206 protein-coding genes, 2 tRNA genes and 5 pseudogenes (2 of these 213 cut by a window edge) are annotated in these 226,083 nt (G+C 61.1%); 123 read left to right on the top strand and 90 right to left on the bottom strand.

Annotation, left to right across the window (positions count from 1 at the left end):
- Positions 1–161 carry the final stretch of an RT0821/Lpp0805 family surface protein gene (locus ACOQOT_RS05030; protein ID WP_420561282.1) on the top strand. The gene continues 304 nt to the left of window position 1, outside the view, so the window shows 161 of its 465 coding nt (coding positions 305–465); its start codon lies off the left edge, out of view; its stop codon occupies positions 159–161.
- Positions 162–215: 54 nt separating this feature from the next.
- Here the strand turns inward: ACOQOT_RS05030 and ACOQOT_RS05035 are convergent, their stop codons facing one another.
- Positions 216–1,580, bottom strand: coding sequence for a YhjD/YihY/BrkB family envelope integrity protein (locus ACOQOT_RS05035; protein WP_420561283.1), 1,365 nt, complete (start codon positions 1,578–1,580; stop codon positions 216–218).
- 137 nt (positions 1,581–1,717) lie between these two features.
- Between ACOQOT_RS05035 and ACOQOT_RS05040 the strand changes: the two genes are divergently transcribed.
- Entirely contained in the window at positions 1,718–3,157 is a 1,440-nt protein-coding gene (locus tag ACOQOT_RS05040; protein WP_420561284.1) for a hypothetical protein, read from the top strand.
- Positions 3,158–3,178: 21 nt separating this feature from the next.
- On the opposite strand, the gene ACOQOT_RS05045 is transcribed toward ACOQOT_RS05040, so the two are convergent.
- Together ACOQOT_RS05045 and ACOQOT_RS05050 are read right to left on the bottom strand one after the other, a co-directional pair.
- Positions 3,179–4,198: a D-cysteine desulfhydrase family protein gene (locus ACOQOT_RS05045; RefSeq protein ID WP_420561285.1), complete on the bottom strand. Its 1,020-nt coding sequence runs from the start codon at positions 4,196–4,198 to the stop codon at positions 3,179–3,181.
- A gap of 14 nt (positions 4,199–4,212) precedes the next feature.
- Complete coding sequence (locus tag ACOQOT_RS05050) at positions 4,213–5,415, bottom strand: CaiB/BaiF CoA transferase family protein (RefSeq protein WP_420561286.1); 1,203 nt, start codon at positions 5,413–5,415, stop codon at positions 4,213–4,215.
- 215 nt (positions 5,416–5,630) lie between these two features.
- Here ACOQOT_RS05050 and ACOQOT_RS05055 point away from each other — a divergent pair, with 215 nt between their 5' ends.
- Entirely contained in the window at positions 5,631–7,427 is a 1,797-nt protein-coding gene (locus tag ACOQOT_RS05055) for a sensor histidine kinase (RefSeq protein WP_420561287.1), read from the top strand.
- Here ACOQOT_RS05055 and ACOQOT_RS05060 read toward each other — a convergent pair.
- Complete coding sequence (locus ACOQOT_RS05060; protein WP_420561288.1) at positions 7,424–9,619, bottom strand: acylase; 2,196 nt, start codon at positions 9,617–9,619, stop codon at positions 7,424–7,426. The two genes, ACOQOT_RS05055 and ACOQOT_RS05060, sit on opposite strands and share 4 nt — an antisense overlap.
- A 158-nt stretch (positions 9,620–9,777) precedes the next feature.
- Here ACOQOT_RS05060 and ccmI point away from each other — a divergent pair, with 158 nt between their 5' ends.
- From ccmI to ACOQOT_RS05160, 20 genes are all read left to right on the top strand, one after another.
- A complete protein-coding gene (ccmI, locus tag ACOQOT_RS05065; RefSeq protein WP_420561289.1) occupies positions 9,778–10,683 on the top strand; it encodes a c-type cytochrome biogenesis protein CcmI in 906 nt (301 codons plus the stop codon).
- Between the two features lie 76 nt (positions 10,684–10,759).
- Positions 10,760–11,689 carry a chitosanase gene (locus ACOQOT_RS05070; protein WP_420561290.1) on the top strand — a complete coding sequence of 310 codons (930 nt, stop codon included), beginning with the start codon at positions 10,760–10,762 and terminating at the stop codon, positions 11,687–11,689.
- A gap of 115 nt (positions 11,690–11,804) precedes the next feature.
- A complete protein-coding gene (gene ccmE, locus ACOQOT_RS05075) occupies positions 11,805–12,287 on the top strand; it encodes a cytochrome c maturation protein CcmE (protein ID WP_420561291.1) in 483 nt (160 codons plus the stop codon).
- Positions 12,284–14,272, top strand: a complete 1,989-nt coding sequence (locus ACOQOT_RS05080) for a heme lyase CcmF/NrfE family subunit (protein ID WP_420561292.1) — start codon at positions 12,284–12,286, stop codon at positions 14,270–14,272. Before ccmE ends, ACOQOT_RS05080 begins: the two co-directional genes overlap by 4 nt.
- Positions 14,272–14,772, top strand: a complete 501-nt coding sequence (locus ACOQOT_RS05085) for a cytochrome c-type biogenesis protein (RefSeq protein ID WP_420561293.1) — start codon at positions 14,272–14,274, stop codon at positions 14,770–14,772. Before ACOQOT_RS05080 ends, ACOQOT_RS05085 begins: the two co-directional genes overlap by 1 nt.
- Before the next feature lie 78 nt (positions 14,773–14,850).
- Positions 14,851–16,086 carry an alpha/beta fold hydrolase gene (locus ACOQOT_RS05090; protein ID WP_420561294.1) on the top strand — a complete coding sequence of 412 codons (1,236 nt, stop codon included), beginning with the start codon at positions 14,851–14,853 and terminating at the stop codon, positions 16,084–16,086.
- 114 nt (positions 16,087–16,200) lie between these two features.
- Positions 16,201–17,712, top strand: coding sequence for a DegQ family serine endoprotease (locus ACOQOT_RS05095; protein ID WP_420561295.1), 1,512 nt, complete (start codon positions 16,201–16,203; stop codon positions 17,710–17,712).
- Positions 17,713–17,865: 153 nt separating this feature from the next.
- Positions 17,866–18,627 (top strand): response regulator transcription factor, encoded by a 762-nt coding sequence (locus tag ACOQOT_RS05100; protein ID WP_420561296.1) that lies wholly within the window; start codon positions 17,866–17,868, stop codon positions 18,625–18,627.
- The gene (locus ACOQOT_RS05105) at positions 18,614–19,987 is read left to right on the top strand and encodes an ATP-binding protein (protein ID WP_420561297.1); all 1,374 of its coding nucleotides are present in this window, start codon (positions 18,614–18,616) and stop codon (positions 19,985–19,987) included. Before ACOQOT_RS05100 ends, ACOQOT_RS05105 begins: the two co-directional genes overlap by 14 nt.
- Positions 19,988–20,268: 281 nt before the next feature.
- The gene (locus ACOQOT_RS05110; RefSeq protein WP_420561298.1) at positions 20,269–20,553 is read left to right on the top strand and encodes an HU family DNA-binding protein; all 285 of its coding nucleotides are present in this window, start codon (positions 20,269–20,271) and stop codon (positions 20,551–20,553) included.
- Positions 20,554–20,662: 109 nt separating this feature from the next.
- A complete protein-coding gene (locus tag ACOQOT_RS05115) occupies positions 20,663–23,626 on the top strand; it encodes a bifunctional [glutamine synthetase] adenylyltransferase/[glutamine synthetase]-adenylyl-L-tyrosine phosphorylase (RefSeq protein WP_420561299.1) in 2,964 nt (987 codons plus the stop codon).
- 195 nt (positions 23,627–23,821) lie between these two features.
- Positions 23,822–25,444, top strand: coding sequence for a phytoene desaturase family protein (locus ACOQOT_RS05120; RefSeq protein WP_420561300.1), 1,623 nt, complete (start codon positions 23,822–23,824; stop codon positions 25,442–25,444).
- Complete coding sequence (locus tag ACOQOT_RS05125; RefSeq protein ID WP_420561301.1) at positions 25,441–27,033, top strand: phytoene desaturase family protein; 1,593 nt, start codon at positions 25,441–25,443, stop codon at positions 27,031–27,033. Before ACOQOT_RS05120 ends, ACOQOT_RS05125 begins: the two co-directional genes overlap by 4 nt.
- Positions 27,026–28,267, top strand: a complete 1,242-nt coding sequence (locus tag ACOQOT_RS05130) for an aminomethyltransferase family protein (RefSeq protein ID WP_420561302.1) — start codon at positions 27,026–27,028, stop codon at positions 28,265–28,267. Before ACOQOT_RS05125 ends, ACOQOT_RS05130 begins: the two co-directional genes overlap by 8 nt.
- 246 nt (positions 28,268–28,513) lie before the next feature.
- Entirely contained in the window at positions 28,514–28,975 is a 462-nt protein-coding gene (locus ACOQOT_RS05135; protein WP_420561303.1) for an EF-hand domain-containing protein, read from the top strand.
- A gap of 95 nt (positions 28,976–29,070) precedes the next feature.
- A complete protein-coding gene (locus ACOQOT_RS05140; RefSeq protein WP_420561304.1) occupies positions 29,071–29,649 on the top strand; it encodes an RNA polymerase sigma factor in 579 nt (192 codons plus the stop codon).
- A complete protein-coding gene (locus tag ACOQOT_RS05145; protein ID WP_420561305.1) occupies positions 29,646–30,113 on the top strand; it encodes a hypothetical protein in 468 nt (155 codons plus the stop codon). Before ACOQOT_RS05140 ends, ACOQOT_RS05145 begins: the two co-directional genes overlap by 4 nt.
- Positions 30,106–30,678 (top strand): periplasmic heavy metal sensor, encoded by a 573-nt coding sequence (locus tag ACOQOT_RS05150; RefSeq protein ID WP_420561306.1) that lies wholly within the window; start codon positions 30,106–30,108, stop codon positions 30,676–30,678. Before ACOQOT_RS05145 ends, ACOQOT_RS05150 begins: the two co-directional genes overlap by 8 nt.
- A gap of 37 nt (positions 30,679–30,715) precedes the next feature.
- Positions 30,716–32,065 carry an NAD(P)/FAD-dependent oxidoreductase gene (locus tag ACOQOT_RS05155; protein ID WP_420561307.1) on the top strand — a complete coding sequence of 450 codons (1,350 nt, stop codon included), beginning with the start codon at positions 30,716–30,718 and terminating at the stop codon, positions 32,063–32,065.
- 107 nt (positions 32,066–32,172) lie between these two features.
- Entirely contained in the window at positions 32,173–33,558 is a 1,386-nt protein-coding gene (locus ACOQOT_RS05160) for a glutamine synthetase family protein (RefSeq protein ID WP_420561308.1), read from the top strand.
- A gap of 6 nt (positions 33,559–33,564) precedes the next feature.
- On the opposite strand, the gene ACOQOT_RS05165 is transcribed toward ACOQOT_RS05160, so the two are convergent.
- Complete coding sequence (locus ACOQOT_RS05165) at positions 33,565–34,419, bottom strand: LysR family transcriptional regulator (protein WP_420561309.1); 855 nt, start codon at positions 34,417–34,419, stop codon at positions 33,565–33,567.
- A 387-nt stretch (positions 34,420–34,806) separates the two neighbouring features.
- Here ACOQOT_RS05165 and ACOQOT_RS05170 point away from each other — a divergent pair, with 387 nt between their 5' ends.
- Positions 34,807–35,970 (top strand): PAS domain-containing sensor histidine kinase, encoded by a 1,164-nt coding sequence (locus ACOQOT_RS05170; protein ID WP_420561310.1) that lies wholly within the window; start codon positions 34,807–34,809, stop codon positions 35,968–35,970.
- Between the two features lie 63 nt (positions 35,971–36,033).
- On the opposite strand, the gene ACOQOT_RS05175 is transcribed toward ACOQOT_RS05170, so the two are convergent.
- The 4 genes and pseudogenes from ACOQOT_RS05175 to ACOQOT_RS05190 all read right to left on the bottom strand — a co-directional run bounded on the left by ACOQOT_RS05175 (position 36,034) and on the right by ACOQOT_RS05190 (position 45,354).
- Positions 36,034–37,914, bottom strand: a complete 1,881-nt coding sequence (locus ACOQOT_RS05175) for a PAS domain-containing sensor histidine kinase (RefSeq protein ID WP_420561311.1) — start codon at positions 37,912–37,914, stop codon at positions 36,034–36,036.
- A 235-nt stretch (positions 37,915–38,149) separates the two neighbouring features.
- Positions 38,150–40,794, bottom strand: a pseudogene (gene pepN / locus ACOQOT_RS05180) (aminopeptidase N).
- A gap of 202 nt (positions 40,795–40,996) precedes the next feature.
- Complete coding sequence (locus tag ACOQOT_RS05185) at positions 40,997–44,140, bottom strand: efflux RND transporter permease subunit (protein ID WP_420561312.1); 3,144 nt, start codon at positions 44,138–44,140, stop codon at positions 40,997–40,999.
- Positions 44,141–44,157: 17 nt separating this feature from the next.
- Entirely contained in the window at positions 44,158–45,354 is a 1,197-nt protein-coding gene (locus ACOQOT_RS05190; RefSeq protein ID WP_420561313.1) for an efflux RND transporter periplasmic adaptor subunit, read from the bottom strand.
- Positions 45,355–45,501: 147 nt separating this feature from the next.
- On the opposite strand from ACOQOT_RS05190, the gene ACOQOT_RS05195 reads away from it, so the two are divergent.
- The 6 genes from ACOQOT_RS05195 to ACOQOT_RS05220 all read left to right on the top strand — a co-directional run bounded on the left by ACOQOT_RS05195 (position 45,502) and on the right by ACOQOT_RS05220 (position 52,144).
- Positions 45,502–46,008, top strand: coding sequence for a MarR family winged helix-turn-helix transcriptional regulator (locus ACOQOT_RS05195; RefSeq protein ID WP_420561314.1), 507 nt, complete (start codon positions 45,502–45,504; stop codon positions 46,006–46,008).
- A 265-nt stretch (positions 46,009–46,273) separates the two neighbouring features.
- Positions 46,274–47,398, top strand: a complete 1,125-nt coding sequence (locus tag ACOQOT_RS05200) for an acyl-CoA dehydrogenase family protein (RefSeq protein WP_420561315.1) — start codon at positions 46,274–46,276, stop codon at positions 47,396–47,398.
- Positions 47,399–47,447: 49 nt separating this feature from the next.
- The gene (locus ACOQOT_RS05205; RefSeq protein ID WP_420561316.1) at positions 47,448–48,674 is read left to right on the top strand and encodes an acyl-CoA dehydrogenase family protein; all 1,227 of its coding nucleotides are present in this window, start codon (positions 47,448–47,450) and stop codon (positions 48,672–48,674) included.
- A gap of 121 nt (positions 48,675–48,795) precedes the next feature.
- Complete coding sequence (gene mltF, locus ACOQOT_RS05210; RefSeq protein WP_420561317.1) at positions 48,796–50,214, top strand: membrane-bound lytic murein transglycosylase MltF; 1,419 nt, start codon at positions 48,796–48,798, stop codon at positions 50,212–50,214.
- Positions 50,215–50,303: 89 nt separating this feature from the next.
- A complete protein-coding gene (gene dusA / locus ACOQOT_RS05215; RefSeq protein WP_420561318.1) occupies positions 50,304–51,302 on the top strand; it encodes a tRNA dihydrouridine(20/20a) synthase DusA in 999 nt (332 codons plus the stop codon).
- A 2-nt stretch (positions 51,303–51,304) separates the two neighbouring features.
- Positions 51,305–52,144, top strand: coding sequence for a sulfite exporter TauE/SafE family protein (locus ACOQOT_RS05220; RefSeq protein ID WP_420561319.1), 840 nt, complete (start codon positions 51,305–51,307; stop codon positions 52,142–52,144).
- Positions 52,145–52,150: 6 nt separating this feature from the next.
- Here the strand turns inward: ACOQOT_RS05220 and ACOQOT_RS05225 are convergent, their stop codons facing one another.
- The 3 genes from ACOQOT_RS05225 to ACOQOT_RS05235 form a co-directional block, all read right to left on the bottom strand.
- Positions 52,151–52,579, bottom strand: coding sequence for a PaaI family thioesterase (locus ACOQOT_RS05225; protein ID WP_420561320.1), 429 nt, complete (start codon positions 52,577–52,579; stop codon positions 52,151–52,153).
- A gap of 30 nt (positions 52,580–52,609) precedes the next feature.
- Positions 52,610–54,109, bottom strand: a complete 1,500-nt coding sequence (locus ACOQOT_RS05230; protein ID WP_420561321.1) for a phosphomannomutase/phosphoglucomutase — start codon at positions 54,107–54,109, stop codon at positions 52,610–52,612.
- A 123-nt stretch (positions 54,110–54,232) separates the two neighbouring features.
- A complete protein-coding gene (locus ACOQOT_RS05235; RefSeq protein WP_420561322.1) occupies positions 54,233–54,928 on the bottom strand; it encodes a retropepsin-like aspartic protease family protein in 696 nt (231 codons plus the stop codon).
- Between the two features lie 224 nt (positions 54,929–55,152).
- On the opposite strand from ACOQOT_RS05235, the gene cobA reads away from it, so the two are divergent.
- Positions 55,153–56,082 (top strand): uroporphyrinogen-III C-methyltransferase, encoded by a 930-nt coding sequence (gene cobA / locus ACOQOT_RS05240; protein ID WP_420561323.1) that lies wholly within the window; start codon positions 55,153–55,155, stop codon positions 56,080–56,082.
- 1 nt (position 56,083) lies between these two features.
- Here the strand turns inward: cobA and ACOQOT_RS05245 are convergent, their stop codons facing one another.
- Positions 56,084–56,281, bottom strand: a complete 198-nt coding sequence (locus ACOQOT_RS05245) for a DUF1289 domain-containing protein (protein WP_420561324.1) — start codon at positions 56,279–56,281, stop codon at positions 56,084–56,086.
- 11 nt (positions 56,282–56,292) lie between these two features.
- A complete protein-coding gene (locus ACOQOT_RS05250) occupies positions 56,293–57,102 on the bottom strand; it encodes a hypothetical protein (protein ID WP_420561325.1) in 810 nt (269 codons plus the stop codon).
- A 163-nt stretch (positions 57,103–57,265) separates the two neighbouring features.
- Between ACOQOT_RS05250 and ACOQOT_RS05255 the strand changes: the two genes are divergently transcribed.
- From ACOQOT_RS05255 to ACOQOT_RS05280, 6 genes are all read left to right on the top strand, one after another.
- The gene (locus ACOQOT_RS05255) at positions 57,266–58,258 is read left to right on the top strand and encodes a nicotinate-nucleotide--dimethylbenzimidazole phosphoribosyltransferase (protein ID WP_420561326.1); all 993 of its coding nucleotides are present in this window, start codon (positions 57,266–57,268) and stop codon (positions 58,256–58,258) included.
- A gap of 36 nt (positions 58,259–58,294) precedes the next feature.
- Positions 58,295–59,191 (top strand): LysR substrate-binding domain-containing protein, encoded by an 897-nt coding sequence (locus ACOQOT_RS05260; RefSeq protein WP_420561327.1) that lies wholly within the window; start codon positions 58,295–58,297, stop codon positions 59,189–59,191.
- A 115-nt stretch (positions 59,192–59,306) separates the two neighbouring features.
- Positions 59,307–60,173 carry an enoyl-CoA hydratase/isomerase family protein gene (locus ACOQOT_RS05265; protein WP_420561328.1) on the top strand — a complete coding sequence of 289 codons (867 nt, stop codon included), beginning with the start codon at positions 59,307–59,309 and terminating at the stop codon, positions 60,171–60,173.
- 216 nt (positions 60,174–60,389) lie between these two features.
- Positions 60,390–61,583, top strand: coding sequence for an acyl-CoA dehydrogenase family protein (locus ACOQOT_RS05270; protein WP_420561329.1), 1,194 nt, complete (start codon positions 60,390–60,392; stop codon positions 61,581–61,583).
- A 169-nt stretch (positions 61,584–61,752) separates the two neighbouring features.
- Entirely contained in the window at positions 61,753–62,883 is a 1,131-nt protein-coding gene (locus ACOQOT_RS05275) for an acyl-CoA dehydrogenase family protein (RefSeq protein ID WP_420561330.1), read from the top strand.
- Positions 62,884–63,018: 135 nt separating this feature from the next.
- Positions 63,019–63,213, top strand: coding sequence for a YqaE/Pmp3 family membrane protein (locus ACOQOT_RS05280; protein ID WP_420561331.1), 195 nt, complete (start codon positions 63,019–63,021; stop codon positions 63,211–63,213).
- Positions 63,214–63,217: 4 nt separating this feature from the next.
- On the opposite strand, the gene ACOQOT_RS05285 is transcribed toward ACOQOT_RS05280, so the two are convergent.
- Positions 63,218–64,780: a sensor histidine kinase gene (locus ACOQOT_RS05285; RefSeq protein ID WP_420561332.1), complete on the bottom strand. Its 1,563-nt coding sequence runs from the start codon at positions 64,778–64,780 to the stop codon at positions 63,218–63,220.
- A 239-nt stretch (positions 64,781–65,019) separates the two neighbouring features.
- Here ACOQOT_RS05285 and ACOQOT_RS05290 point away from each other — a divergent pair, with 239 nt between their 5' ends.
- The 3 genes from ACOQOT_RS05290 to ACOQOT_RS05300 all read left to right on the top strand — a co-directional run bounded on the left by ACOQOT_RS05290 (position 65,020) and on the right by ACOQOT_RS05300 (position 67,580).
- On the top strand, positions 65,020–65,832 hold the full coding sequence (locus tag ACOQOT_RS05290; RefSeq protein ID WP_420561333.1) for a crotonase/enoyl-CoA hydratase family protein: 813 nt from the start codon (positions 65,020–65,022) through the stop codon (positions 65,830–65,832).
- 183 nt (positions 65,833–66,015) lie between these two features.
- Positions 66,016–66,312 carry a putative quinol monooxygenase gene (locus ACOQOT_RS05295; RefSeq protein WP_420561334.1) on the top strand — a complete coding sequence of 99 codons (297 nt, stop codon included), beginning with the start codon at positions 66,016–66,018 and terminating at the stop codon, positions 66,310–66,312.
- A 59-nt stretch (positions 66,313–66,371) separates the two neighbouring features.
- Complete coding sequence (locus ACOQOT_RS05300) at positions 66,372–67,580, top strand: acyl-CoA dehydrogenase family protein (RefSeq protein ID WP_420561335.1); 1,209 nt, start codon at positions 66,372–66,374, stop codon at positions 67,578–67,580.
- Between the two features lie 63 nt (positions 67,581–67,643).
- On the opposite strand, the gene ACOQOT_RS05305 is transcribed toward ACOQOT_RS05300, so the two are convergent.
- From ACOQOT_RS05305 to ACOQOT_RS05315, 3 genes and pseudogenes are all read right to left on the bottom strand, one after another.
- On the bottom strand, positions 67,644–68,519 hold the full coding sequence (locus tag ACOQOT_RS05305; protein ID WP_420561908.1) for an ABC transporter permease: 876 nt from the start codon (positions 68,517–68,519) through the stop codon (positions 67,644–67,646).
- Between the two features lie 111 nt (positions 68,520–68,630).
- Positions 68,631–69,440: pseudogene (locus ACOQOT_RS05310) on the bottom strand (ABC transporter substrate-binding protein); the annotation flags it as partial.
- 185 nt (positions 69,441–69,625) lie between these two features.
- Positions 69,626–70,531 (bottom strand): SDR family oxidoreductase, encoded by a 906-nt coding sequence (locus ACOQOT_RS05315; protein WP_420561336.1) that lies wholly within the window; start codon positions 70,529–70,531, stop codon positions 69,626–69,628.
- A gap of 343 nt (positions 70,532–70,874) precedes the next feature.
- Here ACOQOT_RS05315 and ACOQOT_RS05320 point away from each other — a divergent pair, with 343 nt between their 5' ends.
- The 3 genes from ACOQOT_RS05320 to ACOQOT_RS05330 all read left to right on the top strand — a co-directional run bounded on the left by ACOQOT_RS05320 (position 70,875) and on the right by ACOQOT_RS05330 (position 74,454).
- Positions 70,875–72,125 carry a NupC/NupG family nucleoside CNT transporter gene (locus ACOQOT_RS05320; protein ID WP_420561337.1) on the top strand — a complete coding sequence of 417 codons (1,251 nt, stop codon included), beginning with the start codon at positions 70,875–70,877 and terminating at the stop codon, positions 72,123–72,125.
- A gap of 58 nt (positions 72,126–72,183) precedes the next feature.
- Positions 72,184–72,792 (top strand): glutathione S-transferase family protein, encoded by a 609-nt coding sequence (locus ACOQOT_RS05325; RefSeq protein ID WP_420561338.1) that lies wholly within the window; start codon positions 72,184–72,186, stop codon positions 72,790–72,792.
- Positions 72,793–73,017: 225 nt separating this feature from the next.
- Entirely contained in the window at positions 73,018–74,454 is a 1,437-nt protein-coding gene (locus ACOQOT_RS05330) for an MFS transporter (protein ID WP_420561339.1), read from the top strand.
- Here the strand turns inward: ACOQOT_RS05330 and ACOQOT_RS05335 are convergent.
- On the bottom strand, positions 74,436–75,485 hold the full coding sequence (locus ACOQOT_RS05335; protein WP_420561340.1) for an LLM class flavin-dependent oxidoreductase: 1,050 nt from the start codon (positions 75,483–75,485) through the stop codon (positions 74,436–74,438). The genes ACOQOT_RS05330 and ACOQOT_RS05335 overlap by 19 nt on opposite strands.
- Positions 75,486–75,510: 25 nt before the next feature.
- The gene (locus ACOQOT_RS05340; protein WP_420561341.1) at positions 75,511–75,942 is read right to left on the bottom strand and encodes a PaaI family thioesterase; all 432 of its coding nucleotides are present in this window, start codon (positions 75,940–75,942) and stop codon (positions 75,511–75,513) included.
- Between the two features lie 197 nt (positions 75,943–76,139).
- Between ACOQOT_RS05340 and ACOQOT_RS05345 the strand changes: the two genes are divergently transcribed.
- The 3 genes from ACOQOT_RS05345 to ACOQOT_RS05355 all read left to right on the top strand — a co-directional run bounded on the left by ACOQOT_RS05345 (position 76,140) and on the right by ACOQOT_RS05355 (position 78,977).
- Positions 76,140–77,294, top strand: a complete 1,155-nt coding sequence (locus tag ACOQOT_RS05345) for an acyl-CoA dehydrogenase family protein (protein ID WP_420561342.1) — start codon at positions 76,140–76,142, stop codon at positions 77,292–77,294.
- 62 nt (positions 77,295–77,356) lie between these two features.
- Positions 77,357–77,986 carry a uracil-DNA glycosylase family protein gene (locus ACOQOT_RS05350; protein WP_420561343.1) on the top strand — a complete coding sequence of 210 codons (630 nt, stop codon included), beginning with the start codon at positions 77,357–77,359 and terminating at the stop codon, positions 77,984–77,986.
- A gap of 58 nt (positions 77,987–78,044) precedes the next feature.
- Positions 78,045–78,977, top strand: a complete 933-nt coding sequence (locus ACOQOT_RS05355; protein WP_420561344.1) for a lysophospholipase — start codon at positions 78,045–78,047, stop codon at positions 78,975–78,977.
- Positions 78,978–78,989: 12 nt separating this feature from the next.
- Here the strand turns inward: ACOQOT_RS05355 and ACOQOT_RS05360 are convergent, their stop codons facing one another.
- The 3 genes from ACOQOT_RS05360 to ACOQOT_RS05370 form a co-directional block, all read right to left on the bottom strand.
- Positions 78,990–81,437 carry a patatin-like protein gene (locus ACOQOT_RS05360; protein WP_420561345.1) on the bottom strand — a complete coding sequence of 816 codons (2,448 nt, stop codon included), beginning with the start codon at positions 81,435–81,437 and terminating at the stop codon, positions 78,990–78,992.
- Between the two features lie 90 nt (positions 81,438–81,527).
- A complete protein-coding gene (locus tag ACOQOT_RS05365; RefSeq protein ID WP_420561346.1) occupies positions 81,528–82,223 on the bottom strand; it encodes a hypothetical protein in 696 nt (231 codons plus the stop codon).
- Positions 82,224–82,378: 155 nt separating this feature from the next.
- A tRNA-Val gene (locus tag ACOQOT_RS05370) sits at positions 82,379–82,454 on the bottom strand.
- A 131-nt stretch (positions 82,455–82,585) separates the two neighbouring features.
- Here ACOQOT_RS05370 and ACOQOT_RS05375 point away from each other — a divergent pair.
- Complete coding sequence (locus ACOQOT_RS05375) at positions 82,586–83,764, top strand: DUF3047 domain-containing protein (RefSeq protein WP_420561347.1); 1,179 nt, start codon at positions 82,586–82,588, stop codon at positions 83,762–83,764.
- 73 nt (positions 83,765–83,837) lie between these two features.
- Here the strand turns inward: ACOQOT_RS05375 and gph are convergent, their stop codons facing one another.
- The 5 genes from gph to ACOQOT_RS05400 all read right to left on the bottom strand — a co-directional run bounded on the left by gph (position 83,838) and on the right by ACOQOT_RS05400 (position 91,053).
- A complete protein-coding gene (gph, locus tag ACOQOT_RS05380; RefSeq protein ID WP_420561348.1) occupies positions 83,838–84,527 on the bottom strand; it encodes a phosphoglycolate phosphatase in 690 nt (229 codons plus the stop codon).
- Positions 84,528–84,708: 181 nt separating this feature from the next.
- Entirely contained in the window at positions 84,709–85,455 is a 747-nt protein-coding gene (locus ACOQOT_RS05385) for a GNAT family N-acetyltransferase (protein ID WP_420561349.1), read from the bottom strand.
- Between the two features lie 568 nt (positions 85,456–86,023).
- Positions 86,024–87,607 (bottom strand): hypothetical protein, encoded by a 1,584-nt coding sequence (locus ACOQOT_RS05390; RefSeq protein WP_420561350.1) that lies wholly within the window; start codon positions 87,605–87,607, stop codon positions 86,024–86,026.
- 138 nt (positions 87,608–87,745) lie between these two features.
- On the bottom strand, positions 87,746–90,031 hold the full coding sequence (gene uvrB / locus ACOQOT_RS05395; protein ID WP_420561351.1) for an excinuclease ABC subunit UvrB: 2,286 nt from the start codon (positions 90,029–90,031) through the stop codon (positions 87,746–87,748).
- An 89-nt stretch (positions 90,032–90,120) separates the two neighbouring features.
- A complete protein-coding gene (locus tag ACOQOT_RS05400) occupies positions 90,121–91,053 on the bottom strand; it encodes a DMT family transporter (protein ID WP_420561352.1) in 933 nt (310 codons plus the stop codon).
- A gap of 163 nt (positions 91,054–91,216) precedes the next feature.
- Between ACOQOT_RS05400 and ACOQOT_RS05405 the strand changes: the two genes are divergently transcribed.
- Positions 91,217–91,501 carry a DUF1330 domain-containing protein gene (locus ACOQOT_RS05405; protein ID WP_420561353.1) on the top strand — a complete coding sequence of 95 codons (285 nt, stop codon included), beginning with the start codon at positions 91,217–91,219 and terminating at the stop codon, positions 91,499–91,501.
- Positions 91,502–91,518: 17 nt separating this feature from the next.
- On the opposite strand, the gene ACOQOT_RS05410 is transcribed toward ACOQOT_RS05405, so the two are convergent.
- Together ACOQOT_RS05410 and ACOQOT_RS05415 are read right to left on the bottom strand one after the other, a co-directional pair.
- Positions 91,519–91,677: a hypothetical protein gene (locus ACOQOT_RS05410; protein ID WP_420561354.1), complete on the bottom strand. Its 159-nt coding sequence runs from the start codon at positions 91,675–91,677 to the stop codon at positions 91,519–91,521.
- 120 nt (positions 91,678–91,797) lie between these two features.
- Positions 91,798–91,965 (bottom strand): hypothetical protein, encoded by a 168-nt coding sequence (locus ACOQOT_RS05415; protein WP_420561355.1) that lies wholly within the window; start codon positions 91,963–91,965, stop codon positions 91,798–91,800.
- 182 nt (positions 91,966–92,147) lie between these two features.
- On the opposite strand from ACOQOT_RS05415, the gene ACOQOT_RS05420 reads away from it, so the two are divergent.
- Together ACOQOT_RS05420 and ACOQOT_RS05425 are read left to right on the top strand one after the other, a co-directional pair.
- Entirely contained in the window at positions 92,148–92,561 is a 414-nt protein-coding gene (locus ACOQOT_RS05420; protein WP_420561356.1) for a PH domain-containing protein, read from the top strand.
- A gap of 20 nt (positions 92,562–92,581) precedes the next feature.
- A complete protein-coding gene (locus ACOQOT_RS05425; RefSeq protein WP_420561357.1) occupies positions 92,582–93,379 on the top strand; it encodes a methyltransferase domain-containing protein in 798 nt (265 codons plus the stop codon).
- Between the two features lie 82 nt (positions 93,380–93,461).
- Here the strand turns inward: ACOQOT_RS05425 and ACOQOT_RS05430 are convergent, their stop codons facing one another.
- The 5 genes from ACOQOT_RS05430 to ACOQOT_RS05450 all read right to left on the bottom strand — a co-directional run bounded on the left by ACOQOT_RS05430 (position 93,462) and on the right by ACOQOT_RS05450 (position 99,468).
- Positions 93,462–94,118, bottom strand: coding sequence for a TetR/AcrR family transcriptional regulator (locus ACOQOT_RS05430; protein ID WP_420561358.1), 657 nt, complete (start codon positions 94,116–94,118; stop codon positions 93,462–93,464).
- 219 nt (positions 94,119–94,337) lie between these two features.
- Positions 94,338–94,937, bottom strand: a complete 600-nt coding sequence (locus ACOQOT_RS05435; protein ID WP_420561359.1) for a class GN sortase — start codon at positions 94,935–94,937, stop codon at positions 94,338–94,340.
- Between the two features lies 1 nt (position 94,938).
- Entirely contained in the window at positions 94,939–97,239 is a 2,301-nt protein-coding gene (locus ACOQOT_RS05440; RefSeq protein ID WP_420561360.1) for a marine proteobacterial sortase target protein, read from the bottom strand.
- A gap of 127 nt (positions 97,240–97,366) precedes the next feature.
- The gene (locus ACOQOT_RS05445; RefSeq protein ID WP_420561361.1) at positions 97,367–97,972 is read right to left on the bottom strand and encodes a glutathione S-transferase family protein; all 606 of its coding nucleotides are present in this window, start codon (positions 97,970–97,972) and stop codon (positions 97,367–97,369) included.
- Positions 97,973–97,977: 5 nt separating this feature from the next.
- Positions 97,978–99,468 carry a PLP-dependent aminotransferase family protein gene (locus ACOQOT_RS05450; protein WP_420561362.1) on the bottom strand — a complete coding sequence of 497 codons (1,491 nt, stop codon included), beginning with the start codon at positions 99,466–99,468 and terminating at the stop codon, positions 97,978–97,980.
- Between the two features lie 205 nt (positions 99,469–99,673).
- On the opposite strand from ACOQOT_RS05450, the gene ACOQOT_RS05455 reads away from it, so the two are divergent.
- The 5 genes from ACOQOT_RS05455 to ACOQOT_RS05475 all read left to right on the top strand — a co-directional run bounded on the left by ACOQOT_RS05455 (position 99,674) and on the right by ACOQOT_RS05475 (position 102,825).
- On the top strand, positions 99,674–99,838 hold the full coding sequence (locus ACOQOT_RS05455) for a DUF1272 domain-containing protein (RefSeq protein ID WP_420561909.1): 165 nt from the start codon (positions 99,674–99,676) through the stop codon (positions 99,836–99,838).
- A gap of 6 nt (positions 99,839–99,844) precedes the next feature.
- Positions 99,845–100,516 (top strand): pyridoxamine 5'-phosphate oxidase family protein, encoded by a 672-nt coding sequence (locus ACOQOT_RS05460; protein WP_420561363.1) that lies wholly within the window; start codon positions 99,845–99,847, stop codon positions 100,514–100,516.
- 4 nt (positions 100,517–100,520) lie between these two features.
- Positions 100,521–101,141: an FMN-binding negative transcriptional regulator gene (locus ACOQOT_RS05465; RefSeq protein ID WP_420561364.1), complete on the top strand. Its 621-nt coding sequence runs from the start codon at positions 100,521–100,523 to the stop codon at positions 101,139–101,141.
- Positions 101,142–101,522 carry a hypothetical protein gene (locus tag ACOQOT_RS05470; protein ID WP_420561365.1) on the top strand — a complete coding sequence of 127 codons (381 nt, stop codon included), beginning with the start codon at positions 101,142–101,144 and terminating at the stop codon, positions 101,520–101,522. It abuts the gene before it with no gap.
- A gap of 100 nt (positions 101,523–101,622) precedes the next feature.
- The gene (locus ACOQOT_RS05475; protein ID WP_420561366.1) at positions 101,623–102,825 is read left to right on the top strand and encodes a pyridoxal phosphate-dependent aminotransferase; all 1,203 of its coding nucleotides are present in this window, start codon (positions 101,623–101,625) and stop codon (positions 102,823–102,825) included.
- A 379-nt stretch (positions 102,826–103,204) separates the two neighbouring features.
- Here ACOQOT_RS05475 and ACOQOT_RS05480 read toward each other — a convergent pair whose 3' ends face one another.
- Positions 103,205–104,062, bottom strand: a complete 858-nt coding sequence (locus ACOQOT_RS05480; protein WP_420561367.1) for a M48 family metallopeptidase — start codon at positions 104,060–104,062, stop codon at positions 103,205–103,207.
- A gap of 167 nt (positions 104,063–104,229) precedes the next feature.
- Here ACOQOT_RS05480 and ACOQOT_RS05485 point away from each other — a divergent pair, with 167 nt between their 5' ends.
- From ACOQOT_RS05485 to ACOQOT_RS05495, 3 genes are all read left to right on the top strand, one after another.
- Complete coding sequence (locus ACOQOT_RS05485; RefSeq protein ID WP_045447631.1) at positions 104,230–104,697, top strand: Dps family protein; 468 nt, start codon at positions 104,230–104,232, stop codon at positions 104,695–104,697.
- A gap of 182 nt (positions 104,698–104,879) precedes the next feature.
- Positions 104,880–105,881, top strand: a complete 1,002-nt coding sequence (gene msrP / locus ACOQOT_RS05490) for a protein-methionine-sulfoxide reductase catalytic subunit MsrP (protein WP_420561368.1) — start codon at positions 104,880–104,882, stop codon at positions 105,879–105,881.
- 187 nt (positions 105,882–106,068) lie between these two features.
- The gene (locus ACOQOT_RS05495; RefSeq protein WP_420561369.1) at positions 106,069–106,746 is read left to right on the top strand and encodes an HAD family hydrolase; all 678 of its coding nucleotides are present in this window, start codon (positions 106,069–106,071) and stop codon (positions 106,744–106,746) included.
- Positions 106,747–106,762: 16 nt separating this feature from the next.
- Here the strand turns inward: ACOQOT_RS05495 and trxB are convergent, their stop codons facing one another.
- The 3 genes from trxB to ACOQOT_RS05510 form a co-directional block, all read right to left on the bottom strand.
- The gene (gene trxB, locus ACOQOT_RS05500; RefSeq protein WP_420561370.1) at positions 106,763–107,734 is read right to left on the bottom strand and encodes a thioredoxin-disulfide reductase; all 972 of its coding nucleotides are present in this window, start codon (positions 107,732–107,734) and stop codon (positions 106,763–106,765) included.
- Positions 107,735–107,896: 162 nt separating this feature from the next.
- Entirely contained in the window at positions 107,897–108,502 is a 606-nt protein-coding gene (locus ACOQOT_RS05505; protein WP_420561371.1) for a peroxiredoxin, read from the bottom strand.
- Positions 108,503–108,688: 186 nt separating this feature from the next.
- Positions 108,689–109,834, bottom strand: a complete 1,146-nt coding sequence (locus ACOQOT_RS05510) for a DUF2817 domain-containing protein (protein WP_420561372.1) — start codon at positions 109,832–109,834, stop codon at positions 108,689–108,691.
- A gap of 156 nt (positions 109,835–109,990) precedes the next feature.
- Here ACOQOT_RS05510 and ACOQOT_RS05515 point away from each other — a divergent pair, with 156 nt between their 5' ends.
- The 4 genes from ACOQOT_RS05515 to ACOQOT_RS05530 all read left to right on the top strand — a co-directional run bounded on the left by ACOQOT_RS05515 (position 109,991) and on the right by ACOQOT_RS05530 (position 115,259).
- Positions 109,991–111,445 (top strand): NAD-dependent succinate-semialdehyde dehydrogenase, encoded by a 1,455-nt coding sequence (locus ACOQOT_RS05515; RefSeq protein WP_420561373.1) that lies wholly within the window; start codon positions 109,991–109,993, stop codon positions 111,443–111,445.
- A gap of 56 nt (positions 111,446–111,501) precedes the next feature.
- Positions 111,502–112,200, top strand: a complete 699-nt coding sequence (rpiA, locus tag ACOQOT_RS05520) for a ribose-5-phosphate isomerase RpiA (protein WP_420561374.1) — start codon at positions 111,502–111,504, stop codon at positions 112,198–112,200.
- A 76-nt stretch (positions 112,201–112,276) separates the two neighbouring features.
- On the top strand, positions 112,277–113,668 hold the full coding sequence (gene gor / locus ACOQOT_RS05525) for a glutathione-disulfide reductase (RefSeq protein WP_420561375.1): 1,392 nt from the start codon (positions 112,277–112,279) through the stop codon (positions 113,666–113,668).
- Positions 113,669–113,873: 205 nt separating this feature from the next.
- Positions 113,874–115,259 carry a class II 3-deoxy-7-phosphoheptulonate synthase gene (locus ACOQOT_RS05530; RefSeq protein WP_420561376.1) on the top strand — a complete coding sequence of 462 codons (1,386 nt, stop codon included), beginning with the start codon at positions 113,874–113,876 and terminating at the stop codon, positions 115,257–115,259.
- An 84-nt stretch (positions 115,260–115,343) separates the two neighbouring features.
- On the opposite strand, the gene ACOQOT_RS05535 is transcribed toward ACOQOT_RS05530, so the two are convergent.
- Complete coding sequence (locus tag ACOQOT_RS05535; protein WP_420561377.1) at positions 115,344–116,393, bottom strand: methyltransferase domain-containing protein; 1,050 nt, start codon at positions 116,391–116,393, stop codon at positions 115,344–115,346.
- Between the two features lie 132 nt (positions 116,394–116,525).
- Between ACOQOT_RS05535 and ACOQOT_RS05540 the strand changes: the two genes are divergently transcribed.
- Genes ACOQOT_RS05540 through ACOQOT_RS05555 form a run of 4 tightly spaced genes read left to right on the top strand, consistent with a single transcriptional unit; the run spans position 116,526 to position 119,137 of the window.
- A complete protein-coding gene (locus ACOQOT_RS05540; protein ID WP_420561378.1) occupies positions 116,526–116,936 on the top strand; it encodes an ArsR/SmtB family transcription factor in 411 nt (136 codons plus the stop codon).
- Complete coding sequence (locus ACOQOT_RS05545; protein ID WP_420561379.1) at positions 116,933–117,451, top strand: SRPBCC domain-containing protein; 519 nt, start codon at positions 116,933–116,935, stop codon at positions 117,449–117,451. Before ACOQOT_RS05540 ends, ACOQOT_RS05545 begins: the two co-directional genes overlap by 4 nt.
- Before the next feature lie 13 nt (positions 117,452–117,464).
- Positions 117,465–117,914 (top strand): VOC family protein, encoded by a 450-nt coding sequence (locus tag ACOQOT_RS05550; protein ID WP_420561380.1) that lies wholly within the window; start codon positions 117,465–117,467, stop codon positions 117,912–117,914.
- The gene (locus ACOQOT_RS05555) at positions 117,914–119,137 is read left to right on the top strand and encodes a TCR/Tet family MFS transporter (RefSeq protein ID WP_420561381.1); all 1,224 of its coding nucleotides are present in this window, start codon (positions 117,914–117,916) and stop codon (positions 119,135–119,137) included. The genes ACOQOT_RS05550 and ACOQOT_RS05555 overlap by 1 nt, the downstream gene beginning before the upstream one ends.
- Before the next feature lie 125 nt (positions 119,138–119,262).
- Here ACOQOT_RS05555 and ACOQOT_RS05560 read toward each other — a convergent pair whose 3' ends face one another.
- The 3 genes from ACOQOT_RS05560 to ACOQOT_RS05570 form a co-directional block, all read right to left on the bottom strand.
- Complete coding sequence (locus ACOQOT_RS05560) at positions 119,263–120,276, bottom strand: NADP-dependent oxidoreductase (RefSeq protein ID WP_420561382.1); 1,014 nt, start codon at positions 120,274–120,276, stop codon at positions 119,263–119,265.
- Positions 120,277–120,482: 206 nt separating this feature from the next.
- Positions 120,483–121,505 carry an NADP-dependent oxidoreductase gene (locus ACOQOT_RS05565; RefSeq protein WP_420561383.1) on the bottom strand — a complete coding sequence of 341 codons (1,023 nt, stop codon included), beginning with the start codon at positions 121,503–121,505 and terminating at the stop codon, positions 120,483–120,485.
- Between the two features lie 63 nt (positions 121,506–121,568).
- Positions 121,569–122,573 (bottom strand): NADP-dependent oxidoreductase, encoded by a 1,005-nt coding sequence (locus ACOQOT_RS05570; RefSeq protein ID WP_420561384.1) that lies wholly within the window; start codon positions 122,571–122,573, stop codon positions 121,569–121,571.
- Positions 122,574–122,824: 251 nt separating this feature from the next.
- Here ACOQOT_RS05570 and ACOQOT_RS05575 point away from each other — a divergent pair, with 251 nt between their 5' ends.
- From ACOQOT_RS05575 to rarD, 4 genes are all read left to right on the top strand, one after another.
- A complete protein-coding gene (locus tag ACOQOT_RS05575) occupies positions 122,825–124,495 on the top strand; it encodes an NAD+ synthase (protein ID WP_420561385.1) in 1,671 nt (556 codons plus the stop codon).
- Positions 124,496–124,706: 211 nt separating this feature from the next.
- Positions 124,707–126,047: a glutamate--tRNA ligase gene (gltX, locus tag ACOQOT_RS05580; RefSeq protein WP_420561386.1), complete on the top strand. Its 1,341-nt coding sequence runs from the start codon at positions 124,707–124,709 to the stop codon at positions 126,045–126,047.
- 218 nt (positions 126,048–126,265) lie between these two features.
- Positions 126,266–127,909 carry a citramalate synthase gene (gene cimA / locus ACOQOT_RS05585; RefSeq protein ID WP_420561387.1) on the top strand — a complete coding sequence of 548 codons (1,644 nt, stop codon included), beginning with the start codon at positions 126,266–126,268 and terminating at the stop codon, positions 127,907–127,909.
- A gap of 196 nt (positions 127,910–128,105) precedes the next feature.
- On the top strand, positions 128,106–129,077 hold the full coding sequence (gene rarD, locus ACOQOT_RS05590) for an EamA family transporter RarD (protein ID WP_420561388.1): 972 nt from the start codon (positions 128,106–128,108) through the stop codon (positions 129,075–129,077).
- Positions 129,078–129,080: 3 nt separating this feature from the next.
- Here rarD and ACOQOT_RS05595 read toward each other — a convergent pair whose 3' ends face one another.
- A complete protein-coding gene (locus ACOQOT_RS05595) occupies positions 129,081–129,341 on the bottom strand; it encodes a DUF7218 family protein (RefSeq protein ID WP_420561389.1) in 261 nt (86 codons plus the stop codon).
- A gap of 57 nt (positions 129,342–129,398) precedes the next feature.
- The gene (locus ACOQOT_RS05600) at positions 129,399–129,947 is read right to left on the bottom strand and encodes a TIGR00730 family Rossman fold protein (RefSeq protein WP_420561390.1); all 549 of its coding nucleotides are present in this window, start codon (positions 129,945–129,947) and stop codon (positions 129,399–129,401) included.
- A 247-nt stretch (positions 129,948–130,194) separates the two neighbouring features.
- Here ACOQOT_RS05600 and ACOQOT_RS05605 point away from each other — a divergent pair, with 247 nt between their 5' ends.
- The 4 genes from ACOQOT_RS05605 to ACOQOT_RS05620 all read left to right on the top strand — a co-directional run bounded on the left by ACOQOT_RS05605 (position 130,195) and on the right by ACOQOT_RS05620 (position 134,884).
- Positions 130,195–131,187 carry an Ig-like domain-containing protein gene (locus tag ACOQOT_RS05605; protein WP_420561391.1) on the top strand — a complete coding sequence of 331 codons (993 nt, stop codon included), beginning with the start codon at positions 130,195–130,197 and terminating at the stop codon, positions 131,185–131,187.
- Positions 131,188–131,400: 213 nt separating this feature from the next.
- A complete protein-coding gene (locus ACOQOT_RS05610) occupies positions 131,401–133,245 on the top strand; it encodes an ABCB family ABC transporter ATP-binding protein/permease (RefSeq protein ID WP_420561910.1) in 1,845 nt (614 codons plus the stop codon).
- A gap of 68 nt (positions 133,246–133,313) precedes the next feature.
- Entirely contained in the window at positions 133,314–134,006 is a 693-nt protein-coding gene (locus ACOQOT_RS05615; protein ID WP_420561392.1) for a phosphatidylserine decarboxylase, read from the top strand.
- 11 nt (positions 134,007–134,017) lie between these two features.
- The gene (locus ACOQOT_RS05620; RefSeq protein ID WP_420561393.1) at positions 134,018–134,884 is read left to right on the top strand and encodes a CDP-alcohol phosphatidyltransferase family protein; all 867 of its coding nucleotides are present in this window, start codon (positions 134,018–134,020) and stop codon (positions 134,882–134,884) included.
- A gap of 16 nt (positions 134,885–134,900) precedes the next feature.
- On the opposite strand, the gene ACOQOT_RS05625 is transcribed toward ACOQOT_RS05620, so the two are convergent.
- Positions 134,901–135,299 (bottom strand): hypothetical protein, encoded by a 399-nt coding sequence (locus ACOQOT_RS05625; RefSeq protein WP_420561394.1) that lies wholly within the window; start codon positions 135,297–135,299, stop codon positions 134,901–134,903.
- A gap of 204 nt (positions 135,300–135,503) precedes the next feature.
- Between ACOQOT_RS05625 and ACOQOT_RS05630 the strand changes: the two genes are divergently transcribed.
- Positions 135,504–136,046: a PAS domain-containing protein gene (locus ACOQOT_RS05630; protein ID WP_420561395.1), complete on the top strand. Its 543-nt coding sequence runs from the start codon at positions 135,504–135,506 to the stop codon at positions 136,044–136,046.
- Between the two features lie 21 nt (positions 136,047–136,067).
- On the opposite strand, the gene ACOQOT_RS05635 is transcribed toward ACOQOT_RS05630, so the two are convergent.
- The 4 genes from ACOQOT_RS05635 to ACOQOT_RS05650 form a co-directional block, all read right to left on the bottom strand.
- Positions 136,068–139,271: an efflux RND transporter permease subunit gene (locus tag ACOQOT_RS05635; RefSeq protein WP_420561396.1), complete on the bottom strand. Its 3,204-nt coding sequence runs from the start codon at positions 139,269–139,271 to the stop codon at positions 136,068–136,070.
- The gene (locus tag ACOQOT_RS05640; RefSeq protein WP_420561397.1) at positions 139,268–140,368 is read right to left on the bottom strand and encodes an efflux RND transporter periplasmic adaptor subunit; all 1,101 of its coding nucleotides are present in this window, start codon (positions 140,366–140,368) and stop codon (positions 139,268–139,270) included. Before ACOQOT_RS05640 ends, ACOQOT_RS05635 begins: the two co-directional genes overlap by 4 nt.
- 86 nt (positions 140,369–140,454) lie before the next feature.
- On the bottom strand, positions 140,455–141,078 hold the full coding sequence (locus tag ACOQOT_RS05645) for a PadR family transcriptional regulator (RefSeq protein WP_420561398.1): 624 nt from the start codon (positions 141,076–141,078) through the stop codon (positions 140,455–140,457).
- A 177-nt stretch (positions 141,079–141,255) separates the two neighbouring features.
- Positions 141,256–142,563: a methyltransferase domain-containing protein gene (locus ACOQOT_RS05650; protein WP_420561399.1), complete on the bottom strand. Its 1,308-nt coding sequence runs from the start codon at positions 142,561–142,563 to the stop codon at positions 141,256–141,258.
- Positions 142,564–142,808: 245 nt separating this feature from the next.
- Here ACOQOT_RS05650 and ACOQOT_RS05655 point away from each other — a divergent pair, with 245 nt between their 5' ends.
- Together ACOQOT_RS05655 and ACOQOT_RS05660 are read left to right on the top strand one after the other, a co-directional pair.
- Entirely contained in the window at positions 142,809–145,109 is a 2,301-nt protein-coding gene (locus ACOQOT_RS05655; protein ID WP_420561400.1) for an efflux RND transporter permease subunit, read from the top strand.
- Between the two features lie 159 nt (positions 145,110–145,268).
- On the top strand, positions 145,269–146,678 hold the full coding sequence (locus tag ACOQOT_RS05660; protein WP_420561401.1) for a PilZ domain-containing protein: 1,410 nt from the start codon (positions 145,269–145,271) through the stop codon (positions 146,676–146,678).
- Positions 146,679–146,696: 18 nt separating this feature from the next.
- On the opposite strand, the gene ACOQOT_RS05665 is transcribed toward ACOQOT_RS05660, so the two are convergent.
- Entirely contained in the window at positions 146,697–148,193 is a 1,497-nt protein-coding gene (locus ACOQOT_RS05665; protein WP_420561402.1) for a sensor histidine kinase, read from the bottom strand.
- Positions 148,194–148,424: 231 nt separating this feature from the next.
- On the bottom strand, positions 148,425–149,012 hold the full coding sequence (locus ACOQOT_RS05670; protein WP_420561403.1) for a TetR/AcrR family transcriptional regulator: 588 nt from the start codon (positions 149,010–149,012) through the stop codon (positions 148,425–148,427).
- 103 nt (positions 149,013–149,115) lie between these two features.
- On the opposite strand from ACOQOT_RS05670, the gene ACOQOT_RS05675 reads away from it, so the two are divergent.
- The 5 genes from ACOQOT_RS05675 to ACOQOT_RS05695 all read left to right on the top strand — a co-directional run bounded on the left by ACOQOT_RS05675 (position 149,116) and on the right by ACOQOT_RS05695 (position 152,201).
- Complete coding sequence (locus tag ACOQOT_RS05675) at positions 149,116–149,757, top strand: glutathione S-transferase family protein (RefSeq protein WP_420561404.1); 642 nt, start codon at positions 149,116–149,118, stop codon at positions 149,755–149,757.
- A 27-nt stretch (positions 149,758–149,784) separates the two neighbouring features.
- Positions 149,785–150,543 (top strand): cupin domain-containing protein, encoded by a 759-nt coding sequence (locus ACOQOT_RS05680; RefSeq protein WP_420561405.1) that lies wholly within the window; start codon positions 149,785–149,787, stop codon positions 150,541–150,543.
- A gap of 14 nt (positions 150,544–150,557) precedes the next feature.
- Positions 150,558–151,127, top strand: coding sequence for a carboxymuconolactone decarboxylase family protein (locus ACOQOT_RS05685; protein ID WP_420561406.1), 570 nt, complete (start codon positions 150,558–150,560; stop codon positions 151,125–151,127).
- A gap of 55 nt (positions 151,128–151,182) precedes the next feature.
- Complete coding sequence (locus ACOQOT_RS05690; protein WP_420561407.1) at positions 151,183–151,830, top strand: cytochrome P460 family protein; 648 nt, start codon at positions 151,183–151,185, stop codon at positions 151,828–151,830.
- A 71-nt stretch (positions 151,831–151,901) separates the two neighbouring features.
- Positions 151,902–152,201, top strand: coding sequence for a hypothetical protein (locus ACOQOT_RS05695; protein WP_420561408.1), 300 nt, complete (start codon positions 151,902–151,904; stop codon positions 152,199–152,201).
- Positions 152,202–152,242: 41 nt separating this feature from the next.
- Here ACOQOT_RS05695 and ACOQOT_RS05700 read toward each other — a convergent pair whose 3' ends face one another.
- The 3 genes from ACOQOT_RS05700 to ACOQOT_RS05710 all read right to left on the bottom strand — a co-directional run bounded on the left by ACOQOT_RS05700 (position 152,243) and on the right by ACOQOT_RS05710 (position 153,999).
- Positions 152,243–152,539: a GIY-YIG nuclease family protein gene (locus ACOQOT_RS05700; protein ID WP_420561409.1), complete on the bottom strand. Its 297-nt coding sequence runs from the start codon at positions 152,537–152,539 to the stop codon at positions 152,243–152,245.
- Between the two features lie 254 nt (positions 152,540–152,793).
- Positions 152,794–153,504 (bottom strand): adenylate/guanylate cyclase domain-containing protein, encoded by a 711-nt coding sequence (locus tag ACOQOT_RS05705; protein ID WP_420561410.1) that lies wholly within the window; start codon positions 153,502–153,504, stop codon positions 152,794–152,796.
- Between the two features lie 9 nt (positions 153,505–153,513).
- A complete protein-coding gene (locus tag ACOQOT_RS05710; RefSeq protein ID WP_420561411.1) occupies positions 153,514–153,999 on the bottom strand; it encodes a Pycsar system effector family protein in 486 nt (161 codons plus the stop codon).
- Between the two features lie 248 nt (positions 154,000–154,247).
- Between ACOQOT_RS05710 and ACOQOT_RS05715 the strand changes: the two genes are divergently transcribed.
- From ACOQOT_RS05715 to ACOQOT_RS05725, 3 genes are all read left to right on the top strand, one after another.
- Positions 154,248–155,309, top strand: a complete 1,062-nt coding sequence (locus tag ACOQOT_RS05715) for an AAA family ATPase (RefSeq protein ID WP_420561412.1) — start codon at positions 154,248–154,250, stop codon at positions 155,307–155,309.
- 219 nt (positions 155,310–155,528) lie between these two features.
- Complete coding sequence (locus tag ACOQOT_RS05720) at positions 155,529–156,641, top strand: plasmid recombination protein (RefSeq protein ID WP_420561413.1); 1,113 nt, start codon at positions 155,529–155,531, stop codon at positions 156,639–156,641.
- Positions 156,642–156,699: 58 nt separating this feature from the next.
- Positions 156,700–157,386, top strand: coding sequence for a hypothetical protein (locus ACOQOT_RS05725; protein ID WP_420561414.1), 687 nt, complete (start codon positions 156,700–156,702; stop codon positions 157,384–157,386).
- Here the strand turns inward: ACOQOT_RS05725 and ACOQOT_RS05730 are convergent.
- From ACOQOT_RS05730 to ACOQOT_RS05750, 5 genes and pseudogenes are all read right to left on the bottom strand, one after another.
- Entirely contained in the window at positions 157,383–159,101 is a 1,719-nt protein-coding gene (locus tag ACOQOT_RS05730; protein ID WP_420561911.1) for a site-specific integrase, read from the bottom strand. The genes ACOQOT_RS05725 and ACOQOT_RS05730 overlap by 4 nt on opposite strands.
- Positions 159,102–159,179: 78 nt before the next feature.
- A pseudogene (locus ACOQOT_RS05735) lies at positions 159,180–159,293 on the bottom strand (DUF6538 domain-containing protein); the annotation flags it as partial.
- A 98-nt stretch (positions 159,294–159,391) separates the two neighbouring features.
- A tRNA-Gln gene (locus ACOQOT_RS05740) sits at positions 159,392–159,465 on the bottom strand.
- A 186-nt stretch (positions 159,466–159,651) separates the two neighbouring features.
- Complete coding sequence (locus tag ACOQOT_RS05745) at positions 159,652–160,422, bottom strand: slipin family protein (RefSeq protein ID WP_420561415.1); 771 nt, start codon at positions 160,420–160,422, stop codon at positions 159,652–159,654.
- Between the two features lie 22 nt (positions 160,423–160,444).
- On the bottom strand, positions 160,445–161,911 hold the full coding sequence (locus ACOQOT_RS05750; protein WP_420561912.1) for an NfeD family protein: 1,467 nt from the start codon (positions 161,909–161,911) through the stop codon (positions 160,445–160,447).
- 487 nt (positions 161,912–162,398) lie between these two features.
- On the opposite strand from ACOQOT_RS05750, the gene ACOQOT_RS05755 reads away from it, so the two are divergent.
- The 7 genes from ACOQOT_RS05755 (at position 162,399) to ACOQOT_RS05785 (ending at position 170,905) form a co-directional block, all read left to right on the top strand.
- Entirely contained in the window at positions 162,399–163,502 is a 1,104-nt protein-coding gene (locus tag ACOQOT_RS05755; protein ID WP_420561416.1) for a Ppx/GppA phosphatase family protein, read from the top strand.
- A 71-nt stretch (positions 163,503–163,573) separates the two neighbouring features.
- The gene (locus tag ACOQOT_RS05760; RefSeq protein WP_420561913.1) at positions 163,574–164,269 is read left to right on the top strand and encodes an RlmE family RNA methyltransferase; all 696 of its coding nucleotides are present in this window, start codon (positions 163,574–163,576) and stop codon (positions 164,267–164,269) included.
- A gap of 142 nt (positions 164,270–164,411) precedes the next feature.
- Positions 164,412–165,875, top strand: a complete 1,464-nt coding sequence (gene guaB / locus ACOQOT_RS05765) for an IMP dehydrogenase (RefSeq protein ID WP_420561417.1) — start codon at positions 164,412–164,414, stop codon at positions 165,873–165,875.
- 23 nt (positions 165,876–165,898) lie between these two features.
- Positions 165,899–167,173, top strand: a complete 1,275-nt coding sequence (locus tag ACOQOT_RS05770; RefSeq protein WP_420561418.1) for an RsmB/NOP family class I SAM-dependent RNA methyltransferase — start codon at positions 165,899–165,901, stop codon at positions 167,171–167,173.
- A gap of 64 nt (positions 167,174–167,237) precedes the next feature.
- Positions 167,238–167,762 (top strand): tetratricopeptide repeat protein, encoded by a 525-nt coding sequence (locus tag ACOQOT_RS05775; RefSeq protein ID WP_420561419.1) that lies wholly within the window; start codon positions 167,238–167,240, stop codon positions 167,760–167,762.
- Between the two features lie 20 nt (positions 167,763–167,782).
- Positions 167,783–169,330 carry a glutamine-hydrolyzing GMP synthase gene (gene guaA, locus ACOQOT_RS05780; protein ID WP_420561420.1) on the top strand — a complete coding sequence of 516 codons (1,548 nt, stop codon included), beginning with the start codon at positions 167,783–167,785 and terminating at the stop codon, positions 169,328–169,330.
- Positions 169,331–169,648: 318 nt separating this feature from the next.
- Entirely contained in the window at positions 169,649–170,905 is a 1,257-nt protein-coding gene (locus ACOQOT_RS05785) for a tyrosine-type recombinase/integrase (RefSeq protein WP_099503732.1), read from the top strand.
- Here ACOQOT_RS05785 and ACOQOT_RS05790 read toward each other — a convergent pair.
- The 6 genes and pseudogenes from ACOQOT_RS05790 to ACOQOT_RS05815 all read right to left on the bottom strand — a co-directional run bounded on the left by ACOQOT_RS05790 (position 170,895) and on the right by ACOQOT_RS05815 (position 175,619).
- Positions 170,895–171,164 (bottom strand): helix-turn-helix transcriptional regulator, encoded by a 270-nt coding sequence (locus ACOQOT_RS05790; RefSeq protein ID WP_099503730.1) that lies wholly within the window; start codon positions 171,162–171,164, stop codon positions 170,895–170,897. The genes ACOQOT_RS05785 and ACOQOT_RS05790 overlap by 11 nt on opposite strands.
- Positions 171,165–171,441: 277 nt before the next feature.
- Positions 171,442–172,233, bottom strand: coding sequence for an IS21-like element helper ATPase IstB (gene istB, locus ACOQOT_RS05795; protein ID WP_121881981.1), 792 nt, complete (start codon positions 172,231–172,233; stop codon positions 171,442–171,444).
- Complete coding sequence (gene istA, locus ACOQOT_RS05800) at positions 172,223–173,749, bottom strand: IS21 family transposase (RefSeq protein ID WP_121881979.1); 1,527 nt, start codon at positions 173,747–173,749, stop codon at positions 172,223–172,225. Before istA ends, istB begins: the two co-directional genes overlap by 11 nt.
- A gap of 109 nt (positions 173,750–173,858) precedes the next feature.
- Positions 173,859–174,632 (bottom strand): annotated as a pseudogene (locus ACOQOT_RS05805) (alkylmercury lyase family protein); the annotation flags it as partial.
- A 246-nt stretch (positions 174,633–174,878) separates the two neighbouring features.
- Positions 174,879–175,172, bottom strand: coding sequence for a cation transporter (locus tag ACOQOT_RS05810; RefSeq protein WP_137931632.1), 294 nt, complete (start codon positions 175,170–175,172; stop codon positions 174,879–174,881).
- Positions 175,173–175,193: 21 nt separating this feature from the next.
- On the bottom strand, positions 175,194–175,619 hold the full coding sequence (locus tag ACOQOT_RS05815; protein WP_137931631.1) for a mercuric transporter MerT family protein: 426 nt from the start codon (positions 175,617–175,619) through the stop codon (positions 175,194–175,196).
- Between the two features lie 85 nt (positions 175,620–175,704).
- On the opposite strand from ACOQOT_RS05815, the gene ACOQOT_RS05820 reads away from it, so the two are divergent.
- Positions 175,705–176,133 (top strand): MerR family transcriptional regulator, encoded by a 429-nt coding sequence (locus ACOQOT_RS05820; RefSeq protein WP_137931630.1) that lies wholly within the window; start codon positions 175,705–175,707, stop codon positions 176,131–176,133.
- Positions 176,134–176,176: 43 nt separating this feature from the next.
- On the opposite strand, the gene ACOQOT_RS05825 is transcribed toward ACOQOT_RS05820, so the two are convergent.
- From ACOQOT_RS05825 to ACOQOT_RS05850, 6 genes and pseudogenes are all read right to left on the bottom strand, one after another.
- Positions 176,177–177,109, bottom strand: coding sequence for an ArdC family protein (locus ACOQOT_RS05825; RefSeq protein WP_137931629.1), 933 nt, complete (start codon positions 177,107–177,109; stop codon positions 176,177–176,179).
- Between the two features lie 223 nt (positions 177,110–177,332).
- Positions 177,333–177,728, bottom strand: coding sequence for a hypothetical protein (locus tag ACOQOT_RS05830; protein ID WP_232375663.1), 396 nt, complete (start codon positions 177,726–177,728; stop codon positions 177,333–177,335).
- Positions 177,729–177,772: 44 nt separating this feature from the next.
- Positions 177,773–179,941, bottom strand: coding sequence for a hypothetical protein (locus tag ACOQOT_RS05835; protein WP_235907475.1), 2,169 nt, complete (start codon positions 179,939–179,941; stop codon positions 177,773–177,775).
- Complete coding sequence (locus ACOQOT_RS05840; RefSeq protein ID WP_137931627.1) at positions 179,938–181,779, bottom strand: hypothetical protein; 1,842 nt, start codon at positions 181,777–181,779, stop codon at positions 179,938–179,940. Before ACOQOT_RS05840 ends, ACOQOT_RS05835 begins: the two co-directional genes overlap by 4 nt.
- A complete protein-coding gene (locus tag ACOQOT_RS05845; RefSeq protein ID WP_235907478.1) occupies positions 181,776–183,200 on the bottom strand; it encodes a tyrosine-type recombinase/integrase in 1,425 nt (474 codons plus the stop codon). Before ACOQOT_RS05845 ends, ACOQOT_RS05840 begins: the two co-directional genes overlap by 4 nt.
- A 260-nt stretch (positions 183,201–183,460) precedes the next feature.
- Positions 183,461–183,862, bottom strand: a pseudogene (locus tag ACOQOT_RS05850) (DUF932 domain-containing protein); the annotation flags it as partial.
- Positions 183,863–184,384: 522 nt separating this feature from the next.
- Here ACOQOT_RS05850 and ACOQOT_RS05855 point away from each other — a divergent pair.
- Together ACOQOT_RS05855 and ACOQOT_RS05860 are read left to right on the top strand one after the other, a co-directional pair.
- Entirely contained in the window at positions 184,385–185,395 is a 1,011-nt protein-coding gene (locus ACOQOT_RS05855; RefSeq protein WP_099503649.1) for an AAA family ATPase, read from the top strand.
- Positions 185,396–185,447: 52 nt separating this feature from the next.
- Positions 185,448–188,000 carry a S8 family peptidase gene (locus tag ACOQOT_RS05860; RefSeq protein ID WP_099503647.1) on the top strand — a complete coding sequence of 851 codons (2,553 nt, stop codon included), beginning with the start codon at positions 185,448–185,450 and terminating at the stop codon, positions 187,998–188,000.
- Between the two features lie 107 nt (positions 188,001–188,107).
- Here the strand turns inward: ACOQOT_RS05860 and ACOQOT_RS05865 are convergent, their stop codons facing one another.
- Both ACOQOT_RS05865 and ACOQOT_RS05870 read right to left on the bottom strand, forming a co-directional pair.
- Complete coding sequence (locus ACOQOT_RS05865; protein ID WP_246842051.1) at positions 188,108–188,593, bottom strand: GNAT family N-acetyltransferase; 486 nt, start codon at positions 188,591–188,593, stop codon at positions 188,108–188,110.
- A 6-nt stretch (positions 188,594–188,599) separates the two neighbouring features.
- Complete coding sequence (locus ACOQOT_RS05870) at positions 188,600–188,917, bottom strand: DUF1778 domain-containing protein (protein ID WP_099503642.1); 318 nt, start codon at positions 188,915–188,917, stop codon at positions 188,600–188,602.
- 124 nt (positions 188,918–189,041) lie between these two features.
- Here ACOQOT_RS05870 and ACOQOT_RS05875 point away from each other — a divergent pair, with 124 nt between their 5' ends.
- From ACOQOT_RS05875 to ACOQOT_RS05900, 6 genes are all read left to right on the top strand, one after another.
- Positions 189,042–190,262 carry a restriction endonuclease subunit S gene (locus tag ACOQOT_RS05875; protein WP_099503640.1) on the top strand — a complete coding sequence of 407 codons (1,221 nt, stop codon included), beginning with the start codon at positions 189,042–189,044 and terminating at the stop codon, positions 190,260–190,262.
- 42 nt (positions 190,263–190,304) lie between these two features.
- A protein-coding gene (locus tag ACOQOT_RS05880; protein ID WP_099503638.1) for an IS5 family transposase occupies positions 190,305–191,068 on the top strand; the annotation gives its coding sequence in 2 pieces (ribosomal slippage) (positions 190,305–190,638 and positions 190,638–191,068; 765 coding nt in all).
- A gap of 68 nt (positions 191,069–191,136) precedes the next feature.
- The gene (locus ACOQOT_RS05885) at positions 191,137–191,613 is read left to right on the top strand and encodes a hypothetical protein (RefSeq protein ID WP_420561421.1); all 477 of its coding nucleotides are present in this window, start codon (positions 191,137–191,139) and stop codon (positions 191,611–191,613) included.
- Positions 191,603–193,213: an AAA family ATPase gene (locus ACOQOT_RS05890; RefSeq protein WP_099503634.1), complete on the top strand. Its 1,611-nt coding sequence runs from the start codon at positions 191,603–191,605 to the stop codon at positions 193,211–193,213. The genes ACOQOT_RS05885 and ACOQOT_RS05890 overlap by 11 nt, the downstream gene beginning before the upstream one ends.
- A gap of 4 nt (positions 193,214–193,217) precedes the next feature.
- Positions 193,218–194,060: a hypothetical protein gene (locus tag ACOQOT_RS05895; RefSeq protein WP_099503632.1), complete on the top strand. Its 843-nt coding sequence runs from the start codon at positions 193,218–193,220 to the stop codon at positions 194,058–194,060.
- 2 nt (positions 194,061–194,062) lie between these two features.
- Complete coding sequence (locus ACOQOT_RS05900) at positions 194,063–195,511, top strand: N-6 DNA methylase (protein WP_099503630.1); 1,449 nt, start codon at positions 194,063–194,065, stop codon at positions 195,509–195,511.
- A gap of 661 nt (positions 195,512–196,172) precedes the next feature.
- Here the strand turns inward: ACOQOT_RS05900 and ACOQOT_RS05905 are convergent.
- The gene (locus ACOQOT_RS05905; protein WP_420561422.1) at positions 196,173–196,811 is read right to left on the bottom strand and encodes a glutathione S-transferase family protein; all 639 of its coding nucleotides are present in this window, start codon (positions 196,809–196,811) and stop codon (positions 196,173–196,175) included.
- A 242-nt stretch (positions 196,812–197,053) separates the two neighbouring features.
- Here ACOQOT_RS05905 and napE point away from each other — a divergent pair, with 242 nt between their 5' ends.
- From napE to ACOQOT_RS05940, 7 genes are all read left to right on the top strand, one after another.
- Positions 197,054–197,248, top strand: a complete 195-nt coding sequence (napE, locus tag ACOQOT_RS05910) for a periplasmic nitrate reductase, NapE protein (protein ID WP_420561423.1) — start codon at positions 197,054–197,056, stop codon at positions 197,246–197,248.
- Positions 197,249–197,250: 2 nt separating this feature from the next.
- Positions 197,251–197,763: a ferredoxin-type protein NapF gene (locus ACOQOT_RS05915; RefSeq protein WP_420561424.1), complete on the top strand. Its 513-nt coding sequence runs from the start codon at positions 197,251–197,253 to the stop codon at positions 197,761–197,763.
- Entirely contained in the window at positions 197,756–198,028 is a 273-nt protein-coding gene (locus ACOQOT_RS05920) for a chaperone NapD (RefSeq protein ID WP_420561425.1), read from the top strand. The genes ACOQOT_RS05915 and ACOQOT_RS05920 overlap by 8 nt, the downstream gene beginning before the upstream one ends.
- Complete coding sequence (napA, locus tag ACOQOT_RS05925; RefSeq protein ID WP_420561426.1) at positions 198,025–200,535, top strand: periplasmic nitrate reductase subunit alpha; 2,511 nt, start codon at positions 198,025–198,027, stop codon at positions 200,533–200,535. The genes ACOQOT_RS05920 and napA overlap by 4 nt, the downstream gene beginning before the upstream one ends.
- Positions 200,532–200,987: a nitrate reductase cytochrome c-type subunit gene (locus tag ACOQOT_RS05930; RefSeq protein WP_420561427.1), complete on the top strand. Its 456-nt coding sequence runs from the start codon at positions 200,532–200,534 to the stop codon at positions 200,985–200,987. The genes napA and ACOQOT_RS05930 overlap by 4 nt, the downstream gene beginning before the upstream one ends.
- A gap of 1 nt (position 200,988) precedes the next feature.
- Positions 200,989–201,672, top strand: a complete 684-nt coding sequence (locus ACOQOT_RS05935) for a NapC/NirT family cytochrome c (protein WP_420561428.1) — start codon at positions 200,989–200,991, stop codon at positions 201,670–201,672.
- A gap of 340 nt (positions 201,673–202,012) precedes the next feature.
- The gene (locus ACOQOT_RS05940) at positions 202,013–203,056 is read left to right on the top strand and encodes a radical SAM/SPASM domain-containing protein (RefSeq protein ID WP_420561429.1); all 1,044 of its coding nucleotides are present in this window, start codon (positions 202,013–202,015) and stop codon (positions 203,054–203,056) included.
- A gap of 67 nt (positions 203,057–203,123) precedes the next feature.
- Here ACOQOT_RS05940 and ACOQOT_RS05945 read toward each other — a convergent pair whose 3' ends face one another.
- Both ACOQOT_RS05945 and ACOQOT_RS05950 read right to left on the bottom strand, forming a co-directional pair.
- A complete protein-coding gene (locus ACOQOT_RS05945) occupies positions 203,124–203,600 on the bottom strand; it encodes a GNAT family N-acetyltransferase (RefSeq protein ID WP_420561430.1) in 477 nt (158 codons plus the stop codon).
- 40 nt (positions 203,601–203,640) lie between these two features.
- Positions 203,641–204,135 carry a winged helix-turn-helix transcriptional regulator gene (locus ACOQOT_RS05950; protein ID WP_420561431.1) on the bottom strand — a complete coding sequence of 165 codons (495 nt, stop codon included), beginning with the start codon at positions 204,133–204,135 and terminating at the stop codon, positions 203,641–203,643.
- A 116-nt stretch (positions 204,136–204,251) separates the two neighbouring features.
- Between ACOQOT_RS05950 and ACOQOT_RS05955 the strand changes: the two genes are divergently transcribed.
- From ACOQOT_RS05955 to der, 15 genes are all read left to right on the top strand, one after another.
- Positions 204,252–204,908: a glutathione S-transferase family protein gene (locus ACOQOT_RS05955; protein ID WP_420561432.1), complete on the top strand. Its 657-nt coding sequence runs from the start codon at positions 204,252–204,254 to the stop codon at positions 204,906–204,908.
- A 29-nt stretch (positions 204,909–204,937) separates the two neighbouring features.
- On the top strand, positions 204,938–205,315 hold the full coding sequence (locus ACOQOT_RS05960) for a nuclear transport factor 2 family protein (protein ID WP_420561433.1): 378 nt from the start codon (positions 204,938–204,940) through the stop codon (positions 205,313–205,315).
- Positions 205,316–205,391: 76 nt separating this feature from the next.
- Positions 205,392–205,724, top strand: coding sequence for an ArsR/SmtB family transcription factor (locus ACOQOT_RS05965; RefSeq protein WP_420561434.1), 333 nt, complete (start codon positions 205,392–205,394; stop codon positions 205,722–205,724).
- A complete protein-coding gene (locus ACOQOT_RS05970) occupies positions 205,724–206,275 on the top strand; it encodes an SRPBCC family protein (protein ID WP_420561435.1) in 552 nt (183 codons plus the stop codon). The genes ACOQOT_RS05965 and ACOQOT_RS05970 overlap by 1 nt, the downstream gene beginning before the upstream one ends.
- A gap of 37 nt (positions 206,276–206,312) precedes the next feature.
- On the top strand, positions 206,313–206,732 hold the full coding sequence (locus tag ACOQOT_RS05975) for a VOC family protein (RefSeq protein WP_420561436.1): 420 nt from the start codon (positions 206,313–206,315) through the stop codon (positions 206,730–206,732).
- A 36-nt stretch (positions 206,733–206,768) separates the two neighbouring features.
- Positions 206,769–207,263: a VOC family protein gene (locus ACOQOT_RS05980; protein WP_420561437.1), complete on the top strand. Its 495-nt coding sequence runs from the start codon at positions 206,769–206,771 to the stop codon at positions 207,261–207,263.
- A 14-nt stretch (positions 207,264–207,277) separates the two neighbouring features.
- Positions 207,278–207,952: a YceI family protein gene (locus tag ACOQOT_RS05985; RefSeq protein WP_420561438.1), complete on the top strand. Its 675-nt coding sequence runs from the start codon at positions 207,278–207,280 to the stop codon at positions 207,950–207,952.
- Between the two features lie 51 nt (positions 207,953–208,003).
- A complete protein-coding gene (locus tag ACOQOT_RS05990; protein ID WP_420561439.1) occupies positions 208,004–208,456 on the top strand; it encodes a hypothetical protein in 453 nt (150 codons plus the stop codon).
- Positions 208,457–208,606: 150 nt separating this feature from the next.
- Complete coding sequence (locus ACOQOT_RS05995; RefSeq protein WP_420561440.1) at positions 208,607–209,893, top strand: hypothetical protein; 1,287 nt, start codon at positions 208,607–208,609, stop codon at positions 209,891–209,893.
- Between the two features lie 143 nt (positions 209,894–210,036).
- Positions 210,037–210,603 (top strand): tetratricopeptide repeat protein, encoded by a 567-nt coding sequence (locus tag ACOQOT_RS06000; RefSeq protein ID WP_420561441.1) that lies wholly within the window; start codon positions 210,037–210,039, stop codon positions 210,601–210,603.
- 52 nt (positions 210,604–210,655) lie between these two features.
- The gene (locus tag ACOQOT_RS06005; RefSeq protein ID WP_420561442.1) at positions 210,656–211,495 is read left to right on the top strand and encodes a hypothetical protein; all 840 of its coding nucleotides are present in this window, start codon (positions 210,656–210,658) and stop codon (positions 211,493–211,495) included.
- A gap of 303 nt (positions 211,496–211,798) precedes the next feature.
- Positions 211,799–212,632, top strand: coding sequence for a 3-methyl-2-oxobutanoate hydroxymethyltransferase (gene panB / locus ACOQOT_RS06010; RefSeq protein ID WP_420561443.1), 834 nt, complete (start codon positions 211,799–211,801; stop codon positions 212,630–212,632).
- A gap of 126 nt (positions 212,633–212,758) precedes the next feature.
- Positions 212,759–213,538 carry a tetratricopeptide repeat protein gene (locus tag ACOQOT_RS06015; RefSeq protein WP_420561444.1) on the top strand — a complete coding sequence of 260 codons (780 nt, stop codon included), beginning with the start codon at positions 212,759–212,761 and terminating at the stop codon, positions 213,536–213,538.
- An 88-nt stretch (positions 213,539–213,626) separates the two neighbouring features.
- Positions 213,627–214,964 carry a PQQ-binding-like beta-propeller repeat protein gene (locus ACOQOT_RS06020; protein ID WP_420561445.1) on the top strand — a complete coding sequence of 446 codons (1,338 nt, stop codon included), beginning with the start codon at positions 213,627–213,629 and terminating at the stop codon, positions 214,962–214,964.
- A gap of 75 nt (positions 214,965–215,039) precedes the next feature.
- Complete coding sequence (der, locus tag ACOQOT_RS06025; protein WP_420561446.1) at positions 215,040–216,455, top strand: ribosome biogenesis GTPase Der; 1,416 nt, start codon at positions 215,040–215,042, stop codon at positions 216,453–216,455.
- Here the strand turns inward: der and ACOQOT_RS06030 are convergent.
- The 13 genes from ACOQOT_RS06030 to alr all read right to left on the bottom strand — a co-directional run.
- Positions 216,452–217,078 (bottom strand): hypothetical protein, encoded by a 627-nt coding sequence (locus tag ACOQOT_RS06030; RefSeq protein ID WP_420561447.1) that lies wholly within the window; start codon positions 217,076–217,078, stop codon positions 216,452–216,454. The genes der and ACOQOT_RS06030 overlap by 4 nt on opposite strands.
- Positions 217,079–217,096: 18 nt before the next feature.
- Positions 217,097–217,582 (bottom strand): GyrI-like domain-containing protein, encoded by a 486-nt coding sequence (locus ACOQOT_RS06035; RefSeq protein WP_420561448.1) that lies wholly within the window; start codon positions 217,580–217,582, stop codon positions 217,097–217,099.
- Between the two features lie 65 nt (positions 217,583–217,647).
- A complete protein-coding gene (locus tag ACOQOT_RS06040; protein ID WP_420561449.1) occupies positions 217,648–218,091 on the bottom strand; it encodes a YybH family protein in 444 nt (147 codons plus the stop codon).
- Positions 218,092–218,191: 100 nt separating this feature from the next.
- Positions 218,192–218,914 carry a DUF899 domain-containing protein gene (locus tag ACOQOT_RS06045; protein WP_420561914.1) on the bottom strand — a complete coding sequence of 241 codons (723 nt, stop codon included), beginning with the start codon at positions 218,912–218,914 and terminating at the stop codon, positions 218,192–218,194.
- A 29-nt stretch (positions 218,915–218,943) separates the two neighbouring features.
- The gene (locus ACOQOT_RS06050; protein ID WP_420561450.1) at positions 218,944–219,384 is read right to left on the bottom strand and encodes an SRPBCC family protein; all 441 of its coding nucleotides are present in this window, start codon (positions 219,382–219,384) and stop codon (positions 218,944–218,946) included.
- Complete coding sequence (locus ACOQOT_RS06055) at positions 219,282–219,887, bottom strand: ArsR/SmtB family transcription factor (protein WP_420561451.1); 606 nt, start codon at positions 219,885–219,887, stop codon at positions 219,282–219,284. Before ACOQOT_RS06055 ends, ACOQOT_RS06050 begins: the two co-directional genes overlap by 103 nt.
- Before the next feature lie 64 nt (positions 219,888–219,951).
- A complete protein-coding gene (locus ACOQOT_RS06060; RefSeq protein WP_420561452.1) occupies positions 219,952–220,665 on the bottom strand; it encodes an SDR family NAD(P)-dependent oxidoreductase in 714 nt (237 codons plus the stop codon).
- Between the two features lie 30 nt (positions 220,666–220,695).
- Positions 220,696–222,204: an amidophosphoribosyltransferase gene (gene purF, locus ACOQOT_RS06065; RefSeq protein WP_420561915.1), complete on the bottom strand. Its 1,509-nt coding sequence runs from the start codon at positions 222,202–222,204 to the stop codon at positions 220,696–220,698.
- Positions 222,205–222,269: 65 nt separating this feature from the next.
- Positions 222,270–222,896: a CvpA family protein gene (locus tag ACOQOT_RS06070; RefSeq protein ID WP_420561453.1), complete on the bottom strand. Its 627-nt coding sequence runs from the start codon at positions 222,894–222,896 to the stop codon at positions 222,270–222,272.
- Positions 222,897–222,943: 47 nt separating this feature from the next.
- Entirely contained in the window at positions 222,944–224,326 is a 1,383-nt protein-coding gene (radA, locus tag ACOQOT_RS06075; protein WP_420561454.1) for a DNA repair protein RadA, read from the bottom strand.
- A gap of 130 nt (positions 224,327–224,456) precedes the next feature.
- Positions 224,457–225,230 carry an ABC transporter ATP-binding protein gene (locus ACOQOT_RS06080; protein WP_420561455.1) on the bottom strand — a complete coding sequence of 258 codons (774 nt, stop codon included), beginning with the start codon at positions 225,228–225,230 and terminating at the stop codon, positions 224,457–224,459.
- Between the two features lie 37 nt (positions 225,231–225,267).
- A complete protein-coding gene (locus ACOQOT_RS06085; RefSeq protein WP_420561456.1) occupies positions 225,268–226,041 on the bottom strand; it encodes an MlaE family ABC transporter permease in 774 nt (257 codons plus the stop codon).
- A protein-coding gene (gene alr / locus ACOQOT_RS06090) for an alanine racemase (RefSeq protein WP_420561457.1) crosses the window boundary here: on the bottom strand, positions 226,038–226,083 show its end. 1,184 nt of this gene lie beyond the right edge of the window; only the last 46 of its 1,230 coding nucleotides appear in the window; the start codon falls outside the window, past its right edge — the gene reads right to left on this strand; the stop codon is at positions 226,038–226,040. Before alr ends, ACOQOT_RS06085 begins: the two co-directional genes overlap by 4 nt.

Genomic DNA, 226,083 nt, shown 5'->3' on the forward strand with positions numbered 1-226,083 from the left:
AAAGCGGTCACTACGGCGTGGTGGATCCGGCCCCGGCTTACCAGTCCGGTAACAACTACTGCCGTGAATATCAGCAGACCATCTATATCGATGGTGAACCGCAGACCGGCACCGGCACGGCTTGCCGCCAGCCGGACGGCACCTGGCGCATTGCCGGGTAAGCGCCGCGCAAAAGGATGGAAAGGGCCGCTCCGGGAAACCGGGCGGCCTTTGCTTTATTCGGCGGCTTCTTGTTTCAGGTTTTCTGCTTCCGCCAGAAGGTCGGCAACGGTGGCCGTGCGCTTTAGAACGCCGCGCCGGGCTTCATCGAGCCGGGCAAAAAGGGCGTCGACCGCCTCATCGGAGTGAACGTCCATGCTGGAAAGCGCGCCGGCCTGAACGCCGCGGCGCACCGTCTCGATCGCCTCATCGATATCCGATTGGGCGGCATCGCGCCCCGGCATGATGCGGCCCCCCTGTTCACTGACGGCAAGGAAGCCTGCCTCGCGCAGGGGATAGATGATGTCCTCAAGGACGCCGAGCGGCACATTGAGACGGCGAGCGAGCACGGCGGCAGGCCAGAGCCGTCCACCCTTTTTGAAGGCGCGGTGGGTGATGACGAGAACGGCAAGGGTGATGCGGTCCGTGTCCCGCATGGTGAGCCGTGCAACGCCGAGCTCCGGTGAAAGGTGACGGCGGTTCTGATAATAATAAGAGACAGAGCAGCCCGTCAGGAGAATGAGCCAGGCGGCATAGAGCCAGATCATGAAAAAGACGAGACTGGCAAAGGCCGAATAAATCGCCGCATAACGCGCGGAGGTGACGACAAAGGTAGCAAAGGCCCAGCCCGTCGCCACCCAGATGAGCCCGGCGGTCAGACCGCCCAGCATGGCGGCGCCCGGCTGTACATGGGTATGCGGGATCACCTTATAAAGCAGCGAGAACATGCCCACCATGACGATATAAGGCATGATGAGACCGATATATTGCAGCGTTTCCTTGATGGGCAGCACGGTGGCGGCGTCTTCCACGATTTCGGAGGAAACGGCGGTGGCCATGATCCCGAAGGCAAGGAAAAGGGCGAGGGGTCCAAGCAGGCCGACGCTCACGAATTCCGTCAATTGCCGGGCAAGCGAGCGGCCTGAGCGCACATGCCAAATCTCATTGAACGCCTTTTCGATCTTTTGCATGGTCGAAACCAGCGTATAGATGAGAAAGACAAGGCCGACGGAACCGAGCACCGAGATATTCACCTGCTCGACAAAGGCGAGGGTGCGGTCGGTGATCTCCGCCCCTTGTGCGCCAAGCGGGGCAAGGAATTCGCGCATTAAATCCGCGACATGATTCTGTACGCCGAAGGCTTTCAGCACAGCAAAGATAATGGCCAGTACCGGCACAAGAGCGAGCAGCGTCGTATAGACCAGGCTCATGGCCTGCTGGTTCGCCCGCCCGGCGATCAGATCGTGCACGATCACCCAGGCGATGCGCCCGGTGAAAATAGCGGCGCGGACCGGGCGGTTGTCTTGGGGCAGCGGCGTGTCCCAGAGAAGGGTCCTGACACGAAGAATGGGATTGATTTCCGCCAGATCGGGAATGCGCATAGGCGTTCAGCTTTCCATCAACTCGCCGAACCGTGATCGGCCCGTTATTTCAACGTCAAGGGCTCGTTAAGTCTAATAGTGTTAGTCTGCTCAACGGTAGATTAACCAAATTCTGACCGGACGGAAACAGGCTGCAGATGCTGGACGAAATATCGGATGCGCAAAAGGCCTCGCGCCTGAGCTCTTATCTGACGTCGCTGCCGGCCGGCATGGCGCTCAAATTGCTCTCGGGCATCGAGCGCGCCGTGGTGGCGGGGGAAGAAGCCGGCTTGCCGATCGAGTTTATCCGGCATGCGGTGCGCCCTGTCGCCCGGTCGCTGGAAGGCTCGCGCCCCGGCTATGCGACGGCGCAGCGCCGCTTCTGCCTGCCGTTCGAAGACTTGCTCATCAATCAGCGCCGGGGCCGCAAGATCCCCGGGCTCGTGCCGCGCTCCTCCATCACGCCGATCTGGGAAGCGCTGCGCGGCGATCTGTTGCCGGACACGTTTCCGAGCCTTATCGAAAATGTCTCGCGGCATATTCTGCAAGGCGATAACGAAGCGCTGGGCGCTTCGCTCTCCGTAATGCGCCAAAGCGCGGCGCGGGCGCTTTTGGATGCGGGCCGGCGGGCCCGCAGCGATCCTGCTTTCCGGGAAATGATCGATAAACGCCTCGGCAGCGCGGATGTCAGAGACGATGCAGTGGATATCGCTCATGCGCTGGCGATAGGTGACGACATTCTCTCGCTCAGCCAGAAGCTTCCCGACGAAATCGAGGAATTCGATGAAGGCTGCCTAAGGCTGGTGCGCGAGACCTATGACCGCGTTTACAAGGAAGCGCCGGATCATTCGCTTCACGTCGCGCTGGCGGTGATGGGGCGGATGGAACAGCCCTGGCAGATCATGCGTCTTGCCCGTTCCATCGCGCGGCAGAATTCGGACCTTCTGATTGCGCGCACGGATCTCGCTGCGCTGGGCGAGCGGCTGCTCATTCAGAGCGAAGATATTTGCGTGCGAGTTTGCGCCCTGCGGCCCGGCGTTACGTCGCTTGAACCCATGGCGGAGGAGGTGATGCAGCTCGCCAATATCTCCAAAGGGTTCCGTGAGGAAATCGATCTTGTGCGTTATGGCGAGTGGGAAAAAAGAGTTTTCGCCGTGCGCCAGAAAATGAGCACGGTGATCGGCGATCATCTGGCCCGTTTCGAGCGCGATCTGCATGGGGCCTTGCCGCTGCAGCAGGCCGGCGCTTTCGGGAAGGCGGGAGTGACCCGCGCCGATCTTTCCAAACGCATGTCGCTGGAAAAGGCTGAAAAAGTCCGCGCCTCGTTCCGCTTCATGCTGGCGACCTGGGCGCGCGCCGATGTGCTGGGCGTCTCGCAGATCTATCGCGACCTGCGCCATATGCTGGATGCTTATCTGGCGCTTTATACCGAGGCGCTGCTGACGGAACTGCGTTTTGCTGCGCAGAAGCCGGAAATGGAACCCCCGGCCGCCGCTTTTGCCGCTGAGCTTCTGGGGCTTCTGGAAGGCGAGGAAGCTGCCGCACTTTTCCGCCGCCGTGTGCAAGTGGCGCTACGCGAGACGGTAGGCGCGGCATAGGCAGAACGGGTCGAAGACCGTTCAGCCCGTAAATTCTTCCTCATAGGCAAAAAGACCGGGCATGCCGCCGGTATGCAGAAAGACGACGGTCTCCTCCGGGCCGATCTCGCCTCTGAAAATCATAGCGATCATCGCCGCCATGGCTTTGCCGCTATAGACGGGATCAAGCAGGATGCCTTCTGTCTGCGCCAGCGTGGAAACGGCGGCTTTCATTTCATCCGTCGGCACCCCGTAAGCCTCGCCCAAAAACCCGTCCGCGATCTCAAAGCGCTCCGCGCCCACCCGGCGCACGCCGAGCCGGTCCGCCGTGCGTTCGGTCAGATCGGTCAGGTCTTCAAGCATTTTTTCCGTGTCGTGCCGATAAACATTGATACCGGTAACGCGCACATCACTTGCCCGCTCGGCAAGCCCCGTCAGGAGGCCGGCCTGGGTGCCCAGACTGCTCGAGGCATGGACGATGCGGGTGACGGCGATCTGCTTTGTCGCGGCCTGGTCGAGAATTTCACCGGCAGCGCGCGCATAGCCGATGGCGCCGACGGAATTCGAGCCACCGACGGGAATGAGATAGGGCGTGCCGCCCGCCTTCGATATGTTGCCCATCACGCGCTCGAACACCTCTGCCGCATCCGCCTTGCCGTCTTCGATGACAAGATCTGCGCCGAGCACTTTGTCGAGGAGGAGATTACCCGAGCGCCGGTAAAGCGCGCCCTGATAGGGCACGGTGTCGAAAAGAATGAGCGTGCAGGCAAGCCCCGCCTTGGAAGCTGCCGCCGCCGTCTGGCGGGCATGGTTGGATTGCAGCGCGCCGGCGGTGATGAGCGTGTCGGCATTTTGCTTGCGCGCCTCGCCCAGAAGATATTCGAGCTTGCGGGTCTTGTTGCCGCCGCCTGCAAGCCCCGTCATGTCGTCGCGTTTGATATAGAGCTGCGGGCAGGAGCCGTTTTCCGCCGCGATGACGGCGCGCAGGTTCATCAGCTCTTGCAGCGGCGTTGGGGCTTCGAACAGCTCGACATGAGGCAGCAGGGAAAAGGGACCGGGCATGAAAGCTCCAATGCTTAGATGATGTTCTGCGTACGCAAGGAGTTTATGTCCTCCTCGCTATAGCCATATTCGGAAAGAATGTCGTCGGTATGCTCACCGAGGAGCGGGGCGCGGTGGCGGATCTCGCCCGGGTTACCGGACAGGCGCACCGGGGTTTCCATGAGCGGCGCCTCACCCTCGATACCGGGAAAGCCCATGGGGTGGAGATAGCCCATGGCTTTAATATGCGGATCGTCGAGCGCCTGCTGCGGGGTATAGACGGGACCGGCGGGAATGCGCGCGGCATCGAGCTCATCGAGCGCGGCGGCAACCGTGCGCTCCGCGCACCATTCGCTCATGCGCTGGCTCAGCACCTCGCCATTGTCGCCGCGGGCCAGATCGTCCTTGAAGCGCGGATCGGTGAGCCAATGGTCTTCGCCCATGAGCTTTGCCCAGCGCTTGAAGAGGGGCAGGCCGATACATTGCACCATGATCCAGCCGTCCTTGGCCTTGAAGATATCGACGGGCCCGGCATAGGGACTGCGGTTACCGATCCCTTCCCGGTTCGTCTGACGCAGGGACTGCTCGATCAGATGGAAATTGAAGAAGTTGAGCGCGGTGGCGAGTAGCGCGCCTTCCACGACCTGGCCCTTGCCGGTTTTCTGCCGCTCAAAGAGGGCCGCCATGGTGCCGAAGGCGGCAAGGGAGGCGGTGCCGAAATCCACCCAGGGCGCGTAGCTTTTCATCGGCTCGTCCGCATGGCCCGTCAGATGCGCTGCGCCGCACATGGCCTGCGCCACGCCGTCGAAGCCGACGCGGTTCGAGTAAGGCCCGCCATGACCGAAGGCGGAAACGGTGGTCAGGATGATGCCGGGGTTGATGGCGCTCAGTGTCTCATAATCGAGACCCATGGCCTTCAGCGTCTGGGGCGGGAGATTGGCGACAACCACATCGGCCTTGGCGACCATGGCGCGCACGACTTTCCGCCCCTCATCGCTCATGGGATCGAGGGTCATGCCGCGCTTGTTCCGGTTGAGCTGCAGGAACATGGTGCCTTCGCCGCCTTCTCCGGCGCCCGCGCCCGGCCGGAAGGGCTGGACGAAACGGTCCTCGCTCCCCTCGCGCTTTTCCACGCGAATGACTTCGGCGCCCATATCCCCCAGCAGCGTCGCGCAATAGGGCCCGGCAATATAGCGGCCGAAATCCAGCACTTTGATTCCCGATAAAATACCGCTCATGTCGGCCTCCCGCTGCGCTTATTCCCATAATTTCAAGTCTTTGGCCGCACTATGCCTGCCAAAGAGGAATATTTCCATTTTCTTTACCTGCCAAAACTAGGCTCTTGCCCGGGTAACCTTGAGTGAACCCAAAAGGGGGAGGGGAACACTCCGTGGAGGCAAGGCCGGACAAGCCCGCGCCATCCGCCACATCCGAGAGCCATAGAAAGCGGCCCATGAATATTTATAGGTGGGACGGCGAGTTCTCGGACAGGCAGGAGGAAGCGGCTTTTTTAATGGCGACATGGAATGTCGTCCTGTCCCGCACGCGCGTCGCCATCGCCGCCGCGGTGATCTTTCTGCTCGCCAGCAGTTCCGATTTTCTGCATCACGGATTTTCCCTCGTCTATTTCGAGCTTCTGGGCGCGCGCCTTGCCGCTTTCACGGTGTGTCTTGCGCCCATCGTGCTTTTCAGACGCGGTCATGATTGGCAGGTTTTCTTCTTCGGGCTGACGCTCGGGGAGTTTCTCGTCTTTCTCGTCGCGATGACTGCCCATGCGGTGAACGGAGACGAGCTTGCGCTGGTCAGTATCAGCGCCTTTGCGATCGTCGCCGTGATCTATTTCGGGGTGCCGAACCGGCTGATCTACACCGCGCCCGTCGCCATTCTCTCAAGTGTCATTCACGTGGCGATGAGCTATGGGATTTTGGGGGCAAGCACGCCGGAAACCGCCCAGCTCATGCTTTCCTGGACGGCGCTGCACATTATCGGCATTCAGACGATCCGCATTTCCTCGCAATTGCGTCGCTCCGAGCATCGCACCATTCATCAGTACCGGGCGCTGACGACACGGCTGCGCCGGGAAATGAGCGACCGCTGGCAGGCCGAAGGCGTGGCGCAGCTCAATGAAGAAAATTTCCGCACGGTTTTCCGCGCCGCGCCCATCCCGCTGGCGCTGGTGCGTCCGCAGAACAGCCGCATCATCCAGGCGAACAAGGCCGCGCTCGATCTTTTCCGGATACCGGAAGACAAGGCGGATACGATTAGCCTCGCCAGTTTCTTCGGGGACGATTTCAAGCAGCTTGCCGCCATCGGCCGCGATTTGAGCGAGCAGGGGGAAATCGAGCTGAAGCTGAGTTCCTATGACGGCGGCGAGATTTGGGCGCAAGTGGCGGGCGCTGCGATCCGCTACCGGGGCGGGCCGGCCATTCTGCTCGGCCTGCACGATGTAACGGAACGGCGCAAGGAAGCTGAAGACCTGCGTCTTGCCCGCGACCAGGCAACCGCGGCGAGCAAATCGAAGAGCGAATTCCTCGCCAATATGAGCCACGAGCTCAGGACGCCGCTCAATGCGATTATCGGTTTTTCCGAAGCGATCGAGCGGGAAATTTTCGGCCCGCTCGGTTCCCAGCGCTATCAGGAATACGCCGCCGATATTTATGAAAGCGGTATTCATCTGCTCAATGTCATCAACGACATTCTCGATCTGTCCAAGATCGAGGCCGGGCGTTTCGATCTCAGCGAACATGAGATGGATGTGCGCACGGTCTTGAATAGCGCCAGCGTCATCGTCAAGCCGCGTGCGCAGCAGGCAGGCGTCCAGCTTGTAATCGATGCGCCGGACGAAGAGCTTTATCTCTACGCCGATGAGCGCGCGCTGAAGCAGGTGCTGATCAATCTGCTCGCCAATGCGGTGAAGTTTTCGCTGCGCGGCGGCACGGTGCAGCTCAGCGTGGAGACGGACGATACGCATATGCACCTGAAAGTGCGCGATGAAGGCGTGGGCATGGACCCGGAAGACATTCCCCGTGCGCTTCAGCCCTTCACGCAGGTGGACGGATCGCTCTCACGCGCCCATGAAGGAACGGGGCTCGGCTTGCCGCTTGCTAAACGCCTGGTGGAGCTGCATGACGGCACGCTTTCCATCGAAAGCGCGCTGGGCGAGGGCACGACAGTCACTGTCAGCCTCCCGATCTCCCGTCTTGTCGATCAGCCGCTCTCCGGTGAGGAAAGCTCCATCATCGTGATTTAGTTCTCGTCAGGCGCAGTCGGCGCTTCAGGCTCGGGCAAAAGGCCGGGCCGGTAACGCGCGGCGATATGCGGCTCGAGAGCTTCTTCCTCGAAGAGCACCGGCTTCATTTCCATATCCGCAAAGAGCGGGGCCTGATCGGCAAAATGCGGCGAGGCTTCATCGAGCGTCGCCGAGCCGAACTGATGAATGCTCTGCGAGTTCAGCGCTCCGTCCTCATCCCATTCGACGAACATGATGTAGGTGTCGCCCGCCCGTGCCGTCAGTGTGCCATCGTCATTTGGCTCGCCCCCGTAAACGGCGCGCAGAATATCGGGCCCGCCATCGAGCGGCAGATCGACCTTGCCGCGCCGCAAGCGGTTGAGCTCGCCCCATGGCGGGTCGAGCCGGCCGAAATTGTCCATCAGAACGTCCACGGCATCGGCGAGCGCCTGGCGCAGCGGCGGGGCCTCGGTGCCGCGCAGCTCCGCCATGATGAGCGGCTGCAGGGTAAGGACGCCAAGGGCGGCATGGCGGTTTTCCTGGTCCGTCCCGAGGTTCCAATCGGCCAGATGTTTCTGTGCGGCGACAAGGTCTTCATCGTCGCTGAGGTCCATGGTCAAAATGGCCGCCCGCGTGAGCCCCACTTTGGAGGCGGGGCTGTAATAAAGGTCGTATTTATAAGCGGCGAATTCCTCTGCGCTGATTGCCTCGTCGCGGGAAAGCAGTTCTTCTGCCCGGAAAGCCCGGTTCGTCATTCCCGTTTCGATGCCCATGAAGGCGGGAAATTGCGCGGGCGAGAGATTGTCCGCCGCCGCCGTTGCGCGGAAAGGCGTGTTATTGGCGTTGAAAACGTAACCCGATTTCGGGTTGATGAGTTTCGGCACCTCTTCGAAGGGCAGGTAATTGCGCCAGATAAGGTCGGAGCGGTCGCCGGGCAGATAGGCCTGCCAGTCCCAGCCTTCCGCGCGGTCCGGGAACTGCGCATTATAGATATAGGCGATATTGCCATCCTTATCGCCATAGACGTAGTTGATGCTGGGCAGGGCCTGCATCTTCATCGCCGCAATCCATTCCTCGAAATTGCGCGCCTTGTTGAGGCGGAAATATTGCTCGGCCTGGCGGAGCTCGTTCATGCCCGCATAGCGGATGGCATAAGCGCCATGATCCGTTTTCAGCACCGGCCCATGCTCGGAAAAGAACACATCGCGCGTCACGGTCCAGTAGAAGGGGCCGAAGAGCTTGACCTTGATCTCCGCTTCTTTGCGCTCGAGCTCTTTCCATTCCCCGTCGAGGAGATACTGGTTCTCGTTCTCCGGGTTCAGTGTGAGCACATAGACATCGGCGAGATCGGGTTTGTTGACCGTGTTCGCCCAGCCGAGATAGCGGTTATGGCCATGCAGCATGAAGGGCGAGCCCGGAAAGGCGCCGCCTGCCACATCCCAGCCCTCTTCGCTTTTCAGCCGCACCTCATACCAGGCAACCGGCCCTGCATAAGGCTGGTGGGAATTGACAAGAAGGCGCGTGTGCCCGTCATCCGAGCGGGAAGGGGCAATGGCAAAGCCGTTAGAGCCTGTGGGATAGACCGGTTCATCGACAGGCAGAAACGCAGTCTCCGGATTTTTGGAGATCGAGCGTTTACGCTCCGGTTCGAAAAGCTCCATGAGCTGCTTGTCGAGGCCGTAAAAAAACGGGGTCTTGAAAACGAATCCGGCGGCAATGTCTTTGCCGGTCATGGGCGCAAGGCCGGGTTCGACCTTCTCGGGGTGAAGGGCAGCGAAGAGATTGATGCCATGAGCATAGGCTTCCAGCACCGCGCGGGTTTCCTCGCTCAGTGCCGTCTCATATTGCGCCTCCACCGTCTCCCAAACCTGGAGAAGGTGAACGATATAATCGGTAACGGCGGCATCAGGGCCCTTCACCGCGCCGAGCTTGCCGCGCGTGGCAATGGCGACTTCCTGAATGGTCGCAAAATCGTCCTCGGCGTGGGCATAGCCAAGGCCGTAGGCAACATCGGCATCGCGGGGACCGTAAATATGCGGCACGCCCCAATTGTCGCGGCGGATTTCAACATCGTATTGCCGGGCGGTTTCCAGAAACGGCGCCGGGTCCCAGGGCGCCGGGCGGGTTACATGCGCGTGGATCGTAAAAATGGCGCCCGCGCCAAAAACCGCCGCGATCAGCCCAAAGAGGCCGGTCAATAGAACCCGCTTCATTCCCTCACCCTCGTCCCTGGCTGCAGCCGCCTGCCTCACGCAGAAATGCGCGGGCGGCGAATGGCCGCAGCCTTATCGTTTCTGTTCTTATGCGGGCCTACTATGATGGCGCGCGGACGACCCGTCCAGCAGCAAGGGGAATTGAAAGGACACATCACATGCAACTTGCCGCGATCGGCAGTTGGCTGCTTTGGCCTCTTATGGCGCTGCTCACCGGAGCGGTGCTGCTTTTCGTGCTGCGCCCGCTGCGCCGCTCGCCCCCCGGACGTGAACGGAGCGGGGAAACGCTGATCTATGAAGAACAGTTGCGCGAGCTGGAGGCCGATGTCGAGCGCGGCACGCTGAACCCGAAAGATGCCGAGCCCTTGCGCCGGGAAATCTCACGCCGTTTGCTCGCTGCAGCGGACGGGACAGGCCACGAGAAACAGGGCCGTCTCGTCTCTTTGCGCATGCTGAAAGTCATCGGCTTTGCCGCCGTCATCGGCGTGACGGGTGTGACGCTGATCCTTTATCTCGCGCTCGGCCAGCCGGGCCTGCCCGACCAGCCGCAAAAGGCACGGCTTGAAAAACCATTGGATGAGCTTTCCGTGCCCGAGCTTGTGGCCCGCCTCGAACGCCGCTTGCGGGAGAACCCGGAAGATCTGCGCGGCTGGAAGATCATCGCGCCCATCTATCTGCAGCTTGGCCGCTACGATGCGGCGATCGAAGCCTATGGCCGCTCCATGCAGCTGGAGGGGCGCACGGCTTTCGGGCTTGCGGGGCTCGCCGAAGCGCTGACCCTTTCCTCCGAAGGGGTGGTGGTGCCGCCCGCGCGCCAGGCATTTGCCGCAGCCCTTGAGCTTGAGCCGGAGCAGGCCAAGGCCCGCTTCTATCTGGCGCTGGGCCAGGCCCAGGACGGGGATGTGGCGGGTGCGCTGCGTGAATGGGAAGCGATCCGCGCCGATGCGCCGGAAGATGCGCCCTGGACGGGCATGCTCGATGCCGCCATTACCTCGGCGCGGCGCCAGCTTGAAGCGCCGGCTAGCGCTCCTGAAGCGCCTGAGGCAGAGCCGCAAGCCGAATAGCGCCATTTATCCCCGCCTGCCGGTTAAGGCATAGTCTTGCCTGATGCTGAACGAATCGGTGTCAGGGGGAGGCTAAATGGGCGAACTGGAAAAACGGACCGCGCAGGCGATCGTCAATATTTTCGAATCCGGCAAGGCGGCGGGTGATTACGGCGCGGTGACGGTGCTGGCGGGCGATAGCGGGCATCTGACCTATGGCAAGGCGCAGACGACGCTGGCAAGCGGCAATCTCTATCTCTTGATCAAGGCCTATGTGGAAAGCGCCGGCGCGCTTTACGCTTCGGCGCTCAAGGAATACCTGCCCGCGCTGAAGCGCTGCGAGGCGAGCCTCGACAATGATGCCCGTCTGCGCTGGGTGTTGCAGGAGGCGGGCGCGGACCCCGCCATGCAGGACGTGCAGGATGGATTTTTCGACCGGGTCTTCTGGAAACCGTCGGCGGATGCTGCCCGCGCCCTTGGCATCAAAACGCCGCTTGGACTTGCCGTCGTCTATGACAGTCACATCCACGGGTCCTGGCGCTATTTGAAGGGCCGGGTGGAAGAAAAGGCGGGTAAAGCCTCCACCATCGGCGAGAAACGGTGGATTGCCGCTTATGTGGGCGAGCGTAAAGCCTGGCTCGCCAGCCACGACAACCGGCTGCTGCGCCGCACGATCTACCGCATGGAAGCCTTCGAGGAACTGATCGCCGCGGGCAATTGGAGCCTGGCGCTGCCTCTGACCGTGCGCGGGGTGCGCATCGATGCGGATATTATCGATTACCATCCTCCGGTCAGGGTTTCTGCGGAAGGAGCCGAAGAGCGGCTTTTGCTCCTGAAATCGCCCCCCATGACGGGCGAGGATGTGCGGGCGCTGGAAGAAGCGCTGAAACGGCACGGATATGTGATCAATACGGATGGCGTTTTCGACGAAAATCTGGAACGGATCGTCAAGGACTTCCAGCAGCTCGAAAGACTGACCGCGGACGGGATCATCGGCGCCTCGACCCGCGCGGCTTTAGGGATTTAACGGCGGTAAAGCGCGGTTTTCCGCGCCGTGCCGCGTCGATTTGGCTCTTTGCCAGGAAAAGCTGCGCGCTTTATATCAGGTAAGCTGAGGGCAGAGCAGGAACGGGACCGGATTTATGACACGCAAACAGCGCCGCGCCAGTTTGATCGGGGCAGGGTTGGTTATTCTCGCGGCGGCGGTGGGCCTGGTGCTGACCGCGCTGCAGGACAATATCGTTTTCTTCTATAGCCCGAGCGACATTGCCGAGCGCGGCACGGAGCCGGGCGAACGCTTGCGGCTCGGCGGGCTGGTGGCGGAAGAAAGCGTGACGCGCGGCGAGGGCACGGATGTGCGCTTCGATGTGACCGATTTCGCCGCGACCGTGACCGTCACCTATAGCGGCACGCTGCCCGATCTCTTCCGCGAAGGCCAGGGCGTCGTCACCGAAGGCGTGCTCGGAGCGGACGGTGTTTTCGTTGCCGATACGGTGCTCGCCAAGCACGACGAAAATTACATGCCCCCGGAAGTTGCCGACGCGCTGAAGCGCACCGGGAATTGGCAGGGCGAAGGGGCGGAGAAAAGCCATTCGGAAACCTATGGAGAGGGAACCTATCCGTGATCGCTGAAACAGGCCATTTCGCCCTCGTTCTTGCGTTCGCGGTGGCGCTTCTCCAGACCGTTCTGCCGCAGATCGGCGCCTACCGGCAGGATGCGCGGCTGATGGCGGTGGGCGTGCCGGCGGCGCAGGCGCAGTTCCTGCTCGTCCTTCTTTCTTTCGCCGCATTGAACGCAGCATTCGTGACGTCCGACTTTTCGGTCTATGCGGTGGCGCAGCATTCTCATTCCGCCAAGCCGCTGCTTTATAAGATCACCGGTGTCTGGGGGAACCATGAAGGCTCGATGCTGCTCTGGATCCTCATTCTTTCGGTCTTCGGCGCGGCGGTGGCGACCTTCGGGCGCGATCTGCCCGACAGTTTGCGCGCCCGTGTGCTTTCCGTTCAGGCGCTGATCGGCGTCGCCTTTCTCGCCTTCCTGCTTTTCACCTCGAACCCGTTCACGCGGCTCGATCCTGCGCCCATCGATGGCGGCGGTCTCAACCCGCTCCTGCAGGACCCGGCGCTCGCCTTTCATCCGCCCTTCCTCTACATGGGCTATGTCGGCTTTTCGATGGCGTTCTCTTTTGCCGTTGCCGCGCTTCTCGAAGGCAAAGTCGATCCGGGCTGGGCGCGCTGGGTGCGCCCCTGGACGCTTGCAGCCTGGATGGCGCTGACGCTCGGCATCGCCATGGGCTCCTGGTGGGCCTATTACGAGCTTGGCTGGGGCGGCTGGTGGTTCTGGGACCCGGTGGAAAATGCGTCCCTCATGCCCTGGCTCGTCGGCACGGCGCTTTTGCATTCAGCCATTGTGGTGGAAAAGCGCGGCGCACTGAAAAGCTGGACGATCCTGCTTGCGATCTTCGCTTTCTCGCTCAGCCTTATCGGCACGTTCCTGGTGCGCTCGGGCGTGCTCACCTCCGTTCATGCTTTTGCGACGGACCCGGAACGCGGGCTCGTTATTCTGGGCATACTTGCCTTCTTCATCGGCGGGGCGCTGACGCTTTACGCGTGGCGGGCGCCGCAGCTGAAAGGCGGCGGGCTTTTCGCGCCGGTCAGCCGCGAAAGCGCGCTGGTGCTCAACAATCTTTTCCTCGCAGCGGCAACGGTGGCTGTGTTCGTCGGCACGCTTTATCCGCTGGGGCTCGATGCGCTGACGGGTGAGAAGATTTCCGTCGGCCCGCCTTTCTTCAATATGACCTTTGTGCCTATCGTGTTGCCGCTTCTTTTGCTGGTGCCGCTCGGCCCGCTGCTTGCCTGGAAGCGGTCGGATATTTACCCCGTTCTGCAGCGGCTTTTCGCGGCGGCGGGGCTTGCCATTCTCACCATCATCGCCGTTGCGGCGGTGAGAGGCGAGGGGCCGTGGCTCGCGCCCATCGGCCTCGGGCTTGCCGCCTGGCTCGTCTTCGGTGCCTTTTCCGACATCGCCTACCGGGTGAAAGCCTTCAAGGTGCCCGCCCGCGAGAGCCTGCGCCGGTTGCGGCATCTGCCCCGCGCGGTCTGGGGCTCGACGCTGGCTCATGCCGGGGTCGGTATCATGGTGGCGGGCATTGTCGGCATTTCCGCCTGGCGCGTTGAAAGTGTGGCGGCCATGGCGACCGGCGACGTGCTGGAGGTCGGCGGCTATGAACTCATGCTGGCGAATGTCGGGGCCTATGAGGGACCGAACTTCCGCGCCGAGAAAGCCGAATTCATTGCTGTGAAAAACGGCCGTGAGATTGGCCGGCTGCGTCCTGAAAAACGCGTCTATCCGGTGCAGAACATGCCGACCACGGAAGCGGCGATCTACACCGCCTGGATTTCCGATCTCTATGTCGTGCTGGGCGACCGGCGCGGTGAGAACGAATGGACCGTGCGCGCTTATGTAAACCCGCTCGTCCCCTGGATATGGATCGGATCGGTGATCATGGTACTGGGCGGGGCAGTCTCGCTTTCCGACCGGCGTTACCGGCTCGGTATTCCCTTTGCCCGGCGCAAAGCGCGGGTGGCGGCGGAAGGAGCAGCATCTTGATGCGCGGGCTCTTCAATAAGAGTGCGGCGCTTTGCCTCTGCGCCGTGCTTTGGATGGGTTTTGCCCTTCCGGCAGGGGCGATCGAGCCCGGCGAGAAGCTCGACGACCCGAAGCTGGAGGAGCGCGCGCGCGAGCTTTCCCGCGAATTGCGCTGCCTTGTCTGTCAGAACCAATCTATCGATGATTCCGATGCGCCGCTGGCGCGGGATCTGCGCCTTCTGGTGCGCGACCGGCTGAAGGAAGGCGATAGCAACGAGGAAGTGCTGGACTATATCGTGGCGCGCTATGGCGACTTCGTGCTTCTGCGCCCGCCCGTGCGCCCGGAAACCTGGGCGCTTTGGGCCGCGCCCTTCGCGGCGCTTCTGATCGGCGGCGTCGTGGTGTTCGTGCTCTTCCGGCGTAAAAGGGAAGAGGGGGCGGAAGCCGCGCCGCTTTCCCCGGAAGAAGCGGCCCGGCTCGATGCACTGCTCGAAGAGTCGGATACGAAAACGCGTGAATAGGAACGCGTTTCCCGTCACACTTCCTCTTTAGATTGGCTGCCGGGCGGAACGTTTGGCGAAAAACAATCGGAGAGAAAGATGGCCGTTCAATCCGAAAAGATCACCTTCAAAGGCGCGCTCGGCGAGGAGCTGGCTGCCCGGCTTGACCGGCCGGACGGGCCGCCGCGTGCCTACGCACTTTTTGCGCATTGCTTTACCTGCTCGAAGGATGTTTTCGCCGCCTCGCGCATCGCCTCCGCGCTCGCCGAGCGGGGCATTGCCGTGCTACGGTTCGATTTCACCGGGCTCGGCATGAGCGGCGGTGATTTTTCCAACACGAATTTTTCATCGAATGTGGCCGACCTTGTCGCCGCTGCCGACTTTCTGCGTGAGACCTATGAAGCGCCCGACATTCTTGTCGGTCACAGTCTGGGCGGGGCGGCGGTGCTGGCGGCGGCGGAGAAAATTCCCGAGGCGGCGGCCATCGCAACGATCGGTGCGCCCGCGGATGCGGCCCATGTCGCGCATAATTTCGGTGAGAAGATTTGCGAGATCAACGAAAACGGTGAAGCGGAAGTCATGCTCGCCGGGCGCAGCTTCACCATCAAACAGCAGTTTCTCTACGATATCGAAACCTCGCGGCAGCGCGATCATATCGGCAAGCTGAAAAAGGCGCTGCTCATCTTTCATGCTCCCCTGGACGAGCAGGTGGGCATCGACAATGCTTCGGAAATCTTTCTTGCCGCCAAGCACCCGAAAAGTTTCGTCTCGCTCGACAATGCCGATCATCTTTTAACGCGGAAAGAAGACGCGGTTTATGTCGCCGATGTGCTAACCGCCTGGGCGCAGCGCTATATCGAAACCCCTGCGCCGGTGGAAAAGCCGACGGGCCAGGAGGGCAGCGTCAGCGTGGCAGAAACGGGCGCAGGCAAGTTTCAGCAAAAGGTAGAGATCGGTCCGCACAGCTTTCTTGCCGATGAGCCGGAAAGCGTGGGCGGCATGAATTCAGGCCCTGCGCCTTACGACTGGGTTCTGGCCGGGCTCGGCGCCTGCACTTCCATGACTTTGCGTATGTATGCCGATGCCAAGAAATGGCCACTTAAGGGGGTTAGCGTACACCTTGAACATAGCAAGGTGCATGCGGAGGATTGCGAAGACTGCGAAGAAAAATCCGGCGCCAAGATTGATCTCATGACGCGTGAGATCGCGCTGCTGGGCGATTTGAGCGATGAGCAGCGCGCAAGGCTGATGGAAATTGCCGATAAGTGCCCCGTGCACCGGACACTGGAATCGAAAGTGCGTGTCGAAACCCGCCTTGCGGATGAGGTCAAATAAGGCAATTTCTGGGCGGATCAAATTAAAGAAATTTAATCGCGCGGACAGCGTGCCGTAAGCTCACACTTCCTATGTTCATACTCAAGGATGTCCTTCATCACAGGGGTAGCGAACATGACGGATCATGTGAAAAACGCAAAAACCACTTCAGCAAAAAGTAAAGCGGTGCGGCCCATTGCGCTTGCCGCCGCGTTGGCCGCAGCCGGGATCATCGGCTATGGCGCGGGCAGCACGAGCCCTGATGTCGCCCGGGCGGCCTCCAATCCTTTTGCGGAAAACCGCCAGGAAAGCACGGAGATCGAGCCCGTCGCCCCGTCCAATGCGCCGGCAAGCTTTGCCGATGTGGTGGAACGTGTGGGACCTGCGGTGGTGAGCGTGCGCGTGACGCAAAAGGCGGAAGCTGGGCCTGCAGCGGGTATGGACCTGCCGCCCGGTCATCCGCTTGAGCGCTTCTTTAAGCAGTTTGGCGCGCCGAATGGCGGCGGCAGTCAGCCTGCACCCAAACGCCAGGCGCAAGGGTCCGGTTTCTTCATTTCCTCTGACGGCTATGTGGTGACGAACAACCATGTCGTTGAAGGCGGTGAGGAAATTCTGATCGCCCTGAGCAATGGAGACGAGCTGAAAGCCAAGATCGTCGGCACCGACCCCAAGACCGATCTCGCACTGTTGAAAACCGAACCTGAAAAAGCCATGCCCTATGTGGCTTTTGCGCCGGAAGACAATTTGCGTATCGGTGACTGGGTGGTGGCCGTGGGCAATCCCTTCGGCCTTGGCGGCACGGTAACCTCCGGCATCGTTTCGGCGCGCGGGCGCGATATCGGCGCGGGACCTTATGACGATTTCATCCAGATCGATGCGTCGATCAACCGCGGCAATTCCGGCGGGCCGACCTTCGATCTGGCGGGCAACGTTGTGGGCGTGAACACCGCGATCTTCTCGCCCTCCGGCGGCAGTGTCGGTATCGGTTTTGCGATCCCCGCCAATGTGGCCCAGGACGTAATTGCCGATCTGAAAGAACATGGCAGCGTGACGCGCGGCTGGCTCGGCGTGTCCATTCAGCCGGTGACACCTGAAATTGCCGAAAGCCTCGGCCTTGAAGAAGGTGAAGGCGCGCTTGTCGCCGATGTCATGAAAGGCAGCCCGGCGGACAAGTCCGGCCTTGAGACGGGCGACGTCATTTTGGCTATTGACGGTAAGAAGATGAAAGACGCGCGGGATGTGAGCCGGGCGGTCGCCGGTTACGACCCCGGAACGGAAGTGAATTTCGAATTGCTGCGCGAAGGCGATGAGCAGGATGTCGAGGTGGTGCTCGGCGAATTCCCAAAAGAGCCACGCCAGGTGGCCGCGCGTGAAGGCGCCCCTGCCGGGAAGGTTGGTGAGCTTGGTTTGGCGCTGACCTCCGGACCGGACGGCGGCGTGGTCGTGCAAGGGGTCGACCCGCAAAGCGAGGCGGCGGCCAAGGGCGTGCGCCCCGGCGATGTGATCGTCAAGGTGAATGGCCGCACGGTCTCCAACCCCGGCGAACTTGAAACGCGAATCGAAGAATCGGGCAAAAGCTCGGTGCTGCTTCTCCTGCGCAATGAGAGCGGCCAGCACTTTGTCGCCCTCTCGCTAAAAGATGCGTGATGGCGCGGGCAGGTCGGGCGCGTGCCGGGCCTGCCCCGCAATCCCGTAATTATGGGCCTGTTATGCGTTTTGGCCCTTAAGGCCGCACCGGTGATCCGTCCCCCTAGCCGGTGCGGCTGCCCCCTTTTCCTTTAAAACTCAAGTGAGGCGAGGATGACAGCCCAGCCGTTTTTGACGCATGATGTGTGCGCGCTCGAACCGGAAACGGAAAAGAGAGAAGGGGAGGAACGAGGTAAGGTGCGTATCCTTGTTATCGAGGACGACATCGAGGCGGCGACCTATGTGGTCAAAGGCCTGCGGGAAAGCGGCCACATCGTCGATCATGCCGGCGATGGCGAAGAAGGCGTGACGCTGGCGCTTTCCGGCACTTATGACGTGATGGTCGTGGACCGCATGCTGCCGAAACGCGACGGCCTTTCCGTCGTCGAGGCGCTGCGCGAAAATGCCGATGCAACGCCCGTTCTCTTTCTCAGCGCCTTGGGGGAAGTGGATGACCGGGTCAAAGGCCTGCGGGCGGGCGGCGACGATTATCTCACGAAGCCTTTCGCCTTTGCCGAGCTTCTGGCGCGGATCGAGGTGCTGGCGCGCCGGGCGAACCCGGATAGCGTGCAGACCAAGCTGTCGGTCGGCGATCTGGAACTCGACCTTCTCACCCGTAAGGTGCAGCGGGCGGGGCAGGATATCGACCTGCAGCCGCGCGAGTTCCGCCTGCTCGAATATCTCATGAAACATAGCGGTCAGGTGGTGACGCGCACCATGCTTCTGGAAAATGTCTGGGAATATCATTTCGATCCCCAGACCAATGTGATCGACGTGCATATTTCCCGGCTTAGATCGAAGATCGACAAGAATTTCGGCGAGCCGCTTTTGCACACGATCCGCGGTGCGGGGTATTCGCTGCGTGCTGCTGACTAATCTCCTTAAAACCTCGACGTTCCGGCTGGCGGTGATCTATCTCGCCTTGTTCGTGACGTCGGTGATCGCGCTTTTGGGGTATATTTACTGGAACACAGCCGGCTTTCTCGCCCGCCAGACCGACCAGGCAGTGGAAGCGGAGATACAAGGCCTTGCCGAGCAATATGCGCAAGGCGGGCTGCCGCTTCTCGTTCACACGGTCATTCAGCGCTCGCGCGATCCGCGTCAGAGCCTTTATCTCGTGCTCGATCCGCGCGGCAACGTGCTGGCGGGTAATCTCGACAGCAAGCCCGCCGCGCTGCAAGGGCCGGACGGCTATGTGGAATTCAACTATCAGCGCCGCACCATGGAAGGGGTGGAGCGCCATGCCGCCCGCGCCCGTTACATCGAACTGCCGGAAGGATTCTTTTTGCTGGTGGGGCGCGATGTGGAGGAGCGGCGCAATATCGAAAGCCTGATCACTGCCTCGCTCATTTGGGCCGTGGCGCTGACGCTGGGGCTCGGGCTCATCGGCGGGCTGATCATGAGCCGCAACATGCTGGCGCGTCTCGACGACATCAACCGTACGAGCCGGGAGATCATGCGCGGGGATCTGGCCCGGCGTATTCCCGTTTCCGGTACAGGTGACGAGCTCGACCAGCTTGCGGGCAATCTCAACAATATGCTCGAACAGATCGAGGCCCTGATGATGGGGATGCGTGAGGTGACGGACAATGTCGCTCATGATCTGCGCAGCCCCTTGAACCGGCTGCGCAACCGGCTGGAAGTGACGCTGATGAAGCCGGCAAGCGAGGCCGACTACAAGGACGTGCTGGAAAAGACGATCAGCGAGGCGGATCACCTTCTGGCGACGTTCAATGCGCTTCTCTCCATCGCCCGGGCCGAGGCGCGCAGCTCGCGCGAAGCCATGGTGGATGTGGATATTTCCGCGCTGGTGCTGGATGCGGTGGAGCTTTACGAACCCGTCGCCGAGGAAGCGGAGTTGACCTTGAAGGCGGATGTGCCGGAAGGCCTCAAACTTTTCGCCAACCGCGAAATCCTCTCCCAGGCGATTGCCAATCTCATCGACAATGCCATCAAGCATGGGCGCAAGGGCGAGGAAGGGGGCGAGATCACCGTCAAGGCGGCGCTTGCCCATGGCCGTGTGGTGCTCAGCGTTTCGGACAATGGGCCGGGCATTCCGGAAGCCGACCGGGCGCGGGTGCTGGAGCGTTTCGTGCGCCTTGAGGCAAGCCGCAACACGCCGGGCAGCGGGCTCGGGCTGTCGCTCGCCGCCGCCGCGGCGCGCCTTCATAATGGCCGCATCACCCTTTCGGATGCAGAGCCAGGACTCTGTGTAACGCTTTCTCTGCCCGTCTGACTGCGCCCCCTATCTTTCCTGACCGCAAGCGCTCTCGTGCGAATCGCAAAAGAAGCTGCGCGAATCGGATTTGCGGATAACAGGAATCCGCGTCAGGACGGGCGATTTCGGCCCCTGCATTTGGGGATAAACCCGCTTTTATGTGCATTTATCGCACGGAAAACGCAGAAAATGGCGTCCTGATGCGGGATTTTGTCCGTTTTTCATTGGCGCGAATCTCTTGGCTTGTTATGGCTTTTACATAAGGCGCCAACCGAGGAGGCCATTCTAGGAGAGATAAGATGAGCAAGGCGGAGTTTATCGAAAACGTTGCAGCAGCTGGCGACATGTCCAAAGCGGAAGCCAAGCGTGCTGTGGAACTGGTGTTCGGCGAAATCGAAGCCGGTCTGAAGCGGGCGAAGAAGGACGGCAAATTCACCGTCGGCACGTTCGGCACCTTCACGATCACCAAGCGCGCTGCCCGTAAAGGCCGCAACCCGCAGACGGGTGAAGAAATCAAGATCAAGGCGAAGAAGTCTCTGCGCTTCAAGCCGTCGGCTCAGCTGAAAACGGCTGCCGGCTGCTAAGACAGCGCGATCTGACGTTTTTGAAGGCCCGCCATTGGCGGGCCTTTTCTTTTCGCGCCGGATCGGTAGCCTCCAAGGCTAGAAGCGAATTGAGCAAGGTTGCGTGAGAATGACGGAAGCCGAGATGACGCCTTATCTGGGACTGGAAGTGCCGCCCCGGCCGTTTGACGCGAAGCGCGCGGCAGGCTTTCTTGCCGATCTCGAAGAAGAGGTGAAAAAGCTGGAAGGGGCCGAAGGCGCTGGCCTGAAGGCGCTCATCCAAAGCCAAAAGCCGCTCCTCACCGCCATTCTCGGCAACTCGCCTTACCTCACCCGGCTTATCACTCGCGAGCCGGCCCGCCTGCGCCTGCTGGACGGGCCGCCGGATGCGGCCTTCGACGCGCTGCTGTCGCGCCTTAAAGACGACGCCATAGAAGCCAGGAACGAAGCGGCGCTCATGGGCGTGCTGCGCCGGGCGAAGGCAGAAGCTGCGCTCCTTATCGGCGCGGCGGATATTGCCGGTAAATGGACGCTGGAAGAGGTAACGGGCGCGCTCACCCGGTTTGCCGACAAGGCGGTGAGCCAGGCAACGGACTGGCTCCTGCGCGATGCCCAGAAGAACAAATTCATCGCCGAGCTCGATGCGCAAGAACCTGCCAAAGGCACAGGCTTTCTCGTTCTTGCCATGGGCAAATACGGGGCGGGCGAGCTCAATTATTCCAGCGATATCGACCTTGTGGTGTTTTTCGAGCCGGGCCGTGTTTCGCTTTGCGAGGGGCGGGAGGAGCAAGACCTTTGGGTGCGCATCGCCAAGAGCCTTGTGAAGCTTATGCAGGAGCGCACGTCGGACGGCTATGTCTTCCGCACGGATTTGCGCCTGCGCCCGGACCCGGGCAGCACACCCCTTGCCGTCTCGCTGCCCGCCGCCGAGCAATATTACGAAAGCCGGGGGCAGAACTGGGAGCGCGCGGCGTTCATCAAGGCGCGCCAGGTCGCCGGGGACAGCGAAATCGGGGAAATGTTCCTGAAAAATATCCGCCCCTATATCTGGCGCAAGAATCTCGACTTCGCCGCCATCGAAGACATTCATTCTATGAAGCGGCAAATCCATGCGGTGCAGGGCCACGGCAAGATCGCCATTGCCGGGCACAACATCAAGCTGGGACGCGGCGGCATCCGGGAGATCGAGTTTTTCGTTCAGACCCAGCAATTGATTGCGGGCGGGCGCGATGCGGATTTGCGCGGCAAGCGCACGGTGGAAATGCTGCGCGCGTTGGCGGAGAAGGAATGGATCACGCCGCAGGCCGCCGAAGAGTTGGTGGAGTCCTACCGGTTTTTGCGCACGCTCGAACACCGCCTGCAAATGGTAGAGGACGAGCAGACCCATTCGCTGCCGAAAAGCGAGGAAGACCTCGAGCGGATTGCGATTTTCTCCGGCTATAAAGACCGCGCGTCTTTCGATGAAGCGCTGCGCGCGCATCTTTCGCGCGTGCAAGGCCATTACGCAGCGCTTTTCGAAAAAGCCCCGCCGCTTGCTGAAGAGGGCGGGAGCCTTGTTTTCACCGGCACGGATGATGACCCGGAAACCGTGCAAACCTTGAGCGATATGGGCTTCAAACGGCCCTCTGAAATGATGGAGATGATCCGCGGCTGGCATACGGGGCGCTTCGCCGCCACCCGTTCGCCCCGCTCGCGCGAGCGCCTGACCGCGCTTATGCCGGCACTCTTGAAAGCGCTTTCGCAAACCGCCGATCCCGATGTGGCCTTCACTCGCTTTCATAAATTCATCGAGGGCCTGCCCGCAGGCGTGCAGCTTTTCTCGCTCATCTATGCCAATCCGAGCCTTCTCGGTCTCATCGCGGATATTTGCGGCACCGCGCCCCGCCTTGCCAATCATTTGAGCCGTAATCCGGCTGTGCTCGATGTGGTGCTTGACCCGGAATTCTTTCAGGTGCTGCCGCGCGGGCCGGAGCTGGGTGAAGGATTGCGCCAGGCGCTTTCCACGGCGCAGAGCTATGAAGGCGCGCTCGATGTGGCGCGCGTCTGGGCGCGCGAGCAGCGGTTCCGCGTCGGCGTGCGCGTGCTCTCGGGCAGCGCCGATGCGGAAGAAGCTGGCAGCGCTTATTCGGCGATCGCGCGGGAGGTCATTCAGGCGCTTAAGCCCGCCGCCCTCGGCGAAATCGAGCGGCGTTACGGCAAGGTGCCCGGCGCGGACATGGCTGTGGTCGCCATGGGCAAACTCGGCAGCGGCGAGATGAGCGCGGAATCCGATCTCGATCTCATCGTGATTTACGATGTCGATGATGGAGAAGCGGTCTCGAACGGGCCGAAGGAGCTCGGCGTCACACAGTATTACGCCAAGGCCTGCCAGCAGCTCGTCAATGCGCTCACCGCGCCGACGGCGGAAGGCAAGCTCTATGAGGTGGATATGCGCCTGCGCCCTTCGGGCAATGCCGGGCCCATTGCAACGCGCTATGACAGTTTTGCCGCTTATCAGGAGGGGGAAGCCTGGACCTGGGAGCATATGGCGCTGACCCGGGCGCGGGTGGCCGCAGGCCCGGCGCCTCTTGCCCAAAAAATTGAAACGGAGATTTCCCGTGTGCTCCGCAAGCCACGGGACCCGGTAAAACTGGCCGCGGATGTCGCCGACATGCGCGCCCGCATCGCCAAGGAATTTCCCGCTTCGGACCCTTGGGAGCTGAAACATGTGCGCGGCGGGCTCATCGATCTTGAGTTTATCGCCCAGTATCTTCAGCTTCGTTACGCCGCCGAAATGCCGGAGATCCTCTCCCCCCATACGCGCGGCGTATTCGAGGCCGCCGGACGGCTCGGCATTCTGCCCCCCGCCGAGACCGATTTGCTCTTGCATGCCATCGACCTGGTGTTGAACCTTACCCAGGTCGTGCGCATCTGCGTGACGGGCACGCTCAACCGCGAGGAAACCAATATCGGTTTGAAGAACCTGCTTGCGAGAGTGGGGGATGCGCCCGACTTTGAGGCCCTGGAGGCCGATCTGAGGGAAAGCCAGAAAGCGGTGCTGAGCTTGTTTGAAAGCTTGATTGGGGGGCTTTCCAAGACCGATAGCTCTGGCTAGGGAATTGCAACTGCCAGCCAGAACGGAACCGGCCCTTTGCGCCGGAAGCGGGCACCTGGCCCTGTAGGTCAGGGTTGAACTGGCCTTTTGTGGTTAACCCCGCAAAAGGCAGCATTCGGGCCGCTTCTGTGCCGAAAAGGGACGTGCCATCTCTGCACAAGGGTGCAGGGGCTGTCTGTTTTGGAGCTAGGCTTGATGGAACGGTATGATGTTGTCGTGATTGGGGGAGGGGTGAACGGCCTTGCAGCCGCCGCCCGTCTTGCGCAATCCGGCTTCGCCGTTCTGGTGCTGGAGCGCGGTGAGCAGCCGGAAGCCGCCGCCCTTGCCGGTGAAATCGTTCCCGGTTTTAAAGCGCCGCCCTTCGCGCTGCCGGGCGGCTATCTCGATCCCAATTTCGTTTGCGCGTTGGACCTTGGCCGCCATGGGCTGCGCACTCTGCGCCTCGATGGCGGCGTTTCGCTTTTCGGTGATGGGCGCTATGTCGCCTCCTATACCGATGCGGGCGTCATGACGCGCGAAATTCAGCGCCACAACAAGCGTGATGCGAGCGCCTGGACGCGGTTCGCGCGGGACATGCAGCGCCAGGCCCGGAGACTCGAAAAACGTATTCTCGAAGAACAGCAGGACCCGGCACGGCGCAGCCCCGCCGTCATCCGCAAGCTGGTGCAGGATGTGCGCGAGCTGGTGCAAAAACCCGCCCATGATCTCCATGACGAAGCCCGCGTCTGGCTGCAATCGATGGATGCTTTTCTCGACGGGTATTTCCGCAGCGATCATTTGAAAGCGCATATCGCGTCTGCCGCGCTGCCCGGCCATGCGCAGGGCCCGTGCGGCCAGACGACGGCGGCGCTTCTCCCGCTCCTGTGGATCGGCGAGCGCAGCGGCGGCATGCCCGCGCGCCTCATGCCGCAAGGGGGCCTGCCTGCGCTTACCAAGGCCATCGCCAATGCGCTGAAAGCGGCAGGCGGCGACATTCGCTTTGGGGCGGAGGTTGTGGATGTGCGCATGGAAGGGCGCAAGGCCGCCGGTGTCGTGCTTTCCGATGATACGGAAATCGCCGCGCGCTGCGTGCTCTCCGATCTTGATGTGAAGCACAGCTATCTCGGCCTTTTTAACTGGTCCTCGCTGCCCAAGCGCTATGTGGAAGAGATCGGCCATTTCCGCACCGAAGGGGTGACGGCGCAGCTCGATCTAGCCCTCTCCGGCTTTCCGGAATTTCCGGATCTGCCGGAAGGCTGCCCGGCGCTTGCCGGCGGGTTGCGCCTGCCCGGTTTTCTGGACGATATGGAATGGGGGTTCGACGATTGGCAGGACCACACGCCGCCGCGCCGTCCGCTCATCGATATGTCTTTCCCGAGCCTTGCCGACCCCTCCCTTGCGCCGGAAGGCAAGCATCTGGCGAGCATCACGCTCCATTACGTGCCTTACGAATTGCATGACGGGTCCTGGAGCGGCGCGCGCCGGGCTGAACTGGTGCAGCTTGTCTTGAAGAAACTGGAAGCGGTGAGCCCCGGCTTTATCGAGCGGATCGAAGGCTACCGTCTTGCCTTGCCGCGCGACATTGAAGAACAGACCGGCCACACACACGGCGACCCTTTCGCAGGGCAAATGAACCTCGATCAGCTTTTCTTCAACCGGCCAGTGCCCGGCTTTGCCGCTTATGAAGGGCCGGTGGAGAATTTCTATCTTTGTTCGGCAAGCGCCCATCCGGGCGGCGCCGGGCTTGGCATTGCCGGTTATAACGTCGCCGAAAAACTGCTCGGCTCACTGAACGGCGGCAGCGGCCTCTTCCGCCGCGGTAAGGGAGCGGCGGCATGATGGAACATGATCTGGCCTATGATGCGATCGTGATCGGCGCCGGCCATAACGGCCTTGTCGCGGCTGCCTATCTTGCTGAAGCGGGCAAACGCGTTCTCGTGCTCGAGGCGGGAAGCGATGTGGGCGGCGCGGCGGTGACGGCGGAAATTGCACCCGATTATATGTCCTCGGCGGGCGCGCATTTGCTCTATGCCTGGCCGCAGCGCATCGAAAAAGATTTAAAGCTCGCCAAGCACGGCTTTGAAATGGCCAGCCGCGATATGGTGACTGTTGCGCTCGACAAGGACGGCAAACATCTCGTGCTGCCGGCATCCTCACGCGCCGATATTGCGCGGCTGAAAGACCGCTCGCCCCGCGATGCCGAAGCCTATGGTCCTTTCATGAAGCGCGTTCAGCGTTATGCGGGGCTTTTGCAGCCGCTGCTGGAAAAAGGCCTGCCGGTGCCGGGTGAGGGGGCGAAGCAAGCGGTAACGGATGCGCTTTCGCTCATCTGGCGGTTTGAGAAAATGGGCGAAGAAGACCGCCAGGAGCTGGGCCGCTTTCTGCCTGCCAGCATGGCGCAGGTGCTCGACCGGACGTTCGAGGACCCGCTTCTAAAAGCTGCTCTGGCGATGGATGCGACGCTCGGCCATCACATGGGGCCGAAATCGCCGGGCTCTGCCTATCAATATATCTATCGCCTGGCGCAGCAGAACATCGCCGGCGGCAAGATGGGTTATCCGGCAGGCGGCATCGGCGCGCTGCCTCAGGCACTTGCCCGGCTCATCGGGGAAAGTGAAGGGCGCGTGCGCACGAACAGCCAGGTGCGCCACATTCTCGTTTCGCCCGACGGCAAGACCGAAGGCGTTGTGCTGACCGACGGCACGAAATTTCATGCGCCCGTCGTGCTTTCCAGCCTCGATCCGCGCCGCACCTATCTCGATCTTTTAGGCTCTGCGCATCTGGCGCCCGAACAGACGCGCCGCCTGGGCAGCTGGCGGATGCAGGGCGCCTGCGCCAAAATCAATCTTGCGCTGGAAGGCCTGCCCATCATCGAAGGGCTCGAAGAGCGTGAATATGGCGGGCGCTGGCTCATCGCGCCGGACATGACGGCGATGGAGCGCGCTTTTGTGGCGGCCAAGCGCAACGAGCTTGCCGTAGACCCGATCATGGAAATCGTGCTGCCGTCCTATCACGATCCGCGCGCCGCCCCGCCCGGCCACCACACCATGTCGATCCTGCTCCCCCATGTGCCTTATGAACTTGAAGGCGGCTGGGAGGCGCGGCGGGACGAGTTCACCAAACGCGTCGTCGATGCGGTGGCCGTTTATGCGCCCGACATCAAGATCAAGCTCATCGCGGGGGAAATTCTGACCCCGCCGGAAATCGAACGGCGCTTCGGCGCGCCGGGTGCCGGCTGGCATCAGGGCGATATGAGCCTCGATCAGACGCTGCTTTTCCGCCCCGGTTATGGGCTTTCCCATGACGAAGGCCCGGTTGAGGGACTATATCTATGCGGCAGCGGCACGCATCCGGGCGGCGGGCTCACCGGCGAGCCGGGGCGTCTTGCCGCCGCGCATGTGCTGGAGGGGGGAAGCGCTCATGTCTAACATTCTCGTTCGCCCTGACTTTGAACCTGAACACCATAACGACGTTCTGGAAAAACATGCCGCGCCGCGCGCCGATCTTTTCGAAGCCGCGCGGGGCATTCTGCCATTCGAGATACAGGCCGAGCCGACTTGCCTGCACAGTTTTGCCGCCACGGTATGCCGCACCAACGAATGGGCGGCATGGAACGGCTATACGACGCCGCAGACCTATGTCTCGCTCGCCAGCGAATATGAAGCACTGCACGCGCAGGCAGCGCTTGCCGACATGTCCTGGCTGACGAAATACCGCATCAGCGGCCCGCAGGCCGAAGAGTTTCTGCAAAAACTCGTCACCCGCAATGTCGCCGCCTTGCCGGTGCATGGGGCCGCGCGGGTCTTCTTCTGCGACATGGGCGGCAAGATCGTGGGCGAGGGCGTGCTCTTCCGCCTTGAAGAGGAAGAGTACCGGCTGACGGTGGAAGGCAACCATCTGGACTGGCTGGACGCCACGGCAGAGGGCTTTAATTGCGCCGTTGAAGATATTTCCGGCACGCTCGGCTGTCTTGCTCTGTCAGGCCCGCAGGCGGTCTCTATCGTCCGCCAGCGCTTCGGCGATGCGGTTGCGGCTCTGCCGGCGGGTCATGCGGTTTGGGCCGAGCTTCATGCCGCGCCCGTCTACATTTCCCGCACCGGCTCGCTCGGGCGGGAAGGATTCGAGATTTGGGTGGACGCGGAAGATGCGCCGGTCATCTGGGGCTCGCTTCTGCGCCAGCATAAAGACCTGCTGCGCCCTGCGGGGCTTGCCGCTTGCGAGCTGCGCCGGCTGGAGCGGGGCATTGCCCGGTTCGGGCGGGATTATTTCGGCGCCGAATGCGCGGTGGACCCGGAGGCCCCCCGCACGCCTTATGAATTAGGGGCAGGTGCTTTTGTCGATCTCGAAAAAGGCCCGTTCAATGGCCGCGCCGCACTGGCTAAGGCCAAGGAAAAGGGCGCGGAATGGTCTCTCGTCGCGCTGGAAATCTCCGGCGGTGAGCCGGCCAGCTTTGCCGCCGTTTATTGCGGCGATGACCGGGCGGGCAGCGCCACCTCCACCGGCTGGTCACCGGTCCTCTGCGCCAATATCGCGCTTGCCACGATCCGCACCGAAACGCTGGCCGCCGATGAAGGGTTCAACGTCCACGCCGAATTTCCCGGCGAGGTAGCGGTGCGCCGCGCCCGGCTGCCCGCAAAAATCGCCCGCAGGCCGCTTTTTTAGAGCTTTCCCGGGCCCCCTGAAAAAAATCCGACTTTTTTCAGTTTCCAGCGACGGAATCCGCGCTGCCATCCGTTTATAGGGGCAAGCGCATGGGACAGGTATGCATACCCCCTCGGACAGATGCATCCCTCAGCCTCCTCGATCGATCCCCTGCGCCAATAGGACCGGCCGGTGAGCTTCTCCCCCCTCGGTTCGCCGGCCGTGTCCTTGAGTGAACAGATTGAGGTCAATGAATTGGAGAGAGATATGAAATCCTGGATGAAAGTTATCGGCGGTGCCGTTCTCGGCTTGAGCCTGGCAGCGGGCATTGCTGTTGCCGAAAATCAGGGGCCGCGCGGCGGCAAAATGTTCGACAAGCTCGATACGAATGGCGACGGCAAGATCACGCAGGAAGAAATGGCGGCTGCCAGAGAAGCGCGCTTTGCCAAAGTGGATGCGGATGGGGACGGCTTCGTCACCCAGGAAGAAATGACCGCCCATATGATGGCACGTCATGAAGAGCGCATGAAAACGATGTTCGAACGTCAGGATGCCGATGGGGACGGTAAGCTGGCTGCCGGTGAATTCGGCGGTCATGGCGCAAAGATGTTCGAGATGATGGATGCGGACGGTGACGGCGCGGTGACGAAGGAAGAAGCCAAGGCCGCCCGCGAGAAAATGCGCGCCCATCATGGCAAAGGCCCGCGCGGCCCGGGCGCTGGCGAGTAATCGTCTTTTCAAGCTAAGCTCTGCGGCGGACCATCTGCCGCAGAGCGGGGTCCGGGCTGTGATGCTTGGGCCCGGCCCGCAGAAGTGAGACGCGCGTGAGTGAAGAAAGCGACGAGACGCTTTTGAAACGGCTTGCCGCGGGGGAGGAACGGGCCGCAAAGCTTTTGCTGGCACGGCATCTCCCCCGCGTGCTTGCGCTTGCCCAGCGCATGCTCGGCTCGCGTAGCGAAGCGGAAGACGTGGCGCAGGAGGTTTTTCTGCGCATCTGGAAAGAAGCAACGCGTTGGCAAGCTGGACGCGCGAAATTTTCCACTTGGGTGCATAAAGTGACGAGCAATTTATGCATTGACCGGCTGCGGGGGCGAAAGAGTGCACCGCTTGAAGATGCCGCACTTATCGCCGATCCGGCGCCGGGCGCGGAAAGCCGGGTGGCGGAGAAGGAACAATCGGCAAGGGTCGCGGCGGCTTTGCAATCCTTGCCCGAGCGTCAGCGCCTCGCCCTCATCCTGGTGCATTATCAGGAGCTGGGAAACCGTGAGACGGCGGAGATTATGAACTGCACGGTGGAAGCGGTGGAAGCGCTTCTGACCCGGGCCCGCAAGGGACTGAAAGAGATGTTGCTGAAGGACGGAGCCTTCGATGCGCCGGTAAAAACGGCAAGCGGAGAAAGATGATGAGCGCAGCGGACAAAGACGAACAGCGTTTGGACGCGCTTTTGGCGGCCTATGGCGCCGACCTGGCGCGCTGGCCGGAGGAAGAGGCTGGAGTGCTGGCGATGCGCCCGGATCTTCACGCAAAAGCCGCGCAAGAACGCGCTCTCGATGAGATGCTGGACGCGTTCAACGTCGAGGAACCGGACGCCGCCTTGCATGCGCGGATTTTGGCGGCCTATGCCGCCCAAACAGAAATGCGTCCGGCCCGGCAAAGTGCAGGCTTCTGGCGCGGGCTGGCAGGCGCGCTCTGGCCGGAAGGGCCGTCATGGGTGCCGATGGGAACCTGCGCCGCTGCGCTGCTGCTTGGTCTTTATATCGGCACTTCTGGTGCGCTGACGGCCATGTCGTCGGACCCGCAGACGGAGAGCGCGCTTTTGTCGCTTGCCATGGCCGATAGTGTTTTCGAGGAGAACTGGAATGAGTGACCCGCAGGCGAATGGCGTAAAGGAAAAGAGCAGCGGGCCGCGCACACTGCTGCTTGTGTCATTGGCGCTCAACCTGTTTCTGGCGGGCGCCATTGCGGCTAGCCTTCTCACCGGCGCGGCTTGGCGCCATTTCCGCCCGGGCGAGCCGCCTGCCTTTCATGGGCCTTTGGGCGGGCTCATTGCCAGCGCCCGCAGCGAGGAAGACAAAGAAGCCTTCCGGGAAATGCGGCGCATCATGAGGGAGAATTTCCGTGATGCCCGCCCGATGATCAAAGAGTTGCGGGAGGCGCGCAAAGAAGCCGCCCGCCAGATTAAAGCCGAACCTTATGATGCCGATGCGGTGGAAGCGGCAATGATGAAGATTCATGAAGTAATGGGCCGTCTCTCCCTTACGACCCAGAAAGGCATCGCTGCTGCTCTGGCCGATGCCTCGCCGCAGGTGCGGGAAAAATTCGCCGAGCATTTGATGCGCCCGCACCGTGGCCGCCGCCATCACGGGACAAAACCGGCACGCGCCGGAAATGGTGAAGAGCCAGAAGAGCCGGGCCCCGATATGATACCCTGACGAAATACCGGTATCGCGTTTCAAGTCAGGGGGACAGATGAAGCCCGGCGGCGCATCGCTTTATCACGAAGACATGTATGACCCGGCGGTGCCGGTCGGCAGCCTTTGGGAAGAAACGGCTGAGCCTTTGGCAGTGGGGACCGCCTTCGAAGGTCCACAAAGCTGCGATACGGCCATTATCGGCGGCGGCTATACGGGCCTTTCGGCAGCTTATCACCTCGCCAAGGACCACGGCATTGATGTCTGTCTTCTGGAGGCGGGGCCGCTTGGCTGGGGCGCATCGGGGCGTAATGGCGGTTTTTGCGCGCCTTATCCGAGCAGCCTCGGTCTTGAGACACTGCTCTCCCGCTATGGTGCCGAAGAAGCGCGCCGTTTCATGAAGACGCAGGAAGAAGCGATCGGCCTCGTCCGCGCCCTGGCGAAGGACGAGGCTTTCGATATCGAGGCGCAGGGGCAGGGCGTCTGGCACATCGCCCATGATGCCCGCCGCTTTTCAGGCCTCCAAAAAGAGGCCGATCTGCTGCGCGAGGCATTCGGTCAAAAGACGGTAGTCGCAAGCCGGGAGGAAGTTGCCGAGCGCGTTTATGATTCCACCGAACAATTCGGCGGTATGTGGTGGGGGACGGGCTTCGGCCTCCACCCCATGCGCTTTGCCCGCGGTCTTGGCCGTGCTGCGGCGCGCGCGGGCGCCCGTCTTCACGGCCAGTCCAAAGTGCTTTCCTGGGCAAAGCAGGGCGAATGGCACGAGCTTGAAACGGCGGGCGGCATTTTGCGCGCGAAAAACGTCATCGTGGCGACGAACGGCTTTACGCGGGAGAGCTTCGATAAGCGCTTTGCCGGGCGGGTGCTGCCCATCATTTCCAATATCATTGCAACGCGCCCTTTGACCGCTGCCGAGCGCGCCGCGCAGAACTGGCTGACGGATGAGCCTTGCACGAACACACGCCGCCTCCTTTTCTATTACCGCCTGCTCCCCGACGGGCGTTTCATTTTCGGCGGCCGGGGCGATATGAGCGGCACGGCTGAAGACGGCGCGCGCATGAAGGCCTTTCTTACCCGCCGTCTCGGTGAGGTGTTTCCCGCCTGGGCCGAGGTGCCGGTGACGCATTTCTGGCGCGGCCTTGTCTGCATGACCCGTGATCAGACCCCCGCCATCGGGCGGCAGAAAGACGATCCGAGCGTGCTTTACGGGCTTGGGTATCACGGCGACGGGGTTGCCGCCGCGCCCTGGACGGGCCGTTTTCTGGCGCGGCTTCTGGCGGGCAAGGCAAGCGAGGCGGACCTGCCGGCTCCCATGCGCGGCCCGCTTTCGCCTTTTCCCCTGCCGGGCCTCCGGCGCTGGTATTTGCGCGGCGCCCTTGTTTATTATTTTATGACAGATCTTTAGTTTGCCGCTCTTTTTTGCTGCCGCAACGCTGGTAGGACAGGGGGGCGGGCGGCTACTATTTTGTGGCATTTAAATGAAAGCGGAGGCCGGAAATCCCGGATCGAAGAATGAGTGGCAGAACCAAACCCGCTGAGAACGGCATTGCAACTCTGGCGGATTGGAAAGCTTTCCTGGCCGAAAAAGGCCCGGTCGATTACCTGGATGCGGTTTTCGTGGATATTTGCGGGACCATTCGCGGCAAGCGCTTTCCCGTCAGCGAGGCCGAAAAGGTCTTCACTTCCGGCATTCAGATGCCCCGCTCGCTCTATTTTCTCGATGTGACGGGCGTGAATGAAGACATTCACGGCATGGGTTTTTCCGATGGCGACCCGGACAGTTTGAGCTGGCCGGTCAAAGGAACGCTGCAGCTCGTGCCCTGGGCGGACCAGCCCCATGCTCAGGTTTTCATGACCATGTTCGAAGAGGACGGCGCGCCTTGCGAGCTCGAGCCGCGCAATGTTCTTAAGCGCGTTCTTGCCCGTTTTCAGGAAAAAGGCTGGCAGCCGGTCGTGGCGGCGGAATTCGAGTTCTACCTTCTCGACCCGCAGCCGGGCGAGGAGGGGGAGCCGTTGCCCCCCATCAACCCGGCCACCGGCGAGCGCGAATATGGCAACGAGCTTTATGGGATCACCGAACTCGATGGTTTTTCAGCGCTTCTGAAAGACATCGACGAATTCGCCATCGAGCAGAACGTGCCGGCGACGGCGGCGACGGCGGAGTTTGCGCCCGGCCAATACGAGATCAACTTGCGCCATGAGTCCGATGTGCTGGCTGCGGCCGATCACGCGGTCATGCTGCGCCATCTCATTTCGGCTGCCGCGCGCAAACATGGCTTCCGTGCGAGCTTCATGGCGAAGCCTTATGCCGATCAGACCGGCAATGGCTGCCATATGCATGTCAGCTTGCTGGACAAGGACGGACACAACCTGTTCGACAATGGCGGGCCGGAGGGAAGCCAGGAGCTTCTGCATGCCATCGGCGGGCTGCAAGCCCTGCTCGACCAGTCCATGGCGATCTTCGCGCCAAACCTCAACGCCTATCGCCGCTTTGCCGCCAATCTCTTCGTGCCGGTCAATGGTGCCTGGGGCTATAACAACCGCTCCGTCGCTTTCCGCGTGCCGGCAAGCGAGCCGGAAGCGCGCCGCATCGAGCACCGGGTGGCGGGCGCCGATATCAATCCCTATCTCGCGCTTGCCGCTATTCTGGCAGGCATCTTCCACGGCATCGAGAACAAGATCGATCCGGGTGAGCCGGCAGAAGGTAACGCCAGCGAGAACATGGATGATGACATTCCCTTCTATGTACCGAGCGCTTTGAAGCGGATGCGCAATTCAGCCGTCCTGCGCGATTACTTCTCCGACGCCTATGTCGATGTCTATACGGAAGTGAAAATGCGCGAATATGAGAAGTTCCACAGCCACATCTCCACCCTCGAATATGAATGGTATCTGTAAGCGGTATCAGCTCTTCTTTGACGGTTTGACCGGTGCGCAGAAGTCGTAATCCCGCAAGAGCTTCAGCAGATTGTCATAGACTTTCGTGCGCGGGTCTTGCGTTTTCCCGATCCTCTTGCGCAGCACCATGATGTCCGAAACGACATGGCGTTCGGGCATGAGGAGCTCCCAGCCCTTTTCCCGGCCGATAAAGGCAGGCAGCACCGTTTCCCCGCCTTGGCTTTCCATGATGTTGACGGCGGCGGCAACGGAATCGCATTGCAGAACCGGCTTTCCCGTCGGCAGATTTGCATCCGCCCAGCGCCCGACAGGCGTGCCCGCCATGCGGCCTACATAACGGATGGTCTGCTCCGTGCCCGGCGCTTTGAAAATCGCAAAGGCAAACCGGCCTGCGGGCCGCCCAATCAAGGGTTCGATGCCCCGCGTGCCCATGCGCACCGCGACATCCGCGTCGCCATAGCGCGGGTCTATCAGTTCGAAATCGGTGCGGATATCGAGGTCGATATTTCCGTCCGTCCCTTGCATTTCTTTTAGGCGCGGCGGCATCCAGAAGGTGGCAAGGCTTTCGATTGTATTGACGCGCACCAGCGCCCGGCGTTTCTCGCCCGTAAAGCGCAGCCGCAAAAGGGAATCTTCCAGTGAGCTTGCCGAGCTTTCCAACTGCTCGGAAACCTGTTCGCCGAATTCCGTCAGCTTGTAGCCGCCACGCTCGCGGGTGAAAAGCTCCCGTCCGAGTTGGCGTTCGAACTCTGCAACTTTGCGGGAGACGGTTGCAGGGCTTACCCCCAAAGCGTCTGCTGCCAGGCCAAGTTGCGGCCTGGTTGTAACGGCGCGAAAAAAACGAACGAGATCCCAATCCATATGCACACCAATAAAACTGCCGGAAAGCCTAGAACATAGGGAGCCGTTGCCCAATCGGCAGAAAACAAAAATGATGAGATTGTTTCAAAATTGTTCTGTGATTCCGACAGCGCTTAAGAAAAGCATCCGGCGCCGGCCTGCCTGGGCCCGTGGAAAAAATGATGGATTTCCTCAAAATATAGATTACGCTTTTTGTAGTGGTTTTGGGCGTTAGGGGTGGTCCGCTCGCCGATTTCCACAGTTCTGGGGATGGTTTTACTCTGGCATGGGCTGGAGCTGAGGCCGGGAGAGAGCACTAGGGACGACGTCTCTGGTGATGCGGAGCGCACCCATTTTTTGGAAGGTGGGTTCGGTCCTCTTTTGAGGAGGAGGTGAGGTCAATTGCTCTTGTCCTCGTTGGATAGCGCGAGCCAGTCCGATCTTCTCAAAGCTGTCCTCAACACGGCGGTGGATGGCATCATCGCCATCGACCGGCGCGGCCGGATCTGTCTTTTCAACAAAGCAAGTGAGCTGCTTTTCGGTTATGAGGCCGAAGAAGTTTTCGGCAAGAACGTTCATATTCTGATGCCTGAGCCTTACCGCTCGCAGCATGATTCCTACATCGCAAATTATCAGGCGACCGGTGAAGAAAAGATCATCGGGATTGGCCGGGAAGTGGAAGGGCGGCGCAAGGACGGCTCGACCTTTCCCATGTATCTTTCGGTGGGCGAGGTGACGGACAGAGCCGAACTTGCTTATGTCGGTATCGTCCGGGACATTACGGCACAGCGTGAAAATTTCCGCGCGCTCGAAGATGCTTGCGTGCGCGCGGAAATCGCCAATCAGGCCAAATCCGAATTTCTCTCCCGCATGTCCCATGAGCTGCGCACGCCGCTTAATGCAGTGCTGGGGTTCGCGCAGATATTGTCGCTTTCAGAACCTGGTGTTTTGTCGCCTGAAAAAGAGAATGAATATTTCGAAGCGATTATCTCTTCCGGCAATCATTTGCTTGGGTTGATCGAAGACGTGCTGGATCTTTCCAAGATCGAGCACGGCCAGGTGGAAGTCTCGATTGCGCCGGTGGATCTTTTACGCACGCTGCGTCAGTCGATCACCATGGTGCAGCCCGTTCTCTCCCGCTACCGCATTTCCATTGTTGATGATGCGCTCTCCAATGCGCCGATGCCGCTTGTCCATGCGGATGAAGTGCGTCTGCGCCAATGCATTATGAACCTCTTGAGCAACGGCGCGAAATACAACAAGCCCGGCGGCAAGATCATCATCAAATGCGAGATAACGCCTGCCGGGCGGGCCCGGCTGATCATCGAGGATACCGGTATCGGCATTCCGCGCGAGCGGCTCAGCGAGCTTTTCAAACCCTTTACTCGCGTCAGCAAGCGTGAGGAAGTGGAGGGCAGCGGCATCGGCCTTGCCATCACGCGCCAATTCGTCGAACAGATGGACGGCAAAGTTTCCGTGGTGAGCAAGGAAGGGGTGGGAAGCCGCTTTGCATTGGAGCTTCCCCTGGTTGCCGGCACGCAAACTTTCGCCGGCACCGGCCTGCGCCGATAAAGAAAGCCGCCCCCTGCCGAAACAGGAAGGCGGCTATTCTCCGCGCTAAGACTGCCGCTTGACTTAGTGCAGAGCTTCTCTGGGAAGGGTGAAAGACACGGTCGTGCCGATCCCTTCCTCGCTTTCGATCGTCAGCGTGCCCCCATGCATTTCCACCAGCGAGCGGGAAAGCGCAAGGCCGAGGCCCGTGCCGTTGTGTTTTTTCGAGAGCTGGTTTTCCACCTGCTCGAAAGGCCGGCCGAGCTTGCTGAGCGCGCTGGGCGGAATGCCGATGCCGGTATCCTCGACGCTGACCAGCAGATTGCCGGAGCCGTCGTCGCCTGCGCGCACCGTTACATCGCCGCCGGCGGAGGTGAACTTCACCGCGTTCGAGAGCAGATTAAGCAGCACCTGCTTGATGGCGCGTTTGTCTACCCAGACGGGCTCCTGCGCGGCCACATCGTTATGCAGCTTCACATCGGCAATGTCGGCGCGGCCCGAAACGAGACGCAGGCTTTCCTCGACAAGGTCTTTCATGTCGACATTTTCCTGCTCGAGCGTCATGCGGCCCGCCTCGATTTTCGACATATCCAGAATATCGTTGATCACATCGAGAAGGTGTTGGCCGCTGGCTTTGATGTCGCTGGCATATTCTTCGTATTTCTTCGCGCCGAGCGGGCCGAAAAGCTGGGCCTCCATCATTTCCGAAAAACCGATCACCGCGTTGAGCGGCGTTCTGAGCTCATGGCTCATATTGGCGAGGAACTCGGACTTGGAGCGGTTCGCCCCTTCCGCGCGGGTTTTCTCGACGGCATATTTCTCGGCAAGCTCCACGAGCTGTCGCGCCTGGTCCTGCAACTTGTGGCGTGACTGTTCCAGGTCCATCACCGTCTTGCGCAGTTCCGCTTGGTTGCGGGTCAGTTCCGCTTCCTGGTTCTTGATGGCCGTGATGTCCGTACCGACACTCACTTGCCCGCCATCTTTCGTCTGATGCTGGCTGATTTGCAGCCAGCGCCCGTCATCGAGCCGGATTTCGCGGATGCCGTTCTCGTCTGAATTGACGATCCAGGAATTGGGCATGCCTGTTGCGTCCAGCACTTCATCGAGCTTGGTGCCCGGCGCGACGGCCGTCTCATCCAGTTTCAAAAGCTCGCGGAATTTGCTGTTGCAGATGACGAGCTGGTCTTCCGCATCCACCAGCACGAAAGCCTCGCCCGTGCTTTCGATGGCATCGCGCAGGCGCTCCGTTGCCTGGCGTTCGCGCGCTTCGGCAAGTTTCTGTTCGGTAATATCGATGGTAAGCCCCACCAGCCGGTCGCCCATGGAGCGCCCGTCGCTCCAGACTTGCCCCTTGGCATTGAGCCAGATCCAGCTTCCATCCACATGCTGCAGCCGGAAGGTGACGTCATAAGAGCGGGCGGCGCGTTTGGGCGCAGCCAGCATGTCGTCAAGCGCGGGCATATCGTCGGGATGGATCATCTCGCGGATTTCGGCAACCGAAAGGCGGCGGGAGGGCGGGCGGCGGCCCAGCATGTCGAACATGGCCGAGGACCAGAAGACCCGGTTTTCCTGCAGGTTCCAATCCCAGATGCCGCAGCGCGCGCCGGCAAAGGCCATGTCGAAGCGGCGCTGGTTTTCAAGCACCTGGGCTTCGGCGGCAACTTTCCGCTCGATCAAGCGCAGCATGGCAAAGCCGAGCACGAGGCAGGCAATACTGGCGCCAAGGGCGGCGACCATGGGCCGCGTCAGGCCTTCTTGCCAGATCAGTGCGCCGTTCAGGGCCAGAAGCGAGAGGCCGGCAAAAGCCAGAGTGACCTTATAGGTCCAGCGGAACAGCTTGCGGCTGCTCTTCCCGGCTTCGGCTTGTGATATCAGCGTCATGTCGGCCGATCCCAGTCTTGCGCCCAATGCCGCGCCCATATTGGTGCGGCCAACATTAGACCCCCAATCCACCATGCCAACCATCCCCCATCCTAGGTTTAGCAGGACTTGCTAACGTTTCGTTAACCGAATCACTTTTGGGATGATTCGGCCTGGGAGTCGCCGTGTCCAGTAGGGGCGGGGGATTTGCCTGAATTTACAGGCCGAAAGCGTCAAACCGATGCATTTTTGACTCACTCTCGTGCCGGAAGGGGACATTTCCGGCAAGAAGTGGGAATTAAAACCGCCGTTCGGCTTCGGCAAACCGGGCTCTTGCGTCTTACCCCAGCGTCTTCGTCGCAATCTCGTAAACGTCGCGGGAAAGCTCGGCCTGGGAGACGATGCCTTCAAGCGTCTCGCGCATATGCGCCTGACGGACGGGCTCGAACTGCCGCCAGGATTTGAAAGCGCCGAGCAGTCTTGCGGCCACTTGCGGGTTGATCTTGTCGAGCGCCAGAACCTGCTCTGCCACGAAGCGGTAGCCTTCGCCGTCCGCCTCATGGAAGCGCAGCTGGTTCGCCGTGGCGAAGGAGCCGATCAGCGCGCGCACCTTGTTCGGGTTGCGCAGTGAGAAGGCCGGATGCGCCATCAGCTCGCGCACGCGCAAAAGCGTGCCGGGCAGGGGCGAGGTGGCTTGCAGCGCAAACCATTTATCCATCACCAGATGATCGTCCTGCCAGCGGTCATGGAAGGCGCGCAGCGCCTCTTCGCGCTCAGGGCAGTCCGTGTGAGCAAGGACACCGAGCGCGGCCATGCAGTCGGTCATGTTGTCCGACGCATCGAACTGGCCTTTGGCTAGCGCGATCGCATCAGCTCTTCCCGTTGCGGTCAAATAGGAAAGACAAGTATTGCGCAGTGAGCGTTTGCCGGCGGCCTCCGCATCCGGGGAATATGTGCCGGGCGTTTCATTCTCGCGGTAGGCGCGCTCGAAATCGCTATAGAGCTGCTCGGCCAGCGAGGCACGGAAGGCTTCGCGCGCTTCGTGAATGATTTCCACATTCACGTCCTGGCCGATGGCCTGCGCCAATGTCTGTTCGGCGGGCAGCACGATCATCTGCGCAACGAATTCCGGCTCAAGGGCCGGATCGTTCAAAATCTTCTGCACGATCTCGGCAAAGCCGGAGCCGGCGCGCGGCGTGCGTCCATCGCCAAGCGCGGCGATATTGCCGGTGAGAATGGCGGAGGCATATTTCTGCGCCGCTTCCCAGCGGTTGAAAGGATCGCTGTCATGGGCCATCAGAAAGGCCCATTCACGCTCGCCCAGATTGCTGGAAAGTTTCACCGGCGCCGTAAAGCCGCGCAGCAGCGAGGGGATGGGTTTCACGGGCACGTTCTTGAAACGGAAGGTTTCTTCCCGCTTCGTCAGGCTGATGACATGGGGCGCTTCTGCCGGGGCGCTCCCCATGGGCGACAGCGGCAGATCTGAGCCATCCTCGCCCAGAAGCCCGATCTCGATGGGAATATGCAGAGGCTCTTTGTGCGGCTGGCCGGGGGTGGGCGGCGAGACCTGCGATAGCTGCAGCACATATTCCTGCTGCGCGCTGTCCCATTTACCTGAAGCCATGACCTCCGGTGTCCCGGCCTGGTGGTACCAGCGTTTGAACTGGGAAAGATCGATGCCGCTGCCATCGGCCAGCGCCTCGAGGAAATCTTCCACTGTTGCGGCGCGCCCGTCATGACGGTGAAATAAAGATCCATGCCTTTGCGGAATTTTTCCGGCCCGAGCAGCGTATGGATCATCCGCACAAGCTCGGCGCCTTTTTCATAGACGGTCGCGGTATAGAAGTTGTTGATCTCGATATAGGCGTCGGGCCGCACCGGATGGGCAAGCGGTCCGCCATCTTCCGGAAACTGATGCGTGCGCAGCATGCGCACATCGCCGATGCGCTTGACCGCGCGCGAGCGCATATCGGCGGTAAATTCCTGATCGCGGAAAACCGTCAGCCCTTCCTTCAGGCAAAGCTGAAACCAGTCACGGCAGGTAATGCGGTTGCCGGTCCAATTGTGGAAATATTCATGGGCGACGATCGCCTCGATATTGGCGAAATCCACATCCGTCGCCGTGTCGGGCCGGGCGAGAATATATTTATCGTTAAAGATATTCAGGCCCTTGTTTTCCATCGCCCCCATATTGAAGGCACTGACGGCAACGATCATGAAAATGTCGAGATCGTATTCGCGCCCGAAGACTTTCTCATCCCAAGCCATGGCGCGCTTCAGCGCATCCATCGCATAGGCGCAGCGGTCTTCGTTGCCGGGCTCCACATAGATGCGCAAATCCACCTCGCGCCCCGAAGCGGTGGTGAATGCGTCGCGCACACAGGCAAGATCGCCCGCCACCAGCGCGAAGAGGTAAGAGGGTTTGGGGTAAGGGTCGTGCCATTCGGCAAAATGCCGCCCGTCTTCCAGCTCCCCGCTGTCGGTGCAATTGCCATTGGCCAGCAGCACGGGGGCCAGCGCCTTTTCGGCGGTGATGCGCGTGCGGTACACCGCCATCACGTCGGGCCGGTCGAGCATATAGGTGATGCGGCGGAACCCTTCCGCCTCGCACTGGGTGCAAAAGATGCCGCCGGCAAGATAAAGCCCCGTCAGCGCCGTATTGGCCGCCGGGTTGCAGCGGGACACCGTGGTCAGCGTGAAGGCGCCTGCCGGCACCTCCATAATGGTCAGCCCGCTTTCATCTGCCTGATAGCGGTTGGGCCCCAGCTTTTCTCCGTTCAGGTGAACTTCCAAAAGCTCCAGCCCTTCCCCATCGAGCCGCAGATTGTCCCTGGCCGGGCGGCTCACATTGGGGCGCACGGCAAGCGTCGAGCGCACTTGCGTTGCCTCTGGCGCAAGGTCCACGTCGAGCTGCACCTCATCGATCCAGAAATCGGGCTCGCTATAATCTTTCAGCGCGATGGGGCGGGGATCTTCGGTTCTCATGCGGTACTCGGTGCTTTCGGCGCGGCTTGAGGGCGCCGGAATGGGGGCCGGGAAGGGGCCGAACGGCCAAGGCCGATGCTTCTAGCACCGGCCTCTGGCGAAATTTAGGCAATGTCCTGAATATGTCTAGCCTTGCGGGAGAAACTTCACCAGGAAGTGTCGGCCCCGCTTGCCGCGCCCATGAGGCTGCAATCTATAAGGGTCAGTCCGCCGGGCCCTGCGAGCCGCGCCAAATGCCCGCTTTTCCGCCAAGTGCGGCGGCTTTCCGGCCCAATGATTTGAAGAAGCCGGGCGTGTCGGCCATCAGCGTGTAAGCGACGGGTACAACCACCAATGTAAGAAAGGTGGAGGAAATGAGCCCGCCAATGACGAGAATGCCCATGGCATTCCGGAATTCGGCCCCCTGACTTGTGGAAAGGGCGACGGGAATCATCCCGCAAATCGTCGAAAAGGCGGTCATGAGCACAGGCCTCAGACGCACGGGGCCCGCATGCAGCATCGCCTCGCGAGCCGGGCGGCCTTCCTCGCGCAGCGTATTGGCATAATCGACGAGCAGGATGCCGTTTTTCATCACAAGGCCCATCAGCGCCAGCATGCCGATCTGCGCGAACATGGTCAGCGTCTCGCCGGAAATCGCCAGCGCAAAGAATGCGCCGACGAAAGAGAGCGGAGCGGTGAGCATGATGATCGCCGGCTGGGCGAAGCTGTTGAACTGGCTTGCGAGGATCATATAGAGCGCGGTGAGCGCCAGAAGGAAGGCAAAGCTGATCGCCTGCTGGTTCTCCTTCATGCGTTTGGCTTTGCCTTCGGCGGACCAGACATAGCCCGGCCCAAGTTCGGCCTCGCGCAAAATCTGCTCAAGGCGCGCGGTTGCCTCGCCCAGCGCCACGCCCTCCGGTGTGTTGGCGAGGAGCGCGATGCGGCGGGAGCGGTTCTGCCGGTCGATCTGAGCGGGGCCGCTATCGATGCGGAACTTTGCCATATTGGCGACATCGACAAGTTTCCCGTCCGTGCCGCGCACCTGAATAAGCTCCAGCCGGTCGAGATCGTTGCGCTGGTCCTCTTCGAGCCGCACCCGCACATCATAGCGTGAGCCGAACTCTTCATAAGTCACGACATCGGTGCCGCCGACAAGCGAGCGCACCGTCTCGGCGAGATTGCGCACCGATACGCCAAGGTCCGCCGCCCGGCGACGGTCGACGGAAACCTGCACTTCCGGTTTGCCGGTCTCGAAAGAGGTCTTGATATCGGTAAAGAGGCCTGTCTCCTCCATCCGCGCGGTAATCGCGTCGGTCTTTGCCTCAAGCACGGCAAGGTCCGGTCCGCGCAAAGAATAAGTGAGCTCGAAGGAAGAAAAGCCGCCGCCCGAAATCCAGGGCACATCCGAAACGCTCACATGTTTGGCTTCCGGCGCTGCCTGCAGCATGGCCGCACGGGCCGCGCCCATAACGGCAATGGCGCCTTCATCGCGGTCGGCTTTCGGTGTGAGGCCGATATAGAACTCAGCTTCATTGACCCGCTGCTGCGTGCCCGAACCGATCGTATAGAAGACGGTGGTGACATGCTCGGTGCCCGAGAGTGCCTGGGCAACGCGGCTTGCCACCTGCCGGGTCTGCTCGATGCCTGCGCCGAAAGGAAGTTCCACCTTCGCGAGGAATTCGCTTCTGTCCGCTTTCGTATCGAACGCGGTGGGAATGGTGCTTGCCGCCATCTGCCCCAGAACGACGGAGACGAAAGCAAACAGCATTACGAGCCAGCGAAAGCGCAGCGCCAGATGCAGAAGCCTTTCATAGGCCCGCTCCAGCGAGCGGTAGGCGTCTTCGAAAAACCGGGCAAGCCGCCCCATCTCATCGCGCTCCACTGTCCCCTTGCTTAGAAAGCGGGCGCAAAGCGTCGGTGTGAGCGTCAGCGAGACAAGGAGCGAGACCATGACCGAGAAGGTGATGGCCAGCCCGTATTGAAAGAAGAACCGGCCCACGACACCGCTCATGAAGGCGATGGGCACGAAGACCGCGCAGATCGATAAAGTGCCTGCCAGCACCGCCGCGCCCACTTCCCGCACGCCCAGCGAGGCGGCTTCCATGGGGCCGTAGCCTTCGTCGAGCTTGCGGTAGATCGCTTCCAACACGACGATCGCATCATCCACCAGTAGGCCGACAGCGACCGAAAGCGCCATCAGTGTCATGAGGTTGATCGTGAAATCCATGACGTAGAAGGCAAAGAAGGTGGAGATGAGCGCCGTCGGCATAGCAATGGCGACGATAATCGTGGCGCGCAGATTGAGCAGGAAGGCCAGAGTCACCAGCACCACGAGAATAATGCCGAGAATAATGTCGTCGAAAACGTCATTGGCGGCGCTTTCGATGAAGAGCGAGGTGTCGCGCGCTGCAATGATGCGCATGCCGGGCGGGGCAAGTTCTTCCAGATGGGTCAGCTCGTCGCGGATCGCGCGGGCGACCTCCACGGCATTGCGGCCTGACTGGCGGCGGATTTCGAGCGAGACGCCCGGCTTGCCGTCGAGCTCGGCATAGGAGCGGAAATCCTCCATCCCGTCTTCCACCCGCGCCACGTCGCGGATGCGGGTGGGCGCGCCGTCCTGGCGGAAGGCGATGACGATATCGCCGAACTCCTTCACGCTGTCGACTTCGCCTTTGGTCTTGACGGAAAACTCGGTCTGAAGGCCTGCCGTTTCCAGCCGCCCGCCGGGAATTTCCGCATGCTCGCGCCGAAGCGCGGTGATGAGGTCGTCCGCCGTCACGCCGAAAGCGCGCAGCTTCACGGCGTCGAGCCAGATGCGCACTTCCCGGTCGCGCCCGCCGACGAGTTTGATGGAGCCGACGCCGGGCACGCGCTGCAGCTGCTCTTTCACCGTCTTGTCGGCGAACTGCGTGAGCTGGCGGATCGGCATGTCGCCCGCAATCATCACGGACATGATGGGCTGCGCATCGGGATCGATTTTCTGGACGATGGACTGGCGGGTATCGACCGGCATATCGGGGCGGGCGAGGGCCACCTTGTCGCGGACGTCCTGCGCTTTCACGTCCACATCTTCATCGAGCCCGAATTCGATCACCACCTGGCTTTGGCCCTCCGAGCTCGTGGAGGACAAGTTCTCGATGCCTGAAATCGTGTTGACCTGTTCTTCGACCGGGTCGCTCACTTCGGACTCGATCGTGTCGGGGCCGGCCCCTTCAAGCTCTGTATTGATCGAGACGACGGGAAACTCGACGCGCGGAAAAAGATCGACGCCGAGCCGGCCGAGAGAAATCCAGCCGAGTGTCACGAGCGCGGCAATGATCATGACCGCGAAAACCGGGCGGCGGATGGAAAGATCGGAAATCCACATGGCTTGGTCCTATCCGCTTAGCGCGTGCCGGTTTGGCCGGGGGTGAGCATCGCCGCCGCGTCCGATGCCGTGGCGCCCGAATTGCTTTCTTCGATGCGGATGGCGAGCCCGTCGATCAGCGTGCCGAGCATGGGGCCGGTCAGCACCTTGTCCCCCGCTTCAAGCCCGCGCAGAATTTCGACGCTGGCCGCATCGAGCTGCACCGCTTCCACGGGCTGGCGCCGCGCCCGGCCCTGATCGGGCACGAAGACATAGCGGGACCCTTCGATACCAAGCAGCGCGGAACGGTCCATCACCAGTGCCTTGCGCGGCGGGGGATAGAATTCGGCCCGGGTAAAGAGCCCCGTCTTGATTTTGTAATCCTCGTTCTTCAGGCCGACACGCACTTCGATGGAACGGGTTGTATGGTCCACCTTGTCGTTGAGGATATGAATTTCACTGTCGTAAACCTCGTCCACTCCGTCGATATAGACTTTCGCAGGCGTGCCGAGCGCGAGCTTTGAAAGATGGACGGCAGGCACATTGACGATGGCGCCGACAATATCGATTTTCTGAATCTGCACGACACCCGATGGGCCGCCCATGCCGCCCCCGCCGCCGCGCGTCGCCATGAACTTGCCCTCATAGATATCCTGCTGCGTGATCACCCCGTCAAAGGGCGCGCGCACGGTTGCGTCTTTCAGGCGCTGGCGGGCTTGTGCCAATTGCGCGTCCGCCACGCCGAATTGCGCGCTTGCCACGTCATAAGCGGCTTGCACCTTGTCGAGCTGGCCGACGGAGACGACGCCTTTCGTACGCAATTCCTTGATGCGCTTGAACTCGCGTTCAGCATTGCGCATTTCCGCGCGCGCCAACTTGACGCGGCTTTCCAGCTCTTTCACCTGCAATTCGAAATCGATGGCGCGGGTTTTGAAAAGCGCATCGCCTTCCTTCACCCGGTCGCCGACGCGCACAAAAACCTCGTCAATAATGCCATCGACCTGCGGGCCCATATCCGTGGTTTTTTGTGCGGCAATCGTACCCGTGCCGGTGACGGGCTGAACGAGTTCGCGTTCCTCGATTTGCGTGATGAAAACCGGCACGGCGGCACGCTCTGTCTTCGGTGCTTCTTCGGCCTCTCCGCAAGCCGCGACAAAGGCGAGCGCCAGAAGGGCTCCAGCGCGCGGCCAGATACCCGCGTAAGAACAGGAAAAATAGGGACGGCGTGCCTGCATGATCCTCACCCGCTTTCGCCTCATTGAAAGTATGAGGCGTTATTTTGTTTCCTGAATTATAGTATACATGGTTACAATCTCACAAGCGTCTTGACGCAAGGGAAGAAAGAGGTCCGGCCAGGTCGGCCGCAAGCGATGGGTCAGGGGATGAGTGTTTCGCAGGCCGAAGGGCCGAAAGCCGCGCAAATGCAGCCGGGTGACGAGTTCGAATTCGAGCGCACCTTCGGCTGGCTGATGCATGACGCCAATAGGCTGCTGCTGCGCGTCTGGGAGCGGCGGCTCAGGGGAGCCGGCGTCGCGCTTTCACTCACCCAGGTGCGTGTCCTTGCCAGCCTCATCCGCAAGGACGGACGCACTCAGACGGAGCTTGCGCTGGCTGTGGGCCTTGAACGGGCACCGCTCGGGCGCATCGTGGACAAGATGGAAGGGGCAGGCTGGCTCACCCGGCAGGCCGATCCGCAGGACCGGCGCGTCTGGCGGGTCTATCTCACAAAAAGGATCGATGAGATCCGGCCCGTGCTGGCGGCTTGCGCACGCGATATGTTCCAGCAGGCTTTCAAGGATGTCTCCCCTCAGGAGGCGGATCAGCTCCTGACCGTTTTGTCCAAACTGAAGGCGAATCTGTCCACGGAAGAGGACGAAAACAGCCTTTGAGCCTCCATGGGCCGGAAAAATAGCAAAATTCTTGCAAGTCTCTCTCAGCCCGACGCTGCGTCAAACGCCCAAAGCCATGCGGAATCGCGTATTCGGCCCTTTTCGGGCCTTTTCCCGCCGCTAAATTGAGGGAAAAATGGCGTCACTTAATTCTGCGGCCTCAAGGGCGGGCCACGGATAGCCATGAACCAGGCAACAATGAACCGGATAACGGTTGGTATGCATCCGCGCGGGTCCCGCGTGTCGATGCCGAACGGGAGGCACTATGAATTTCGATTTCTCCGATGACCAGAAAATGCTCAAGGAGCAGGTCAGCAAATTTCTTTCCGACAAATGCGGCTACGATGTCGTGCGCCGTGTTTTGGAGTCGGACGAGCTTTATGCCGAAGACGTCTGGAAAGGCCTGGTGGAAATGGGCCTGACGGGCACCGCCATTCCGGAAGAATATGGTGGGCTCGGCCTCGGCGCGCTGGAACTGTGCGTGGTGGCTGAAGAACTGGGCCGCGTTGCAGCACCCGTTCCCTTCTCTTCTTCCGTCTTCCTGGCGACCGAAGCCATCAAGCTTGCCGGCAGCGAAGAGCAGAAACAGAAATACCTGCCCAAGCTCGCCGCCGGGGAGATCATCGGCACGCTCGCCATGGCTGAAGGCACGAATGCGCCGAGCCCGCGCACCGTCAAAGCCAGCCTGAAAGGCGGCAAACTCACTGGCACGAAAATGCCGGTGCCGGACGGGGAGATTGCGGATATCGCCGTCGTGCTCGTCAATACGGGCGGTTCGGGCGACAAAGCGCTCTCGCTCGCCATCGTGGAGCTGAACGGTTCGGGCATCTCCAAAGAACAGCTGAAAACCATCGACCCGACCCGCGGCCACGCCGCCCTGAAATTTGATGGCGCCGCCGCCGAGCTGATGGGCGCAGAAGGCGAGGGCTGGGACCTTGTGCGCCGCGTTCTCGATGGCGCTGCCGTCTGGACCGCTTTCGAACAGGTGGGCGGCGCGGAAACCGCCATGTGGATGGCCCGCGACTATGCGCTCGAGCGCTATGCCTTCGGCCGTCAGATCGGCTCCTATCAGGCGATCAAGCACAAGCTGGCCGATATGTATGTGAAGATCGAGCTCGCCCGCTCCAACAGCTATTACGGCGCGATGATGCTCAACGACAATGGCGCCGAGCTCATCGAAGCGGCCGCCGCTGCCCGCATCTCCGCGACGCAGGCTTATATCTATGCCGCTCAGGAAAACATCCAGACGCATGGCGGCATTGGCTACACCTGGGAAGCCAATACCCAGTTCTTCTATCGCCGGGCCAAGCTTTTGGCCCTCTCCCTCGGGTCGCCGCTTTACTGGCGCGAACGGCTGGTCACCCAGCTCGAAGCGCGCAACGCCGCTTAACGGGCAGCCGTAAAGCAGCCAACAGACCCAAACAAAGAGGATTTGACCCATGGATTTCAACGATACACAGGAAGAAGCCGCCTACCGCGCCGAAGTGCGCAAGTGGCTCGACGCCAATGCCAAGCGCAAGGCAAGCAAGAAAGACACGCTCGACGCGCTGAGCGGCGCCGACGCGCTGCAGCGCGCCAAAGACTGGCAGCGCAAGAAAGCCGAAGCAGGGTTTGCCTGCATCACCTGGCCGAAGGAATATGGCGGCCAGGGCGGCACCTCCATTCAGTCCGTCATCTATTCCCAGGAAGAAGCCAACTACCTAGTCCCCACGGGCTTTTATGACATCGGCCTTGGCATGTGCATCCCAACCGTCCTTGCCTGGGGCACGGAAGAGCACAAGGCCCGCTATGTCGGTCCGGCGATCCGGGGCGAGGAAATTTGGTGCCAGCTCTTCTCCGAACCCGCCGGCGGTTCGGACGTTGCCGGCTTGCGCACCCGCGCGGAAAAAGACGGCGATGAATGGGTGATCAACGGCCAGAAAGTCTGGACCTCAGGCGCCCATTATTGCGATTACGGCATCGTCGTCGTGCGGACCGACCCCACCGTGCCCAAGCACAAGGGCCTGACCATGTTCATCGTCGACATGAAGTCGCCGGGCGTGGAAGTGCGCCCGATCCGGCAGATGTCGGGCGAGGCGAACTTCAACGAGGTGTTCTTCACCGATGTGCGCGTGCCGGATAGCGACCGTCTCGGCCAGCCGGGCGATGGCTGGAAAGTGGCGCTGACGACGCTGATGAACGAACGCCTGGCCGTTGGCGGCGGCGGCGGCGCGGACTGGTCCGAGCTTGTCGATCTCGCCCGTGACGCGGAACTTGCGGATGGTCCGGCCATCAACAACGGTGCGGTGCGCGAGCGCATTGCGCAATGGTATGTGGAAACGCAAGGTCTGAAATACACGAAATTCCGTACCCTGACGGCCCTTTCCAAAGGGCAGACGCCGGGGCCGGAATCTTCCATCAGCAAGATCGTTTCCGCACCCAAGATGCAGGAGCTCGGCTCCTTCGCCATGGACCTGCAGGATATTGGCGGCATCATCCGCGACCGCGATATCTCCGCGCAGAACGCCACCTTCCAGAACCAATGGTTCGGCGGCGCGGGTTACCGCATCGCGGGCGGCACGGACGAAATCCTGCGCAACATCGTGGCGGAACGGGTGCTTGGCCTGCCGCAGGATATTCGTGTGGATAAAAACGTGCCCTTTAACGAAATGCCGAAGGGCAAGTAAGCGTTATTCAACAAGCTGTGTAAAAGGCCCGCCTTTGGCGGGCCTTTTCATTTTTTTATTTTCCCCTAAATCCTCTCTCAGGCACACTTTCAGCACCTGACAGGCCAAGCGGGGGCATTGCGTGACACACGAGCATCATCGCCGCGAACACGCGAGAGAGTTGCGGGCAAAACTGCGGCCCTATTTCCCGTATTTCATCGTCGCCGCGCTCGTTCTTTGGGGCATTCTCGACCTTTTGCTTTTCCATGACCGCGTGCGCCCCGGCCTCCAAGCGATCGAAGACTCCGGCACGCTCGTCATAGCCACGGTTCCCGGCCCCACCACCTATTATGAGGGCAGGGAAGGGCCGACGGGCTATGAATACGAGCTGACGCAAGCACTGGCGAAAGACCTTGGTGTCGAAGTGGAATACCGGCTTTTTTCCAGCGTGCCGGATGTGCTTCTTGCGCTGAAAGAGGGGCGGGCGCATATCGCGGCGGCGGGGCTCACCGTCACCCCGGCGCGCGAGGCGCTTTATGCCTTTTCCCCCTCCTATCAGATGGTGAAGGAAATCGTTGTGTGCCGGCGCGATGGCCCGCGCCTTAAAAAATTGACGGATCTGGCAGAAAGGGAGCTGGTGGTGCCGGCCGGCACCTCCTATGCCGAGCGGCTGGCGGAACTGCGTGAGAAAAGCGTGGCGGAGAAAGCCAAGTTCATTACCTGGCGGGAATCGAACGAGACGACGGAAGCCCTCTTCGCGCAGATCGCCGATGACGATATCGGTTGCACCGTCGCCGACACGCCGATCTTCAAGGTCAACCGGCGTCTCTATCCGGAGCTGCGCGCCGCTCTCGATCTTACGCCGCAAAGCAAGATCGCCTGGGCCTATTCCAAAGAAGCGGTGGCGCTCGGCGCATATCTGGAAGAATGGTTCGAAAAGAAAAAGAAGGCCGGGCTCATCGAGCGGCTCGATCACCGCTTTTTCGATTACTTTCCCGAATTCGACTATGTGGATATTTCCCGCTTCCGGCGCGACATCGAGGAAAAGCTGCCCGACTATCGCGGCGATCTGGAAGATGCCGCGGATGAATACGGTCTGCCATGGCATCTGCTCGCGGCCATCTCTTATCAGGAATCGCGCTGGGACCCGCTTGCGCGTTCGCCGACCGGCGTGCGCGGCTTCATGATGCTGACGCTCGCCACAGCCGAAGAAGTGGGCGTGGAAGACCGGCTTGATCCGGAAGAATCCATCGAAGGCGGGGCGAAATATTTCGCCGAACTGATCGATCGCATACCGGAAGATGTAAAAGGCACGGACCGCTATTGGTTTGCCCTTGCCGCTTACAATATGGGCATGGGCCATCTCTACGACGCCCGCCTCCTGGCGGAGCGGCGCGGCCTCAACAAAAGCTCATGGACGGATTTGCGCGAAGTGCTGCCGCTTCTCATGGACCCCAAATATTATAAAAGCCTGCGCCATGGCTATGCGCGCGGGCGTGAGGCCCAGCGCTATGTCTCCCAGGTACGCTCCTATCTCCACATTCTCGAAGGCGTGATTTAGCGGGGAAATCCGCCGCGCGCCCGCCTGGAGGAACCGGCTCGCACGGGGCAAGCTTGCCAGTGCCCCTCAAGGCGCGATAGAAGCCCTCCATGAGCCAGCTAAACCGCCTTTTCTCGGTTGCCCCGATGATGGAATGGACGGACCGCCATGAGCGGTTTTTCCTGCGCCTCATCTCGCGCCAGGCGCTGCTCTACACCGAAATGGTGACCTCCATGGCGGTGCTGCACGGAGACCGGGAGCGTCTTCTCGGCTTTAACGATGAAGAGCATCCCGTCGCCCTTCAGCTCGGCGGCAGCGAGCCCGAAGACCTTGCCGAAGCCGCGCGCATCGGGGAAGGCTTCGGCTACGACGAAATTAATCTGAACGTCGGTTGCCCCTCGGACCGTGTGCAATCGGGCAGGTTCGGCGCCTGTCTGATGAAAGAGCCGGATCTGGTCGCAGCCTGCGTCGAGGCGATGCAAAAGGCGGTTGCCGTGCCCGTTACGGTCAAATGCCGTCTCGGTGTCGACGAGCAGGAGCCTGAAGAGGTGCTGCCCGCCTTTGCCGCGCGCATGCGCGAGGCGGGTGTGCGCTCGCTTACCATTCATGCCCGCAAGGCCTGGCTGAAAGGGCTCTCGCCGAAAGAAAACCGCACCGTTCCGCCGCTCGATTATCCGCTCGTTCACCGCATCAAGCAGGAATTTCCGGAGCTGGAAATCATCATCAATGGCGGCATCCGCACGCTGGAGGAAACCGCCGCCCAGCTTGCCCATGTGGACGGGGTGATGATGGGCCGCGCGGCCTATGAAACCCCTTATGAGCTGGCGGAAGTGGACCGGCGCTTTTTCGGCGCGAAGACGCCCGTCAAAAAGCGCGGTGAGATCGTGCGCGGCTTTTATCCTTATCTCGAGCGCCGCCTTGCCGAAGGCGTGCCGCTTCACGCCATGACGCGGCATATTCTCGGTCTCTTCCAGGGCGTGGCCGGCGCGCGGGCCTGGCGGCGGCATTTGAGCGAAAACGCAGTAAAACCTGGTGCAGGAATATCGGTGGTCGAAGAGGCGCTGTCCCGCGTCGATGATCCGGTTCCCGTTGCCATGACGGAGGCATAAGCGTGGAATTTTTTGCGGATTATTCGGCTGCCGAGCTCGGCCTTTTTGTTGCGGGGCTTTTGGCAACGGGCATTGTCGCGGGCATCATTGCCGGGCTCCTCGGTGTCGGCGGCGGAATCGTCATCGTGCCGGTGCTCTTTCACGTCTTCACCGCCATCGGTCTTGATGAAGCGGTGCGCATGCATCTGGCGGTCGGTACCTCGCTCGCCACGATCATCGCAACTTCCATTCGCTCCGTGCGCGCTCATCACAAAAAAGGCGCGGTGGACTGGGCGCTTTTAAAACGCTGGGCCTTGCCCATGCTGCTCGGCGTTGCCGCCGGTACCTCCCTTGCCGCTTATGTGAACGGGGAAGTGCTGACGGCGATCTTCGCGACCGTCGCCTTGCTCGTCGCTTTCAACATGGCTTTCGGGCGCGATGATTGGCGCCTCGGCAGTCAGCTGCCGGGCTCAGCGGGGCAGGGGCTTATCGCGGCCATTATCGGCGGGCTGTCTTCCATGATGGGGATCGGCGGGGGCACGTTCGGCGTTACGGTCATGACGCTTTACGGCAAACCCATTCACCAGGCGGTGGCGACGTCCGCCGGCCTCGGTCTTCTCATCTCCGTGCCGGGCGCCATCGGCTTCGTCCTTGGCGGCTGGGGCATCGAGACTTTGCCGCCGCTCAGCCTCGGTTATGTCAATCTCATCGGCTTTGCGCTCATCGTGCCGGCAACGGTGCTCGCCGCCCCCTGGGGGGCCAATCTCGCCCATGCGATTTCGCGGCAAACGCTCGCCCGCGCCTTTGCCTTCTTCCTGCTCATCACGTCCTTGCGGATGTTTTACGATCTTTGGGCGGGCTAAGGCCGCTCAGCGCGGCTGAATGATGGCCCAGGCGCCGCTTGCGCTCATGAGCAGGCGCTCGCCCGCGCGCATTTCCGCCCGCAAAAAGCAGACGGCGCGGCCCATGCGCAGGACTTCCGCGCGCCCTTCGATCCAGTCTCCGGCTTTCGCCGCGCCGATGAAATCCGATGTCAGGCTGATCGTCGCGCAGGGCTTACCCTGCAGCGCGTGGAAAACGAGGCTGCCCATCATCGTATCGGCGACGCTGGTCAACATGCCCCCATGCAACATGCCGTAAGGGTTGCAGTGATGGGCGGCGGCGCGGAAACCCCAGCAGGCTTTACCCTCAGGCTCATCGGCGCGCTGATAGAGCGGGCCGATATGCCGCTCGAAACTCACAATATCCTGGCGTTCCAGATCGATCGGCTCGAACCCGGCCGGAATATCGTCCGTCATGGCTTGCCCCCCCCGCTGCCGGCTTCCCCATCAAATTTTTTGGTCGTACTCGCCCACTTCCGGCTGCGCGGAAAGGCGCGTGTCGATCTCGGTAAAGATCGCGCGCATGTTTTCCTCCGAGGTCGGGCTTTCCACCACCACTACAAGGCCGGGCTTGTTGGAGGAGGCACGCACAAGCCCCCAGGTGCCGTCTTCCAGCACGATGCGCACGCCGTTCACGGTCACAAGCTCGCGAATTTTCTGTCCCGCCAGCTTCTCGCCTTTATCCGCCATGGCGGTAAAGAGCGTCACCATGCGGTCCACCACATCGTATTTCTTCTCATCGTCGCAATAGGGCGACATGGTGGGCGACCCCCAGGTCTTGGGCAGGGCGTTTTTCAGGTCCGCCATGCTCTTGTCCGGGTTGCGGTCCAGCATGTCGCAAATGGCAATGGCGGAAACCAGCCCGTCATCATAGCCCCGCCCAATGGGCCGGTTGAAAAAATAGTGCCCGCTTTTTTCGAAGCCGACCAGCGCGCTCAGTTCGTGCGAGCGGCGCTTGATGTAGGAATGGCCGGTTTTCCAATAATCGGTCTTGGCACCGTTTTTCAAAAGCACCGGATCGGTCATGAAAAGCCCGGTGGATTTCACATCGACGACGAATTGCGCATCTGGATATTGGGCGGAAAGATCGCGGGCGAGCATGACGCCCACTTTGTCGGCGAAAATTTCCTCGCCTTCGTTGTCCACCACGCCGCAGCGGTCGCCGTCCCCGTCAAAGGCAAGGCCGACATCGGCGCCCGTTTCCAGCACCTTGTCGCGCAGCGCGTGGAGCATTTCCATGTCTTCCGGATTGGGATTGTAGCGCGGGAAGGTGTGATCGAGTTCGCAATCGAGCGCGATGACTTCCGCGCCGACGGCCTCGAGCACGCGCGGTGCGAAGATGCCCGCCGTGCCGTTGCCGCAGGCGGCCACGACTTTCAGTTTGCGCTTCAGCTTTGAACGGTTCGTCAGGTCCTCGATATAGCGCTCGCGCATATCCTCGATGAAATGATAGGCCCCGCCGCTGCGTGTTTGATAAGCGCCTTCGAGCACGATCTGCTTCAGCCGGGACATTTCATCCGGCCCGAAGGTGAGGGGACGCTCGACACCCATCTTGACGCCCGTCCAGCCGTTTTCATTATGGCTTGCCGTCACCATGGCAACGGCGGGCACATCGAGCGCGAATTGCGAAAAATAAGCGACCGGCGACAGCGCAAGGCCGATATCGAACACCTCGCAGCCCGCGCCCATCAGCCCGTTCATCAGCGCTTGCTGGATCGAACCCGAATAACCGCGGAAATCGTGACCGACGGAAATTTTCGATTCGATACCCATTTCATGGATCAGCGTGCCGAGCCCGAGGCCGAGCGCCTGCACGCCGCGCAGATTGATCTGCGAGGGAAAGAGCCAGCGCGCATCATATTCGCGAAAGCCGGTCGGCGCGACGAGCGGCGTCGTCTCGAAGGCTTCGGTATTCGGTTTCAGATCGGCGCGCGGTACGGGCAGCATGAAATCACATCCCCAATGAGCTGATGAGGGGCGCCGGACGGCGCCCTGAAAGAGCCGGTAAGATACAGCGAAGCGGCAGCCGGTAACAGGGGCGAAGGCCGCCTTGCCCGCTGCTCTTTGAAATTATTGTTTGAGGATGAGCCGGCTGCCTTGCACTTCCAGCGAGCGCAATTGCCCCAGAAAGCTCATGCCGAGCAGCGACTGGTCGAGCCCCTGGCTCATCACCGAGGCGCGGACATTGCGTTGGGTGATGGGCCCGAGTTTGATTTCATCGAGCGTGACGCGCGCGGCGAAGGCAAGCCCGTTCGCGGTCTGATAGGGCACGGTGTAGGAAAGCTCCTGCGGCTTGAAGCCGAGCCGCCGCGCATCCTCCATGGTCAGCGCCACATCGCTCGCCCCGGTATCGACGAGAAGGCGTACATGCGTGCCGTTGACGAGGGCGTCTGCGAGAAAATGCCCGTTCCGCGTCGAGGCAAGCGTGACGGTGCCCGGCCCCGTCTGCTGCGGGCTTGACGGGGCAAGTTCGGAGCGCACCTGCGCCCCCAGCGAATAAAACGCGTCCCGGTAGCCATAGCCGATGATCAGCCCGAGCGCGATGGTCACCCAGACGAGGGCCTGTTTCAGCGCCAGGCCCGCGCTGCCCCGCCAGCCGAGCACGAAGCTGCCCCCGACAAAGGAAAGCAGCGCCACGGCGTAAACGAGGCGCATCTGCGCGTCCTCCCGGCCAAGAACGCCCGGATAACGCGAATGAAGCACATAAATCAGCGCGGCGAGCGCGAGGCCGAAAAGGCCGAGCCATGTCCAGCGATTGTCTCTCATGGGGTGAGTGTAGCCTCCAAATTATTGCCGTTTCTTTCCCTCTTTCGGGCGGATTTGAACCTCCGGCGGTTTTCGTGATTCCGCAAAAGCGGATTTTCGGGCGCTTTCCGGTTAAAGTGGCGGTCTGGCGCCAGTATCGCAGGGGCTTGCAGAGGCGGGGATAAGTGATTATTTACGTGGTGCAGTGTGAATTGATTTAATTCACGCAAATAATGAGTGAATTCATGGCGGCAGATATCATCCCACTTGGTCCTTCTGGGGCGGGCACTTCCAGCGCCTCGGCGTCTGAAAAAGACGCAGGCAGCGCGCTTGACCGCGCGGCTGAAGGCCTTGGTCTGCCTGGGTTCGAGCCTGGCTGGGTCTGGCTTGTCGGCGCCGGTCCGGGCGATCCGGGGCTGTTGACGCTCCATGCCTGGAATGCGCTCTCCCAGGCCGATGTGATTGTGTATGACGCCCTGGTGGATGAGGCGGTGCTGAAACTCGCCTCGCCGAAGGCCACGCTCGAATATTCCGGCAAGCGCGGCGGCAAGCCGAGCCCGAAGCAGCGCGATATTTCCGCCCGCCTTGTCGAGCTTGCCCGCGCGGGCAAGCGCGTGCTGCGGCTGAAGGGCGGCGATCCCTTCGTCTTCGGCAGGGGCGGGGAAGAGGGCCTGGCGCTTGTCGAAGCCGGCATCCCCTTCCGCATCGTGCCGGGTGTCACCGCCGGTGTCGGCGGTCTTGGCTATGCGGGCATTCCCGTCACCCACCGCGACACGAACCATGCCGTCACTTTCGTCACCGGCCACACCGCAAGCGGCAAAGTGCCCGAACATCTCGATTGGGCGGCGATCGCCAAGGGCTCGCCGGTCATCGTGCTTTACATGGCGCTTGCCCATCTGCCGCGCATTGTCGACATCCTGCGCGAGAACGGGCGCAGTGCCGATGAGCCCGTCGCCTTGGTGCGTAACGCGACATTGAAAGATCAGGAAACTCTGGAAAGCGATCTGGGCAGCGTCATCGCCGATATCGAGCGCACGGGCTTCAAGGCGCCGGCCATCGTCGTCATCGGGGAAGTCGTGCGTTTGCGCCAGGGGCTCGATTGGCTGGGCGCGCTTTCCGGCAAGGTGCTCGATGCAAACCCGCTCGGCCTGAAAGCCGACCGCGACGCAGGATAAGTCAGGTCCGCTCGCGGATTTTAAAGCCGGCCGCTTTCATGCGTTCCGGCAAGGCGGCCATGATCTCGGCCCGCTCCGGCGCGCTATAGCCGCGCCAGCCGGCAATCTCTTTCAGCTTGCGCCCGCATCCCTCGCATAGGCCGCTGCGTCCATCGACCGCGCAGACCCCGATGCAGGGACTTTCGATTTCTTCCGTCATGACCTGCCTCTCTATCCGGTGAGCACCATATAGCTCGCCGCCAGAAAGGCAATCTGGGTCGTCTCGCCCACAATGGCGAGGGAATCATGCAGAAAGGCTTTGCCCCGGCGCACGGCAAGAATGCCGGATAGAATGACACCGATGAAAGCGCCGAGCAGTCCGGCCAGCGCCGTCCAGACATAGAGCGTGAGAAAGGCGATGAGCGCGCAGAAGATCAGCGCTTGCAGTACGACGGTTTCTGTCGGCCGGTCGGGCGCGTCTTCATCGACATTATAAGCAAAGTGAAGCGCGCTGACGGGGCCGGTGTAACCGGCGGCGCTCGCCGCAATGAGCACGGTCAGCGCAAGGCCCGCCCCGCCGATCTCACCGAGCCCTGCAATCAGGCTTACCTTGGCGATGAGGATCAGCACGAGCGCGATCATGCCGGTGGGCGCTGCTTCCCCGCCCACGAGCCGGGGGCCTTTGGATTGGCTCGCAAGCCGGTCGATGGCTTTGACGAATGTGCGCTCGGAAAGCGCCCCCGTTGCCGTCACCATGAGCCCGACGGCAATCGCGCCGGAAACAAGGGCTGGCAGGCCGATGCCGCTTGCCAGCAAAAAGCCGATCCCGCCAAGAAGCCCGATCAAGGCCCCGGCGAAAGGATAGGCCCGCTGGGCGCGCGGCGGCATTTCCTCCGCTTCGGGCGCGCGCAGCCGGGTCAGTGCGGAAAGGGCGCTTTTAAAGTCGGCAAAAAGGGCAGCCGGGTTCACATCCTGCCAGTGGCGGGGGCCCTGGCGCGGATCCTGGCTGTCTTCGGCATCGCTTTGGCGGTTGTGTGTCATACGCAATAAGGTATAGGAACGCCCTGCACGGCGTCGATCTTTCCCTTTTGTTTCTTCAGGGTATTTTGCATCCCGTGCTTCAGATTTAGACAGGATTGCCGCCAATTCAAACTCTCCGCGCGGGGCGGAGGCGTGAAGGGCGGAAATCGGGACAGAGTTTCTTATGCGCGCAGCCAGCGGACTTCCCTTCGATGATATTCGAAATCTTCTTTCCGGGCTTCCGGGTCCCGATAAAGAAAGATGGGTGAAGACCCGCGATGAAGCGGCGGCGCGCGCCTGGCCCGTTGCAGCCTTTGGCCGCCTGGCGCCAATGGCCGAATGGCTGGCCGCCTGGCAGGCGGAAGGCCCGATGGTGCTGCGCCCCTTGCTTGCCGTTTTCGCCTCCACCCACGGCGCGGCTGCCCGCGGCCTTGCGCCCGCCGGTGAGCCGGATACGCAAAAGCAGGTGGAGCTGATGGCGGCAGGCGGCGCGCCGGTCAATCAGATAGCTCTCGAGATCGGCATGGGACTGAAAGTCTTCGATCTCGCGCTCGATATGCCGACGCCGGATATCGGCGAGGAAGACGCGCTGGATGAACCGGCCTGCGCGGCGACCATGGCCTTCGGCATGGAAGCGATTGCGGGCGGCGCCGACCTTCTCTGCCTCGGCGCGGTGGGCAGCGGCAACCGCGCGGTCGCCGCCGCCCTTGCCGCCGCGCTTTTTGGCGGCAGAGCGGAAGATTGGCTGGAAGGCTTGACGCCCGATATCGCCGAGCCTGCCAAGGCTTTGGTCGAGGCGGCACTGGCGCGCACGCAAGAAGGCAATGATCCGCTCGAACTGCTGCGCAAATTGGGCGGGCGTGAAATGGCGGCGATTGCAGGCGCCATTCTCGCGGCGCGCTACCAGCGCATCCCCGTGCTGCTTGACGGTTTCGTCAGCACGGCAGCGGCGGCAGTGCTCTTCAAGGCCAATCCGCGCGCGCTCGATCATTGCATGGCCGCGCATAGTGCGGGGCCTGCTCATGACCGGCTCCTGAAAGAGCTCGGCCTGAAGCCGGTGCTGAATTACGCTATCGAGGCGGAACACGGGCTGGGCGCAGCGCTCGCGGCAAGCCAGCTCAAACAGGCTGTCGCCATCGTGCAGCAGACCGCGCCGCGCGAGGATGGGAATAACTGATCCGCACGCCAAGAGCGCATTAAAGAGGGAAGGACTGTGAGCACGCCGCCTGAACCATCGTCCTCCCGCCGTCTTCCCAGCCTTCTGGGGGTTGAGGCCTTTGTCGCGGTGGGCCGGGCGCAAAGTTTTTCCCGTGCCGCCGAGCAATTGAACCTCACCGTCTCCGCGCTTTCCAAACGGGTGGCGGGACTTGAAGCGCTGGTCGGTGAAGCATTGTTTCTGCGCAGCGGCGCGTCGCTTTCCTTTACCCCGCGCGGCCTTTCGCTGTTTGCCGAGCTGTCTCCCATTGTCGATGAACTTGGACGCATCCTCGCGCCGCCCGCAAAAGCGGAAAGCGGCAAACTCGTTCTTCATCTGCCCACATCGCTTGCCGCGCTCTGGCTCATCGGTGAGCTGAGGAATTTCCATGACACGCATCCCGGCCTCGATCTGAAAATCGAAACCGGTCCCCATGTCACGCGGCACAAGCGCGGCGCAGTGGATGCCGCCATCCGCTATGGGCTCGGCAATTGGGAAGATGTGAAAGCCGAGCGGCTGATCGACGGCGCGCTTGCGGTCTTTGCGGCTGAGCCGCTGGATGGGGAAGCGCTGAGCAAAACACCGCTTCTCGGTGTCAGCGGCGCGGAAGATGCCTGGCATGGCTTCTTCGATGAACTGGGCATGTCTGCCGCGCCTTCAGAGCCCCACATTTTCGAGAACGCGCAATTGATGCTGGAGGCGGCGGCAAGCGGTCTTGGCGCCGCGCTCGCCCCGCGCATTCTTGCCTTACCGTATCTGAAGGCGGGCCGTCTTACGCAGGCGGACTTGCCGGTGCTCGATCTTGGCCGCGCCTTTTACTTCGTTGCCGAGCCGCGCCGCTGGGAGGAAGAGCCCATCCGGCAATTGCGCGAATGGCTTTGCGCGCGCGCAAAAGTCAGCAATAGCGCGCTCTAATATAGGCCGCCGCCGCCTTTTCCAATTCCTCAACGCCCCGTTGCCGTGAATTCGCGCGGCCCGGCGCCCCTTCCGCTTTATCCCGGATGCTGATTTTCAGCGAAAGGAGAGCGTCATGGAAAATACGGCAAAGACCCCCGGCTACCGGAACCTCATCGAAAGCGCCATGCGCGATGAACGCGTACTTGTCCGAGTGGAAGTAGAAGCAGGAATTGCCACCGTCACAATGGACGATCAGGCAAGCTATAATGCGCTGAGCGCGACGCTTTGTTATCAGCTGCGCGAACGCATAGAGGAAACGCTGCGCCGCCCGGATGTGGAGGTGCTCATCTTGACGGGCTGCGATCCGGCTTTTTCGGCAGGCGGCGATATGCGGCTCATGGAATTTGCCGATACGATCCTGAAAGAGGGACGGGAAGGGGCTATCGGCATGTGGCGCTGGATCCGTTATCAGTTCGGCGGCGTCGCCCGCGCGCTCTCGGGCAGCGATAAATTATGCATCGCCGCGCTGAACGGGCCTGCTGCGGGCGTCGGCCTTGCCTTTGCACTTGCTTGCGACATCATTCTGGCCTCCGAGCGCGCGCGGCTCGTCACGGCCTTTGCCAAGATCGGGCTTCTGCCGGAGGTGGGCACGAACTGGCTCTTCTCCCGGCGCATCGGCCATCACCGTTTCATGGAGCTCTATTTGAGCGGGGAGGAGCTTTCCGCCGGGCAGGCGCATGATTTCGGGTTGCTCAACAAAGTCGTCCCCCATGAGACGCTGCTGGAAGAAGCCCGCGCCTTTGCCGCCCGTGCGCAGGCGCTGCCGGAGGGGCTGCTCTCCATGGCAAAACCTCTCATGCGCCGGGCAGTGGATATGTCATGGGAGGAGGCGCTCGCCATGGAGGAATATGCCGAGCCCATCTGCTTCACCACGGCGGCTCATAAAGAGGCGATCCGCGGCTTCATGAAGGCGCATCGCATAGGCAAAGGGCCGGTCTGACCCTGCGGCAATTTCCGCGAAGATTTTTGGCGCCCGGCTGGATATTGAAAGCGGTCGGCTTATCTTTCTTGAAACCTGACACATTGTCAGTAAACTCACGGCCAATCGCCCGGCCGGGCTCCTTTTTTCGGAGCCCGGAGCCGTTTTCAGGACACGGGCAAAGAAACAGAGGAAACGCGGCGGCCCGCCGGGCGCCGGAAACTGGAGGTTGGTGCCATGGATATGAGCTTTTCCCCGGAAGAGATCGCCTTCCGTGACGAGGTGCGCGCGTTTATCGCGGATAATTATCCCCAAGAGCTGCGCGATCTGAAAACGCGCGGCGACATGACCAAAGAGCAGATCCTGATGTGGCACAGGATCCTTTATAAGAAGGGCTGGATCGTTCCTCATTGGCCGGTCGAATATGGCGGCACGGGCTGGTCCATCACCCAGCGCTACATCTGGAACGAGGAATGCGCGCGCGCCGAAACGACGCCGCTTCTGCCCTTCGGCCTCTCCATGGTCGGCCCGGTGATCTACACTTTCGGCAATGAAGAGCAGAAGAAGCGCTTCCTGCCGGGCATCCTGTCGGGTGACGACTGGTGGTGCCAGGGCTATTCGGAGCCGGGCGCGGGGTCCGACCTTGCCAGCCTGCGCACGAAAGCCGTGCGCGAAGGCGATCATTACATCATCAACGGCTCGAAAACCTGGACGACGCTCGCCCAGCATGCCGACTGGATGTTCTGCCTGGCCAAGACCGATCCGGACGCCAAGGCACAGGACGCGATTTCCTTCTTCCTCATCGACATGAAAACGCCGGGCATCACCGTGCGCCCCATCATCACCATGGATGGCGGCCATGAGGTGAACGAGGTCTTCCTGGAAGACGTGAAAGTGCCGGCTGAAAACCTTATCGGCGAGGAAAACAAAGGCTGGACCTACGCCAAGTTCCTGCTCGGCAACGAGCGCTCCGGCATCGCCGGCGTCGCACGCTCGAAAAAAGCCATCGAGCGGCTGAAAAACATCGCCAAGGCGGAACTGGTGGACGGCGAGCCGCTGCTTGACCAGGAAGAGTTTTCGACCAAGATTTCCGAGGTCGAGATCGACCTGACGGCACTGGAATTCACCGAGCTGCGCACTCTGGCTGCAGAGAGCAAAGGCCAGGGACCGGGCCCCGAATCGTCCATCCTCAAGATCAAGGGGACGGAGATCCAGCAGCGCATTACCGAGCTGACTTTGGAGGCCGTGGGCCATTATGGCTTCGTTTATGCCCCGCACGGACATGAACGGACGGGTAACGAATATGTACCGGGACCCGAATATGCCGCCGGTCAGTCGCAGAATTACTTCAATATGCGCAAGACCGCGATCTATGGCGGCTCCAACGAAATTCAGCACAACATTATTGCCAAAATGGTGCTGGGCCTCTAACAAAAGGGCCAGATCGCCCGGTCTCGCGCTTTAGCGGGCCGGAAAAAGAAATTGGCGTCCGGTCCCGCGCTGGGACCGGTGCCAGCCGGCCCGCGAGGGGGCCCTTCGGGGCAGCGGAACCGAGACAAACAAACGCGCGTTAGGGCTATAACGCAGGGAAGGTAGCGAGATGGATTTTTCGTTTAGCGAGGAACAGACCCTGCTCCGGAATACGGTGCAGAGCTTCCTGCAGGACAAATACGACTTCGACACCCGCCGTAAGATCGTCGCCAGCGACGAAGGCTTCCGCCGGGACTATTGGCAGCAATTCGCCGAGCTCGGCCTGCTTGCCGCGCCGTTCTCCGAGGAGATGGGCGGTCTGGGCGGCGGCGCCATCGACACCATGATCATCATGGAAGAGTTCGGCCGCCATCTCGTCGTCGAGCCGTTCCTTGAAACCGTGGTGCTTGCCGGCGGTTTCCTGCGTGAAGGCGGCTCGCCCGCTCAGCAGGAAGAGCTGATCCCCGGCATCATCGGCGGTGAGAACATCTGGGCATTCGCTTATGCCGAGCCGCAGGGCCGCTACAATCTCGCCGATCTGAAGACGACGGCGAAGAAGGACGGCGACGACTTCGTGCTCAATGGGTACAAATGCGTCGTGCTGGCAGCCCCCTGGGCCGACAAGCTGGTCGTGACGGCCCGCACCTCCGGCGGTCAGCGCGACCGTGACGGCGTTACCGTCTTCATCGTGGACAAGGGCGCTGATGGGGTTTCCACCCGCGACTATCCGACGGTCGATGGCCGCCGCGCATCGGAAATCACCTTCGAGAACGTCAAGGTGGGCGCCGATGCCGTGATCGGCGAAGTCGACAAGGGCCTGGCGCTCGTCGAAAAAGTTACCGACCAGGCCATCGCCGCGCTCAGCGCCGAAGCCATTGGCGGCATGAAAGAGCTGAACGAAGCCACCGTCGAATATTGTAAGACGCGTAAGCAGTTCGGTGTGCCGATCGGCAAGTTCCAGGTGCTGCAGCACCGCATGGTGGACATGTTCATGGCCTATGAGCAGTCCGTTTCCATGACTTACATGGTGAACCTGAAGGTCGAGGAAGAAGAAGCCGAGCGCAAGAAAGCGGCTTCCGGCGCCAAAGTGCAGATCGGCAAGGCCGGCCGTTTCGTCGGCCAGCAGGCCGTGCAGCTTCACGGCGGCATGGGCATGACCGACGAGCTGAGCGTCGGCCATTACTTCAAGCGCCTGACCATGATCGACACGCAGTTCGGCAATGTCGACCATCACCTGAAGCGTTATTCCAGCGCCGCCTAAGCGTGCCGCAATGATCTATCGGAAAGGCCGCCTCCGGGCGGCCTTTTCTTTTGCGTTAAAGGGGACGTGCTTTCTTGCCCTTGGCGTATCCCCGCCGCTATAAGCAGGGCACCCGCGTTATTGGAGGATGATCCCATGCGTCTGTTGCTGGCTCTGCTTTTGCCCTGGCTGCAATTCTTCACCATCGGCCGTCCCTTTGCCGGGATCATCTGCCTCATTCTGCAGCTGACGCTGATTGGCTGGATTCCCGCAGCGATCTGGTCTGTCTATGCGCTGAGCCAGTACAACACGGATAAGAAGATTAGGGACGCGCTGGACGGGCGCTCCTGAAGGATCAGACGGCGAGGCGGGATTGCCCGTCTTCGAGCGTGCCCCGGTCTTTGATCGTACCGTTGACGGGGCTGTGCTTATCGATCGTGCGGTCCGCCGGGAAAATCGCCTCCGCCCGTGTACCCTCGCCAAGCCGGCTTGTCAGGCGGAACTCGCCGCCATGCTCTTCCACAAGGCCTTTGACGATGGCAAGACCGAGCCCGGTGCCTGAGCCCGGGTTCTTTTTACCGGCGGCCCCTTGCGCGAATGACTGAATGACATGCTCGATCTCATCCTCGGCAATGCCGGGGCCTTCGTCATGCACGCCGATCACCAGGCTGCCGTCGTCAAGCCGCCTTGCCACCATGTAAACCGAGCGGCCATGAGGCGAGAATTTCACGGCATTGGTCAAAAGGTTGAGCCAGGTCTGCCGGATGGCGCGCCCGTCGGCTTTTAGAAGCGGCAGGGGCGTCTCGAAATCCTCGACGATATGGACATCGTGCACGGCAGCGCGCAGATCCACGAGCTTGCGGCAATCGCGCGCCACGGATTCGATCTCCAGAAGCTCTTCGGAAAAATCCATCCGCCCCGCCTCGATGCGGGAGAGATCGAGAATGTCGTTGATGAGACCTAAGAGGTGCTGTCCGCTTGAATTGATGTCGTGGGAATATTGCTTGTAATTGTCATGGGCGTGCTTGCCGAAAAGCTCAGAATGCATGACTTCGGAAAAACCGATAATCGCATTAAGCGGTGTTCTGAGCTCATGGCTCATATTGGCAAGGAAGAGCGTCTTGGCGCGGCTTGCGTCTTCCGCTTTGCGCCGGGCAAGGTCCAGCGCCTTTTTCTCCCGCGAGAGCGCGTCGATCAAACCCTTGCGTTCATCGGCGAGATAGAAAGAGCGCTGCAGGAAGTCGTTGACGAAAGCGCACATGCGCGAGAGGAGCGCGGTAAAGAGCAAAAAGACCACGGCCCCCATCCAATTGACCGGCTGATCTGTCCATAAAAGCCTGAGGATCGTGGCGCCGCAGATCGGCGCGACGGTCGTATAGAAGGCGGGATGATAAGAGCAGCTGAAAATGGCAAGCGGGGCGGTGGAGGACGTCAGCGCGGCGATGATGAGCGCGTTATTGAGAAAGTTCCCGTCCACCCAGAAAATGAAGGCGAAGCTTGCCCAGGTAAGAGAGACGGTCATGCTGGCGGTTGCGAGCACATAGTGCCATTGCCGTTCCCATTCGTCCGAGAAATCGGTTCGGCGCGCAAGCTCTGCCAGAAACTTTCTGACCGTCAGATGATTGGCCATCATCACGACCATCATGGTGGCCCACCATAGCGCGGCGTACCAGGGGTTCACCCATTCGATGGCGAAGGACGCGGCGAAAAAGGCAAGGGTGGGCGGGGCGAAATAGAAAGCGCGCGATTGCAGTTCGGCGAAGACTCTGAGCTGCTCGGCGCGGATGCGGGCGCCGCCTGCGGCAGATTTATTGCCGGCGCCTGGTGTGCCGATGGCGACGGTGTGCGCAACGGTGGAGATATCGGTCGTGGCCGATTTGGGCAGCAATGCCGAAATCAGAACCTTGAACCGGCCCATCGGTAAACCCCCTCCCTGTTGCGGAATGGCTCCTTGGCGGAGCTGCGTTGTGCGGGCGCCAGCCTCCGCGAAAGTTCTTAACAAGCGCTTGGAGATTCAGATTAAAATTTATGAAAATTGACGCAGCGTTGCCGGGCGGCTGGGGATAACTTGGCAAAATGGCGCGTTTTCAAAGATTTACTTGAGCTCCCCCCGGCGGTGTATAAGGACGGTAACCAAAGAAAATTCAGGGAGGATTTATGTCCGGCATTTCAGACGCGCTGCTTTTCGAGAAGAACGGCCCCATCGTCACGCTCACCATCAACCGGCCGGATATGCGCAATCCGCTGGGCGAGCCGGAGGACGCGGACAATTTCACCGAGGCGGCAAACCGCATCAACGAAGACCGGGATGTGCGCTGTGTAATCCTGACGGGCGCGGGTTCCGCCTTTTCCGCCGGCGGCAACATCAAGGCGATGCGCGAGAAGTCGGACGCCTTCGAAGGGCCGCAAATCGCCATCGCCGACAAGACTTACCGGCACCGCATTCACCGCATCGTGCGCGCCGTCTGGGGCCTGGAAGTGCCGGTGATCGCCGCCGTCAACGGCCCGGCCATCGGTCTTGGCAATGATGTCGCCTGCATGTGCGACACGCGCATTGCTTCCGACAGCGCGAAATTCGGTGTGACCTTCCTGAAGATCGGCCTCGTGCCCGGCGATGGCGGGGCCTGGCTCCTGCCCAAGATCATCGGCATGGCCCGCGCCGCCGAGCTTTTCTATACCGGTGACGTGGTGGACGCGCAGACGGCGCAGGACTGGGGCCTCGTCTCCCGCGTCGTGCCCCATGACGATCTGATGGGCGAAGCGCAGAAGCTTGCTGCCAAGATCTGCAATCAGCCGCCGGACGTGCTGCGCATGACCAAGCGGCTGATGCGGGCGGGCATTACCGGCACGTTCGACACGGTGATGGATATGTCCGCCTCCATGCAGGCGCTGGCCCACGGGACGGAAGACCATATGGAGGCGCTCGACGCCTTCTTCGAGAAGCGTAAACCGGAGTTCAAGGGGCGCTGAGGGCTGACCGTATTCGTCCAGCGGCTTGTCAAAAACGAACAACGAGGTAGGGCGGCGGATTGCCGCTATCTCCTTTGCTTATTTGGCAAATCGGACGGCAGGAAGCATTTGCCGCCGGGGCATCAACGCTCTAAATTGCCCCCCAACGAGATTCCATAATCAAATAACAGGTGAGGGACAGTCATGGGTGTGATCGGTGTCGTCGCGACGATGAAAGTGCAGGCCGGCAAGGAAGCTGAATTCGAGAAGGTCTTCAAGGACCTGCAGTCCAAGGTGAAGGCCAATGAGCCCGGCTGCCTGCAATACGATCTGTGCAAATCGAAATCCAATCCGCAGACCTTCGTGATCATGGAACAGTATGAAAGCCAGGCGGCGCTGGATGCCCATGGCAAGTCCGAGTATTTCCAGGCGGCCTTTCCCGCGCTCGGCGCGGTGCTCGACGGGGCGCCCGGCCTTGAATTTCTCGACCGGATCGACTGAGGCGGCTCTTTAAAGGCGCCCGCTGCGGCACGGTCATATTTTAAAATTGGGAGACAGGTATGGACCTGACATTCAGCCCCGAAGATGAAGCCTTCCGCAAAGAAGTGCAGGCTTTCATCGCCGAGAATTTCACCGACGATCTGCGCGACAAGGTCAAGCGCACGAAGAACGGTTATCTCGATAAGGAAGACCACCTGAAATGGCAGAAGGCGCTTCATAAGAAGGGCTGGGCCGCGCCGAACTGGCCGGTGGAATTCGGCGGGCCGGGCTTCACCCCCACGCAGAAATATATTTTCTCCGTGGAAATGGGCAAAGCCGATGTGCCGCACACGATCCCCTTCGGCATCACCATGTGCGCGCCGGTGATCATGAAATACGGCTCCCAGGAGCAGAAGGATTACTTCCTGCCGAAGATCCTGGCGACCGATATCTGGTTCTGCCAGGGCTATTCCGAGCCGGGTGCCGGCTCCGACCTTGCCTCGCTGCAGTGCAAGGCCGAGAACAAGGGTGATCATTACCTCGTCAACGGCACCAAGATCTGGACCTCCGTTGCCCAGCATGCCGACTGGATTTTCTGCCTCGTGCGGACCTCCAATGAAGGCAAGCCCCAGGAAGGTATTTCCTTCCTGCTCATCGACATGAAGACGCCGGGTATCACGGTGGAGCCGATCGTCTGCCTCGACGGCACGCCCGCGCCGCACCAGGAAGTGAACCAGGTGTTCTTCGACGATGTGAAGGTGCCGATCGAAAACCGCATCGGGGAAGAGAACAAGGGCTGGACCTACGCGAAATATCTGCTCGAATTCGAACGGGGCAACGCCTATTCGCCCGGCCTCTACCACGCACTGGCCGAGATCAAGGAAATTGCCGCCGAACAGGAAATGGACGGCAAGCCGCTGATCGAAGACCCGGAATTCGCCGCCAAGATCGCCGATTATGAAGCGCAGATCAAAGCGATGGAATTCACCGAGCTGCGCATCTTCTCGGCTCTGTCGGCGGGCAAGAATGTGGGCCCGGAATCCTCGCTGCTGAAATGCCGCGGCACCGAGCTGCAGCAGCGCGGTACGGAACTGAAGCTGGAAGCGACGGGCATCTATGTGAACCCGTTCGTCGAAGACGCGCTTCTCAACACGAACGAGCCCGATATCGGCCCGGACTATGCCAAGACCGTCGCGCCTTATTACTTCTCCGTCCGCAAGACCTCGATCTTTGCCGGTTCGAACGAAGTTCAGCGCAACATCATGGCGAAAGCCGTGCTCGGCCTTTAAGGTCTGGCTGCATGAATTTGGAAAAGGCGGTGCTTTGGCGCCGCCTTTTCTTTTGGGCAGTGCTTAGCGGTGTTCCGCCCGCTTGCCATAGGCCTGCGTGATGCGGTCGAAGACGATGGCAAGAAGGACGATGGCAAGGCCCGCCACAAGCCCGCGCCCCACATCGAGGCGTTGAATGCCGAGCAGCACTTCCTCGCCCAGCCCGCGCGCGCCGATCATCGAGGCGATGACCACCATGGAAAGCGCCATCATGATCGTCTGGTTGATCCCCGCCATGATATTGGGCAAGGCAAGCGGCAGTTCGATATCCCACAGCCGCTGCCAGCGCGTCGCGCCAAGATCGGCGGCGACTTCGGTAAAACGGTCTTCGACGAGCCGCAGCCCCAGCTCCGTCAGGCGGATCAGCGGCGGCGTCGCATAGATCAGCGTGGCAAAGAGCGCGGGCACTTTGCCGAGACCGAACAGCATGAGCGCGGGAATGAGATAGACGAAACTCGGCAATGTCTGCATTGCATCGAGAAGCGGGCGGGCAATGGCGCGGGCGCGCTGCGAGCGGGCAAGGCCGATGCCCGCCGGAAGGCCGATGAGTATGGCGAAGAACACGGAAACGGCGGTCAGCGCCAGGGTCTGCATCGCAAGGTCCCAAAGCCCGAGCATGCCGACGAGGAAAAAGAGCCCGGCGAAAAGCGGCGGCGCTGCCCAGTGGCGCACCGCGTGATAGCCTGTTGCTGCGGCGAGCAGCAGCACCAGCCACCAGGGAAGCGCTTTCAGTGCCGTTTCGACGGCGAGAATGATGGCAAGAAGGCCGGTGCTCACCGCCTCGAAGAAGCCGCCATAGTTGCGTACCAGCGCGCGGGTGGCGGCATTGATGGGCTCATCGAGTGAGAGTTCCAGAAATTCGGGAAAACTGCTTTCCGGCGCGTGCGTCTTGCCTTCGATGCGGGCGGCGATGTCGGGCGTTACCCAGGCTTTCCAGATTTCCGGATGGCGCTCCAGAAAATGGCGGGCGGCATCGCGGGCACGCGCGCCGGGATTGGCGCGCAGATAGGCAAGCGCTTCACTGGTGAGCGCATTGCTTGTCCCATAAGCCGTCAGGAATTCCGCGATACGGGGCGCCGCCTTGGCAAAATCCGCATTCGCGCCGACAACCACTTCGACGGTGGGATAAGCGGTGGGCGGATTGTTGGCCGGATCATCGGCAAAGGCGCGCCATTTCGCGGGCTCGTAAGGCGGCTCTTCAAGGCGCATGAGATCGAACGCGCCAAGCACCCAGGTCGGCCCCCAATAATAAGCAACGACGGGCTCGCCCCGCTCGTAGGCTCCGGCAATGGCGGCGGCAAGCGCTGCGCCGGTGCCGGGACGAAAATTCGTGAAATCGTCCTCAAGGCCGTAGGCGCGCAGCTTGGCGGTGTTGAGGACCTCGCAGCTCCAGCCGAGAATGCAATTGTAAAAGCGTCCCTTGCTAGGTTCTTCCGGATCGCGGAAGAGGGTTTTGTAGCGGGCAAGATCGCGCACATGGGAAAGGCCGGGCGCGGCAGCCTCAATGCCGCGTGCCGCATCTCCTTCCACGAGATAGCGCGGCACATACCAGCCTTGCACGGCATCGGGAAAATTCGTGCCGAGCGAGACGACATCGCCCCGCGCCAAAGCTTCGTTCCAGGGTTCGGTGACATTGTCGAGCCAGACTTCCATAAGGATGTCGATATCGCCGCGCCCGAGCCCCGTTAAAAGCGGCAGGGAGGAGCCGGGCAGCACGTCTGTCCGGCAGCCATAGCCTTCTTCCAGGATGATGCGCGCGGTTTCTGTGTGAAAGGCGTTGGAATCCCAGTCGAGCCCGCCAAACATGATGGGCCGCTCCATCGGGCAGTTTTCCGCCCGGGCGGCGGAAGCGCCAAAGACAAGCGCGGCAAAGAGCACGAGGAAGAGGGCGGGCAAACGGGTCAAGGGCGTCTTCTCATCTTAAGGAAGCTCATCATAAGCGCATGGCGCCCCAAAACAAAAAGGGAGCCCGAAGGCTCCCTTTCAAACGCTCTATCAAGAAGGCGTTACTTCTTGCCGGCGGCATATTCGAAGAATTTGCCGGTCTGTTCGCCGCCCATGAAATAGGGCTTGGCGGTGGACAGGTCGGAGATCTTTTCCCAGTTCTCGGCAATCTTTTCGGCAACATCGTCGCCCTGGCCGAAGAACATGCCTTCCGTTTCCACGATGCGGGCGCGGGCGAAATGGCCGGCACCGGCGCAGATGATTTCACCCGTCGGCGCATCTTCGGAGGTCAGGAACATGACGGCCGGCGAAACGCTGTCCGGCGTGAACATCTGTTCGGCTTCCGGCGGCATCAGGTCCGAGGTCATGCGCGTATAGGCAACCGGGGCCAGCGCATTGGCGCGGATATTGTCTTTCTGGCCTTCCAGCTTCAGCGTGTTGATGAACCCGACAACGCCGAGCTTGGCTGCGCCGTAGTTGGTCTGGCCGAAATTGCCGTAAAGACCGGAAGAGGAGGAGGTGACGACGATGCGCCCGTAGCCCTGTTCCTTCATGATCGGCCAAACGGCTTTGGTCGGCTTCACGGAGCCGAGCAGGTGCACGTCGAGAACCAGGCTGAAATCTTTCAGGTCCATCTTCGCGAAGCTCTTGTCGCGCAGAATGCCCGCATTGTTGACGAGAATGTCGATGCGGCCGAACGCGTCCATGGTCTGCTTGATCATGTTTTCGACGCCTGCGTCGTCCGTCACGGACGAGCCGTTGGCGATGGCTTCACCGCCGGCAGCCTTGATTTCGGCAACGACCTTTTCGGCCGCTTCCGAATTGCCGCCCGTGCCGTCCACAGAACCGCCCAGGTCGTTCACGACAACCTTGGCGCCGCGGCGGGCGAATTCCAATGCGTGGCAACGGCCGAGGCCCCCGCCGGCGCCGGTGACGATGGCAACTTTGCCGTCGTAACGAATGCTCATATTGACGTCTCCTTGAACATTATTTTTGGCGTTGGGCCTTTCCGCACCTTCCCAGAGGCAAGGTGCTGCAAGACCGCCCCGCCGCGCCTTTGAAGGGGCGCAGAAGCGGAATTGGGCCCCTTTGTGCACGATGGGCGGGGAGGGGTCAAGCGGCTCGCAAGGCGCCGGGCAAAGGCCGGTTTTCTCCCGGAAAAGGCGGATTTTCCGCGGTTCGCCCTCACGCAAAAGTGGCGATTCCCTGATTGCCTGGCGGTCTTTGGCCTCTATGATGGCGGCGTTTTGACCGGGTAGAGCAGAACCAAAGCAGCGGCCGAAACGGGGGTCACAAAGAGGGGATAGGGGAATGAGCGTATATGCGCTGCAAAGCGTGGCGGGCCTCGGCGTTTTTTGCGCCCTGGCATGGCTGGTCAGCGAGAACCGGCGGGCTTTTCCCTGGCGTCTCGTGGCGGTGGGGCTTCTTTTGCAATTCGCTCTCGCGCTCTTTCTGCTCAAAGTACCGGTGGCGCGCAGCGTGCTATTCGCACTGAACGGTGTGGTGGAAGCGCTGAGTGAGGCGACGCAGGCGGGCACGGCGCTTGTCTTCGGTTATATGGGGGGCGGGCCCGCACCTTTCGATGTGACCGCGCCCGAACATGCTTTCATCCTCGGTTTTCAGGCGCTGCCTCTGGTGCTTGTCATCTCCGCGCTTTCCGCGCTCTTCTGGCATTGGCGCATTCTGGCCTGGGTAACGCGCGGCTTTGCCTGGGCGCTGGAAAAGACGATGCGTCTCGGCGGGGCGGTAGGCTTCGGCACGGCGGCCAATGTCTTTCTGGGCATGGTCGAGGCGCCGCTTCTCATCCGGCCTTATTTTGAAAAACTGACGCGCTCGGAGCTTTTCATGCTGATGAGCGTCGGCCTTGCAACGGTGGCGGGCACCGTCATCGTGCTTTATGCGGCAATCGTCGGCCCTGTCATCGAAGGCGCGCTGGGGCAGATCATTACCGCCTCGCTTATCTCGCTGCCTGCCGCCATCCTCATGGCGCAGATCATGGTGCCGGGGGATGAGGTGACGGAGACGGGCCGCGTCGAGGCCGATCTTGGCTATCACAGCGCCATGGATGCGGTCACGCAAGGCACGGCGCAAGGCCTCGCGCTGCTTCTCAACATCATCGCCATGCTTTTGGTGCTGACCGCGCTTGTCGCGCTCGTCAATATCGTGCTTGGAACGTTGCCGGATGTGGGCGGCGGACCGCTGACCCTGCAGCGCATGCTGGGCTGGATATTCGCGCCGCTCGTCTGGCTGATGGGGGTGCCGGCGGGGGAAAGCCTCACCGCCGGTCAGCTCATGGGCACGAAGACGATCCTGAATGAATTTCTGGCCTATCTGGAATTCGCCAGACTGCCGGAAGAGGCGCTGAGCCCGCGCGCCGACATGATCATGCTCTATGCCATGTGCGGCTTTGCCAATCTGGGCAGCGTCGGCATCATGATCGGGGGGCTGACGACACTTGTGCCTTCCCGGCGGCAGGAAATCATCGGCCTTTCCATGAAGGCGCTTGTGGCAGGCACGCTTGCGACCTCCATGACCGGTGCGGTGATCGGAATTTTGAATTGAAGCGGCATGCCTGCCCGCTTCATCGCGACTGACGACAACAATAAGAAGGGAGACAAAGATGAAGATCTATGAAACCAAAGCCGCCCCCAACCCGCGCCGCGTGCGGGTGTTCCTCGCCGAAAAAGGCATCGAGGTGCCTTATGTCGAAGTGAACATGATGAAGGGCGAGCATAAGACGCCCGATTACCGCAAGCTCAACCCGCTGGGCCAGGTGCCGACGCTGGAGCTCGATGACGGCACGATCGTCACCGAGACGCTGTCGATTTGCCGTTATTTCGAAGAGACCAATCCCGAGCCGCCGCTTTTCGGGCGCACCGCGCTTGAAAAGGCGCATGTGGATATGTGGCAGCGCCGCGTCGAATTCGGCCTGATGCTGCCGGTCGCTTTCTTCTTCCGTCACACCAATCCGATGATGGCGCAGCTTGAAGAGCAGAACCCGGAATGGGGCAATCAGAATAAAGACCGGGCGATCAAATATATGAAGTTCATGGACCGGGAACTGGAAGGCCATGACTATCTAGTGGGGGATTATTTCTCGGTTGCCGATATTGTCGGCCTGACCACGGTGGATTTCGCGAAATTCGCCGGGCTCGACATTCCCGCCGAATTCAAGAACCTGACCGCCTGGCACCAGCGCCTTGCCGCGCGTCCCAGCGCCAAGGCCTAAGGTTAGGACGAAAGGCAAGAGGCGGCGCCAGGGTACGGTAGACGCCGCCTCTTCCCCCCAATCCCCGTGCGTTCCGCCCCTGGCAGGGAAGGAACAGGGTGTGTCATGGCCGAAGGACCATGGGCAAAGCATGGCCGGGCCAAGATGAACCGCACCTGAAAAGCGGCTTGCGCTGCGCTTCTCTCGGATAGTAAGAATAATTTACTAATAACGGGAGGAGGCTGAATGCCGGAGCGCAGCGCACCAGCGGGGGAGATATCGCTCGCCCGCCTGGCAGCTTACGGACAAATGGTGGTGCCGCTGGCCGTGGTCGGCCTGCCGCTCGCCATTTACATTCCCCCCTTTTATGGCGGCACGCTCGGTCTCGATCTCGCATTGATCGGTACTTTGCTGATGCTGGCGCGCTTCAGCGATGTGGTGACGGACCCGATGATCGGCCGGCTTTCCGATTTGACGCGCACGCGCTGGGGGCGTCGGCGGCCCTGGATACTCGCGGGCCTGCCGGTGATGGTGATCTCCGCCTATATGCTGTTCCTGCCGCCGGAAGGGGCGGGCGCGCTTTACCTACTGGGCGCGATCGTTGCGCTTTATTTCGGCTTCACGCTTATCGTCATTCCTTACGGCGCCTGGGGCGCGGAGCTTGTCGGCGGCTATGAGGAGCGCAACAAAGTCACCGGCAGCCGGGAAATTTTTCTCGTTGCCGGCATCTTGCTGGCGCTGCTCGTGCCGGTCATTGCGACGGAAGCGGTGGAGGCAGGCGGCACGGGCCAGGCCGTGACGCGGGAGGCCATGGCCTCGCTCGGCTGGCTGACCGTGATACTCGTGCCTCTTTGCGGGTTCGTGCTGCTTGCCTTTGTCGGTGAGCCCCCGGCGCGTCTCGATGTTTCCGCTGCCGCGCAAACGGCCGGCCCTGCCGAGATGCTGCGTCAGATCAAACCGCTCTTGAAAAACGGGCCTTTCCGCATCGTGCTTTTGTCGTCGGTTTGCGGGGCGCTGGCAGGCTCGGTCAATGCGAGCGTTGCCATTCTCTTTTATGATCATGTGGCGGGCATCGGCGAGGAAGGGCTGGTGCTCATCCTCGTGCTCTTTACTGCGGCGCTTGCCGGAACGCCTCTCTGGGTGCGCCTTGGCGCGCGGCTCGGCAAGCACAAGGCGATTGCGCTGGCCGGCCTCATCAATATGGGCGCCTTCGCCATCATCCCGTTCATTATCTATGGCCTCAAACCGCTCGATGCAGGATATGTGCTGCCGGCCATGTTCGCGGTGACAATCGTGCGCGGGGCGACCATGTCCGCTTCCGGCGTGCTCGGCATGTCGATCCTTGCCGATGTGGCCGATCTCGATACGCTGAAAACCGGTGAGCAGCGCACCGGCTTTCTCTTTTCGTTTCTCGGCATGGTGCGCAAGATTTTCGAGGCGGCGGGCGTCGGCATCGCCCTGCCCATCGTCTCCTGGTTCGGCTTCAATCCGGGGCTGGAAGAAAATTCGGAGGCGGCGCTTTTCTCGCTGCTGGCGATGTATTGCCTTTTGCCGCTTTTATTGTGGCTTGCCTCGATCGCTATTATCTGGCGCTACCCCATCACCCCGGCGCGCCAGGAACGTTTGCGCCGCGCGCTGCGCCTGAAGGAGGCGCGCAGGGCCGTTCATTCAGCCGCTTCTTGAGCGCGCAAGGAAAAAGCATCGGCCAGAAGCTCGTAAGAACGCAGCCGGTCTTCATGGTCATGGGTGATGGTGAGGATGACAAGCTCGTCCGCGCCGTAGGTTTCCACCATCTCCAGCAGCTTGGCGCGCACCTGCTCCGGGCTGCCGGTAACGGAGCGCTGCTCGACCGCCTCCAGCATGGCCTTCTCGCGTTCCGAATAAGGATAGGTGAGCGCATCTTCCACCGGCCAGAAGCGTTCGGCCTGATTCTGCAAAAGCTTGACGACCCAATGGTTGCGCGAGGCGGCGATGCGTTTGGCTTTTTCTTCCGTCTCGCCCACCATGACCGAGACGCCGAGCGACACATAAGGCCGGCTGAGGCGCGGAGAGGGACGGAAGCTCTGGCGGTAAATCTCCACCGGCCCCGTGCCCGCATCCTGATTGATGAAATGAGCAAAGGAATAGGGCATGCCGAACTGCCCGGCATGGGCGGCCCCGTCACCGCCCGAGCCTAGCATCCAAAGCTCGGGGAAACCCTCGCCGCGCGGCATGGCATGAATGCCTTTGTAAGGGTGCTCGTCAGGAAAACCGCCCGCGCTTCCCTCAAGCCCGTTCGCATCTTCCAGAAACTGGATGAGGAGTTCCACCTGCTGGGGAAAGACCGCAATGTCATAGGCCTGCGGGCCGGGCTGCAGCGCGCGCGTGGTGCGCAGATCCGTGCCGGGTGCGCGGCCCATGCCGAGATCGATACGGCCGGGATAAAGCGATTCGAGGAGGCGGAACTGCTCGGCCACTTTCAGCGGGCTGTAATGGGGCATCATCACGCCGCCGGAGCCGACGCGCATGCGCGTGGTGGCGGCGCCGAGCGCGGCGATCATGATTTCGGGCGCCGAGCCTGCGAAGGATTTCGAATTATGGTGCTCGGCCACCCAGTAGCGGTGATAGCCCCATTTGTCGCAATGCCGGGCAAGGTCGATCGTCTCGGCAAGCGCCTCTGCCGCCGTGCCGTCGCGCCTGATGGGGCTTTGGTCGAGAACGCCGAGCTTGATCATGCTTCCTCCCGAGGCCCCGCCGGTTTTATTTATTGCGTGGGCCGATTCTCTTGATGACGCCCGAGAAAGGCATCAGCGTTTCACCTTCGCAGGTCACTTCACCTCGAACGAATATGAGGCTCTTTGTGTTTTTGACAACCTCGCCCGTTGCCTCGATCAGCTTACCGGCCTGGCCCGCGGCGACAAAATCGCTGTTGAAGGAGACGGTGACGCAAGGCCCGCCCGTCAATTCGCCTGCAATGGCAAAGAGCGAGTAATCGGCAAAGGTCATCAGTGCGCCGCCATGCAGGAAGCCGCCGCCATTACAATGGGTCGGTGTGGAAACGAAGGCGCAGCGGATACTGCCATCGTCCATTTTCTTGAAGAAATAGGGCCCGGCATGATCCTCGAACGGGTCCGTACCATCCCAACTGACATATCCTTCGGGCAACACGGCCCCGGCATTACTCTCGCCCATTAGAGAATCTCCAGAATGTGATTTGGCGGCTATGTAGCAGGGCGGGACGGCAAAATCTAGTCACTGACCAATTTTCCGGATTTTTCGTGCGCCACGGCCTTCAAACCTGCGCTTTGACGCGGCGCGCCCGGTGCCCTAAATTCCCGGCCAATCCGGCTCCCGCCAGAGCCCCATCATCATTCAGGAAGGCAGACCCTATGGCCCTGGATCAGGAAACCCGCGAGCAGCTTATCTCTTCCATCCGCCGTTTCGTCGATGAAAGGCTGCGCCCGCTTGAAGCGCAGGTCTCCGAGAAGGACGAAGTGCCGGAAGATGTGGTGCAGGAAATGCGCGAGCTCGGGCTTTTCGGTCTTTCCATCCCGGAAGAACATGGCGGCCTCGGCCTTTCCATGGAAGAAGAATGCCTGTTGATGTTCGAGATGGGCCGCACGTCGCCCGCCTTCCGTTCCGTCTTCGGCACGAATGTCGGCATCGGCAGTCAGGGCATCGTTATGCATGGCCGCCCGGACCAGAAGGAAGAATGGTTGCCGAAACTTGCGAGCGGCGAAGTGATCGCAAGCTTTGCCTTGACCGAGCCGGAAGCCGGTTCCGACGCCGCCTCCCTGCGCACCACGGCGATCAAGGACGGCGACCATTATGTGATCAACGGCACGAAGCGCTACATCACCAATGCGAACCGGGCGGGCATTTTCACGCTGATGGCGCGCACCGATCCGGCAACGCCCGGCGCCAAGGGCGTTTCCGCTTTCATCGTGCCCTCCGATACGCCGGGCATCACGCTCGGCAAGCCGGACAAGAAAATGGGCCAGCAGGGCGCGCATATTTGCGACGTGATTTTCGAGGATGCGCGCATTCCCGCTTCCTGCTTGCTCGGCGATAAAGAAGGCAAAGGCTTCGTCACCGCCATGCAGGTGCTGGAGCGCGGCCGTCTACATATTTCCGCGATCTGTGTGGGTGTGGCCGAGCGTCTTCTGGAAGACAGCGTGCAATATGCCGCCGAGCGCAAACAGTTCGGCACCGCCATTGGCGAGCACCAGCTCGTGCAGGCCATGCTTGCCGACTGTAAGACGGAAGCTTATGCCGCCCGCTGTATGGTGCTGGATGCCGCGCGCCGCCGCGATCAGGGTGAGAATGTCGGCACGGAATCATCCTGCTGTAAATATTTCGCCTCGGAGATGGTGGGCCGTGTCGCGGACAAGGCCGTGCAGATTTTCGGCGGGGCAGGCTATGTCGCCGATTATGGCATCGAGCGTTTCTATCGCGACGTGCGTATTTTCCGCATCTATGAAGGCACGAGCCAAATCCAGCAGATGATTATCGGCCGCAATCTGGTGCGCGAGGCCCAGCAGTAAGAGGCCCGTTCATAACGGGTCTGTGATGTGCGGGCGCGCGGGCGGCGGTCTAGGTTGGCTGCATGAGTGAACGCAAGAAAAACACAGCCGCCAAGTCGCTTGACGGATTGCTGACGCAGATTCGTGCCTGCCGTCTCTGCGCCGAAGATCCTCTCAAGGGCAAACCGCTGCCGCATGAGCCGCGCCCAGTCATCCGCGCGGCTAAAAGCGCGCGCATTTGCGTGGCGGGCCAAGCGCCGGGTACGCGGGTACATGCGACAGGCATTCCCTTCAACGATCCGAGCGGCGACAGGCTGCGCGAGTGGATGGGAGTGGACCGCGACACGTTTTACGATGAAAGCCGCATCGCCATCGTGCCCATGGGGTTCTGCTTTCCGGGTCTCGACGACAAGGGCGGGGACTTGCCGCCGCGCAAGGAATGCGCGCCCGCCTGGCGCGCGCAGGTTTTCGAGCATTTGCCGAATTTGGAACTTGTGCTGCTGATAGGGCAATATGCGCAGACGTGGCATCTGGGTAAGGCGCGCAAGAAAAGCATGACCGACACGGTTCTGCATTGGCGCGATTATGGCCCAACTTATTTGCCGCTTCCGCATCCGTCCTGGCGCAACAATGTTTGGCTTAAAAAGAATCTCTGGTTCGAAGAAGAAGTTTTCCCGCATTTGCGCGGCGAAGTGGCCCGGCTCCTGCGCTAGTCTGGCGGCGGTTTTCTGCGCGGCATTTCTTCTTAGCGCCTGCGCGCCGCACCTTCAGGTGCAAGGCACCGATTACCGCACCCCGGCGCTTGAAGCGGAAATGGCCGTCATGGCCGATGCCGCGCGCCTGCCGCTACAGGTCTGGGCCGCCGAAAACCCCCGCGCGATCATTCTGGGCCTGCATGGCATGAACGATTATGCCAATGCCTTTGATGCGCCGGGCGCCTGGTTCGCCGGTAAGGGCATCACTTTATACGCTTATGATCAGCGCGGTTTCGGCCGGGCGCCGGGCCGCGGCCTTTGGGCGGGAAACGGGCAGATGGTGCGCGACCTTGAAACCGTGCTCACGCTGGTGCGCGCCAGACATCCCGGCGTACCGGTTTATCTTCTCGGCACCAGTATGGGCGGGGCGGTGGCGCTGCGTGCACTGGGCGGCGCGGATGGTGAGGCGTTGCCGGTCGATGGCGTCATTCTGGCCGCGCCCGCCGTCTGGGGCTGGTCCAATCTCAATGCGCTTTACAAAACTTCTCTTTGGCTTGGCGCGCATCTTCTGCCGGGCCAGACGTTGAGCGGGCGGGGGCTCGAAATCTGGCCGTCCGACAATATCGATATGCTCAAACGCCTCGGCGCCGACCCGCTTGTCCTGAAAGAAACGCGGATCGATGCAGTGTACGGCCTTGTCGGGCTGATGGAGGAAGCCTATCAGGCGGCAGAAGAGGTAAAGGTGCCGGTACTGCTTCTCTACGGCGCGAAGGATGAGATCATCCCTGAGGAGGCGGTGCGTAAAATGGCGGGCCAGCTCAAGGCGCCGCTGACCATTGCCTATTATGGCAAGGGCTATCACATGCTGCTGCGCGATCTGCAGGCCGAAACCGTTTACCGTGATGTCGCCGCTTGGATCACGGACCGGGAAATGCCTCTCCCGTCAGGCGCTGTCTATGAGCAGGTATGTTTTGCCGAAGCTACATGTGCGGTGCCGGTAGCGCCCTGATCCTACCTTGCCTCAGTTGCCTGCCGCGGCCTCTTTTTCCTGCGCGCGAATGCGCTCTTGCGTGCGTTGGCGCAGAGTTTTGATCAACGAGCCGATCCGCGTGAGATGCGGTTCCTCGGCATCGAGAATGGCCAGGAAAAGACGGCTTTTGAACGCGTCGCGCTCCGAAGGAGAGATGGCGGCCTTTGCCAGCGTGTTGCAGGTAATGTCCACTAGCCGCTCTGCCGATTGCAGCCGTCCCCAAAGATAGTCGTGCTCGCGCGCGGTGCGGCTGAAAAACGCGCCGAAGCGGCCAAGGTCGCGCCCGCGCAGCGCCATGATATTGCTGCCTTTGCTGAGGCCCTTGGCATCGAGCGGGCTGATCCGGTCCACACGGATCGTGTCGATATCGTCCACTTCCTCATTGAGCAGCATCGGGAAGGTAAGCACATCGAAAAACGGAAAGCCGAGATAGGATTGCAGCAGCTCGCGCCGCTCGTCTTCCGGCAGCGTGTTGACCGCCATGATGGAGAAGACCTCGTCCACTTCCCGGTCCACTTCGCCGAGCGACATGATCGGTGCGAGCGCTTTCAGGATTTCTTCCACCTCAGCAACACTCAGCCTTCCGCCCTTGTCTTTCAAAAGCAAGGAGACTTTCTGTTTGAAGTCGGTGCCGAAAAAGCCCGGCTGCGTGCGTGCCTGCAAATGATCGAGCGCGCGGTAAAGAAGTCGCTTGAATTCATCCAGCCCTTCGCTATCGACATGGACTTCCTCCTGCGCCACGACTTTCTGATAAAGCTCGTTCAGGCGGCGGATGACGAAGCGCAGACGGCGCACGCGGAAATTACGGTCGAAGTTCCGTAAAAACGCGATCCATTCCTGTGTGGCCTTTTCCCGGTCCCCGCTTGAGGGATTGTGCCAGCGCACCGGGAAAATTCCTTTCGCCTTGGCCCAGGCTTCCAGCGAATTGGAAAGTGCAAGCCGTTCGCTCGGATGCTGAATGGCGGCGCTCATTTCGTCGATGAGCGTGGTGAGCGCATCGAGAATGGAGAGCATCTTGACCTGAATATAGCCGTCATAGGCATAGCCCGCCTGGGAAACGGCCATGGCGTTCGCCTGATGGCGCCAATAGGACAGGGTGGTGACATTCGGTGCAAGGCTCGGGTCTTCGGCGATGATGGGAGCTACGACATCGGCCACATGGGGCCGCGTGGCGCGCACGACTTCGCGGTATTGGTGAATGCGTTTACTTATCTGCTGCAGCGTTTCCAGCTCGTCGCGTACCGGCTCATTGCGCGGAATGTCGGAAAGTGCGCCGCGGATCGATTGAAAGAAACCGGGCAGGGAGCGTTTGCGAATCTTGTTGCGCCCCTCAGGGTCAGGATCGATATAAACGATGCGCCGGTCCACTTCGCGGAAGGCGGGGCGGTTGCGCAGCGCCGTAATCGCTTCGGCGAAGGGTTTGTTGTTCAGTACCGAACCGTCGATATAACTGGCGCTTGTCGGGTCGAGCCCGGCATCGATGAGCGGTTCGAAATTATGCTGGATGAATTCCTCCCGCGTCGGCCAGTTTTCGCCGCGCTTTTTCAACACCCGGTCGATTTCGGATATTTGCATGGGCGGAAAAGCGCCCGGAAAACACGAGGTTGCCCGCGCGGCAAAAACGAGACCCGGAACGTTCTCCGCCCCGAAATCGCTGTCCACCTTACCGTCCGGATGTTTGAAATAATTGAAGTGCAGCACGTGGCGGTGCTCGCGCTCTTCGATCAGTGGGGGGTCATTCAGCGGAATTTTCTGCGAGAAACCGAAAAAGTCCGTCAGCGTGACGAAAAGCTCCAGCCTATGCCCGAGCGGCAGGAGCGAGGCGCGCGGGGTGCGCGGCGTCCCCATGCTCTCGCTCGCATCGAGCAGCATATTTGTCAGCTTTTCACCGGAAAAGGGCGGCTTGAACCAGCGCGAGCGTAAAAAGAGTGAGGCTTTTTCGCGCGCTTCCTCGTCGGGAATAAGTTTTGTCAGCCACTTATTGTTGATGTTCCAGAAGAGCGGGCGGATGAAGACCTTGCTCCATTTGCCTGGCATCGCTTCATCATCGAGCAGCGCCGTGACATCGGCCTTGTTGAGCCACATGTCCCGGTGCGTGTCGAGCGGCAGGTCATGGGCAAGTGAGCGGGCGAGCATGACGCCATTGATGCCCCCGGCGGAAGCGCCCGCGATCACATCGACAAAGACGCGCAGTTCTACTTCTTCGCCAATGCGCTTCAAGATGTCGAAATAGACGCTCTCCGTATCGCTTTCGCGCGCCGTGTCGTCATTGAGGTCGGTATAGGTTTTTTCCTGGCGCTCGGAGGCGAGCAGCGGCGCGTTATAGATGCGCGAGGCGCGGACAAGCTTTTGAATCTCTTTCGTGACGCCGTGCATATAGACGGCGAGCGACACCCCGCCATAGCAGACAAGCGCAAGCCTGAGCTCTTTTTCCTTCATCCGGCATTGCCCCGTTTTTGGCCCCGTTTCTGGCCGCCTATCCGGGCGGGGTGGCCCGCGCAGGATAGGTCTTCATTCTTACGCGGCAGGCTATGGCGCGGTCAAATGCTCAGCCGCGGCTTTCGAGCGGCCCTGCCGGATGGGGGCGGTATGGGCCGGACGGGCCGTCAGGCGCTGAGCGGTAAGGTTGAGATAGGCGCTGGCAAAAAAGAGGTAGGTGGCCACGCATTCGATCGTTTCTTCGATCATTTTCGACTGGTTCTTCCCCTCGATCAGCACTTCCTTTTCCGTGGCGTCGGTAAAAAGGTAAAGTGCGATACCGAGCAAGGTAAAAACACCAGGCCGGGTTTTCGCCCAGCCCCAGGCCGCCTCGAAACCGGCACGGATGTAGCGCAGGCTCGCCGCGATCAGCCCCAGCCAGAAAACCCCCAGCACCGCATAGTGCAAGTCGCCTTCGATGATGAAGAGGAAGTAAGGCTCGGCCCAGGTCCGCTCCACTTCCACCTCGCGCGAGAGCACCGTCGTGAGAAAAAGTCCGAGCCCGGCAAAGAGCCGGCGCGGCACGGGCACCGTTTCACCATAGGCGGCGATGAAGAAGAGAAGTGCCCCTGCGAGGAGATAGAGAAGCTGCAGGATCTCGGCCGCCTGGTTCTCCCGGAAGCCCTCGCCGATCGTCCAGTCGCCCGTTGCCAGCGCATAGGCGAGGAACCCTGCCATGGCCGCAAAGAGGGTCCACAAAAAAGCGCCATGAATGCCGCTGCCGTTTGTACCGAATGAAAGACGCATGAACGCTCCGGAAAGAGAAAGGGGGTGAGCCCGGGATCAGAGCGGAGCCCTAACATGCAGGCAGGACACAGAGCCCGGAAAATCCGGGCGAGGGCCGGCTCTTGCGATCACGTTTCAGCGAGAGGCGGCGGGGCAGGCGTCAAATGCGGGAAAAATGGTGGGCGGTACTGGATTCGAACCAGTGACCCCAGCGATGTGAACACTGTGCTCTACCAACTGAGCTAACCGCCCACGGGGGCGCAAGACGCGCCTCAGAGGGGCGTCTATAGGCTGCGCGGGCTTTTCAGTCAAGCCCAAGGGCGGCTAGGCTGGGCAAAGAAAAGAGGCCCTGAAAAGGGCCGCGATAAGGGAAAGGAAACCCCATGGCCGCCGCCCCTCAACTCACCCGTCCCGGCCCCCTCCACACGCTGGGCATTCTCGCCCGCCTTGGCCTGCGTGCGCTCAAAAGCCGCTGGCAGGGGGAGGGCGCGGACCCGGAGAAAGAGGCGGAGGCCTTCGCCGCCGCCTTTACCGGGGCGGTGCGCGCCCATGAGCACAGTTTCGCCGGCTGGGCGTGCACGCAGGTGCCGGCGGGCGCGGCGGACTGGGTCGATACCGGCATCGATCTCGAACGCGGCCAGCGCTTTTCGCTTTTTGCGGCGGGCGCCGTCTGGCTTGCCCGCCCGCTCGGCCTGCGCTTCGGCCCGCAAACGGGGCTCTGGCTGCGCATCGGGGAAGGGCGCATCGAAAAGATGATCGGCGCCACCCATAGCGGCGAGGCGGATGTCTCGGGCCGACTCTATGTCATCACCAAGCCGCCCGGCGAATGGCTGAGCGAGGCGGGGGATTTCGACCCCGCTTACCCGCGCGAGGAACTGGAAGGCGGCTTCACGCTCGGCATCTGCCTCTGGAAGAACCGGGACGGCCCGCGCGCGCTCCAGCCCCTGCAGGAGGCGCACCCGCTTTTCGCCCGCGAGGTGAAGCGCCTGGCCGCCCCCATCAAAACGCCGGAGGGCTGGCATTATCTCTGGCGCCTCGGCCAAGGGGAAATCTACCGCCAGGAGCACGAGGCGGATAATTGCATGCACTGCCATACGAAAGAGGACGTCGGCATCCTGCAATATCCCGCGCCCATGCCGCTCACCGACAAGCTCACCCTCGACTGGCGCTGGAAGGCGGACCGGCTGCCCTCCGCGCTCGCCGAAGACATCCAGCCGACCCATGATTATCTCTCCATCGCGGTGGAGTTCGATAACGGCCAGGACCTGACCTATATGTGGTCCGGCGGCCTCGCCCCCGGCACTATCTTCCGCTGCCCGCTTCCCTGGTGGGACGAGCGCGAAACCCACTGGGTGCTGCGCGGGCCGGGGGACCTTGGCCGCTGGCTCGATGAAAGCCGCCCGCTCAAGGCCGATTATGAAAAGGCGATCGGCGGCGAGCCGCCCCGCTCCGTCACCGCCGTCTGGCTGATCGCGGTCTCCTGCTTTCAGCGCGGGGAGGGCGTGTGCACCTATGAGCGCATCGAGCTCGTGGACGGGCGCGAGCATGTGAGGGTGGTTTAGAACCCCGCCGGAAGATTCCGTGTCTGCGGCGCACCGCTTCGCGCTGCACCGCGCACGGAATGACGAGGGTGATTTAGAACCCCGCGAAAGCTTCCGGCGCGAGGCGGCGCAGCGCGTCCGGAAACGCGTCATAATGATCGATGACGATATCCGCGCCGAGCTCACCCACCGGCACCCGCGTATAACCGAAGGAAAGGGCGATGGAGGGAATGCCCGCCGCCAGCGCCGCATCGATATCGGGCGCGGAATCCCCCACCATGATCGCCCGGCCGGCATCCCCGCCGAGCCGGCGCACCGCTTCCAGAAGATGATCGGGATGGGGCTTCTTCACCGGTAGCGTATCCCCGCCGATGACCACGGGGAAAAAATGCGTGAGCGAAAGCGCGTCGAGCACCTGATGGGCGAGGCTCTCGATCTTGTTCGTGCAGACCGCCATGGCCGCGCCATGTTCGGCCAGCCTTTCAAGCTGCGCCAGAACGCCGGGCCACAGCACCGTGTGATCGGCAATATGCTCGGAATAATAGGCGATGAAATCCTGAAAGGCCTGGTCGAGCTGCGCTTCACCGGCGGGCTCGCCCGTCTCCTTGAAGCCGCGCTCCATGAGCAGCCGCGCGCCGCCGCCGACGAGATGGCGCACCCGCGCTTCGGGCACTTCCTCGCGGCCATGGCGCGCCAGGATCACATTCATCGTGTGGCAAAGGTCCGGGGCCGTATCGGCCAGGGTGCCGTCGAGATCGAAAAGAAGAACAGGCCGCGCGCTCATATCAGTCTCTGTATTTTCACTCCGGCTGCCTCCGCGCAGCCCGACGTTCTCTCGCATGCGGGCCGCGCCGATGCAAGCGGCAAGCACCGGATCGGCCCGCGCCGCGCGCCTGTGGATAAGCCGGAAAGGAATCCGCCTTCAAGCGCTTGGGCGGGAAACCGGATTCAAAATCTGAAGCGCTTCATCCAGCATCTGAACTTTGCCCGGCGGCAATGCCGAGCGCTTTAAGCCGCGCTTCAAGCCCCCCGCGCGCCCGTTCCCAGTCCGCCCGCGTGAAACCGAACATCACCGTGTCGCGCAGCCGCATCTGCCCCGTCTCATGGCCCGCCTCGTCCCGCACGGGCAGATGCATGTGATGGCGCAGCACCCCCTCGCGCACCGCGCCGAGCTTGGCGATGGCGGCCTGCGAGCGGGTGTTCAGCGCGTCGGTCTTCAGCTCCATGCGGGTGAGGCCCAGCCTCTCGAAGCCATGGGCAAGCAGCAGATATTTCGCCGCCGGGTTCACCGCCCCGCCCCAATGGGAGGGGTGATACCAGGTGTGGCCGATCTCCGCCCGCCGGTCCCGGCTGGAAATGTTGAGATAGCGGGTGGAGCCGGCAAGCTGCCCTTCCTCGCCCGTGCCGCCCGGACCCTGAGAACCGGCGAGCCGGATCGCCCAGACGCTTTCGCGCCCCGCCTCCGCCTCGCCGAGCGACCAGTCGAACCAGGCATCGAAGCGGGCCCCGCGCGCGGCAATGGGCATCCAGCGCCAGATGCGCGCCTCCTCCCCGGCGGCGCGCAAGCCCTCCCGGTGGGCGGGAGAAAGCGGCTCGAGCCGCACCGGCCCGAGCGTGAGCAGGCAGGCCCGCCAGTCCTCGGCCCCCAGCGGGGGGAGCGGGGCGTCGAGCGCGGTGTCGGGCGGGCCGGATGGATCGGGCAAATCGGTCACGTCGGTCTTCCTTTTGTCGGGCCGGGCAAGGGGCAGCGCATTGGCCCCATAAAGCCCGCGCCACGCGCAAATGGGCAGAGCCAATCCGCTTATGGGCGCCATGCCGCCCATGACCGTCGCGGGGCTCGATGGGCCATTTCGAGGAAGCGCCAAAAGCTCCGCGGCGGCGCGCCGCCCGGAGGGATGAGTCTTCCGGCCCCGCCTTAAAAGGAGGGGCAAGGAGCGCCGCAAGCGACGATCCTAGCTAGATACGGTTCGCCTGACGGCGCTCCTCGCGCGGCGTTTTTTGGTTCGCTACCGGCCCGCCCAGCTCGCCCGCAGCCTGAAAGACTGCGCCGGGTCGTAGTGCCCGGACCCATGCCGGTACCCCCGGGACGCGCGGGACCGTTATTTCCGCGCGCCGCAGGCGCCGCTCCCGTTCCGGCAGGCGGCCGGTCCGTCCACCCCCTCCACGAAACGGGACTGGGTCAGAATAAAAGCGGGGGAGAAGGCGGGGATAAGTTTTTGGTGGAAATTTAAAAGTACCTACCCAGAAGCCGTTTGCCTAAAACTTACAACTGCTCGTCTCTTATTGCAGTTCTTCAGGACGCAGAATAGCACGTCGAATTGCTCTCCAGTCATCAGGCGGAACCTCCGCATAATCTTGCTGGCCATCCTCTTGAGGCAAAAGGTTGTTAGGAGCCTGTGATGTGCTCATAAGCTCCACGTAACAGCCATAGTCCAATTTATAAACATCATACCTTGCGCCAGGGTCGTCGTGGGAAGAGACATTCTTTTTTAGCACGTGTAATAAACGGCTATCAAAAAGCTTGTCTATCCGCTCATCTCGAGTATCTGCTGGGAAAAAGAATGCGCGAGCACGCCGTTGTCCAATGACTTCATTGATGATTTGTTGAAGCAGATCCGCTAACGCGTTGTCAGATTTGAGCGCAATGCTCTTGTCGGTATGATACCAATTTCTGGCACCTTTTCTTATATGCGCCATTGATATTGCAGAATCGAAAGAAGACTTGCAAACCTCCTTGAGTAGGTGGATCGCATCCCTAGGAACGCCTTCAGAAGCTCGAACAAATTCATCAAAAACAGTATACTGAGTGAACAGGTTTTGAACTAACTGCTCAGGGCTTGTAATTGGATCTGTCGTTCCTTCTTCTTCTTTCCCCTCCTCCGCAATGATCGACTTGTAATGTCGGTAGACTAGATGCTGAAAGAAGTCACGAGCCTTTTGTTGGTCGTTGTCGAATACCATGAAGTCATCCAGGTTCAGGTCCGCACTGGCGTCTGCACCTAGTTCTATTCCCACATACTCTCCCTTGCTGCGTGAGATCATAAAGTTGGAACGATGCTCAATTGCTGCGATTTTGATTGTTACCTCACGGAGCGGGAAGAGGCATCTCCGGAAAAGGTCTGCCAAATAGGGTTGCAAGTCTGTAGGAACTTCACTCCATTCATCTAAGAGTATCCAAAGTCTCTCTACCTCCGTAGCTTTCAGAAGATCATTCAGCTTGTCTTGAATGCCTCCGAAGGTGAGATGAGGGACTACTCTTCCGCTTGTTTCCGTGGTGTAGCTTTTTTTGTCTTCTTTCGTAGCGTCTTTTCCACCACCTAAAGACAATCCTGGGTTTAGAGCGTTTAGGTCGAGGCCACCTTGACCGCTGGTGTTATTAGAAGTTGTTTGAGTTTCAGCGTGAGAGACTTGTGTCGGGCCAATTACACGAACTTTTAGAATTTGCTCGGCGAATTCGTCTAAGTGCTTTGACACAGCATCTGCGTTCTTCACTCTGTCCACAGCATCAATAGCAAAAGGCAATATTTCATCGTGTATTGCCAGAAGTACATCACATAATAGCGTTGTTGCGCGTTCTGCTATCGTTAAGTTGGTATCAGAGTAAATGGATCCATTTGAGCCAACTTGGCGAAGATCAATGTAGATTGGCACGCTGTATGCGGAGCGGACTTGTTCAGCCAAAAACTTTAGTGCATGGGTTTTTCCCGTTCCTCTTCGACCAAAAACAATCTGATTGTTTTCAGTGACGAGAACGTCCATCAATGGTTCCGCATTAACAAAGGTCTTTGTGAGGATTTCCTCTCCCGCTCTCTCTGCTCGAACATTTAGCTTTTGAATTAGCTTCTTTTTGATTTCCTTTGACAATTGCGCCCCCTCAACGGAAATTCAAAACTTACAGTTTATCATAAGGGGGTTACATGTATTAGCAAGCATGTACTGGAATGAGAGCACTTGTTTGAAAGAGAAAATTTGAACCCCCGTGTGACTCCGCCATCTCTTGGCTTAATTTATTCGCTTCCGTCCCCCCTGACCCCCGCGTTTCTTATACGTCCGCGTGCCGGCTTTGCCGCCGGTGGAGCGGGCGGATTTGCGGGGGGAGGACTTTTCCTCCACGGCGCTTTGGCGGGCCATGGGGTCGCCGGCGACGGCGAGTTCCACGTCCTGCAGCCGTTTGATTTCGTCGCGCAGGCGCGCGGCTTCCTCGAATTCGAGATCGGCGGCGGCGTCCTTCATCCGCTTTTCCATATCCTCGATATGGGCGCGCAGATTGTGGCCGACGAGTTCCACCGTGCCCTCATCGCCCGTATCGACGCGTACATGGTCGCGTTCATAGACGCTTTCCAGAATGTCGCCGATATTCTTGCGCACGCTTTCCGGCGTGATGCCGTGTTCCTGGTTATAGGCCATCTGCTTTTCGCGGCGCCGGTTCGTTTCGGCAATGGCGCGCTCGAGCGAGCCCGTCATGTTGTCCGCGTAAAGAAGAACGCGCCCGTCCACATTGCGCGCCGCGCGGCCGATGGTCTGCACGAGTGAGGTTTCCGAGCGCAGAAACCCTTCCTTGTCCGCATCCAGAATGGCAACCAGCGCACATTCGGGAATGTCGAGCCCTTCGCGCAGCAAGTTGATGCCGATCAGAATGTCGAAGGCGCCGAGGCGCAGGTCGCGGATGATCTCGATCCGCTCCAGCGTGTCGATATCCGAATGCATGTAGCGCACGCGCAGGCCCTGCTCATACATATATTCGGTCAGGTCCTCGGCCATGCGCTTGGTCAGCGTGGTGACGAGCACGCGGTGGCCCTTCTTCGCCATTTCGTGGCATTCGGCGACGAGATCGTCCACCTGGGAGGAGGCGGGGCGGATTTCGCAGACGGGATCGATAAGGCCCGTCGGGCGGATGACCTGTTCGACGAAGACGCCGCCGGTCTGCTCCATCTCCCAGCTGCCGGGCGTCGCGGAGACATAGGTCGTCTGCGGGCGCATGGCGTTCCACTCTTCGAATTTGAGCGGCCTGTTGTCGACGCAGGAGGGCAGGCGGAAGCCGTATTCGGCGAGCGTCGCCTTGCGCCGGTAGTCGCCCTTATACATGGCGCCGATCTGCGGCACGGAGACGTGGCTTTCATCGGCAAAGACCAGCGCATTGTCCGGCAGATATTCAAAGAGCGTGGGCGGCGGCTCGCCGGGCTTGCGGCCCGTGAGATAGCGCGAATAGTTTTCGATGCCGGCGCAGGAGCCCGTCGCCTCCATCATCTCGATATCGAACTGGGTGCGCTGCTCGATGCGCTGGGCTTCCAGCAGCTTGCCGGCGGCGTTCAGCTCTTCCAGCCGCTCTTTCAGGTCGATCTTGATCTGCTTGATCGCCTGCTGCAGCGTCGGGCGCGGGGTCACATAGTGCGAGTTCGCATAGACCTTGATGGCGTCGAGCTTGGCGGTCTTCTGGCCGGTGAGCGGATCGAACTCGGTGATCTCCTCCACCTCGTCGCCGAACATGGAAACCCGCCAGGCGCTGTCTTCATAGTGCGCGGGGAAGATTTCCACCACATCGCCGCGCACCCGGAAGGTGCCGCGCTGAAAGGCCTGGTCGTTGCGCTTATATTGCAGGGCCACGAGGTCGGCGAGAAGCTGCGTGCGGTCCAGCCGGTCGCCGCGCTTCACCTGGAAAGTCATTTCCGAATAGGTTTCCACCGAGCCGATACCGTAGATGCAGGAAACGGAGGCGACGATGATCACATCGTCCCGTTCCAGAAGCGCGCGGGTGGCGGCGTGGCGCATCCGGTCGATCTGCTCGTTGATCGAGCTTTCCTTCTCGATATAGGTATCGGTGCGCGGCACATAGGCTTCCGGCTGGTAATAGTCGTAATAGGAAACGAAATATTCCACCGCGTTATTTGGGAAGAAGCTTTTGAACTCGCCGTAAAGCTGGGCGGCCAGCGTCTTGTTCGGCGCGAGGATGAGGGCGGGGCGCTGGGTCTTCTCGATCACCTGCGCCATGGTGAAGGTCTTGCCCGAGCCCGTGACGCCGAGCAGCACCTGGTCGCGCTCGCCCCCCTTGATGCCTTCCACCAGTTCCTTGATCGCCTGCGGCTGGTCGCCCTTCGGCTCGTATTCCGAAACGATTTCGAGCTTGATGCCGCCTTCGCTTTTTTCCGGGCGCGGCGGCTTGTTCTGCAAGAAGGACAGATCGACGGGCAGATCCGCCGCGGCGCCCTCATGCACGAAGCCGGCGCCCGGCGCTTCGGCAAAACCGGAAGCGGCGGCGGGTTTTTTACTGGAGGAGGTTTTGGTGCTCATGGCCCACAATATGGCGGCGCCGGCCCCGTCTGGCTAGGGCCATTTGGCAGGAGATGGCGGCAGGGCGCTTCACTCCTGACAGCAGGGTGTCAGGAGGCCCGGTCCTCTAGGCCGGGCGCTTCCTCCGGCGCGTCCCGCAGGTCGCGGCGGCGCAGGGCGGGGCCGAGCTGGGTGGCGAGCACGGCGATGAGAATGAGCGCCGCGCCGCTCCAGGCCAGCGGGGTGAGCCGTTCGCCGAGCAGCAGTGCCCCGAAAAGCGCGGCAAAGAGCGCCTCGCCGGACATGATGATGGCGGCATCCGACGGCGGCGTGTGGCGCTGGGCGAGGCTTTGCAGCGTAAAGCAGAGCCCGCCGGACAGAATGCCCGTATAGAGAAACTCGAAGCTAGCGCCCGCAAAGGCGGCGGCGGAAAGCCGGTCCGCTTCGAAGGCCAGGCCGAAGCCGAACCCCGCGAGCCCGGTCACGAGAAATTGCATGAAGGCGATGGCGAAGGGCCGCTCCAGCGCCTCGACATATTTGCCGACAAGCAGCACTTGCGCCGCCCAGAAAAGCGCGCTCACCACCATGATCGCATCGCCCCAATTGAGCGCCGCGCCATTGCCGCCGGAGAGAAGAAACGTGCCCGCGAAAGAGAGCAGCGCCGCGCCCCAGATGATGCCCGGCGCTTTGTACCGCCAGAGCGCCGCGCCGAGGATCGGCACCAGCACCACATAAAGCGCAGTGAGAAACCCGGCATTCGTGACGGAGGTGACTTGCAGCCCCACTTGCTGGGTGATGCAGGCAAGAAAGAAGACAAGGCCGATGCCCGCCGTAATGAGCCCGTTGCGGCGGCTGAGCGGGCGGGCGCGGCGGCGGCTCTCCCATAGCGCGAAGGGCGCAACGGCCAGCGCGGCCAGCAGAAAGCGCCCGCCGGTAAAGGTGAAAGGACCGACATGTTCCATCGCCGTGGCCTGGCCGACAAAGGCCGAGCCCCAGACAAGGGCGGTGATCAGCAAGAGAAGGTCGGCGCGCAAACGGCTCATGCCTTTGCCTAGCCGCCCGGCGCCCTATGCGCAAGAAGTAAGGGCGCGCGCAAACCCCGCTGCGTATTTGCCCGGGCGGGAATGCGCGGGCGCTTGCGCATTTCCCGTCTGGCGCAAGCGGGCTGGGAAGGGCGCAATGGGGCGATGCAACAGGAGATACCCCATGACGATCTATGTTCTGGCCCAGTTCAAGATTCATGACCGCGCCCGCTATGAGCGCTACATGGCCGCCTTTCCAGACGTCTTTGCGCAGTTCGGCGGCACGCTGCTCGCCGCCGAGGAAAAGCCGCCGGTGGAAGAGGGAAAATGGGAGGGCGACAAAGCCGTGCTGCTCGCCTTTCCAGGCCGCGTCGCCTATGAGCGCTGGCGTTACAGCGAAGCCTACCGCGAAATCTCGAAAGACCGCGAGGCGGCGACGGAAGGCAGCGTGATCGTGCTGGGCGGTTAGCCGCGCGCTGGTGTTAGTCAGGCAAAGACCATCGTGCCCGCAATCAGCGCCATGACGATCACCGCGGCGGTGAGCGACAGCGCAAGGACGATGCGCGCGCCGGTGCCGCTTACGGCCTGGCGGGCGTCGGTTTCGTCTTTGACCGGTGCGTTCTGCGTATTTTCTTCGTTCTGCATGGGTCCTCTCATTACGGTGAATGATATGCGGCGCCATTACAGGAACTGACATAGAGCCAGCCACCCTGAGATCAAACGGCCCATGCAGCGTTTTTGTTCCGCTCTGCGTTCAGCTGGCGCTCAGCCCGCGCCGAGCGCCCAGCTTGAAAACATCATGACAAACACCAGCGCCAGCGAGATAGCGAGCACATAGCGCACATGATGGCCGGTCACGCCCTGGCGTGCCTTGTCATGATCGAGAAATGCGCCGTGATGCGGCGCGCCGTGCTGAATAGCGGATTTGGTCATCTGTCCCTCCCGGTAAACGGAACGGCAGATAGCGGTGCGAGAGAGCCTCCAGTCTGGACCCGGCGGCCTTACCTTGCAACAGCGCCTGCATCACAGTTCCGTTTGCGCGCTTAACAGAATCGGCACGCTTTGAAATACTGCCTTGCGAGCGAAGGCGCCGGTCCGGGCGCTGCGGGGGAAGCATGCGCGCGAAAACTCATTGGTCGATCTATCTGCCCGCCTTTCTTGTCGCGGCGCTTTGGGGCGGATTGGCGCTTTGGGCCGCGCGCGCCGGCGCGGAGACGGTGCTCACGCTGGCGCTTTTGGTGGAAGCGGGCGCCGTGCCCGTACTCCTTCTCATGGCCTGGCTCAGGGCGCGCGGGCGGGTGCTCGAAATCGGCAGCCAGGGACTTTTTCTGCAAACCGGCATGCTGCGCCCGGTCAAACTCGGCGCAGCGCTTTCCATGGTCGAGGCGATGGAGGCGCACCGCTCCCTGCTGCAGCGCCTGCTTGGCGCAGGCACGGTGGAAATACGTCTGAAGGGCGGCGCGTCCTGGCGGCTCGATGATATGGCGGCGCCCGAGGAAATCGTAGCTTGTTTTGAGAAACACAAATAACGGTCCGGGGGATGAAATAAGTGAGCAACACGATCGATTTCGACGAGCGCACCGCCAAAGCGGTGGAAGCGATGTATCTCACCCCCGATGTGGTGGCGCAGCGGGCCGAGGTGATCAAGGCCCTGGCGCCGAAACCCGGCGAGCATTTGCTCGATATCGGCGCGGGGCCGGGGCTGCTGGCTTACGATCTTGCCCGCCTTGCCGGGGAGAACGGGCGGGTGCTCGGCATCGACACGTCAGAGCCCATGGTGAAGATGGCGCGCACGCGCTGCGCCGCGCTGCCGCAAGCCGAGTTCGAAGTGGGCGATGCGGTCAAGCTGGCCGGTGTGGAAGGCGCGTTCGATGCGGCCGTTTCCACGCAGGTTTATGAATATGTGGCGGATATGGACGGCGCGCTCAAAGCCTTGCACAGGGTGCTGCGGCCGGGCGGGCGCGCGCTTATTCTTGATACGGATTGGGACAGCATCGTCTGGCATGCAAGCGACCGGCGGCTGATGCAGCGGGTGCTCACCTGCTGGGACGACCATTTGGCCGATCCGCATTTGCCTGCCACGCTGGCGGTGAAACTGCGCCGGGCGGGGTTCACCTTGATGCGCATGGATGTGGTGCCGATGGTCAGCCTCGGCTATCAGCCGCATTCTTATGCCTCTGGAATGATGCACGGCATTTTGGGTTTCGTGCGCGCCAATGGCGAGCGCCATGGGCTCAGCGCCGATGAGATTCAGGCCTGGTATGACGATCAGCTTTATCTGGCCGAGCGCGGTGAGTTCTTCTTCTCGCTGAACCGCTACATGTTTTTGGCAGTCAAGCAGGTCTAAGGCAGATATAAAAAACCCCCGGGAGCGGTCCCGGGGGTTTAAAGCCTTTGCCTGCCTTTAAAGGCGGGCCTGCCTCACTGGCTTATTTGCCGTAGCGGGCCACAAGTGTTGCGACCGCTTCGGCGATCAGCTTGTCCTTGTCTTTGGGCAAGCGGAAACTCGGATCGAAAAGCGCCGGCCAGATCAGGCTTTCGCGCAGCATGCCCGAAACTTCCTGCGCGGAAATCTCCGTGTCGTGCTGCTTGAGCAGGCCGCGCTGCACCAGCTTGTCGAGAATTTTGGCAACGGCCTGCTGGCGCTGAATGACGCCGCGTTCGAAAAACTCACGGCCGATTTCCGGCTGGCCGGAAACTTCCGCGATCACCGCGCGCATCAGCGCGTTGAGGCCCTGATCGAACTGAGCGGAGAGAATGTTGTTCGCGGCTTTGGTGATGACTTCTTCGACCGTGCCATGCTCGCCGAGGTCCGCATCGGTTTCCTCGATGCGCTCATAGGCTTCGGTGATCACGGCACTGAACAATTCTTCTTTCGAATTGAAATGCTTGTAGAGCGTGGCCGTGGAAACATCGGCCTTGCGCGCGATCTCGGCCATGGCGGCACGGGTAAAACCATTGTGCTGGAACTCGTCCCGGGCCGCATCGAGAATGGAACGCCGTTTTGTTGCGCTGACGCGGCGGCGGTAATTTTCCAGACCGGAATGCGCCGGCGCCGCTGTTTGTTTCGAATTGGCTACGTTCATTTGCCACTCATCTCCAGGGATTACACTGAACTATTCATACCATACCAGTTTCATGCCGCCCATTACCATGTGACCAATTGTACCTGGAATGCCGAATAATCCCCAATTTAAAAAGGTTTCGCAGAATGCTTCTTAATGGCGTGTGAGAGGCACTAAGTGAAGGGCTAATATTGAGAATGGTGTTTATTTTCAAATGGGCCATATAACAGGAATAGAAACCTAAAGCGCTTGTTCCGCCCACACCACATAGCGCAGCCGCCCTTGCTGGACGGCATCGAACGGGTAGCAGGTGACAAGGGCAAGGCGCCCGCCGCCTTCCCTAGGGTCAATGCCGGATGCCGCGGCATCGACAATGCGTGTGCCGCTGACCTGATAGGAGCGCTGGATACCGTCCGCACCCGTTACATTCAGCCTGTCGCCCTTTTGCAGATGTTTCAGAAAGGCAAAATGCGTATCCCGGTGGGCGGCGAAAACGGTTGTGCCATGGGGGCCGGGCGGCGGCGTGCCGGAAAGATGCCCGGGGCCGAAGGCAAGCGCTTCGCCCGAGCCGCCGGAAAGTACGATGGCGCTATCGCCGAGCCGCGGCGCGCTGATCCGGGCGACCGGCCAGGTATCGGCCCAGGGCCAGGGTTTGGCGGGGGTGCCGGTTGCCAGGGTTTCCGTCCAGGCTTTTTGCAGGAGCACCTGCGCCAGCGCGGCCTTGGCGTGAATGTAAACGCCTTGTCCGAAAAGCAGCGCGCCTGCGCCGAGGCATAAAGCCAGGGCGCAGGCAGCCAGTTTGTGTGGCCAAGAGCGGGGCAAGGAGACGGCGCGCGCCATCTCAGCTTCTCCCGTGGGCGGGCACTTGGGTCCGCGCGGCCAGATGCCGCCAAAAGAAAGCGAGCATCCAGCAGGCCGCGGCAAAGAGCATCAACAGTCCGCCGCTTAGCATCAGCCCCGCCGCATTGGTTGCGGTCTGGGGCAGGGCAATGCCGGCCTTGGCTTCCGCCGCTTCTGCCGAAACCGGCGCGGCGGCCATGGCGAGCATCGGCATGGTGCTGCGGGCCTTGGCATCGCGCATCGGCACGGGCGAGGGCTGCTCGCCGAAGACGGCCTCGAAGTCCCAGCCATCGGGCAGGTTGAGCGGCACGTCGCGGCGCGTCACCTCTTCTCCTGCAGGGCGGGCCGGGGTTTTATCGACCGCGACAAGGCTGGTCAGGCGGCTGACGAGATGATGGGACAGAGCAACATCGGTAATCGCCGCATCGAGCTTCTCCCAATTGCCGCCCGCATAGCGCATGGCTTCCAGCGAGGCGATTTTCTTGCGCGCCCAGAGCTTGGCGACGCCCGGCCGTTCGGCGGCCTTGGCAAGCGGCAGACGCAGCTCCCAGGGCTGGCCGTCAAACGTGCCTTTCAGTTTGAACGTGCCGGAGGCATCGTCCATCCGCGCGGCGAGGATAATCGGCTCGCCGAGATAAAGATCGGGAAGCGGGTTCGGCCAGGCCTCCGTCTCCTGCCCATCTGGCCAGACGGCGGTGAGGTCCGTCAGCGCCGGATTTTCCAGTTTCGTGAAAAGCTGGGCCATGCGCTCTTTCACCTGTTCCGGCTCGCCGATATGGGTGAAGGTGCCGCGGCCCATCTCCGCCGCCCGGCTCATGAAGAAGCTGTTGGGGGCGGAGCCGATGCCGACGGTGAAGAGGCGGCTTGTGCCGAGTTGCTGGGAGATGGTGTTGAAGAGCTGCTCTTCATTGCCGACCGCGCCGTCCGTCAAGAAAACGACCTGACGCAGATATTGGCTGTCGGCGGGCTGGGAAACGAGCGCCCGCTGAAGCGCGCCCAGCATCTCCGTGCCGCCTTCCGCCTCAAGCCCGCGCACGAATTTCAGTGCCCGGTCCAAATTCTCCTTGTCGGCGCGCACAGCCTGGGGGAAGAGCGTTTCATGGGTGTGATTGAAGCGCACGACATTGAAGCGGTCCTGCGGGGTGAGGCGCTGCAGCGCAAGTTCCAGGCTCGCCTTTGCCTGCGGCATGGAAGCGCCCGCCATGGAACCGGAATTGTCGATGACGAAAATCGCCTCGCGCGGCGGCGTCTTGCGGGACGCATCCTTACTCTGCGGGGGCATCAGCATCATCAGCACATAGTCTTCGCCGTTCAGCTCTTCGCGGAACAGGGCGGCTGTGGGCGCGTCCGTTTTGGCGGGCGTCCAGGTAAGCTCGAAATCCTTGTCCGCCGGGACTTCGCCTTCCTTCAAGGTCAGCTCCGCACGGCTTTCATCTTCGCGCACCAGCGCGATCTCATGATGGGGGCTCGTGATGTCGCCGAGCGGAAAGCCCGCATCGAGCGAGAGCGTCAAAGTCAGCGGGTTGCGCTTGCCGGTATCCGGATGCGCAACGGGCGGGGTGATTTTATCCCGGTCCGGCACGGGATCGGAAACGCTGCCCCATCCTTTCTCGCCCGGCTGGAAATCCACCAGATGCACGCTCGGCGCCGGGTTGTAGCGCGGGGCGACAACGGTGGGGAAGCGCAGCGAGAAGATGTTTTCGTCCTGGCGTACCGTCTGCTGATATTCGATCTGCACGACAATGGTTTCACCCGGCCCGATATTGGCAACCGAATTGGTGAAGATGTTGGGCCGCTGCTGTTCGATCAGCGAAGCGCGCTTGCCCGCTTCCTTCGCTTCTTCGTAAATCTGCCGGGCCTCTTCTTTCTTCTTGATCTCGCCTTCGATGATGCGGTCGCCGATCAGCATGCGCAGGCTGTCCACCGCGCTGTCTTCGGGCAGGGGAAAGACATAAACGCCTTCCACCCAGCCATCGCTCGGGTTTTCGAAACGCTGGGTGATTTTCGCCCGCGCGATGGGGCCAGTGACGTCGATATCGACATCTGTGGCGACCATGGGGGCTTGAATATATTTGCCGGGTTCTTTCGTCTTCAGCAGCAAGCCGCCGCTCGTCATGTCGTTCGGTGTGACGAGGCGCAGCTCGCCTTCACTCTCTGCTTGAGGCGTATTCGCGCCGGCAGAGCCAGTGGCGCCGGCGAAAAGCATCAAAAAGAGAAAGAAGGCGGCAAAGCCCGTGATGCCATAACGAAGCACCTCGGCGGGGCTCAGCCAGCCGAGGCGTGATGATGGATAGTGTTTCATGTGCGTGTCCCCTGACATTTTTCCTGCCCTTGATGTGCTCAGTGGACCGCAGCAATGGGGCGAGACTTTTGGGGGAATGGGCCGGGGGAAGGGTCATTTCTGGGCGAAAATGTGACGGGCCCGAATATCACGCCTCCATCGTGATGTGCCTGGGCTGGGCTTCGACACGGGCAAGCCAGGCACGCACAGCCTCATAAGGGGCAAGATCGAAGCCGCCATCGCCTGCCGCATGGGTATAGGCATAAAGCGCGATATCGGCGAGCGTGTAGCGGTTTGCTGCGAAAAAATCCGTATGCGTCAGATGTTTTTCCATGACGGCAAGCGCCTGGTGCCCGCGCTCATGCCAGGTGGCAAGCTGGCTTTCGGAAATCTCATCCCGCCCGCCCGGTTTGATGGAAAGCCAGAAGCGGGCCACGGCAATGTAAGGCTCGTGGCTATATTGCTCGAAGAACATCCATTGCAGCATCTGCGCCCGCTCGAAACTATCATCCGGCACAAGCGGCGTCTTTTCGCCGAGATAGAAGAGGATGGCGTTCGATTCGGGCAGAAAGCGCCCGTCATCGGTTTCCAAAAGCGGCACGCGCCCATTCGGGTTTTTGGCAAGAAACTTATCGGTGCGGGTTTCCTGGGCGAGCACATCCACATGGATGATGTCGAGAGGCAGCCCAAGCTGATGCGCGGTCAGGCGGACTTTGTAGCAATTGCCGGAATTGTGCATGTTGTAGAGGCGCATGGCGCTCACACTCCCACTTCATGAAGCGCGGCGCTCAGCCGCTCGACGCCCGGTTCGATCAGCTTTTCCGGCACGCCGGCAAAGCCGAGATAAAGCGCATGGCGTTTGCGCTGGGTGAGATAGAAATGCGAGACGGCAGTGGTCAGCACCTTGTGCCGGTCGGCGGCGGCGGCGGCATCGTCATCGCTCACCCCTTCGGGCAGGAAGGCGGGCAATTGCATGCCGCCATCGGGCCGGGCCGGGCGGATACGCCCGCCAAGCTTGCTTTCCAGCGCATCGATGAGGAGATCGCGCCGCTCGGCATAGAGCGCACGCATGCGGCGGATATGGGCGGAGAAATGCCCCTCATGCATGAAGTCGGCAAGCGCGGCCTGCACGATGGCGGGCGGGTTCTGCCCCGTCACGCGGATGGCGCGCAGGCACGCCTCGATCATATTGTCGGGGACGACGAGATAGCCGATGCGGATGGCGGGAAAAAGCGTCTTCGCCATGGTGCCCATGTAAATGACGCCGCCGGTACGATCGAGCCCCTGGAGCGAGGAGAGGGGGCGGCCCGCATAACGGAACTCGCTGTCATAGTCGTCTTCCAATATCCAGGCGCCGACTTCATTGGCCTTTTGCAGAAGCGCAAGGCGGCGCTTCAGGCTCATGGTGACGGAAAGCGGATATTGATGCGAGGGCGTGCAGTAGATAAGCCGCGGCGGGTCTTCGCCGGGCGGGGCGGCATCGGGGTTCATGCCTTCTTCATCCACCGGCACGGGCACGATGCGCGCGCTTGAGGCTAGAAAGGCCCCGCGCGCGCCAAGATAACCCGGCTCTTCATGCCAGACGACATCGCCCGGATCGACGACAAGGCGCGTGGCGAGATCGAGCGAGGCCTGCGCGCCAGCCGTGACGATGACATTATCTGGCCCGCAGACGACGCCGCGCGCCGCGCCGAGATATTCGGCAATCGCCTCGCGCAGGGCCGGAAAGCCGGTGCCGAGTTGATAATCGAAAAGCCGCGATTGCGGCTGGCGCGCCCGCCGGGCCAGAAGCCGCGCCCAGACTTGATGGGGGAAAAATTCCAGCGAGGGCATGCCGTGCTGGAAGGGCAGCACATGGCCTTTGACGTAAGAGGGCGAGGCGCGTTTGACGGTGAGCATTGCCTCGCCGCGCTGGGAAAGGCGGCGGCGCGGGTCGGGTTTGATCTCCTGGCGCTCGGCGCGGCCCGCTTCGATCAGCGTGTCGGGGGGAATGGCGGCGACATGGGTGCCCGAGCCCACCCGGCTTTCCAGATAACCTTCCGCGATGAGCTGCTCGTAAGCGGCGACCACGGTGTTGCGGCCGATGGCAAGTTCCTTGGCCAGTGTGCGGCTCGGCGGCATGCGCAGCCCGGCGAGCAGCCGCCCGCTCAAGATGGCGCTGCGCACACTGTCATAGAGCTGGCGGTAGAGCGGGGTTTCCAGATCGGGATCGAGATTGAGCGCCCCCAAAATGGCTGTCGGTGAATTCATGATTGGCCCCCCAGACCAGGGTCAAGAAATGCGCGGCAAGGGCGCGCAAACCGGTACGCGCCGGGATTGGCTCCAATATAGTTATGTCATTGGAGCTTTAGAAGGAGCCAATTTTAAGGCTTGGTCACGGTCCGATTGAAGAATTGGTCCGGTCCGCTGAGAGGGGCCGGGCCATGGAACCGTGAAAGGCGCGCTCATGCTGGAAATGAGAACGGAATGCGAGAAATGCAAGACCTCGACACCGCCGGAGGGCGAGGCATCGATTTGCAGTTATGAGTGTACGTTTTGCGTGCCTTGCACGAGCGGTATGAACCATCGCTGCCCGAATTGCGGTGGCGAGCTTGTCGCCCGGCCGAAGCGGGTGGGGTAGGGCTTCATGTCTCGACCTATCTCTGCCTATGCCACGGAAAAGCGGTTCCGGCCAAAGCGCGCGCCGGAACGGGCCTCTTATGACAAGGCGCTCGTCCACGCCATTCTGGATGAGGCGCTGATGGCCCATGTGGCTTATGGGGATGAGGCGGGCTGCCCGCATGTCCTCCCGATGTATTTCGTCCGTGATGGGGAAAGCCTGTTGCTGCATGGCTCGGCGAAAATGGGCCAGGCGAAGGCGGCACGGCGCGGCGCGCCTTTTTGCGTCAATGTGACCCTGCTCGACGGGCTGGTGCTCGCCCGCTCCGGGTTCCACCATTCCGTCAATTACCGCTCCGTCACGGTGCATGGCGTGCCGGAGATATTGGAGGGAGCGGAGAAGGCCCGCGCGCTCGATCTCACCGTCGAGCGTCTTGCCAAAGGCCGGGCCGCCGAAGTGCGCGCGGCAAATGCGAAAGAGTTCAAGGCGACTGTGGTGCTGCGCCTGAAGCTCCAGCAGGTCGCGGCCAAGACGCGCACGGGCGGCGTCAATGACGAGCCGGAAGATATGGACCTGCCTGTCTGGGCCGGTGTCATTCCGCTGCATCTGGCGGTGGGTGCGCCCATCGCGGATGAGCAATGCGCGCCGGGCGCAGCCGCGCCGTCACTCGCGCTGCCCGGCTCACAGTCTGAAAGGTAATCACATGTATATTCCGCCGCGTTACGAGATGACGGAGAGAAGCGAAGCGCTGGCGCTGATGCGCGCCTATCCTTTCGCGCTTTTCGTCTTGAACGGGGAGGGCGCGCCGGAAGCCGCGCACCTGCCGTTCCTGACGGAAGAAGAGGACGGGCGGCTTTACCTGCGCGCGCATATGGCCCGCGCCAATCCGCTGAGCAAAGCGCTTGAGCAAGGCGCCCGCGCGCTCGTCATCTTTCAGGGTCCCCATGGCTATATCTCGCCAGCCTGGACGGACGATCCGAAAATGGTGCCGACCTGGAACTACCAGGCGGTCCATGCCTATGGGCCGGTGAAAAAGATCGACGGCAAAGACCGCTGCCTCGATCTGCTGGCCCGCATGACGGCGCAGTTTGAAGAAGCGCGGCCCGATCCCTGGCGGATGGACGGCCTGGAGCCCGGCTGGAAGGCCCGGCTTCTGGAGGCAACGGTGATGTTCGAAATGGAAGTGGAGCGGCTCGAAGCCAAGACGAAGCTGAGCCAGGACAAAGCCGGGGCGCGGGGCGCGGCGATTTTGGAGGGGCTCGCGCGGGAAGGCGCGGACCCTGAGCTCATGGCCGCCATGCGCGCGGCATTGGAGGAGACCTAAATGGAAAAGATCGTCAGCGGCTTGCTCATCCTCACCGGGCTTTTGAATGCTGCCCCGGTCATGGGCGTTCTCGGCGCAGAGCGCCTCAAAACCATGTATGGGCTGAGTTTCGAGGAACCCAATCTTCTGGTGCTCATGCAGCACCGGGCGGTGCTTTTCGCCCTTATCGGCGGGCTCATGATTGCCGCCGCGTTCAAGCCGGCCTTGCAGCCTGCCGCCTTCCTCATCGGCTTTGTTTCCATGGCCGCTTTTGTCGCCTTTGCCTGGGGTGTGCCGGAGCTGAACGGGCATCTCAAACGGGTCATGATCGCGGATATTGCCGGGATCGGCGCGCTTTTGGCCGCGATTGCGATTTATTTTCTCGCGCGCCCCCAAATCTGAGGAAAAGCGGGGGCAAACCCCCTTGCAGGCTGTTGCGAAATGCCCCGCGCCGTCATAGGTTGACGCCGCATTTCAACCCCTTTTCCGCGGGAGCCGTTTCATGGGTTTCATTTCCGACTCGCTAAGCCGTATCAAGCCGTCTGCCACCATGGCTGTGACGCAGAAGGCGCGCGATCTGAAAGCTGCCGGGGTCGATGTGATCGGCCTGGGGGCGGGCGAGCCCGATTTCGATACGCCGGACAACATCAAGGAAGCCGCGATCGAGGCGATCCGCCGCGGGGAAACGAAATACACCGCCGTGGACGGCATCCCGGAACTGAAAGAAGCCATTGCCGGCAAGTTCAAACGGGAAAACAAGCTCGACTACAAGACGAGCCAGGTCTTCGTCGCGCCGGGCGGCAAGCCCATCCTCTATAACGCGATGATGGCGACGCTCAATCCGGGCGATGAAGTGATTATTCCGGCTCCTTACTGGGTGTCCTATCCCGATATCGTGCTGCTCGCCGGCGGCACGCCCGTTTTCCTTGAAACGAAAATGGAAGACGGGTTCAAGCTGCGCCCGGAAGATCTGGAAGCGGCGATCACGCCGAAGACGAAATGGTTCATCTTCAACTCGCCGTCCAACCCGAGCGGCGCGGCCTATACGCGCGACGAGCTGAAGAAGCTGACGGACGTGCTCAAACGTTATGAAGACGTCTGGGTACTGACGGACGACATGTATGAGCATCTCGTCTATGACAATTTCGATTTCACCACCCCGGCGCAGGTCGAGCCCGCGCTTTATGAGCGCACCTTGACGATGAACGGCGTTTCGAAAGCCTATGCGATGACGGGCTGGCGTATCGGTTATTGCGCCGGTCCCGAGCCGCTGATTGCCGCCATGCGCAAGATCCAGGGCCAGTCCACCTCGAACCCGACTTCGATCAGCCAATGGGCGGCGGTGGAAGCCTTGAACGGGCCGCAGGACTTCATCCCCGAGCGGGCGAAAGTCTTCAAGGAGCGCCGCGACCTTGTGGTGAAGATGCTGAACGAGGCGGAAGGCATCGAATGCCCGGTGCCCGAAGGCGCGTTCTATGTCTATCCGTCCTGCGCCGGCTGCATCGGCAAGAAAACGCCGGAAGGCAAGACGATCGACACGGACGAGGATTTCGCTACCGCGCTTCTGGAAGCCGAAGGTGTTGCCGTGGTGCATGGGGAAGCCTTCGGCCTCTCGCCGTTCTTCCGCATCTCCTACGCCACCTCCACCGAGGCGCTGCAGGAAGCGTGCAAGCGCATCCAGAAATTCTGCGCCAGCCTGACATAAAAGGTTGAGGCATTCCGCAATGACAAAGCCCCGCGCACTGCGCGGGGCTTTTTTGTTTGCCGTCCCCTTTGGGCGCGGCCCGTAGTCAATGAATGCCTTTTCCCTCTGCAGCCGCTTCATGGACCCCGGGTCAAGCCCGGGGTGACACCCAGAGCAAGCGGCGGCGGCACTGATTACCCTCACACTCTCCCGTCACCCCGGCCCCCGAGCCGGGGTCCACAAAGCCTCTGCACCTTGCGGCAACTTTCGTATGGACCCTCGGCTCAGGCCCGAGGGTGACGCTTAGAGCGGGCGGTGAACGCACTGCCTTTCTGCAACGACGCCCGTCACCCCGGGCTTGTCCCGGGGTCCATGCAGCAGCGGCAGCGGGCGAGGCCCCTCACGTATACTCAACCCCGTTCTCATCCGTCACGGCGGCAAGGCCCATGCGTTTCAGTTCCTGCTGAATATTGGCGATGCGGCTGGCGTGTGAGGGGTGGGTGGACATGAATTCGGGCGGGGCGTTGCCCTTGCTTTGCTTGGCCATGTTCTGCCACAGGCCGACGGCCTGGCGCGCGTCATAGCCGCTGGCATGCATGTAGCGCAGGCCCAGCGTGTCGGCCTCGAGCTCGTGGCGGCGCGAATAGGGCAGGAGCACACCGAACTGGATGCCCATGCCGAGCACGGCGGCGATTTCTTTGCCTCCTTGCACGTCGCCCGCTTCCATGGCGACGGCGGCGGCCGTCATGCCGAGGCCGGCGGCAAGCTGCTGGCTGTAGCGCTCTGCCGAATGGCGGGCGGTGACATGGCCCACTTCATGGCCCATCACGGCGGCAAGGTGATGGTCGTGGTCGAAGCGTTTGAAAATGCCTTCATAGAAGCCAACCTTGCCGCCCGGCAGCACGAAGGCGTTGGCCTCGTCGCTGTCGAAAAGCGTGAACTCCCAGGGCTGATTGCCGAGCCCGGCACTTTGCACGATGCGGCTGCCCACGGTGCGCAGGCGCGCATTCATGCGCGGGTCGCGGGAAATACGCTCCTGCTTTTTAAGGGCGCTCCAGGAACTGGCGGCCATCTGCGCCAATTGCCCGTCGGAGACGAGGATGAGCTGCGAGCGTCCGAGCGCGCGGTTCTGCGTGCAGCCGGCCAGAGCGACGACGGAGCCGGAGGCAAGACCCTGGATCAGGCGGCGCCGGTTCATGACAACCGGTTCCCGGTCCACCCAATTAATCTCGACATCCACGGTTTTCGATGCGGACATGTCCTATCCCCCTGGCTAAGCTCGGTAATTGCCGTTTACCATAAGCGCTGGCGCCGCGCGCTTCCAGTGCAAAGCGCAAAAGCAGAAATTAGAATTGTTATAAAAAAACTTGTAACGCGCTGGATTGGATATATATTATAACGCGCACGTGAAGACAGGAGAGCGCCATGAAAATCGACATCGGAATCAAAGCAAAAGACCGTGAAAAAATCGCCGAGGGCCTCACCCGCGTTCTGGCAGATACCTACACGACCTACCTCAAGACCCATAATTACCATTGGAATGTGACAGGTCCGATGTTCAACACGCTGCATCTGATGTTCGAGCAGCAATACAATGAGCTCTGGATCGCGGTGGACGAAATCGCCGAGCGTATCCGTTCCCTGGGCGCGGTGGCGCCGGGCACCTACAAGGCTTTCGCCGAGCTGACTTCGGTGGAGGAAGACAATGGGGTGCCGAAGGCGGAGACGATGATCGCCAATCTCGTCAAAGCGCATGAAACGATCACGCGCACGGCCCGTGAAGTGTTCGCTATCGTCGATGAGGCAAGCGACGAGCCGACGGCGGACCTGTTGACCCAGCGCATGCAGGCCAGCGAGAAAACCGCTTGGATGCTGCGCTCCATGCTCGAATAAGCGCCGGCTGAAACGGCGCGTCACCGCGCAACATGACCGCCCGGTAAGGTAAGTTACGCCAACGTGATTTGCCTTGACCGGGCGTCTTTCTATGTTTTGTAGCATGGTTTCGAACGCGCGTTGCTTGCGCATTTGGCCATGCTCCTTGGAAAGACGATCTTCGACCGGTGAAAGGCTGCCCCATGTTGATCAAATCGAAAAAGGGCTGGGAAATTCCAGAGCGCGAGGCGACGCCTCAGGAAATATTTTTCAACCGCCGCCGGTTTTTGAAAACCACGGGGCTGGTGCTGGCCAGCGCGGCGAGCATGGGGCTCGGCGCCTGTGACGGGGAAGCGGAGGAAAGCGGCGCGGGCGCTGGCGCCTCCGGCACGAGCAGCGATCCGACCGCCGATCTTTATCCCGTCACGCGCAACGAGCGCTATATGATCGAGCGGGAGCTGACGCCGAAATCCATTTCCTCCACCTATAACAATTTCTACGAGTTCGGCTCCCACAAGCGCATCTATGATAAGGCGCAGGAGCTGAAGATCCGCCCCTGGCAGGTGGTGATCGACGGGGAAGTGAACAATCCCGAAACGCTCGATATCGATACGCTGATCCGCGCCATGCCGCTGGAAGAACGGCTCTACCGGCACCGCTGTGTGGAAGCCTGGTCCATGACTGTGCCCTGGTCCGGTTTTGCCTTGAAGGAGCTCGTCAAGCGCGCCGACCCAAAGTCGAGCGCCCGGTATGTGCGCATGGAAACCTTCCAGGACCCGGACATGGCGAGCGGCCAGCGGCAATACTGGTATCCCTGGCCATATGTGGAAGGGCTGACCATGGAAGAGGCGACGAACGATCTTGCCTTCATGGTAACGGGCGTTTACGGCGAGCCCTTGCCGAAACAATATGGCGCGCCGATCCGCCTCGCGGTGCCGTGGAAATATGGCTTCAAATCCATCAAGTCCATCGTGCGCTTCACCTTCACCTCTCAGCGCCCGGTGAGCTTCTGGGAAGAGATCAATCCGCAGGAATATGGGTTCTGGGCGAATGTGAACCCGGAAGTGCCGCATCCGCGCTGGTCGCAGGCTACCGAAGAAGTGCTGGGCACGGGCAAGCGCGTGCCGACGCAGCTCTTCAACGGCTACGGCGAATATGTCGCCGGGCTCTACAAGGACATGCAGGACAAGCCGATCTATTTCTGACCGGTTTTGCGGCATGTTGAGGTGTCACCCCGGGCTTGACCCGGGGTCCATGCAGCGTTCCTACTTGCCGCAACTTCCCATGGACCCTCGGGTCACGCCCGAGGGTGACGCGTAAGAGGCACGCACCTGCAACAATGCGTCACGCAATGTGACTGGCGCAGCGCGGGAGCGCGGCTAAACTGCGCCCATGTCAAAACCCGTTCCTTCCGCTTCCCTCATCATTTTCGATTGCGACGGCGTGCTGGTCGATACCGAGCGCGTTGCCAATGAATTGCTGGTGCGCCTGCTTGCCGATCTCGGCATGGTCATCACCTATGCCGAGTGCCGCCGCCGTTTCGTCGGCCGCTCGCTTAGCTCCGTGCAGGAAGATGTAGAAGCCGAGCTTGGCCGCAAACTTGCGCCCGATTGGCCAGATGCTGTGGTGCGCAAAGAAACGCTGCATGCCTTTGAAGCGGGGATCGAGGCAATTGCGGGCGTGCGCGAACAGCTCGAATGGCTCGCCGGTCTGCCGCATCCTTTTTGCGTCGCCTCCTCCGGCCAGATCCAGAAGATGCACGCAACGCTCGGCTCCTCCGGTCTTTTGCCTTTCGTCAAGGATGTGCTTTTCAGCGCCGATATGGTGGGGAAGGGCAAGCCCGCGCCCGATCTCTTTTTGCATGCCGCTGCGCAAATGGGCCATGCGCCGGAAACATGCGTGGTGATCGAGGATAGTGTGCCGGGCGTGCAGGCCGGCATGGCAGCGGGCATGAAGGTGCTGGGCTATGCGGGCGATCCGCATACGGATGCAGAAGGCCTGAAACGCGAAGGCGCGCATCTCTTTCATGACATGCGCGCCTTGCCGGATCTTTTATCGGCCGGATTTTAACCCGGCTGGGCGGAGCTTATTCCGCTGCTGCTTTCGCAGGCGTTGCTTCCTGGGCGGCGATATAACGCTCGGCTTCGAGCGCTGCCATGCAGCCAAGGCCCGCCGCCGTGACGGCCTGACGGTACACATCGTCCGTCACATCGCCGGCGGCAAAAACGCCGGGAATGGAGGTGACGGTGGAATCGGGCGCGGTGACCAGATAACCGCCTTCTTTGGTTTCCAGCTCTTCTTCGAAAAGCTCGACCGCGGGCTTATGGCCGATGGCAATGAAGACGCCGTCCGTCTTGCGCTCGGAAATCTCGCCGGTCTTCAGGTTTTTCAGACGCACGCCGGTCACGCCGAGCGGGTCTTCATCGCCCAGAATTTCTTCCAGCGCGCTGTCCCAAACGACTTCGATCTTCTCGTGATTGAAGAGGCGGTCTTGCAGAATTTTTTCCGCGCGCAATTCATCGCGCCGGTGGACAAGCGTCACCTTGCTGGCAAAATTCGTCAGGAACAGCGCTTCCTCGACGGCCGTGTTGCCGCCGCCCACCACCACGACTTCCTTGCCGCGGTAGAAGAAACCGTCACAGGTCGCGCAGGCGGAAACGCCGAAGCCCTGGAACTTTTCTTCGGAAGGAAGGCCCAGCCATTTCGCCTGGGCGCCCGTCGCAATGATCAGCGCATCGCAGGTATAGACCGTGCCGCTGTCGCCGGTGAGGCGGAAGGGATGCACACCAAGCTCGGCGCGGACGATCGTGTCGGAGACCATATTGGTGCCGACATTGCGCGCCTGAGCTTCCATCTGTTCCATCAGCCAGGGGCCCTGAATGGGATCGGCAAAACCGGGATAGTTTTCGACATCCGTCGTAATGGTCAACTGCCCGCCCGGCTGAATGCCTTGAATGAGCGTCGGCTCCAGCATGGCGCGCGCCGCATAGACGGCAGCGGTATAGCCGGCAGGCCCGGACCCGATGATGATGACTTTGGAATGCTGTAGCTCGGACATGGGACACTCGTTCTTTTAAGGGGGCGTGGGGATCAATCAAACTCGTGGTGCGGCCCAGCCGGTCAACGGGGCCGGTCAGCGGTGCCGGTCACCGGCCCCGGTTCCCCGTAATATAGGGAACCGGGGCCGATACCGAAAGGCGGCTAAGCGCTTTAAAGCGGCTTAGAGGGCTTCGGCATGTTCCTTGAGGTAGGAAGCAACGCCTTCGGCGTCGGCCTTCATGCCTTCATCGCCCTTGTTCCAGCCGGCAGGGCAGACTTCGCCGTGCTCTTCGTGGAACTGCAGCGCATCGACGAGGCGGATGGCTTCGTCCACGTTCCGACCGAGCGGCAGGTCGTTGACGAGCTGGTGGCGGACCACGCCTTCCTGGTCGATGAGGAACGTGCCGCGCAGCGCCACGCCGTCATCTTCGATCAGCACGTCATAATCGCGCGCAATCTGCTTGGTCATGTCGGCCACCATGGGGAATTTCACCGGGCCGAGGCCGCCGTCGGCAGGCGCCGTGTTCCGCCAGGCATAGTGCGAGAACTGGCTGTCCACGGAGACCGCGACGACCTTCGTGTTGCGCTCTTCGAATTGCGGCACACGGTTCGAGAAGGCCAGAATTTCCGAGGGGCAAACGAAGGTGAAGTCGAGCGGGTAGAAGAAGACGATGCCGTAGCTGCCCTTCAGGTGCTCTTTCAGGTTGAAATTTTCGACGATTTCACCGTCGGCGAGCACCGCGGCTGCGGTGAAATCCGGGGCTTGTTTGCCTACGAGAACACTCATAAATGGCTCCTTGGAATGTCTGTTATTTCGCGTTGCTCATCATCGGCGGGGAGGAGATCCGCCGTTACACGCGATTTAGTATTGTTCTAAACTAACGTCAAGAGGCTTGAAGCGGCTAATTTGCCGCAGCGCACCCTTTTTCGGGACGATGGGACGGAAATGAGGGGATAAGGCCGCCTAAAAGGCTTAATCCGCGGCCAGGGAGCCCGTCTCCCGGGCCCAGCGCCCGAGCCCGGCCAGGGTTTGCTCATAGGTGGTGAGCGCGTTGGTGATGACGTTTTCCCGCCAGCTTTCCCGCCGCGGGGCATAATCCTCGCGGATTTCCTCGAAATAGCGCGGCGCTTCGGGCGCATTGAACCCGCCTTCAAAGCGCAGCCAGCGCTCCAAAAGGGAAATCCGCAGGCTTTCGAGCGGATTGTCCTTGGCCCGGGCGGAGCGGAACTCCACCACAGCCCCGGCAAAATCGGCATGATCTTTGACGAGATTTTCGATGCCCCAGAAGACGATGCCGCGCCGGCTCGGCCGTTTCGAACCCCAGAGCGCGTTGACATGCTCCGGGTCAAGGGCGCGAGGGCCCCACCATTCCGAAGCCTGGGCAAAGCCCACCGAGCCCGGTTTGGAGAAGCAAAGGAAAATCAGCTCGCCATTGCCGACGGGCCCCGAATGCCAGTCGATAAAGCCGACGCGCCGCGCATGCGCCAGCTCCCGGCGCACCAGCGCGCTGATCACTTCCGTCGACCATTCCGGGCGGATGCCGCCGAAATGAAACCCGTCGGGATGTGTGTACTGGCCGCGCGTAATGGCATCTTCCAGCGCCCATTGCCCATGCACCGAAAGCAGTTTCGTGCTTTGCATCACCAGCTCATTGGCAAAGCCCTTGTCGATATGGCGCGGGCACATGAGCGGGTGCACTTCCGCGTAAAGCGGGTTGGCGGGATGGGGTTTTGAATGATCGAGCCAGTTGCGGTTGAGATCGACATTGTTCTCGGTGCCCCTCAGCCCCCAGGCAAAGCCGAACGGGTTCACCGCATGGATCATGAAAAGCGCCGTGCCCGGCGGCAGCGAGGCAGGGCCCATCTGCTCGATCCAGGCAAGCTGCGCTGCCGAGCCGCCATAACCTTCCGCCCCGTGGGTGCCGGAGGTGTTGATCAGCACGGAGGCGGCATCGCGCGGGCCGAACCAGGCGGCATCGAGGTAAAGCGTCTCGCCCATCGGGCCGGTCGCGGAGGGGTGCTCATAAGTGAAGACGCGCGCGCCCGCATCCGCCGCCGCGCGCACGAAACGGGCGCGGGCTTCGGCATAGGTATCGGAAAAGGAACTTTGGGCGCTCATGCTCAGTTTATTAATCAGTAGGGGGCTGCGCCGCATCGCGGCGGTTAAGACTGCATGATAGATTTATCTCAACGCAAGCGCCAGCATAGGCGATAGGGGGCGCTGCGATAAGGCGAAATTGCCTTGCGCGCATTCCCCCGCCTGGAGAGAGGACAAATGAGCGGTACATTGAACTTGAAAGACGCGTCACTTCTGAAAACCGCCTGCTATATCGACGGGGCCTGGGTCGGAAAAGGCGCGATCGACGTGACGAACCCGGCGACGGGCGAAGTGATTGCCGCCGTTCCTTCGCTGGGAGCAAGCGAGGTGCGCGCGGCCATCGACGCGGCGGAAAAAGCCTTCAAGGACTGGGCGGCGCGCCCGGCCAAGGAACGCGGGCAGATTTTGCGGCGCTGGTTCGATTTGATGATGGAACATCAGGACGATCTGGCAGTACTGATGACGAGCGAGCAGGGCAAGCCGCTGGCGGAATCGAAAGGCGAGATCGCCTATGCCGCGTCCTTCCTGGAATTTTACGGTGAGGAAGCCAAGCGCGTGCACGGCGCCATCGTGCCCGCGCCGACGAATGACCGGCACATCGTCGTGCTAAAGCAGCCGGTCGGCGTCGTGGGCGCGATTACGCCGTGGAATTTCCCCGCCGCCATGATCACCCGCAAAGTGGGCCCGGCGCTTGCCGCCGGCTGCACCTGCGTCGTCAAACCGGCAAGCCAGACCCCGCTTTCCGCGCTGGCGCTGGCCGAGCTCGGCGAGCGGGCGGGCCTGCCCAAAGGTGTTTTGAACGTCATCACCGGCAAGGCCTCTGAGATCGGCGGTGAGCTGACCGCCAATGCCAAGGTGAAAAAGCTCACCTTTACGGGCTCGACGGAAGTCGGCAAGAAGCTGATGGAACAGTCCGCCGCGACGATGAAGAAAATCTCGCTGGAGCTTGGCGGCAATGCGCCTTTTATCGTCTTTGATGATGCGGATGTGGACGCGGCGGTGGAAGGGGCGGTTGCCTCCAAATACCGCAATACAGGCCAGACTTGCATCTGCACGAACCGCTTTCTCGTGCAGGAAGGGATTTACGATGCCTTCGTTGAAAAGCTGGTCGCAAAAGTCGGCTCGCTGAAAGTCGGCAACGGCCTTGAGGACGGCGTGAACCAAGGCCCGTTGATCGACACGGCGGCCATCGAAAAAGTCGAAGAACATGTGAAGGATGCGACCTCGAAAGGCGCCAAGGTTGTGGCCGGCGGCAAGGCCCATGCACTGGGCGGCACCTATTACGAGCCGACCGTCATTTCCGGGGCGACCTCGGACATGCTGGTCGCGCGGGAAGAAACCTTCGGCCCCGTCGCACCCATCTTCAGGTTTTCCACCGAGGCCGAGGCGATCCGCCTCGCCAATCACACGCCGTTCGGTCTTGCCTCCTATTTCTATTCCCGCGATGTCGGGCGCTGCTGGCGCGTGGCAGAGGCGCTGGAATCCGGGCTTGTCGGTGTCAATGCGGGGCTCATTTCCACCGAAGTCGCCCCCTTTGGCGGCTGGAAGGAAAGCGGCATCGGGCGCGAAGGCGGCCAATGGGGCATTGAGGAATTCCTCGAAGTGAAATATGTCGCTATGGCAGGGCTTTGATCTTTCTTTGAAAGAGAAGGCGCTGCCTTGAGGCGGCATATTGAGAGGAAGATTTCATGTCGGATGCACAGAAACGGCACGCGGCTATCCGCGCCCTGGATTTCGTGGAAGAGGGCATGAAACTCGGCCTCGGCACCGGCTCGACGGCGGAACATTTCGTCCGCCTTCTGGGCGAGCGGGTAGCGGACGGCTTGAACGTTGTCGGCGTGCCGACCTCCGAGCGCACGGCGGCGCTGGCTGAGGAATTGGGTATTCCGCTCACCAATCTCGATGAAACCCCTGAGCTCGATATTACCTTCGACGGCGCGGATGAGCTCGACAGCCAGCTCCGGCTGATCAAGGGCGGCGGCGGCGCGCTTTTGCGCGAGAAGATCGTCGCAACCGCCTCCAAGCGCATGATCGTGCTGGCGGACGCGTCCAAAGTCGTGAAGACGCTCGGCAAGTTTCCGCTCCCCGTTGAAGTCATTCCCTTCGGCTCGCGCGTCACGTCGATGAAGATTGCCGAAACCGCGCGGGCCTTCGGCTGCGAAGGGCCGATTGAGCCGCGCGACGATGATTATGACGTGCCGTTTCTCACCGATTCGGAAAATTTCATCTATGACTGCCAGTTCGGCGCCATTCCCGATCCGGACGGCCTTTCCCGCGCGCTCAATCTCATTCCCGGTGTGGTGGATAACGGATTGTTTATCTCGATTGCTTCTCTTGCCATTGTCGGAACGGACAAAGGCGCCGATCTGATAGAACCGAAGCCGTAAGGCGGAACCGCTTACAAAGACAAGGCTGCCAGAGAGCATCGGCCTAAAGAGCACGAGAAGACCGAAGGAAATTGAGATGAGCGCTTACGATTACGATCTTTTTGTCATTGGTGCCGGCTCCGGCGGCGTGCGCGCCTCGCGCATGGCGGCGAAATATGGCGCGAAGGTCGCAATTGCCGAAGAATACCGCGTGGGCGGCACCTGCGTCATCCGGGGCTGCGTGCCGAAAAAACTGTTCGTCTATGCCAGTCACTTCGCTGAAAGTTTCGAAGATGCGGCCGGGTATGGCTGGGACGTGCCGGAGGCGAGCTTTTCCTGGGAAAAGCTGATCGCCAATAAAGACCGGGAGATTGACCGGCTGAACGGCATCTATATCCGTAACCTGAAAAATTCCGGCGTCGAGATCATCGAAAGCCGCGCCGAGCTGAAAGACGCGCACACTGTGCATCTGGTGCAGGAAGGGCGCGATGTGACGGCGGACAAGATTCTGATCGCCGTGGGCGCCTGGCCTTACCTGCCCGCCATTCCGGGCATCGAGCACGCGATTTCTTCTAACGAGGCTTTTCATCTTGAGACCTTGCCGAAGGAAATCACCGTTGTGGGCGGCGGCTATATCGCGGTGGAGTTTGCAGGTATTTTCAACGGGCTCGGCGTCAAGACGGTGCAGCTTTACCGCGGCCCGAAGATCCTGCGCGGCTTCGATGAAGACCTGCGCGACACGCTGCAGGACGAGATGATCAAGAAGGGCATCGACGTTCTCACCAATACCGATATTGCCGAGATCGTGAAGCTGGAAGGCGGGCGCCTGCAGGTCATTCTGCAGGACGGCGACAGCTACGAAACCGACTGCGTGATGTATGCAACGGGCCGGCGGCCGAAAGTGGACGGTCTTGGTCTGGAAAAAGCCGGCGTCATTTTGAACAAGGCCGGCGCCATCGCGGTCGATGCCCGTTCCAAAACGAATATCGACAATATCTATGCGGTGGGTGATGTGACGGACCGTGCCAATCTGACGCCCGTCGCCATCCGCGAAGGGGCGGCTTTCGCCGAAACCGTCTTCAACGACAACCCGCAAGAGGTCGATCATTCGATTATTCCGACCGCGGTCTTCTCCCATCCGGAAATCGGCACGGTCGGCATGACCGAGGAAGAGGCGTGCCGCGCCCATGGCGAGGACGGCGTCACCATCTTCAAATCCACCTTCAAGCCCATGCTCCACACGCTGTCGGGGCGGGACGAGCGCACGCTGATGAAAATCATCGTGGAGAAGAAGAGCGACAAGGTGCTCGGCGTGCACATGATCGGCCCTTACTCGGGCGAGATGATCCAGACGGTGGGCATTGCCGTCACCATGGGCGCCACCAAGGCCCAGTTCGACGCCACGATTGCCGTGCACCCCACGGCGGCGGAGGAGCTGGTGACCATGAAAGAGCCCTATATTGCGCCCACAGCCCAGGCCGCGGAGTGAGGCCTTCCGGAGAGCTTCAATAAAATCAAGCCCTTAGCCTTGGCGTTCGAAATCTTTGGGGCTATATAGTAGGGTGAAGCTGACAGGGAGCGTGCGGTTCGGGCCTTCGATCGTAATCGAGGGCCAAGGCTGCGCGCCTCTTTGTATTTGAAAATCAAAGACTTAAGTGATCCAGACTTAGTTGAGCGAAACAAGGAAGAGACCAATGGCGGAGAAGTGGACGCCGGAAAGTTGGAGATCGAAACCTATCAAGCAGGTTCCGACCTATCCGGATGCGGAAGCGGTAAAGGCAGTCGAAGCGGCCTTGCGCAATTATCCGCCGCTGGTTTTTGCAGGGGAAGCCCGCAGCCTGAAAGCCGAGCTCGCCGAAGTCTGTGAAGGACGCGCGTTTCTGCTCCAGGGCGGCGACTGCGCGGAGAGCTTTGCCGAATTCCACCCGGACAATATCCGCGACACGTTCCGCGTGCTGTTGCAGATGGCGGTGGTGCTGACCTTCGCCGCCTCCTCGCCGGTCGTGAAAGTGGGCCGTATTGCCGGCCAGTTCGCCAAGCCGCGCTCGTCCGATACCGAGACGATCGACGGGGTGGAGCTGCCGAGCTACCGCGGCGACATCATCAACGGCATGGAGTTCACGAAGGCTGCGCGCGTGCCGGACCCGCAGCGCCAGCTTCAGGCGTATAGCCAGGCGGCGGCGACGCTGAACCTCATCCGCGCGTTTGCCAAAGGCGGCTATGCGGACCTGCATCATGTGCACCGCTGGACACTGGGCTTCGTCTCCGACAGCCCGGAAGGCGCGCGCTATGAGGAACTCGCCACGCGTATTTCCGAAGCGCTCGATTTCATGCGGGCCTGCGGCATTGACGGCGACACCGCGCCGCAAATGCGCGAGACGGAATTCTACACGAGCCACGAAGCGCTGCTTCTGGGCTATGAGCAGGCGATGACGCGGATCGATTCCACCACGGGCGAGTGGTACGACACCTCCGCCCATATGCTCTGGATCGGCGACCGCACGCGCCAGGCCGATCATGCGCATGTGGAATTCTGCCGCGGCGTGAAGAACCCGATCGGCATGAAATGCGGCCCCTCCATGGAAGCCGACGATCTTCTGCGTCTCATCGATGCGCTGAACCCGGAAAACGAACCGGGCCGGTTGACGCTGATCGCCCGTTTCGGGGCCGGCAATGTGGAAAAGCATCTGCCCGGTCTTATCCGTGCGGTGGAAAAAGAAGGCCGTAAGGTCGTCTGGTCCTGCGATCCCATGCATGGCAACACGGTGAAGGCCTCCAACGGCTTCAAGACGCGTCCGGTGGACCGGGTGCTGGCGGAAGTGCAGGAATTCATGGCCGTGCACCGCGCCGAAGGCACCCATGCGGGCGGCGTCCATTTCGAAATGACGGGCCGCGATGTCACCGAATGTATCGGCGGCGCGCAGGCGATTACGGAAGGCGATCTGTCCTCCCGCTATCACACGCATTGCGACCCGCGCCTCAACGCCAATCAGGCGCTGGAACTTGCGTTCCTCATCGCCGAAGGGCTGAAGGCCGAGCGCTCCGCGCAGCAGGCCGCAGGTGTTGCCGCCGCCGAATAAGCGGCCCGGACAGAAGAAGTACGATAGAATAAGAAAGGGCGGCCTCGCGGGGCCGCCCTTTTTATTGGGAAATGCTCAGGCGTCTTAGCAGCAACCGCCGCCGCTTTTCGATGCGGGCGGGCAGCATTCATTTGCTTCCGGCTCACCGACAATCAGCATGTCGGCATAGGCGCCGGTGCGCAGAACCGCCGCGTCCATGCCCGAGACGGTGACGCGTTCGCCGCGGCGGAAGATACGGCCTTCATCGTCGGCGACTTCCGCCCAGGGCCCGGCATAAAGCGCCACGGCTTCTTTCTGCGCGGCGGCATCGGCGGAGGGCTTGTAAGCGAGGACGGTGACGGAGCGGTACTCGATCCCTTCCACCACTTGCCAGGGCGCATGGTCGAACTTGTCGAAAGCCGCGCCCACAAAGCCTGCATCGGCCAGCGCGTCGATGAAGCCGAGCTCGGTCAGCGCGCCGGAGATGCAGCCGCTCCAAAGCGTTGCATCGTTTTTCAGATGCTCCGGGCTTTCCACATCCGAGACGATATCGGAAACGGCGATACGCCCGCCCGGCTTCAGCACACGGAACATTTCGCGGAAGAGCTGCGGCTTTTCATGGTCGGGCACGAGATTGAGCACGCAGTTGGAGACGATCACATCCACGCTGTTATCGGCAACGAGCGGGGCGGTACGGCGCAGCTCCGCCTGTTTGTCGGCGAGCTTCTTGTAATCGGTCGCGGATTTGACCGGATGGCTTTCCAGCCATTGGCCCAGCGCGTCCAGATCGGTCGCCAGATCCTGGATATAGCCATGGCGGAAATCGACATTGTCATAGCCGATCTTCTCGGCGACGAGCGGCTGGCTGCGCTTGGCAAGCTCCAGCATTTCGTCCGTCATATCGACACCGATGACACGGCCCTTGGGCCCGACGATCTGCGAGGCGATAAAGCAGATCTTGCCCCCGCCCGCGCCGAGATCGAGCACGGTTTCGCCTTCGCGCACATAGCGGGAGGGATCGCCGCAGCCATAGTCGCGCTCCAGCACTTCTTCCGGAATGACTTTCAGATAGCGCGGATCGTAATCCACCGGGCAGCAAAGGGCTTCCTCAAGGGCTTCGGCGGCGGCGCCGTAGCGCTGTTTGACGGCTTCCATATCGGTCTCCAGAGTGAGAAATTTCCCGCAGAATAGTCGGGAAAAGCGGGCTTTACTCTAACATTTCCGTGAGACGTCGTGTTGACATATTATTTAACGTATGCGTTAAATAATAACGAAATAGGACATGGAATGACGATGCGGATGCAAAACCCGGCACCGGAAAATCTGGACCTTATTCTGACGGCGCTGGGCGACCCGGCCCGCCGCCGGGCGGTGGAGTTTTTAAAAGACGGTCCCCGCCGCGCCGGGGAGATCGCCGAGGCGGCGGGCATGAGCGGCCCGGCCATGAGCCGGCATCTGCGTGTCTTACGAAAAACCCGCCTGATCGCCGAGGAGCGGGTGGAAGAGGACGCGCGCATCAAGCTTTACCGGCTGGAGCGGGCGCCTTTCGAGGCGCTGTCCGGCTGGCTGGCGGAAGTGAGCGCCTTTTGGGGCGACAGTCTGCAGGCGCTCAAAGCCCATGCCGAAAGCGTGGCGCAGGAGGAAAAGGGCGCGGGCAAAGCGCTGCCCGCCCGTACCGCGCGCCGGAGCCGGCCATGAGCACGCCGCCTCCTTCCAACAAGCCGGCATCCGACATTCATGTCAGCATCGAGATCGCGGTGCCGCCCATGCGCCTGTTTGAGATTTTCGTCGGCGATATCGACCGTTGGTGGCGGCGCGGTCCGGAATACCGTTTCTTCCCGCCCTGGGAAGGGGAAATCAGGTTCGAGCAGAACGGCACGACGCGGCTCGTGCACCGGGACGGGGAAGACCCGGCGCGGCGCCATGTGATCGGCGAGGTGACGTGCTGGCAGCCGGGCGAGCGGCTCTCCTTCACCTTCCGCTTGCCGAATTTTACGGCGGATCAGGAAACGCAGGTCGATATCCGCTTCACACCGGCAGGCGAGGGAACGCGGCTGGAGCTCACACATACGGGCTGGGACAGCCTGCCGCCGGACCATCCCGCCTTGCACGGCCTCGCCGGGCACCGCCTGATGATGATGAAGGCCCAGATCTGGGCGCGGAATTTCGAAAGCCTGAAGGCCCGTGCCGGCGATATCATCGCAAACGACTAGGGGAGAGAGCGATATGACCGCGCAGCAAACCATCACCGCCTATCTCATTGCCGATAAGGCGGCGGATGCCATCGACTTTTACATCAAGGCTTTCGGGGCGAAGGAAACGGGCGCGCGCATCGCGGGCCCGGACGGCAAGGTCGGCCATGCCGAGCTTACCATCGGCGGCGACAGTTTTTACCTGGCCGATGAGTTTCCCGATATGGGCGCGCTCAGCCCGAAAAGCCTCGGCGGCTCGCCGGTTATGTTCACGCTGCAAGTGGCGGATGTGGACAGCGCAATGAAGCAGGCGGCGGGCGCGGGCGCGGAAGTGACGCGCGCCGTGGAAGATCAGTTTTATGGGGAGCGCTCCGGCCATGTGCTCGACCCGTTCGGCTATCGCTGGGCGCTTTCCCAGCATATCGAGGACGTGCCGCCCGAAGAATTAAAACGCCGCGCCGCCGCCCTTTACGGAGAAACGTAATGGCGCGGGCGCCGGGCAAACATGCCGTCATTTTCCTGCTCGTCACGGTCCTGATCGACATGATCGGGCTCGGCATGATCATGCCGGTCATGCCTTCGCTCATCGGCGAGGTGACGGGGGAAGGGCTGAGCGAGGCTGCGGCCTATGGCGGCTGGCTGATGTTCACTTATGCCGCGATGCAGTTTCTCTTCGCCCCGGTGCTCGGCAATTTGAGCGATGCTTATGGCCGCCGCCCCGTGCTGCTTTTATCGCTGACGGCGCTGGCGGCGGACTACGTCATCATGGGGTTTGCGCCCGATCTTCTCTGGCTCTTTGTTGGCCGCGTGCTGGCAGGCATGTGCGGGGCGAATTACACCATCGCCAATGCCTATATCGCCGATATTTCTTCTCCGGAAAAACGCGCGGCAAATTTCGGGCTGATCGGCGCGGCTTTCGGTGTGGGTTTCATCATCGGCCCGGCAATCGGCGGGCTGCTCGGCGAGTTCGGCCCGCGCGTGCCGTTCTTTGCGGCGGCCGGGCTCGGACTTCTCAATGTGCTTTACGGGCTCTTCGTGCTGCCGGAAACGCTGAAACCAGAAAACCGCCGCCCCTTCGTCTGGCTGCGGGCGAACCCGCTCGGCGCGCTGCGCCAGATGCGCAAATATCCGCTCGTGCTCGGACTATTGGGCGCGAGCGTCTTCTTCCAGCTCGCTCACGATGTGAACCCCTCGACCTGGTCCTATTACACGATGTTGAAATTCGGCTGGTCGGAGGCCGATGTCGGCGCTTCGCTCGCCTTTGTCGGCCTCTGCATGGCGCTGATGATGGGGCTCGGCACGCGGCTTATCATTCCCCGGATCGGAGAGGCACGTGCCGCCGCTCTTGGATTGACGCTTACCAGTGTCGGCTTTCTCGGCTTTGCCTTTGCGAGCGACGGCTGGATGTTCCTGCCCTTCATGGTGGTGCTTTCCTTCATGGGGCTGGTGCAACCGGCGCTGCGCTCCATCATGGCGGGTCATGTGCCGGAAAATGCGCAAGGCGAGCTGCAGGGCGCGATTTCGAGTGTCATGGGGCTCACCATGACCGTGGCGCCGCTCCTTTCCACGCAGATCTTCCATGCCTTTACGCAAGCGGACGCCCCGGTCTATTTCCCCGGCGCAGCCTTCGTCATGGCCAGCGCCTGCACGCTGATGGCGCTCGGCGTCGTCACGGTGGTGCTCAAGAGAAAAGAAAAGCCGGCGTGAAGGGTAGCGCCGCCGCGCATTGAAATCTCTGTTGCCGCTTCTGAAGGTTTTCAGGTGGCAAAGAGAGTGGACCCCGGCAACAAGTGCCGGGGTGACGTTTGATTTTCAAAAGAGGGGAAGAGGCCTCAGCCGACCTTGATCAGGCGGCGGCCGTGGTTCTCGCCTTCAAAGAGGCCGATAAAGGCTTCCGGCGCGGTTTCGATGCCCTCGGAAATATCCTCGGTATATTTCAGCTTGCCGGATTTGATCCAGCCTGCCATTTCCGCCTGGGCCTGCGGGAACTGTTTGAAATAATCGAAGACGACGAGCCCTTCCATGCGCAGCCGGTGCGTGATGAAGCGCGTCGTATTGCGGATGCCGCGCGGTTCGGGCCGGTTATATTCGGCGACCTGGCCGGAGATGATCAGCCGGGCGCGCTCATTCGCATTGGCAATCGCTGCATCCAGCATTTCCCCGCCCACATTATCGACATAAATATCGACGCCGTTCGGGCAGTGCTTCTTGATCGCTGCCACAAGGTCTTTTTCTTCCTTGTAGTTGAAGCAGGCATCGAAGCCGAGCTCGCGGGTAACATATTCGCACTTGTCTTTGGAACCGGCGATGCCGACGACGCGGCAGCCTTTCATCTTGGCAATCTGGCCTGCCGTCGCGCCGACGGGACCGGCGGCGGAGGAAATGAGCACCGTCTCACCTTCCTTCGGCTTGCCCATATCGAGAAGGCCGAAATAGGCGGTGAGCCCCGGAATGCCGAGAACGCCGATGGCTGCCGTCACGGTCAGCGGGGGCTGGAAGATCGAGGCGTCGAGCTTGGTGATGCCGCGCCCGTTGGACAGCGCATATTCCTGCCAGCCGAACCCGGCGGTGACGAGATCGCCTTCCTTGAAGCGCTCGTTATTGGAGGCTTTGATCGTACCGATCATCGCCCCTTCGATGGTCTCGCCAATGCCGAGCGCCTGGGCGTAAGAATCGCCGGAAAGGCGCGAGCGCATGCCGGGGTCGACCGAAAAATACCGGGCCCGCACCAGCACCTCATGCTCACCCGGATCGCGCAGCTCTTCTTCTTCCAGCCGGAAGTTTTCTTTTACGGGTTTGCCGTCAGGGCGCGATGCCAGCACCCAGCGCCGGTTTTTCACGGGCATGATGTTCCTCCACCTTTGTTTGGCTCATGCTCGCAGATGCGCGCAAGGAAGGGAAGACGGGAAGGGGAATGAGAGAGCGGCAAATGCTTCCCCCATCCGTCATGCCCCGCTTTATACGGGGCATCCACGAGCGGCGTGCTTGAAACGATGACCGTTGGCGTGGATGGCCCGGTCAAGCCGGGCCATGACGGTGCGGCGGGAAGGTCTTAAACAGCCGGATCGTTGCCGACCTTGACCAGCATCTTGCCGAAGTTCTTCCCTGTGAAGAGGTTGAGGAAGGCTTTCGGCGCGTTCTCGATGCCTTCTTCGACGGTCTGCTGCCATTTCATTTTGCCCGCCGGAATGAGTTTCGACATTTCGGCATAAAAGTCGGGCAGAAGATCGAAATGGTTCGAGACGATGAAGCCCTGCAGCTTCAGGCTCTTGCCGACGGCCATGATGATGTTGTTCGGGCCGGGGGCAGGTTCGGTGGCGTTATACTGCTCGATCATGCCGCACAGCGCCGCGCGGGCGAACGGGTTCATGTAATTGATCGCCGCTTGCAGATGCGCGCCGCCGACATTTTCGAAGTAAACGTCGATGCCTTTCGGAAAGGCTGCTTTCACCGCCGCATCGAGATCGCCGCAGGTCTTGTAATTGATGGCTTTGTCGATGCCGGCTTCTTTTTCAAGCCATTCGCATTTGTCGTCGGAGCCTGCGCTGCCCACCACATAGCAGCCATGGGCTTTGGCAAGCTGGCAGACGACGGAGCCGACGGCGCCGGAAGCGGCGGAAACGAAAACGTTTTCCCCGTCTTTCAGCTCGCCCACCCGCATCAGGCCGGCATAGGCGGTCAGGCCCGGCATGCCGAGCACGCCGAGAAAGGCTTCGATCGGACCCATATTGGGATCAACCTTGGTAAGCCCGTCCGCGCCGGAGACGAAATATTCACGCCAGCCCAGCATCGAGTTCACATAATCGCCTTCCTTGAACTTGTCGCTCTTGGATTTGACGATCTGGCCGATGGCCCCGCCTTCCAGCGGCTTGCCGATCTGGAAAGGCGGCACATAGCTTTCCCGGTCCATCATGCGCCCGCGCATGTAAGGGTCGACCGACATCCAGATATTGCGGACGAGCACTTCGCCGTCTTTCGGATCGGCGATGCTGGCTTCGGCCACTTCGAAATCGCTGTCCTTCGGCATGCCGACGGGGCGCGAGGCGAGGCGGATTTCCTTGCTGGTTACACTCATGAAAGAGTCTCCTTGGGTTTGGGTTGAGGTAGTTGAGTTGAAGTTCCGAATAGAATTGCGGTGTCAGGCGACCTTGACCATGCGCTTGCCACGGTTCTCACCCGCCAAAAGGCCGATCAGCGCTTGCGGGGTGTTTTCCAGCCCCTCGATAATATCTTCCTGCACCTTGATCTTGCCTTCGCCGACCCAGCGCTGCAGATCCTCCAGGGCCCGATCGCGCTTGTCGTTGAAATCCATCACGATAAAGCCCTGCATCTTGATGCGCTTCGTGACGATGAGGCCGGGAATGCCGCGCGGTCCATGCGCCGGGGCTTCCCCGTCATATTGCGAAACCGCGCCGCAGCAGGCGATGCGGCCGAAAAGGTTCATGCGGAAAAGGCAGGCTTCCAGAATGTCGCCGCCCACATTGTCGAAATAAACATCGATGCCCTTCGGGCAGGCTTCTTTCAGCGCCTTGTGGACGGGCTCGTTTTTGTAATCGATGGCGGCATCGAAGCCGAGTTCCTTGACGAGCCAGTCGCATTTCTCACGGCCCCCCGCAATGCCGACGACGCGGCAGCCGCGGATCTTGGCAAGCTGGCCGACGATGGAGCCGACGGACCCGGCGGCGGCGGAAACGACGACGGTTTCCCCTTCTTTCGGCGCGCCGATTTCAAAAAGCCCGAAATAGGCGGTCAGCCCCGCCACCCCATAGACGGAGAGAAGATGGGTCATGGGTTCGAGCGCGGGCAGCTTCGTGCATTGCTTGGCGGGCAGGGCGGCAAATTCCTGCCAGCCGGTATCGGCGAAAACGAGATCGCCGGGCTTATAGGCATCGCTTTTCGAGCTCAGCACTTCGGCAATGGCGCCGCCCGCCATGACCTGGCCCGATTCGATGGCATCCCGGTAGGTCGCGCCCTGCATCCAGGCCCGGTTTGCCGCATCGAGCGAGATGTAATGGGTTTTGACCAGCACATCGCCGTCTTTCGCCTCCGGCACGGCGCCGTCCACCAGTTTGAAATGGTCTTTGCTCAGCTTGCCCTGGGGCAGTTCGACGATCAGTACCTGACGGTTTTTTTCGGCAGCCATAATATCCTCCCTTAAGAGCGTGCCTGTGGCCGCCCTTGCGTTAATTGCGATTAACATAGGTCCTATCGCAACTTTTTGCACACTTCAGCGCCCAAATTTGAACAATCGCGGACAGGATGTGTGCAAGCGCCGTTTCAGGGGGCTTTCCGGGGGCGGGGGAGCGGTTCGCGCGGCCCTTCCAAGCCCAGGATTGTTTGGCGCCGCCCGGCAGGGTAAGAAACACGCCAGTGAGTCAACACGTTAGGCCCCTCATGACCGACCATCTCGCCATCGCGCTTGCGCAGATCAACCCGACCGTCGGGGACATTCAGGGCAATCTGGCCAAAATCCGCGCCGCGCGGAAGACCGCAGCGCGCGAAGGGGCGGATCTCGTGCTTTTTTCCGAACTGGTGCTGGTCGGCTACCCACCCGAAGACCTGGTTCTCAAGCCCGCCTTTCACCGCGAGGCGATCGAGGCGCTGGAAACGCTCGCCGCAGAAACCGGCGATGGCGGCCCGGCGCTTCTCGTGGGCACGCCCTGGATTTCGGAAGAAGAGGGCACGCTGAAAAACGCCGTGGCCCTGCTCGATGGCGGCAAGGTGGTCGGCGTGCGCTTCAAGGTGCATCTGCCGAATTACGGTGTCTTCGATGAGCCGCGCGTCTTCTCGCCGGGGGGCATGCCCGGCCCGCTCAATTTCCGCGGCGTGCGCCTCGGTGTGCCGATCTGCGAGGATATCTGGTTCACCGATGTGGTGGAGTGCCTGGAGGAAACCGGTGCGGAAATTCTGCTGGTGCCGAACGGCTCGCCCTTCGATGCGCGCAAATTCGCAACCCGTGTCCATCACGCCGTCGCGCGGGTGAAGGAAAGCGGGTTGCCGCTCGTCTATGTCAATCAGCTTGGCGGGCAGGACGAGCTTGTCTTCGATGCCGCTTCCTTCGTGCTGAACGAGGACTGCTCGCTTCCCGTTCAGCTTCCCGCCTGGCAGGAAGCGGTGGTGACGACCCATTGGAGCCGCGAGAACGGGCGCTGGGTCTGTGCCAAGGGCGAGCGCGCGCTGGTGGAAGAGGACGACGAGGCCATCTATCAGGCGTTGATGCTGGGTCTGCGCGATTATGTGGAAAAGAACCGCTTTCCGGGCGTCGTGCTCGGCCTTTCCGGCGGCATCGATTCCGCCCTTTGCGCAGCAATTGCCGTGGACGCGCTCGGCCCGGAAAAAGTCCACTGCGTCATGCTGCCTTATAAGTACACAAGCTCGGAAAGCGTTTCGGATGCCGAGGCCTGCGCGAAGGCGCTCGGCGTGCGCTACGACACGGTGCCGATTTCCGCGCCCGTTGAAGGTTTCATGGAAAGCCTCGCGCCGATGTTCACCGGCACGAACAGCGATACGACCGAAGAGAACCTGCAATCGCGCACGCGCGGCGTCATTCTCATGGCGATCTCCAACAAGTTCGGCCATATGGTCGTGACCACCGGCAACAAGTCGGAAGTCTCGGTCGGGTATGCCACGCTCTATGGCGACATGAATGGCGGCTATAATCCGATCAAGGACCTTTATAAGACGAAGGTCTTCGAGCTTTGCCGCTGGCGCAATGCCCATCAGCCGAAAGGTGCGCGCGGGCCGGGCGGCATCGTCATTCCGGAAAACATCATCACCAAGCCGCCTTCCGCCGAATTGCGCGAGGATCAAAAGGACCAGGATTCCCTGCCGCCTTATGACGTGCTCGATGAAATTCTGGAATGCCTTGTGGAAAAAGAAATGGCGGTGCGCGACATCGTGGCGCTCGGTCATGAACGCGCCCTCGTCAAACGTATCGAGCATCTGCTTTACATTGCCGAGTATAAGCGCCGCCAGGCCGCGCCCGGCGTGAAGATCGGCGTGCGCAATTTCGGCCGTGACCGCCGCTACCCCATTACCAACGGTTTCCGCGACGCGCGGGATTGAAGGGAAAGGGCACGGGGGGTGTACTTGTTAAAAGCGGTCACCCCGGCCTACGAGCCGGGGTCCAAGCAGCGGTGCTGCCAATTGGTGAATCCCTATGGACCCCGGGTCGGGGCCCGGGGTGACATCTGAGTGTGACGCAAAGGCGGCACACATCTTCAACCGAAGGCACGCGGGCCGTGCCGCATTTGAGCAATTCGAAAGACGCAAAAACATGACCGTCACCGTCCGTTTCGCGCCAAGCCCCACCGGCAAACTGCATATCGGCAATGGCCGGGCCGCCGTGCTCAACTGGCTTTATGCGAAATCGCAGGGCGGGACTTTCATCCTGCGCCTCGATGACACGGACCGCGAGCGCTCGACGGAAGAATATGCAAACGCCATTCAGGCCGATCTTGCCTGGCTCGGCTTGGCGCACGATGCGCTGCACCGCCAGTCCGAACGGTTTGCCCGCTATGATGAAGCCGCCGAAAAACTGAAAGCGGCGGGCCGGCTTTATCCCTGCTATGAAACGCCCGAAGAGCTGGACCGCAAACGCAAGCGCCAGCTTGCCCGTGGGCTGCCGCCTGTCTATGACCGCGCGGCGCTGGAGCTGAGCGATGAGGAAAAAGCCGCGCTGGAAGCGGAAGGGCGCAAACCCCATTGGCGCTTTAAGCTGGAGCCCAAGACGGTGGGCTGGGACGATCTCATTCTCGGGCCGGTGAAGGTCGATTGCACGAGCCTGTCCGACCCGGTGCTGATCCGCGCCGACGGGACGTATCTTTATACGCTCCCCAGCGTCGTCGATGATATCGAGTTCGGTGTCACGGACATTATCCGCGGCGACGATCACACCACCAATACCGGCGCGCAGATGCAGATTTTCGAGGCGCTGGGCGCCAGCCTGCCGCGCTGCGGGCACCATTCCATGCTGATCGGCCCGGACGGCAAGCCGCTGTCGAAACGCCTGCTCGGCGATTACACGCTCGAAGCGGTGCGCGAGAAGGGCTTCGAGCCCATGTCCGTGAACTGTCTCCTGGCGCTGATGGGCACGGCGGAAGCGGCGGAGCCCGTGCGCGCACTGGATGAGCTGGCCGCCCGTTTCGATCTGTCCAAACTGGGCCGGGGCCAGGTGCGCTTCGATCCGCAGGATCTTGAGCGGGTCAATGCCGCGATCCTGCACATCACACCTTTCGAAGACGTCGAGGCGCGGCTGGCCGAACGCGGCATGGCGTCGGAGGCTTTCTGGGAGGCGGTGCGCCCCAATCTGACGCTTTTTGACGGGGCGGCCGAGTGGTGGCATGTCATCGAAGGCCCGGTCGAGCCCGTGATAGAGGCGGAGGATGTGGGCTTCATCGAAGAGGCGCTTGCCGCCCTGCCGCCCGAGCCTTGGGATGCGGGCACCTGGAAAGCCTGGACGGACGGGCTGAAAGCGGCCACGGGGCGCAAGGGCAAGGGGCTTTTCATGCCGCTCCGCCTCGCCCTGACCGGACTTCGCCATGGACCTGAGCTGGCAAACCTGCTACCTCTTATCGGCGCGGAGCGGGCAAAAGCCCGGCTTTCGGGCAAAAATTAACCGAACGGCATAGGATCGATCCGATGATGGCGCTGGCCTGGATCACCATTAAGGGCATTATTATTCGCGGCTGAACCCCAGCTGCCGCCGTTCGCTCACGTTCTCTCCATTTCTGAACCTCGAGGAACCGGCCGGCGGCGGGCCTGAAGGTAATGGCGCCTTTGCTTGGGGCGCCTCGTGCAAGTGAGGGACCGGCAAGAGCCGGCAGAGACGGACCGATGACGAAAGAACGTCTATATCTTTTCGACACGACGCTGCGCGACGGCGCGCAGACGCAGGGCGTGGATTTCAGTGTCGAGGATAAGCGTCTCATTGCCAAGCTCCTGGACAAGCTGGGCGTGGACTATGTGGAGGGCGGCTATCCGGGCGCCAACCCCACGGACACGAATTTCTTCGCCGAAGACCCGGGCCTCAAACATGCCATCTTTACCTCCTTCGGCATGACCAAGCGCGCCGGGCGCTCGGCGGACAACGATCCCGGCCTTGCCGCGATCTTCGAAAGCGCGGCGAAGGCCTGCTGCTTCGTCGCCAAGAGCTGGGATTTCCATGTCGATGTCGCGCTCGGCATCACCAAGGAAGAAAACATCGAAACGATCGCCGACACGGTGCGCGCAACGGTCGAACGCGGGCGCGAAGCGATGATCGATGCGGAGCATTTCTTCGACGGTTATAAAGCCAATCCTGAATTCGCCATGGCCTGCCTGAAAGCGGCCATCGAGAATGGCGCGCGCTGGGCGGTGCTCTGCGATACGAATGGCGGCACGCTGCCCCACGAAATCACCCGCATCGTCTCGGAAGTCGTGAAGGAAATTCCGGGCGAGAGGCTCGGCATTCACTGCCACAACGACACGGAAAACGCGGTGGCCAATTCGCTCGCCGCCGTCAACGCAGGCGTGCGCCAGATCCAGGGCACGCTGAACGGGCTGGGTGAGCGCTGCGGCAATGCCAATATGGTCTCGCTCATTCCGACGCTTCTCCTGAAGCCGGAATTCGCGGACCGCTTCGAAATCGGCGTCAGCCTCGATCAATTGAAAGAGATCACCCATGTCTCGCGCACGCTGGATGAAATTCTCAACCGCGCGCCGGACCGCTATGCCCCTTATGTGGGGGAGTCGGCCTTTGCCTCGAAAGCGGGCATTCACGTCTCCGCGCTGCTGAAGGACCCCACCACCTATGAGCATGTGCCGCCGGAAAGTGTCGGCAACAAACGCCGGGTGCTGATCTCCGATCAGTCGGGCCGCTCCAATGTGCTGGCCCAATTGGAAGCAGCGGGCATTGATGTCGATGCCAAAGACCCGCGCGTCCAGCAATTGCTGGACGAGGTAAAAGAGCGCGAATATCTCGGCTATTCCTATGACGGCGCGGAAGCCTCTTTCGAGCTTCTCGCCCGCCGGGCGCTTGGCGAGGTGCCGGATTATTTTACGGTAGATTCCTTCCGCGTGCTCGTCGAGCGCCGCTATAACGCGGTGGGCAAGCTCGTCACCGTGTCGGAAGCGACGGTGAAAGTGCGGGTGGAAGGCAAGAAACTCATTTCTGTGGGCGAGGGGAACGGCCCCATCAACGCGCTCGATGAAGCGCTGCGCAAGGACCTTGGCCGCTATCAATCCTATATCGACGAGATGCGCCTTGTGGACTTCAAGGTACGCATCCTGACCGGCGGCACGGAAGCGGTGACGCGCGTGCTGATTGAAACCGCAGACAAGAGCGGGGAACGATGGTTCACCGTCGGTGTGTCGCCCAATATCGTGGACGCCTCCTTCCAGGCGCTGCTCGACAGCATCATCTATAAGCTGATGCGCGAGAACGCCCCGGCCCCCGAGACGAAGCGAAAACCGACCTTGAAGGCCCCTGCTTCTTCTTAAGTTTTTCTAGAACGAATTGACCGGAATTAGCCTTTTCAGGCGTCATGGCCCGGTTTAGCCGGGCCATCCATGGAAGCTCGCTGTTGGTTGAGCAGGTCTCCGTGGATGCCCCGCATAAAGCGGGGCATGACAAGTGCGTGAGAGAGTTTGAATTTCTCGCCGCTTGCCAAAAGAGCTCCGGAAGAGAGACACGCTAATGACGAACACCGCATCTGACGCCGCGCCCCCGCAGCCAATTGTGCCCGGCCCTTCGCGCGAAGCCTTGCTCGGCACGATTTCGGCCGGCACCGGCTATGCCCTTTGGGGCTTCTCGGTGATTTTTTATAAGCAGCTCATGGGCGTTTCGCCTTTCGAGGTGCTGGCGCACCGCTCCGTCTGGACGGTGCTCTTGCTGGTGCCCGCCGTTTGGCTGTTGCACCGGTTCGGGCTTTTCCGCGCGGCAGTGAAGGACAGGAAGGTGCTGGGCGCGCTCGCCATGACGGCAGCGCTCATCGGCTCGAACTGGTTCGTTTTCATCTATTCAATCAACGCTTCGCGCGTCGTCGAGACGAGCCTTGGCTATTATATCAACCCGCTGGTCAGTGTGCTGATCGGCGTGCTCTTTTTGTCGGAAAAACTGACCCGCCCGCAGCTTGCCGCCGTGGCCCTTGCCGCGCTCGGCGTTGCCAATATGACCTATGCTATGGGCACACTGCCCTGGATTTCGCTGTTCCTGGCCTTCTCCTTTGCCGCCTATGGCTATCTGCGCAAAGTGACGCCCGTCGGGCCGGTGGAGGGGCTGTTGGTGGAAATGCTGGTGCTTTTGCCTGCAAGCCTTGCCTATCTCTTCTGGCTGGAGGGAACCGCGGGCACGAGCTTTATGCTGGGCGATCCCTGGACGGTCTTCCTGCTCGTCATGACGGGGCCGATGACGGCGGTGCCGCTTTTGCTCTTCACCTATGGGGCGCAGCGCATCCGCCTTGCCACTTTAGGGCTCATGCAATATTTCGCGCCGACCATTCAGTTTCTGATCGCGGTGAAATTTTACGGCGAGCATTTGACGCAGGCCCATCTCGTGACCTTCGCCTTGATCTGGACGGGGCTTGCCATTTTCAGCTTCGACACCTGGCGGCGCGAGCGGGAGCTGCGCCGTCTGGCGCGGCTTGGCGGGGCAAAGGAACCTCTCTAAGACTCAGTGATGACGCAAGGCGTGAATGAGCTCTTTCTTGTCCATGCGCGAGCGGCCTTCGATGCCGATCTCCTGCGCCTTGCTGTATAGCTCGTCCTTCGTCCAATCCTCATAGGGAGCGGCCTTGCCGCCTTTCTTGAAAGGCTTCTCATTAGCGGCGCGGGCATTTGCAATCCGCGCCGCTTTTTCCTTGCTCATGCCTTCATCGCGCAAGGCTTCATAGGTTTTCTCGTCTTTGATGGACGCCATGGATTTGCCGGGCATGTCTGTCCTCCGGGCTTTCAGGGGTTCAGAACATAAACGCCGGTGAGCGCAAAAGTTTCAAAGCACGGCGCGGATGCGCGGCAGAATGTCTTCCACCCGGTCCACCACCGAATAGAGGGAATGGACGGAAGAGCGGGCAAAGCCCGCCTCGATCACATGGTCGAGCATGGTGATAAGCGGGTCCCAATAGCCGCCGATATTCACGAAGATGATGGGGTGGGTGTGGCGGCCAAGCTGCGCCCAGGTCATCATCTCGATCGTTTCCTCGATCGTGCCGATGCCGCCCGGAAAGGCGATGAAAGCCTCCGATTTTTCGAACATGAGCTGTTTGCGCTCATGCATGGAGGCGGTGACGATGAGCTCGGTCACTTCGTTCAGCGGAATTTCCCGCTCGTTGAGAAAGCTCGGGATAATGCCCGTCACCTGGCCGCCGCCGGCAAGCGCGGCCCGCGCGATCTCGCCCATCAGGCCGATTCCCCCGCCGCCATAGACAAGGCCCACCCCTTCGCGGGCAAGCAGCGCGCCGAAGGCATGCGCCTCGCGTTTGAAGGCGGGGTCTTCCCCGAAACTCGATCCGCAGTAAACGCAGACATTTTGCGGCTTCATGGACGCTCCTTAACCTTAAGTTCCATCTGTGGCCTGCCCGGCACGCTCCCCCCTTGGCAAGCCTTCATATTGGTGCCGTAATTGCGGTCTAGTTACCATCGGGCAAGTAAATGCGCGGGCGGATTTTTCCGGCCTTTGGGGCGCAGCTGCTCGGCAGGAAAATGTGGCTTTAACCATAGCAGCCCTTTTAGCCTGATCCGCGGGGAAACGGAACGGCGCGTGAAAGGCGAAAGGGAGGGGGACGTTCATGGAAAACAACCGGATCATGCTCATCGGGGCGGGCGCGGCGGTGGCCGTGCTCATTGCGGTGCTGGCGTTCTTTTTATTCTCCGGCGACGACGGGGAAGAGACGGCGCAGCAGCAAACGCCCGGCGTAAGCGAGCTGAGCGCGCCGGATGGCGAGGGCGCGGCGCCGGACGGTGAAGCCGCCGATCCTTCCATCCCCACATTCGATATTGTCCGCGTGGAAAAGGACGGCTCGGCGGTGATCGCCGGGCGTGCCTTGCCGGGCGCGGAAGTTGAGATCAAGCGTGACGGTGAAGTCGTAGCAAGCGCGCTTGCCGATCAGCGCGGGGAATGGGTTGTGGTTTCGGACGAGCCGCTCGCGCCGGGCGATTTCGAGCTGACGCTGACGGCCAAGAACCCGGATGGGCGTGAGGTCGATTCCAGGCAAAAAGTGGCGATCTCCGTTCCCCAGCAGCCGGGTGAGGAAGCGCTGGTGGTGCTGAGCGCGCCGGGCGAGGCAAGCCGCGTGTTGCAGGGGCGGGGCGTCAGCTCGGAGATCGGCGAACTGGTGCTGGAAGCGGTGGATTATGACGCCGACGGCAATGTGATCATTTCCGGCAAGGCGGCGCCCAATGCGGCGCTGCGCGTCTATCTCGACGACCGCCTGACCGGGGAAACCCGCGCCGATGGCGACGGCGTCTGGGAACTGCGCCCTGGCAATGCCATCGAGCCCGGCCAATATACGCTGCGCATCGACCAGCTCGACGCGAACGGCAAGGTCTCCGCGCGGGTGGAAGTGCCTTTCGAGCGCGGGGAGCCGGAAACCGTTAAACGCCAGCTTGCGGAAGGCCGGGTGGTCATCCAGCCGGGCAACAATCTCTGGAGCATTGCGCGCCGGCTTTATGGCTCCGGCTTCAATTACACGGTGATTTACGAGGCCAATAAAGACCAGATCCGCGACCCGGACCTGATTTACCCGGGCCAGATCTTCACCACGCCCGAGACCGGCAACTGACGGGAAAGAAGGGGAGCTTTCCTCGCTTTTTCCTTGTTTTCCGGCCATTTGGCCCTATTTATGAAGAGGCGCCCCGCTGAGCTCAGCGGGGCGTTTTCCTTGTTGCCGAACCTTTGGAAGGGCAAGCTTGCGCCTATGCGCCGACTAGCACTCAACAGCCGCACCGGCCCCGATCCCGTCACCGGCGGGCATGAGAAGCAGGATAGCCATCATATGGCGACGCTGCGTTCGCTCTTGCCCTATTTGTGGCCGGCGGGCAGGCGCGATCTGAAGACCCGCGTGCTGCTCGCCATGGTGGCGCTGGCGGGCGCCAAGGTCGCAACCGTCTATGCGCCTTTCTTTTACAAGGATGCGGTGGACGCGCTGGCCCCGGAAGGGGCGGAGAAGACCGCCGCCCTGATCGCTGTGCCGCTTTTCCTAGTGCTGGCCTATGGCGCGGCGCGGATTTTGATGGTGGGCCTTGCCCAGCTGCGCGACGGGCTTTTTGCCCGGGTCGGGCAGAACGCGGTGCGGGCCGTTGCCTTGCGCACCTTCCGGCATATGCATGCGCTGTCCTTGCGCTTTCATCTGGAGCGGCGCACCGGTGGGCTCAGCCGCGTCATCGAGCGCGGTACCAAGGCGGTGGATTTTCTGCTGCGCTTCACGCTCTTCAACATCGCCCCGACGATTATCGAGCTGGCGCTGGTCTGCGCCATCCTTGCCTATTACTTCGACTGGCGCTTTGCCGCCGTCACGGGGCTCACCGTTTCCATCTATATCTGGTTCACTTTCTCGGTGACCGAGTGGCGCACGCGCTTCCGCCGCCAGATGAACGACCGGGACACGGAAGCCAATACCAAGGCCATCGACAGTCTTCTCAATTTCGAGACAGTCAAATATTTCGGCAATGAAGAGCACGAGGCCAAGCGCTTCGACCGCTCCATGGCGGGCTATGAAGATGCCGCCGTCAAAACCACGACCTCGCTGACGCTGTTGAACGCGGGTCAGGCGGTGCTCTTCACCGCCGGTCTTGTCAGCGTCATGCTGATGGCGGGCGCCGGGGTGGCGGATGGCAGCCTGACGGTCGGCGATTTCGTCATGGTCAACGCCTTCCTCATTCAGCTTTATCAGCCACTCAATTTGCTGGGTACCGTTTACCGGGAAATCAAGCAGGCGCTGATCGACATGGAGACCATGTTCGATCTCATCGGCGTGCCGCCGGAAATCAAAGACGCGCCGGATGCGCGCCCGCTCAAGGTGGCGGGCGGGGCGATCCGCTTCGACCGGGTCTTCTTTTCGTATGATCCGGCGCGGCCGATCCTTAAAGACGTGAGCTTCGAGGTGCCCGCCGGCAAGACCGTTGCCCTTGTCGGGCCGAGCGGGGCGGGCAAGTCCACCATCTCCCGCATTCTTTACCGCTTTTATGATGTGGGCGCCGGCGCGGTGACCATCGACGGGCAGAACATTGCCGGGGTGACGCAGGAAAGCCTGCGCGCGGCCATCGGTATCGTGCCGCAGGACACCGTGCTCTTTAACGACACGATCCGCTACAACATCCGCTATGGCCGCCCGGAGGCAAGCGACAGCGAGGTGGAACGCGCCGCCCAGCTTGCCCAGATCGCTGCCTTTATCGAGCGCCTGCCCGAGGGGTATAAATCCCAGGTCGGCGAGCGGGGGCTCAAACTTTCCGGCGGGGAAAAACAGCGCGTCGCCATTGCCCGCACGATCCTGAAAGACCCGCCTATCCTCATTCTCGATGAAGCCACTTCGGCGCTCGACACGGGCACGGAGCGGGACATTCAATCGGCGCTGCGCCAGGTTTCGCAAAACCGCACGACCCTTGTCATCGCGCACCGGCTCTCCACGGTGGTGGAGGCGGATGAAATTCTCGTCCTCAATGAAGGTGAGATCGTCGAGCGCGGCACCCATGGCCAGCTTCTCGCCCTCAAAGGACGCTATGCCGATATGTGGCAGAGCCAGCAGGACGAGGAAGAAGCGCTGCGCGCGCAAGGCCCTGTCGCGCCCGCGCCGGAGCCTGCGACCGAAAGGGACGTGGCGCCGGACGGCGCAAGAGCATAGACTGTAGAGACAGACGCAAAGCACCGGCCGCCCCCCGATGACGGCAGCCCTGCGCTAAGGAGAGACCCATGGACGCCATAACTTCCCTGCTCGTACCCATTCACCGGGAAGGAACGCGCTTTATTATAGCTTTTGCCATTGCCACGCTGATCCTCTTTCTGATCTGGGCGCCGCTTGGCTGGCTGGGGGTCGTGCTCACCGCCTGGTGTGTCTATTTCTTCCGCGATCCGGACAGGCTGACGCCGCAGCGCGCCGGGCTCGTTATTGCGCCGGCCGACGGGGTGGTGAACATGATCACGGAAGCAGCGCCGCCGCCGGAGCTTGGCCTTGGCGAGACGCCGCGCCCGCGCGTGTCGATCTTCATGAATGTCTTCAACTGCCATGTGAACCGCATTCCCATCGCAGGCCGGGTGACGCGCACCGCTTACCGGCCGGGCAAGTTCCTCAATGCCGACCTCGACAAGGCAAGCGAGGAGAACGAGCGCGCGGCCATTGCCATCGAGACCGAGGACGGCAAGACCTTCGTGGCCGTGCAGATTGCCGGGCTTGTGGCGCGGCGCATCGTCAGCGACGCGGTGGAAGGGCAGAGCTACGAGACGGGCGAGCGCTATGGCATCATCCGCTTCGGCAGCCGCGTCGACGTCTATCTGGAGCCGGGCATGTCGCCGCTGGTTTCGGTCGGCCAGACAGCCATTGCCGGGGAAACGGTTCTTGCCGATACTGATAGCTCAGAAGGGCGCCGCGAGGCCCTGGTCCGTTAGGACGGAAGACCATGCTGGGCAGAAAAGAGCGAGGCACCATGGGCGAGACAACGCCTTCCGGCGGTAAGAACACGTCCCGTCTGCAGCGGCGCAATTTCCGCCGCCGGGCGCTGAAGCCGCTGCCGATCCGCTCGCTTATCCCTAACAGCATTACGGTTTTAGCGCTCTGCGCGGGGCTGACCTCCATCCGCTTTGCGCTGGAAGGCCGGTTCGAGATTGCGGTCGGGGCTATTCTCGTGGCCTCCCTTTTGGATGGGCTCGACGGGCGCATTGCCCGGCTCTTGAAAGGCACGACGAAATTCGGCGCCGAGCTCGACAGCCTGACCGATTTCGTAAACTTCGGCGTTGCGCCCGTCATGGTGCTCTATCTCTGGACCATGAATGAGATCGGCGGGCTCGGCTGGATTGCTGTGCTCGGCTATGCGGTCTGCTGCGCGCTGCGCCTTGCCCGCTTCAATGTGGGCATCGAGGACCCGGACAAGCCTGTCTGGGCGGCGAATTATTTTACCGGCGTGCCGGCGCCGGCGGGGGCCGGCCTCGTCATGCTGCCGCTTTATCTCAGCTTCCAAGGCATGGGCGATGTGAAGAGCGCTTCACTTCTTGTTGCGATCTATACGGGTGTTATCGCCTTTTTGCTGATCAGCCGTATTCCGACTTTTTCCGGCAAGCGGCTGGGCCTGCGCATTCACCGGGACAAAGTGCTGCCGGTTCTGCTGCTCGTCGCGCTCTTTGCCGCGCTTCTCGTCAGCTATCCTTGGGCAATGCTGACGGGGCTTTGCCTCATCTACATGGCTGGCCTGCCCATCGGCGCGATGCGCTACCGCCATCTTGAAAACCGCTCTGCGGAAGATGCGGAAAAGAACCCGCTGAAAATGTGAAGGAAGGGTCTGGGGGTTACTGCCTCAGTTCCGTGCCGCGGTTCATGTCCGCGCGGATCGTATCGGCCAGGTTCAGAATCTGGTCGAAGGTCTGCGCATAGCCCGGAAAACAGTCGCGCACGAATTCATCCGTGACGGTCAGCATATTATCCGAATCCTTGGCGATGTGATTATCCGCAATCAGCGCATCCACTTTGCGTTTCACCGTTTCGCGCGGATGGCCGAGGGAGGCGGCAAGCGAGGTGACATTCGTACCGCCCGCCCGGTCGATGTACCGGCGTACAAGCAATGCGCGTATAATCGCTGCTTCAAGCTCGCTGCCGATGAGCGACTCTCTGACGTCGTAAAGCGTGTCGAGAAAATTGAAATAGGCTTGCCACACCCGCCGCGAGTAGCGTCCGTACTGCTTCTTCATTTGTCGTGAAACCCATGGGCCAAGGAAAACAGGTACGCGTACAACTCGCGCGATCACGCGCTTGATTTCTATGTGCACCAAAAAACGAGGAATTTCAATTAACCATATTGGTGAGCGGATTACTTGAGCAAGACCCCGGCGGGCGGTAATGGAGCGCAGCGCTTCTGGAGGAGAAGCGGGCTGTGTAACGGGCGGGGGAGTTTAATGACAATCATGCCGTCGCATATTCGTTTCACGAACGACAAGTGTGAGGCCCTTTACGGTTATTGGCGCAGCCTTTCAAAGGATGGCGGCATGCCGCGCTGGGCGGATTTCGACCCGCTGCATATTCCCCGTTTGCTCCCCAATATTCTCGTTCTCGAAGCTGAACCCGATGACGGTTTTCTGATCCGCCTTGCTGGCACGGAGTGTGTCGATTTCTATGGGCGGGAACTGCGCGGCCAGTCTCTCGACAGTCTGGTTACGGAAGAAAGCCGGCAGGAACTGCGCGAACATATGCGCCGGGTTCTGGAAGGGCCGAGCGCAGCAGTGACGCTCATGCAGTCGCCCATCGAAGGGATGGCCGGCACCGGCCTCAGCTACACGCTGGAAGCTGCTGCTCTGCCCATGGCGGGCGAAGATGGCGGCATCCACCGCATCCTCGCGGCACTCTTTGTCATCGAAGCGCCGCCTTCCGCCCCGCCCATCGGCCCGGATGCGGGCGCCTGGCGCCGTTTCATCCAGGAGCGCCAATATATCGGCGTCTGAAGAAACGGCGCGCGGCGTGTCTTACTCGGCAGGGTAGCCGTGGCTCGGCTCGTGCCGGCCGCCCGTGAGACGGGCATAGAGCCGTTTGGCTCTGTATTTCGCCCGCGGCGGCAGGGCCAATAGCACGGGTACCAACACGAGTGTCAGCAGGGTCGAGAAGCCGAGACCGAAAATGATCGCTGTCGCAAGCTGCACCCACCAGGCCGACACCGGCCCGCCCAAGCTGAGCGAACGGTCGAAGAAGCCCACATTGACCTGCAGCGCCATGGGCAGAAGGCCGAACATGGTGGTGATGGTGGTGAGCAGAATGGGCCGCAGGCGCTGACCGGCGGTCCGCAGCACGGCTTCCACTTCATCGAGCCCGTCTTCGATCAGCCTCTGATAGGTATCGATGAGCACGATGGAGTTGTTCACCACGATACCGGCAAGCGCGACGATGCCCGTGCCCGTCATGATCACCGAGAAAGTTTGCCCCGTAATCAGCATGCCGAGCAGCACGCCGATGGTGGACAGGATCACCGTGGAGAGCGTCAGCACCGAATGGTAGAAGCTATTGAACTGCGTGAGCAGGATGATGAACATCAAGAAGAGCGAGGCGAGAAGCGCCTTGCCTAGGAAGGCTGCGGATTCCGCTTGTTCCTCGTTCGCCCCGCGCATGCGCCAGTTCACATCGCCGGGCAGGTCCTGCGTTTCCAGCCAGGCCGCCACTTCCTGCGCCTTGGCATTGACGTTGATCTTTTCACCGGTGACGGGATGGAAGCCGGTATTGGCTTTCACCGTCATGCGGCGCACGCCGTCGATGCGCTCGATCGTACTCACTTCCTGCTGCGGCTCGCGGGAGACGAAGCTGGAAAGGGGGGCAAGGCCCTGCGCCGTCTGCACTTTGAGCTGGTCTATCTGATCGAGCGTGCGGAAGTCCTCGGGGAAGCGCACGCGGATATCCACCTCGTCCTCGGCATCGTCCGGGCGGTACTCATCGACGAGAATGCCGTTGGTGACGAGCTGCACGGTCGCACCGATCGAGGTGATGTCGGCGCCGAAGCGGCCCGCCATCTCACGGTCCACGGTCAGCACCCATTCGATGCCGGGCAGGGGACGGGAATCCTCGAAGTCGATGAGCCCGCCAACTTCGTTTTCCATATAATTGCGCACCATGGCGGTGGCAGCCGTCAGGTCTTCGTAATTCGGACTTGTCAGTTCCACCTGAACGTCCTTGCCGGTGGGCGGGCCGTCCTCACGCTTGCGTACTTCCACATGAATGCCGGGAAGCTGGGAGGCGCGCTGGCGGATGGAATCGAGAATGGGCGCGCCGGGGCCGCGTTCCTCGTAAGGCTTCAATTCCATCAGCATTTCGGCAATCACATCGGCCGGTTTCTCGCCGCCCGAGCCGGGCCCGGAACCGAGGCTTGTGCCGGTGGATGTGAAAACGGTCTTCACGCCCTCCGTTTCCAGAATGATATCTTCCACATCCTTTGAGAGGGCGAGTGTTTCTTTAGCCGAAAGGTTGCCGCGCGCGCTGACCAGCACGATGGCCTGCTCCGGTTCCGTCTCCACGAAGAATTCGACGCCGTTGTTCCAAGTGGAATAGGCGAAGAACGTCGTGAAGAGGATGACACCGGAAACCACCATAACAAGTACCGGGTGATGGATCAGCCGGTCGAGTACGCGCACATAAGCGCCGGTGAAGCCGGGCAGGGCACGCACGTCGCCCGTCTCCGCGCCCGCCAGCATTTTCAGCACGTCGTTGTCGGCTTCGTCCGTCTTGCCGAAAATACCGCCCAGGACCGGCATGAAGATCATCGCCGTGATGAAGGAGGCCGTCAGCACAACGATCACGGTGATGGGCAGATAGGACATGAACTCGCCGCTCACGCCCGGCCAGAAGAGCATGGGCATGAAAGCGGCCAGCGTCGTGCCGGTGGACGAAGCGATGGGCCAGAACATGCGCTTGGCGGCGAGCGAATAGGCCGCGCGGCTGTCGAGCCCTTCGGCCATTTTACGGTCGGCATATTCCACCACCACAATGGCCCCGTCGACGAGAATACCGACGGAGAGAAGAAGCCCGAACATCACCATCATGTTCATCGTCATGCCGACAACGGACATGAAGAAGAAACCGATGACGAAGGACGTGGGAATGGCGACACCGACGAGAATGGCCGAACGCGCGCCGAGCGCTGCTAGCACCACCACCATGACGAGCGCGATGGCGGTCATGATGGAGTTTTCCAGCGAGTTCAGCGAACGGTAGATCCAGTCAGAGGCATCGAGTGTGTAATCCACTTTGACCGCGGCCGGCCAGCGGGCCGTCGTCTTTTCGACAACTTCCCGCACCGCCTCGTTATTCTCGATGATGTTCGTGCCGATACGCTTGGTGATCTGAAGCGCGATAGCGCGCTTGCCGTTGAACTGGGCAAAACCAGTCGGGTCCGTGAAGGTGCGGCGAATATCGGCGATGTCGCCGAGCGTCACCGCGCCGTCTCCCGATACTTTGATCGGCAGATTGTAAACGTCCTGTGGGCTTTCGATGAGGCCGGGGACCTTCACCGAGAACCGCCCTTCGCCGGTGTCGAGTGCGCCGGCGGCGACCAGACGGTTGTTGAGCGTGATGGCGTTGATCAGTTCCTGCTGAGAGACCTGATAGGATTCAAGCCGGGCAGGGTCGATCACCACTTCGAGCAGTTCCTCGCGGTGGCCGACCATCTTGGCTTCGAGAACGGTCGAGACGTTCTCGATATCGTCTTTTAAGCGCCGGGCATGCTGGTAGAGCGTGCGCTCGGGCACGTCGCCGGAAAGCGTGACGATAAGCACGGGAAAGAGCGCGGTATTGAACTCACGCACCGAGGGCTCGTCGGCATCGGAGGGCAGTTTCGGGCGCACGAGGTCAACTTTCTCGCGCACATCGGCAAGCGCCTTGTCCTTGTCGAAATCCACGTCGAATTCGAGAATGATCCCGGCATGACCGAGCGAGCCGATGCTGGTCAGCTCTTTCAACCCTTCCAGCGAGCGCAGCTCGGTTTCCATCGGCTTGATCAGGAGACGCTCGGAATCTTCCGGCGAAATACCCGCATGGGTGATCGAGATGTAGAAGATCGGGATCGGAATATCCGGGTCCGCTTCCTTGGGGATCGACACATAGGCGCTCATGCCCGCGAGCACCATCAGGATCATGACGGTCAGGACGGTGCGTGAATGCGAAAAGCAGGCTTCGATAAAAGCGTTCATTGGGCGCTCCCCAGTGTCGTTTCCTCGGTCCGGGAAACGCGCACCTTCTGGCCTTCGGAAACATATTCCTGACCGACGGTGATGATATCCACCCGCTCCGGCAGGCCCGCCACCCAAATACCGTTGGGCGCGTCCTCGAGGATCGTGACGCGGTTGAAGTGGACGATATTGTTGGCGCTCACCGTGCGCACGCCCACCGAGCCGTCATCGGCCAGCGTCAGAATGGAGGGCGGCAGGCGGTGTGCCGGCACTTCCTTGGAAGGAACCGTGATTTGCGCGGTCACGCCCGAGCGCAAGGAAAGATCGTCATTGGGCACTTCAAGCTCGATGCGGAAGGTGCGGGTCGCCGGATCGGCGGTTTTGGCGAGATAGCGCACAAGGCCCTGCACTTCTTCACCGGTAATGAGCCGTGCCTCACCCACCGTGCCGGTACGCAGCTTGCCGACTTCGCTTTCCGGCACCTGGCCGACGATCAGGAAAGGGTCGAGATCGACGATCCGCGCGCACGGATCGCCCACACGCAGGTAATCGCCCACTTCCACAAGCTGCTCTTCCAGCACGCCTTCGAAGGGCGCTGTGATCTTGGTATGGCCGAGCTCGACTTCCGCCTGTTTGACGAGGGCGGCGGCGGCGTCATAAGCGGCGCGGGCGGCGGCGGCCTGGGTTTCGGAGCGGTGGCCCTTGGCCGCCAGTTTCTTGGCCGCGTCATATTCGAGATAGCGTTGGCGCATCAGCGCTTCGGCTTCGGCCATGCGCGCGTCGCGGGCATTCAGCGAAAGGCGGCAGATCGTGTCGCCGCGCTCCACCGTCGCGCCTTCTTGTACCGGAATTTCCTTTACGGTGCCTGCCGTTTCCGCGCGCACTTCCACCGAGCGCACGGCTTCGGTGCGCCCGCGGATCGTGGTCTTCGTGGTCTTGGGCTGAGCGGTGAAGGTGCGTACCTGAACGAACACTTCTTCTTCGGCCGCGCCTGTGTCTTCCGCGGTGGTGTTTTCGGCCACCTCGCTTTCGGAGCCGCCAATTTGCCCGGACAAGATCCACGCCGACAAGATGACAGCAATCACCGCGGCGATAATGTAAGAGCGCTTGATAATCATAATCTCTTGGTCCGTTTTGTGGCGCGCCTTCTCGAAAGCGCCTTACTTAAACTGTGAAATATGTCTGTTTAGACATGCCGGAGCGGCTAGCGGATGCGGGCCAGCTCCTTTTGGCGGCGGTCTTTGTTTTTGTCCGGTGAAGCGGAAGGGGCGGCATCCTCATCCTGCTGCGGCGCATGCGCGCGGGAAGAGGGAGCACCGGCGATCGCTTCGACCTTGTGCCGGTTTTTCTCCAGATAGTCCACCGAGGCCTGGTGGACGACGGCGCCGAAGTCCTTGATGAAATCGGCAGCAGGGGTGCCGATATCCGCGGGACCGGAAAGCCGCTCGGCCAGTTCCTTGTGCTCGCTCAGCTTTTCGTCGATCAGCCCTTTCACCCGCTCCGGGGTCAGCAAATGGGCGAAGAGCATGACGAAAAGGAATTCCGAGCGGAACTTGTCCTCGGCCAGAGGTTCGAGCAGCGCCTCGGTAAAGGCGGTGCGGCCTTTGGCCGTGACCGCATAGATCTTCTTGTCGGGCCGCTTTTCCTGTTGTTCGGAGTGGCAGGTCACGAGCCCTTCTTCCGTCAGCCGCGTCAGCGCCGGATAGATAGAGCCGTAGCTTGCTTCCAGAAAGTGACTGAAGACGCCATCTTCGAACATTTTGCGGATTTCATAACCCGTCGCATCCCCCAGCGTCAGAGCGCCGAGGCAAAGGGTACGCACGTCCATTTTTCTCATTCCCAGACATATGCCGCAGCGGCCGCTTGGGCTGCCGGGGTGGGGGGTATATCGGGCCGATAGGGGGTATATAGGACCGATATAGGTCTTGCCAAGTGGGTAAAGGGCCGAATCCAGATTAAATCCAGAAAAACCGGTCCATCCTTAATGAGGGCTGAATGAGGAGCGTCAGTCGTCGATCCGGAGCGCGTCGGACATGGCCCGGTCCACCTTGTGGCGGATCACCGCATGGCAACGCAGAAGCCGCAAGCGCCCCTCCTGCAGGGCGCGGGAGCGGGCAAGCCACATTTGCCCTTCTTCCATGAGGGCATCGACCATTTCGCGCGAGAGTTTGCCGGCCTTCACCGCCTTCAGGGCTTCCATCCAGCCGGCATTGATGTAAGCGACGTAATCGTCGGTCACGTCCTCGAAGACACGCACCACATAGCGCAGGTCCGAGAGCATCTGGCGGTATTCGTCCATCGTCCAGGGGCGGGCGCGGAAGGGCTCGGCGGCGCGCCAGGCGGCCAGCGTTTCCGTTTCCTGCAAGCGGTCCGTCAGCACAAAATCCGTGAAAAGAAGATTGCCGTCGGATTTCAGCGCCCGGCCGATATCCTGCAGCAGTGCTTTCTTGTCATCCACCGAGAAGAGCATTTCCCGGATCATGATGGCGTCGTAGCGGTTTTCCTGCAGCGCCAGCTTTTCCACTGCGTAATGCGTGACCGGCGCCTGGGCGTCGAGCTCTTGCTCGATGGAAATGTCGTTGGCGTAGTCGGAAAGGTCTTCCTCGCGCTCGTACCCTTCCAGCCAGAGCTGATAGCGTTTGGCGATGGCGCGGGTGCCCCCGCCAAGGCCGGAGGACAGATCGGCGAACGTGTGCTCCGGACGCAGCGCCAGAGATTTGACGAGTTTCAGAGCGAAGTCCCGCCCGCCCGGCAGGCTGAACCCTTCGCCCCAAAGAATTTGCGTGACATCGAGCCGCGCATCGGTCCAGCGGTCGTTGGCAAAGCGCGGATGGATGTTGTCGATTTCGATGCTGAGGTCGGGATTGTTCTTGGGCGGGTTCTTGGCTGCCCACCGCTCATCGAATTCGCGCCGGACGATTTCCACATCCACGCCTTCCCACCATGCTTTCAGGCGGATGAAAAGTTCGACATAGCCTTCGCGCTTGCGCGGCGCTTCGGAGGCTTGCGCGTCGTTGGCGGCCTTAGCTGACTTCTCGCGCTGCGCGGCTTCCTGGCGGTTGCGGATGCGCTGCATGCGCGCCTGGCCGCGGGCCGACAGACGGGATTCTTTCTCGGGTTTTTTAAGGCGTTTGGACGGGTGATCGCGCAGAAAGATTTCAAGGGCGTGTTCGTGCTCCGCCGTCAGCTTCCGCTCGCGGCGCAGACGCACGATCGCTTCCGGGTTCATGCCCTCCAAGCCCTTAACGAACTCGCGGATGGGCATTTTCCCCAGTTCAGCCGTGCCAACACTTAGCAGGTTCGTCCCTGCCATCCCTCTCCGTGCTCCCGACTCACGGCGCTCAGACGCCGCGTCTCATTATCGCATCCCTCACTGTATTTTGCGCAAAATTGCGTTAAATGTTCGTTGCCCGTATTAGCTTTGGATAAACCCATGAATCTAGTATAAGACGGGCTGCCGATCGGGGAACGGCCCGCTAATCCGCTGAAAACAAGGGGAAAAGCGTGCTTTGAGCCTATGGCGAGGCCAGGCGGGTCGGCGGGTGAGGGGAGAGAGGCATGTATTTTGTCGAGTGGGCCGTGCGCCGGCCCTGGGCGGTCGTGATCGTCACTTTACTGACGGTTGTCGTATTCGGCGCCGGGCTGCTTGGGCTTGGCCTTTCTTCCGACACGCGCGCCTATTTCTCCGCCACGAATGAATATCTTCTGGAACTGGAAGATTTCGAGAAGAAATACGAACACAACAATAACGTGCTTTTCGTCATTGCCGCGCCCGGCGGTAAGGTGACGACGCCCGAGGGCTTGCGCGCCGTGGCCGAGCTGACGGAGCGGGCCTGGCAATTGCCCTTTTCCACCCGCGTGGATTCCCTCACCAATTTTCCCTATGTCACCTCCGAAGGCGACACCTTCATCGTCCGCGAGCTGGTGGATGACCCGGAAGGTTTGAGCGAGGCGGATGCGGCGCGTGTGGAAGAGATCGCCGCCGCCGACCCTCTTATCGTCAACCGGCTGATGGAACCGGATGGCGGGGCTGCCGGGGTCAATGTGAATTTCAAGCTGCCTAAGGAAGCCTCCGCCGAGGTGCGCCGGATTATTGCGGCGACGCGGGCGCTGGCGGCTGAAATCGAAGCGGCTTATCCCGGCCTTAAAGTGCGCGCGACCGGCAATGTGATGCTGATGGGCGCGTTCATGGAAGCCTCGCTGAACGACGTGCAGCTTCTCGTACCGATCAGCCTCATGGCATCGGGCCTGATGCTCTTTATCTTCCTGCGCTCGCCGACGGCGCTGCTGGCAACGGTGACGCTGCTGAATATTTCCGCGCTTGTTGCCATGGGGGCTGCGGGCTGGGTCGGCCATGCGGTCAACCCGTCGACGGTTGCCGCCCCCGTCATCATCATGACGATTGCCATGGCGTCATCCGTCCATGTGGTGATCTCCATTCTGCAATACCGCGCGGAAGGGATGGAAAAGGACAAAGCCATTGTCCAGGGACTGCGTGTCAATGCTTATCCCGTCGCCTTGACCAGCCTGACGACCGGCATCGGCTTTCTTTCGCTGCTTGCCGCGGACTCTCCGCCGCTCAACCAGATGGGCGCGCTCGTGGCCGCGGGCATCTTCGTCAATTACCTGCTGACCTTCTCTCTCTTGCCCGCGATCATGGCGCTCCTGCCCTTCAAGGGGCGGCTCGACCGCTCGGGCCAGCAATTGCAGACGCTGGGGCGCATCGCCGTCAAAGGGCGCTATCTATGGGTGGCCCTGATTGCGGCGGCGACGGTGGTGCTGGCGCAAGGGCTGATGAATATCCGGCTTGATGATGATTTCATTCGCTATTTCGATGAGCGCTTTGAATACCGCCGGGCCTCCGACTTTGCCGAACAGCACCTGACCGGGCTCAATATCGTCGAGTTCGACCTGAAGGCGGGCAGCGACGGCGGGGTCTATGACCCGGCCTATCAGCGTAAAGTCGCCGAGTTTGCCGACTGGCTGCGCACGCAGCCCAAAGTGCTCTCGGTGACCGACATCACGCAGATCACGCGGCGCATCCACAAGCACATCAACGGTGTGCAAGCGAGCGGCGGGCAAGAGGGTGCCGGGCCCCTGCCGGACGATCAGGAACTCATCTCGCAATATTTCCTGATCTATGAGCTTTCCCTGCCTTACGGGGCGGAGATTACCGACCGCATCAATGTCGCCCGCTCGGCGAGCCGCGTGACGGCGATCCTGCGCGGGGCCACATCGGGCGAGATACGCGAGCTCAATGGGAACGCTCAGGACTGGCTCGCCGCCGAGGCGCCGGACCATATGTGGACCCGCGGCACCAGCATCAACGTCATCTTTTCCTATCTCTCCGGCATCAATGTGCGCGCCATGCTGCTGTCGACCGCCGTTTCGATCCTAGTTATCGGCGTCATCATCGCGGTGGCGTTGCGCTCGCTGCGTCTTGGTCTTATCAGCCTTGTTACGAATCTTTTCCCAGCCGTTATCGGTTTTGGCGTCTGGGGGCTGACCTACCGGGATATCGGCCTTGCCGGTTCCGTGCTTACCGCCATGACGATCGGCATCGTGGTGGACGATACGATCCATTTTCTCTCGAAATACCGCTGGGCGCGCCGGCAGGGAAAAACGCCGGAAGAGGCCATCAATATCGTGTTCGGCACGGTGGGCGTTGCCATGTTCGTCACCACCACGGCGCTTGTGGTCGGCTTTTCGATTCTCGCGCTTTCAGGCTTCGAGGTGAATTGGCAGCTCGGCATGCAGGCAACGATCGTCGTCATCGCGGCTTTGGCCATCGACTGGTTCCTGGTGCCCGCATTGCTGCTTTTCGGCGATAAACAAGGCGGCCCGTCGGAACCGACGTAAAACTTTCGCATAGCAGGTTAACCATTCAGTCATTTATTTCTTATTAACCTTTGCAAAGGGTAAAGAAATTTGATTCTCTCGGACTGACTGAAATCCTGGTGTTAGGGATCCTGTAGGATGCGGACGTACGAAGAGTTACTGGGGGCCTCAGGCCGCAAAATGTTTTACCGGGCAGAGCGTTTTCGCCCGGATCAGCTGTTTCAAGACGTCGTGCCGGCCGTCGATCTGGACGGGGACCGCACGGCGATCAAAGACCTGTCCATGACCGGGCTTGCCGTGCAGAGCACGCAGCTCGATGCCTGGGACGAACAGCTGGGCAAGGAAGTGCCGCTGGCGATCCGCCTCGGCGAAGATACGGTCTATCAGGGCAAGGGCCGGGTGAAGCGGGTGGAGCCGAACGGCATCCGCGCCACCGTCGCGCTGGAGCTGACTTCCGGCTATCTCGATATTCCGGCTATCGTGACCGAGCATCATCACGTGCTGCTGCGCCGGGCCATTGCGGACCCGCATTTCGGCGAAAGCGTCGATATCCTGCCCGAGTTCCGGGCGCTTGCCGGCGACATTCTCAATCTCTTCCGCTCTTACAAAGACCTGCTTGAGCGCTTCGAAGCGCGCCTCGAGGCAAGCGGTGAAGAGCGCGAGCGGCTGCTGCTTGAAGCCTTGATCGCGTGTGAAGACAAGATCGTGCCGCAGTGGAAAGAGCTTTGGTACAAGGGCAGCGACATTCTGGAACCGGTGTTCAAGGACCCGGTCGCGCTTGCCGCCCATAAGCGTTATGCCGAACGCGTGCTGACACCGGACTTCATGCCCGGCCCCGTGATGCGCCGCTGCTATGAAAAGCCGCTCGGTTATCCCGGCGATTATCAGATCATGAACTACGTTTATAAGTGGGAGCGGGTGGGCGACACGCCTTACGAAAAGCTTCTGCACCGCATCGGCATCGAAACCGGCGCCTGCGTGGGCACGCGCCTGCGCATGACTCAGAAATTTATTGCTGAGAAAGTGGCCGAGACAGCGGGCGACACGCCCATGCATATCGCCAATCTGGGGTGCGGCTCGGCGTTTGAGGTGGCCGATTATCTCAAGATCGATCACCTGCCGCGCCCGGTCAGTTTCACACTCATCGACCAGGACCATGACGCGCTCACTTACGCTTACGAGCATGCTTATAAGCAGGTGGTGCGCCATCAGGGCCGTGCGCGCGTGCAGTGCCTCAACGCGTCCTTCGCGCAGCTTTTGCGCGCGGGCACACTTTTCCAGAGCATGCCGCCGCAGGACATTCTCTATAGCCTCGGCCTTTACGACTATCTGTCGGCGCGCCGTGCCAAGGCGCTCACCCACGATCTTTACGAGCAAGTAGCGCCAGGCGGCTATCTGATCATCGCGAACGTGAAGACCGGCCGGGAAACCTGCCAGTGGCCGCTGGAAATGGTGACGGATTGGAGCCTTGTCTACCGCACGGAAGAAGACATGTGGGCGATGACGGAAGGGCTCGACTGCGAGCGCGTGTCGCTGGAAGAAGATTCGACCAAATGCGTCTATGTCATGACGCTCAGAAAGCCGGCTTAAGCGAAGCGGATAACGGGATCAGGTCAGCGCCCAGCGGACCTGATCCTGATTGCCGGCCGCCACGAAACGGCTGGCCGGGAAGGTGACCACGACCTTCGTGCCTTTACCGACATTCGATTGCAGATCGACCGTGCCGCCATGCAGGGACATGATCTTGCGCACCAGCGGCAGGCCGAGGCCCGTGCCGGGCTGCGTGCGGCTAAGCGCGCTTTCCACCTGCACGAAAGGCTCGAAGACGCGCGAGACGTCGCTTTCCTTGATGCCGATGCCGGTGTCTTCCACGCTCAGTTCCAGATCGCCGCTTGCATTGCGGCCAAGCTCGATTTTCACCGAGCCGCCTTCCGGCGTGAATTTAAGCGCATTGGAGGTCAGGTTGATGGCGACCTGATTGAAAAGGCGCGGATCGGCAATCACCCAGGGAATGTCGTCGCGCATGCGGAAGGAGAGCCGGATTTCCAGCTCCGCCGCGCGCTGACGGAACATGCGCATGGTCTGGTTGAGCGATTCCACCGGATCGAGCGGCTGCTCGTCGAGCTGCAGCTTGCCTGCTTCCGCTTTCGAGAGGTCGAGAATGTCGTTGATGATGCTGAGCAGATGCGAACCGCTGGAGCGGATGTCCGACGCATAATCCGCGTATTTCGGATGATTGATCGGCCCGAACATCTCGTTCGCGATAATGTCGGAGAAACCGATGATCGCGTTGAGCGGCGTTCTCAGCTCATGGCTCATGATCGCCAGGAAGTCGTTCTTGGCGCGGTTCGCCGCTTCCGATTCCTGCAGCAGCTGCTCGGAGCGCTCACGCTCGAAGCGGATGCGTTCGGCATCGACGAAGTTGTTGCGGATATGCAGTTCTTGAACGTAGTTCATGAACATGGAAACGCCGGCTGCAAGCCCCATGAATGCGCTGTTGTTCAAGAGAATATCGGGCGGCACCGGATTGACCGCAATCACCACGAATTCATAAAGCGCGAAGGTGAAGAGCGTCATGCCGGCCGGATAAAGATAACTCATCCGCCAGGTGCAATTGTTGTAGGCGATGATGGCGATGAGACCGGCGTAATAAAGATAAGAACCCGGCGCATCGGCCATGGCGATCATCGCGACAACACCGAAGGCGGGCGTTGCCATGGAAAGCGACAGCCAGAACTGGTTCTTGTAGGAGAACCAGGGCGCATAGGATAGCGCAACGATGCCTAGAAGAATGGGGCAGGCGATGCCGATGCGGATGAACCAGGCTTCGTAAAGAATGTCCGGGATGATGAAATAATCGAGCGCACCGAAAAGTGCAAAGATGATCGCGCCCATCGTAATGGTCAGCCGGTGCAGCGACACATAACGGGCGAAGTTTTCGGTGGCGAATTTCTTTTCGGCTTCGGGGCTGGCGAAAGTCAGCGTCCAGGGATTGATTTCGTAATCGGACATAGGCGCGCTGCCGCCGTCTTCCTGCTTTTTGAGTTGCAGAAAGGTGCGCGCCGTCGACCCTGCGGTCGTTCCGTTTTGAGCGAGCTCAGCCATGAAATCGGCTCACCGACCCTTTACCTTCATTTTCAGGCTAGAGCTTGGCGTGAAAGATATAACGTGTCGTTAAGAGACGGAAAAAGATCGCGCCCCTGTGGATGTTAATTTTCAGGACACCTTGATGGGACGGTTTCGCAGCTATGCCGCGCAGTGCCTGTGAATAAGATAGACCTGAAGGTGTAAACAAAGCGCCTGCTTAAAGGTTTCATTTACCTTTACAGCGGGCCGTCATCCTTTAACGAAATCGAGCGCGAGAAGGCGTGTCGCCGCATCTTCGAAATGCGCGGGCTCTTTCAGCAGAATGCTGAGGAACATCGCCCCTTGCAGCATGGAAACCGCTTGATTGGCGCCGAGCCGGGCGGCGTCCTCGCTCAAACCCGGCGCTGCGTGGCCGCCCGGTGTTTTGAGTGCGGTTTGCGTCCAGGCAAGAAGCTGGCGGAAAAACCGGCGCAGCGCATCGGCGACATCTTCAGGCAGATCGGCCGCCTCGCTGCCCAGCACACAGCACAGGCAGATCGCGCCCCGGTCGATGGTCGAAATGCGGTAGGCGGTCGCCAGATGGGCGATGCGGCGGGCAGGGGTATGGGCGGGATCGTCCGGCGCGCCGAGGCTGGCGAGAAAGGCGGCCGTATACCGCTCGACCACGGCTTTGCCGAGATCGGCCTTTTGCGGAAAGTGATAGTGAACGCTCGCGCTCTTGATGCCGACATCGGCGGCGACGTCCCGGAAGCTGAACGCATTGAAGCCGCCGGCGCGAATGCGGTTCTCGGCGGCGTCCAATATTTGCGCGGCTTTGCCTGTGTATCCGGTGCTCATCACGATCAAGTTATCTACTTGGGGGTAGGCGTTGACAAGGCCTAAGGCCGTTTCTATTTCTCTGCCTATCGATAGATAGAATTCCCGTAAGGGAAAACAAGGAATGAGGTGGCCGGTGCTGAAAGTTTATGAATTCAAGGGTTTTGCCAATCCCGCCCGTGTGCGGATCGCGCTTGCGGAAAAGGGGTTGTTCGACAAAACCGAATTCGTTCAGATCAACCTGCCTGCCGGCGAGCACCGTTCCCCCGAATACCGCGCCAAAAACCCGTCGGGCCTCGTGCCGGCGCTGGAGCTGGAAGACGGCACCATCCTCTCCGAATGTTCGGCGATTACCGAATATCTCGACGGGCTGAGCGGCGAAACGGACCTGACCGGGCGCACGGCGATCGAGCGGGCGCGCATCAACATGATGCAGCGCAAGATCGAGCAGGGCTTCCTGGGCGCGGCAACCGACTTTTTCCACCATGCGACCGAAGGGCTCGGGCCCGATGTCGAGCTTTATCAGAACGCCGATTGGGGCCGTCATCAGCTCGATGTCGCGATGAAGACGCTGGAATGGATGAACGGTGTTCTGGAAGGCCAGGACTATTTCGCCGGCGACACTTTCACCATCGCGGATATTACGGCGATGGCCGGCTGCGCGCTGCTCGACTTCCTCAAGCTCGAAATTCCGGCCGAATACAAAAACATGAAGGCCTGGCATGCGCGGGTTTTCGCGCGTCCAAGCGCAGCGCTTGCCGCTTAAACCATCCGGGCGAAGGAGTGCGCGGATATGGAAATCAATGCGGACTTCAAAAAGCCCGTCGCCTTAAAGGCGGAAGAAATGGAGTGGGTGGCCTCGCCCATGCCCGGTGTCAGCCGGCGCATGCTGGACCGGATCGGCGGTGAGGTCGCCCGCGCAACCAGCATTGTGCGCTATGCGCCGGGAAGCGATTTCTCGGCGCATTTGCACGAAGGCGGCGAGGAGTTCTTTGTGCTCGACGGAATCTTCCAGGATGAGCACGGGGATTATCCGGCGGGCACTTATGTGCGCAACCCGCCGCTCTCCCGCCACAAGCCGGGCTCGGAGCCGGGCTGCACGATTTTCGTGAAGCTCTGGCAGTTCGATCCGGCGGACCGCAGCCATGTGCGCATCGACATGAACAAGCTCGGCGCGGTGCCGGATGCGGCGCGCGCGGGCGTGCGTGTCTCGCCGCTCTTTCAGGACGCGCGGGAAAATGTGCGTGTCGAGACCTGGGAGCCGGGCGCGCGGGTGAACATTGCCGCCGAAGGCGGTTTGGAAGTCTTCGTGCTTGCCGGGGGGCTTGAGCATGAAGGGCGCAGCTACGGGCTGCATAGCTGGCTGCGTGTGCCGGACGGCGCCGCGCCGTTCAGCGCACTTGCCGGAAAAGGCGAGGGCGTGCGGCTTTGGGTGAAGAGCGGACATCTTGTTCATGCCGTAGCACCCAAACCGAGCCGGCTGAATTTCGATACGCCCGAAGCGCCCGAGACGGCATCGGGAAAAGTCGTTGGGTTCAAGAAGGCCGACTAAGGGGGTGGGGCGACATGGCGGATTTTAAAATTCACACGCCGGAAACGGCACCGGAAGGCGCCAAGGAGCGGCTGAAGCAGGTTGAGGCGCATTTCGGGTTTATTCCCAACATGCTCGGCATTCAAGCCGAAGCGCCGGCGCTGCTTGAAGGGTATTTGAAACTCTCGGAAGTGTTCGAGCGCACAAGCTTCACGCCTTTGGAGCGCAAGATCGTTCTCTTGTCGGTGAATTATGAAAACGACTGTGACTTCTGCATGGCCGGTGACAGCTATGTCGCGCAAGGCGAGGGCATGGAAGAGGAGATCATTCAGGCGCTGCGCGTCGGTGCACCGCTTGGCGACGACAAGCTGGAGGCGCTCAGGCTTTTCACACGCATCGTCGTGCGCAGCCGGGGCTGGGTCGATGACAGCGAAATCGAGGCCTTTATGGAGATGGGCTACACGAAACAGCACGTCCTGGAGATTCTGCTCGGCGCGGCCCTGAAGCTGATGAGCAATTACACGAACCACATGGCCGAAACGCCGCTCAATGACGCGTTTCAGCCGCACGCATGGATCAAGCCGACACCCGCCCGGGTGGGCTGACGCGGGCGGGGCATGCCGCCCCGGCTGGCAGAAAACGAACGAAAGGATGAGGCATATGAATAAGACAATTGGACTGGGCGTGCTCTTCGTGGCGGGCTCTTTCGCGCTTGCCGCTTACGCGTCGCAGGTTACCGAAGCGCCCTATCAGGTGGCTGCTGCCGACACGATGGAAGCGGAGACCATGGAAGCTGAAACGATGGAAACCTCTGCGGCGAGCGGTGCGCATGAACTGACCGGCGTTGATGCGGCGCTGCATATCCCGGATGTCGACTACCGCAAGAACTGGACGGTGCTCGGTTCTTATTCCGTGCTGGCCGATGAGCCGGAAGACGGCGCGAAAGAAATGCATGTCGTTTATGCCGAGCCGGAACATGTCGAAGCGTTCCGCAAGAACGGCGTCTTCCCCGATGGCGCAGTGCTGATCAAGGACGTCTTCGCCGCGAAGACGGAATTCCTGACCACGGGCACGGCAAGCTATGCCAATGAACTGGCCGGCCGCTTCATCATGATCAAGGACGGCGAGAACGCCAATGCCGGCAAATCCCCGCTCTGGGGCGACGGCTGGGGCTGGGCTTTCTATGAAGGCGACGAGCGCACGAAATCCGTGACGGTCGATTACAAGCAGGACTGCCTGACCTGCCATGAACCGGCCCGCGCTACCGACCTGATCTACACACAAGGCTATCCCGTCCTGAAGCGCTAAGGCGTCTCAGGCGGCAGCGGGCGGCCCGTGGTGGCGCCGCCCGCACTCCCCCCGAACCAAATGGTGAGACTATGTTGAAGAAATCTGCTTCCCTTTTCGCGCTCGGCCTCTTTGCTGTGGCTGCGGCCCAGCCGGCACTGGCTGAATCGAGCCGCCGTCATGGCCAGGAAACTGTGCCGGTTGGCGGCATGATGATGCATGACGGTGCGGACAAAATGGCCGCGCCCGCCGGCGACACGATGGACAAGATGAGCGCCGATATTGATCTGAACAATTACGGCAAGTCCGGCACGCAGGGCGGTCGCATGATCGAAGGCGGCAATGGCGGCTTCGGCGCAGGCAAACCTGCTTCGAACTACCAGAAAAGCTAAGCGCCGATTTCAAGTCGCGTAAGAAAGGCCGTGAACGCGTTTCACGGCCTTTTTCTTGGCGGGGAGCGTTTACGGGCAGGACGTTGCGCGGCGGCTATCAGCGCGCGTTTTTCCGCCGCGCTCAAGGTTTTAATCCGCGCCTCGGCGGCGCTGGCGCTCGCCCGGTCGCCGTGTTCCTCACGGTAGAGAATGGCAAGCGGTTTGAAGGCGCGGGTGAACTTCGCGCCGGTGCCTTTTACATGCGCCTCAAAACGGCTTTCCACATCGGTACTGATGCCGGTGTAAAGCCGCTCGCCTTCGCATTCGAGAATATAAAGATACCAGCGCTTCACGCTCATGCCTGTGCGGGGTGTTGTGGTGTTGCCTCCACACAGAATATGCCGCGTGACCTCAAGAACGCCAGCGCGAGGCAGCATTGTGGTCTGACTGTGAGGAAGGCAAATTAGCGAAGACGGATGGCTGGGGGACTAGGATTCCCTCGACAATTCAAGTTATCAATTAAAACAAAGGCTTAATGAAACTATATTCAGTTTTTGGCACATTTTTGTGGCGCAGAGAAGCAAGAAAAACTGATTGTCGTGGCGGCTCCATATTAGGGACGTAGAGGAGTTTTTGTTCTGTAAACAGACTTGTCTGCCCCCGCGTAGGTGAAGGTTCTCTTTTCCCATATATTTCCGCCCGATGAGTCTGTTTTCTGACTGCTGAGCATCCGATTATAGACTTTGGAAGATACATACACTTCGTATGGGTGCTCTCGGATGTCCGACAACTTGGCGGCAAGGCTTGGGGCCGTCCCAATCCATATAAGATCGTTGTTGTTTCTTATCCCTGCGCGAACTGCTCTTGCTTCACCATAATCTACGCCTACGCAATGTTTGATTGTGATGTCGTTGTCTGCAATGGATTTGAAGTGAGATGTCGCTTTTGGTCGAATTATGTTGTGGTTGCACCAATCGATTTCCCGCGCACACATCACGGCATCGGTGCAAGGCGTCTTGCCCATGAACACACCCATGACACGATCCCCATCAAAGCTGCGGATTTCACCATCGTATGCTCTTATAAGGCGTGTTGCACATGCAAGGTAGGCTCGAATGATTTTGGCTGTTGTAGTCCAGGGGCACATTTGAGCGAGTTTTGATGATCCGGCTAGGTCTGCGTAGAGAAAGGCAGCGTCCACGCGAACAGCACCGCCAGAGAGTTTTACATCATCGGTATTTGGAATTTTTTGTCCGTCTCTTGACTCGAACTTAGTTCCGAAAACGGTGTCCACATCATTTTTAAGGATGTCTACATAAGCCATGGATGATTCCTAGAGAGAAGAAAGTAACATTATGGAAAGAGTCCAGAACGGTAGGCTTACAAACAGAGAAATCATTGCGTGTTTTGTGTGAGAGAACTTCTTGTCAAGAAGGACGGCGTTTTCGTGGATTTGGCAGCTCAGGTCATGAAGATATTCATCTTGAGTTTGTTCCCTAAGTAAGCGTTCGAACTCCCGGATATTCCGCTTAGAGATTGTTCCAAAATATAATAGAGACGAGTTGGGCGAGTTGGTTCGAGGAAATTGGCTGAGGGCTAAGTGAACCACAGAGTAAATAATGCAAGCATAACTTGAGCCAACGAGGAAAAAGGCCCATAGCGACCAGCAAGCGATGTTTGGTAAGATGGCACCAAGGCCACCGGCCATTGCCGCTGTTATGCCTAAGAGAACGGAAGAGCGGGCGTCGTGACGGACACCCCAATTGAGCATGCGCTCTAGGTTTTTTTCAGCTCTGTCGAAAATATGATCGTCTTCCATCTTAAACCCGCTGTTTTTGCTGCTTGAACTTACAAGGAAGAAAAAGACTAGGCTAGGCGCAAGTCAGACGGACGGACGGCCCCCTTAAGGGGGCCGTCCGTCCGTCTGACTGCCTGCGATCCAGTTTCAGCATGTTAAGTGCCCCTTAATGCTGATCTCAGATCGATTTGGCTGAACTCATCAAGAGGACATCTGGGTTTCTACCGGCGGCCATTCCGGCCTCCGGGGATAAATAAGGAGATCCTCTCATGAAACCTCTGGATTGCAGCCCCCATGCCTTGCCCTTCACAAGCTTTCAGGAAGCAGCCAGCGTGCTCGGCCTTACGACCATTCGTCAGGTTCTTGACCGGCCCTACCGGCGGGACTTGATCGAGAACCTTCTATCTGAAACCGGTATGAGCGTGCTTTATGGCGCGGGCGGGGTCGGCAAGTCCGGCCTGCTTCTGGAGGTGGCCATTTCCATCGCCGCAGGCACAGACACCCTCAATCGCCGGACGATGTCGGGATTCACTGTCTTCGTGCACACGGAAGGGGCATCCGGTCTTAAGCCGCGTCTTCAAGCCGTTTCGCTGGCTAAAGGCATTGAGATTGAAGACCTCCCGCTCGTCTTCATCGAAGAACCCGTCAATATGCGTAACACTGAGTCGGTGGATAACCTGGCACGCAAAATACGGGAGCTTGAAAATCGAAGTGGCATCAAATGTCGTCTTCTGATCATCGACACACTTGCCCGGTGCTTCTATGGGGATGAGAACCGCCAACCGGAAATGGTCGAGTTTGTCGACAACATGTCTCGCATCGTCCGTGAGTGTCAGGCGCATGGTCTCGTAGTTCATCATTCCGGCAAGGATGGGAACGGTCCGCGCGGAAGTTCGGTTCTACTTGGGGCCTTCGACACCATCCTATGTTTGCAGAAAGGCGATGAGCCGAACGAGCTCATCTTGACCACGGACAAGCAAAAGGACGGCGCGCCTGTGGCGATTCGCATTGAATGTGAGCAATTCGAATGTGGCGAGAATGACGAAGGCGATACGATCACGGCTCGCGCCATTGTCGGGGCGCAGGACCTGGACCAAACCACGGCGCCACCGCCGGGGCGCGGCGGCCCCTCACCCAATGCCCGCAAAATGTTGGAGATTCTCAAGAAGGCAGGACCGACGGGGCTGGAATCTGCAGTGTGGCGAAAGCAGGCGCAGGCCGCTGGGATTGGGCCTGAGCGTCCGGCAACGGCGCGGGAAGTAGCCAGCCGCCTTATAAAGGACGGTCTTGTCCTGCAGGACAGCGCAACGGGACGCTGTGTTGCAACCTAAAGATGGGCGGAATGCTGCCGCCTTAGAGGCGGCGGCTTCGGGCCGCCTGCTGCGCACCGCGCAGCATCGCCCCGCAGGGCCGACGGTTTGTGAGCGCCCCCATGGGCAGGCGAACAAACATAGTCGGTCGCTATATTTCACACCTTGCAAAAAGCTTAAGGGCCGTTGGGCCATGCCGCTGCTGCTCCCCATCTCTGTTCCAAACAAAAGGGGCAGGGAATGGCGTTCCAGTTTCTTCATATCGACACCGTTGCGCGGGCAGCGCCGAAGAAAGCCGCGGGAAAACGCTGGTCCGTGGCTGAGGTTCTGGCTGAGGCGGAGAGACGCCCGGATGCCTGTCCTCATGTCGAAAACCCGAAGCCGCCCCGCCGTGTTCTCGGTGTGCCGCTGTTCATGATCGAGAACGCCGTGGAGAGGAACGCGAAGGAAGCGCGGGACGCGAAGGGGCGGCGACTCCGCAAAGATTCGCCGGTGATGCTTGCGGGTGTTGCGAGTTATCCCGTCCCGATGGCTGAACTCGACAAAATCAAGCGGGGCGATTTCGAGCGATGGGAAGAGAGGACCCTCGCTTGGTTGCGGGGACGCTTTGGAGAAAACTTGGCTGCTGTCGTGCGGCATGAAGACGAAGCGTTCCCGCATCTGCACTTTTTCGTTGTGCCCGATCTCACGCCGGATCGGCGGATTGGCCTTGACGCTGTGCATCCCGGGATCGCAGCCCGTGATGTGGCGAAGGGGGACGGAAAGGGCACCAAGGAGGCCAATCGCGCCTATTGTGAGGCAATGCGGGGCCTTCAGAACGACTTTCATGAGCGGGTAGGCCTGTTCCACGGACATTTGCGGGAGGGGCCGAAGCGTCGCCGTCTCTCCCGGGGAGCGTATAACGCTGAGAAGCGCGACGCGAAGCGGAGGGCCGAGACGATGGCAAAGGTGGAAATGGAGCTTGCGGAGCTTGAACAGTTGCGCGTGATAGCGTTGGGAGCGAAAGAAGCAAAGCGCCGTGCGGCGATTCTCGAAGGACAAAACGAAGCGCGGCATAGAGAGTTGGTTGCGATCAAGAAGGAAGCCGATGGTCTCAAGCGGTCTCTAAGGGAAATGGAGAAAAGTTACGCTCGTGCGAAGCGCGACGCGGAAATCGCGCAAGGAGCGGTATTCCATCTGATCGGGTTTATAGTCAAAGGAGCCGAGCGATGCCGCCAAGCCTTGTTGGGTATGGGGCGTCCAAATGGTGTTGCGCCAGAATCTTGGGCGCGCCTCCGTCAGTTTCTCATGCCGCCACACTTTGGTAGTGGTGGTGAGGAACGGACGCGGCGAAACTCTGGTCTTGAACGATGATAATAAAGCATAGGATGATAAACGCTTTAGATGTGCAATTTGAGGGGGCGCGATCTCAATGACCCGCACACTGATTTTTGTTTTTCTGACCAGTATGCTTATTACAGCCTGCTCGAAACCAAACCTCAATCCCTTTGGGCCTACAGGTCTTCAAGATAAAAAGCCAAGTGAATATGTTTGGCGGCCTGACGAGCCCATTCAAGACAAGCCAGTGACAACTCATACCGCCCAAGGTGCATGGCAAGTGGGGGAAACAATACTTAGAGGGCGTTCGGGTAACTATAGAGAGGGGCGTTCCCCCGGTGGCCGAAGATATACAATTTACCCCGATGGATCGGGAGGGATTGGAGAGCTGACTTCGGAGGAAAGGTGGTCCATAGATTGCTCTCGTGATAAAATTGACGATAAACGCAGGTGTAGCTTTTATAATTCGGATAACAGGCTGTTCATAACATTCACTGATGCCGGAAACCCTCATTATGTATGCATTATGGGGCATGATTTCCCGGGAATGACAGGAGCTATCCGTGTGGATTCTAATGAGGCAATCTCCACAGACAAAGAGGGGTGTGTGAAAGCCTCATCAATCATCCCGCAGCTTCGTGCCGGAAAGCGTGTTGTGGTGCGAAGAGTGGAATGGCCCTATCGTTATAATATAGATGATGAGGGCTCGCTTATGGGATTCCAGGAAGCGATGCAGTTGACCACATTCATTCGACATAACATTGACAATTTAAGTTTCTAGACGGTTGTAGCTTGGATGGCTCGTAAGTTGAGATCAGGAAGTAGTTCCACAATTGCCTTTCGCTGTGTCATAGACACTTGCTTCCCATAAACGCTGCCGGTGATGCTTCCGTCTTCATGCCCGACGATCAGACCGATAAGGTCCGTTGGAGCGCCGCTGTCGCGGAGTCGCTTGATGAATGTATGGCGAAAGCTATGAAAGTCCTTATGGGGATCATAAAGGCCACATTTCCGCCTGTATTCTCTGAACCATTTCCCAAGCTGTTCGCCGTGCTCCTTGTAAGCCCCGGTGGCGCGCAGTTCAGGAAACAGCGGTCCCGGCGTAGACCGAGATTCCACCAACTCTTGCAGGCCTAGAGCTATCAGGCCGGAGTGGACCGGAACATCTCTTATCGAGGCTTTCGTTTTTAGGCGACGGTCGTGTGAGGGACGGATCGTCAAAAACCAAATCCCCTCAAGAATGTCGAAGTCATCGCTTCTCAGCCGGGCTACTTCCTCCCGCCTCATGCCGGTATAGTAGGCGATGAGAGGGCACCAGTATTTCCAATCTTTCAAAACAACCGTTCCAGGTTGCGAGCGGAATCGCTCACTTCGACACCCGCTCCAAACTGGTGACGAGAAAAGCGCATCAAGGTCAGATTGAGTGAAGGGCTCCCGCGTCCCGCGCTTGGCCGTTTCATCATTAATTGCGCTTTTCCGGTATAGAGTGCCCTCAAAGGGGTTCATTGTGCGAAGGCTTCGCGGAACAAGGCTTGAGCGCCAGAGGCTGGTAAAAAAAGTCAGATGCTTGTTTGCTGTTTTGCGGCGCATGCGTTCGCACCGTTCCTTTGCTTCCTTCTCTGTAAGCACCCGGCCGTGGAATGCGATAGGCCAGGCAATCGGCCCGGATTCCTCCACGATCTTTTCTAGTTCGTCTGCCCGTTTGATGGCTTCGCTCGGTGCAAGTTTGGCGTATATACCTCGCCCGTAGTATCGGGGCACACGCAGCAACGCAGCCGGAAACTGTTCGGCCATTTCGGGGGTGAGGTCTTGCATCAGAGGATTCCCGATGAGATCGGTGAAATATCGACGCGCCATTTCATCGTCTCGAAGGGTCTTCGGGCCAGCGCCGTTCTTTTGTCGCAGCTTGCTGAAGTCCGCGCAGACTTCTTCAATCGTCTTTGAGAGGAAGTCCGCTTCGTCTCTTCGAAGGTCAGAAGTCCATGCCCGGACGAGAGGCATGTTGAGCGGATATTTCTGATCTATGAAGCTGGGGAGCGCTTGCTTTGAATTATAAACTCCCTGCCATCGTTCATAATTGATCTTGTAGGCGCTTGCGATTACACGCGTTGCATCACGGGCGATACGGATGAAAACGGGGTCTTCTTCATCGACCTTGATGCCTTGCTTCGCCAGTTCAGGAGAGAGGAACTGAAACGCTCTTTCGTGATAATTTTTCTCCGCAAGTGTCGCCCACACGGATTCCCATATGCCGGGGTCAGAGGATTTTCGGTCATCATAGCGCCGTAGTGCTTCAGTTTCTTCCTCCGAATAGGAATCGCTCGAAGGGTCTTCTATGTCTGGCTTGTAGTCGTCGGGGTGTGGATCAAACCTCGATTGCCCATAGGGGTATTTGTCCCGCTCCTCCTCACCCTCACGCAGTATCGTATTGAAGATGGATTCGAGCGCGAGGCGGACTTGTAGTTTTGTCGGGTGGAACTTGGAGGGGGCATTCATCAGCGAAACTCCGAAACTGTCGATCGCCGCTGTGAACGCTTTGGCCCGGTGTCGGGCAAGTCGTGGATCGGGAGTCCGGAGGGACCAGACGAGATGAGATCGCCCGAGCACGCGCCGCAGCGGCTCAGGGAGTCTGCCACGCCAATAGTAAATAGCTCGTCTCCGCATGAGGTGGAGGTGGCGAGTTGGCATGTTCGGCCTCGAATTCTGGCCGGTGTGTGTCGCACCTGCGTGACACAACCGGACGGTTGATCCGAAAAGCCTTTGTCTTTCAATGATTTGAGAGGAAATGGCTGGGGGACTAGGATTCGAACCTAGACTGGCGGAGTCAGAGTCCGCTGTCCTACCATTAGACGATCCCCCACCAGCCGGGCCGAGCCCGGAAGCGGAAAGTTCTGCGGCTTATACCGAAGCGTTTTAACCCTGTCAAACCTTGGAAAACGCTGGCCGGCACTTAATCCGCGCAAGAACTTGCGAGGCTGCCCCAAGCAAGCCCGCGCAGGTCTTTTGTCTAATATCCCCGGTTTAAAAAGGCCTTAAGAGGCCGGTTTCAGTCCTTCTTGGTGTCCTCATCGAAGCGGGCCAGCATTTTGCCGACTTCCACGGGGAAGGGGAAAACGATGGTGGAGTTTTTCTCGCCCGCAATGGTGTTCAGCGTGCCCAGATAACGCAGCTGCATGGCTTCGGGCTGGCGGGCGAGGATCTCGGCGGCCTCCAGCAGTTTCTGGGCGGCCTGCTGCTCGCCTTCGGCATTGATGATCTTGGCGCGCCGCTCGCGTTCGGCCTCCGCCTGGCGGGCGATGGCGCGGATCATGCTCTCGTCGATATCCACATGCTTGATTTCGACATTGGCGACCTTGATGCCCCAGGCGTCGGTCTGGGTGTCGAGAATGCCCTGAATATCTGCATTGAGCTTGTCGCGCTCGGAGAGCATCTCGTCGAGCTCGTGCTTGCCGAGCACGGAGCGCAAGGTGGTTTGCGCGAGCTCGCTTGTCGCCTGCATGAAATCTTCGACCTGGATGATGGATTTTTCCGGGTCGAGCACGCGGAAATAAATCACCGCGTTGACGCGCACCGAAACGTTGTCGTGAGAGATGACGTCCTGGGTCGGCACGTCCAGCACCCGCGTGCGCAAGTCCACCCGCACGATCTGCTGGATGACGGGGATCAGGATGATGAGGCCCGGCCCCTTGGTGCTGGTGTAACGCCCGAGCGTGAAAACGACGCCGCGCTCATATTCGCGCAGCACCTTGATCGCGGAGGCAAGAAAGAGAATGCCGATAAGAATAATCGGCAGGTAGAAAGCGACATTTCCAAACATGGGGTTCCTCCGTCTGCGTGTGTCAGCGGGCTTGACCGGACCCGTTTTCGGATGTGGCGGGCGCAACCTGCAAGGTCAGCCCGTCCAACGCTTCGATGATGACAGGATCGCCGGCTTTGAGGGCGGCAGGCCCCCGCGCGCGCCAGCGCTCGCCATGGGTGTGAACATGGCCGCTCTCTCCGTCCCAATCCGTGACGGTGGCATGCGCGCCGATCATTTCCTCTTGGCCCGTCACGACCTTGCGCCGGTGAGAGGTGACGGCAAGATGGGCGGCCAGATAGGTAAAGCCGAGCGTCGTCACCGCGATGCCTGCGAGCACCTGCCAGGAAATGGCAAAGCCGGGTGCGTCCGTATCGATCAGGATCGTCGCGCCGAGCACAACGGCTATGGTGCCGCCAATGCCGAGCGCGCCGAAGGAAGGGGAAACCGCCTCCGCGCCGATCAGCGCGATGCCGAGCAGGATGAGCCCTATACCGACAATATTGATGGGCAGCGCTGCAAAGGCATAAAGCGCGAGAAAGAGCGAGATGGCGCCGATCGTGCCCGGATAGATCGCGCCGGGGTTCATGAATTCGAAAATGATCCCGTAAATGCCGATCATCATGAGAATGAGCGCCACATTGGGGCTGGTGATCGTGGCGAGCAGCTCATGGCGCCAATCGGGGTCGAGGGTTTCGGGCGTCAGGTTCTGCGTGTCGAGCACCGCCTCGCGCTCGCCAAGGCGCACGGTGCGCCCATGGGCCTGATCCAGAAGATCGGTAAGGCTGCGCGCCTTGATGTCGATCACGTTCTTGGAAAAGGCTGCATCCGCCGAAAGGCTCGCTGCTTCGCGCACGGCTTTTTCCGCCCATTCCCCGTTCCGCCCGCGCATCTCGGCAAGCGAGCGGATATAGGCGACGGCGTCATTGACCATCTTGGCTTTCATCGGATCGCCTGCGGCGGCGTCTTCTTCCTTCTGTGCCTCTTGCGGGTCTTTGCCGGGCTCTTTGTCGGGCTGGCCGCCGCCGGGAAGCGGGAGGCCGCCCCCGCCGATCGAGACGGGCGTTGCCGCGCCGAGATTGGTGCCGGGCGCCATGGCCGCGATATGGCTGGCATAAAGGATATAGGTGCCAGCGCTCGCCGCCCGCGCGCCGCTGGGGCTGACATAGGTGAGAACCGGCACGGGCGAGGCGAGAATGGCGCGGATCATGTCGCGCATCGAGGTGTCGAGCCCGCCGGGCGTGTCCATTTGAATAATGATTGCTTTGGCGCCCCGGTCCCGGGCTTCCTCGAGGCCGGAGATGATGTAATCGGCACTGGCCGGGCCGATGGCCCCGTTAATGGTCAGAACGAGCGCAAGGCCCGCTTGCGGCGCGCGCTCTTCCTCCTGCGAGAAGGCATTGCCGGTAATGGCAAGAAGCAGTCCTGCAAAAAGCAAAAAGAAACCGGCCAGCCGGGCTGCCGGCCCGGGAACGCGGTTCCATCCGGTGCGCGTTTGATAGCGATCCATAAGAAAAATATAGGCGCTAAAGGCGGCCCTTGCCATGGCCGTCTTTGTGGCGGCCGGAATGGGCGGCGGGATGCCGTAACGGTTCCTTCCCTCCGGCTTCGGTGATAGAGTGATCTCAACTTTCAAATTGGGAGCCCGGCGCGGGGTGCGGTTTTCGGCACAGCTTGAGGGCAGCGCCTCCCGGGTCTGAAATAACGTGCACCAGGCGGGTGAGCCGGGGTCTGGCGGGGATAACCGCCAAGAAAACCCTGCCGCGGACCTGCCGCACTCTCCGGAACCGGAGCGGCAAGATGCCGATGGGGCCGGGAAGAGCGGTGAGAGGCCGCGTAAAAAAAGACGGCGCAGACGCGGCGGCCGCAAAAACGCGGCCCGGCGGGAAGCGCTGGACGGGCGCAGTTCAGACGGGCGTCAAGTAGACGGGCGGACGGAAAGCGCCGCCGTCTCTCCTTCCGGCGCAGCTTCCTTTCAGCAAACCGACAATACGCCTTTGCCCTCGGCCAAAGACGTGCAGGCGCGCGCCGAAGAAGAAGGCGCGGGCAGCGAGCCGCCGGTTTACGGCGCGCTCGATCTCGGCACGAATAATTGCCGCCTTCTCGTTGCCAAGAAGGGCCGCAGCGGCTACCGGGTGATCGATGCCTTCTCGCGCATTGTGCGGCTCGGCGAGGGGCTGGCGCATACCGGTGAGCTCTCGCAAGGGGCGATGGACCGGGCGCTTGAAGCCCTGAAAATCTGCGCGGAAAAAATGGAGCGGCGCGGCGTCACGAGAGCCCGCACCATTGCCACGGAAGCCTGCCGCAAGGCCGCGAATGGCGCCGCCTTCATCGAGCGGGTGGAGCGGGAGACGGGGCTGAAGCTCGATGTCGTCACCCCGCAGGATGAAGCCCGCCTTGCCGTTTCCGGCTGCGCGCCGCTGCTCGACCCGGAATGCGGGGCGGCGCTTGTCTTCGATATTGGCGGCGGCAGCACGGAGCTGATCTGGGTGCGCCGCTCGACCAGGGGCCGCGCGGTGATCGAGGACTGGACCTCGCTGCCCTGCGGCGTCGTCACGCTGGCTGAGCGTTTCGGCGGGGTGGACGTAACGCCCGATATTTATGCCCGCATGGTGGAGTATGTCGGCGAGGAGTTGACCGAATTCCGCTCCCGCGAACCGATGCCGGAGCTGAAAGAGCGCGGCTTTCACCTGCTCGGCACGTCGGGCACCGTGACGACCATTGCAGGCGTCCAAATGGGCCTGAAACGCTATGACCGCAACCGGGTGGACGGGGCCTGGGTGGAGCCGCACTCGGTGAGCAGCGTCACGCGGCAATTGCTGGACATGAGCTTTGAAGAGCGCGCCGCCCATGCCTGTGTGGGCCGTGAGCGGGCGGACCTGGTGCTGGCTGGCTGCGCCATTCTCGAAGCCATTCTGGACGCCTGGCCCGCCGACCGGCTAAGAGTGGCCGACAGGGGCCTCCGGGAAGGCATTCTCTTTTCGCTGATGATGGAAGATGCCCCTAAACGCAAGCGCAAGCGGCGGCGCCGGCGCGGGCGGCGCAAGAAAGTATCGGCCGGCCCAGCGAATGCGGGCAGCCAGCCGGAAACAGGAGAATAGGCGTGGTCAAGTCCGGCGGAAAATCCGGGAAATCGAAAGGCGGCAAAGCCGGTACGGGCGGCAACCGTGAGATGCATGTCCGCGTCAAGACGGCGCGCGGGCGCACGATTTCCTCTGCCCGCTGGCTGGAGCGCCAGCTCAACGACCCTTATGTGCAGGCGGCCAAACGCGACGGCTTCCGCTCCCGCGCAGCCTATAAGCTGCAGGAAATCGACGACAAATACCGTTTCCTCAAACCGGGCGCCCGAGTGGTGGATCTTGGGGCGGCGCCAGGCGGCTGGTGCCAGATCGCCGTGCCGCGCGTCAAAGCCCAGGAGGGACGCGGCCGGGTCATCGGCATCGATTTGCAGGAAATGGAGAGCATTGCCGGCACGACGCTGCTGCAGCTCGATTTCATGGAAGAGGGCGCGGATGAGACGCTGAAGGAGCTGCTGGGCGGGGAGGCGGATGTCGTTCTCTCCGACATGGCGGCGTCCTCCACCGGGCACCGCAAGACCGACCATATGAAGATCATGGCGCTCTGCGAGGCGGCGGCCTGGTTCGCCCGCGATGTGCTGGCCGAAGGCGGGGTCTTTTGCGCCAAAGTGCTGCAGGGAGGCACGGAACGTGAACTTCTGGAAGATCTGAAGCGCGACTTCACCACGGTGCGACACGTCAAACCCAAGGCGAGCCGCGCCGATTCGGCGGAAGTCTATGTGCTGGCGACGGGGTTCCGCGGCAGGCGCGGGGAAGAAGAAGCGGTAAATGGCGAGGAAGAGGCCGATTGAGGCGGAAAAGAGCCTCTTTTCGCTTTTCACATAAATGCAAGGGAGCATGCGTCAATTGTGACCATCTCTTCGCTTTGCTTTCTCCCCCGACGGTGTTAAGAACCAGCGCCAACATTCCTTTTGAAAGGTTGAGGTTGGCGACATGTTTAGAGAAGCCCTTACCTTCGACGACGTTCTTCTTCAGCCGGCCGCATCCAGCGTGCTGCCCGGCGAAGTCAGCACCAAAACCCGTCTGACGAAATCCATCCAATTGGGGATTCCGCTCATTTCCGCCGCCATGGACACGGTGACGGAAGCCTCCATGGCAATCGCCATGGCGCAGGCCGGCGGTCTTGGCGTTCTGCACCGGAATATGACCCCCGAGCAGCAGGCGGAAAACGTCCGTCAGGTGAAAAAATTCGAATCCGGCATGGTGGTAAACCCCGTCACGATCGGGCCGGACGATACGCTGTCCGACGCGCTGGCGCTGATGGACCGCTACAATATTTCCGGCATTCCGGTAGTCGAGCCGGGCTCGGGAAAATTGATCGGTATTCTGACGAACCGCGATGTGCGTTTTGCCGACAATCCCCGCGAGCCGGTGCGTAATCTGATGACGAAAGAAAATCTCGTCACCGTGCGCGAGGACGGGGTTTCCCAGGACGAAGCCAAGCGGCTTTTGCACAAACACCGGATCGAAAAGCTTCTGGTTGTCGATGAGGCCTACCGCTGCGTCGGGCTGATCACGGTGAAGGACATCGAAAAGGCCCAGCTTCACCCCAATGCCTGCAAGGACGAGCAGGGCCGCTTGCGCGTTGCCGCGGCAACGAGCGTGGGCGACGATGGGTTCTACCGCTCAGAAGCGCTGATCGATGCGGGCGTCGACCTTATCATCGTCGATACCGCCCACGGCCACTCCATCCGCGTGGCAGAAGCGGTGGAACGCATCAAGAAACAGTCGAATTCCATTCAGGTCATTGCCGGCAATGTGGCAACGGCGGGCGCAACGAAGGCGCTGATCGATGCAGGCGCGGACGGCATCAAAGTCGGCATCGGTCCGGGCTCGATCTGCACCACGCGCATTGTCGCCGGTGTCGGCGTGCCGCAGCTCACAGCCATCATCGACTGCGTAGAAGAAGCGCGCAAAGCCGATATTCCGGTGATCGCCGATGGCGGCATCAAGTTCTCCGGTGATTTGGCCAAGGCGATTGCGGGCGGCGCGGAATGCGCCATGCTCGGCTCGCTTTTTGCGGGCACGGATGAAAGCCCCGGCGAAGTGATCCTCTATCAGGGCCGGACCTATAAAGCCTATCGCGGCATGGGCTCGGTGGGCGCCATGGCGATCGGCTCGGCGGACCGTTATTTCCAGCAGGACGTTAAAGACACGCTGAAGCTCGTGCCGGAAGGCATCGAAGGCCAGGTGCCTTACAAAGGCCCGGTGGGCGCGGTGTTGCACCAGCTTGTCGGCGGCCTGCGCGCTGCCATGGGCTATACGGGCGCGGCGACGATCAAGGACTTCCAGGCCAATGCGGAATTCGTGAAGATTTCCCCGGCTTCCTTGCGCGAAAGCCATGTCCATGACGTGACCATCACCCGCGAAGCGCCGAACTATCAGGGCACGCAGTAACCCCAGCCGAAAGCGGATCACGCATGACACCCGGTGCCCGGCTTGCGGCAGCCATAGAGATTTTGGACGAGGCGGAAGCAACGCGCCTTCCCCTCGACCGGGCTCTGGAGCGCTGGGCAAAGGGGCACCGTTATGCAGGCTCCAAGGACCGGGCGGCAATCTCCGCCCGTGTCTATGATGTGATGCGCGCACGCGCGCTGATCGACGCGCGCTGGCCCGGCGCAAACCCGCGCGAGCGGGTGCTTGCCTCTCTTAAACTTCTGGACGCACTGCCTTGCGCCGATATCCGAGCCCTGGCGAGCGACGGCAAATATGCGCCGGGCGCCTTGAGCGAGGCGGAGGAAGCCAAGCTTGACGCCTTGCAGCCTGCCTCGGGCGAGGATCCGCGCTGGGTGCGGCTGAATTATCCGGCCTGGCTCGATGAACGTTTCGAGGCGGCTTTTCCGGGGCGCGTGGAAGAAGAGCTTGCCGCCTTGAACCGGCCGGCGCCGGTGGACCTGCGCGCCAATCTTCTTAAAACCAGCCGCGACGGCCTGCTCCAGGAACTTGGGGAAGAAGGCATCGAGGCGCAGCCGACTTACTGGTCGCCCTGGGGGATTCGCCTTGCCTCGCCCCGGCGTCTGCGCGCAGTGGGCGCCATCCGCGAAGGGGCGGCGGAAATTCAGGATGAAGGCTCGCAATTGGTCAGCGCTTTGGTGGGCGCGCGGCCCGGCGAGCGGATCGTCGATTATTGCGCGGGCGCGGGCGGCAAAACGCTCGCCATGGGCGCGATGATGGCGGGCGAGGGGGAGATTCTCGCTTGCGATGTCGATGGCCGCCGTCTTGCCCGGCTGAAGGAGCGGGCAAAACGCGCCGGGCTTTATAACATCACCACCAAGGTGCATGAGCCGGGCGGCCTGAGCGGCATGGAGGCGCGCGCCGACCGGGTGCTGCTCGACGTGCCCTGCTCGGGCACCGGCACCTGGCGGCGCCAGCCCGAGGCGCGCTGGCGCCTCACCCCGGAAGAGCTTGAGACTTATGGGCGCATCCAGCGGGAGATATTGGAAGAGGCCGCGCCCATCGTGCGGCCGGGCGGGGCGCTTATCTATGTGACCTGCTCGTTTTTCCGGGAAGAAAACGAAGACCAGATCGCGCGCTTTCTTGCCGCTCACGATGAATTCGAGGTAGTGGACTGGCGTTTGCAATTGCCCGAAGGCTGGCCGGTGCCCGCGCCCGGGAAGAGCGACTATTTGCGCCTTTCCCCTGCCTCCACAGGCACGGACGGGTTTTTCGCCGCTTTGCTGGGGCGGCGCTTATGAAGGCCCGGGAAGCAGAAAGAGGCAGCCTGCCTTGCCTCTTGACGCGGGCCGCGCGGGGTGGTCAATGACTGCCATGCGCATCTTTTCCTCCCCCTTTTCCCGGATTGGCGATTCCTTCGGCCTGAAAGGCGCTCTCTCCTGGCTTTTTGCCGGTTTTCTCGTCTTCGGGTTGGGGGCGGGGCTGGCCGCGGCGGACAGCGCGAAATCCGCGCTTTTCCTCGACAAAGGCCAGGCGGCGGAAGATGCCGGGCGCATCGCCGAGGCACGCGGCTGGTATGAACGGGCGATCGTGCAGAACCCGGCCAGCGCCGATGCCTATGCACATCTCGCCCGGGCGGAAAACGAGGTCGGCGAGACGGCCCGCGCCGAGCGCCATTTCACCTCTGCCCTCGAAATCGATCCCACCAATCCTGCCGCGCTTTATTGGTCGGGCCTTCTCGATCTTCAGCAGGGCCGGGAGGAAGCCGCCCGCAAAAAGCTCGACCGTTTGAAGAAGACCTGCAGCACCTGTCCGCAGCGCGCCGCGCTTGCCAAGGCGCTTGAAACCCAAAAGGTGCTTGAAACCCATGGAGCCGGCAAGGCGCCCTGATCCGTCCAAGAAGAGACCTCATGACCGACCGTATTCTCATTATCGATTTTGGCAGCCAGGTAACCCAGCTCATCGCGCGGCGCGTGCGCGAAAGCGGCGTTTACAGCGAGATCGTGCCTTTCAACAAGGCCGAGGAAGTCTTCAAGGAATTCGCGCCGAAAGCGGTGATCCTCTCCGGCGGCCCGGCCAGCGTGACGGCGGAGGACACGCCCCGCGCGCCCCAGGCGGTGTTCGAGGCGGGCATTCCGGTGCTCGGCATCTGCTACGGCGAGCAGACCATGTGCGCCCAGCTCGGCGGCAAGGTGGAAGGGCACGACCATCAGGAATTCGGACGGGCGACCATCGAGATTGTCGATGAGTGCGCGCTTTTCGACGGGCTCTTTAAAAAGGGCGATATCGAACCTGTCTGGATGAGCCATGGCGACCGGGTGGTGGCGCTGCCGCCGGGCTTCAAGGCCGTTGCCGTTTCAAGCGGCGCGCCTTTCGCCGCCATCGCCAATGACGAGAAGAGGTTCTACGGCGTGCAGTTTCACCCCGAAGTGATGCACACGCCGCGCGGCGCGGAGATCCTGAAAAACTTCACACACAAGATCGCAGGCTGCGTGGGCGACTGGACGATGGCCGCCTTCAAGGAAACCGAAATCCGCAAGGTGCGCGAGCAGGTGGGCAGCGGGCGCGTCATTTGCGGGCTCTCGGGCGGGGTGGATTCCTCCGTTGTTGCCGTGCTGCTGCATGAAGCGCTGGGCGATCAGCTGCAATGCGTGTTCGTCGATACCGGCGTCATGCGCGCCGGGGAAGCGGAACAGGTCGTCACGCTCTTCCGCGACCATTACAACATTCCCCTCGTTCATGCCGATGCCTCGGACCTTTTCCTTGGCAAGTTGGAAGGGGTGAGCGACCCGGAACAAAAGCGCAAGATTATCGGCGCGACCTTCATCGACGTCTTCGAAGAAGAAGCAAAGAAAATCGGCGGGGCGGATTTCCTCGCTCAAGGCACGCTCTATCCGGATGTGATCGAAAGCGTCTCCTTCACCGGCGGGCCGTCCGTGACAATCAAGAGCCACCACAATGTGGGCGGGCTGCCGGAGCGCATGAACATGAAGCTCGTCGAACCTTTACGCGAGCTCTTCAAAGACGAAGTGCGCGCGCTCGGCCGTGAGCTTGGCCTGCCGGAAGAATTTGTCGGCCGCCATCCGTTTCCCGGCCCCGGTCTTGCCATCCGCATTCCCGGCGAGATCACGCGGGAGAAAGTCGCCATTCTGCAGAAGGCCGATGCGGTCTATCTCGATGAAATCCGCAAGGCGGGGCTTTACGATGAAATCTGGCAGGCCTTTGCCGTGCTCTTGCCGGTGCGCACCGTGGGCGTGATGGGCGATGGGCGCACTTACGATTATGTCTGCGCCCTGCGCGCCGTCACCTCGACGGACGGCATGACCGCCGACTATTTCCCCTTCGCCCACGATTTCCTCGGCCGGGTTTCGACGCGCATCATCAACGAAGTGCGCGGCATCAACCGCGTCGTCTATGACGTGACCTCGAAACCTCCCGGGACGATTGAGTGGGAATGATTTTTGCCCCTCCGGCAGTATCCGATTGTACGCCAGGGTACGGCATAAGTATCTGAATGACAAAGATAAAACTGTCATCGTCTATCGCCATCTATCGAGGGACAGTGCTCCGGTTTGACGGTATAGTGGACGGTATGGGGGAACTTGTTCGGTTAGAGATTTCGCTATACCGTCATGGCCAAGAGAGCTGCTGACGGTATAGTTTTTGGCCTTAAGGCATTGAAAGAGCGAATGAAATTCACTTTCAGTGACCCCAGTTTTGGGCTGACGGTATAATCGGTGCCTCTCTGCTGTTTTTGGACAGATTTGGAGGTCTCCATGCTCACGGACACAGCGATTAAGGCGCTGAAAGCACAGAAGAAATTGTACAAGGTGAGTGACCGTGACGGTATGTATGTCGTGGTCCAGCCGTCCGGGGCGATCGTGTTTCGGTACGACTATCGACTCAACGGACGGCGCGAGACGCTGACGCTCGGCCGATATGGCCCTGACGGCCTCTCACTTGCCAGGGCTCGCGAGAAGCTGATCGATGCGAAGCGGGCCATTTCAGAGGGGCGGTCGCCTGCTCAAGAGAAGCAGCATGACAAGCGGCGACTGAAGGAGGCGAAGCGATTCGGCGAGTTCGGCGAAAAGTGGTTCCAGGAGTCGCGCATGGCGGACAGCACGCGGGCTATGCGGCGCTCCATCTACGAGCGCGACATTCTGCCGACATTCCGAAACAGGCTCCTAACGGAGATCACGCCGGACGATCTCCGTATGATGTGTGGGAAAGTGAAGGATCGCGGCGCTCCAGCCACGGCCGTCCATGTGCGCGATATCGTGAAGCTGATCTTTGCATTCGCCATCCTGCATGGCGAGAAGGTCGCCAACCCAGCGGATGAGGTTGGGCCTGCGTCCATCGCGACCTTCGTGCCGAAGGATCGGTCCCTATCGCCCGCGGAGATCCGCGTCATGCTCGGTCAGCTTGAGCATGTGCCGACACTGCCGACCATACGGTTGGGAATGAAGCTTTTCCTCCTGACGATGGTCAGGAAGAGCGAGCTCCAGGATGCCACCTGGGATGAGGTCGATTTTGAGAACGCCGTCTGGTCGATACCCAAGGAAAGAATGAAGCGGTCGAAGGCACACAACGTCTACCTGTCTCAGCAGGCCATCGACATCTTCATCGCGTTGAAAACCTGCGCCGGCAATTCGCGCTATGTCCTTCCGTCGCGATATGACGCTGACGCGCCAATGTCGCGGGCGACGTTCAACCGGATCACGACCGCCGTGGTCGCTAGAGCGAAAAAGGAGGGGCTGCCACTTGAGCCCTTCACTGTTCACGATCTTCGACGCACCGGGTCCACTTTGTTGAACGAACTCGGCTTCAACAGCGACTGGATCGAGAAGTGCTTGGCGCATGAGGACGGACGGTCCTCGCGTGGCGTCTACAACAAGGCGGAGTATGAGCACCAGCGCCGGCATATGATGCAGGAGTGGTCCAACCTGGTGGACGCTTGGGTCGCGGGTCGGAAGTATGTGCCGACCCTGCTCCCGGCCACGATGGAGCTGCTTGAGCTCGAGCCTAGTGTTTGACAGGCCGAGAGCGGCGCAATCTCACGTCGGGGCTTGGAGCGCGTTCGATAGCATTGGCCCGAGAGGCACGGCGTCGAGCGTCAAGCCAAGCTTCGACTTCTGCCAGATCCCAGACGACGCAACGCGAGGTGAGATAGAAGCGCTGCGGGAATTCTCCTCGCTGCTCCATGTCGTAGATTGTGCTGTCGGCAAGCGGCACGATCTCTCGTAGCTGATGCCGGCGAATTGTCCTGCGGGCGACATGCGGCGCAACGCTCATACCGTATCTCCACTTCTTTACTCTTGTGGAGATAGAAGGCGATAGATCTTCCGATTTGAAGCCGCCGCGTGAAGGGATGCGGTAATATCGGGCTATAGCGTGCACATCGGACGGGCCGTCTCAACGGGCAAGTGCCATCTAGGAGTGTCGGCTGACCCTTGGGTTCTTGTTTGAAGCGCCGTCATCCGTGGAATAGCAGCCTGTTGATTGCCGCTGAGATCTGACCCGGTATTTTCACCGAGAATTGACCCGCCTCGTGGATATGATTTGGGTTTGGTTAGATGGTCAAGTCGGTGCTTTCTCCTTTTTTGGTTTTTGCGGCCTGGGCCGAGCTGTTCCTGAAGCGGAAGCTGTCGTTTCCGGTTTCGAGAATGTGGCAGTGATGGGTGAGCCGATCGAGCAGCGCGGTTGTCATTTTGGCGTCGCCAAACACGCTGGCCCATTCGGCAAAGCTGAGATTGGTGGTGATGATGACACTGGTGCGCTCGTAGAGTTTGCTCAGCAGATGGAATAGCAATGCCCCTCCTGATGCGCTGAAGGGCAGGTATCCAAGCTCGTCGAGGATGACCAGATCGGAATGGACAAGCCGGTTGGCAATCTGTCCGGCCTTGCCTTGAGCCTTTTCCTGTTCCAACGCATTGACCAGTTCCACGGTCGAGAAGAAGCGCACTCTCTTGCGGTGATGCTCGATGGCCCGGATGCCCAGCGCTGTGGCGATATGGGTTTTGCCGGTTCCCGGCCCGCCCACCAACACCACGTTGTCGGTCTTGTCGATGAAAGCCCCTGAATGAAGCTGGCGCACCAGGGCCTCATTGATCTCACTGCTGGCAAAATCGAAGCCGGCCAGGTCCTTGTAGGTTGGAAACCGTGCCACCTTGAGCTGATAGGCAATCGATCTTGTCTCCCGTTCGGCCATCTCGGCCTTGAGCAACTGGGAGAGAACCGGAACGGCTGCCTGGACGGCCGGAGACCCCTGTTCGGTGAGCTCGCTGATCGCTTGGGCCATGCCTGTCATCTTGAGGCTTTTGAGCATGATGACCAGAGCTGCGCTTGCCGGATCATGACGCATGGCGCACCTCCTTGTCCGCACGCAGGGTATCGTAGCGTTCCACATTGGCCTGCGGTTCCTTGCCCAGGACAAGGGCTTGTGGTGCCTCGACGGGTGCGATCACGGTCGATTTGCCATCGACCAGTCTGTGCAGCAGGTTCAGAATATGGGTCTTGGTGGGCACCCCGGCCTCAAGGGCCATCTCGACCGCGGCGAGCACGGCCTGTTCATCATGGTGGAGAACCAGGGCCAGGATATCGACCATCTCGCGATCGCCACCGGGTTTGCTCAGAAGATGGCGCTGCAACTGCCGGAATCCATCGGGCATGTCGGCAAAGGGTGCACCATTGCGCAGGGCACCGGGCTTTCGCTGGACCACGGCTAGGTAATGGCGCCAGTCATAAACAGTATGCCCGGTTCCATGATGGCGGTCGATGATCCGTAAGTGCTCACAGATCGTCTGTCCTTCGGCGACAACGACGATGCGCGCCGGATAGACTCTGACGCTGACCGGCCTGTTGGCGAAAGAGGCCGGCACGCTGTAGCGATTGCGTTCCAGGTGGATCAGGCACGTTGGGGAAACACGCTTGGTGTGTTCGACAAACCCGTCAAAGGGCCTTGGCACAGCCATCAGGAACTGGGTCTCGACCCGCCAGGCATCAGCAATGGTGCCCGGTTCAACGCCGTGAGAGGTCTCCTCCCACAAGCTCTTGCACCGATGCTCGAGCCAGATATTCAACTCCTCAAGCGAGTTCGCGTGCGGAATGGGCTGGAAAAGCCGGTGCCGGGCATCTTGCACGTTCTTTTCCACCAACCCCTTCTCCCAGCCGGCGGCCGGATTGCAGAACTCGGGCTCGAACACAAAGTGACTGGCCATGGCCGAGAACCGGGCATTGACCTGCCGGGCCTTGCCACGGCCAACCTTGTCCACGGCCGTGCGCATATTGTCGTAGATGCCGCGCCGGGGCACGCCGCCCAGCACGCGGAAGGCATGATTGTGGGCGTCGAACAGCATCTCGTGGGTCTGGAGCAGATAGGCCCTTACCACAAAGGCCCGGCTGTAGCAGAGCTTGGTATGGGCCGCTTGCAGCTTGACCCGCTCGCCCCCGATCAGCGCCCAGTCCTCACTCCAATCGAACTGGAAAGCTTCTCCAGGCTCAAAGGCCAGGGGAACGAACACGCCGCGGCCGGTGGTGTTCTGCTGGCGCTGGAGATCCTCTTTCCAGCGCCGGGCAAAAACCGCCACCCGACCATAGGAACCTTTAAAGCCAAGGCTGACCAGATCGGCATGGATCTGCTTGACTGTGCGCCGCTGCTTGCGCGGTTTGCGGCTCTCAGCCTTCAGCCAGCCCGATAGCTTCTCGGCAAAAGGATCGATCTTGCTCGGCCGCTCGGGCACTTTGAACTTCGGCTCAACCGTATCGGACCGAAGATATTTGCGAATGGTATTCCGGGACAGACCCGTGCGCCGTGCTATCTCCCGGATCGAAAAACCATCCCGGAAATGCCAGCGCCGGATAACGCTCAAAAACGCCATGTCCAACACTCCTCAATCTCCTGCCCAAAACGAGCAGGATAGCGTTCAAACATGGGTCAAATCTCAGTGGAAAAATCCCCCAATACCGGGTCAGATCTCAGCGGCAATCAACACTCGGCCCGAACAGAGCGCGACCAGCCTCCAGCCCTTCCTCGATCGACAGCCGGAACCCGGCCTCGTCCGCAGCTTGTTCGCGGCGCCAGGCGGAGAGATGGTCGTCCGAACAGAAAAAGGCGGTGGTCGCGCACAGCGAGTTCGCAGCACACGCGCCTTGGTAGCGAACGCTTTGCCACATGACAGCCGTCCGCGGCTCGGTCTGCGCCAGCGCCCGCCCTTGGTCCCGCGTGGCGATCCGGATTGGCGCGCCACAATGGCGGCAGCGCGATGCAATTGTGATGTCGCGATCAGTCATGGCGCCAATGCCGAGTGCGTCGACCGCGCACATGGCGTTGAGGACACGACCGTCGAGTGTGACCCGGTGGCCCGTGTCCTTATCGGTGAACGGATAGGCGCCGACGATCCGCTCGCCGTCGAGCACGGCCAGGTCGCGACGGTGGAGCTCTTCGAGCAGAGTCCGGACGGACGTCTCGTTCAACCCCACTCGCTCCGCAAGCGCGCCCGTGGTCGGGGCTCGTCCTTCTTCGGCGTAGAGCTTAAGCAGCGCAACACGAACGCGGTCCGTGGCGGGATCGTAGCCGCTCCAGCGATCGAACACATGGCCGGACCCGACCATTGCTTGCAGGGCATCCTTGACCGCTGGTGATTTGACCACAGACCAATCCGGAAACGTCACGCCCGGCCGCACGGTGTAGCTCGGGAGCGTCGTGGATGCGGAAGCTGGAAGCTTGTCCCGGGACGAGGAGGATGCGCAACAGTCGTTCATGGCTTCACGCCTTCGTTGTGAATCTTGGTCTCGCTGCGGTCGGCTTTTGCACGGCGACGATGGATAGCCCACGCGACGAGACCGAAGCACGCGACCATTAGGGGAAGCACAACCGGACCCGCACCTGCCAGCCACGCGCCGAGGCTGGCCATTGGCAGGGCTCCGGCGAGAAACGGCGTCGCGCAACAGATCGCAGCGAGGACGGCGCCAGCCGTGCCTGCACGGATCCGGGCGCGGTCATTCACCTCAACTGCCCTGCTTCACCGGATGGGCCGGATAGCCCGCGCTCACGCTGGCAGTCGCGATGGCGTCCGGGTTTGTCTTTGCGTCGTCGAAGGTCACGGTTGCGGTTTTGGCTCGGAACGAAACGGCGACCTTTGCGACGCCGACGACCCCCTCCATCGAACTCTTCACGATGTAGGGACACGAGGCACAGGTCATGTTGTCGACAGCGAAGGTGATTGTGCGCTCGCCAGCGAATGCAGTCGATGCCGTCATCACTGAGGCGATCAGGGCGAAAGCGCCCAAACTCTTCTTCATGGGTCGGGTCTCCTCTTGGTGTCAGGTGCGAAGCAGTAGCGGGGCGACGTAGTCGAAGGCAAAGGCGGCAATCACAAGCGCGGTCGCCATCCAGAGCGCGAGTTGAACAAAGCGGCTGGGAATCGGGCGTGCGCAGGCAGCGCCATCAGCACAGGCCCGTCTGGGCTTCCAATAAACGAGGTAGAAGCCATAGCCGAGCAGGCCTGCCGTCCCCGCGACGAAGAACGGCTTATAAGGTGCGAGCGCCGTCAGATTGCCGATCCAGGCGCCGCCGATGCCGAGGCTAAACAAGATCAGCGGCACGATGCAGCAGGACGAGGCAGCGAGCGCGCCGAAAATGCCGCCAACGGCGATCAGACGCTGCCGTCCGACCTCACCGCGCTCGGACGCGGAAAGATCCGCCGCAGGGGGCGCCGTGCCTGCCGTTCCGGATCGCGATGCGACCATGGCCGTTCTCTCTCTCCTTGTCGAAATCCTATGCGTGCCGTAGCATGCGGTCTGTAGTCGCTACAGGGTCAAGAGGGATTTTGCGATGCGCGATCACGCCGTGGTGAAGGGCCTGCAGCGAGCCGAGCTCGCCCAACGGACGGGGTGCAACCTGGAGACCGTGCGCTATTACGAGAAGGTCGGTCTTCTGCCCGAACCGCCGCGCACGGCTGGCGGCTATCGCAGCTACGACACGTCGCATGAGCGGCGCCTTCGCTTCGTGTTGCGGGCGCGTGAGCTCGGCTTCTCCCTTGATGAAATCCGTGAGCTGCTGCGTCTCGTCGACGAGCGCGACCAGCCCTGTGCCGAGGCGCGCGCCGTCGCCGCCGCACACCTTGAGGACGTGCAGGCGAAGATCGCCGATCTGAAGCGCATGGAGCGGGTGCTCAAGAAGGTTGTCGCACAATGTGCCGACGGGACGTTGCCGGAATGCCCGCTGATCGAGACGCTGTTCCAGGAGGGTGCGGTCAACTGATCGCACCCGGTGGAGCCCGTGAAACGGCCCGCTGAGGGGGCGCCTACGCGGCGCCCCTGACTTCGTGCCGATGAGCATTGGCTTGCCGGGCGTTCATCCAGTCGGCGATCTCTTGTGCCTTGCTCGCAGCCGTGAAGATGGCGCGCTTGTCGGAGCGCAGCACTTCGAGCCAGGAGGCGATGTAGCGGGCGTGGTCGGGTCGTGGCTCAACACTGAGGTTGAGGTCGGCGCAGATCATGGCGCTGAGAAGCTCGACCGTGCATTCTTCCATGGCGTAGGCGGCCGAGCCGAACCGTCCGGACAGATCGCGGTCGAGGCGATGCTTGGCGCCGGACGCGTGACCGCATTCGTGGAGCAGCACCGCGTAGTAGGCAACCGCATCCCGGAAGCAGGCGAACTCGGGCATCTGCACGTAGTCCTTCGATGGGATGTAGCAGGCCTGCGATCCGCCGTGGCGAATGTCGATGCCCAGCGCCGCGCAGAAGCGTTCGGCGTGCGCGATCCGCTCGACCTCGGGAAGCACCGGCATCTCGGGCGGAGTGTAGCCGTCGACCTGGGCGCAGTTGAAGACGGTGTAGCCGCGGGCGAATAGACGTCGGGCGGCCGCGTCCTGATCTGCGTCGCCGTCCTGACGCTCCGCCTCGCCGTTGCGATCGTTGATCTTCCAGAATACGACCAGATGGCCGCGCTCGCCCTTGCGGACTTGGGCGCCGAGCTCCTGCCACTGGCGATAAGTGCCCCAGATGCCGGCGGCATAACCGGACGCCTGCGCCGCAGCCCAGAGCGAGAGGATGTTGACGCCGCGATAGGCCTTGCGCGAGGCGACGTTGACGGGCGTGGTGATGGCCGATCCGTCGTGATGCCAGGGCATCCGGTACTCGCCGGCGCCGACCTCGATAGCGGCGATGATCTGGTTGGTGACGCGCTCGTAGATATCGTTGCCGGTCCGGGCCTGGCTGTTGGTATCGGTGGTCATGGGTGGCTCCTGTGCTCGCCCTCTCCGTCGAGGGCGAAGCGGCAGGGGCAGACGCGGCGAGCCGGGCCGTCACACCCTGTTCACGGTTGCTGGTGCGGAACAGGGTTGACGGGCCGGCAGCGTCTGCCACAACCGAGCCCCTACCTCGACGGGCGAGCACGAGAGACGTCGGCCATGACCGATGGCCGCAGGACCGGCCGGCCGTGAGGATATTGCGTGGCTCTCAGCCAGCGACGTCTCGCGGCGAGCGCCGCAGCGGAACGACCTTGGCCTCATTCAATCGCGCCAGTTCATCCTTCAAGCCGGCAATCACCTCGTCACGCTCGGCAACCAGCAACGTCAGCACCTGGATGTGCTGCGCGAGCGTGCGGGTCAACGCGCGCAGTTCGGCCATCTCCGCACCGCGCACGGCCCGGAGCTCGGCTTCAAGGGAGCGGACGCGATCCTTCAGTGCTTGAGGAGATGATCGGCGCTGGCGGGCTTCGGCAGCACGAAACTCGGCGAGAAGATCGACCGCGCGGTTCGCCGTTGCCCGGCTGACGCCGGCCTCGCGCGCCAGATTGGAGACGGTGAGCGCGCCGTCGGTGCGCTCGGGCCGACCGTCGAGCAGTCGTGCCATTGCCGCCCTCAATGCCGCCTCGCTCTTCGGACCCGTTCGTGTGGTCATGTACCACCATCGATAAGGGGTGCAATCAGCCGGCGCTTGCGCTCGTTGTCCTGCGTAATGGCTGCGCGTTGCAGCAGCGTCAGGCGACCGTCGCTGAGCAAAGCTTCGCCCTCCATGATCGAGGCCTGCCATGGCTTGAGATGGCGCGCGGTCAAACAGGCGTTCGGGCAGCGATCGGGGCTGCATCGGGACAAGGCCGGCGCCGCCCGCTCGGAATCCGGCGCTTCTGTAAGGCAGAGCGCGGTCGCGGCTTCGAACAGGCAATCGTTGAGAAAGCCGACGTGCAAGGTTCGACCGAGATGGGCGAGCATCGTGCGCAACCGCTTGCGGTCCACGATCCGGCCGGGCAGATCGCCAAGCTCGTCCTGCACACGCGCGAACTCGCGTCGCAATCGCGTGGCACCGGGTCCCGCCGGACCGTCATGATGAAGAAACGCTTCGTAATGAGCAACGATGTCGTCGAGCTGACCGAGCGCGCGTTCACGCTCGACCGCCAAGCGAAAATCGCCATGGGCCGAGCCCGCATAGCCTTCGAACATGGCGACGGAAGCATGCTTGTATTGAATCTTGCCTGCGATCGTGCCGAACGGCCGGTTGGCGATGTACCACGCGATCGTGCGGCGAAGCTGCCGGGTCGTGAACTTCCAGGGCTCATCCGCGATCCGAGGAATGACCGGTTCGTTGCCAGAACGCGCATCGAGACCTTCGCGGAGAAGATTAAGCGTCGGCGTCGCACCAATGCCGAGATGATCAGCACTCCAGGGCCAGTCCTTTAGCGCCACCCAGAGGGACGATAGTCCCTTCTCTCGACGATTACGAGCCGAGAGAACCTCCATCACCGCAACGGCGCGGGCGACAGGTTCGATCGTGATCCAGTCAGCCGTCACGCCGCGGGCACCCTGGCGCTTGTAGACGGTGCCGCGCACGCGGTAGCGTTCGATCAATCCGTCGGCGCTGCGCTCTGCCGACACGCAGCCCGGCTGCATGGCCTGCACCTCGCTGTCGCGCATCCCAGTGAGGTAAGCGCAGATGACGTAGCAGGCGCCCTGCAGCATGCGTTCCTCTCGCGCAAGACTCAGGCCGTCGAAGCGTTCGCGCCACGGCAGGCCAGTGTCCGGATCGATGGAGATCGGCGTATCGAGACCGCCGACCTCGGTCCCGAGCTCGGCCGCCGCCTGATCGATCAGCCGTGCGGTCTGTTTGGACTGGCTGATGCGGCCGCTCTCGCGAGCGCCTACGTGCAGGCGCATCAGGTGAAGATTGTACGGAGGGCTCTCATCGCCGGTTTGCGGGTCGATGCGGCGGGCGACATTGGGCGCGCGCTCCCAGATCGGTACGCCTCGGCCGGCCATCCGGCGCGCCTCGAGCCATTTGGCCATCCGCGCTCGATAAGTCTCGGCGACTGCCTGTCCGGCCTGCGCGTCCTGCGCCATCAGTTGCTCGCAACGGGCTTCGAGCGCATCAAGCTCTACTCGCGCGGCGAGGATATCCGGTGCAAAGACCTCGACGTATTTGAGCGACCAGCGCAGCATGGCGCCGATGATCGGTTCGGGAATACGCGGCGTAGCATTCTCGGCGGGTGCCGGCGGCCGCTTGGCGACATGGTGAGCCGCACGCCCACGCCACGGCAGAAAGCTGATGCCACCACCCGTGAGCCATGGCGACAGATGATGCAGGTCGATCGGCACCTCGACATACTTCACTGTCTCGTGCGGTGTTCGCCGGCCGCCGTCACCAGCATGCGCCAGATAAGAGTCGAGCAAAGGCTGGTCGATCCGGCGCAGATCGACGGCGCCAACGTGCGCGATGAGGAACGCCGCGAAATGCTGGATGTAGCGCAGCAGCCGGATCGCCCAAGCGACACCACATGGCGCCCGGTATCCCGGCACATGGATGCGCAGGCGCGTGAGCACATACTCCTTGGCGAGCCGCCGCGTCACAGGATCGATGATAGGAGCGAAATTGAGCCGGTAATTGCTGTAGCGGGCGTTCACCCGGAAGATGGCAGCCCCCAAATCCCAGTAGTCATCGCCAAAGCGCGGGAACTGCGCTCGGTCGGCATCCTCCCTGACCGGAATGCCGGCAAGCACGGGCTCGTCGTCACCATAGATGGCCGATGGAAGCGTTGCGCGCTCCATCAAGGCGTTGTTGACGGCGGACATCATGGTGCTCCAGCTTCGGGTGGCAGGTAAATGAGCGTCGGGTCCGATGCCGCGAGCTGGCCGGCCTGTTCGATCTCGGCCGCACTGAACCGCGGCAAAATCTGATCGGCGATCCGCCCATGAACGCGGCCGAACTTGGCGATCCAGTCGGCTTCACTGAGCGACTGTCGTTGCGCCCGGATGAAGCCGAGAAACGACAAAAGCGCTGGCAGCTTGCGTGCGGTGATCACTGCATTGCCGCATTCGAGGCACCCCCAGAATGGTGACGGACAAGCGTCCCCTTCGGCGCCAAACGGGCCCTTGTAGAAACCACCGCAACTAGCGAGCCAGACATCCTGCTCGCCGCTGAACAGCTCATTGATCGCGGCACGCCCGGAAACCGGCAGACCTATGGCCTCGTCCGGATCGGCTCGAATGGCCGCCTCATCTTCTGATGAGAGGACGCACGGATGCAGGGCGGCGTCGAGCGCGTCCCCCATGGCGTCGGCGATGGCGGCTTCGTGGATATGGCGAAGCGCGGGGATATCGGCGTAGTGATTGGCCGCAACGGCCACGCTGTGGCCGACCGCAAAGCGGTCGAGTTGACCGCCGGTTTGCCGATACCATGCTGCTTTATGCGTCTTGCGCAGGCGTGTCAGGTTGAGCCGGAGAGGCTTCCCCTCTTCATCGCGAATACGATGTCGCTCGGTCCATGAGGCGACGAGTTCCCTCGTGGCGAGGACGCGCGGGGTCAACCGCCCCCAGGCGAAGTGAACCCAGAGCGTGACGGCGGCAAGCCGGCCTCGCGCCGGAGCGGTCCATTGCAGCACCTTACGGATCAGGCCGCCCGGTGTCGATGAAGCTCCATCACGCACGCGCAACCGCTTCCACTCGGCACCGCGCGCCCGCCGCTTACAATACTCGATCTCGACATAGCCGCCTGCAGGGTTCTTCAGGCAATCCGCCCGCAACTCCTTGATCGCTTCGATCTCCAGCCCGGTATCGAGCGACAGCAGAACCATCAGCGGCACGAGATCGGCGGCGAGCAGATACCTGCGGCCATGCAGATCGTGGACCAAGCGATCGTTCGGCAAGCCACTCTCGCGGCGAAGCGTGTAGAGCTGCTTGAAGATAGGATGCCGGTGGCCAATGACGCCTTCGGCGTCGACTACAACCATCGCGCGTTCGTGCGCAACCTGCAAAGCGTTGGTCCGATCGGCATCCTTGAGCGTCGAAATGCGATCCGTCTCGGCAAAGCGACCCATAAGTGCGGTGAGATCGGCGCGAGCAGCATTCCGCAATGCTGTGGCGATGGGATCGCCATAAGCATCACGTGGCAGGGCACGGACGCCTGGTCGATCGCTCGTGTACATCAGCCGCCGCGAGGCATCGGGTGGCAGACAACCCGGCTCGGCGGCCTCGGCGAGCCGGAACAGATTGAGCACCTTGCTCATGCGGTGAAGCCGATGATTGGGATGCAGACCACTCTCGTCCATCCAAGCATCGAATCCGTCGATGCAAGCTGCGCTTACATCTGAGATGCGAATGACGCGGGGCTTTGTGGAATCGAGATAGCGCCAGAAGAACTTGAGTGCGTTGGCATAAGCTGCCGCGGTCGAAACCGAGCCGGCCGGGCCGCCGACCTGACAAGCGCGCCAGAGCGCGCCCGCAAGCGGTTGGGCCAACACCTTGCGGCCAGACAGCGCGGTCAGATCGATCGTAATACTGCGATCCGCGAGGGTGACGGTGAATCGGAGCGATGCGATGGCGATGGCGGCTTCGCCCTCGGGATCAGGCAACGCCTCAGGAAACAGTGCGCGGCGTCCCGGCCGGCACACCGGCCTAGCTGTCAGATCGGTCATTGCGCGTCACCGGCCGCATCTTCGGCCCAGCGATCAGCGGCCGCGTCGACCAGTTCCTGCGCCTCGGCAAGACTGTCGAGATAGACGTAGGTGCTGGTCACGCTGGCGTGGCCTAACAGGTGCTGGAGCTTCTGCAGCGGATCCCCGAGAATCCGGCGGTAGGCTGCGCCATGCCGATCCTGCGGATCGAACACCATCCCGATTTGCTCACGGATCAGCATGGAAAGCATGTTGACGGCGAAGGTGTGCCGCAGCGTGTGTGGCGTCACGTTAACGTCGATGCCGAAACGGCTGCAGCGCGCGCAGGCGCGGCCGAAGGCCGCCTCCCAGGTTGCTGACGGGACGGGCTCGCCGCCTTCCGTTAGCCAAAGGAGGGCATGCTGCGCCTTGCCGGGCGCGCCGGTCAACGCACGGTCGCGCTCGCCCGGCGTCAGCCGGTCGACGCGGACCCGCTTGCCCATCGCGTCGACGACCTTCTCGCCATCCGGCGTCAACCAAAGCGGATTGGACACGATCGGTTCTGACCTGGCTGCCGAGATCGCGCGTTCAAGATCGATGTAGTCGTTGATGAGCCTCAAAACCCGGCGGGGAATGCGAATGCGGCGCGGTCGTCCGCCCTTGGCGACCGCGCCGGGAAGGTCAAACGGGAGCGAGCGCATGCCGGAGTCCGCCTTGCGCGGAAGATCGGCGAGTAACAGGCTGCGGCCCTCGGACAACCGCAGACCGGTCGTGACCAGGAGTTCGGCGAACAGCGCGTTGCGCTCGCCATTGCGGCCGCGCCAGGTCGGGTCTTCGGCACCGTCAGGCAGCCTTCCCCGCAAGCCCACGTCGCGAAACAGCAGATAGCTGCCAAGATCGACGAAACGCATATCGTGCCGCCGCGCGGCACGTTCGCGCGAGCGGTTCGCCGTCACGGCCAACAACGCGCGAGTCCCCGCCGTCCTGCGAAGGGTCACGCTGTAGCTGAAGGGCGAGAACGCCATGATCCCTTCTTCGACGGCCCACCGATAGAGCTTATCGAACGCCGCAACGCTCCGATTCCAGCTCGCCGCCGAGATGCGATAGGGAGCCGCCGATAGCCGCCGGGCCCGATGGAACGCCAGAACGTCATGACGGTCGGCCTGCCAGACTGTCTTCCCGCCGCGCCGCTCACAAAGAAAGCGGGCCCAGACCAGAATGTCCCGCGCGTAGGAGCGCCAGGTGTTCGGCGAGCGCGCGCCCATACCTGGGCAGGCGCGGAAGAACCGATTGAGATGGAGATCGTAGCTCCCGTCATCCATTAGAATGAACGGCATGCCGTCAATCAGCCCGGCGCGCTCGCCAACGTCGAGCGCGCCGGGCGCGATCCTCACTGCAAGGCCATCAATGGAAAGCGGACGCGACAGCGCGTCAAGGTTCGTAAAATACAATTGCACGCACACACCCAAGCGGAGCGCCTTCGGCGCGACTCTTTTTGTTTAGATTGCGAGGGGTTCCCCTCGCGCTCTCCCGCTCGCCGCGTGGCAGGGGTGCAGGACTTTGCCTGCACCCCTTGACAAGTTTGTGGAGTCGCCGCCGCGTCAAGCGTTGTCCTCGCTTACGCTGCGGGAACGCTTGACCCGGACGTCTGAAGAGCTTCACCGCAGCACCGGTGACGCGGCTCCATGCCTGATTCTGAGACAGGATCACAGAGTCAAGATAAGGCCCGATTGGACGTCAGGCCATATTGCAGGTTGATGGCGGCGAGCGGCGCCGGGAGTTGGCGCAGATAGGCGGCCGGCGCGCCGACCAGGCCGGCCAGTTGGCCGAAGCTCCAATGGGTCGGGGCGATAGGCGTATCCGTGCCGGGAAGGATCAACGCCAGGCGTTCCGGGTCGCGGCGGTTCGCCTCCACATGGATGAGTGCGCTTTCCACGACACGCGTCCGGCTGCGGTCGGCCCGGTCGCGAACGGAATGCGCCAGCTCGGACAGAGATAGATAGCGCTCATCCGCTGGCCGGGAGAACCATTCGGACGAGACGCGGCCGATCTGCTCGCCACGGCTGACATCGACCTTGTAACCGCCACGCGCATCACTGCGCGCATCGAGGACCTGTATGTTCATGGGACCAATCTCCACGACGGGCACCGGAAGCTCTCTCCCAGCTCTCAACCCGTCACGGAAAACCGGTCCGCACTCTCACTCTCAGGGGGCGTTGCGGGGTCTCCCCGCAGAAGGGGTCGACCGAGACAAAGGCTCGGCCGCCGGGGAATGCTTTCCCCTCAAGGTCATCTCTGGAAGCCTCGACGGCCCACAACTAGGACATCGGCCGCGCGATCAGCTCCCGCAGGGGCCGCAAGCACCCCGTTGAATCCCCAGGATGGGTTCGATATAAAGTTCCTGTTTTGTTCCTGCGTTGATTGAGGGAAGCACAGCCGGTCGAGATGTCGCCCACACTGGTCTGGCCGGCTGGGCGGCTGAGCTTCGCATCCCACGGGTCGAAAGAATGGTTAGGAAACTCTGTGGTAGAGAGGAAACGGTGGCGCTTTTGGCCTGATTCCGATAGCGTTGGCGAAGCAAGCGAGAGCCAAAAGCATCTGAGCAGGCAACAGTATAGCGAGGCCCAACCAAAGAAAGGAGGCGAGCATGTCGACTAAGCAAATTCTCGCACTCCTGAACTCGCATATCGACGGGGATGAGGACCAGCTCCTGTCGATCGCCTTGCAGATCGCCGCTCAGGAAGCTCGCCAGGGCCGTGCGGATGACGCTGAGAAGCTGAAACGGCTTGTCCAGAAGGCACGTGATCAGCGAGGGACCGGCAAACCTGCCGGCGGACAGACCCCGATCCCGCTCGCCCGGCCGCGCGGCGAATTGCAGGGCCTCGTCGAGAGCGCCTATCCCAAGGTTGCGCTCTCGAGCATGGTGCTCTCCGATGAAATTGCCAAGCGGCTGGGCCGTGTCGTCCGCCAGCAGCAGGAGCGTGCGACCCTGCGTGAGCACGGACAGACCCCCGCCACGCACATGCTCCTTGTTGGCCCGCCCGGAACGGGCAAGACGATGACGGCCTCGGCCTTGGCCGGCGAACTGCGGCTGCCGCTGTTCACGGTCCGGCTCGAATCGCTGTTCAGCCGGTTTTTCGGCGAGACCGCCGGCAAGCTGCGCTTGCTCTTCGACCAGATTGCGCAGACCCGCGGCGTCTATCTACTTGATGAGTTCGACGCGATCGGCTCTCGCCGAGGCCACCCGAACGATGTCGGCGAAATACGACGGGTTCTGAATTCGGTGCTGGCCTTCATGGAGGAGCCAAATTCAACCGACAGTCTCGTGCTGGCCGCGACCAATCATGTCGAGATCCTGGACGAAGCTCTGGCGCGTCGTTTCGACGAAGTGGTCGAATATACATTGCCAGACGCGACGTCAGCGCGGGCCATCGTTGAACGTCGGCTTGGCAAGTTCAAGTTCGCGTCGACGGTATGGCCCGGCATTGAAAGCGTGCTCGAAGGCCTGAGCCAGGGCGAGTTGGTCCGCGCGGCCGATGCCGTCGTCAAGGACGCCATCCTGGAAGGCGCCTCGAAGGTATCGCCCGATGCCTTGCGTGACGCGCTCCAAAATCGACAGACTTTGAAGGGCAAGTTCCGTCGCCAACCCGGCCGTTAGGCAGGCTCCGCCGAACGGATCGAACGGAACGCGAATGAAGAAGTAGGAGCCTATGGCAGAGCCCGATAATTTCGACACGAGAGACCGCGCGCATATCTCGATCGACGTCTTTCGTGAGACCGCGGCCTATACCTTTCCCTCACGCAATCAGGAACGCAAACCCCTCCGGGGAGACTATACGGCGCATGCGACGCAGCTCCTCGACCAGCTCGCAGCGGCGCTGGGGACGGTTCCGGCTGCCGCTGCCGACCCGCGCCTGCCCATACAGGGGCTGAAATCCGGTACTGTCGTGGAGGTCACGACGCTGCCGCCAGCGGAAGACTCCCGGATCAAGGCCGTGAAGGTGCCCGCGGCGCTGGAGTTTCCTACACAGGACGTTGTGATCTTGCGATCGGAGCGCAACGAGGACCGCACCGAAAGCGCCTTGGTGTTCGTGCCGGATGATGCCCGCGCCTTCCTGCGCAATCGCATCGCTGACTATGGACGCGATCCCGGCAATCAGAGACGCCCCGATGCCGAGCGGTTCGAGGTGATCGAGGAAGTCAGGGCTGCAGAAGCCGTATCGCTGTTCACCGGCGAGGTGGATCTGGCTGCGCCCGACATCCTATGGTGGGAGCTCTGGGTTCGCCAGCCGGTCGCACTAGCGGATCGCCTGGTGGCGGCGGCCCGCAATGCGAACATCGATGTGCACGGCGATCGCCTGATCTTTCCCGACACGACGGTTGTCTTCATTCACGCGGTTGCTGCGGCGGTGGCAGCGTTCGCGGCGCGCGTGCCAGGCGCCATCACCGAAATTCGCCGCGCGACGGGAACGATCGAGCCTTTCCTCGACCGTGGGGAGACCGGTCTTGGACAGCATGACTGGGTGGAAGAGCTGGCGCAGCGCGTGAGCCCGCCGTCTCCTGACGCTCCCGTGGTCTGTACGCTCGACACTGGCGTGATGGCGGCTCATCCGTTGATTGCGCCCGGCCTGCGCGGCGCTTGGGCTTACGATCCCGCCTGGGGTGCGGACGATCACCAGCCGCATGGCGGTCACGGCACGCCGCTTGCGGGGCTCGTACTCTACGGCGACCTGGAACCGTTGATGAACGATGAGCGTCCTGTCGAACTCACCCATGGCGCCGAATCCATGAAGCTGCTGCCGCCCGGCGGGTTTCCGCCAACAAAGCCGCCCAGCTACGGTGTGGTGACCCAGGGCGCCGTCAGTTCGGTCGAGATCGAGCGCCCGGATGTGGTGCGGAGCTTTTGCATCGCCACGTCCGCCACCGATTTCCCTCCAAGCCGGCCATCGACTTGGAGCGGTGCGATCGACCAGATCGCGGCGGGGGCCATGCCAGGCGAGGCTGATGACACCGTCCCGGCCGCGGAACGACCGAAGAGGCTGATCGTCGTCGCCACCGGGAACGTCTCTGGTGGCATGGCGGTGGACGTCCTTCCTTCGCAGCCTCTGGAAGACCCGTCACAGAGCTGGAACGCCCTGACCATCGGCGGCTTCACGCGCAAGGAGCAGCCGCCGGCGCCGCCGCCGGTGTTGCAGGCCGCCGTTCCGGCCAATCACCGCAGCCCGTTCAGTCGTGGCTCACAGTCGCTGCCCGACGACCTGACGCCGATTAAGCCGGAAGTCTTGTTCGAGGCCGGCAATATGATGTCGGACGCGACCGGCTTCTGCGGCTGGGACCCGGCCGTCTCTCTCCTGTCGGCCGGCTCCGATGTGACGGCTGAACCGCTTGTCCCGTTCTGGGCGACGAGCGCTGCCGCCGGCATGGCCGGAAACTTCATCGGCCGCCTGCAGGCGGCTCGGCCGGACCTGTGGGCGGAGACGCACCGCGCACTGACCGTGGATTCGGCCCGATGGCCCGAACCGATCCGGAGAAAGTTCATCGGCACCGGTGCCCACTGGAAGACCGGGAAGGCGGCCACCAAGGGCAAGAAGCAGGAGATGCTTCGCGAGTTCGGTTACGGCGTACCGGACATCGAGCGAGCGATCCTGTCGGCGCGCAATGACGCCACGCTCGTCGCCCAGGCCGAGATTCAGCCCTTCGCGATCGGTGCGGACGGCCGGACCGGCGTGTTCAATGAGATGCACTTCTACGATCTGCCTTGGCCGAAAGCAGCGCTGGAGAAGCTCGAAAACGAGATTGTCACGATGAAGGTGACCTTGTCGTATTTCATCGAGCCGAACTTGGCGGGCAAGGCGGCGACCCGACCGGACACCTATCGTTCTTTCGGGCTGCGGTTTGACATGAAGAAGCGCACCGAGACGGCAGCGCGCTTCCGTAGCCGGATTTCAGCGAGCCAGGCCAAGGACGGCACCGAAGCCGATGGCGAGGCCAGTTGCTGGCTTCTAGGGCCAAAAGCTATCCAGGCGGGGTCGCTGCATTGCGATCTGTGGCGCGGCAGGGCGATCGAACTGGCAGGTCACGACGCCATCGCGGTCTATCCGGTCGGGGGATGGTGGAAGTCGCACGTCGGCCAGAAGCGGGTGGCTGATAAGGCGCGGTACGCTCTGGTCATTTCCATCTCTGCGCCCGGCCAAGATGTCGATCTCTACAGTGAGATCAGCACGCTTGTTGAGAACAAAGAGATAGAAGTGCTACTCGGTTAGCGTACCGATTAAGAGGGCGGGACAAAGCCGCAGTGGGCGGGTTGGGCGGGCATGGACGCTCTCGTACCGGTGTTCAAGGGGCACTTCACTCTTGAAGGCCTACGGCGTTACGCGAACAGGCGAGCGACCTCGGCCATCGGGAGGAAAAGACGGCGGCCGGCGTTATCCAAGGGAAGGAAGTCGTAGGCGCGGTAGAAAGCTCCTGCGGCTTCGTCCTTCGCGTCGACCAGGATGGCGAATGTGGTGATTTCGCTGCGCAGCGCTCGTGCGAAGGCGTCCAAAAGCATGTGCTCGCCCAGTCGGCGTCCGCGATGGCGCCGATCGACGGCGAGTCGCCCGAGCAACGTCGCCGGTACGACGGGGTAGCGCGGCAAGCGCTTCGTCAGCGTTGCCGGAAGGTTGGACAGAGCGATCGATGTTCTGGCAAGTGTCGAGAACGCGAGAGGCGTGAGATCACCCTCTACGAGGACGAAACAGGAGGCGACGCGTCGGCGAACGTCCTGACTGGCTTGGGTGCGGAAATATCGGTCTAGCGCGTCCACGCCGGACTCGAACCCGGCGCGATCGTGAGTGTCGTCGAGTGTCTGGATCAACAAGGGCTAGCGAGCATTCGGCTCATGCGCCGCGACCGACGCCATATAGCGCCGAGCGGCCGCGGAAAGTCGCGAGCCGGGCTCTCGGGGGTTCAGGAGAGCCTCGGCGAAAGCGCGGCTTTCATCAACCGCTAGCTTGACCGACTGCAGGTCCTCAAGGGTGCGCACGGCGGCCTCATGCACGCTCGAGATGACAAAATCCGTGAGCGTTCGGCCCTGCAACTCGGCAGCACGGAGGAAAAGTTCCTTCTGATCAGAGGACACACGCGCCTCCAATCGCTCGCTGCGGGCCGCGACCCGCCTTTTCGCCGCCGTATGTTTCATGGGCCATTGCCTTAATGATCGCCTGAAGGCTATTGTACGGCTTACAGCCGGACGCATCAAGGGGGTGAAGGCGAGCCTTTGGGCGGTTCAGCTTCTTGGTGCGCGGTAATAGGCGCACAAGACCATGAGCACGAACGACGATCAGACACCTTCTCGACCCGACCTTCCGGCCGGCTGGGCGGTGGTCCGCGTCGACCAGGCCGGCGCCGTTCGACTCGGCCGTCAACGGTCCCCGGATCAAGCCATGGGCGAACACCTGACCAAATATATTCGAGCCGCGAATATCACCCCTGCGGGTATCAATCTTGATGACCTGCTGGAGATGAATTTCACCCCGGCCGAGCAGCAGGTGTTCGGTCTTGAGGTGGGGGATGTCCTGCTGACCGAAGCCTCGGGGAGCGCTAGCCAAGTCGGCCGATCAGCGATCTGGCGCGGTGAGGTGCAGCCCTGCTGCTATCAGAACACGGTCATCCGTTTTCGCCCCCATCTAACCACGCCCGAGTATGCGTTGATCGTATTCCGACAAATGGCCGTATCCGGCGCCTTCGCTCAAGCCGCTCGAGGTGTCGGCATTCAGCATCTCGGCGCTTCGCGATTCGCAGAACTAGACTTTCCATTGCCACCGTTGAAGGAACAGGCGCGGATCGTTGCCATAGCTGACCAACGCTTGACCGAAATCCGCGAGGCCGAGACGCGACTCCAGTCCGCATTGCGGCTTCTGGATGAGCAGCTCCGAGAGGTGCTCGCTGCGGCCGTTGCCGGTGAGCTGGTCGCGCAGCGGGATGAAGAGCTATCCGAGCGCAGCCGCACGCCGGCGAGCGCGGCGCGCGCTGAACCAGATCTATTCGGTCAAAGCGAACGGGCGCCTAACCTAGAAGGCTTTGACCCGGTGCTTCCCGCGGGCTGGGCTTGGTCGCGCGTCGATGGGGCGGGCGAGGTGACCCTCGGCCGCCAGCGTTCACCCAAGCATGAACGCGGCAAGCACATGCGGCCCTATCTTCGGGTCGCCAACGTCTATGAGGATCGGATCGATACCTCGGACGTGCTCCGCATGAACTTCGAGCCTGAGGAAGTGGCCATCTATGAATTGCGCGACGGGGACATTCTGCTGAACGAGGGACAGAGCCCTGAGCTGGTGGGTCGCCCAGCGATCTACCGAGGTGAGGTGCCGGGCGCGTGCTTCCAGAATACGCTTATACGCTTCAGAGCGTATGAGCACGTGGACCCCAATTACGCGCTGTTGGTCTTTCGACACTACATGCATTCGGGTGTTTTCAAATCCATTGCCCGGTGGTCGACCAACATTGCCCATCTAGGCTCAGGACCTATTAAATTGCTTGCATGACGGGCGTTGCTCTGATTCCCGATAGGGATCGGGGAGGCGTTGATGAGCGATCTTTTGTGGTTGTCGGACAGGCAGATGGCGGTGATTGCGCCGTTCTTTCCGTTGGCGCACGGCGTACCTCGGGTGGATGACCGGCGGGTGGTGTCGGGGATCGTGTTCGTGATCCGGAACGGCCTGCGCTGGCGCGATGCGCCGTCGGCCTATGGGCCGCACAAGACGCTGTATAATCGGTTTGTGCGCTGGAGCCGCCTGGGGGTGTTCGACCGCATCTTCGCGGCCCTGGCCGGACAGGCGGGAGAGCCGGACGCCATCATGATCGACAGCACCCACCTGAAGGCGCATCGCACGGCGGCGAGCCTGCTCAAAAAGGGGATGTTCCCCGCCGCATCGGGCGAACCAAGGGCGGCCTGAACTCCAAGCTGCACACCGTCTGCGACGACCGGGGGCGGCCCCTGGTCATGCTGCTCACCGAAGGCCAGATGAGCGACCACAGGGGCGCCGCCCTCATGCTGGGCGCCCTGCCGCGCGCCCGCGTCCTCATCGGCGACAGGGGCTACGACAGCCGCGGCTTCCGCGACGCTCTCGCCGCCCGCGGAACCGACGCCTGCATCCCCTCAAGCCGCAGCCGCAAGATCCCAATCCCCCACGACCCGGCCGTCTATCGCCGCCGACACAGGATCGAGAACCTCTTCGCCCGCCTCAAGGACTGGCGCCGCATCGCCACCCGCTACGACCGGTGCGCCCACACCTTCATGGCCGCCATCACCATCGCCGCCATCATGATCTTCTGGATCAATGAGTCCTGAGCCTAGGCCTAGAGCGATACCGGGCGTTGCCGTTCCCGACGCCACCTTTGGCGGAGCAGGCGAGGATTGTGCAGGCGGCGCGAGATCGGCTGCGCATCACACAACAACAGATATCAGCCGTACGGACCTCGTTGGCTCGCCTGCCTGATCTCGAGCAGGAGCTGTTCGCTGCGGCCGTGGCCGGAGAACTCGCTCCTCAGGATCCCAACGATGAGCCGGCGTCGGCGCTCGCAATCAGGCTGGGCGGTCCGCCGCAGGCTGTGACCGCGGTGACGACGAAGAGCTCGGGAGGAAAGAATATGCCGCAACGTAAACCACGCCCATCGCGACAGGCGGAGCCAAGTCCTGATCTGACGTCCGTCCTCCGCGAGAATGGCGGGGTTCTTCCCTTGCCGGATCTGTTCGCATTAGCGGGATACAATCGCGACATGCCCGAGCATGTCGAACTTTTCTACCTCGCGCTTCGCGAGGGCATGAAAGGAAGCTTGCGGCTGAGAGGCGAGGCAACCGAGAACGCCGAAGTGGAGATCGTCGATGCGGCTTGAGAAGGTCAGGATCGGCTCCTTCAAAAACCTTCGTGACCTTAACGTCGTCTTCGACGAGCTCTCACCTTACACCGTCCTCGTTGGCGAAAACGGTGCCGGGAAGTCGAATCTGATCGAGGGCCTAGCGCTGGTCTTCCGCAACCTCGATCTCGATGTGGAGGCCCCCTTCGACTACGAGCTGCAATATGAGTGCCGTGACAACATCATATCGGTCAAGGCGAAGGCCGACCAGCATCCCAGCTTTCGGATAAGGCGGCCGGGCGAAGAGTCGTTCGCGGACTTATCCCGCAAGGCCTTCATGGCGGAGGACGCGGATGGGCGGCCTCGCCACCGGCCGGCGTTTGTGTTCGGCTATTACTCTGGGCCGAGTGATCGCCTAACGTCGATCTTCGAGAAGCATCGGGAGCGCTTTTACAGCTGGATCATCAAAGCGCCGGAGCAACGTGGGAAGGCGATCGCTGACCCGAATTCGCTGCGACGGCTGTTCTACGCCGAAACGCTGCACGGCCAGTTCGCCCTGATCGCCTTCTTCATGGAGGCGAGTGAGGCGTCGAAGGCCGACCGCGACTTCCTTCGCGACCACCTGCAAATCGAGGGTCTCGACAGTGTTCTGTTCGCTCTCAAGGAGCCGCCGTGGAAGCGCAAAGGCGGCGATCCGCGTTTCTGGAACGCCGTGGGCGAGGTTCAGCAGTTTCTTGCTTACCTTTACGACAAGGCACTGTTGCCGCTCCGTATGACGCGGCGAATTCCGATCGACTTGACCAAGAACCCGATCGTTCAGAGCTTATACCTGTTCCTCTCCAACACCGACGCGCTGGCCGAAGTTTACCGAACCTACGGCAACCAATATGCCTTCTTCACGGCATTGGAGAGCATGCACCTATCGAAAGTGCTCGGCGAGGTGCGCACTCGCGTCAAGATGACGCCGGAAGCTGGCGGCGGGAACGTGACCTACCGCGACTTGAGCGAGGGCGAACAGCAGTTGTTGCTCGTGCTCGGGCTTCTGAAATTTACCGCGAGGGATGAAGCTCTCTTCCTGCTCGATGAGCCGGACACCCATTTGAACCCCGCCTGGAGCACTCAGTATCTCAGTTTCCTCGACCGTTTCATCCGCGATCGGGACAGTTGCCATATTGTGATGTCGACGCATGATCCGTTGGTCTTCGCTGGATTGAAGCGCGAACAGGTGCGGATTTTTCGGCGTGACGAACAGGGGTGCGCCGTTGCTGACCCTCCTGACCAAGACCCGCGGGGCATGGGCGTCGCAGCTATTCTAACAAGCGATCTCTTCCGGCTGCGCACCACATTGGACCCCGAAACCCAGGCGGATCTTGATAAGCAACGCCTGTTGGCCATGAAGGAGAACCTCACTGATGACGATCAGGCCGAACTGGCGCGGCTGCGGGAGGTGCTGCGCGGGCGCGGTTTCGACCTGACGCAGCGCGATCCACTTTATCAGGAATTCCTGAAGGCCTGGACTGCCCAGGAGGACCCTCGCTGGCGCGAGACTGTGGAACTCACCCCTGAACAGCAGCAGGCGCGGAGCCGTTTAGCCGCTCGCATCGTCGAGGAGCTGCGTCGCGAGCAGGGCATGTCGTAACGCGATGCAGTACATTAATTTGGAAGATATCCTGCCCAACATCCGGCATCTGCTCGCCGATCTGCAAACGGCGCAAGACCTCATCATGGCCGAAGCCGACCCCCGCCGTCGGGCTGCGCTCATTGAGGCAAACCAGAACCGGTGGACTGCGTTGCGCGACGCCTTCGAGGGCGCGTCGGGCGGCAAATGCTGGTACACCGAGTGTGAGAGTCCTGGCGCGGACAACGACATCGACCATTTCCGGCCGAAGGGGAAGGTAAAAGAGGACCGGCGTCATCCCGGCTACTATTGGCTGGCCTTTGACTGGCGCAACATGCGGTTGAGCTGTCAGCGAGCGAACCGGCCACGGATTGCTCCGGGCGCCCGCGTTGCCGGCGGGAAATCGACCCATTTCCCGCTTCTCGCGACCGGTGTACGCGCAACCGAGCCAGGCGACGACATCCGTCTTGAGCATCCGGCTTTGCTGGATCCCACCGACCCCGGGGATCCGATTTTGCTGACGTTTTTACCGAACGGCGAGATCGATCTGTCTCCGCAGTATCGCGGAAATGCTGTCGCTGAAGCCAAGATCGCCGCCAGTCGATTGGGCCTGCACCTAAACTGGCCAAAGTTCGTGGAGGGCCGCATGACGCTCTACAACATTATTGAGCGCGACGTGGAGCGCGGCAAGCGAGAAGCGCCGAACGACTACCTTGGGATGCCGCAAGCCTCGCAAGCCTTCAAGGATGTGATCGGTGACCTCAAAAGGCGGCTGAACCCGAGGGCGCAGTACGCGGCTGCGGCCAAGGTCTACGTCGAATCGTTTCGTGATATTTGGTGGATTAACGACGTGGTGTTGAAGCTCTGATTATGGTGGGAACCCAGCAACGCGCCGATGGCGCACAGAACATTGTTCGTCGCCTCTGGCAGTATTGCAATATCCTGCGGGATGATGGCTTGTCTTACCCAGATTATGTCGAGCAGCTTACTTATCTGCTGTTTCTCAAGATGGCGGACGAGCAAGCGGGTGAGATGGTCCCAAAGGAGCTCTCGTGGGGCGTTCTTGCCAGCCTTGATGCGGTCGAGATGCACGCGCATTACACCCGTATTCTGCCCGCCCTCGGTGAGCTGGGAGGAATGCTGGGCCTGATTTTTGGCAACGCCAAAAACAAGATACGCGATCCCGCAAAACTGCGGCTCCTCATCGTTGATCTGATTGGCCAGACGGAGTGGACAGGCCTATCCGATGATCTGAAAGGGGACGCGTACGAGGGGCTGCTTGAGAAGAATGCACGCGACACCAAGAGCGGGGCAGGCCAGTATTTCACTCCGCGCCCCTTGATCGAGGCCGTTGTCGCTTGTGTGGATCCGCGTCTGGGCGAAGTCATCTGTGATCCAGCGTGCGGCACAGCCGGATTTTTGCTCGCGGCTCACGACTACCTCCGAGAGAATAATCCCGAAATGACGCCGCGGCAACGCAAACAGCTTGCCACCAAAGCGATCCGCGGGGTCGAACTCGTCGAAGAGGTTGCACGGTTAGCCACGATGAACCTGCTGCTGCATGGCGTCGGCGGCAATGCCGAAGATGAGCTGCCGATCGCGTGCGAGGACAGCCTGAAGGCACCACCAAAGATGCAGGTCGATGTGGTGCTTACGAATCCCCCCTTCGGCATCAAAGGCAGCGTGACCTATTCACAAGGGAAGTCGTCCCGGGTCGACGACAGCCTTACTATCGTTCGCCCCGACTTTTGGGTTCAGACCGCCAACAAGCAGTTGAACTTCATGCAGCACATCGTGGCGCTGCTGAAACCGGGCGGCCGTGCGGCGGTCGTCGTGCCAGACAATGTTCTCTTTGAGACCGGTGCCGCAGCATCGGTTCGCCGCCGCTTGGTTGAGACATGCCGGCTCCACACCATCCTGCGGCTTCCGCCGGGCCTGTTTTATGCCGCGGGCGTTAAGTCAAACGTCGTCTTTTTCGACAAGCCGGTTCGCGCCTCCGGCGGTCCTGCGGAATCGATCTGGGTCTATGACCTTCGGTCTGACAAGCGCTTTTCGCTCCGTACCAAGCCGCTGCAGGCTGAAGACCTTCGCGAATTCGTAACGCTGTTCAAATCGGATCATCGGGAAAGCGGCGATCGGCACCGGCAATTTGCGACGTCTCACGTCCTCGCGAACGCTGACTGCCGGCTCGATCTTACGTGGAGCGCGACTGGGGCGGCGCAACGCACGCCCGGCCTCGCTCGTCTCGATGAGCTGTCGGAGTTGGTCGCTGATGATCTCCGGCGGGCGCTGGAACTCATCACTAAGGCGAAGGCTTGAATAACGACCATCGCCTCGTTCCGCCTTTAGGTCCCCGAGTTTCGGCAGCATCGATGTCGCGGGTTATGCCGAAGCGATCGCGCAGGATCGTGCCTTCATCGACAGCGCAAACGGCAACTAGCCGGACGATCCGAAGCGGCTCGCCCATCGGATCGTCGCGCTTGCTGCGCAGTTTGAGCCGCCATCGCGGCTCGTGTTCGGTGACGCCCTGCAGTGGGCGGCGCAAAGCTCGAGTAATGCAGCAGGAGATTCTCCAATCCGCCAATGATAACTGACAGGTGAGGCCGATAACCGCTGTTGAAATGCCGGACTCAGCGAAGGCCAGCAATCCGGTATGCCGCGGAGCGGAGGAAAACGACATACATTGAACAGTTTAGCGGCGGCTGACGGTATAGTGGGGCGGAGGATGTAAGGGAACAGTCGTACCGGGGCGTACAGGCGGCGGGGGGTGCGAACGCGGTCAGGAGGGGAGTTGGCTTTCCGTGCGCCGCGATAGACCGCGAAGGATCAAATTCCGGAAACCAACCAAAAAGACCAGTGTTTTCAATAGCCGGTGTTTTTGACGGTGTGCCTGACGGTATAGAGAACGTCGGAAAATTTTTTTGCGCGCAATATCAATTGGTTATGGTACTAGGAAATAATCGAGTGGGAGTAAGCCCGCTCAGTCCGCCGCTGCGAAATGCGCCATCTGGTCCGCATAGGCTTTTTTGAAAGCGGGGCGGGCGGTGGCGCGGGTCACATAGGTTTTGCAGGCGGGGTAGCTTGCGAGCCCGTCGAAGCGGTCGACGAGACGCAGCACATCCGACATGAAAATGTCGGCAATCGAAAAACTTTCCGTCAGCCATTCACGCTCCGCCAGCACCGGTTCCAGGTGCCCGAGCCGGGCGTTGAGAAACTCATCGAGCCGTTCCCAGGCGGGCGTGTCTTTCGGCACATTGGAGAAAATCAGGATGGACCAGGGCAGGCTGGCCATCTCCACCGAGTTGAGCGCGGCGAACAGCCATTCGACGGTTGCGCTGCGCTCACGCGGCTCGGCGGGCAGTAGCGCGCCGCTCTTTGCGCCGAGATGCAGAAGGATCGCGCCGCTTTCGAAGATGGAAAGATCGCCGTCGGTGAGCCAAGGCACCTGCCCGAAAGGTTGATGGGCAAAATGCGCCGCCTCGCGCTCGCCGAACGGCACGCTTGCGACACGGTAAGGCAGTCCCGCTTCTTCCAGCGCCCAGCGCACGCGAAGGTCGCGCACATAGCCGCGCGGCAGATCGGGAACCCAATCGAATGTGGTCAGAACCAGTTCGCTCATACCGTGCTTTCCTTTGTTGGGCGCAATCATCTTTGATCCGTTCCGGGACATTACGCCTCCCGTTGTACATGAGCAGGGTGCGGCATACAGCAATCCGCCTTTACATAGCTACTACATGCGTAAGTTGTGTTTTGAGAAACGCAAATTCGCATCTTTATTAAAGCGCAGTCATTGAATTGTGCTGCGTTTCGGATAGGCTTCTATGAAGAGCTGATGTGAAGGGATGCCCTGGGGAGGGTCACATGTCTGATAGCTCATCGGAACAGTCCGACGGACCGCCCAATGTTTCGGAACGCCGCAGAGAGATGCTCATCTTTCTGGCGCTCGCCTTTGGAATATGGCCGATCGTGGCGGTCGGCGTTGTCGGCGGCTTCGGATTTCTGGTCTGGATGTTTCAACTCATAGCCGGTCCGCCGGGACCGCCGGCGGGATATTGATCATGCCGGCCCCCGCCAGCATATCGCGGCGCCAGTTCTTAACCGGCAGCGCGGGACATGTTGAGCGGAGCCCGTTCGCCGCGCGCCCGCCGGGCGTTACCGCGCAGTCTGTGAGCGCCTGCACGCGCTGCGGAAAGTGCGCGGACGCCTGTCCCGAAAACATTCTTCTTATCGGCAAAAGCGGCGTGGAGCTCGCCCCTCAAGCGGGCGAATGCACCTTTTGCGGCGCCTGTGCGCAGGTTTGCCCCGAACCTGTTTTCCAAAGCTCTTTCGATATGGCGCACGGTGTGCGCATTGGCGAAGGCTGCCTTGCCAAAGCGGGCATAGCCTGCATGACCTGCCGCGATGTCTGCCCCGAAAGCGCGATCCGGATGGAGCCGCGCATGGGCGGGCCCTTTCTGCCGCGCCTCGATGCTGAGGCCTGCACAAGCTGCGGTGCCTGCATCGGTCCATGCCCGGCGGATGCCATCGAGGCCTTCGAAATTTCTGACGAAAAGGAAGAAGTCCATGTCTGACGAGCCCGTGCCCGGCCAGCGCTGGCATGTTTCATCCGCGGTCATCTCCGTTAAGCCGGGGGAGATGAACGGCGTTTTGGACGCGGTGGATGGGCTGGAAGGCGTGGATATTTTCGGCCGGGATGGAAGCCGCATCATTGTGACGATCGAAGGGGCGAGCACCGGCGCGCTGGGCGACCGGCTGACGGAGATCAGCCTCATGCCGGGCGTTCTGGCCGCGAACATGGTGTTCGAGCATGCCGAAGAGGTGGAGGAAACGATATGACAGCCGATCTCAACAGGCGCCAGCTTCTCAAAGCCCATGCTGCCGCGCTCGCCGCCTCCGCCGCGGGCATTCCGCTCGAAGCCATGGCCCAGCCCGTGCCGGGCGGGGTGGAAGCGCTGAAGATCAAATGGTCGAAAGCCCCGTGCCGGTTTTGCGGCACAGGCTGCGGCGTCATGGTCGGGGTTAAGGAAGGCAAGGTCGTTGCCACCCACGGCGACATGCAGCATGAGGTCAACCGGGGCCTTAACTGCGTCAAAGGCTATTTCCTCTCCAAGATCATGTATGGCAAGGACCGCCTGACGACGCCGCTCATGCGCAAGAAGAACGGCGTCTTCGACAAGGATGGCGAGTTCGAGCCTGTCACCTGGGATGAGGCGTTCGACACCATGGCCGCGCGCGTCAAAAAGGTGCTCGCTGAAAAAGGGCCGGAAGGCATCGGCATGTTCGGCTCCGGCCAGTGGACGGTGATGGAAGGCTATGCCGCCTCCAAGCTGATGCGCGCCGGTTTCCGCTCCAACAATCTCGACCCCAATGCCCGGCACTGCATGGCCTCGGCGGCGGCGGCTTTCATGCGCACCTTCGGCATCGACGAGCCTATGGGGGTTTACGACGATTTCGAACATGCCGATGCCTTCGTGCTCTGGGGCTCGAACATGGCCGAAATGCACCCGATCCTCTGGACGCGGCTGGCGGACCGGCGGCTTGGCACACCGGGCACGAAATGCGCGGTGCTTTCCACTTTCACGCACCGCTCGATGGATCTCGCCGACATTCCCATCGTCTTCAAGCCGGGTACGGATCTCGCCATCCTCAATTACATCGCCAATCACATCATCCAGTCCGGCGCGGTGAACGAAGAGTTCGTCAAGAACCACACCACCTTCAAAAAGGGCCAGACCGATATCGGATACGGGCTGCGCGATGAGCATCCCTTGCAGCTTGCCGCGAAAGGCGCGGGTAATGCCGGGCTGATGGAAGACTCAGACTTTGAAAGCTTCAAGGAACATGTCTCCGACTACACGCTCGATTATGTGAGCGAGCTTTCCGGCGTCGAGCCCGGTTTCCTTGAAGAACTGGCCGAGCTTTATGCGGACCCGAACAAAAAAGTCATGTCGCTCTGGACCATGGGCTTCAACCAGCATGTGCGCGGCGTCTGGGCCAATCAGATGGTCTATAATATCCATCTTCTGACGGGGAAGATTTCCGAGCCCGGCAATTCGCCCTTCTCGCTGACGGGCCAGCCTTCGGCCTGCGGCACGGCGCGGGAAGTGGGCACCTTCGCGCACCGCCTGCCTGCCGACATGGTGGTGACGAACCCTGAACATGTGAAACATGCCGAGGAAATCTGGAAATTGCCGCATGGGCTTTTGCCCACCAAGCCCGGTTTCCATGCCGTGCAGCAGGACCGGATGCTGAAAGACGGGGTGCTCAATTTCTATTGGGTGCAGGTGAATAACAATCTGCAGGCCGCTCCCAACTCCGCCAACGAGACCTATCAGGGCTACCGCAACCCGGATAATATGATCGTGGTTTCGGACGCCTATCCGACCGTAACCGCCATGGCCGCCGATATCGTGCTGCCTGCGGCCATGTGGGTGGAGAAGGAAGGCGTTTATGGGAACGCCGAGCGGCGCACCCATGCCTGGCATCAGCTTGTCGATGCGCCGGGCGAGTCACGCTCGGACCTTTGGCAGCTCGCCGAATTTTCCAAACGTTTCACGGTGGAAGAGGTATGGCCGAAAGAAATTCTGGATGCGAACCCGGAGTATAAAGGCAAGACGGTTTTCGACGTGGTTTTCGCCAATGGCAATGTCGATAAATACCCGCTTTCCGAGGTGCGGGAGGATTACGCCAACCAGGAAGCCCATGATTTCGGCTTCTATATCCAGAAAGGCCTTTTCGAGGAATATGCCAGCTTCGGACGCGGCCATGGCCACGACCTTGCCCCTTACGATACCTATCAAAGCGATGAGGTGCGCGGGCTGCGCTGGCCGGTGGTCGATGGCAAGGAAACGCGCTGGCGTTTCCGCGAAGGCTATGACCCTTATGTGAAGAAAGGCAAAGGCGTCGAGTTTTACGGCAAGCCGGATGGGCGCGCCGTGATCCTCGCCGTACCTTACGAGCCGCCGGCGGAGAGCCCGGATGACGAGTACGACATGTGGCTGGTGACGGGGCGGGTGCTCGAGCACTGGCATTCCGGCTCCATGACCATGCGCGTGCCCGAGCTTTATAAAGCCTTCCCCGGCGCCAAGGTCTTCATGAATGCGCTCGATGCGCGCGAGCGCGGCCTCAATCAGGGCATGGAAGTGCGCATCATCTCACGGCGCGGGGAAATCCGCTCGCGCATCGAAACGCGCGGGCGCAACCGGATGCCGCCTGGCGTCATCTTCGTGCCGTGGTTCGATGCGAGCCAGCTCATCAACAAAGTGACGCTGGACGCGACCGACCCGATTTCCAAGCAGACCGACTTCAAGAAATGCGCCGTCAGAATCGAGGCCGTGACATGAGACTGTTTGCACTCACCCTGACCGCCATCTGCCTCGCCGCTAGCGTCGTGGTGGCGCAGAATGTGCCGGAATTGACCGGCCCCGCGAAGGATCCCATGGCCTCGATGCCGGCGGAGGCGCTCGAACAATATGTGGCCGATGATAAGCGCCTCATGCGGGCCTATCCCGAACAGCCACCGATCATTCCCCACTCCATCGAGGGCTATCAGCTCTCGGTGAATGCGAACCGCTGCCTGACTTGTCATAAGCGCGAACATTCGCTGGGCTCCGGCGCGCCGATGATCTCGGTCACCCATTACATGACCCGGGACGGGCAGATGCTCGCCGATGTCTCGCCCCGCCGCTATTTCTGTACCCAGTGCCATGTGCCTCAGGCCGATACCGCCCCGCTGATCGACAATACCTTTACCGATATGTCGGAACTGGGTGCCAAAGGCGCGGGGAGCGAGTGAGATGGACCGGATTTTGTGGCCGTTTATTTGGTTCTGGAAAGTGCTGTGGACGCCTGCCGGAACGCTCGGGCTCGGCTTTCTGACGCTGGGCGGCTTTCTCGGCGGGGTGATTTTCTGGGGCGCCTTCAACACGGCGCTTGAAATTACCAATACCGAAGCGTTCTGCGTCTCCTGTCACGAGATGCGCGAGAATGTTTTTGTCGAGCTTTCCCGCACGGTGCATTTCTCCAACCGCTCGGGCGTGCGTGCCGGCTGCCCCGATTGTCATGTACCGCATAACTGGACGGATAAGATCGCCCGCAAGATGCAGGCATCGAAGGAAGTCTGGGGCAAGATTTTCGGCACCATCGACACGCGGCAGAAATTTCTCGATCACCGCCTCACCATGGCCAAGCGCGAATGGGCGCGGCTGAAGGCGAATGACAGTCTGGAATGCCGCAATTGCCACTCCGCCGTGGCGATGGACCTCTCCCGCCAGTCGCCGCGGGCGGCGGAAATTCATACCGAATATCTGCTCTCCGGCCAGCGCACCTGCATCGACTGCCATAAGGGCATCGCCCACGAGCTGCCCGACATGACGGGTACGGAACCCGGCTGGACGGTGCCGGAGCGCCTGCGCGGCGTCCACCACTCCTTCATGATCGACACGGGCGAGATGCGCAAGCATCTGGCGGAGGCGCAGTAGGGTTCGGTTAAAGCACGGCCTTCTTGTCGGGCCAGTGTGGTGGTAGCGGAATCGTGATCGTGCTTTCGCCCGGTGCGCGCTGCCACAGGATATATCGGCTTTTGGGCGGGCTAATTCTCAAGCATCACCAAAAGGTTTTAATAGTCGAGAAATGTCCGCAACGTCGATATGGGTAATCAAAAAGCGCGCTGCTGCCAGCCAGCCGATTTTTCAACGTTGGCTCCAGGCACTGCGGAAGATTTAAGTGTTTAGGTAATGGATTTATGAGATGGTTTCGTGCGCGGCTGAATGGCCGAACGGACAATTATGTCAATCCCCCCAAAATTATAGGGAAAACGGCATGGGCTATTTTGAAGAAAGGGCGAGAAAAACTCTTCTTGGTACTGAGTTTACAACGGCGCCGGCTTTCCCAGCCAATTCCCTGGTAGAACTAACGAACGGGTGTAATCACGCGTGTGTTTTTTGCAAAAACTCAAACCAAAAGCGCCGTGCTACTAATCTTGATATGGGGATTTACAAGACCTTTATCGAGCAAGCATCACGCCTTGGCTTGAAAGAAGTCGGCTTGTACGCGACCGGCGAGCCGTTCATGACTAAAAACCTGCACGAATATGTCCGAATTGCTAAGTCAAACGGTATTCGCAGAGTTTACATTACGACTAACGGCGCATTGGCAAAAGTTGATGCGGTTAAGAAATGCGTGGACGCTGGACTGGATAGCATAAAGTTTTCGATCAATGCCGCTAATCGTGAAGATTATAAGTATGTTCACGGTTATGATGATTTCCAAACTGTGTTGAAGAATCTGGATGAAATTTACAGTTGGAAAAATGCCGAGAATGTCGACCTGCAGCTTCTGTGCAGCTGTGTGATTATTCCTGCATTTCCCCATACTAAGGAAAAGCACTTTCAAATTTTCGAGAAATACTTCGAGGATATCGCGTATATAGAGGCCGCCTCGCAAGGCGGGCAGTCTTTTGAAATTCCAATGAGCGAGAATGAGCTCAGTAAAATCTTCACGGAAAAAGGAGTTGTCGAAGACGAGGACTTGTCTCCGTGCTCGATGGTTTTCAATCGATATCATCTTACGGCAGAAGGCTATTTGACCGCGTGCTGTGTCGATTATGACTTAAATTTGGTCTTTGCGGATCTGAATGAAGAAAATTTAGAAAGCGCGTGGCTGAATAAGTACATTACCGAATTGAGAGAAAAGCACATTGCGCGCAAGCTCGACGGCACAATCTGCCATCAATGTTTGAAGAACAAGAAACTTCCATTCGAACCTTTGAGGAAGGTTGCCTCGAAGGATTTTAAGAATGAAGATTTTGTCAAACGTCAAGAGAAGCTGCTGGAAAGAATAAGCGAGCAGTCCAAAGCCACCTGACAAAGCAGCTATCTTCATCGCTCCATTAAAAGCGATGTTTGGCAGACGGGCGCAATATAGCTGAATGTTATAGCGCCGGGTTCTTGAGACGGAAGCGCAGAAAGCGCGCGCCCCCGACAACGAGCTCACCGTCCTGCACAAAGCCGCCCCGGCGCACGGCCTTCGTATTGGGCCGGCTCGGCGGCAGCAGGATCGTGATCGAGGCAAGCTGCATGGGCCCGAAGGCTCTTTCCCGCACTTTTTTGAAAATCTTCCAGCCCCAGCCCCAGTAGTCCGGATGCAGCACCAGCGCAAAATCGGCATCGCCGTCTTGCGGCTGCAAGCCGCCCCAGCCGGCAAAGGCACCGTTGATGCAGAAGGCCCAGGGGCCAAAGCCATGCTCGTCCCAGAGCTTTTGTTTTGCGGCAAGAAAGGCCCGGCAATCTTCCGCCGAAAAACCGCCCGCCAGCAGCGGCATTTGTTTGCCGACCAGCGGATTGTTCATCAGCGCAATGATGTCGGCTTCGCCGATATCGCTAAGGGAGAGAAATTCGATTTCGTCCACGGGGAAGGACATCCTTTGAAGAGGGAGTTGCCGGAAGCGGCTAGTCTTCGCCCGCCGCCAGTTCCGCTTCATAGGCTGCGTTGAGCTCACGCGTAACGGAACGGCGGGGAGGGCGCGCGCCTAAATGTAGGGCGCGCAGCTCCTTCATGAAAGCTTTCCACATCGGCGGGCCGCCCTCTTCAAGCAATTGTGCGCGGATGGAAAGTTCGCGTGAAGCAGGCGTGTGCCGCCGCCCCCAAGCGCCCATCTGCGCCAGCAGCGGCACGAGCTCGATGGCAGGCTCGGTGAGGCTGTAAATCGTCTTCTGCTTGTGGGACGGGTCGGGCGCGGCGGAGAGGAGCCCCGCCTCGGTGAGTTTCTTCAGTCGGTCGGCCAGAATGTTGGAGGCGATGCCTTCCTCGGAGCGGTTGAGCAGGTCGCGGTAATGGCGGCGGTTCCCGAACATGATGTCGCGAATGACAATGAGGCTCCAGCGGTCTCCCAATGTCTCCAATGTCAAATTGATCGGACAGCCCGACCGGATCGGTTTTTCCATCTGCGCCCCTTTAAAACTGCTTGCATTATAAGGACGGTTTGTTAGTCTCGCAACTGCTTGCGAAATGCAATCAGTATGACTGGGGCAGGCATGGCCCCGAAACGAGGAGAAGGCTCATGACGCTGACCGTCTATCTTCATCCCCTTTCGTCCTATTCGCAGAAGGCGATAAGCGCTTTCTATGAGAAGGACGTGCCTTTCACCGTGAAGATGCTCGACAATAGCGAGCCGGTGGCAAGCGAGTTCGCGGCACTCTGGCCGGTGAAGAAATTTCCCGTGGCGGTGGATGAGGGCCGCCTGATCTTCGAGGCAACGGGCATTATCGAATATCTGGAAGCGCGCTATCCCGGCGCCGCGCGGCTCATTCCGCAGGACCCGCTCAAGGCGGCGGAGGTGCGCATGTGGGACCGGTTCTTCGACAATTACATTAGTACGCCTCAGCAGCAGATCGTAATGAGCGTGTTGAAAGGCGGCAGCGCCGATAGCGAGGCCTGCGACGCATGGCGGCAGGATCTGGAGACCGCTTATGCCGTTCTTGAAAAGCGCATGGCGGGGCGCGAATGGGCGGCGGGAGAGAGCTTCAGCCTGGCCGACTGCGCCGCCGCGCCCATGCTGCTTTACGCCGATTGGACGCATCCCATCGATCCCGCCTTCAAAGAAGTCTGGGCTTACCGCACGCGGCTGCTTGCCCGGCCGAGCTATGCGCGCGCCCTAGATGAAGCGCGCCCTTACCGTCATCTCTTCCCGCTCGGCGCGCCGGAAGGACGCGACTGAGGGCGATCCCAAGACAGAAAGGAAACGCCATGAGCACGGCCCTCCCCAAAGCCGCCATCGCCAAGGCGGCGTTCGAGGCTTACGCCAACGATGACCGTGCGGCCATCGAACGGCTGATCGCCGAGGATTTCAGCTTTATGAGCCCGCTCGACAACGGCATCGGCAGGGAGACCTATTTCGCCCGCTGCTGGCCCAATCATGAAACCATTGCCGCATTCCATTTCATCCGTGCGGTGGAGGCGGGGGACGAGGTGATCGTCACATATGAAGGTGAAACGCATGAGGGCCGCAGGTTCCGCAATACCGAAGTGCTGACCGTGCGCGATGACGCCATTCATGCCGTTGAGGTCTATTTCGGCTGGTCATTGCCGCATGAGGCAGCGCCGGGTGGCTTTACCGGCTCTTGAGTTCATGCGCCCCTTGACGGGCGCTTTCCGGTTCTTTATATAACCAATAAGTTAAATAACTTATTGGTTATTCAAAATGACGACCGACCGATTGAGCCTCACTTTAGGCGCGCTGGCCGACCCCACACGCCGGGCCATTCTTGCCCGCCTTGCCTCGGGCGAGGCGTCGGTCAGCGAACTCGCCGAGCCTTTCGAGATGAGCCAGCCCGCCGTCTCCAAACATCTCAAAGTGCTGGAAAAGGCAGGGCTCATCACGCGCGGGCGCAAGGCGCAGTACCGGCCCTGCAAGCTCGACCCCGGCCCTTTGAAAGACGTCGCCGCCTGGCTCGAACATTACCGGCAGTTCTGGGATGAGAGCCTTGGCCGGCTCGAGGCTTATTTGCTCGCATCGGAAAAGGAAAAGAAATGATGGCCGGATCACCTCTGATGACGGGCTTGCTCGCAGCCGGGCTCGTGCTGCTTGTGGCGGCGGGCGCGGTGGCGGGCTATGCGGCGACGCGGCCCGACACGTTCCGCATCGAGCGGAGCATCCGCATCGCTGCGCCGCCGGAAAAAATCTTCGCGCTGATCGGCGATTTCAAAAATTGGGAAGCCTGGTCTCCTTGGGAAAAGAAAGACCCGGATATGAAACGCCTTTATAGCGGCCCGCCGCGCGGCAAGGGCGCGAGCTATGAATGGGAAGGGGACCGGCGCATCGGCCATGGCCGGATGGAAATTGCAGAAACTGTGCCTGCTAGGAAACTGGAAATCGACCTGGAATTTTTCTCGCCCATGGAAGCGCGGAACAAAGCCGAGTTCCGGCTTACGCCGGAAGGCGAGGCAACGCATGTCACATGGGCGATGTATGGGACGCAGACCTATGCCGGAAAACTCATCTCGGTCTTCATGAGCATGGAGAAGATGGTGGGGCCGGATTTCGAGGCGGGATTGAGCGCGCTGAAAGCCGTTGCCGAGAATTAAGGCGCCCGCGAAAAACGCATTTAACTGGGAGATGAGTATGTCACTGAACACCTATCTGTTTTTCGACGGCAATTGCCGCGAAGCATTCGACTTTTACAAAGACTGTCTAAAGGCGGAAATCACCTTCTCCCTGACATTCGGCGATACGCCGGATGGCGGCCCCGCGGGCGAAGAAGGCGCAGGCGATATCAGCCAGAAGATCGCGCATATCTGCCTTGAAAAAGACGGCTTTCAGTTGATGGCTTCCGACGAGCCAGGGACTTATGAGCGCCCGCAGGGGTTCCGGGTCTGTTTCAACGGCAAAACCCCTGAAGAGGCGAAGCAGGTTTTCGAAGCGCTTTCCAAAGGCGGAGAAGTGACGATGCCGATCGGCGAGACGTTCTTCTCGCCTGCCTTCGGCATGCTGCGCGATAAGTTCGGCATTCCCTGGATCGTGAATACGCAAACGCCCGAATAATTTCTCCAATACCCCGAAAAGAGGAGGTGGTCCCTCATGTCCGGGAAGATACAGAAAATCACGCCCTGTCTCTGGTTCGACAAAGAAGCGGAGGAGGCGGCGAAACATTACGTTTCGATCTTCGCCAATTCCCGCATCGGCGCTGTCGCCCGCTACACCGGGGAAGGAAAAGACATCCACGGCAAAGAAGAAGGCACGGTAATGACCGTCGAGTTTGAGCTGGACGGGCAGCATTTTACCGCGCTGAATGGCGGCCCGCAGTTTCCTTTCACCGAGGCAATCTCGCTGCAGGTTGGCTGCGCCGATCAGGAAGAAGTGGATTACTACTGGGCGCATCTGTCGGAAGGCGGGGAGGAAGGCCCTTGCGGCTGGCTGAAAGACAGATACGGTCTTTCCTGGCAGATCGTGCCGGATGTGTTGCCGCAATTGCTGAGCGGTGATCCGGAGGGCGCGGCGCGCGTCACGCAGGCTTTCATGAAAATGAAGAAATTCGATATCGCGGCTCTCAGGCAAGCCTATGCAGGGCATTAGGCAAGAGGATGACAATGAAACGGATATTGGTTGGATGCGTACTGGTGACCTTCGCCTCGCTCATGGTGTTCACCGGCGCGGCGCGCTCGGCAAGCGCCGAAGAACAGGCGGCGATCCCGGCCGGCACCTATGAACTTGATAAGTCCCATGCGAGCCTCATCTTCCGGGTCAGTCATTTGGGCTTTTCGATGTACACGGCGCGCTTCACGAAATTCGATGCGGAGCTGTTCTTCGATCCGGAAAATCCTGAAGCCGCGCGTGTAACGGCAAAGGTCGATCCCACCTCGCTTGAAACGGATTTTCCGGTGGAGGAAATGGATCATGATTTCAATGCCCAGCTTCTCGGGCCCGACTGGCTGGATGCGGCGCAGTTTCCGGAAATCTCTTTCGTCTCGAAAGAGATTGAGCCGACGGGCGGAAACAGCGCCAAGATCATCGGTGACTTTACGCTGCACGGCGTGACGAAGCAGCTGACCCTCGATGCCACTTATAATGGCGGCTATGAGCGTCATGAATATGATCCGGACAATTCCCGCATCGGTTTTTCGGCAACGGGAAGTCTCAAACGCTCCGAGTATGGCATTGCCTATGGCATCCCCGCGCCGGGGTCCGATTTCGGTGTGGGTGATGAAGTGGACATCATTCTGGAAGTCGAATTTTCCCGCCCCCGGGACGGCACAGCGGACTAGCGCCGCTTTGCCCCCTGCGCCATAGTAAAGCGGCAATCAGGGGAGAGGCGGATGAGACGGTGGGTGAAAGCGGCGGCGGCCTTGGCGCTTGCGGCAAGTTTCAGCGCAGAACTTTCGGCGGAGCCGATCCCAAGGCTCGACGGAACCTGGGTGGTGGACAGCTATGCGTTTCGCCCGATCTCGGCCATGGATGCGGAAGGCGCGGATGCCTATCTTGGCCGCACACAATATTTCGAGAAAGGTTTTGCCGAGGGGCCGTTTTTCAACTGCGATTTCGAAGGTCTCAGTCTTTCTTACAAAGTCCGCGATGTGGCCGGGTTCATGCAAGACCCGGATAACATCCCTTACGCCGAAGCCGGGCTTTCCGGCGGGCAGTTTCTCGAGCATGACATTGCCTGCGAGAAGAACGGCGACCGTCTGACGATGCTCACCAGTGAAAATGCGATGGAAGCCTTCATCGGCTTTGACGGCGTGATCTTTCACTTGAATTACGCCGAAGAGTAATCCGGTGTGCCGCTGCTTTATACTTATGTTTGAGGCGGCGTATAACCTCTGCAAATGGCAGTATTTTTGCCCAGAATACAGTCATTCGTTTAATCGACTTTAACCTTACCCGGGTTACACATCCTCACGATTTTTTGGGGATGAAGAATCATGACAAGAAAAATAATGAAAGTCCTGGCCTTCGGGCTGGGCATGGTTGCCTTTGCCGGTGGCACGGCAGGGGCGGATGAACTGGGCCTGCGCGGCCCTGCGCTTCCGGCGAATGCCGATGAAGCGATGCTCGACGATGGGGCCGCCAAAACGCGGCTCGAAATTTTCGAGCGCATGACCGACTTCCAGGAATATGTGCAAGGCAAGCCGCTTGAGCTGCTACGTGCCCGCCAGGCCGGGGCGCTGCCCAATGTCGGCATCAAGTTCGGCGCGGGCTTCACCGGGACGGTCGTTTATGAGCGCACGAATACGGACGGCAAATTCCCGATCCTCTCCCGCCTGCCGGGCCAGCATACCGGCAACTCGGACACGCAGTGGATCGTGAACGATGCCGCTTGGGGCGCGGCGGTGTCGGCGGGGGACTGGCTGACCGGTTATGCGCAGCTTGAATATATCGACACCCGCTATCCGGGCGAGGAAGACATTCAGCTTCGCAAAGCCTTCGGCGTTGTCGGCAATCTCGACCGCTTTCCGCTCTATGCCTATTTCGGCCGTAACACGATCGATTTCGGCGATATGTCGACCTACAACCCTTTCACGCACAACATGAACACGCACTTCTTCTGGGCTTTGTCGAAAGATCCGGTCCTCGGCGTCGGCGCGGTTTATGATGGCTGGCATGTGGTCGGCACGATCATTCCGGAAGGGCGCCACCAGCGCACCGCCGATACCGAAGGCAGCGACTTTTTCGGCAATTATGCACTCAATGCCACGAAGGTCGTGGACCTCGGCAATGGCGTGCGGCTGAAAGGCGGCCTCGGCTATCTGCACCGTACGATTTACAACACCGTCACCCCGCACCACACGGGCGGCATGGTCGCCGGCCAGCCGCGCACGGATAACGCGGCGGTGGACGCCAACCTGACCCTCGGCTGGGGCCCCTTCGATGTAATGGCCGAATACACGACCACGCTCGAGGATTGGCCGGCCACGGGCGAGAAGGTGGAAGCGCTCACCGTGCAGGGCCGTTACAAGGATTCCATCCTTTCCTATCCGACCGAATATTCAGCTGTGTATAGCCGCGGTGATTTCGGTCCGAACGGCTCGGAATTCGAATTCATGGAACAGATGGCGCTCGGGCTTGAAACCCATATCGACGAGAACTTCTCGATCGGTCTGGAATATGTCCGCAATCACGGCTTCGCGCCGCTTGTGAACATCCAGGTTACCTCCGACCAGTCGGTGAAGACCGATACGTTCATTGCCGGTATCCACGTCTATTTCTAAAACGGAAACGGCGGACAGCAGCAAAGGCCGGGCGCAAGCGTCCGGCCTTTTCGTTTTGGGGGCAGATGATCTATTTCCTCTCATTCGCGAAATAGGTACTCTGTCCCTGCTTGGCGTGCGCAAGCGATGAGAAGGAATTCAAGATGCGGCGTATTTCGGGGCTTCGGGCGGCAACACTCATTTTAGCCGGTATGGCGATGACAGGCGCAATGACAGGGGCGGGCACGCCGGCGCTGGCCGATGGCAATGCCGACAATCTGGCCTGTTTCGAGCAGTTCAAGCCGGGGGGCGATGAGCGCCTCGCCATCTATTATTGCAGCCGGGCGATCCAGTCCGGCGATCTGGCGCCGGCGGACAAGGTAACGGCGCTTCTCAACCGCGGTGTGGCGCATAAGAAGACCGGCAACCTGCAAATGGCGATTGTCGATTATACTGCCGCGCTGGGTATCGCCCCGGACGATGCGCTGGTTCTGGCGAACCGGGCGAATGCCTACCGCGAATCGGGCAAGCTCACCGAAGCGCTGGCCGACATCAACCGGGCGCTGGAGCTTCAGCCGGAGCGCGCCGCCTCTTATTATGTGCGCGGCTCGATCTATGAAGCCCAGGGCAAAGAGGCCGAAGCGCGCGCCGACTTCCTGAAAGCCTATGAGCTCAATCCGGAAAGCAGCGAATATAAAGACAAGGCCTGGGACGCGGGCGCCCAGCAATAGAGCGGCCTATCTTAAGAGCGGCCAATCGAAAGCAACGACGAAGGATCAGTAGATGCGGAAATTGGATGTTGTCGGCACCGTCATGGAGGCCTATCGCGGCGCCTATTCGCATTTCCTCGATCTGGTGAAACTCGTCTGGCTTCCCGTCGTGATCTATATCGTCGCCAATATCGCCCAGCAGGAGTTTCTGCAGCGCCGTCTTGAGGAATTGCAGCAGCAGGAACAAGGCTCCTTGATCAACGTCACGGAGGCTTTTTCTCTGCCGATCGTTCTCCTCATGCTGGTCGGGCTTTTCACTTGGCCGATGATCGCGGTGGCCTGGCACCGTTTCGTGCTTTTGGGCGACCGGGGTTCGGGCGCCGTCAATTTCCATTTCGGCCGGCGGGAAGCGGTTTTCCTGCTCGCCTCGATCTTTCTCGTATTGCTGGCGCTGCCCGCGTTCCTCGTCGCCATGGTCAGCGGGGCACTTGCCGATCCGGTGAGCGGCGATACCGCGCTTTCTTTCGGCCTTGCCATTCTCGCTCTGGTTTTGGCCATTGCCGCCGTTTATTACTCGGTACGTCTCACGCTGCTTTTGCCGGCGGTGGCGATCGGCGAGCCGCTCAATGCCCGCGCCATATTGGATATTACGAAGGGCAATTTCTGGCGGCTGCTCGGCATGATCATTCTGAACATGCTTTTCATCATGGTCATCGCCATTGCGCTGAACGTTGTCGGCGCGCTCGTCTCGTTCATCCCGGGCGGTATCGTCGTGGCGATCGGTTTGCAGGCGCTGGGGATGACCGTCTTCCAGATCACCTCCGTCGCCATTCTCTCCATCGCCTACCGCGATCTGTCGGGCATGAACGAAGGGGCGGGCATGAGCGGCGCGGGCGACATCTACGACCGCTAAGGGGCGGGGCGGTCCCGGAAATATGCGCAAAACTGGCGTAAAATAGCCATTTTTAGCGTATTTGCATTTGCCGGCCCGGCGGGCTAGGCTCCGCCCACCAGACGAGATAGAGACAGGGTGTGTCACCGGGCGCGCCGCACGATCATCCGAAATCGCAGCGCAATTTTAACGGCTATGCTTTGTGAGCCGTGCCTTGCCTTGCAGGGGTGTTTTCGGCGCCTATCTGTTGGGGTAACGGCAACCGGAGCAGCTTTCGAAATGGCAGGTACCTTATCAGGGCCGGCCCGAGAAGGAGTGAGTGTCATGTCCGTCCACGCCAAGGTTAAACGCATCACCGTTCCGGAAATCCGTGCCCGCAAGAACGGTCAGCCGATCGTCTCGCTCACCGCTTATCACGCCCATACCGCCCGCTATATCGACCCTTATGTCGATCTCATTCTCGTGGGCGACAGCCTGGGCATGGTGATGTACGGCATGGAAACCACCCTTGGCGTCACGCTCGACATGATGATCGCCCATGGCACCGCTGTGGTGCGCGGTACGGAGCGCGCGCTTGTCGTCGTCGATATGCCCTTCGGCACCTATGAAGAATCGCCGCAGGTCGCTTTCCGCAACGCGGTCCGCGTGATCAAGGAAACCGGCTGCACCGCCGTGAAGGTGGAAGGCGGCGCGCGCACCGCCGAGACGATCCGCTATCTCGTGGACCGTGGCATTCCCGTCATGGCGCATATCGGCCTCACCCCGCAATCGACGCAGGTCATGGGCGGCTTCAAGACGCAAGGGCGCACCAAGGACGAATGGGGCGCCATCGAGGAAGATGCGAAAGCCATTGCCGAAGCCGGTGCCTTTGCCGTGGTCGTGGAAGGGGTGGCAGAGCCGCTCGCCGCGCGCCTGACCGAGCTGATCGATATTCCGACCGTGGGCATCGGCGCTTCTTCTGCCTGTGACGGGCAAATCCTGGTGCTTGAGGACATGCTGGGCCTCTCGCCCCGCCCGCCGAAATTCGTCAAGGAATATGCGACCATGGGCGCGGCCATTGCCGGCGCCGCCGAGGCTTATGCCGAGGAAGTGCGCAGCAGGGCCTTTCCGGCTCCCGAGCATACCTATAAGATGAAGAAGGTGGATGGCGAGGTCTGATTTTTCCCGGTTTTAAGGGAAAAATCGCCTCCGCGAAGTTTGCCAACGCCTTGAAAGCTCTGTACCTTACGGCACAAATGCGCGGCGCCCGCCGCGCCGACGAATGGCCTGTGCCGGAGACACCCGTTGAGCGATATTTTCCGTGAAGTAGAAGAAGATCTGCGCCGCGAAGAGCTGCGCAAGATTTGGGACAAATACGGCATTTATGTCGTCGGTCTGGCTCTGGGCATCGTGCTTCTCACCGCTGCGGTGGTGGGCTGGCGCGCCTATAGCCTGTCCGAGGCTGAAGAGGCGTCATTGGCCTATGAAGCGGCGCTGGCCGAGGCCGAGGAAACCCCGGAGGCGGCTGCCGAGAAACTGGCGGCACTGGCCGAGGAAAGCCCGGCTGGCTATGCCGCTCTTGCGCAGCTCCGCCGCGCGGCGGCGCTGGCCGAAGAAGGCGACCGCCAGGGGGCGATTTCCGTCTATGAGCAGCTTGCCTCCAATAGCGCAGCCGGTGAGATCATTCAGGAGCTTGCCCAGATCAAAGCGGCGAGCCTTTTGATCGGCAATGCCAGCCATGACGATATCCGTCTGCGCCTCGTGGGGCTAACGGGGGAAGGCAAGCCCTGGCGCAATCTGGCGCGGGAACTTCTGGGCCTCAGCGCTTATAAGGCGGGTGAATATGCCGAGGCCCGCTCGCTCTTTCAGGAAATTACGCGGGACAATACGGCAACGCCGGGGCTGCGCGACCGCGCGCATGTCATGATCGCGCTGATCAGCCCGAAAATTGCCGCCGAAGCGCTGGAAAGCAGCCCGCCTGCTGACGAGCCCGTTGCCGATGAAGCGCCTGCGGAAGAAGCATCTGGCGAAGCGGCACCAGCCGAGGAAGCTGCGCCGGAACCTGCTGCCGGCGAGAGCGAGTAATCATCCGCGCATGAGCGACGAGCTTCAAATATGCGCAGCGCCAGGAATGGCGATAACGGAAATTGGCGAGAAGAATGGGAAGCCGCGAATGACGTCTCGATGGGGTGCCTGGGTGACGGTCGCTATGCTGGGTTTCGGCCTGGCCGGGTGTGAAACGGTAGGAGACCTGTTCTCCGCTGGCGGCAATGAGGAAAAACTGCCGGGCGAGCGTATTTCGATCATGACGCTCGAGCAGTCGCTGGAAGCCGACCCGCGTATCGCCGATCTGCGCGTCGTGTTGCCCAAGCCTTATGAAAACGAAAACTGGGCGCAACCCGGCGGCTTTGCCGACAATGTGCTGCATCACCTGGAAGCGGGCCCGCTCAATATGGCCTGGAAGCGGGATGCAGGTGAAGGCTCCGGCGGGTCCGCCCGCCTTGCAAGCGCGCCCATCGTCGCGGGTGGCCGGGCCTATATTCTCGATGCGGATGCGGATCTGCGCGCCTTCGATGCGCAGAGCGGCGAGCAGCTCTGGCGCACCGACTTGACCCCGGACAATGAAAGCGATGAAGAAGGCCGCGGCGGCGGCGTCGCTTTTGAAGACGGCAAGGTCTTCGCCACCACCGGTTTCGGCCAGGTCGTGGCGCTTGATGCCGCCACCGGCGCGGAGCTTTGGCGCCAGGGGGTGGGCGTGCCCTACCGCGCGGCGCCGACGGTAAATGGCGGGCGCGTCTTCACCATCACCTCCGACAACCAGACCGTGGTGCTGGCGGCGGCGAATGGTGAGGTGCTGTGGCGCCATCAGGGCATTACCGAGGCTGCTGGCATTCTGGCGGCAACCAGCGCGGCAGTGTCCGGCTCCATTGTCATCGTGCCTTATTCCTCCGGCGAGCTTTTCGCGCTGCGCGTGGAAAACGGCAACGTGCTCTGGAGCGACTCGCTGACGCGTACGGGTTCGCTCAGCTCGCTGACGGAACTCAACGATATTGCCGGGCGTCCGGTGATCGACCGGGGCCGTGTCTATGCCGTCTCCCATTCCGGGCGCATGGTCGCCATCGACATCCGCACCGGCGAGCGCGTCTGGACACGCAACATTTCCGGCGTGCAGACACCGTGGGTCGCGGGCGATTTCATCTATCTCGTCACGACGGAAGCCGAGCTGCTGTGCCTCTCGCGCCGTGACGGGCGCGTGCGCTGGATTTCGCAGCTTGCCCGCTTCCGCAACGAAGAAGCCCGGCGCGATCCCATCCAGTGGAGCGGGCCCATTCTGGCGGGGGACCGGCTGGTGCTGGGTTCCTCGCGCGGGCTCCTCATGTCGGTTTCGCCTTATGACGGGGAAAAACTGGGCTCGTTCGAAATCGACGAACCGGTCTATATTGCGCCCATCGTGGCCAAGGGCACGCTTTACGTGCTGACCGATGACGGTGACCTCGCCGCCTTCCGTTAAAGGCGGCGGGCCGTCCGGCGCCCCTTTGGCCGGGATTTGATTTCCGGGACTTGTTTTAGAGAGAAGGTTCACCCCTTGTCGTTCAAGCTTGCTATTGTCGGGCGCCCCAATGTGGGCAAATCGACCCTGTTCAACCGTCTGGTCGGGCGCAAGCTCGCGCTTGTGGACGACACGCCGGGCGTTACCCGCGACCGGCGCGAGGGGGAAGGCAAGCTCGGCGATCTGGAATTCACCGTGGTCGACACCGCCGGGCTGGAAGAAGCCAAGGGCGATGCGCTGGAAGCGCGCATGCGCCAGCAAACCGACCTTGCCATTGCCGAGGCCGATCTTTGCCTGCTGCTCATCGATGCGCGCGCCGGGGTCACGCCGCTCGACCGGCATTTCGCGCAGCTTCTGCGCCGTTCCGATGCGCCGGTCGTGCTGGCCGCCAATAAATGCGAAGGCAATGCCGCCCATGACGGGCTGGTAGAAGCCTATGAGCTTGGCCTTGGCGAGCCCATCGCTCTTTCCGCCGAGCACGGGCAGGGGCTGGGCGAGCTTTACGATATTCTGCAGCCGCTTGTACAAGCCGTGCAGGAAGGGGAAATCGCCGACACCATTACCGAGGAAGCCGAGCTTGACGACGAAGAAGGCTTCGACCCGGAAACCCCTTTCGAGCCAGACCTTGAAGCCCCGCTGCGCATTGCCGTGGTGGGCCGGCCCAATGTCGGTAAATCCACGCTGATCAATCAGCTGCTCGGGGAAGACCGGATGCTGACGGGCCCGGAAGCCGGGATCACCCGCGATGCCATCGGCGTCGAATGGCAGTGGCGCGGGCGCAAAGTGAAGCTCTTCGACACCGCCGGCATGCGCAAGCGGGCGCGGGTGACGGAGAAACTCGAAAAGCTCTCCGTCGCCGACACATTGCGCGCCATCCGCTTTGCCGAAGTCGTGGTGCTGATGATCGACGCCACTATCCCCTTCGAAAAGCAGGACCTGCATATTGCCGATTTGGTGGAGCAGGAAGGGCGCGGCCTTGTCGTTGCCGTCAATAAGTGGGACCTGATCGAGGACGGGCAGGCGGTCATGGCGGATCTGACGGAAAAGCTCGGCCGTCTTCTGCCGCAGATCCGCGGTGTGCCGATCATCACGTTCTCGGCGCTGGCGGGCAAAGGCACCGACAAGCTGATGCCGCGGATCGAAGAAGTGCACACGGTCTGGAACAGCCGCGTTTCCACCGGCAAGCTTAACCGCTGGCTGGAAGGGGCGGTGGGCCGCCATCCGCCGCCGGCGGCGAGCGGGCGGCGCGTTTCGCTGAAATATATTACCCAGGTCAAATCGCGCCCGCCGACCTTCGCGATTTTCTCCAGCCGAGCCGAAGAAGTGCCGCCTTCCTATAAGCGCTATCTCATCAACAGCATGCGCGAAACCTTCGGCCTGCCCGGCGTGCCGATCCGCATCTTTATGCGCAAAACAAAGAACCCTTACGCAAGCCGCGCCAGAAAGCGCTAGCTCCACATCAACCAGAGCCCAGCGCAGCCCAGTACCCCGGTCCAAAGAAGATCGACCAAGCGGCGGCGGCTTTCCGGAAATTCCGCCATGCCCTTGCAATAGGCAGCGGCGAGCAGGCCCGTCACGCTAAGCATCGCCGTCATATGCACGAGCACCGCGCCCCCTGCAACGGCAAGCGAGCCTGCCGCGCCAAGCTCCGCTGCGGCACTGTTTGACAGACAAAGCGGCATCAGCGCGGGCACCAGCATCAAACCTGCTCCATGGGCCGATGCCATGAAAAAAGACCAGAGCCCCAGCCCGGCAAAGCCTGCGCCGAGCGAGGCAGGCATAAGATGGCGCGTGCCCGAAAAAAAGCAGTAAAGCCCCCAGCAAAGCAGCAATCCGCCCGCAAGTTTCCGCAGCAGATTTTCATCGAGAAAAAAGCCCGCCGTGACGGCGAGCATGGCGACAAGCGCGATGGAGAGCGCATGACCGATCGCAATGGGAATGAGCGCAAAGAGCGCGGCCTCAAGGCTTTTCTGCCGCTCGCCGATACTCCCCGCAAAAAGCCAGCCCATGGCCGGGTTGAGCCCGTGATAAAGCCCAAGCCCGGCAAGAGCGAGCCATGGTGCAAGGTCCGGCATGGTGTAGGTGTTGATCCTTCAGATGACCGGTATCCATATTTCGATACGGCCTGTCCCCGTGGCGGCATCGAAATCGGGTCCGTATTTTTCAAAGAAAAGCCCATGCTCCCCGGCAAAGGTCAGGCCGGAATGCAGCAGCCAGTTTTCCCAGATGGCATGGATTGTCTGGTGGAGATCGGCGGCGCTGCCTTGATGCTCGAAGACGGCGTATTTCCCCCCAGGAAGGGTGACCTCCTCCCAGCCGGGAAAGGGGAGTCTGCTTCCGGTAGCGATCTCGACACCGCACAGATAATGCATGCCTTCACCCTTCAAGCCGCAGCAAATGCCATAGTGCGCAGCGCCCTTTTTGCCGGGCACATCGCCATGGGCGCCAAGTTCGCCCCATTGGGCCGGGATGCCGCTCATATCGCCGCCCCGATAGTGCCGGTCGATACCGGCAATGCGGCTTGCCGCCCTTTCTTCAATGCGCGGCGCGGGAATAGACGCACGGTTTACTTCTGCCATTTCTTTCTACTCCTCGAATTGACGGAAGAGATGAGCGGGCTTTGCCCCGCTCATCTCGTGACGTGCTAGCGGGTATTGATGAGCTGCATCGTTTCCGGGTCGAAAGGGGAGGAGTAATGCTCGTGAGAAATCTTCCAGCCGTCAGCCGTCTTGCGGCAGCAAACGGTGGCGCGCATCCAACCTGTCTGCGTCTCGCCCTTTTCATCCGTGCCGCCGCAAAGCGACAGGTAGTGGACAAAAGCCAGCTCGCCGTTCTGTTCGATTTCAAGATCATGCAGATCCATGACCATGTCGCTGCCCGGCATCATCTCCATGCACATTTTCCAGTGTGCGCGGTAAGCCTCCAAACCTTTGAACTCGAGCTTGGAGATGGCATCGAACGCACGGATGTCGGGCGTATAGCAGGCGGCCACGGCATCAAGGTCTGCGGTCTTTGCCGCCCGCACCCATTCGTCGATGAGCGCGCGGATGGTATCTTCTTCCGTTAATTTCAAAGCAGCATCGGCCATTGTCTTTCCTCCAGGAAATACTGAAAAGGACCGGCATCCTCTTGAGGGGGAAGAGGATACCGGCATCGAGGCCGGGCCGCCGGGTCGGGCGGCCCGGTTGCTAGGCGCTTTTACGGGCAGGGGCGTCTTCGTACTCGTCGTGCCGGCGCATCCAATCCATGATCTCGGTCTCGTTCCGCCCCTTGGGTGCGAAATCGAGCAGCATATAAGCGCCGATCACCTCTTCATTACCGCGCGCATAGGAGGAATAGGTGTGGAAGACATCGCCGTTTTCATCCCGGTAAAAGGCGCTGAAACCGGGTGCTTCCTCGCCGGGATTTTCGCTCGTGGGCGCGAAATTATATGTTGCCCGGCCTGCCTCCACGTCTTCCTTGCGGAAGGAGACATGAAAGTCGTAATTGAAATCGCTGCCGTTCGAAGATGCCCAGTCGAATTGCCAGCCCATGCGCTTTTTATAGGCTTCGATTTCAGCCAGCGGCGCGCGGGAGACGGCCATCAGTGTGACATCGTGATGTTTGATGTGCTGATTGGCGCTGTCGAGATGATCGGCAAGGAACGAGCAGCCGCTGCAACCTGCGTCCCAGCCCGGTGCGAGCATGAAGTGATAGATGATGAGCTGGCTGTTCTTGCCGAACAGCTCGGCCAGTGTTTTCTTGCCTGCGGGTGTCTCGAAAACATATGTCTTGTCGACCTTCACCCAGGGCAGGGCGCGGCGTTCTTCGGCGATTTCATCGCGCAGGCGCGAGAGCTGCTTTTCGCGTTCGAGCAAAGCCTTTCGGGCTTTCAGCCATTCGGCCGGTGTACCTGTTGCATGGTGTGCCATCATAGTTCTCCCTTTTTGCGGGGTAAAAATCAGGCGAAGAGAGCTTCCAGCTTGTCCAGAGAGCCCGTCCAGCCGTGGATGTGGCCGTCGCGAGAGGTTTCATCGAAGAGTTGTTCGTGATGCAGGGTGAGGATCGTTTGTTCCCCATCCGGCTTCAGCGTGACGGTGACCTGGCTTTCCCGTTCGGGCGTCGTTACCCAGGCCCAGGAGAAAACGAGCTTGGCGTTCTCCACGATTTCTTTGTAAACGCCGGAGACTTCGTGCCAGTCGCCGGTATTTTCCAGCATCTTCACGCGGAAGCGTCCGCCGATGCGCACATCCGCGTCGACTTCCTTCGTTTCAACATTTTCCGGACCGAACCACATCATCATTTGTTGCGGTTCCGTCCAGGCGGCGAAGATTTTTTCCGGCGAGGCTTTGATGCGTCTTTTGAGCGTGAGGCTCGGTTTGGCGTGTTGCTGGGTGGACATGGGGCAGCGTTCTCCACAAAAGCGGTGAGGCGGTCCAGTCCGTCGGACCAGAAGCGCGCATAACGGGTGAGCCAGTCCATGGCATCCTCCATGGGGCCCGCTTGAAGTTCACAGGAGACGATCCGGCCGGACTTGTTGCGGCTGACCAGCCCCGCCTCGGTGAGCACATTGAGATGCTTCATCACGGCGGGAAGAGACATGTCGAACGGCCGGGCAAGATCGCTGACCGAGAGGGGCGTATCCGCTTCCTCCAGCCGGGCAAGCAGCGCGCGCCGGGTCGGATCGGCGAGCGCGGCGAAAGTGCGGTCCAATGCGGCATCGTCATACTTAACCATGAGGTTAAGTGTTGTGGCGAAGCGGCAGAATGTCAAGTGCCCGTGCGATTGCGGGATGCAACATTCAGCCAAGATGTTGAAAGGGATAGAGAATTTTCTCAGGAAGTTGCCTGGACCCCGGCTCTGAGGCCGGGGTGACGGCGTCATGTGTGGCAAAGCGATTGCCATTTACCGCGCCTGTCACCCCGGGCTTGACCCGAGGTCCATGCGGCAATCAACAAAGCAGAGAAAACTATCGCCGCTCGAAGGCCACGATCTCGCCGGTCTTTTTATAATCGGGCGAGGCAAGTTCGAGAAAGAGCGGGGCAAGTTCCGCCGGGCGGGGCAGGGTGGAGGGGTCTTCGCCCGGCATGGCTTTCGCGCGCATGGCGGTTGCCACGGGGCCGGGGCTGACGAGATTGATCCGCATCGCGGTCTTCTCGTTCTCATGGGCCCAGGTTTTGACAAGCGCGTTGAGCGCGGCTTTGGTCGCCGAATAGATGCCCCAGAACGGACGGCATTTATCGGCAGCGCCGGAGGTCACGAAAATCGCCCGGCCCGCATCGGAGCGGCGCAGCAAGGGATCGAGCGAGCGGATCAGTCGGTAATTCGCCGTTACATTGATGGTGAGTACCTGCTCCCATTCTTTCGGCTCGATATGGCCTACCGGCGTGAGCACGCCCAGAAGCCCCGCATTGCCGACCAGAATGTCGAGCTTGCCCCAGCGCTCATAGATCATGCCGCCCAGCCGGTCGATGGCGTCGAGGTCTTTCAGGTCGAGCGGCACGAGCGTCGCCTTGCCGCCGATCTTCTGAATCTCGTCATCCACTTCCTCGAGGGCGCCAACGGTGCGGGCGACGAGAATGACATGCGCGCCTTCCGCTGCCATGGCCAGCGCCACGGCCCGGCCAATGCCGCGCGAGGCGCCCGTAATCAAGGCAAGCCTGTTTTCCAGTCGGCCGGTCATGGCAACTCTCTAAAAGGGGCGGAAGGGGCCTTACGCTATTTCCGCCAGAAGGGACAATTGGTCGGACCGCTTGGCACCGGTCAGGTCGGTCAGCTTCGTCGGGTAGCAGCCGGTGAAGCAATGGTCGGTGAGCTGGGGCGCATCCTCGTCGCGGTACTCATAGCCCATCGCCCGGTAAAGGCCGGGAACCGAAATGAAGGCCAGCGTGTCGACACCGATATATTTGCGCATGCCTTCCACGTCGTAATTGGCCGCGAGAAGCTGTTCCTTGTTCGGCGTGTCGATGCCGTAGAAATCCGGATGCGTGATGGGCGGGCTGGCGATGCGCATATGCACTTCCTTGGCGCCGGCTTCATACATCATCTTCACGATCTTCACCGAGGTCGTGCCGCGCACGATACTGTCATCGACAAGCACGATGCGCTTGCCCTCGACGAGCGCGCGGTTGGCATTGTGCTTCAGCTTCACCCCCAGCGCGCGTATGTGCTGGGAGGGTTCGATGAAGGTGCGGCCCACATAATGGTTGCGGATGATGCCGAGCTCGAAGGGAATGCCCGCTTCCAGCCCGTAGCCGATCGCCGCCGGCACGCCGCTGTCGGGCACCGGAATGACCATGTCGGAGGGCACGTGGGATTCGCGGGCGAGCTCGTGCCCCATCTTCTTGCGCACATCGTAAACGCTCTTGCCGCCGATCACGCTGTCGGGGCGCGCGAAATAGATAAACTCGAAAACGCAGGGGCGCGAATGGGCGTTGGGGAAGGGATGAATGCTCTCGATCCCGTCCTTGGTGCAGACCACCACTTCGCCGGGCTCGACTTCCCGCACGAATTTCGCGCCGATAATGTCGAGCGCCACGGTTTCCGAACACAGAATGGGCGCACCGTGCAGCTCGCCCAGAATAAGCGGACGGATGCCGAGCGGGTCGCGCGCGCCGATCAGCTTCTTGTTGGTCAGCGCGACCAGCGCATAAGCGCCCTCCACCTGCTGCAGCGCGTCGATGAAGCGGTCCATCACATGCGCGCCGGAGGAGCGGGCGACATGCTGAAGAATGACTTCCGTATCCGAGGTGGACTGGAAGATCGCCCCCTGGCGCACCAGCTCGTTGCGCAGCGTGACCGCGTTAGTCAAATTTCCGTTATGTGCCACGGCAAAGCCGCCGCCCCACAGGTCCGCGAAGAGCGGCTGGACGTTGCGCAGCAGCGTTTCGCCCTGAGTCGAATAGCGCACATGGCCGACGGCGGACGTGCCGGTCAGCCGGTCGATCACGGATTGGCGGGTGAAATGGTCCCCCACCAGCCCGAGGCGGCGCTCGGAATGGAACTGCTTGCCGTCATAAGAGACGATCCCGGCCGCTTCCTGGCCGCGGTGCTGCAGGGCGTGCAGCCCCAGCGTTGTCAGCGCGGCGGCGTCCGGATGGTTGAAAATCCCGAAAACCCCGCACTCTTCGCGCAGTTTGTCGGCATTAAGCTCATCATCGAGGATATAGGTCGGCTCGCTGATGGCCGGGGCGGCAGACGAGGCTGCGAAGGGCAGGCTCATCTGTTCTGGTACGTCGTCAGTACGGGGCATCGAAACCATTATTCTGGGGCATCGCCGTTCGGCCTCTATTCGTTGACGGTCGTGTCAAACAACTGATCGAGGCCCTGTCGCTCGCTAGGCTTATAACCTTTTCCGTTGCTTGTGTCAGCGTCTGATTGTCGCGCCGCCCCATCTGTTTCAGATCGGGACCCGCGCTCGAAAGTGGGGCGCACATCGTCCCGGTCGGGCATGAGATCGGCGAGCGCCAGCGCCGTGCTCTCCACAATGGGCGTAAGCCGGGCTTTTGCCAGCCATTCGGGGTGCTCGGAGCGGTCCGGCACCAGCCAGATGAAGAAGAGATAGGCGATCGCGATCACAATTAAACCGCGCGCCGCCCCGAAAATCAGTCCCAGCGCCCGGTCGAGGGGCCCCGGCTCGCCCGCCCGCATGCGCGAGGCCCAGCGGTAGGTGAACATGGAAGCGACAAGGTAAACCGCGGTAAAAATGCCGCCCGCCGTCACCACGGCGGCGATCCACTCGGCGCTGAAAAAGTCCTGCGCGATGGGAAAGACGTAAGGATAAAGGAAGAGCGTCACCACCAGGCCGATGATCCAGGCGAGAACCGACAGCATTTCGGCCACGAAGCCGCGCGCCGTCGCCAGCAGGCCCGAGAGAAGCACCAGAACGATGATGCCAATATCGAAAACGGTCACCTTGGTTCCCCCTATCCCCTATAGGCACAATAACGAGGCATAAGCGCTCATGAAACCGATAGATGTGCAATTAGCCCGCCAAGATCCGCGATCTCGAAAATCTCCAGCCCCTGGGCGTCCGGGCGCTGGCTGGACGGGCTTTTGGGTAAAATCGCCCGTTTAAATCCGAGTTTCGCCGCTTCCTTCAGGCGGCTTTCCGTCTGGCTGACCGGACGCACGGCGCCCGAGAGGCTGATCTCGCCGAAAAGCACCGTATCGGCGGGAATGGTCTTGTTGGACAGCGAGGAAATCAGCGCCCCGGCCACGGCAAGGTCCGCTGCCGGTTCCACGATCCGCAGGCCCCCCGCCACATTGAGATAGACGTCCTGGCCGCTCAAGGAAAGCCCGCAGCGCGCATCGAGCACCGCCAGCACCATGGAAAGGCGGCCCGAATCCCAGCCCACCACGGCGCGGCGCGGATTGCCGAGGCCGCTATCGGCCACCAGCGCCTGCAGCTCCACGAGCACGGGCCGTGTGCCCTCGATCCCGGCAAAGACCGCCGTGCCGCTTGTCTCCCGGTCCCGCTCGCCGAGGAACAGGGCGGAGGGGTTGGAAACCTCGGCAAGGCCAAGCTCGCCCATCTCGAACACGCCGATCTCGTTCGTCGGCCCGAAACGGTTTTTGACCGCGCGCAGAATACGGAAATGGTGCCCGCGCTCGCCTTCGAAATAGAGCACCGTATCGACCATGTGTTCCATGACGCGGGGGCCCGCGATCTGGCCGTCCTTGGTGACATGGCCGACAATGATCACTGCCGCGCCCGACTTCTTGCCGAAGCGCACCAGCTCCTGGGCGCAGGCGCGCACCTGGCCGACCGTGCCCGGTGCCGATTCGAGACTGTCCGTCCACATGGTCTGGATGGAATCGATCACCACCACATCCGGCCGGTCCTCGCCGTCCAGCGTTGCGATAATGTCCTTGAGGTTGGTTTCCGCGCCGAGCGCCACGGCGCTGTCGGCAAGGCCGAGACGGCGCGCGCGCATGCGCACCTGGTCGATTGCTTCTTCGCCGGAAATATAAACCGCTTCCAGCTTACGCCTGGCAAAGGCCGCCATGGCCTGCAGAAGAAGCGTGGATTTACCGATACCCGGATCGCCGCCCACGAGCAAGACAGAACCCGGCACAAGGCCGCCGCCGCATACCCGGTCGAATTCCTCGATGCCGGAAAGATGGCGCGGTGTTTCCGTCAACTCGCCGTCCATAGCGACGAGTTTGATCTGCCGGCCCTTCTTGCCACCGGCCTTGGCGGGCGGCCCGCCGGCAACGCCGGAGGTTTCGGGCACTTCTTCGGAGATCGAGTTCCATTCGCCGCAAGCCTCGCAGCGGCCCACCCAGCGCGCATAAACCGCGCCGCAGCTTTGGCAAACGAACTGCGTCTTCGCGCGCGCCATCTCTCAGTGCCCTTGCAGGAAGAAAAACGGGGGCAGGGCGCATGGCTGCTGCATGGACCCCGGGACAGGCCCGGGGTGACAGCCTTCAATGTGGGAACGGCACTGCGTCATCGCGTCTCTTTATTCAGCCTCACGGCTTCAGGATTTCCATCTGAATGGGACCTTCGGCGCGGCCATGGATGAACTGATCCACATATTCGTTGCCGCTATGGTCGACATCTTCCTTCTTGCCGTACCAGATGATCTCGCCCTTGTAGATCATGGCGATATAGTCGGCGATCTTGCGCGCGCTGGCCATGTCATGGGTGATGGAAAGTGTCGTTGCGCCGAGATCCTGCACGCGCTCGATGATCAGATCGTTGATCACATCGGCCATGATCGGATCGAGGCCCGTGGTCGGCTCGTCGAAGAAAATGATTTCCGGTGCCGTGGCGATGGCGCGGGCAAGGCCGACGCGCTTTTGCATGCCGCCTGAAAGTTCGGCCGGATAAAGCTCGCCCACTTCCGCGCCCATGCCGACTTTGGCGAGCGTGTCGATGGCGATTTCTTTGGCTTCTTTGCGGCGCATGTTCTGACCCTGGATAAGGCCGAAGCCGACATTCTCCCAGACCGGCAGACTGTCGAAAAGCGCGCCGCCTTGAAAGAGCATGCCGAATTTCTTCAGCACGTCTTCCTTGCGGTTGGCCGGCAGGCGCATCACGTCCTCGCCGTCCACCTCGATGGAGCCGCTATCGGGTTTGACGATGCCGAGCACGCTTTTCAGCATGACGGACTTGCCGGTACCCGAGCCGCCGATCACCACGACGGACTTGCCCTTCGGCACGGTCAGGTTGATGCCGTTCAGCACCACTTTGGAGCCGAAGCGTTTGTGCACATCCGTGAGTTTGAGTTTGGCCTCTTCCATGTCGTCCTTTTTTCGTCTTAGCGCACGTAGCATGGCGTCAGGATGAGAAGAGCAGGGAGGTCATGACGTAGTTCGCCGCCAGAATGAAGATCGAAGCGGTCACCACGGCGTTCGTCGTCGCCCGGCCGACGCCTTGCGCGCCGCCCTTGCTGTTGAAGCCGTGGAAGCAGCCCATCAGCGCGATGATGAAGCCGAACACCGCCGCCTTGATGAGGCCGGAGGTGATGTCGTCATATTCGAGGAAGTCGTAGGTATTCTTCACATAGACCCCGGCGTTGAAATCGAGGGTCTGCGTGCCGACGATGAAACCGCCGAAAATACCGATCACATCGCCGATGAAAACCAGAAGCGGCAGGGTGAGGATCGCGGCCATGAGGCGCGGCACGACGAGATATTTATGCGGGTTCGTGGAAAGCGTGGACAGCGCGTCGATCTGTTCGGTCACGCGCATCGTGCCAAGCTCGGCGGCAATGGCGGCGCTGGCGCGTCCCGCTACCATCAGCCCGCCCAGAACCGGACCGAGCTCGCGCGTGATGCCGAGCGCCACGATGGTCGCCACAATGGTTTCGGAATTGAACTGATCGCCGCCGTAATAAATCTGCAGCGCCAGCACGCCGCCCGTGAAAAAGGCGGTCAGCGCGACAACGGGCAGCGAGAAATAGCCGATGCGCAGCATCTGCTGGCCAATCTGGCGCCAGTAGAAGGGCGGGCGCAGCAAATGGCTGACCCCGACCCAGGCGAACAGTGCCAGCCGTCCCGTCTCCGCCAGTAGCGCCAGGACGACGCGTCCCACGGCGGCAAAAATATTCACGTCTCGTCCCCTGAACGTTGCTGGGTCAATGATGCGGGGGCA

The organism is Tepidicaulis sp. (assembly GCF_965222285.1).
Taxonomy (GTDB): Bacteria; Pseudomonadota; Alphaproteobacteria; order Parvibaculales; family Parvibaculaceae; genus Tepidicaulis.

Bases quoted from the DNA above. Each gene is read 5' to 3' on its own strand.
- ACOQOT_RS05195 (WP_420561314.1), top strand. From the start codon at position 45,502: ATGAGTGTTTCGCAGGCCGAAGGGCCGAAAGCCGCGCAAATGCAGCCG.
- ACOQOT_RS05125 (WP_420561301.1), top strand. From the start codon at position 25,441: ATGATGGAACATGATCTGGCCTATGATGCGATCGTGATCGGCGCCGGC.
- ACOQOT_RS06045 (WP_420561914.1), bottom strand. From the start codon at position 218,914: ATGGCACACCATGCAACAGGTACACCGGCCGAATGGCTGAAAGCCCGA.
- ACOQOT_RS05555 (WP_420561381.1), top strand. From the start codon at position 117,914: ATGGCGCGGGCGCCGGGCAAACATGCCGTCATTTTCCTGCTCGTCACG.
- ACOQOT_RS05155 (WP_420561307.1), top strand. From the start codon at position 30,716: ATGAAGCCCGGCGGCGCATCGCTTTATCACGAAGACATGTATGACCCG.
- ACOQOT_RS05730 (WP_420561911.1), bottom strand. From the start codon at position 159,101: ATGAATGCCCCCTCCAAGTTCCACCCGACAAAACTACAAGTCCGCCTC.
- rpiA (WP_420561374.1), top strand. From the start codon at position 111,502: ATGTCGGATGCACAGAAACGGCACGCGGCTATCCGCGCCCTGGATTTC.
- ACOQOT_RS05445 (WP_420561361.1), bottom strand. From the start codon at position 97,972: ATGCGCCTCTACAACATGCACAATTCCGGCAATTGCTACAAAGTCCGC.
- ACOQOT_RS05275 (WP_420561330.1), top strand. From the start codon at position 61,753: ATGGATTTTTCGTTTAGCGAGGAACAGACCCTGCTCCGGAATACGGTG.
- ACOQOT_RS05040 (WP_420561284.1), top strand. From the start codon at position 1,718: ATGCTGGACGAAATATCGGATGCGCAAAAGGCCTCGCGCCTGAGCTCT.
- rarD (WP_420561388.1), top strand. From the start codon at position 128,106: ATGACGAACACCGCATCTGACGCCGCGCCCCCGCAGCCAATTGTGCCC.
- ACOQOT_RS06030 (WP_420561447.1), bottom strand. From the start codon at position 217,078: ATGCCGGACCTTGCACCATGGCTCGCTCTTGCCGGGCTTGGGCTTTAT.
- ACOQOT_RS05400 (WP_420561352.1), bottom strand. From the start codon at position 91,053: ATGAGCCGTTTGCGCGCCGACCTTCTCTTGCTGATCACCGCCCTTGTC.
- ACOQOT_RS05975 (WP_420561436.1), top strand. From the start codon at position 206,313: ATGTCACTGAACACCTATCTGTTTTTCGACGGCAATTGCCGCGAAGCA.
- ACOQOT_RS05565 (WP_420561383.1), bottom strand. From the start codon at position 121,505: ATGAGTGTAACCAGCAAGGAAATCCGCCTCGCCTCGCGCCCCGTCGGC.
- ACOQOT_RS05685 (WP_420561406.1), top strand. From the start codon at position 150,558: ATGGCGGATTTTAAAATTCACACGCCGGAAACGGCACCGGAAGGCGCC.
- ACOQOT_RS05415 (WP_420561355.1), bottom strand. From the start codon at position 91,965: ATGACCAAATCCGCTATTCAGCACGGCGCGCCGCATCACGGCGCATTT.
- ACOQOT_RS05540 (WP_420561378.1), top strand. From the start codon at position 116,526: ATGACGATGCGGATGCAAAACCCGGCACCGGAAAATCTGGACCTTATT.
- ACOQOT_RS05115 (WP_420561299.1), top strand. From the start codon at position 20,663: ATGACGGAAGCCGAGATGACGCCTTATCTGGGACTGGAAGTGCCGCCC.
- ACOQOT_RS06000 (WP_420561441.1), top strand. From the start codon at position 210,037: ATGCGGCGTATTTCGGGGCTTCGGGCGGCAACACTCATTTTAGCCGGT.
- ACOQOT_RS06020 (WP_420561445.1), top strand. From the start codon at position 213,627: ATGACGTCTCGATGGGGTGCCTGGGTGACGGTCGCTATGCTGGGTTTC.
- napE (WP_420561423.1), top strand. From the start codon at position 197,054: ATGTCTGATAGCTCATCGGAACAGTCCGACGGACCGCCCAATGTTTCG.
- ACOQOT_RS06035 (WP_420561448.1), bottom strand. From the start codon at position 217,582: ATGGCAGAAGTAAACCGTGCGTCTATTCCCGCGCCGCGCATTGAAGAA.
- ACOQOT_RS05330 (WP_420561339.1), top strand. From the start codon at position 73,018: ATGCCGGAGCGCAGCGCACCAGCGGGGGAGATATCGCTCGCCCGCCTG.
- ACOQOT_RS05230 (WP_420561321.1), bottom strand. From the start codon at position 54,109: ATGCTGCCCGTACCGCGCGCCGATCTGAAACCGAATACCGAAGCCTTC.
- ACOQOT_RS05320 (WP_420561337.1), top strand. From the start codon at position 70,875: ATGAGCGTATATGCGCTGCAAAGCGTGGCGGGCCTCGGCGTTTTTTGC.
- ccmE (WP_420561291.1), top strand. From the start codon at position 11,805: ATGACACGCAAACAGCGCCGCGCCAGTTTGATCGGGGCAGGGTTGGTT.
- ACOQOT_RS05610 (WP_420561910.1), top strand. From the start codon at position 131,401: ATGGCGACGCTGCGTTCGCTCTTGCCCTATTTGTGGCCGGCGGGCAGG.
- ACOQOT_RS05900 (WP_099503630.1), top strand. From the start codon at position 194,063: ATGGTGGGAACCCAGCAACGCGCCGATGGCGCACAGAACATTGTTCGT.
- ACOQOT_RS05430 (WP_420561358.1), bottom strand. From the start codon at position 94,118: ATGAACGTAGCCAATTCGAAACAAACAGCGGCGCCGGCGCATTCCGGT.
- ACOQOT_RS05680 (WP_420561405.1), top strand. From the start codon at position 149,785: ATGGAAATCAATGCGGACTTCAAAAAGCCCGTCGCCTTAAAGGCGGAA.
- ACOQOT_RS06005 (WP_420561442.1), top strand. From the start codon at position 210,656: ATGCGGAAATTGGATGTTGTCGGCACCGTCATGGAGGCCTATCGCGGC.
- ACOQOT_RS06040 (WP_420561449.1), bottom strand. From the start codon at position 218,091: ATGGCCGATGCTGCTTTGAAATTAACGGAAGAAGATACCATCCGCGCG.
- ACOQOT_RS05295 (WP_420561334.1), top strand. From the start codon at position 66,016: ATGGGTGTGATCGGTGTCGTCGCGACGATGAAAGTGCAGGCCGGCAAG.
- ACOQOT_RS05420 (WP_420561356.1), top strand. From the start codon at position 92,148: ATGCGCGCGAAAACTCATTGGTCGATCTATCTGCCCGCCTTTCTTGTC.
- ACOQOT_RS05915 (WP_420561424.1), top strand. From the start codon at position 197,251: ATGCCGGCCCCCGCCAGCATATCGCGGCGCCAGTTCTTAACCGGCAGC.
- ACOQOT_RS05620 (WP_420561393.1), top strand. From the start codon at position 134,018: ATGCTGGGCAGAAAAGAGCGAGGCACCATGGGCGAGACAACGCCTTCC.
- ACOQOT_RS05595 (WP_420561389.1), bottom strand. From the start codon at position 129,341: ATGCCCGGCAAATCCATGGCGTCCATCAAAGACGAGAAAACCTATGAA.
- ACOQOT_RS05785 (WP_099503732.1), top strand. From the start codon at position 169,649: ATGCTCACGGACACAGCGATTAAGGCGCTGAAAGCACAGAAGAAATTG.
- msrP (WP_420561368.1), top strand. From the start codon at position 104,880: ATGTTGATCAAATCGAAAAAGGGCTGGGAAATTCCAGAGCGCGAGGCG.
- gltX (WP_420561386.1), top strand. From the start codon at position 124,707: ATGACCGTCACCGTCCGTTTCGCGCCAAGCCCCACCGGCAAACTGCAT.
- gor (WP_420561375.1), top strand. From the start codon at position 112,277: ATGAGCGCTTACGATTACGATCTTTTTGTCATTGGTGCCGGCTCCGGC.
- ACOQOT_RS05265 (WP_420561328.1), top strand. From the start codon at position 59,307: ATGGAAAATACGGCAAAGACCCCCGGCTACCGGAACCTCATCGAAAGC.
- ACOQOT_RS05615 (WP_420561392.1), top strand. From the start codon at position 133,314: ATGGACGCCATAACTTCCCTGCTCGTACCCATTCACCGGGAAGGAACG.
- ACOQOT_RS06055 (WP_420561451.1), bottom strand. From the start codon at position 219,887: ATGGCAATCGCTTTGCCACACATGACGCCGTCACCCCGGCCTCAGAGC.
- ACOQOT_RS05635 (WP_420561396.1), bottom strand. From the start codon at position 139,271: ATGAACGCTTTTATCGAAGCCTGCTTTTCGCATTCACGCACCGTCCTG.
- ACOQOT_RS05335 (WP_420561340.1), bottom strand. From the start codon at position 75,485: ATGATCAAGCTCGGCGTTCTCGACCAAAGCCCCATCAGGCGCGACGGC.
- ACOQOT_RS05675 (WP_420561404.1), top strand. From the start codon at position 149,116: ATGAGGTGGCCGGTGCTGAAAGTTTATGAATTCAAGGGTTTTGCCAAT.
- ACOQOT_RS05605 (WP_420561391.1), top strand. From the start codon at position 130,195: ATGGAAAACAACCGGATCATGCTCATCGGGGCGGGCGCGGCGGTGGCC.
- ACOQOT_RS05110 (WP_420561298.1), top strand. From the start codon at position 20,269: ATGAGCAAGGCGGAGTTTATCGAAAACGTTGCAGCAGCTGGCGACATG.
- ACOQOT_RS05450 (WP_420561362.1), bottom strand. From the start codon at position 99,468: ATGAATTCACCGACAGCCATTTTGGGGGCGCTCAATCTCGATCCCGAT.
- ACOQOT_RS05070 (WP_420561290.1), top strand. From the start codon at position 10,760: ATGGGCGAACTGGAAAAACGGACCGCGCAGGCGATCGTCAATATTTTC.
- ACOQOT_RS05830 (WP_232375663.1), bottom strand. From the start codon at position 177,728: ATGGCACGACTGCTCGACGGTCGGCCCGAGCGCACCGACGGCGCGCTC.
- ACOQOT_RS05890 (WP_099503634.1), top strand. From the start codon at position 191,603: ATGCGGCTTGAGAAGGTCAGGATCGGCTCCTTCAAAAACCTTCGTGAC.
- ACOQOT_RS05660 (WP_420561401.1), top strand. From the start codon at position 145,269: ATGTTTTACCGGGCAGAGCGTTTTCGCCCGGATCAGCTGTTTCAAGAC.
- ACOQOT_RS05550 (WP_420561380.1), top strand. From the start codon at position 117,465: ATGACCGCGCAGCAAACCATCACCGCCTATCTCATTGCCGATAAGGCG.
- ACOQOT_RS05695 (WP_420561408.1), top strand. From the start codon at position 151,902: ATGTTGAAGAAATCTGCTTCCCTTTTCGCGCTCGGCCTCTTTGCTGTG.
- ACOQOT_RS05360 (WP_420561345.1), bottom strand. From the start codon at position 81,437: ATGAAGGAAAAAGAGCTCAGGCTTGCGCTTGTCTGCTATGGCGGGGTG.
- ACOQOT_RS05870 (WP_099503642.1), bottom strand. From the start codon at position 188,917: ATGAAACATACGGCGGCGAAAAGGCGGGTCGCGGCCCGCAGCGAGCGA.
- ACOQOT_RS05460 (WP_420561363.1), top strand. From the start codon at position 99,845: ATGTCTCGACCTATCTCTGCCTATGCCACGGAAAAGCGGTTCCGGCCA.
- ACOQOT_RS05485 (WP_045447631.1), top strand. From the start codon at position 104,230: ATGAAAATCGACATCGGAATCAAAGCAAAAGACCGTGAAAAAATCGCC.
- ACOQOT_RS05820 (WP_137931630.1), top strand. From the start codon at position 175,705: ATGCGCGATCACGCCGTGGTGAAGGGCCTGCAGCGAGCCGAGCTCGCC.
- ACOQOT_RS05350 (WP_420561343.1), top strand. From the start codon at position 77,357: ATGAGTGAACGCAAGAAAAACACAGCCGCCAAGTCGCTTGACGGATTG.
- ACOQOT_RS05860 (WP_099503647.1), top strand. From the start codon at position 185,448: ATGGCAGAGCCCGATAATTTCGACACGAGAGACCGCGCGCATATCTCG.
- napA (WP_420561426.1), top strand. From the start codon at position 198,025: ATGACAGCCGATCTCAACAGGCGCCAGCTTCTCAAAGCCCATGCTGCC.
- ACOQOT_RS05985 (WP_420561438.1), top strand. From the start codon at position 207,278: ATGAAACGGATATTGGTTGGATGCGTACTGGTGACCTTCGCCTCGCTC.
- ACOQOT_RS05895 (WP_099503632.1), top strand. From the start codon at position 193,218: ATGCAGTACATTAATTTGGAAGATATCCTGCCCAACATCCGGCATCTG.
- ACOQOT_RS05650 (WP_420561399.1), bottom strand. From the start codon at position 142,563: ATGGCAGGGACGAACCTGCTAAGTGTTGGCACGGCTGAACTGGGGAAA.
- ACOQOT_RS05750 (WP_420561912.1), bottom strand. From the start codon at position 161,911: ATGGATCGCTATCAAACGCGCACCGGATGGAACCGCGTTCCCGGGCCG.
- ACOQOT_RS05815 (WP_137931631.1), bottom strand. From the start codon at position 175,619: ATGGTCGCATCGCGATCCGGAACGGCAGGCACGGCGCCCCCTGCGGCG.
- istA (WP_121881979.1), bottom strand. From the start codon at position 173,749: ATGGCGTTTTTGAGCGTTATCCGGCGCTGGCATTTCCGGGATGGTTTT.
- ACOQOT_RS05990 (WP_420561439.1), top strand. From the start codon at position 208,004: ATGAGACGGTGGGTGAAAGCGGCGGCGGCCTTGGCGCTTGCGGCAAGT.
- ACOQOT_RS05280 (WP_420561331.1), top strand. From the start codon at position 63,019: ATGCGTCTGTTGCTGGCTCTGCTTTTGCCCTGGCTGCAATTCTTCACC.
- ACOQOT_RS05160 (WP_420561308.1), top strand. From the start codon at position 32,173: ATGAGTGGCAGAACCAAACCCGCTGAGAACGGCATTGCAACTCTGGCG.
- ACOQOT_RS05495 (WP_420561369.1), top strand. From the start codon at position 106,069: ATGTCAAAACCCGTTCCTTCCGCTTCCCTCATCATTTTCGATTGCGAC.
- guaB (WP_420561417.1), top strand. From the start codon at position 164,412: ATGTTTAGAGAAGCCCTTACCTTCGACGACGTTCTTCTTCAGCCGGCC.
- cimA (WP_420561387.1), top strand. From the start codon at position 126,266: ATGACGAAAGAACGTCTATATCTTTTCGACACGACGCTGCGCGACGGC.
- ACOQOT_RS05475 (WP_420561366.1), top strand. From the start codon at position 101,623: ATGGGTTTCATTTCCGACTCGCTAAGCCGTATCAAGCCGTCTGCCACC.
- ACOQOT_RS05205 (WP_420561316.1), top strand. From the start codon at position 47,448: ATGGATTTCAACGATACACAGGAAGAAGCCGCCTACCGCGCCGAAGTG.
- ACOQOT_RS05440 (WP_420561360.1), bottom strand. From the start codon at position 97,239: ATGAAACACTATCCATCATCACGCCTCGGCTGGCTGAGCCCCGCCGAG.
- ACOQOT_RS05130 (WP_420561302.1), top strand. From the start codon at position 27,026: ATGTCTAACATTCTCGTTCGCCCTGACTTTGAACCTGAACACCATAAC.
- ACOQOT_RS05405 (WP_420561353.1), top strand. From the start codon at position 91,217: ATGACGATCTATGTTCTGGCCCAGTTCAAGATTCATGACCGCGCCCGC.
- ACOQOT_RS05365 (WP_420561346.1), bottom strand. From the start codon at position 82,223: ATGCGTCTTTCATTCGGTACAAACGGCAGCGGCATTCATGGCGCTTTT.
- ACOQOT_RS05035 (WP_420561283.1), bottom strand. From the start codon at position 1,580: ATGCGCATTCCCGATCTGGCGGAAATCAATCCCATTCTTCGTGTCAGG.
- ACOQOT_RS05950 (WP_420561431.1), bottom strand. From the start codon at position 204,135: ATGGAAAAACCGATCCGGTCGGGCTGTCCGATCAATTTGACATTGGAG.
- ACOQOT_RS05055 (WP_420561287.1), top strand. From the start codon at position 5,631: ATGAATATTTATAGGTGGGACGGCGAGTTCTCGGACAGGCAGGAGGAA.
- ACOQOT_RS05300 (WP_420561335.1), top strand. From the start codon at position 66,372: ATGGACCTGACATTCAGCCCCGAAGATGAAGCCTTCCGCAAAGAAGTG.
- ACOQOT_RS05190 (WP_420561313.1), bottom strand. From the start codon at position 45,354: ATGCAGGCACGCCGTCCCTATTTTTCCTGTTCTTACGCGGGTATCTGG.
- gph (WP_420561348.1), bottom strand. From the start codon at position 84,527: ATGAGCGCGCGGCCTGTTCTTCTTTTCGATCTCGACGGCACCCTGGCC.
- ACOQOT_RS05955 (WP_420561432.1), top strand. From the start codon at position 204,252: ATGACGCTGACCGTCTATCTTCATCCCCTTTCGTCCTATTCGCAGAAG.
- ACOQOT_RS05165 (WP_420561309.1), bottom strand. From the start codon at position 34,419: ATGGATTGGGATCTCGTTCGTTTTTTTCGCGCCGTTACAACCAGGCCG.
- ACOQOT_RS05255 (WP_420561326.1), top strand. From the start codon at position 57,266: ATGCGCGCAGCCAGCGGACTTCCCTTCGATGATATTCGAAATCTTCTT.
- ACOQOT_RS06050 (WP_420561450.1), bottom strand. From the start codon at position 219,384: ATGTCCACCCAGCAACACGCCAAACCGAGCCTCACGCTCAAAAGACGC.
- ACOQOT_RS05505 (WP_420561371.1), bottom strand. From the start codon at position 108,502: ATGAGTGTTCTCGTAGGCAAACAAGCCCCGGATTTCACCGCAGCCGCG.
- ACOQOT_RS05325 (WP_420561338.1), top strand. From the start codon at position 72,184: ATGAAGATCTATGAAACCAAAGCCGCCCCCAACCCGCGCCGCGTGCGG.
- ACOQOT_RS05095 (WP_420561295.1), top strand. From the start codon at position 16,201: ATGACGGATCATGTGAAAAACGCAAAAACCACTTCAGCAAAAAGTAAA.
- ACOQOT_RS06080 (WP_420561455.1), bottom strand. From the start codon at position 225,230: ATGGAAGAGGCCAAACTCAAACTCACGGATGTGCACAAACGCTTCGGC.
- ACOQOT_RS05410 (WP_420561354.1), bottom strand. From the start codon at position 91,677: ATGCAGAACGAAGAAAATACGCAGAACGCACCGGTCAAAGACGAAACC.
- ACOQOT_RS05640 (WP_420561397.1), bottom strand. From the start codon at position 140,368: ATGATTATCAAGCGCTCTTACATTATCGCCGCGGTGATTGCTGTCATC.
- ACOQOT_RS05670 (WP_420561403.1), bottom strand. From the start codon at position 149,012: ATGAGCACCGGATACACAGGCAAAGCCGCGCAAATATTGGACGCCGCC.
- ACOQOT_RS05340 (WP_420561341.1), bottom strand. From the start codon at position 75,942: ATGGGCGAGAGTAATGCCGGGGCCGTGTTGCCCGAAGGATATGTCAGT.
- ACOQOT_RS05745 (WP_420561415.1), bottom strand. From the start codon at position 160,422: ATGTTTGGAAATGTCGCTTTCTACCTGCCGATTATTCTTATCGGCATT.
- ACOQOT_RS05810 (WP_137931632.1), bottom strand. From the start codon at position 175,172: ATGAAGAAGAGTTTGGGCGCTTTCGCCCTGATCGCCTCAGTGATGACG.
- dusA (WP_420561318.1), top strand. From the start codon at position 50,304: ATGAGCCAGCTAAACCGCCTTTTCTCGGTTGCCCCGATGATGGAATGG.
- ACOQOT_RS05545 (WP_420561379.1), top strand. From the start codon at position 116,933: ATGAGCACGCCGCCTCCTTCCAACAAGCCGGCATCCGACATTCATGTC.
- ACOQOT_RS05185 (WP_420561312.1), bottom strand. From the start codon at position 44,140: ATGTGGATTTCCGATCTTTCCATCCGCCGCCCGGTTTTCGCGGTCATG.
- uvrB (WP_420561351.1), bottom strand. From the start codon at position 90,031: ATGAGCACCAAAACCTCCTCCAGTAAAAAACCCGCCGCCGCTTCCGGT.
- ACOQOT_RS05515 (WP_420561373.1), top strand. From the start codon at position 109,991: ATGAGCGGTACATTGAACTTGAAAGACGCGTCACTTCTGAAAACCGCC.
- ACOQOT_RS05315 (WP_420561336.1), bottom strand. From the start codon at position 70,531: ATGAGCATTCGTTACGACGGCAAAGTTGCCATCGTCACCGGCGCCGGC.
- ACOQOT_RS06060 (WP_420561452.1), bottom strand. From the start codon at position 220,665: ATGACCGGCCGACTGGAAAACAGGCTTGCCTTGATTACGGGCGCCTCG.
- ACOQOT_RS05120 (WP_420561300.1), top strand. From the start codon at position 23,822: ATGGAACGGTATGATGTTGTCGTGATTGGGGGAGGGGTGAACGGCCTT.
- purF (WP_420561915.1), bottom strand. From the start codon at position 222,204: ATGAGCCTGCCCTTCGCAGCCTCGTCTGCCGCCCCGGCCATCAGCGAG.
- istB (WP_121881981.1), bottom strand. From the start codon at position 172,233: ATGCGTCATGATCCGGCAAGCGCAGCTCTGGTCATCATGCTCAAAAGC.
- ACOQOT_RS05625 (WP_420561394.1), bottom strand. From the start codon at position 135,299: ATGAAGAAGCAGTACGGACGCTACTCGCGGCGGGTGTGGCAAGCCTAT.
- ACOQOT_RS05100 (WP_420561296.1), top strand. From the start codon at position 17,866: ATGACAGCCCAGCCGTTTTTGACGCATGATGTGTGCGCGCTCGAACCG.
- ACOQOT_RS05995 (WP_420561440.1), top strand. From the start codon at position 208,607: ATGACAAGAAAAATAATGAAAGTCCTGGCCTTCGGGCTGGGCATGGTT.
- ACOQOT_RS05345 (WP_420561342.1), top strand. From the start codon at position 76,140: ATGGCCCTGGATCAGGAAACCCGCGAGCAGCTTATCTCTTCCATCCGC.
- ACOQOT_RS05270 (WP_420561329.1), top strand. From the start codon at position 60,390: ATGGATATGAGCTTTTCCCCGGAAGAGATCGCCTTCCGTGACGAGGTG.
- ACOQOT_RS05930 (WP_420561427.1), top strand. From the start codon at position 200,532: ATGAGACTGTTTGCACTCACCCTGACCGCCATCTGCCTCGCCGCTAGC.
- ACOQOT_RS05825 (WP_137931629.1), bottom strand. From the start codon at position 177,109: ATGACCACCGATACCAACAGCCAGGCCCGGACCGGCAACGATATCTAC.
- ACOQOT_RS05720 (WP_420561413.1), top strand. From the start codon at position 155,529: ATGGCGTTCCAGTTTCTTCATATCGACACCGTTGCGCGGGCAGCGCCG.
- ACOQOT_RS05060 (WP_420561288.1), bottom strand. From the start codon at position 9,619: ATGAAGCGGGTTCTATTGACCGGCCTCTTTGGGCTGATCGCGGCGGTT.
- ACOQOT_RS05245 (WP_420561324.1), bottom strand. From the start codon at position 56,281: ATGACGGAAGAAATCGAAAGTCCCTGCATCGGGGTCTGCGCGGTCGAT.
- ACOQOT_RS05510 (WP_420561372.1), bottom strand. From the start codon at position 109,834: ATGAGCGCCCAAAGTTCCTTTTCCGATACCTATGCCGAAGCCCGCGCC.
- ACOQOT_RS05725 (WP_420561414.1), top strand. From the start codon at position 156,700: ATGACCCGCACACTGATTTTTGTTTTTCTGACCAGTATGCTTATTACA.
- guaA (WP_420561420.1), top strand. From the start codon at position 167,783: ATGACCGACCGTATTCTCATTATCGATTTTGGCAGCCAGGTAACCCAG.
- ACOQOT_RS05200 (WP_420561315.1), top strand. From the start codon at position 46,274: ATGAATTTCGATTTCTCCGATGACCAGAAAATGCTCAAGGAGCAGGTC.
- ACOQOT_RS05835 (WP_235907475.1), bottom strand. From the start codon at position 179,941: ATGATGTCCGCCGTCAACAACGCCTTGATGGAGCGCGCAACGCTTCCA.
- ACOQOT_RS05465 (WP_420561364.1), top strand. From the start codon at position 100,521: ATGTATATTCCGCCGCGTTACGAGATGACGGAGAGAAGCGAAGCGCTG.
- ACOQOT_RS05480 (WP_420561367.1), bottom strand. From the start codon at position 104,062: ATGTCCGCATCGAAAACCGTGGATGTCGAGATTAATTGGGTGGACCGG.
- ACOQOT_RS05235 (WP_420561322.1), bottom strand. From the start codon at position 54,928: ATGAGAGACAATCGCTGGACATGGCTCGGCCTTTTCGGCCTCGCGCTC.
- ACOQOT_RS05645 (WP_420561398.1), bottom strand. From the start codon at position 141,078: ATGGACGTGCGTACCCTTTGCCTCGGCGCTCTGACGCTGGGGGATGCG.
- ACOQOT_RS05980 (WP_420561437.1), top strand. From the start codon at position 206,769: ATGTCCGGGAAGATACAGAAAATCACGCCCTGTCTCTGGTTCGACAAA.
- ACOQOT_RS05435 (WP_420561359.1), bottom strand. From the start codon at position 94,937: ATGGCGCGCGCCGTCTCCTTGCCCCGCTCTTGGCCACACAAACTGGCT.
- ACOQOT_RS05135 (WP_420561303.1), top strand. From the start codon at position 28,514: ATGAAATCCTGGATGAAAGTTATCGGCGGTGCCGTTCTCGGCTTGAGC.
- ACOQOT_RS05045 (WP_420561285.1), bottom strand. From the start codon at position 4,198: ATGCCCGGTCCCTTTTCCCTGCTGCCTCATGTCGAGCTGTTCGAAGCC.
- ACOQOT_RS05965 (WP_420561434.1), top strand. From the start codon at position 205,392: ATGACGACCGACCGATTGAGCCTCACTTTAGGCGCGCTGGCCGACCCC.
- ACOQOT_RS05085 (WP_420561293.1), top strand. From the start codon at position 14,272: ATGCGCGGGCTCTTCAATAAGAGTGCGGCGCTTTGCCTCTGCGCCGTG.
- ACOQOT_RS05935 (WP_420561428.1), top strand. From the start codon at position 200,989: ATGGACCGGATTTTGTGGCCGTTTATTTGGTTCTGGAAAGTGCTGTGG.
- ACOQOT_RS05770 (WP_420561418.1), top strand. From the start codon at position 165,899: ATGACACCCGGTGCCCGGCTTGCGGCAGCCATAGAGATTTTGGACGAG.
- cobA (WP_420561323.1), top strand. From the start codon at position 55,153: ATGGCGGCAGATATCATCCCACTTGGTCCTTCTGGGGCGGGCACTTCC.
- ACOQOT_RS05150 (WP_420561306.1), top strand. From the start codon at position 30,106: ATGAGTGACCCGCAGGCGAATGGCGTAAAGGAAAAGAGCAGCGGGCCG.
- ACOQOT_RS05290 (WP_420561333.1), top strand. From the start codon at position 65,020: ATGTCCGGCATTTCAGACGCGCTGCTTTTCGAGAAGAACGGCCCCATC.
- ACOQOT_RS05225 (WP_420561320.1), bottom strand. From the start codon at position 52,579: ATGACGGACGATATTCCGGCCGGGTTCGAGCCGATCGATCTGGAACGC.
- ACOQOT_RS05715 (WP_420561412.1), top strand. From the start codon at position 154,248: ATGAAACCTCTGGATTGCAGCCCCCATGCCTTGCCCTTCACAAGCTTT.
- ACOQOT_RS05470 (WP_420561365.1), top strand. From the start codon at position 101,142: ATGGAAAAGATCGTCAGCGGCTTGCTCATCCTCACCGGGCTTTTGAAT.
- ACOQOT_RS05175 (WP_420561311.1), bottom strand. From the start codon at position 37,914: ATGGTTGGCATGGTGGATTGGGGGTCTAATGTTGGCCGCACCAATATG.
- trxB (WP_420561370.1), bottom strand. From the start codon at position 107,734: ATGTCCGAGCTACAGCATTCCAAAGTCATCATCATCGGGTCCGGGCCT.
- ccmI (WP_420561289.1), top strand. From the start codon at position 9,778: ATGCAACTTGCCGCGATCGGCAGTTGGCTGCTTTGGCCTCTTATGGCG.
- ACOQOT_RS05530 (WP_420561376.1), top strand. From the start codon at position 113,874: ATGGCGGAGAAGTGGACGCCGGAAAGTTGGAGATCGAAACCTATCAAG.
- radA (WP_420561454.1), bottom strand. From the start codon at position 224,326: ATGGCGCGCGCGAAGACGCAGTTCGTTTGCCAAAGCTGCGGCGCGGTT.
- ACOQOT_RS05455 (WP_420561909.1), top strand. From the start codon at position 99,674: ATGAGAACGGAATGCGAGAAATGCAAGACCTCGACACCGCCGGAGGGC.
- ACOQOT_RS05570 (WP_420561384.1), bottom strand. From the start codon at position 122,573: ATGGCTGCCGAAAAAAACCGTCAGGTACTGATCGTCGAACTGCCCCAG.
- ACOQOT_RS05970 (WP_420561435.1), top strand. From the start codon at position 205,724: ATGGCCGGATCACCTCTGATGACGGGCTTGCTCGCAGCCGGGCTCGTG.
- ACOQOT_RS05050 (WP_420561286.1), bottom strand. From the start codon at position 5,415: ATGAGCGGTATTTTATCGGGAATCAAAGTGCTGGATTTCGGCCGCTAT.
- ACOQOT_RS05705 (WP_420561410.1), bottom strand. From the start codon at position 153,504: ATGGCTTATGTAGACATCCTTAAAAATGATGTGGACACCGTTTTCGGA.
- ACOQOT_RS05700 (WP_420561409.1), bottom strand. From the start codon at position 152,539: ATGAGCGTGAAGCGCTGGTATCTTTATATTCTCGAATGCGAAGGCGAG.
- ACOQOT_RS05090 (WP_420561294.1), top strand. From the start codon at position 14,851: ATGGCCGTTCAATCCGAAAAGATCACCTTCAAAGGCGCGCTCGGCGAG.
- ACOQOT_RS05840 (WP_137931627.1), bottom strand. From the start codon at position 181,779: ATGACCGATCTGACAGCTAGGCCGGTGTGCCGGCCGGGACGCCGCGCA.
- ACOQOT_RS05760 (WP_420561913.1), top strand. From the start codon at position 163,574: ATGCATGTCCGCGTCAAGACGGCGCGCGGGCGCACGATTTCCTCTGCC.
- ACOQOT_RS05920 (WP_420561425.1), top strand. From the start codon at position 197,756: ATGTCTGACGAGCCCGTGCCCGGCCAGCGCTGGCATGTTTCATCCGCG.
- ACOQOT_RS05940 (WP_420561429.1), top strand. From the start codon at position 202,013: ATGGGCTATTTTGAAGAAAGGGCGAGAAAAACTCTTCTTGGTACTGAG.
- ACOQOT_RS05775 (WP_420561419.1), top strand. From the start codon at position 167,238: ATGACTGCCATGCGCATCTTTTCCTCCCCCTTTTCCCGGATTGGCGAT.
- ACOQOT_RS05655 (WP_420561400.1), top strand. From the start codon at position 142,809: ATGTATTTTGTCGAGTGGGCCGTGCGCCGGCCCTGGGCGGTCGTGATC.
- ACOQOT_RS05710 (WP_420561411.1), bottom strand. From the start codon at position 153,999: ATGGAAGACGATCATATTTTCGACAGAGCTGAAAAAAACCTAGAGCGC.
- ACOQOT_RS05855 (WP_099503649.1), top strand. From the start codon at position 184,385: ATGTCGACTAAGCAAATTCTCGCACTCCTGAACTCGCATATCGACGGG.
- ACOQOT_RS05960 (WP_420561433.1), top strand. From the start codon at position 204,938: ATGAGCACGGCCCTCCCCAAAGCCGCCATCGCCAAGGCGGCGTTCGAG.
- ACOQOT_RS05535 (WP_420561377.1), bottom strand. From the start codon at position 116,393: ATGGAAGCCGTCAAACAGCGCTACGGCGCCGCCGCCGAAGCCCTTGAG.
- ACOQOT_RS05690 (WP_420561407.1), top strand. From the start codon at position 151,183: ATGAATAAGACAATTGGACTGGGCGTGCTCTTCGTGGCGGGCTCTTTC.
- ACOQOT_RS05560 (WP_420561382.1), bottom strand. From the start codon at position 120,276: ATGCCCGTGAAAAACCGGCGCTGGGTGCTGGCATCGCGCCCTGACGGC.
- ACOQOT_RS05575 (WP_420561385.1), top strand. From the start codon at position 122,825: ATGACCGACCATCTCGCCATCGCGCTTGCGCAGATCAACCCGACCGTC.
- ACOQOT_RS05875 (WP_099503640.1), top strand. From the start codon at position 189,042: ATGAGCACGAACGACGATCAGACACCTTCTCGACCCGACCTTCCGGCC.
- ACOQOT_RS05665 (WP_420561402.1), bottom strand. From the start codon at position 148,193: ATGGCTGAGCTCGCTCAAAACGGAACGACCGCAGGGTCGACGGCGCGC.
- ACOQOT_RS05905 (WP_420561422.1), bottom strand. From the start codon at position 196,811: ATGAGCGAACTGGTTCTGACCACATTCGATTGGGTTCCCGATCTGCCG.
- ACOQOT_RS05600 (WP_420561390.1), bottom strand. From the start codon at position 129,947: ATGAAGCCGCAAAATGTCTGCGTTTACTGCGGATCGAGTTTCGGGGAA.
- ACOQOT_RS05145 (WP_420561305.1), top strand. From the start codon at position 29,646: ATGATGAGCGCAGCGGACAAAGACGAACAGCGTTTGGACGCGCTTTTG.
- ACOQOT_RS05250 (WP_420561325.1), bottom strand. From the start codon at position 57,102: ATGACACACAACCGCCAAAGCGATGCCGAAGACAGCCAGGATCCGCGC.
- ACOQOT_RS05630 (WP_420561395.1), top strand. From the start codon at position 135,504: ATGACAATCATGCCGTCGCATATTCGTTTCACGAACGACAAGTGTGAG.
- ACOQOT_RS05790 (WP_099503730.1), bottom strand. From the start codon at position 171,164: ATGAGCGTTGCGCCGCATGTCGCCCGCAGGACAATTCGCCGGCATCAG.
- ACOQOT_RS05285 (WP_420561332.1), bottom strand. From the start codon at position 64,780: ATGGGCCGGTTCAAGGTTCTGATTTCGGCATTGCTGCCCAAATCGGCC.
- ACOQOT_RS05375 (WP_420561347.1), top strand. From the start codon at position 82,586: ATGGCCGCCGCCCCTCAACTCACCCGTCCCGGCCCCCTCCACACGCTG.
- panB (WP_420561443.1), top strand. From the start codon at position 211,799: ATGTCCGTCCACGCCAAGGTTAAACGCATCACCGTTCCGGAAATCCGT.